The sequence below is a fragment of the Streptomyces sp. NPDC026538 genome (genome assembly GCF_055567535.1).
The window spans coordinates 287,352-511,552 of record NZ_JBVHQG010000007.1 but is presented as its reverse complement, the minus strand read 5'-3'; the positions used below and the strand labels follow the sequence as shown (position 1 = coordinate 511,552).

The window sequence follows — 224,201 nt, the reverse complement described above, 5'->3', positions numbered from 1 at the left end:
GTCACCGCGCTCAGGGCGCCGAAACGGTGCGCCACGGCGGGGACGCAGATGGCGGCCGCGAAGAGGACGGCCGACCCGAGGTAGCCGAAGCCGGTGGTGGCGGTGAGGTCGCCGGCCGCGGTGCCGAGGGCGAAGGTGGCGAGAACGGCGGCCCAGTAGAACACCTCGCGCCGACGGGTGTGGATGCCGTGGATGGACAGCGTCCCTTCGCTCGCGTACCAGAGCACGAAGACCGCGGTCAGTACGACGAGGAAGGCCGGGGTCGACACGGCGTACGGCACGCCCATGCCGACATGCAGGACATCGGCGGCCATGGTGCCGAACACACTGACCATGACGACGGCGGTCCAGTAGGCCCAGGCGACATATCCGCGCAGGGTGAACTGGACGGCCAGGGAGGCCACCAGGGCCAGCCCGCCGAGCGCGACCGCCGGTACCGGGCCGAACAGGTGGGCCAGGAGGTCCGACGCCGTCTCGCCCATACCGGTGGTCAGCACCTTGATGATCCAGAAGTAGACGGTCACCTCCGGCACCTTGTTCGCCATCCGGCGAACGGGAGTGAGGGGACGGTCGTCGACGACGTGCTCTGCGGTCATGATCCGCACGATGGCACTCCCCGCCTGAACGCATCCTGAACAGCGCGATCGGCAGTGGCGGCACGTAGTACCGCGGTACGACCCGACGCGCGCGGATCAGTCCCCGGTACCACCGGATCGGCCTGTTCCGGACCCTAGCGTGGTGGTGAGGCGTCAGGGGCAACGGACGGGCGCCGGTGTCCGACAGGAAGAGACGCGAATGATCGAGGCACAGCAGCTGACCAAGAGGTACGGCGAGAAGACGGCCGTCGACCGGCTGGACTTCACCGTCGAGCCGGGGACGGTGACCGGCTTCCTGGGGCCCAACGGTGCGGGAAAGTCCACGACCATGCGCATGATCGTCGGGCTCGACGCGCCGACGAGCGGGACCGTGCGGGTCAACGGCCGGCACTACGCCCGGCACCACGCACCCCTCCAGGAGGTCGGCGCCCTCCTGGAAGCCAAGTCGATCCACCCGGGCCGCTCCGCCCACAACCACCTGCGGGCGCTCGCGCTGACGCACGGGATTCCCGCCCGCCGGGTCGACGAGGTCATCGACCTCGCGGGACTGGGCAGCGTGGCGAAGAACCGGGCCGGTGCCTTCTCGCTCGGCATGGGCCAGCGGCTCGGCATCGCCGCGGCCCTGCTGGGCGATCCGCAGACGGTCATGCTGGACGAGCCGGTCAACGGGCTGGACCCGGAGGGCGTGCTCTGGATCCGCAACCTGCTGAAGGCACTCGCCGAGGAGGGCCGGACGGTGTTCGTGTCGTCCCACCTGATGAGCGAGATGGCCCTGGTGGCGGACCATCTCATCATCGTGGGCCGCGGCCGGCTGCTGGCCGACACCACCGTGCGGGACCTCGTCAGCGAGGCGGGCGGCGACACGGTGAAGGTGGCCACACAGGACCCGGCACGGCTGCGGGAGGTGCTGGCCGGTCCCGGCGTCGACATCACGGGCCGGGCCGGCTCCGAGGAGCTCCAGGTGACCGGGCTGAGCGCCCGCGAGGTCGGGCTCAAGGCCGCCGAGCACGGGATCGCACTGTTCGAACTGTCCGCGCGGACGGTGTCATTGGAAGAGGCGTTCATGAACCTGACCAGGGATGCCGTGGAGTACCAGGGTTCCACGGCCGGCATCGAGACCCCCGCGGCCGACGGGAGGGCGGCATGAGCACCCTCGCCGCGCCCGTCGAGACGCCCCCGGCCGCTCCTGCCCGCCCCGCATACCGGGTGACCGGGCGGCGCGTGCTGGCCTCGGAGTGGGCCAAACTGTGGTCGCTGCGTTCGACGTGGATCACCCTCGGCCTCGGCCTGCTGTTCCTCGTCGCCTTCGGGCTGATCGCCGCGAGCCGCTACAAGTCCGGGTACGACTCCGGCCACCTGGACCGGGATTTCGCCCAGTCCACGGCCGTGCGCCTGTCCCTGTTCGGCACCAACTTCGCCCAGCTCGCCCTCGGCGTGCTCGGCGTGCTGGTCACGGCGGGGGAGTACTCCACCGGCATGATCCGCTCCACCATGGCGGCCGTACCGCGCCGGCTGCCCGTGCTGTGGTCCAAGGCGGCCGTGTTCGGGCTGGTCGCGCTGATCGTCGGTACCCTCGGCGCGTTCGTCGCCTTCGGGTTCGGCAGTTCCATCGTCTCCGGCACGCCCGCCGCGATGAGCCTGACGCACGCGGGCGTCGTACGCAGCCTGCTGGGCGCCGGACTCTACCTCGGCCTGGTCGGGGTGATCGGCACCGCCCTGGGCGCACTGCTGCGGTCGGTGGCCGGCGGTATCTCGGTGCTGGTCGCCACGCTGATGCTGATCCCGGGGCTGATCTCCCTGCTGCCCAGCTCCTGGCAGGACGACATCAGCCCCTACCTGCCGAGCAACGCGGGCGAGTCGATGTTCGCGCTGACCCACGACAGCACCACCCTGTCTCCTACCGCGGGACTGCTGGTCTTCCTCGGCTGGACGGCGCTCGCCCTGGCGGGAGCGGCGTACCGGCTGGTGCGCAGCGACGTCTGACGGCCCGCACCATGGGCAGGTGACCACGTTGACGACAGCCACGTCCACCGGCGACATCGGCGGTATGGGACCGCTGGCCGCCCGGCTCGCCCGGGCCGGCCAGCGGCTGCGCCACGCCGACCGCGACCATCCCTGGGTGCTGGACACCACGGTGGTGGTCGTGGTCTTCCTCATGTTCTGCCTGCCGGACCTGCTGCACGGGGGCGCCGGGGACGGCGACGGACCCCACCGGTTCCGTGTCGCGTTCACCCGGCTGCCGCCGGCGGCCATGCTGCTGGTCCAGGCGGGCCTGGTCCTGCCGCTGCTGTGGCGGCGGCGCCGGCCCATGACGGCCTTCGCCGCCGTCGCCGCCGTGTTCGTCCTCCAGTGGTCGCTGGGTGCCGCCCTGCGCGCGGACGTCGCCCTGTTCGTCGCCCTGTACAGCCTGGCCCTGCACGGGCGGCTACGGCAGCTGCCGTGGGCCTGCGCGATCATGGTGGCGGGGATGGTGCTGGTCGCGGTGCGTGTGTCGGCGGCGGTCTCGGTGTGGGACGCGCTGTTCTTCCTGCTCAGCACCGCGACCGGGGCCCTTGCGCTGGGCCTCATGATCAGGATGCGCCGGGCCCAGCTCGCGGGACTGCGGGAGCGGGCGGCGCGACTGGAGCGGGAACGCGACCAGCGCAGCAGACTCGCGGCGGCCACCGAGCGCGCCCGGGTGGCCCGGGAGATGCACGACATCGTCGGCCACAACCTGGCCGTCATCATCACCCTCGCCGATGCCGGCGCGTACGCCACGGACACGGCTCCCGAACGCGGCAAGGAGGCCCTGCACCTCATCGGCGAAACCGGCCGGACGGCCCTCGGCGAGCTGAGACGCGTGCTCGGTGTGCTGCGGGAGGCGCCGGACGGCCCCGCCGAGGCCCCCGAACTCAGTCCGCAGCCCGGCCTCACGGACATCGAGGCGCTGTGCGACGGTGTGCGCGGCGCCGGCCTGGACGTCGTCTACCGGACCGTCGGCGACATGGACGCCCTGGACGGCGGGATGCAGCTGACCGTGTACCGCATAGTCCAGGAAGCCCTCACGAACACCCTGAAACACGCCGGAGCCGGCACCCGGGTGAAACTGTCGGTCGTGGCCGAGGACACCCGGCTGGTGGTCCACGTCCGGGACAACGGCCCGGCCGTGGAGTCCCGGCCCCGGAACGAGGAAGGACACGGCCTGGTGGGCATGCGAGAGAGAGCGGCGCTCTACGGAGGGACGGTCAGCGCCGGACCCGCGAGCGGCGGCGGATGGACGGTGGAGGCCACCCTTGACCTGGCACCCCGGGCAGGCGGCCGATGACCACGGTCCTGATCGTGGACGACCAGCCGCTGCAGCGCTACGGCTTCCGGGTCCTGCTCGACTCCATCCCCGAGACGGACGTCGTCGGGGAGGCCGCGCACGGCGCCGAGGCCGTCCGCAAGACCGCCGAACTGAGCCCCGACGTCGTTCTGATGGACGTACGGATGCCCGGTATGGACGGCATCGAGGCGACCCGCCGGATCACCGCCGCCGGTGGCCGTTCGCGTGTCCTCGTGTTGACCACGTTCGGCCTCGACGAGTACGTCCATGCCGCGCTGAGGGCCGGTGCCAGCGGCTTTCTCCTCAAGGACGCACGCCCCGAGGAACTCCTCGCCGGCATCCGCGCCGTCGCCGTCGGAGACGCGGTCATCGCACCCGCGCTCACCCGCCGTCTCCTGGACGAGTACGCCGAGCACGTGCCCGCCCGCCGCGCCGACGCCGGTGAGGACGCGCGACTGAGTGCCCTCACGGAGCGCGAGCGGGAGATCCTGATCGCCATCGGCAAGGGCTGGACCAACGGCGAGATCGCCGCCCGTTTCGTCGTGTCCGAGTCGACCGTGAAGACCCATGTCGGCCGTGTCCTGGCCAAGATAGGTGCCCGCGACCGCATCCAGGCCGTGATCTTCGCCTACGACCTCGGACTGGCCCGCCCCGGCGCCGGCTGAGCGGGTGCGGCGGTCAGGACGCGTGCGGTGCTGGTCGTGTGCGTCGTTCGGTCCGGCGCGAGCGGACCGCGGGCATCCGCCGCATCGACACCACCGGCCGTGAACCCGGGTCCTGCCTGGCGGTCCTGTTCACGTCCGCTCTCGGTACCGCGGCGGCCGACATGGTGTCCGTCGACCGGCGGACCGGCGGCCCGCCCCGCGGCGGCGGCGTGGCCGAGGAACCGGTCAGGCGGTCGGCAGGCTGACCGTGAACCTGGCCCCGGGGGTGTGGGCGGAGTCGTAGGACACGTCGCCGCCGATGGCGCGGGCCAGGCGTCGCGCCAGCGGCAGGCCGAGCCCCGCGCCGTCGTGGCCGTCGCCGTCGTCGGCGCGCCGGCCGGGCTGGAACAGGTCGCCCACGAACGCGTCCGGTACGCCGGGGCCGTCGTCGACCACGTCGATCCGGACGGCACCGGGCACGCGCCGTGCGGCGACGGTCACGCCGGAGCGCGCGTAGCGGGCGGCGTTGGCGAGCAGGGGGCTGACGATGCGTTCGAGGAGGGCGGGGGCAACCCCTGCCGCCAGATCCGGACCCCCCGGCGCGACGGTGGCCGTGACGGCGTCCGGCGTGTCCAGGCGCTGGACCACGCGGTCCAGGACGGCGAGGACGTCGGTCGTTTCGGGAGCCGCGGATGGGCTCGGCGCGTTCTCGCGGGCTTCGGTCAGCAGCGTGTCGCAGATGGAGCGCATGGACTGGGCGGCCTCGGCGATCACCTCATGGGTGGCACGGGTCTCCGCCTCGGAGCGTGGACGGGCCCGCCACCAGTCGAGTTCGACGACGATCCGGGTGAGCGGTGTGCGCAGTTCGTGGGACAGCTCACCGGTGAGCTGCCGTTCGTGGCGCAGCACGGTGCGGATACGGTCCAGGAGCGCGTCCAGCGACGTACCCAGACGGGCCAGTTCCGCCGGGTGCGCGTGGGCGCCGAAGCGGTCGTCGGAGGCCACGGCGCTCCACTGGGTGGCCTGGTCGGTCATCGTCCGCACCGGGCGCAGTGCCCGGCCGACGGCCAGTCGCGTGAGCACGTAGGTGCACGCGAGCATCACGGCGTCCAGGACCAGTGACCCGAGCAACAGGGTGTCGGCCGAACTGCGATAGGGGCCGAGGCCCAGCGCGGTGACGACCGTCGCGGTGGCGTGGCGGCCGGTCAGCGGCCGGGAGCACAGGCGGACGGGCTGGTCACCGTAGGGATGCGCGGTCGTGCACACCGGTCCGCGTTGTGCGGCCAACCGGCCGGCGGTTCGGGCCAGTGGGCTGCCGGCCGTCGTCGACGGGGGCTTTTCGAGCAGTCGGGTGCCGGAGTAGATCCACACGTTGGCGTCGAGGAGACCGTCGTTCGCGGTCTCCAGGACGCGCACCCGGTGGCCGCTGGTGTCGACGGTCGTGGCCACGGCGGCGGCCCGGTTGCGCAGTTCGTCGTCCGCCTGGTGCTGGAGGTGACGGCTCATCACGACGTTGAACATCACGGTCAGGACGGTCATCAAAAGGGCGGCGGTGGTCAGTGCCACCAGGGACAGACGCCCGCGCAGGGTGCGCGGCGCCAGTCGGCGCAGGACACGGCAGGGCCTCACGACAGGTGGTGCCCGATCCCGCGTGCCGTGCCGATCGTCAGCGTGCTGCCGGCCTCGCGGAGCTTGCGCCGCAGCCGGGTCAGGTACTGGTCCAGGGTGTTGTCGCTCACGTGTGCGCCCTGGGGCCAGGCCGCTCTGGTCAGCTCCCGACGGGACACGGTGGCGCCGGCCGCGGCGACGAGCCCGGCGAGCAGCCGGAACTCCGTCGGGGTCAGGGCGACGCGGACGCCGTGCACGGTGACGCTGTGCCCGACCGCGTCCAGGGCGAGGTCCCCTGCCGTGACCGTCGAAGCCGGTGCGGCTCGCCTGAGGGCGGCTCCGAGCCGTGCGGTGAGCTCGGCGAGGTGGAAGGGCTTGGGCAGGTAGTCGTCGCCGCCGGCCGAGAACCCGGACAGCCGGTCGGCGAGCTGGTGGCGGGCGGTCAGGAAGATCACGGGAGCGAGGAAACCGTTGGCGCGCATCGCCTGACACACGTCGCGGCCGTCCGCGTCGGGGAGTCCGATGTCCAGGACGGCCGCCGCGACATCGGGGGTGGCCAGCCGCAGGGCGGTCGAGCCGTCGATGGCGAGGACGGGGTCGTAGCCCTCCTCGGACAGGCCACGCCGCAGCACATCGCGCAGCGCGTGATCGTCCTCGACGATCAGAATCTTGTGGTGCATGATCTTCCAGCGCTTCCTCGGCCACACAGCGTTTCCCGCCGGTGACGGACGATCGGTTCACGGCGCGACGAGCGGTGGACCCGGCCTCCTGGGCACGCCGGCGCCTACACCGCGGACCCCACGCGGGCCGAGCTCATCCGCGCTCCTCGCGTGCCCTTGCGGTCCGGCGGGAGCGGAGAACCTCGGCCAGCAGGGGCAGCAGCGACACGACCACGATCAGCGCGACCAACGGCAGCAGGTAGCGGTCGACGTTCGGGATCGAGGACCCCAGTGCGTAGCCGGCGAGCGTGAGGCCGAGGCTCCACACCAGGCCGCCGATCACCTGCCACAGCGTGAACGTCCGGACCGGCACACCCAGCGCGCCCGCCATCGGATTGAGGACCGTCCGTACCACCGGCACGAAGCGGGCCAGGACGACCGCCTTCGCGTGTCCGTACCGCTCCAGCAGCTCCTCGGCCCGTTGCGCTCCCTCGTGCAGGCGCTTCGAGCGGCTGCGCGCGAGCAGTGCCCCGCCCGCCCTCCGGCCGAGCAGATACCCGCACTGGGCTCCGGCCAGCGCTCCGAGGGCCGCCGCGATCAGCAACGGCCCCAGCGAGAGGTGGATGCCCTGGTCGGCGGTGCCCGTGCACAGCAACCCCGCCGTGAACAGCAGCGAGTCCCCGGGGAGGAAGAAGCCGACCAGCAGTCCCGTCTCGGCGAACATCACCACGCCCACGCCCAGCACGCCGAAGGCGGCCAGCAGCGATCGGGCGTCCAGCACATTGACGGCCAGCTGCGAGGCGAGGTGCAGCGATGTGGTCATGGGGCCTGGGCCTTCCTGGAGGTGACTACAGGCATGTAGACGATTTTCGAACTCTAGACGATGGAGGGGCCCGGAACGTTCCCGGTGGCCCGACGGCTGTGACCGGCCGGGCGCATTGCCCCCGACGGGGTGAATCTTCTTCCGCGGACGCGAGGGGGGCGAAACCGCAAGTCGTAGGAGTTCGCGGTTGCAAGCCCGGAGTATACCTTCTACAACTAGTAGGAGGTCGCTTCTCAGGTCCGAGGCAGGTGTTCATTCACTCCGACCGCTTCCCGCCTCCCGCCCGGCATCGGGGAACGTGCGACGCCCGGCCGCGTCCACCGCTCCGGCCCGGCCGGCCAGGGCCGTTGACACCACGCCGTGGGTGCCGTGGTGCCGCGGGCGTCCCGCGGCGTCGGCGTCCGCGTGGGTGCCCAGGCGTTCCTGATGCGTGGGCTGCTCGACGCGCCGGAGGCGGACCACGGCGTCGAGCCCACCGCCGCCGGCGCGGGTGAGCTGGCGCACCATCGGCAGACCGAGGCCGGTGCCGTCGTGGTCGGCGTCGGGCGCTCTCCAGAACCGGTCGAAGGCTCTGTGCCGTTCGGTCTCGGTCATACCGGGCCCTTGGTCGATCACATGCAGCTCGGCCATGGACGAGGTACGGCCGCCTTCCCCGGGGGCGGTGACGACGGCCAGCGTGATCGCGGTTCCCGGCGGGGACGCGCGCAGCGCGTTGGAGAGCAGGTTGTCGATGATCTGCTCCAGGGCTCCGGGCACCGCCCACACCCGGACGGCCGTGGCTCCGGAGACGACGATGCCGACGTGCTGTTCGTCGGCGAAGGCCGTCCAGACCGCCGCGCGCTCGGCGACCACGGCGTCGAGATCGACCGCCTCCGGCCGGGTCGCGGAGTTCTCCAGCCTGGCGAGTGCCAGCAGCCCCTGCACCATACGGCTGAGCCGCTCCATCTCCGCCAGCGCCGTGTCCAGGCTGTCCTGGGCGCAGGGGGCGAGGTGCGGTTCGAAGTTCTCCAGGCGCAGCCGCAGTGCGGTGAGCGGGGTGCGCAGTTGGTGGGACACCTCGGAGGCGAACGCCTGCTGAGCCCGGAGCACGTGCTGCAGTCGCGCCGCTGTCGTCGTGAACGACGCGGCCAGCCGTCGTAGCTCCGGCGGACCGTGGTCGGTGGCGGGTGGATCGGTGAGCCGGCCCTCGGCGAGTTGGGCGGTGGCGTGTTCCAGGGCCCTGACCGGGCGAGTGATCGAGCGCGCGAGGACGAAGCCGATCAGGGTGACGGTGGCCAGCACACCCAGCCCGACGACGGCCAGCGCCAGCCAGGTGGCGTGCACCTTTGCCTGGAGCGGGCCCAGCCGGTACACGGTCCGCACCACGCAGGGGACGGCGGCGCCGGAGCCGCCCGGCACGGTGACGAAGAGGACGTCGCCCTGTGCGGAAGGGTCGTTCCGGGTTCCGACGACGGGGTTGTCGCGTAGTGCGCCGGAGATGTCCGGCTCCGCGGACAGGTCGCTGCCGACCAGGGCCTGGGCGGTGTCGGTGAGCACGACGCCCTTCCGGTCGGCGACGAGCACGCGGCTGCCGGTTCGCCGCCCGTAGGCGCGGGCCAGGCCGGGGAGATCGGCCGCCAGGCCGTGCTCCATCCGCTCTTCGCAGACGGCGGCCAGCGTCATGGCCCCCTGCTGCGCCGTACGGGAGAAGCGGGACAGCTCGCTGCGGGCGTAGAAGACACCGAACGGCACTTCGAGCGCGAGCAGGACGAGCAGTATGAGGCTCAGATGGCTGAGCAGGATGCGACGCGTCACCGGGGCCCTCCACCACGCACCGCCGCTGTCGCGGACGCGGCGGACGCGGCGTCGGCCGGAGGCGGCGGCACCAGACGGAATCCGATCCCGCGGATGTTCTCGATCCAGGCGGAGCCACCGAGTTTGCGGCGCAGCGCGGCGATATGGACGTCCAGGGTCTTGGTGGGGCCGAAGTAGTTCGGCTCCCACGCGGTGTCGAGGATCTGCCGACGGGAGCAGACGGCCCCGGGGTCGTCCGCGAGGCAGGTGAGCAGGTCGAACTCCTTGGGGGCCAGGGCGACCGGCGACTCGTTCAGATGCACCTGCCGGGTGCGGCGGTCGATGGTCAGCGGGCCGATCCGCTGGACGTGGGGCAGCCCGGGCCGGGCCGGATCCGCCGACGGCCTCCGTGCGTCATGGCCCCTCTCCAGCCCCGCGAGTCCGGTCCGGCGGGTGACGGCACGGATCCGGGCGACGAGCTCCCGTACGCCGAACGGTTTCGAGACGTAGTCGTCCGCGCCCAGCTCCAGGCCGAGTACCCGGTCCACTTCGTCGTCCCTGGCAGTGATCATGATGATCGGCACCGCCGAGCGGGCCCGGAGCGCACGGCAGACGTCGATGCCGTCCATGTCGGGCAGCCCCAGGTCCAGCAGTACCATCGCTGCCTCGGGTGCGGCGAGGCCGTCGGTGCCGTTTCTGGCGTGTTCCACCGTGAACCCGAAACGGTGCAGCCCCTCCATCAGTGGTCCGGCCACCCGGTCGTCGTCCTCGATCAGCAATACACGCATGCCGGAAGGCTCACAGACTTCCGCCGCGGCGCGTGGCGCAAACGCCGGAACCTCCCCCGAGCCGGTGATCTCCGTCGTCACCGCGACGGGGTCCACCACGGACGGCGCAGCCGCCGAAGGACGTCGCGCGGGCGACAGCCAGGACGTGGACAGCCCGATCAAGCAAAGACCCAGGACCTTCGAACACCGCCAGACGCCGGCCCAGGTCCCGCGGCGGGCAAGCCTTCCCCGAAGCAGTCGAGTTGACGGCCGTGGACGCACGCGGGCGAGCCGACCGCGATCGAAAACTGATCCAGCGTCAGTCCGCGCCGGCCGACCCGTCCGTCACGGCGTCGGCCTGAGTGGAGCACATCACAGCAGCTCCTCGAACGATTCCGGGATCCCCGCTGTATTTGCTCTGGCAATGTGCTTGATCGTCGTCCCGTAGCGTCGGTTGCACGTCCGGTGCCCTCGAGCACCGCGTGACCAGCACCCCCGAGCACCCGGGACACCTCATGCCCCTTGATGAACTGCGCCGTGTCCGGCCGGACCTGGTGGACTCGTTCACGGCCGCGCTCCCGGGAGCCCGGGCCACCGTGCTCGGCCGGCTGTGGGGCGCGTTCTCACGAGAACCCGTGCCCGGTGTGACCGGGCATCGCCAGACGTCCGACAGTCTCGTGATCGACCTGCGACGGGGCGGCTCACTGGCCGCGGCCCGGTCCTGTGCGCGGCCGTTCGCCGAGGTACCCGCGGACTTCACCGTGTCCGGACCCGAGGGGACGATCAGCGAGCCGGCGAAACTCCTGGCACAGCTCGGCCTGCGTACCACCGCGGCGGAACGACTGGCGGCCGAACTCGACAACAGTGTGGTCAACCTGGCCCTGGCCAGGGCCGCGAACGCAAACCCGACGGCCTCACCGAAAGACTCGGCGGACGCCGAGCAGGCGGTTGTCGAGGGCCACCCACAGCATCCCTGCTGCCGGACACGGACCGGCATGTCGATCGCCGACGTGCTCGCCTACGCTCCCGAGCACCACCCGGTCGTCCGACTGGCGCTGCTCCGGGTCCCGGCCGAGCACTGGCAGGGGGCCGGCACCTGGCCTCGGCAGCTGCGGGTCGGCGACACGATCCTGGTCCCGCTGCATCCCTGGCAACGCGACCACGTGCTCACCCGCCATCCCGGCCTGGCCGTCGCCGAGGAGACGATCCCGGCCCGGCCGTTGCTGTCGTTGCGCACGCTGGCTCCGCTGGACGTGCTGCCGGGTTGTCACATCAAGACCGCGCTTGATGTGCAGGTCACCAACTACCGGCGCACCATTTCCCCGGCCGAGGCCGCCGACGGACCGGCGCTGTCCGATCTGGTCTGCGCCGTCCTGGACAAGTCCGGATACGGCGGCAGCCTGCGCGTCCTGCGTGAACTGGGCGGCGGCGCGGTACGGGTGGACGGGCAGCCCACGGCGAGCCTGGCCGCGATGATCCGGGAGTCGACCGAGTGCTGCCTGGACCCCGGCGAGATCGCGGTGCCGCTCACCGCCGTCCACGCGACAGGAGCCACGCTGATCCGGGGCGATCCGGTGCGCTGGCTCGCGGACTTCGCCGGACTCGTCCTGCCGCCCGCACTGACCTTGCTGTCCATGGGCGTGGCGTTGGAGGCCCACGGCCAGAACACCCTGGTCGTGCTCCGGAACGGGCGGCCGGTACGGGTGCTCTACCGCGACCTCGACGGCGTACGTGTAAGCCCACGGCGCCTGGCCCGGTGCGGCTTCACGCTGCCACCGCTGCTCGGCACCCGCGCGGGCGACGACACGGACGCGCTGCACACCAAACTGTTCGGCGGCCTGGTCAGCGGCGTCTTCAGCGAGCTGGTCGACGTCCTCACCCGGACGCGGGGGGCCGATCCCCGAGCGCTGTGGGGTGCGGTGGCCGGCGTGGGCCGCCAGGTGTACGCCGACCTGCCGGACCACCAGGACGCCGCGGCCTTCTTCGGCGACACGATGCCGCTGAAGGCGACCGTCGCCATGCGCCTCTCCGGAAACCCGGGCAGGGCTCAGTGGACCCACCTGCCCAACCCGCTGGCCCTGTGCCGCTGACATCCCCCACCGACCGTCGTCCCCCTGGAGCGACCGTATGACCACCGGTACCGCCCCCCACACCGGGTTCGCCACCACAACCGTCACCGCCTCGGCCGGAGAACCGATCCGGACGGCCGACGCAGTCACCGCCCACACACTGCTCAACTGCCTGCTGCGCGAGGTCTCCGCCCCCGAACACCAGGTGACCGTCGCCGACGGCCACCTTCTGCTCCGCCTGCCGCGCCGGGGCCTCCTGCTGCGTTCCCGTCTCCGGCGGACCTCCCTGATCGGAGCCCACCGCTTCCAGGGTCCGGTGCAGCGGCTCGCCGACGGCACCTGGGTGACGGTGGGCTGGAGGGAGCTGGCCGGCTTCATCGAGGACGAACTGGAACTGCGCACCGGGGTCGCCAACGAGGAGTTCCTCAGCCAGGTGGCGGACAGCCGGGAGACGATCCGGACCGCGCTGGAGCAGCGGGCCGCCGGCGCGCCGCAGGCCGACCCGTACGTGGCGTCGGAGCAGTCCCTGGTGTTCGGCCATCGCTTCCACCCCACTCCGAAGGCCCGCACCGGCGACCCGGCGGACTGGCTGGCGTACGGCCCGGAGACCGGTGCGCGTTTTTGCCTGCGCTACCTGGCGGTGCGCCGCCATCTCATCTGTGAGGAGGGCGAGTTGGGTGAGATGGACGCACTGCATCCGACGGCCGACCCGGAGTTCGCGGTACTGCCGGTGCACCCCTGGCAGTACCGGCTGCTCCAGGGCAACGCCCGATTGCGCGAGGCGGTGGCCGCCGGCGATGTCGTCGACAGGGGGCTGAGCGGGCCGGAGTTGGTGCCGACGGCCTCGGTGCGCACCCTCTACCACCCGGACAGCGACGTCTTTCTGAAGTTCAGTCTGAACGTCCGCCTCACCAACTGCGTCCGCAGGCACACACGGTACGAACTGGCCGGCGCTGTCGCCCTCAACCGGGTGCTCCAGCCCGTCTTCGCCGAGCTGTCCGAGCGCCACCCGGGCTGCGCGCTCCTGGCCGAGCCCGGCTACCGCACCCTCGACGGCGATCTCGACCTCCTCGAAGGTCTCGGCGTCATCGTCCGCTCCGGTCTGCGCCACCACCTTCTCCCCGGGGTGACACCCCTGCTCGCCGCAGCCGTGGCGGACGAGTACCCCACCGGTCCGGCCCACGTCTCCCACCTGCTCGCGCGCGGCGACAAAGACATCCTGGCCTGGTGGGACACCTATCTACGGCTGCTGCTGCCACCGGTGCTGGCCGCCTACTTCGACCACGGCGTCGTACTGGAACCCCACCTGCAGAACGTCGTCGTCGGTGTGCGTGCGGACGGCACACCGGCGCAGATGTTCTTCCGGGACCTGGAGGGCACCAAGCTTCTGCCCGGGCACCACCGGCACGCCCTCGCCGAACTGCCGGACGAGGTCCGGGAACCCCTCGCCTACGATGCCGAACGCGGCTGGAACCGGGTCGCCTACTGCCTCCTGGTCAACCACACCGCCGAAGTACTGGGCGCCCTGGCCGACCTCGATCCGACACTGGAACCCGCCCTCTGGGGCCTGGTCCGCGACCACCTCGGCGCCTACGCCCGCACCGCCGGCGAACCGCCACGCCTGCGTGCCCTGCTGTCCGGAGTGCCGCTGCCCGCAAAGGCCAACCTCCTCCTGCGCTGGGCCCGCAAAGCCGACCGGCACGCCACCTACGTCCCGCTGCCCAGCCCGCTCGGCGCGGACTTCCCCCGCGAGGCGATCCGGTGAGGCCCGCCCTCCTCGACCTCGTCGGCACCATGACCGACGACGACCTGCCCGCCTACGTCTACGACCTGCCGCACCTGCGCGAGCACGTACAGGCCATCCGGGCCGCCCTTCCGGAACGCGTCGAGCTGCTGTACGCGGCCAAGGCCAACTCCGACCCCCGGATCCTGCGGACGCTGGCCGGAAACGTCGACGGGTTCGAGGTCGCCTCCGGCGGTGAGCTGAGCCACGTCCGGGCACTCGTCCCCCACGCACCGATCGCCTTCGGAGGCCCCGGGAAGACGGAGACGGAGCTGACCTGTGCGCTGAACTCGGGAGTGGAGCGCCTGCACATCGAGAGCGAACACGAACTGCGGCTGGTCACCACGGTGCTGGGCGACGGACTCGCCGAGGTCCTGCTCCGCGTCAACCTGCCCGTCGCCCTCGGCCGGGTCGCCCTCGCCATGGGTGGTCTTCCCGGCCCCTTCGGCATGGACCCCGCGCAGCTGGACCGCTGCCTGGAGGTGATCGCGTCCGACCCGCGCGTCCGGCTGCACGGCCTCCACTTCCACCTCGCCAGCGGACTCGGGGCCCGGGCCCAGCTGGCTCTTGTCGGCAAGGTCCTGACCTGGGCCGAAGGCTGGGCTCAGGAACGCGGAGTCGACCTGGCCGAGGTCAACGTCGGCGGGGGAATGGGCGTCGACTACGCGGCCCCGCACCAGGTCTTCGACTGGCCCGCGTTCGGTGCGGGCCTATGCTCCCTGCTGGCCCGCCACCCTCGCCTCACACTGCGCATCGAGCCCGGCCGCTCGATCACCGCGTACTGCGGCTGGTACGTCACCCGGGTCCTGGACGTCAAGTTCAGCCGTGGGCAGGCGTTCGCCGTGCTGCGCGGGGGCACCCACCATCTGCGTACCCCGGCCGCGAAACAGCACGACCAGCCCTTCGAGGTGATCCCCGAGGACGAATGGCTCCCGTCCTGGAACCGCCCGGAGGCCCGTGACGAGCCGGTGACACTGGTCGGACAGCTGTGCACGCCCAAGGACGTCCTGGCACGCGGAGTCATGGTGGACCGACTGCGCGTCGGCGACCGCGTGGCCTTCGCCATGGCCGGCGCCTACGCCTGGAACATCTCCCACCACGCCTTCCTGATGCACCCCCACCCGACCTTCCACCACGTCGACGATGTGAAGGCACCCGCCCCGGCCGGCCATGCCCGTCAGATGCCATGAACGCGGTGCTCGCCCCACTCGCCGTCCGGAACTTCCGCCGCTACCTGCTCGGGCAGCTGACCTCCAACATCGGCACCTGGATGCAGCGCGCCGCCCAGGACCTGCTCGTCCTCCACCTCTCCGGCGACAGCGGCAGCGCGGTCGGCATCGTCACCGCACTGCAGTTCCTGCCCCAGACCCTGTTCGGACTGACCGGAGGCGTCCTCGCCGACCGGTTCCCCAAGCGGCGGCTGCTGCTCCTGACGCAGGCCGCCATGGGAGCGCAGTCGCTCCTGCTCGGGCTGCTGACGGTCACCGGAGCGGTCAACCTGCTGTGCGTGTACGCGCTGGCCTTCGCCCTCGGGACCGCCACCGCCGTGGACAGCCCCGCCCGCAACGCGTACATCTGCGAACTCGTCGACCGCGCGCGCGTGGCCACGGCGGTCAGCCTGAACTCCGCCCAGTTCAACGCGGCCCGCATCCTCGGCCCCGCCCTCGCGGGCCTGACCGTCGCCGCTTTCGGCACGGGTCTCGTATTCCTCGTGAACGCCGTCTCCTACCTCGCCGTCCTCTACGGCCTGATCACCATCCGCACCGACGGCCCGGGCGGAAACAGCACGGCCCCACCCGCCCGTACCCGGCTGGCCGACGCCTTCCGGGACATCGCCGCCACCCCGGAACTGCTGCTGCCGATGTGCGTCATCGCCTTCGTCGGCACCCTCGGCCTGAACTTCCAGGTCACCATCTCGCTCGTGGCCGTCACGGTCTTCCACTCCGGCGCCGCCGCCTTCGGCTGTCTCTCCGCCGCCTACGCCCTGGGCAGCCTGATCGGCGGGATCCACGGGGCGAGCCGCGGCAAGCCGCCCACCCTGCGACGACTGATCACCACCACCGTCGTCTTCGGTGCGCTGGAAGCCATGCTGGGCCTGATGCCGGGCTACGGCACGTTCATGGCCCTGCTGGTCCCCACCGGCTTCGCCGCGGTGACCGTGACCACCACGGCCAACACGCTGACCCAGCTTCATGCCGACCCGCGCCTGCGGGGCCGCGTCCTTGCCGTCTACTACGTCGTCCTGCTCGGCGGCACTCCCGTCGGCGCCCCGCTGGTCGGCCTGGTGTCGGACGCCCTCGGTGTCCGGTCCAGCCTCGTCCTCGCCGGCGTGGTGTCGGCGTCCTCCGCGCTCGCACTGTCTGCCCTGGTCTCAGCGCGAACCCGACGGCGTACCCGGGTCACCACACCCATCGGCCAGGTCCGACGGAACCCTGCGGCCTGCGCCGTCCCGCCGCGGAGTTCGCCATCAGCGCCGGCGGACACGGCGGAAACATGATCGAGAGCCGCCCGGATGCGGGCGCCGGGCGCGATCTACACTTGCGGCCCGTACACGGTGACTGACCGGAGAGGTCGTTCTCGCATGGATCTGCAACTCGCCGGAAAGTGCGCGATCGTCACGGGAGCGAGCCGGGGCATCGGATACGCCGTCGCCCGCGCGCTGGCCGCCGAAGGTGCCGCTGTCGTGCTGGCCGCCAGAGGCGGGGAGGCACTCCAGGCTGCGGCGGCGCGCATCGTCGCCGACGGCGGCCGGGCACTCGCCGTGGTGACGGACACCACCGACGAGGCCTCCGTACAGGAACTGGTACGGCGTGCGGCCGAGTCGTTCGGGGGTGTCGACATCCTCGTCAACTCGGCTGCCACCCCTGCCACTTCGGGGTTTGCCGGCGCCCTCGCCGACATCGACGACGAGCGGCTGCGCCAAGAGGTGGAGACCAAGGTCCTCGGCTATCTGCGCTGCGTGCGGGCGGTGGCCCCGCTGATGACCGCGCGGGGGTGGGGGCGCGTCATCAACGTCAGCGGCCTGGCCGCCCGGCAGACCGGGTCGGTGATCGGCTCGGTGCGCAACGTCGCGGTGACGGCGATGACGAAGAACCTGGCGGACGAACTCGGCCCCCGGGGGATCAACGTCACCGTCGTCCACCCCGGCGCGACGATCACCGAGGCGTCCCCGGCGGTGTTCGCCGCCATGGCGGAGGCGCAGGGTGTCGGCGAGGCGGAGGTCGTGCGGCGGCTCTCCTCCGCGGTGAGCATCGGCCGTCTCGTCACGGCGGACGAGATCGCGAACACCGTCGCCTTCCTGGCGTCCCCTCTGAGCGTGGCGGTCAACGGTGAGTCGATCGCGGTCGGCGGCGGTCAGGTCGGTCCGATCCACTACTGACCCGCCGGGGTTTCCGCCACCCACTGGTCCTCACGGCCAACGCACCGGTCGAACTCCCCGGGGACTGAACGAGCCGGTCAGAAACCTGCCGCACGGACCGTCGAGTACACCTCGGCGGCCACGTCCTTCAGTTCCCGCGCGCCCCGCACGGCCCACGAGAGGTCGACCAGGAACTCGTCGAGACCGATCCCGGCGTACGCCATCAGATCGGTGACGATCTGCTCGACGTCGCCCTGGAAGGGCCGGCGGTCCGCCCCCTCGTAGCGTTTGGCGGTGTAGTCCGGGTTCACCCGCACCACCGTCCGCAGCGGCCGGGTGCGGCCCCGCTCGGCGGCGAGATCCTGCAACTGGCGCCACTGGGCGGCCACCTGCTCGGGACCGTCGGCGTACGGCAGCCAGCCGTCGGCGTGGTCGACGAAATTCTTCGGCCGTATGGCCGACGGGTACGCGGGCTGGCGCGTTGTGGCTGGTCGGGTAGGGTCTGCGGCGGCGGTCCGGGGTGGTGACCCGGCGGCCCGCGGAACTGTTGACGATATAGTCAAGCGTCTGCTTGAATGAATGGCATGACAAGGGCGGAAAAGGCGGATCTGCGCCGCGAGGCGGGTCAGCGTACGCGGGACGGCCTGCAGACGGCCGCCCTGGAGCTGCTCTCGCAACGAGGCCAGGAGGGCGTGACCCTCCGCGAGATCACCGATCGCGCCGGAGCCAACGTCGCCGCGGTGAGTTACCACTTCGGGTCGCTGAAGGCACTGTGCGAATCGGCGATAGAGCACGCGCTGGAGCGGTATCTCGACGCGCAGCTCCGGGAACTGGGTGCGCTCGCCTCCACTGCGACACTCCAGGAGGTGGCGGCGGCGTTCGCCCGGCCCATGATGCGCGCGCTCGCGTCCGGCGGACAGGACCTGGCCGTGATGCGGACCGTGGCGCGCGTCGGCATCGATCCGCCGCAGGCCTGGGAGCGGCTGAACGGCAAGTTCGACCAGAGCCGCCGGGAGGCCCTCAGGGTCCTGACGGCGAACCTTCCCGGAGTCGGCGAGGAGGAGCTGATCTTCCGCACGCGCTGCGCGGCCGGCCTGCTGAACTGGCTCGCGCTGGCACCCATCGGTGCCGAACTGGCCGCCATGCCCGCCGAACAGATCGAGCGGCAACTGGTCCCCGTGGTGACCGGAGCGTTCCGCGGGGACGCCCCGGTCGGCGGCTGACCGGGCCGAAGCCCACCGGCACCCGGACAACTGCGCCGCCGGTCGGCCGGTGTTGCTCGTGAAGGTCGGCTTCAGGTACCGGGCTCTCCCCGAGGCCGCCGACCGGCCGGATTCCGGTGTCAGCCGATGCTCAGGTCGTCGAGGTAGCCGCGATAGCCCCCCGTCGCGCCCGGTCGGTCGTAACCGAGGATCTTGCTGATCGCCTGACCCGCCCTGACCGCGCCGAGGTTCACGGTGACGTGGTTCCACCTGTCGAGCGTGAGGTGCCCGCACTGGTCTCCGGGATCGACGCGTTGCCCGGGGTGAACATGCGCGCCCACAGCCGCCGCCAGCCGTCCTCCCCGGCACGCGCCGTCGCCTCGAAGTCCTCGGTCGCGGTGCGGGCCTGGGCCGAGACGGCGTCGGCGTCGGTGCCGTACGCGCAGGCGATCCCGATCTCCACGCTCCGGCCGGGCTCGATCCGGCAGGTCCACCCCGCCCGCCTGCCGGCCCCCTCGGCCCGCAGTTCGCCGGGCGGCTCGGCGAAGGCGTAGACGGCGTGTGCCGGCGAGCGGGAGCCAGCGAAGGTGACCGTCCCGTCCTCGATGCGGGACACCCAGCGGCGCGACTCGGTCCAGTGCGGGTGCGGGCGATCTCGGAACCCGCGAGACGCAGCACGACGAGGTCGGCCTCGACGTCCACGTGGACGTCGTACCAATCCCCGACGGTGAGTTCGGCGTCGGCGGACTCCGTTCCCCGGTGATGCCGAGCCACAGCCGGCCGTCCCCGAATCCGATCCGCAGCGGGTCGGGGTGGAGGAGCGGAAGGCGCAGGCACAACCGCGAGCAACCGCCGCCGGGCCGTAGAAGCCGGCTTCTGTCGACGCGCTCGCCACCGGGTCCTTCGAGGCCACAGGGGCGATCCCGACCACTGGGCACTCGCGACCTCCGAGGCCACGGGGACGATCCCGACCATGGGGCGCGCTCGCGACCTCCCGCCTGAGCCGCACCTCCTGCGGTGCGCACCAAATCTTGGGGCATGCTTTACGCGAGACGGGCAACCGTGGGCCATGCCATGACTGTCTGACAATTAGTCGGGTGTCGGGCCCGTAGGGGCCGAAGAACGAGAGAGTGGGGCAGACCGTGAGGCGGCGCAAGGGCGGCATAGGGATCGCACTCGTCACGGGCATGATGGTGGTGGGTGCGAGCGCCTGCGGCGGGGGCGGCAGTGACAAGGCGAGCGGTGACGACGGGAAGGCGTCGGTGAAGCCGAGCGCGAGTGCCTCGCCCACACCGACGAAGCCCGCGGGCCCGCCGATGCTCCTGGACACGATCACCCCGCAGACGGGAACCACGGTCGGTGTGGCCATGCCGATCTCGGTGATCTTCACGAACCCGGTGGCGGCCAAGGCACGGGCCACCGTGGAGAAGCACATGAAGGTGAGCGCCTCACAGCCGGTGGCCGGCGCCTGGCACTGGATGGGCGACCGGCGCGCCGACTGGCGCCCGAAGACGTACTGGCCCTCCGGTACGACGGTGAAGATCGACGCCGACATGAAGGGCGTCAGCAACGGCAACGGACGCTACGGCGTGCACGGTTACACGCACACCTTCAAGATCGGTGACGACGTACGCGCGGACGTCTCGGTGACCAACCACACCATGAAGGTCACCCGGAACGGCCAGACCGTACGCACCCTGTCGATCAACGCCGGCAGCGCCGAGTATCCGACGTGGAACGGCACGATGGCCGTCATCGACAAGCAGGAGAAGGTCCACATGACCTCCTGCAGCGTCGGCATCAGCTGCGACAAGGGCAGCCCCAACTACTACGACCTGACACTGCCCTGGGACGTCCACCTGACCCAGTCGGGCACCTACGTGCACTACTCGACCGGCGACCCGAACCCGGGCAGCGGCAGCGCCCGCGGCTCGCACGGCTGCGTCCACCTGTCCATGTCGGACGCCAAGTGGTTCTACGGCCAGGTCAAGCAGGGCGACCCCGTGACCATCACCGGCTCGCCCCGCGCCAAGGCCCCGGCCGACAACGGCTACGCCGACTTCAACCTGGGATGGGACCAGTGGCTCGCGGGCAGCGCCTCGGGGGAGCAGACGACGGCGACGCTCTGACCCACTGAAACCCCAAGAACGAAAACAGGCCCGTTTTGAACTGACGGTTCACCCAAAACCGACTCAGAGTTCATCACTGACCTACAAGTTCATGGGCATGACCTCAAGACCTCGCTTGCGCAAGCGCACCCGGATCGGCATAGCGATCGCCGTCACCGTCGCCGTGGCGGGCACCGGCACAGTCGTGGCCCAGGCCCACGGCTGGCTGTCCGCCCCGGCGCACGACTTCGACGCGGCCGCCGACTCCTTCTCCGGCCACGACACGGTGACCGGCGACGTGCTGCGCAACGACTCCGGCGCGACCGCCGTCGTGCGGCACACCGACCCGTCCCACGGCACGGCGACGGTCAACGCGGACGGCACGTTCACGTACACGCCGAGCTCCGGCTTCAAGGGCACCGACACCTTCACGTACACGGCGACCGACGCCGTACAGCTGTTCAAGGACACCCAGCCGAACGGCGCCCCGCTGCCCTCGCTCGCGACGGTCGCCGGCCCGGGCGGCACCACCACCCAGATCTCCGGTGAGGGCTACGGCTCCTCGCTCGCCCCGGTGCCGGGCCGGTCGGGCTACTTCTACGGCCTCACCGACCGCGGCCCCAACGCCGACGCCCCGGACGGCAACAAGTCCGAGATGCTCACCGACTTCACGCCGCAGATCGGCGAGTTCAAGCTGGTCAAGGGCAAGGCCGAGCTGGTCAAGAAGGTCACCCTGAAGGGGCCGAAGAGCCTTGGCGGCGTGCAGTACAGCGGCCGTCCGCCGCACGACACCAGCGAGGTGATCGACGACGTCACCGCGACGAACGCCAACGGCGGCACGCCCACGCCCGTGGCCCGGGATCCCTACGGCTACGACTCCGAGGGCCTGGTGGCGCTGCCCGACGGCACGTTCTGGGTCTCGGACGAGTACGGTCCGTACATCACGCACTTCGACCGGAACGGCTACGAACTGGGCCGGCTGACCCCGTACAAGGACAGCCAGGACAACCAGTATCACAAGATCGTCGGCTACCTGCCGGCCGAGCTGGCCAACCGCCTGAAGAACAAGGGCATGGAGGGCCTGACGGTCACGCCGGACGGCTCGACGCTGGTGGGCGTCATGCAGGCCGCACTGCAGCAGCCGGATGTCGGCAGCACCAAGGCGTCCAACCTCGCGCCCACCCGCATCGTCACGATCGACCTGCGCACGTGGAAGACCAAGCAGTACCTGTACCTGCTGGACGATCCGGCCACCACGGGTGACGCCAACAGCGAGATCACGGCGTTGTCCGACACGAAGTTCGTCATCGACGAACGGGACGGCAACTTCGAGCCGTTCGCCCAGAAGTCCCTCTACGAGGTCGACATCAACGGCGCGACCGACGTCAGCGGGCTGACGATCGGCGGCAAGTCGCCCGAGGCGTTCGTCGGCAAGGTCGGCACCAACGCCGCGCTCACGGCGCTCACCGGTGCCGGCGTCCAGGTCGCGCAGAAGCAGCCGTACCTCGACGTCGGGACGCTGGTGAGCCAGCTCGACCCCAGCGGGAAGTTCTTCGCGCACGACAAGGTCGAGGGCGTCGCCACCTCGGACGCCGGCAAGACGCTGTACCTGTCCAACGACGACGACTTCGGCATCGACACCATCGCCGTCGACCCCGACGGGAAGTGGACCGTCCACCAGAAGGTGCTGCCGCCGACAGGTCAGACCGACAACGGCGAGATCCTGAAGGTCGACACCACCAAGTTGCCAACCGTGCTCAAGACCGTCACGGTGACGATCCGCGTGAAGTGACGTACTCAGCGTCCCGCCCCCGGGCCCGTCCACTCCGGTGGACGGGCCCGGGGGCGGCAACGGGCGGACCGGGCGTGAGCCGTTGGTGCGGACCGGGCTGTGAGCCGTTGGTGCGGCCGTCATGCCGCGGCGGTGCTGCCTCTCATCCGCCCCTCTGTCCCTCCGCTCATCCGCTCATCCGCTCATCCGAAGGCGGCCAGGGATACCGGCTGCCACCGGCGCCAGGTGTTCAGACGCTCCTCGTAGAGGTCGGCGACATCGGTGAAGGACCTGCCGAGGAAGATCCTCAGCGGGGGCTGGTCCGCGTCGACGATCCGAAGGATCGCTTCGCGGGTGGCGCGCGGGTCACCGGCCTCGAAATCCACCGCGGTGGCCGCGTGGACTTCGGCGTACTCCGAGTGCCGCTCACTGTGCCGTGCCCCGCGGGCCAGCCAGTCGGTGGCATAGGGACCAGGCTCGACGTTGGTGATGTGGATGCCCAAAGGCGCCACCTCCTGCGCCAGGGACTCGGACAACCCTTCCAGGGCCCATTTGGAGGCGTGGTACGCACCGATACCGGGGAAGGCCCGTACACCGCCCTCGCTGGTCACCTGCAAAATCCTTCCCGACCCTTGGGCCCGCATCACCGGCAGCACGGCCTGCGTGACCCACACCGCGCCGAAGAAGTTGGTCTCCATCTGAGCCCGGAGTTCGTCTTCGCCCAGTTCCTCGACCATGCCGAAATGCCCGTAGCCGGCATTGTTGACCGCGATGTCGAGCGAGCCGAAATACGAGTGAGTACGCCGCACTGCCGCATGCACCGCCGCACGGTCGGTGACGTCGAGCCGGAGCGGCAACACCGCATCCCCGAACCGCTCCACCAAAGGGACCAGCCGGCCGACGTCCCGAGCCGTCGCGACGACACGATCGCCGCGCTCGAGCGCCGCCTCCGCCCACTCACGGCCGAATCCCCTCGAACTGCCCGTGATGAACCAAGTCCTCGCCATGATGGGTGCTCCTTTTCTAAGTGATGAGGTGGATCGCGGTGGATTGCCTGACGCCGCTCCTTCATCGTGCTGCTGATCGGGACATTCCACCAGCGAGGGTCTCGCACAGAAGACATACCGTTTTGGAATGTGTCAGGATGGCGCCATGGCCGACTACACCCTCACCGGCCTGCGCGTCATCCAGGCCGTAGTCGACACCGGATCGTTCACCGCCGCGGCCGACGCGCTGGGATACACGCAGTCGGCGGTGTCCCGTCAGGTGGCGGCGATGGAAGCCGCCGCGGGCGTACCGCTGTTCGTCCGGGGTGCCCGTGGGGTCGTCCCCTCACCGGCGGGGATGCTGCTCGCCCGCCGGGCCGCGACGGTCGTCAACGAGATCGATGCCGTCGGCACAGACCTCGCCGGGCTGCGGGACCATCTCACCGGGCGAGTCGTCGTCGCCGCGTTCCCTTCGGCCGCAACTGTGCTCGTCCCCAGGGCACTGGCCCGCCTGCGACACGAGCACCCGGGCCTGATCGTCGAGCTCGGCGAGGCGTCCTCACCCACCCAGCTCCGCCAACTCCGCGCCCACCGCATCGACGTCGCGGTGATCGCCGTGGGACCGGACCTGCCCGCCTACGACGTCGAGGGACTGCTCCGCGACCTGCTCCTGGACGGCGGCCTCCTGCTCGCCGTGCCCGCGACCCACCGGTTCGCCGGTCGCGGAACCGTCCCGGTGACCGAACTGAGAGACGAAGCCTGGATCGTCGGCAAGGGCCTCCGCGACGACCCCCAGTTCGGCGCCTGGCCGACCCTCGACCATCCACGGGTCGCCTACTCCGCCCGCGAATGGCCCACTCGCCTGGGTCTTGTCGCCGCCGGTCTTGGCATCGCCGTACTGCCCGAACTGGCCGCGGCGGCGGTCCCCGCCGGCGTCCGCACCGTCCGCGTCGACGACCCCGCCTGGCTCGGCAGGGCCACGGTGGCCGTCACGGCCCGCGACCGTTCTCCCGCGGTGACGGCCACGGTGGAGGCGCTCCGACACGAGGCCGCACAACTTCGTGCGACCTGACGATCGGCTCTCGGGCCGATCCGCCTCGTCGCTCACGCCCTCCAGCGACAGCCCAGGGAAGAATTCACGGCGACGGCGACGGCGACGGCGTAGGGCCGAGGGCTTCCGCTATGCGCCGCAGGGGCGCGGTGGCGTCCTGGTGGTCCAGCCCAGGCAGGTGGGCGGCCGCGGCGGGTCGGCGAACACGGCGTCGTACGGGGCGCGGCCGAGCCGGCTGGTGGCGAGGGTGGCGACGCGGAGGTCAGGACCATCCGCCACCTCCGGGCAGGAAGGTCAGGAGGTCCAGGGCTTCGGTTGCGCGGGCAGCGACAACCAGGTGTGGAACTCAACCGCGCGCCGCGTAGCCCGGCAGGGCCGTCGCGACCGGCCGGTCAGCACGGGACGAACGCTCGACGGCGCCCCGGCACCCCCCTGCTGTCCTCTCGGGACCGGAGTGTCGGTCCGTCGGAGATGGGGGCCGGGTGTCCGGTCCGCCGGGTCAGAGGGTGGTCAGCCAGGCCGTCGTGTGACGGGGGCGGCGCAAGTGGACTGTGTGAAGCGGGGCGAAGCGGGGATCGCGGAGACGGCACTCGATTTCACGGTGGCGGGCTTTGTGCTGCGTCCAGGCCCACCAGGCCGGGTGTTCGCGGCTCAGCCAGCCCGTCCAGGTTTCCCTGTTGCCGCCGAAGAGGACCTCGCGGGTGACGGTGCGGCGCAGGGACCGGCGCAGGACGCGGGGCATGATGACGTGTTTGGGGTAGTCGAGCCAGATCACGGTGTCGGCGCGGTCCCACAGGAGGTCACGGACTTCGGGATATCCGAGGGAGTCGATGATCCAGCGAGGTCCGCGAGTGAGCTCCGAGACGTCTTCGGCCAGCCGGCTGTTGGTGGCCCAGCTGGGGCCGTTGAAGTACAGCGCGTCCATTTCGTGGTACGGCAGGCCCAGGCGGCTGCTCAGGTTTCGGGCGAGGGTGGACTTGCCCGCGCCGGTCACGCCCACCACCAGGATCCGTTTCACCGCTGCACCCTATCCCGGCGCCCGGGAAGGGGCGTTTCCTGCCCCACGCCTTATCCACATGTATTGACGATGGCTCAGCGGCAACCGCCCACAGTTACAAAGGCCGGGCGCTCTGACGCCGCGAAACGGCGTCCGCCCTCCCTCAGTTCGTAGCCCAGGGGCTTCAGATTTCCTGCACCGGCGGAGGCCGGAGGATCTGAACGAACCGGCAGAACGTGGGAGATCGGCCCGGTCAACCCGAGCTTCGAGCCGTTCTGACCCGACCTGGGTCCGTGCCGCTGACCGAGCGACTGGACGCTTAATCGGCGTATCGGTCTTGGAGAGAACGACCTCTCGGGCGTCGTAAGACCCGTAGCAACCACTTTTCGGCGATCAGTTACGCCGTGCGAAGAGAATCGCTTGTGAGGTCTTGCCTTCTGGGGCCAGCAGCATCTGCGCCTCTACCGCGAATCCGGCGTGGCGTAGCCAGGTGGTCACCTGGTCAGGCTGACGACGGTGGATATGGATTTTCATCGGATGGCCCCCGTACCCCTGGGTCTTCAACCGTGATTCGTTGCCGACGTGAAAGAGGACCTGCAGCACTCCACCGGGCCGCAATGCGCGATGGAAGTGCCCGAGCACGGTGGGCAAGTCATCATCGGGGATGTGGATCAATGACTGCCAGGGCCAGCAGGCCGGCCACCGAGGCAGCGGGGAGGTCCAGGTCCGTCATCGATCCCACCTCGAACCGGAGGCCGGGATGATCGCGCCGGGCCACGTCGATCATTCCAGGAGAGAGGTCGATACCGAAGGCGTCGATACCGAGGGTGTGCAGGTAGGCGGTGACGTGTCCGGGGCCGCAGCCGACATCCGCCACCGGGCCGCCACCTGCGGCCCGCACGCTGTCGGCGAACAACGCCAACGCCGCCCGAACGTAGGTGGTCCCGGCGATGGCATCGCGTACGTGGTCGGCGTAGCTGACCGCCACGGTGTCGTACGAGGTGCGGGTGTCCGTCAACCAGTCGTCCGTCCCCATGGCCGACACGGTAGCCCACGGAGCCTGCTCCGACTGGCAGCCCATCTGCCCGCCGCCTGCGCACCTCGTTCTGGAATGACCAGTGAGTCGGCGGCAGCGTTCCGGCCCTCGATCGTCCGACGTCCGGGCAGACCGTCGAGTACGTGACGAGTGCTGACAGCAGCCCAAGCTGATCTCGCGGGGTCGTGCGGATCCGCGTGCTGGTGGCAGACCGGGTGATGCTGAGGTGCCGGCCGGCATGTGAGGAGTCAGCAGGGAAGCCTGGAACGAGAGAGGGTACCACGCGATGCCCGGCACCCTCTTGGCTCGGGCGGGTCAGAGTTGCCCGCCGGCCCGACGCGAGTTGTTACCCGCTCTTCTTACGTGCTGCCGTGGCAGCCGAGTTGGGCGTCTATCTGTGCGGCGGTTCTGGCGCCGCCACTGGTCCAGTACTGCTCTTCGGCAACGTGCGCTGCCCTGAGCTCGCGGACGTTGAAGACATCCCCGGTGCCGTCCTCGGTTCCGGCGAACGTGACGGAGATGTCGAGGTTCGCCGGCAGCGACTTCGGCTGTGTTCCTGAAGACGCTTTGCGGAAATCGTCCGCGTTCCACAACGTGACCACGCCTCGCTTTCCTTCCAGGGTCTTCGGGCCGCTCGCCCGCCACAGCAGCTTTTCGGAGTCGCTGTCGTAGACCTCGACCGTCCCCACCGTGTCCGTGGGGCAGGTCGGCATCTTGACCGAGATGCGGGAGCCATCGATCCGGGCGCCCACCAGGATGGTCGTCGCCGGGTCGGACATCCTGTAGACGCCGTACACCCACGTGCCCGCAGCGCCGAGGAGCGTCAGGGCGAGTACCGACCCGATCAGCACGAAGGGCCAGACTGGTCGTCGCCGAGGCTGGACCAACAGGGATATCCCCCCTCTTTCCATCCGGCGCGGGGTCGCCGCCTGTTGTGGCACGGACCGCTTGCTGCTCTGCTGACCGGCTATGTGACGTTGACGCCGTAGGCCCGGGCGAGTCCGTCGAGGCCGTCGGCCCAGCCTTGGCCGACGGCGCGGAGTTTCCAGACCTGCCCGCGGTTGGTGGTGTGTCGGTAGAACTCGGCGATGGCCATGGCGCGGACCTCGGGGTCGCGAGGCGGCTGGAAGGTCCAGGCGGCCCCGGTGGCACAGTCCATGTGCAGAGCGGAGTGGGTGAGGGCGCCGCAGGTGGCGCCGGTGTCGACGTCCATGTTGACGGCGACCGTGACGCGCTGGACGTGGGCGGGCAGGGCGACAAGATGAAGGGCCGCGCGTTCGACGACGTGCGGGCCTTCGGGCTGCTTGCCCAACAGGCGGGCCGCGCCCCGCGCGGCAGAGGGCTGGTTGTAGAAGACGAAGTCCTCATCACAGGTGACCTGGCCGTTGGTCCCGGTCAGGAAGAGGGTGAGGTCGGCGTCGGCGCCGGCGAAGCTGAAAGCGATGAGCAGCCCTTGCCAGGCTTCCTCGGGCAGCTCCAGGTTCTGTCCCGGCGTGAGCGCGGTCGCGGGGGCGCGGCTCGGCAGCGCGGGAGCGTGGGTGGGCACCGGGGGAGCCTGGGTGGGCGCGGGGGGAGCGGGCGGCGGCGTCGGAGGGGCGGTCTGGGCTTTCCACTCGGCGAAGGTGCGGATCCGGTAGCGGTCCGGCAGGGGAGCCGAGTGCGCGGCAGGGACGTTGGCGCGCAAGTCCCCATCGAGGTCGGCCAGGGTCCCCTCGCCGGATCCGGCGTCGTCCTGTGCGTGGTCGAGAAGGCTCTGCAGGCCGGGTAGCCGGCTGGTGTCCAGTGGCTTGATGGCACTGGACAGATTCCCGGAAGCGGTAGTGGTGACCGAACAGGCCACGTCCTGGCCGATGTCGAGGAACCGCAGCGCGTCGGTCGGCTCCCGCCAAGGGCCGGCTTCGACGGCCTGCCGCGTCCAGCGGCCGTAGGCCACGAACCCCAGACGCTGAGTGTCCGGCAGGCGCGTGAGCACGGCCAGGTCAACGGCCGTGATCCCCGGCGCGACAGCGAACGCTTCTTTGAGTGTGGCAACGATGTTCGACCCCATCGAGGTGAGCCACCACATGGTGCGGTCCCGCTTGCTCAGGGTCTTGAGAGTGGGGCGTCCGCCGGGGGTGACTCCTGGCATCTGAGCGGGCAGCGAGTCGATGTCCTGCTGCCGCATCAGCACGGACAGGACAGCTCCCTCGACTCCCACCGCGCAGCCAGCGGCGGCGTTGTCGGAGAAGGCGTAGTTGACCGCCTCGCACACGGTCTCCTCGTCGTTGGCGGCCAAGGCCTGCCACCACTGACCGGCCTCGGCGGTCAACTCGCCGTGGACGGCGTGCAGGCGCGCTTCCTCGGCGGCCAGGTAGGCCGGGGCGTCTTCCTCCGCCCTCCGCTTGGCCGCGGCCCGCTCGGCGCGGGCGAACACTCCCAGGCCCGCCAAGTGGTGGGCCTGGGCCTCTGCCAGGGCCCAGGCCAGGCTCAGCTGCTGGGGCCCGGGCACCACCGGCGGCCGGGCCGGGGCGAAGGACTGCAGGTGGACACTGGTCGTCTGCTGCCGCAGCTCCGTCAACTGGGCGATCGCCGCATCCCGTTCCGCCTCCTGCTGGGCCCGCTCGGCCTGTCGACGGGCACGCTCCAGCTGCGCTGCGGACGGGGCGACGGTCCGCGAGCGGGTCGTACTGGTACGGCGGCGCCCTCCGCCCAGGGAACTGGAGGCATAGAGCGGGCCCACTCCCGAAGAGATCCGTGTACCGCCGCTGCCCATGCTGATGCGCGCCGCGCGGGGCCCCACGGAGGTCCGCACACCCCGGGTCGAGACCCGCACACTCATCCCCGGCACACCCACACGAAAGCCGAAAGCCATGGTTCCTCTCCGTTCCTGCCTTCCTCACGCAAGGCACACTGCTCGCGACGTGCCCCCTCCGCCGCCAGATCGCACCCCGGCCGCCCCGCACGGCAGGGCCGCGCTCCGATCGGCAGGACCCCTGAGGTCTGGCGAGCCGACGGCTCTACCCCGGGTCTGTGCCATTCCGCCCGCCCGCCGCCGCGGCGCGGTGGCTCAGCAGCGGTCCCGCGGCGCGCCCGCTACCTGTAGAAGACGGCGACACCGCCGTGATGGGAACACGCTCCCTGGTGATGGGCGGCGTAGCTGTAGGTGCCGTCATTGCACAAGGCGGTAGCCCCTGCCGCACCCCCCGTGCCGCCGGAACTCGACGAGCCTCCCGATGACGAGCCTCCCGATGACGAACCACCGCTGCCGCTACCCGAGGAGCCCGAACTCGACTTGTGCGTGGCCACCGACGCCGGCTTGGCCGTCTTGGTCACCGTGACCGTGGGGGCCGGCGCCGCCGACTTCGTCATGGTGACCGTCGGGGCCGGCGCCGCCGTCTTCGTGGCGGTCGCGGTGACGGTGACCGTAGGTCGCGGCGCGGGACTGGCCGCGCTGGAGCTGCCACCACCGAACGCGGCACCGACAGCGAGCAGCGTGAAACCGCCGACCCACACGCGCTTGCGCTTGTGCAGCGGGCGAATGTCAGGCATGCGGACAGGCTCAGGTGGACGGACGGCCCACGGCCCGGGCTGGTACTGGCTCACGCGACGATCCCCCCATGACGAACACCCGGACACACGCCACGGGGTAGTCGCGTACTTTACAAAACATCCCCATAATCTGTGCAAGCCCCACGACCATCCTTGATGTTTCGTCCCCACGCTCCCGGTCGGGGAAGGCCGCCCCGCCGACCGGCCCACGGAAGCCGAACTCCTCAACGCAATGCCGGAGTTGGTCGCCCACACGTCGGATCATCGGGCTGTCTGTTCCCCTGCCCCTGCCCCTGCACGCGACCCGCACCAATCCACGTTCCGGCCCCTGCGGCGGCTTCGGTCAAGAGCTCGATCCCTTATGTATCCCGTTCAGGAAAGACGCTGGATCGCTGGGCGTATCCCGCCCTACGGTGGCGCCATGAACGAGCACTCCGAAGCGCCTGTCACGCCTGTCGAGGCCTATGAAACCCCCTACTACGTGGCTGTCTTCACCTCGGTGCGGAGCCAGGACCAGAGCGGCTACAGCGAGACCAACGCGCGTATGGAAGACCTGGTGAGGGACGTCCCGGGGTTCCTGGGGATGGACCACGCACAGACTCCCGGCGGGTTGGGCATCACCGTGGGGTACTTCCGCGACGCCGACGCTCTCACTGAGTGGCGGACCAACGCCGAGCACCGCGCGGCGCAAAAGCGTGGACAAGCGGAGTGGTACCAGAGCTACACGCTGCATGTCGCGAAAGTCGAGCGGAGCCACGGGTTCACGCGAGCGTAGGCCACCCGCGGACCCCGACAGCAGACTGACCAACCGAAGTCGCGGATCGCGCTGGGCACCGAAGCGGCGATGGTCGGCTACCGGGTCCGCTGCCCACCCGCGACCAATCTCCTCAACGAACTGGTCGAGTCCACGGACGAGGAGGCGCCGTCACCCGAGTCCGGATCGTTCCCGTGCTCCTGACGTCGTTTCGAGAAATCGAGAAGCTGACGCCTGACGCCACCGGGACCGAGGGGTCCGCGGAGGTGGCGGTTGTCCTGGGCGACACGGACAAGCACGCGGAGGCCGGGTTGGCCAGGCCGAACGAAGCCGCCGGCTTCGTCTGGGTACCGGACACGCACGTGTGCGTCGGAAACGCGGACCGCCCCGCCCAGGAACTCGCCCGTTGGCGTGAGCAGTTGGGCCTGATCGGGGTTCGGCTGCGCCCAGCGGTGCTTCCGGACGACGCCGACAGGGTTGTCCAGAAGGTTGTCCGGTGAGGAACTGGCGTCAGGTGCTGCGCAGTTGACTGGGTGCAACCGGGGCGCGATGCTGCTCCACCTCGCCCAAGTACTCGGTCATCGCGTCCCGGTTACGGGTGAGCACCTCGATCCGGTCGGTGAGCTTGTCCCGCTCCGAGGTCAGCAACGCCAGCATCTCGGGGGTGGCGTCCGGGAAGTGAATGGACCTGGGCTTGTCCAGGCACGGCAGGATCTGCTTGATGATCCGGGTCGGCAACCCCGCCGCCAGCAGACCGCGTATCTGCTTCACGCGGTCCACATACCGCTCGTCGTAGTCCCGATATCCGTTCATCGACCGATCCGGCACGATCAGGCCCTGCTCCTCGTAATACCGCAGCAGGCGCCGGGACACGCCCGTCAGGCGGGACAGTTCACCGATCCGCACATGTTCGAGAGTAGCCGGGTGGCCCGAGCTTGACCGTCACATCAATGTGAGGGTTTCACGATCAGTGCATGACGACCACAACAGCATCTCCGACAAGACGTGACGTCCTGCCCTGGTCCGCGCTCCTTGCACTGGGCACCGCGGTCTTCATCACCAGCCTGACCGAGACCCTCCCGGCGGGCGTCCTCCCGCAGATGTCCTCCTCTCTCGGCGTCAGCTCCGGTGCGGCGGGCCAGGCCGTCACCGTGTACGCCGCCGGGACAGCCCTGACCGCCATACCCTTGGCCGCTGCCACAGCGGGAATTCGGCGCAAGCCGCTGCTGCTGGGCGCCATGACCGTATTCCTGGTCGCGAACACGCTCACCGCTGCCGTGCCCGGCTACACGGTCCTGCTGGTCGCACGGTTCCTCGCCGGCGTCGCCGCCGGACTCGCGTGGGCCGTCCTTGCCGGATACGCGCGGCGTATCGCGCCTCCCGGTCAGGAAGGCCGTGCCATCGCGATCGCGATGACCGGGATCCCCCTGGCGCTGTCGCTAGGTGTTCCCGCCGGGACGCTGATCGGGCAACAGATCGGGTGGCGAGCGTCCTTCGCCGCCGTTTCGGTCATCACCACCTCCGTCCTCGGGTGGATCAGGTTCAGCGTTCCCGCCACCAGCCGGCCGACGACAACAGCTGAAGAGCCGAAGCCGACCGCCCGGCAGACGCTTCGGGTGCCTGGGGTCGCCGCCATCATGGTCGTCGTCGTGACCTTCGTCCTCGGCCACACGATCATCTACGCGTACATCGCGCCGTACCTACGGCACGCCGGCCTCGCCACCGCAGTGGACGCGATCCTGCTGGCCTTCGGCGTCGCATGCCTGGTCAGCATCTGGTACACCGGCCGTCACATCGACAGACACCTTCGAGGGCTCGCGCTGACCGCCGCGACCCTGTTCACTGTCGCCACGGCCGCCTTCGCCGTCACCACGGCACAGGCCATCGTCTGGGTGGCAGCAGTCGCGTGGGGCCTGGGATGGGGCGGTACACCCACGCTCCTTCAGACCGCAGCCGGTCAGGCCGGGATGCAACGCGGCCCAGCCATCGCCGAAACCGCGCAAGCCGTCCTGGTGACCTTGTGGAACGCGGCCATGGCACTCGGCGGCATCATCGGCGGCATACTCGTGCAGCGCGTCAGCATCACCGCCGACGCCATCGCCGCGGCAGCGCTCGGAGTCCTCAGCCTGACCGTGGTCACGCTCACGCGAAAGCATGCCTTCGCCACAGCGTCCCAGGAGGCACCATAGGTCGACTCGTCTGGCACCGGTCCCCTCGAACACCTCGGCCAGCCGTACCCCGGCCCCGCGCACCTGCGCCTCGGCCGGCGACTGGGCGAAGCGGGGACGGCGAGACGGATCCCCGCTGATGACCGTGCTTACGGCAGGAGTTGAGGTTTCGGTTCCGTGTGGAGATGTCGCTGTGAGCGCGAACTTGAGGACAGGATCGACTCGTTGGACGGCAACGCTTCCTCGCGTTCCGGCCATGTTCCCAACCGTGGTGGGAGGACGGACCAAGGCGAGAGGGCACAGGCCACAGCACAAGGCCAGCATCTGCACGAGGGCGGCCTTGAGGCTGGCCGCTCAACGGCTGCCTCTCCGGAACTCCGCCCTCTCAGGAGTGCCGGTGATAAGCCTTGTTGGCGATGCGCCAGGCGTCGTGGGCGCGGACCAGCAGGAAGACGTCGGTGAAGCTGTCCGCGCCGTGCGAGAGCGTCATGGTTGCGGTGGCGACGGTGCCGTGGACGTCGATGGCGTCGATGCGGCGGGAGCGGGTCGGTTCGTCCGGGGCCGGCCGGCCCTCGAAGAGAGCGCAGTACTCGTCCAGGGGCCACGAGACGAAGGCCCCGTCCCGGATTCCCTCGATGTGTGCGGTGGGCAGGAACGCGTCACGGAAGTGGGTGGGGTCGCCGGTGGCGTGTCCGCGGGTGTAGGCGCGGAGCGGTTCGAGCACGGCGTCCTCCACGGCGGGCACCGTGGCGACAACGGCGATGTCGGCCTCAGGGTCGGCAGGGGTGTCGGCCAGGTTGGCTGCGCCGCGCAGGGGTGTGTTCGACGCGGCGGCCAGCAGAGCCATGTCCTTGGCCAGCGCACCGATCGTGAAGTCGGCCGTGCCAGCGTCCGACTGGCCGACGAGGAAGGGTCGTTTGCGGGCCGCGAGCCCGCCGAGTTGGCCGAGTTCGAGGACGTCCAGCGCCTGGGCGCGGGACAGGCCGAGGGCGTCGGCTTGCCGCAGCGAGTCACGCAGCGCGAGGACGGCACCGGCGAGGCTGTTGTTGGCGATCAACTTGAGCGCGGCGGCGGTGGAGGCGTCGTCGACGCACCGCACGGTGCCCAGCGTTTCCAGAACCGGTCGGACTCGATCGAGCGCGTCTTGGCCGGCGGCGGTGAGAATCTGCAGGGCACCAGCGGCAGCAGCCGGCACAGAGCCGATCACCGGCGCATGGACGTAGGGCGGGCCGATCTGCCGGGCCAGCTCCGACGCTTCGGCGGGGGCGATGGTGCTGGTGTTCAGCACCATCGCATCCGGTCGCAGCGAGTTCCGGACGTCGTCAAGGACCTGCTGGCAGGCCGGACCGTCGAACAACGCCAGGAGCACGAGGTCAGCCTTCGCCACAGCCTCGTTCGGATCGCCGGTCATCTTGACGGCGCCCGATGTGCGCCCGGAGCGTGTCCAGCCAACGACGTCCCAGTTCTGGGCAGCCAGTCGTGTCGCGATCGCGCCGCCCATGCGCCCCAGGCCGAGCACGGCGATCGTGTGCGGTGTGGTCATGCACGCCAGAGTGGTGCACGGCGATGACTGCGACAAGCGCAGATTTTGCAGGCCAGCCCTGCGGGATGCGCATACTGGCTGGTCATACTGGTTCCATGGATCTGACGGTGTGGCGGACCTTCGTGACCGTGTGCCGACTCGGGTCGCTGTCGGCCGCGGCCGCGGAGCTCAATCACACGCAGTCGGCCGTCTCCCGGCAGATCGCCGGGCTTGAGCGGCAGCTCGGCGTGCCTCTGATGGAGCGCCATGCACGCGGTGTGCGTCCGACGCCCGCCGGCGAGGTGTTCCGGCGCCACGCCCTGGCCACGCTCAACGAGGCCGACCGCGCCGTTCGTGCCGCACGAGACGTTCGTGACGGGGCATATGACCGGCCGTTGGTGGTCGGTGCGACACCCTCTCTGGCCGCAGGGATCGTCCCCGAGGCCATCCGGAGCCTGCTGGAGCACGCTGGATCCATCCGCTGGAGCCTGCTTCCCGGCCTGAGCGCACAACTGCACAACCGCGTGATCGCCGGCGATCTCGACATGGCCGTCGTCACCGATGCACCGCCAGGGCTCCCCAATGACCCGCGGGTCGACCGACGGTTTCTCGGGCTGGACGACATGGTCGTCGTCCTGCCCGTCGGCCATCCGCAGGCCGGGGGCGACCCGGTGCACATGCAGATGCTGGCCGACCAGACCTGGGTCGAGGACAACGACGGCTCGGCGGCGCTCCTGCGCCAGCACGCCGCCCGCGCCGGAGTCAGCGCCCGCATCGACCTCACCGCGGCCGATCTGCTCGGCAAGCTGGCCCTGGTCGCAACTGGCCACGCCATCGCGCTGATACCCGGGGTGCTGACGTGCGCGCTGCGGACCGACGTCACCACAGTGGCCCTCGTCGATCCCCCGGCCCGCGGCATCTACACGATCACACCACGCCGTGACCCCCACCCCTGGGCAGCGCCCCTGCTCGACCAGCTCGCCGCAGCCTTCGCGGGGCCTCGGCGCTGAACGGCTGCTTGTGGTGGTTCTGCGGCGGCCCCTGTGATCGCGTGGCGTCTCCCAGTGCGGCCGCAACTGCATCGACTACGCCCTGATCGAGCCTCAGTTCCGGCGCCTGACGCGCGTGGCTGTCTCCGTGGGCGAGGGCGCCATCTCGAGCAGGGGAACACCGCGAAATTCAATGCTCTGCTCACGAACGCGGTGATCTTCCACAACGCCCTGGACATCGCCGAGCTCGTGCGCCAGCTCCAGGAGGAGGGCTACGCCATCGAGCCCGAGGACCTGGCCCACATCTCGCCGTACCTGACCGAGCACATCAAGCGGTTCGGCGAGTACGGCACCCATGAGCTCGGCATCCCGCCGGAGGCATACGACCCGAAGCCGAGGGATTTCACACGGCTCTGGGGGAGAACCTCACCAGCGAGTGCTTCGGTCAGGCGGTCTGACCGAGCAGAGGAAGGGGACCGTGGCGCGTCAGGGGTCTCGCTGGTCGAAGCGTATCCGCAGGTCGCCGCGATGTGGCCCGAGGAGGGCAACGGCTGGCTGACGCCGCAGAAGGCGACGCCGAAAATGCGGGTCGCGGTGGGGTGGCGGTGTGCGGCCGGGCACGAGTGGGAGGATCGGGGCTCCAACCGCACCGCGATGCCGAAGTGGAAGAACGGCGATGTCGCCGCCTGCCGCGAGTGCGTCGGCTACCGGGTCTCCCGCACCTTCCCCGTGTGCGGGCAGACCGTGAGGGTGCGGGTGCTCGCGCCCTTCGGGCAGGAAGCGACGGAGCCGACAGGCGGCCAGGTCGGTGTAGCCGCCGCGGTCCGCCAGGCGGTGCTCGGGCTGGTCGACGAGGTGATCAGCGTGCGCGCAGGCGTACCGGCACAGCGCGGTCAGTGAACCGCTGACTCTCTGAGTGCGGCGTTACGAAACCAGCAATGGATGCCGTGTGACAGGCAGGACGGACTGATCCTCGGCGGTTCGCTCCGCCTGGCTGATCTCGGCCCAGACGGCGTCGAGAGACAGGCCGAGGGTGTCGGCGATCGCTGCGATGGTCGGGAAGGCGGGGGTAGCCACGCGGCCGGATTCGATCTTCCGCAGAGTTTCCGGCGAGATGTGCGAAGCGAGCGCCACGTCCAGCATCGAGCGGCAGCCCCGGGCTCGGCGGAGCAGAGCGCCAAGGCGCTGTCCGCGTTCTACCTCGGCGGGGGTGAGCGGCAACCTGACCATGACCCCATTCTAATACCGGTACAGTTAGACCGGGATAGTTATTGGACTTACGTGAGAGGCCCCCATGATTGAGCTCCTGAACTCGGCGCGGCTCGAGCGGGCGAGGGACACCGGCGCCCTGGTCGGAAACATCCTGCACAGGCTGAAGCAGCGCAGCACGGTCGGGACGAACCTGCTGGACATCGACCAGTGGGCCAAGGAGATGATCACCGAGGCGGGGGCGCAGTCCTGCTACGTCGACTACGCGCCTTCCTTCGGGCGCGGCCCGTTCGGGCACTACATCTGCACGGCCGTCAACGACGGAGTGCTCCATGGGCGGCCTCACGACTACACGCTGGCAGACGGGGATCTGCTGACTCTCGACCTCGCCGTAGCCAGGGGCGGGGTGGCCGCGGATGCCGCGATCAGCTTTCTGGTGGGCAAAGCCAGGCCGGCGGAGAGCGTCGCGATGATCGAGGCGACCGAACGTGCACTCGCCGCCGGCATCGCCGCCGCCAAGCCCGGGGCGCGCATCGGCGACCTCTCCCACGCCATCGGCACGGTCCTCAGCAAGGCGGGCTACCCGATCAACACCGAGTTCGGAGGCCACGGCATCGGCTCGACCATGCACCAGGACCCACACGTCGCGAACACCGGGCGGCCCGGCCGCGGATACAAGCTGCGCCCCGGGCTGCTGCTCGCCCTCGAGCCCTGGGTCATGGCCGACACCGCCACACTCGTCACCGACGCCGACGGGTGGACGCTGCGCAGCGCGACAGGCTGCCGGACCGCGCACAGCGAGCACACCATCGCCATCACCGACAGCGGAGCCGAAATTCTCACCCGACCGTAAGGAGGGTAGCGCCGAGTCCGCCGGATGCGGCTTGAGCTGGAACTGCCGCCAGATTTGGCCCACGCTCGACTTCGACAGGCCACAGTGCTGCGCCATCGACGTCCGCGACCAGTGGGGTGGCGTTCTTCGGCAGCTGTTCCAGCGTGGTGACTACCACCACCTTCACCTGATCAACGCTGATGGTGGGCGGCCGGCCCGGCCGGGGCTCGTCGACCAGTCCGTCCAGCCGCTCGGCAAGGAAACGCCGCCGCCCCTTGCGGACGGTGTCCGCGGGCACCCGCAGGTCCCGGGCAACCGCGACACCCGGCGGTACCTCCGGTTCCGCACACGCCGGCACGATCCGGCGTCCGCAGAGCCAGGGCCTGGGCCGATGTCGCCCGACGCGCCAAGACTGGCTCCCCCCGTGATCCGTCGGACGGAACTTGGAACTCAGGGGTGCATGACGATCTTTCCCACATGCACCCTGCGGGAGAGTTCATCCTGCGCCTGGGCGGCCTGGTCCAGTGAGAAGGTCGCGGCGATGACGGGCTGGATCTCTGCCCGACGAGCCAGCTCCATGAGGAGGTCGAAGTGCGTGGGCGTGTGCATCGCGGAACCGATGACCTGGGCGTTGTGCAGGTAGAGACGGCGCACATCAAAGGTCACGCCGTATCCACCGAGTGCGCCGGCGATGACCCACCGGCCCCCTTCGCGCAGCAGCGGCAGCCCTTCACTCACCAGCTCGCCGGCCACGACGTCGAGTGCGACGTCGATGCCCTCCGGGGCAGCGGCGCGGATCGGCTCGACGATGCCTCCTGCGCGGTCGATGACTTCGTGCGCGCCCGCTTCGCGCACCGCGTCGATCTTGGGTCCACTACTGATGGCGATCACCCTTGCGCCGCGCGCGCGGGCGATCTGCACCAGCGCGAGGCCGACGCCGCCGGACGCTCCCGAGACCAGGGCGGTTTCTCCCTTCCGTAGTCGGCCTCGCTCGATCATGCCCAGCGCCGTGCCGTAGGCGGTCGGCAACGTCGCGAGCTGCTCGTCCGTGAGCGGAGATTCCGTCACATCGTGCACACGCTTCACCGGCGCTGTCACGTACTCGGCGTATCCGCCGTCGCGTTCGCTCCCCATCAGGCCCACCGGGTTGGCGTCCGGCCCTTCGGTGTCGTAGATCGCGGGGTCGACGACCACTCGGCGTCCGACGAGGCCCCTCTCCCCTCCGGTCCCGACGGCCACGACACGGCCGGCCACGTCAGCGCCCTGGATGCGCGGGAAGTCGATCGGGCCTCGCCAGCCCGACAGCGCGTTCGGATCGTCCGGGCGGCCGTAGGCGCCCTCCCGGGTCCACAGGTCGGTGTTGTTCAGCGCTACCGCGCCGACCTGGACCAGCACCTCTCCCGCCCGCGGGGCAGGGACGGCGACCTCCGTCAGCTCAAGAACCTCCGGCCCTCCGTGCCTGGTGATGCGCACCGCTCGCATGAGACCGGACACACCCATGGCTTGAACCTCCTCGCAGGTATACTGGTCTGTGAACGTCTCTCACCGTACACCGATCAGTGAAGGGTCCGTCGTGCAGGAAGCGCGGCCTATGACGCCAGCCGGCCGCCGCATCGTGGCGGCCGCCGACGAGTTGTTCTACAACCGCGGAATCACAGCGGTCGGCGTGGATCTGATCGCTGAGCACTCAGGCGTAACCAAGCGAACCCTGTACAACCAGTTCGGTTCGAAAGACCACCTCGTGGCGGTCTATCTCACGGAACGCGACCAGCGCTGGCGGTCGCTCGTTCTTGCCGCCGTTGACGCCAGCGACACTCCCGCCAAGGCCGTCACCGCACCCTTCGAGGCACTGCGGACCTGGAGCGAGACCAACACCCGCGGATGCGCCTTCATCAACGCACTGGCCGAACTCCCGGACCCCTCACATCCTGCATACCGCATCGCCGCGAACCAGAAGCTCTGGCTGCTGAACCTGTTCGAGGAACTCGCCACCACGGCGGGCTGCTCGCGCCCGGCCACCCTCGCCACTCAACTCCTCGTGCTGCACGAGGGCGCTGTCGCCACGCAGCCCCTCTCGCTCGACAGCCTTCCGGAGAGCACCGACCTGGCACGAGTCCTGGTTCAAGCCAGCACATCGCCCCGCCAGTAGAGCGGTGTCGACAAGGTGCTGTCGTTCGTCCCCGCGCACATCGTCCCGCTGCGGGGCGACGGCCAGTCGACCGTGGCGGTCTCGGCCTTCGCGGCACAGCTGACGGCCCAGTTCACCACGGCCGGCGGCACGCCGGTGGGGGCAGGGCCTCACTGCTCGAACGGCTCGCCGGCCCCGGTCACTTCGTCGCCGGCGCCCACCTGGACTGGCCAGGAATCGGACGCGTCGTGGGAGACGGCCACGGCTATGCACTGGAGTACCGCACCGCCGGCGTGTGACAGCTCGGGCAGCCCCCACGCCACAGCACAGCGAAGGCCGTGGGAGACGTCGACCCGGACTTCGGCGACGACGACGGCTTCGACCAGTTGTCCGTGCGGTTGTTGACGCGGACCCAAGCCGACGGAAAAGTTCTCCGTCGGCGCGTGCGCTGCCGCGGTCAGTGCTCGCGTGCTCGCAGGCGACGCAGCATGCGCGGGTCCTCGAAGCCAACCGCGCGGGCGGCGGCATCGACCGTGGCGCCGTGGGTGAGGAGGTGCTCGGCGCGTTCGAGACGGAGGGTCTGCTGATAGCGCAGCGGGGTGAGGCCACCGGTGGCGCGGGTGAAGAGGCGAGTGAGGGTACGTTCGCTCACTCCCACGGTCGCGGCCAGGGTGGACAGGGGCAGCGGCTGGTCGAAGCGGGCGTCGAGCAGGTCCTGGGCGTGGTGGACGGTGTCATCGAGGTGGGATCGGTACCTGAGCATGGCGCTGGCTTGCGGGTCATGGCCGTTGCGCCGGGCGTAGACGACCATGTCCCGGGCCACCTGCGCGGCTAGGGCAGGGCCGTGCCGGGTGGCGATCAGGTGCAGGGCCAGGTCGATGCCACTGGCGATGCCGGCCGATGTCACGACCCGGTCGTCGGCGGTGTACAGAACATCGCGGATGACCGTCGTCCTGGGGTAGCGGCGGGCGAGCTCGTCCTGCACATCGTGGTGGGTGGTGCAGCGGCGGCCGTCGAGCAGGCCGGCCCGGCCGAGCGCCTCGGCTCCGGCGCAGACGCTGGCAACCGTGCCGCCCCTGGCGTGGTGGTCCCGCAGGGACTCCAGGGAGGCCGCGCCGATGGCAGGGCCGCCTGCCAGGGTGGGCGCGCGCCAGCCGGGCACCACGATCATGTCCTCGGGGCCGAGCTCGGGCCAGTCGAGCCCGGCCGCCAAGGGCAGGCCCTGAGCGGTGGGGAGCAGCGGCTGCTCGGCGACGTAGCTGAGCGTGTAGGGCTGCCCGAAGTCGGCGGCCGTGGAAAAGACCTGTGCCGGACCTGCCAGGTCCAGCAGATGGAGTCCGGGCACCAGAAAGAAGGCGATGTGGCTCACGATCCGGTCATCATGCCCGAGATCCGGCCGAAGCCTCCAGCTGCCCGACGGTGGCGATGGTGGCGAAGCGTCCGGCGAGGGCGTACTCGGTGCGCCTGATGATCTCCTCGGCGCTCAGGGTGCGGGGGTCCGACAGCAGGTCGGCCACGCTCTGGTCGGCGGGTGCGTCACGGTGCGGGATGGGGTTGGTCGCGGTGGCGTCGACGACGAAAGTGACCGAGTAGCCGAAGTCGCTCGCGACGCGGGTGGTGGTCTCCACGCACTGCTCGGTTCGGATGCCGCAGACGGTGAGCTCGTGGATGCCGCGCTCGGTGAGGAGTTGTTGCAGGTTGGTGGTGGTGAACGCGTTGTGCGAGGTTTTGTGGATCAGTGGCTCCGTGTCCAGGCGCTGCAGCTCCTCCATCAGCCGGACATGGCCGAGGGCGGGGTCGAAGACATCGCCGCTGCCGGGCTCGCAATGCAGTACCCACACCACCAGGTCGCCGGCCTGGCGGGCGAGCCGGACCAGTCGGTCCACCTGGTCGGCGATCTTCGGGTTGGAGATGGTCTCCCACAGCGGGCGGGCGCGGAAGGATTCCTGGACGTCGATGACGATCAGCGCTCGTGTCATGCACCCAAGCCTGACCGTCGGGGCTGGAGCGGCGAAAGGTCGCATCGGGTCCGGGTGCGGACCGATCCGGTCACCGTGGACCCGTGGACCCGTGGACCCGCGGACCCGTGAACACGCGCTGCGCGTTCGCCACCGCGCTCCCTTTCCGAGGGGAGCAGGGCCCCAGCGCCCGGAGGCGGGGTCCGTACAGGGAAAGCCCCGGCTGGACGGGGGAGGCCAGCCGAGGCCGAAGGTGGTGGCGTGCGGAGGGCGGTCGCCTCTCGGCGGGGTGCTCCATGGGGCTTCAGCCGGACGATCGTCCCCATGGGCTGTAGGTGAGGCCCGGGGACACTGTCCCCTCCGCAGCCACGCACGGAAGAACAGCCAACTGGCCCTGTCTGTTCCTCCGTTGACGCCGTCCGGCCGTGTGAACTGCAGCACGTCGTGGGGCCCTACGTCTCACGAGCGACACCGGCCAGCCAGTTCTACGTCTCCGTCGAACGGCTGCACGTGGCCGAGTCGATCCGTGACCGGTTCGTCGACGCGCTCGTCACCCGTTCCAGTCACCTGAGACCCCCCGCGCGAGCCCCCAAACCGGACGAGTCCTGGCATCGGCTCGGCCAAGGACGGCACCCGGTGCCGGGCAGCATGGCGACGGACCGGAAGGGATCGAGATGGTCGCGGGAAGGGAGGGGTGCCGGGGCCCTTCCCGATGGCATGCTACGCGGCGTCCTGTGACGCGGACAGCCAGGCACGGTAGCGGCGCAGGGCCCGTCGCTGCCTGCGCTGCTCGGAGACGAGGGCGAACGCCGGGTGGGTGCGGGGCGTGGGGCGGCTTCCGCGGGCGATGCGCCGCATCTGGTGGCGGACCTGCGCCATGCCCGCGGCCGAGGCGAGCGCCTTGTCGGACCAGGTCACCGGCCGAAGCTGTGCGTCGGCCTCGTGTCCCCGGCGCCAGCGGTCGGCGAGGTCCGGAGTGACGGCGAGGGCCGTGCCCATTCCGATGATCTCCACGCCGCTGTCGAGGACCGTCTCGGCGGTGGCGTGCCGGGTGATGCCCCCGGTGAGCATCAGCGGCAGCGGGCTGGTCTTGACCAGGTCTTTCGCCAGATCGAGGAAGTACGCCTCGCGGGCCTGAGTGCGCGAGTCGGCGGGCCGGCCCGACATCGCCGGGCTCTCGTAGCTGCCGCCGGACAGTTCGACCAGGTCGACGCCGAGCGGTGTGAGCATCTCGATCACCTGACGCGCGTCGTCGGCGTCGAAGCCGCCACGCTGGAAGTCGGCGGAGTTGAGCTTCACCGCGACCGCGAAGGACGGGGAGACGGCGGCACGCACGGCGCGGACGATGTCCAGCAGCATCCGGGCCCGGTTCTCCAGCGATCCGCCCCACTGGTCGGTGCGCTTGTTGACCAGGGGGGAAAGGAACTGCGACAGCAGGTAGCCGTGCGCGGCGTGGACTTCCACGCCGTCGAAGCCCGCCTGCTCGGCGCGTTGGGCCGTGACGGCGTACCGGGTCACGGTGGCCTGGATCTGCTCGGGCGTCATGGCGACGGGGCGGCCGAAACGGCCACTGTGCTTGCCCAGGTCGACGGCGACCGCGGACGGACCCCAGACAACGCCGGGCATGTCGGATCCGATCTGGCGGCCGGGGTGGTTGATCTGCATCCAGATCGCCCCGCCACCCGCCTTTCCGGCCTTGGCCCATTCGATGAACGGCTCGAGCGGTGCCGCCTCGTCGAGGACCACGCCGGCGGGACCGGTCAGCGCCTCGGCGTGGACCATGACGTTGCCGGTGATCAGGAGTCCGGTGCCACCGGCGGCCCAGCGCCGGTACAGCCCGAACAGCTCCTTGCCCGGGAGTTGGCCGCTTCCGGCCATGTTCTCCTCCATGGCCGCCTTCGCGATCCGGTTGTTCAGCACCTGCCCGGAGCGCAGGGACAAGGGCGAGAACAGCTTGCTGGTCATCCGAGTTCTCCTCTCGATCTCGATCGCCTACGATGTATACGGCGTTCACATTAGGGCAATGATGTAAGCGCCGTAAACATGAGGGAGTGTGAGCTATGCCGCAAGCGAGCAGTTCGTATCACCACGGTGATCTGCGCGCTGCCTGTCTGCGCGCCGCGCGGGAACTGCTGGAGGAGGACGGCAGTGCCGGCCTGTCCCTGCGGGCGGTGGCGCGGCGGGCCGGCGTGTCGGCGACGGCTCCCTACCGCCACTACGCGGACCGTGACGCGCTCGTCTCCGCCGTCGCCGCGCAGGGCTACCGCGAACTCGCCGAGTACCTGGCCGCGGCGCATCCCTCGCCCACGACCCCCGACGGGTTCGCGGCGGTCGCCGTCGCCTACGTCCGTTTCGCGCTGGAGCGCCCGGCGCTGTTCCGGGTGATGTTCGCGGAGCCCTGCGACCCGAACAGCGAGGAGCGGGTGAGCGCGGCCGCCGCCGTCTCCGAATGCGTCCGCGGTATCGTCCGCGGCGCCTTCCCCGGCGCCGATCCTGACGCACTGTCGGTCACGGTGTGGGCTCTCGTCCACGGACTGGCGTTCCTGCACCTCGACGGCAAACTCGACACCTCCAGCCCCGAGGTGGTCGCCGATCAGGTGCAGGCGGCCGTCCACGCGCTCTTCACCGCTACCGCGGCGGTGCCACGGACGACGGCGGCCGCACCGTACGACCAGGCATAGCGGGTCCCGTGGCGCCGGAGGCGCGGGTCGGCGAAGGGGCGGCGAGGAAGGCGCTTTGCGCGGTGTCGCGAGCGGACCGGCGCCACCGGTCCGGTGTCCGCGGACACCCGCGAAGTGACGGCCGGTGTATCAGGTGTCAGGCACCCCTCAGGTGAACACTTTTGGTCGCCTTCGGCGCGCATGACCTCACCGAGAACGAGGCGTGGCGGACGGCGGAGACGCGGGACCGCTTGCGCCTGGTCATCAGGGACACCTCCCTCCATGGCACGGGAACCGTGCGGGGTGTGTCCGCGGCTCTGGCATCCGGTCGGAGGCCACGCTGGAAGATCTCAGTCACTGGGCCAGTTGTAGGGCAGAAACTTCCCGTCGAGGGTGATGACGACATGCTCGGCCCCGTCGTGGATGGCGCGCCCGATGTCCAGCTTGAAGTTGATCGCGCTCATGATCCCGTCGCCGAACTGCTCGTGGATCAGCTCTTTCAAGGCCGGCCCGTAGACCTGCAGCGCCTCATAGAGGCGGTAGATCGTCGGATCGGTCGGCACCGCGGTGGGAAGGCCGCCGCGATACGGAACGGCGGCGAGCACCGGCACAGCTTCTGCGGGCAGCTCGAGCAGCTCGGCCACCTGGCGTGCGCTGTCCGGTGGGAGCGGGTGCTGCCCGAGCAGTGCCGCGGTGGTCCACACCAGCGGCCGGCCGATTGCGTCAGCGAGCTGCTGCCACGTGAAGCCCTTGGCCAGTCTGCCGGCGACGATCGCAGCCGTTACCTCGTCGCGGTTCATGCCCGGTCGGTGGTCGCTCGGTGCCGGTTGCGCACCGCCGGACGCCGCGTCTTTCCCCGCGTCGTGCATCGCTTCGAGACCTCCCTGTCCAAGGGTCCGGTGGGTGTCGGGCCGCGAACGACCGGCCAGGCTGTTGAGGGAGTTTTCCGGCCGGTCGCCGCCTGCGACTGGTGTTCAGACGAGCGCCGGCGCGGGAGCAGGCAGGTAGGGAGTGATGTTGCCCCAGGCGCGCTCCATGTATTCCTCCTTCTCGCCGACCGGGGCCACATAGTGCAGCGCGGCGTCGGCGGCCTCCTTGCCCGCGAGGCGGGCGATGATCCAGCCGGCGAGGTAGTGCGAGGCGAGGCAGCCGCCGGCGGTGGCGATGTTGTCCTTGGCGTAGAAGGGCTGGTTGAGCACCTCGACGCCGGCGGCGACGACCCAGGGCTTGGTGGTCAGGTCGGTGCAGGCGGGGATGTCGTCGAGCAGGCCGAGCTTGGCCAGTACGAGCGCGCCGGAGCACTGCGCGGCGATGAGTTGGCGCGAGGGGTCCAGGTTGCGCAGGATGTTCATGATCGCCGGGTCCTCGACGACCTCGCGGGTGGCGATGCCGCTGCCGATGATGACGGCGTCAGCGGCGCACGCCTCCTCAAGAGTGGACATCTGCTCGATGACCACCCCGTTCCTTGACGTCACCTTGGGGTTGGGGGTGGCGATGGTGACGCGCCAGTCGTCGCTCTTGACGCGGCTGAGCACACCTAGCGCGATCAGGGAGTCGAGTTCGTTGTAGCCCTCGAAGGTGAGGATGGCGATGTGCACGGCGGCTGTCCTTTCCGGTGGGTGTCCGGGGGTGTCCGGTGGGTGGGTCTTGACGGTAGGGAGCCGCGGACAGGACAGTCAAAGAATTGTCATGCGTACAATCAGGTGCATGGCAGCCTCGCGGTACAAAGCACTGGTCGACGCGCTCGCATCCGACATCCGGACCGGCCGGCTCGCCGCCGGCGTACGGCTGCCGACGCACCGCGGGCTCGCCGCCCGCGAGGGCATCGCCGTGGTGACCGCGACCCGGGTGTACGCCGAGCTGGAGACGATGGGCTTGGTGAGCCGCGAACAGGGCCGCGGTACGTTCGTTCGAGAGATCGCGGTTCCCGCCGGCCACGGGATCGATCAGCAGGTCATCGCGACGGACGCGGTCGACCTCAACTTCAACTATCCGTCGCTGCCCGGGCAGGCCGATCTCCTTCGGCAGGCCCTGCGAGAGGTGGCCACCTCCGGTGACATCGACTCGCTGCTGCGCTACCAACCGCATCGAGGCCGCCCCCAGGACAGAGCCTCGATCGCACGGCACCTGAGGCGTCGGGGGATCACCACTGACGCGGATCGGATCCTCATCGCCAACGGTGCCCAGCACGGCCTGGCCATCACCGTCATGGCCGCGCTCAACGCCGGCGACGTCGTCGCGGTCGACGCGCTCACCTACCCGGGATTCAAGGTGCTCGCGCATGCCTTCCATCTGGACCTGGAACCCATACCCACAACCACCCACGGGCCGGACCTCGACGCCCTCGAGAAGCTGTGCGCGACCCGCCCTGTGCGCGCGATCTACACCATGCCCACCTTGCACAACCCGCTGGGCTGGGTCATGCCGGCAGCGGACCGTACCCGCCTGATCAAGATCGCTCGACAGCACGGTCCCCTCATCATCGAAGACGCCTCCTACGCCTACCTGGTCGAGGACCCTCCACCGCCTCTGGCCGCAACCGCGCCGGACATCACCGTCTACGTCTCGGGACTGTCCAAGAGCGTCGCCACCGGCCTCCGGGTCGGCTTCGTCGTCGCCCCGCCTTCCGCCGTGCCGTCGCTCGAACGCGCGATTCGGGCGACCACCTGGAACACCCCGGCCCTCACCACCGCGATCGCCTGCCGCTGGCTCGACGACGGCACGGTGGACCACTTGGAGGCGCGGAAACGAGACGACGCCAGGGCCCGCCAGGCACTCGCCGGCCAGGAGCTGGCAGGACTGCCCCTCATCAGCCACCCCTCGTCCTACTTCACGTGGCTGCCGCTGCCCGACGACGCACGCGCCGATCGCCTGACCGCCACCCTCGGCCGTCAGCACATCTCGGTAACCACGGCAGAGCCGTTCACCACCTCGATCCACACACCGCAGGCGATCCGCCTCGCCCTGGGCTCAACCGATCTGGACACCCTCCAGTCGACACTGCGCACAGTGCGACAAGTCGCCGTTGAGGACGCCTACACCTGAACGCCCGTCGATCAGCCGGTTCCTGCCCGCGCCGGCGTCTGCCCACGGGAGGTCGTCAACGCCGGAGGAGCAAGGTAATGCCGTCGAGTCGGCGCCAGCCCGATCGGCGCCCGGGCATTCTGACCGACCGACGGCTGCTACCGAGCGACGGCGCCCTGAGTGACGCCACGCCATGCACGCCATAACAGACCGAAGGCGGCCGTCCTCGATCCCCGGAGCCACCGGATGCCGCGCTCTCCGATGGGCGCCCTCTCACCCGTACTGCGGCCACGTACGGCCTTGCCGTCGGCGGCCACACCCACCAGCTCCGAGGCACCTTCGTAGGCCGGGTCAGTCGCGTGCCGGGCCGGCGAGGCGCCCACGGCGTCTTCGAGGGTGTCGCCGTCCAGACGGCCGGGAGCACACCGACCTGGAGAACGAGGGCCGCGCCGGGAGCGGCACCCGGACAGCAGACAGCGCCCGCGGAAACAGCCCGGTCGGTTCAAGGAGCGCCGGGCCGCTGACGCGGAGGAGATCGCCAGGCTCAAGACCGGCACCGAGGCGTTCGCGGGCGCCGTGCGAGACGCATGATCGCGCGGAGGGCCGGAGTGGGGTCTGGGAGCATGGGCCGTATGGACGTGCGGAGCAGGAACCATGTGACGGTGACCGGGCGGGCCGGTGGGCCGGTGGTGATGCTGGCGCACGGTTTCGGGTGCGACCAGAACATGTGGCGTCTGGTGGTGCCCGCGCTGGAGCGCGACTTCACCGTGGTCCTCTTCGATCATGTGGGCTCGGGGAACTCCCAGCTGTCGGCGTGGAGCCGGGAACGCCATGCGTCGATGGACGGGTACGCCGATGACGTGCTGGAACTGTGCCGGGAGCTGGCGCTGGGCCCCGTCACGTTCGTGGGGCACTCGGTGAGCGCGATGATGGGCGTGCTGGCTGCCGGGAGGGAGCCCGAGGCGTTCGCCGGACTGGTACTGCTCGCCCCCTCGCCCTGTTTCATCGACGACCCGGACACCGGGTACCGGGGCGGGTTCAGCGCCGAGGACATCGACGAGTTGCTGGAGTCCCTCGACGCGAACTACCTGGGATGGTCGGGCGCCATGGCCCCGGTGATCATGGGCAACCCGGAGCGGCCGGAGCTGGGGGAGGAGCTGACCAACAGTTTCTGCCGTACCGAGCCCGCCATCGCCCGGGTCTTCGCGCGGGTGACGTTCCTTTCCGACAACCGCGCCGATCTCCCATCGGTGCGGGTGCCCACGCTGATCGCACAGAGTTCCCATGATGCGATCGCCCCGCCGGAGGTCGGCGCGTTCCTGCACGCGCGGATACGGGGAAGCAAGCTGGTCACGCTGAACGCGACGGGACACTGCCCTCAGCTCGCCGCGCCCGAAGAGACCGCCGCGGCGATCGCCGCGTTCGCGGGAGCCGTCGGATGATGAGCAAGAACGGCGACCAAGACCAAGAGGAATGCGGAAGACCGCGCCAGGACCGGGAACCGGCGGACCAGCAGGCGCAGTTCTCCTCCCTGCTGGAGGACAGCGCCGAAGACCTCTACGAGCACGCGCCGTGCGGCTATCTCTCCACCCTGTTGGACGGACGGATCGCCAAGGTCAACGCCACCCTGCTGGACTGGCTCGGCTACGAGCGCGACGACCTGGTGGGCGCCAGGCATTTCTCCGACCTGCTGACCGTCGGCGGCCGGCTCTACCACGAGACCCACTTCGCCCCTCTGCTGCAGATGCAGGGCGAGATCAGCGGCATCGCCCTGGAACTGAAGGCCGCCGACGGCTCACGCCTGCCGGTCATGGTCACCTCGATGGTGAAAACGGGCAGCGACGGGCAGCCGCTCCTGATCCGCACCACCGTCTTCGACGCCCGCGAGCGCCGCGCGTACGAGACCGAACTGCTGCGCGCCCGCAACGAGGCCGACCAGGAACGCGACCGCCTCAAGCTACTGAACACCACGCTGCAGAAGACCCTGCTGCCGCCGGCGCTGGCGAACGTACCCGGCCTCGACGTGTCCGCCTACTACCACATCGCCTCTGCCGACGAGGTCGGCGGCGACTTCTACGACCTGTTCCCCCTGGCCACCGGTACCTGGGGGCTGTTCCTGGGCGACGTGTGCGGCAAGGGCGCCGCTGCGGCGGCCGTCACCTCCCTGGCCCGGTATACCCTGCGCGCTGCCGCCGTCTACGACCCCGACCCGGCCGCCGTCCTGGCCAACCTCAACACGGTGCTGAGCCACGAGTACAACGGCGACGACCCCCGGTTCTGCACCGTCGTCTTCGGCCTGCTCACCCCGGATCACGACCGGGGCGGGTTTCGTGTCACCCTGGCCAGCGGCGGACACCCCCCGGCCCTGCTGATGCGCGCGGACGGCAGTGCCGACTTCCTGCACACCCCTGGCGGGCAGCTCATCGGCGTCCTGCTGGACGCCCACATCGCCACCACCACCCTCCACCTCGCGCCCGGCGACACCTTGCTGCTGCACACCGACGGCCTGACCGAAGCACACACCCCCACCGGCGCCGAGGACCGCTACGGCGACGACGCCCTGCTTGGCTTCGGCCGTGCCCTGGCCCCTACCACCGCGTCGGACACGATCTGCGCGGTCCGCGACCTGCTCGACACCTTCGGCTCCGGCATCGACGATGACGTCGCCGTCCTGGCCGTCCACGTGCCCCGACCCACCAGTGAGGAGCAGCAGTGACTCCTCATCTGACCCTCCACACCCGCGCCACCACCACCGGCGCGGTGATCGAACTCGCCGGAGACCTCGACCACCACACCGCACCCGAAGTCCGTGCCGCCTTGCCCGGACTCGATCTGCGGCCGGGCCGGCAACTCGTCCTCGACCTCTCGGGCATCACGTTCTGCGACTCCAGCGGCATCACCGCGCTGATCCCTTCTCGACTGAGCGGCAACTCTCGACGTCAGGGGTGACGGGTAGTGGGCTGTGCCTGGCCTTGGACGTTAGGCGCCACGACACCACCGACGAGTACCGCTGCGAGGAGCGGCGGGATCGGGGGTGGTCCGGCAGTCGAAGGAAGGCGGCTACGAGCCGAACCTCACGCTGTCCGGCTCGGCTTCCACGACGGGTTCCTGGGCGGAGTTGGGCCGGCTGGCCGAGCCGGAGGACGCCGACCACTTCCTGGGCACCATCGACGGCGACCCGCCGGCTCCACACCGTTTTACGCGTGAGCCCCGCCGCGGGACTCAGTAGACCGTGACGTCCCAGTGGTTGCCCTCGTCGCAGTAGAGGTTGCCGGAGGCGGCCTGCCACTGGGGGTAGCCGTCACCGCGGTAGCCGATGTAGGTGAAGCTGTTGTGCACGTAGCCGTCGAGACAGGAGTTGTGCGCCAGATCGACCTTGTAGCCGTTGTAGTGGCTGTAGGTGCCGGAGGCGTGGCCGACCTCCGTGCCGCCGGTGATGTTGATGGCACAGCCGCTGGCCCGCTTCAGCGTGATCATGGCGTCGACCGTGCCGGAGTTGATCTGGTCGAACGAAGTGCACGTCGAGTTGGAGCGAGTGGTGCAGTTGCCGCTGGAGCTCCAGGTGATGCCCGCGGCGGAGAGTTTCGCGGCCGCGGCCGACTGGGTCATCTTGGTGCCGCTGGCCTGGGCGGCCGGAGCCGCCACGGCGAGGGCGGCCGCCGTGAGCAGAGCGGGGATGACGAGCAGGCGAGGACGGGTGGGCACGGAGGCCTCCTGAGGTGGGGGAGAGGCGTGAGCTGCTGACCTGGCGCCCCAACGCTAGCGGGAATCGGCGGTGGGACAAGTAGGCCTCGTCGCCCCGCTCTTGGATCGGACGCCGACCGTGCGGGGGCGCGTGGGCGGATTTGGGGACGCCCCTCTCGGGCGGCCCGTCGCTTGGTGCAACGGGGACAACGCCGGCAGGTCTGACTACGGGGTGGTGGAGTACACCAACAGTGACGCCACGCCGTACGGGTCCCGCGATTCGGCACCTCCAGCCAGGACTTGATGGGCAAGGCGCTCGCAACGGACGTGACGGTCAGATGCTCCAACGGCATCACTCTCAACCACACGATCGAGGCCAGTAACTGCACTGTCCACGGGGGACAGTGGGGACGCTTGGCTGTTCACGCTGGAGGGCTACGACACCCCGCTCAAGCGGCGCGTCGATGACGAGCTGGTGAAGGTCGCCGTCACCCCGTCAAAGCTTCCCCGGTCGCCGATCGCAGAAGCCCGGCAAGGATCCGTCGGCGGCCTCAGGAGCGTCTCCAGGTTTGCCGGAACAGCTACGGACGAGCCATCAGTCTCGGTGAAGGCCGCTCACGGAGCGTGCGACGACGGCCGTCGTGTGGGCGTGGGCGGTGCCGACGGAGATGCCGAACCCGGCAGCGAGCTGCGCGAGCGTGTCGTACCGGCGCAGGTACAGCGAACCGGGCAGGGCACGCCGGTGCGGCGGGAGCTCCAGCGTCGATCACCCTCGCAGGCGGCTCGTTGCCGGGTCGTCCCTCCGCCGTCCCGCTCTGTGCCGCGATCACACCGCGGCGCTAAAGTGAATTGCTCTTCGCCTGACCGTTCGTCGTAGTCTCACCTCGAAACAGGGGGCGCCGTGCAAGGTGAGGGTGTTGTCGCAGACGAGGTTGACCAGAGTCGTGCGACTGAGTGGGGTTGGTTCCTGGCATGGCTCGCGGTCGGGGGGTGTCTGGCCCTCGGTCTGGCGGCCTTGCTGACGGTGGGCATCGCCCTGGTCGCCCTGGCCGCCGTGGCCGCGCTGTTCCTCCTCCGGAAGGGGCCCAGGGCCGCCATCGTCGGAGGTGTCGCGGGCCTGGCCCTGCCGGCCTTCTATCTCGCCTACCTGAACAGGGGAGGCCCCGGGAACGTGTGTCACGCGACGGCCGGTGGGAGCACGTGCACCGACGAGTACGCGCCGGTGCCGTTCCTGGTCGTCGGAGCACTTCTGTTCGTCGCCGGCTTCCTCATCTTCCTGATGCGCGAACGCCGCCACAGGGGCAACGGCTGACCGACCTGTCTCCGGGTTCCTCGCTGAACCGCCGATGGGCCGTTGCTCTGGACAGCCCGAAGGACTCTGTCGATAGCTACTGCCAGGTACAGCCCGACACGGCCACGAACACGCGCGCTGCCAGAGCCTCCCGATGGCCATGCCGACGCCGACCACCGCCTTGAGGCCGCGACTGCGCCTCCGGCGCGATCCGCTGGAACTGCTCCAACAGCTCGTCCGGCACCAGCCGTTCAACTACCCCCACGAACCTTCGCGCCGACGACTTGTTTTGAGCAGACGCTCGCGGTCCAGGTCGCCTGGAGGTTACGGAGGACAGTGTTGAGTGTGCCGTGCCAGCAGGCGATCTCATGGTTGTAGCCGTCCCTGTGCGGCAGGATCTTGTCGAGGAGTCCCGAGGTCCGTTCCTCGAGCCTCGTCGGAGGGATCGACGATAAAGCTGGATACCCCTGCGTCGTGTACGACCAAGTCTCGGTCATGTTCAAGCAGTTGTGCCGGAACTCGACCACCATCTCCTCACCGCCGACACCCCGGACGGCCCGAAGCTTCAGATCCTTCACGCATCGCCTGCTGCGGAAGTCGTAGTGGTCGGTGTCAGTGGCGAAAGCTCGGGCCCCGGACGGCAGCCTCGGGGCCCGGTGTCGACCTCGCCGTCATGACCGCGGGGCCTGCTGACCGCAGGGACGAGCGGCCGGCTGCTGCTCGCCGCGCAGACCCGCGGAATGCCGGCACATCCCTGGCCGCGCCGGGCACACTCCCGCACTGAGCCGGCGCGGACACCCTGCCCGGCACGATCGGGAAACCCGGCCGCCCCGCCCGCGTTTGAGTCGCCCGACGCTGCCCGAAAGTGTGAAAGTCCCGGTCGGACGGCGTGTCGCGCTGTCTTGGCCCGGCACGCTTCGACTCCCGGAGGCGTGCGCGGAGATCAGGAGGCTGATGTGAACCGAGGGCAGGAGCGGACTCCGTTACGGCACCGGGCGCGTTACCTGTTCGACAGGACACTCGCTCGCAGTACGGGGACCCTGCTCGGCTGGCTCGCCGTCAGCTGCCTGGCCGTCGTCGTCCCCGTCAGCACTCTGCTGGTGTGGACCGACCCCGACGCGCCGCACTCCTTCTCCGGCCGCCTCGCCCAGGTGTGGCGCACCAGCGCGGAGACCCTGCGGCTCGGCGCGGTGACGGGCGCGCCGGCGCGGATGCTGCTGTCCGGCCTGCTCGGCCTGGTCGCCCTGCTGTGCGTGTCGACCGTCGTCGGAGTCGTCACCACGGGCCTCGGCGAACAGCTCACCGAGCTGCGGCGCGGCCGCTCCCGGGTGTTGGAGCGCGACCACGACGTGGTCATCGGCTGGAACGACCAGATCGTCACCGTCATCCGCGAACTGATCGCCGGACGGGCCGGCGGCCGCCGCCATGTGATCACCGTGCTCGCCGACCGGGACCCGGCCCAGACGGAGACGGCGCTCACGGCCGCCCTGGGCGTCACGGAGGGCGTCCGGCTCGTCTGCCGCAGCGGCACTCTCACCGACCCCGATGACCTGGCACTGGTCACACCGGTCGCAGCCAGGGCGGTGGTGGTGCTGCCCGCCGAGGACGCCGACGGCGATCTGACGACCGTACGGACCCTGTTGGCGCTGCGCACCCTGCTGGCCGACGGGTCCGGGCCGCGGGTGGTGGCGGCGGTGCACGACGGCCGCTATCTGCCCGCCGCACGGCTGGCCGCCGGGCCGCGTGGCACGGTCCTCGAAACCGACCGGACCGCCGCACGGCTGCTCGTCCAGTCCGCGCGGCGCCCGGGGATGCCGTCGGTCCTGCGTGACCTCCTCGACTTCTCCGGGGCGGAGTTCCATGTGACCGATGTATCGGAGGCGGTCGGGCTGTCCTTCGAGGAGGTCGCCCTCCGCCTCGACACGTCCTGCGCCGTCGGGCTGCTACGGCGGGACGGCCGACCTTTGCTGACCCCGGCGCCCCGAACGGTTTTGGAACCGGGTGACCGGCTCGTCACCGTCGCCCACGACGACCGGCCCGCCCCGCTCCTGGACCGCTGGGCACTGGTCGACACGACAGCCGTCGCACCGTCCGGGCCCGTGCCCGAACCGCCTTCCCGGCTCCTGCTGTTGGGCTGGAACCGCCGCGCACCGATGATCGTGGACGCCCTGTGCCGAACCGTCCGTCCGGGCTCGTCGCTCGACGTCGTCACAGACCCCGGTACCGACCTCGAACTCACCCTCGCGCGACAGGGAACCCCCGGCCCCGAAACCGCCGCCCCGGCGCTCGCCGTCACCCACCACACCTGCGACCTGGCCGCCCCCGAGGCCCTGCACGGCCTCGAACTGTCCGCCTACGACAGCGTGATCGCCCTCGGCACGGACCACGGAACCGCTCCCGAGGGCTCCGACGCCCCGACCCTGCTGGCGCTCCTGACCCTGCGGGCGTGGGAGGAACGGACGGGCCGGGTGCTGCCGGTGGTGGCGGAGATGCGCGACCGCCGCAGTGGCACGGTCGCCCCGCTCGGCCACGCATCCGACGTCGTCGTCCGAGGGGAACTCACCGCCCTGGTCATGGCCCAGATCGCGCACGCCCCCGAACTCGCCCCCGTGTTCGAGGAGATCTTCACGGTGCGCGGCGGAGCGCTCGCCCTGCGCACGGCCGACCACTACGTACTGCCGGGTTGCGAGGCCGCGTTCGCCACGGTGGTCGGGGCGGCGCTGGAACGCGGTGAGTGCGCGATCGGCTATCACGCGCGCATTCCGCGGGCGGCACGCCGGTACGGAGCCGTGCGGCTGTCTCCGGGCAAGTCCGAACGACGTGTGTGGCATGCCGAGGACGAGGTGCTGGTGCTGACGGCGGGGCCGGGCTGCCCCGGTGGTGCCGACCCCGAGCGGCGGGTCCTGCCCGGTCCGAGACCGCAGCGGTCAGAGCCCGGCGGACCGGGCGGGGAGGCGGGCCTGCGCTGAGCAGAGGACCGCGTGCGACGGGACGCCAGAGGTGGGCGAACCAGGCCATGGCCTCCTCGGGACGGGGGAAGACGAGGGTGTCCCGGGAGCGGTGAAGCGGGGATCGCCTGTACGGCGTTCGATCTCCTCGCAGCGGCCCGCGTGCTGGCAGCAGGAACGGAGGGCCTGGTTCTCCCAGCCCAGCCACCCCCTCCAGGACTCCCGGTTGCAGCCGAACAGGACCTCGGGGGTGCCGGGGCGCCGCCCGTCCGAACTGCGCGAACGGTGGCGGGATTTCGTGATCTGGGCGGTGCCGGCGTCGTCGACGGCCGCGCGAACGGGGTCGCACCACAGCCGCGGCCGCCTGACGGAGGGGCGTAGCCTCTCGCGACAGGCGCCCCGAGGTGTCGCAGCTCTGCATGGCCAGGCCGGCAATGGTCAGCCCCGCCAGATGAGGAATTCGTGGGCTATCGCGATCAGAGCGCGTGCTGCGGCGCTGGGCGTGCGTTCGGAGGGAGCGGCCAGGGAGAACGGCCAGTCCAGGTTGACGTCGCTGACGGTCAACGTGGCGACGTCCTCGGCCTTGGCGAGGGCGGGCCGTGGCAGGAGAGCCACGCCCAGACCGTTGCGGACGTAGGCAACGCCGGTGGGGAGGTCGGTGATCTCGAGGGCGACGCGACGGGTCACGGAGGCGGCGGCGAAGGCCTGATCGGCGACGGTCCGGATGCCGTAACTCACGGGGAAATCGACGAAGTCCAGGCCGGCCAGTTCGGTGATCGGCACGGTGCGTCGATTCGCGAGCGGATGGTCGGCCGGCACGACAAGGTCGAGCACCGAGGTGGTGAGGTCGGTCAGCGTGACGCCTGTCGGAGGCGGTCCGGGCAGGGAGACGAACGCGAGGTCGAGCCGCCGTTCGAGGAGGGCGTCGACCAGGCCCTGGGAGCCGGAGGCGGCGGCGCTGGTCTGCAGGAGCACGCCGGGGTGACGCCGATGGAACTCACCGAGGAGCGAGGGAAAGTCGATCAACCCGACCGTGGTCATCGTGCCCAGCCGCAGGGTGCCGCGCAGCCCTCCGCGGACCTCGGCCACCGCGTCGACGGCTTCCCGGGCGGCGTCGAGTGCGGCAAGGGCGCGCGGGAGCAGGGCAGCACCGGCATCAGTGAGCCGGACGTGCTTGGTGGTCCGTTCCAGCAGCGGCGTGCCCAGTTCCCGCTCGAGATTCTTGATCGTGGCGGAGACCGCGGACTGGACGACGTGCAGCCGGGCGGCGGCACGGGTGAAGTTCGCTTCCTCGGCGACGGTGACGAAGTGTTCGAGTTGGCGCAGTTCCACCCTCCCAGTGTCCTCCAGGGCCCCTGATTTATCTCTCGGCGAGATCGGTTCAGTCACCGACTTTCGTTGGACAGCGACCGTTGCGGTCAACGATTCTGTTTATCGGAGGAACCGTTCCAAGCAGGAAATGAAATGACTCATCAAGCCTTCCCGGCAATGTGATGCTTTCCTTCCCCAGGAAGCTGGGCGAATACTTCACTGGTAAAGAGCGCGAAGTGCTGTGTCGACCGTCGGGGAAACACATCCCGCAATCAGGAAATAGCGGGTTCTTCCTCGACGTCCCGAACTCGGATGAAGCCCGAATCAACCTACGAACGAGGAGACAACTGCTATGACTACATCGAAAAATCCCACTGGTGGGTCGAAGAACCAGGCACCCCACAACCAGGCGCCCCACCTGGACTACTACCCGGAGTGGCTCGACAACCTTGCCGACGACGTCATCCTCCAGGGCAACTTCGCCAACGGTGAAGTTCTCGGCAAGGAAAAGGTAGGGAAGCTGCTGGGCTTCGCGCGAAGCAACTACGCCTTCCAGGACTTCCGCTTCTTCGGCAAGCGTGGCGAGCTCTTCCTGGAGGACTACCGCTCCACCATCCGTGGAAGCGAGATCTACCGCCCGGGCGGAATCGAGATCTACAACTTCGTCGTCGTGTACTTCAACGAGGCGGGCGAGACCAGTCAGCTCGTCATGAACCACCGGCCGCAGTCAGCCGCCCTGCTGTTCTCGTCCTTGCTGGCGAAGCATTTCGGTGACGAGTTCGGCCCGGACCTGTTCTACGACGGCGATGTCAGCGATCGGCTGCTCGATCACGACCTGTCCCGCGGTCAATGGCCGTCGTCGTCGCCCCGTTGACTCACGACCGCATTCGTCAGCCGACCGAGCTCGGGTGTGTCCACGTGAGGACCCTGTCTCACCAAGCGCCGCCAACACAATAATGAGGTGGCCTGCCGGTGTTGCGTTTCCGGCGTCCTGGCGCAGGTCAGGTGTCTGACACCAGTAGTCGATAGCCGACGTCGATGGTGTCGAGTGCGACCAGGTCGGCGTGGCGGCGGTGCCGGCGGCCGGTCGCGAGGTCATCGGCGAGCGTTGCCAGGCCGAGAGTCAGGACGTCCTCTCCGGTCTGGGCGAGCATGGAGATTCCGGCACGCACGTGTGGGTCGAGGTAGGCGTGGGGGCGGCGCCAGTATGCGGCGCCGAACCCGTCCGTGCAGTCGTGCGGGACATGGACGGGCTCCTGAAGTGCCCCGCCGAGAAGAGTGACCAGCCGGTCGATCGGGACGGCGCGGCTGTCGTCGAAGGGGCGGCCTGTGGGAGGTACTCGCGCACGAGCCAGAACTGCTCGCGGAATATGTGCTGGTCCCAGGTCAGGATGACGACGCGGCGGCGCGCGACCCGTCGGAGTTCGGCGATGCCGGCCGCAAGGTCGCTCCAGTGATGGACGGTCAGCAGTGCCATGACGGCGTCGGCGGCGTTGTCACACAGCGGAAGTTGTTCGGCGGTGGCACACACGGCGGGCGCGGACCGGCGTGGGCGCCGGGCCAGCATGATCTGGCTGGCTCGACGGCGAGTGCCGTCTGTGGCGGCTCGTAGGAACCGGTGCCCGCTCCTACGTTGATCACATCCGCGGCGTCGCCGAGCGCGGCGTGAATCTGCGCGGCGATCCGCGGATCTGGCCGCCGGGTCCGGCCGTACATCGCGCCGAGCGTGTCATAGAGGGCCATGCCTCTCAGTATGCGAAGAAGCCACCATGCCGGTGCCCGCTCCGCGCAGGGCCATCGATTGCCCTACGGACATGGGGAGTTGCGAGGGGTCCGCATGAAGCGTCACGCATCCGCTGCTTCCTCTGGACTGCCGCACAGCGAGCGAATCTGTCGGTGGGTGATTGAGGAGGCGGTAGGCGAGTTTGAGGAAGCCTCGCGGATGTCGGACCGCCGTTCCCACGGATGCGAAGACGCCGGAAGCCATGCAGCCAGGCGCAAGTGCGCTCGACCACCCACCGGCAAGCACCCGGCCCAGCGCCGTGCCGGGTGCCACGGCGGGCAGCGGCCGGCACGATGCCGTGGATGCGGACTGGAGCGGTACGAGCCGGGAGATGTCGTCGCGGTTGCCGCCGCCCCGCAGGACTTCGGGTGGTGTGCCGTGCCCGTCGGTGATCAAGTGATGCTTCGAGCCGGCCCGGTCATGGCGGTAAACCACTGGGGGTCGTCCTCGCGTGTGCCCTTGACGAACCCCCGACGCCCGTCGAGGAGGTCGGTCACTATGTATGCCGCCCTTTATCTTCCATTTGTGTGTTACGTGTGATTCTGCAGAAGTTCGAACGGTGTACACGTGTGGCGGTCAACTGGTACATCTTTTGCTGTGGATGCTTCACTGTGGGGGATGATCGGTGCCGTCCTTACGGCCCTTCTGGGGCTTTGGGTGAATCGCATGCAAGCGAAGCATGCTCGCGAGCTCGATCGGACAAATGACAGTCGAGCAATCAGGGATGCGAACCGTGATTCATTCAATTCCGTCAGGGGTGCGTGCGGTTCTATAAGTGCGGCCGTTCGGGGTGCCTATCACCAAGCTCGTAAGCGCTACATGGTGGCCAACGCGAACCCTGCATATGCGCCGTCACCGTCAGGTGAGGGAGTGAGTGACACATTCCATGCGGCAACCTCGTCTGCAATTTCACAGCTCGAAGGGATTGGATTCGATGAAGTCAAATTGTTAATTGATGAGGTGGATGATCGGTCGGCGGATTTCGATGCAGCCGAATTGGTGATTCCGTTGCAGCGAGAGGAATCCTTGCGTAAAATGGCTGAATCCGTCCTCGAGCTTCAACGGCTCAGGCGCGAGATTGACAACAGGAATAAGATATGTCTAAGTCGCTTTGGGTTGCGCAGTGGTGTGATTGATTAGTCCGTTAACCTCGATCTTTCGTGATGGCTCGTCGATTTGCCCGGTGGGCCGTTTCGGCTTGTCTGGGTGGTGGTGGGCAGGCCGAGGGCCCGACTGTCGTGTCAGGTGGGCGCCGGGTTCCACGGTTCCGGAAGCGTTCGGGTGCTCGTCGGGATGGGGGGTTCGGCTGGTCAGCCGGGGTTCGGCAGGGCTTGCAGCCGGGTGAAGGCGCTGGTGATCACGTGGGTCCATGGCCAGTGGCGGGTGAGGCGGAGGATGCGTCGGCGGCCGGTGGCGACCAGGCGGGCGGCGGCGGAGAACAGTCGCAGGCGGAGCTTTTTGGGTTCCCAGCGACGGGCTTGACCGGTCAGGGCGAGCATCGGCATCCAGGCCAGCAGGTCCAGGGCGAGCTGGATGATCTCCAGCCAGAGCTGGTTGCTCGCCGTGTGGTGCAGGGGGAGGTTGCGCAGACCGGTATCGCGCGCATGACGGATGCGGTCCTCCGCACGGGCTCGTTGGCGGTGCCGCAGTTCCAGGGCGGCGATCGGAGTCCTGGTGGTGTTGGTGGCCAGGCAGGTCAGCCGCATTCCGTCGGCGTCGGTGAAGCGCAACTGCGCACCCGGATGCGGCCGTTCCTTCCGCACGATCAAGCGCATCCCCGCAGGCCAGCCCTTCAGGACGTCCCCGGCCAGTTCGGCGACCCAAGCGCCGTCGCGGACCTGCCCACCGGGTTCGACCGCCGCCGTCCAGGCCGAGGCCGGGATCTGCAGCACGGCGTGGTGGACGGCGTCGGTGATCGTCATCCCGACCGAGTAGGACAGCCACCGGCCAAGTGCGGTGAGCCAGTCCAGGAACTCGTGGGTGCCTCCGGCCGAGTCGGTGCGAATCAGTGTCGAACTGCCCCGCCGGTGCTGCTTCGGTAGCTGGGCCAGGGCCAGTTTCGTGGTCGTGATGTGGTCGGCGGCGGTGTTGCTGTCGGCGTGGCCCGGCCGCAACAGGGCCGCGACCGGTTCCCCCGATCCGGCCGGGCCGTGCTCGACGAACGCGACCAGCGGATGGTGCCTCGGCTTGCCCGATGCACCGACTCGTAGTCATCCGCGCTGAGCACCTCCATGTCCATAGGCACAGCCTGCCAGCGGTTCCACATCGGATGGATGCGTCACTCAGCAGGTGAAGGCACCGGAACCAAGATGAAGACTGAGCCGAGATGCAACAGCCCAGATCACGGCCGGTGGAAGCAACCGGCCACGAGACTGATCGAAAAATCGCCATGAAAGCCCGAGGTTAAGGGCCCCCTATCTGTGCGGTGATGATGTCGACGACGGTCCCGGACTCTTCGTTGAGGGGGTCCGCCCGGTGCTGCGCGGTGCGGCTGCCGTCGTGCGGTAGGGACATGTCCTCGCGTTGGCGGGAAGGTGAGGCATCCCGATGGCGGTGGGCTGACGGCCGAGTAGCGGGCTTGGCGTGAGCAAGTGCGGTTCGAAGCGGCTGATCTGATCGCGGCCGGGGCCAGTGACCGGGAGGTGGCCCGGCGGTTCACGGTGAGCCGGATGCCGGCGAACCGGTGGCGGCGAGCGTTGGCTTCGGGCGGTCGGCAGGCTTTGGCCTCTCAGGGCCCCAGCGGGGCCCGCTGCGCTGGACACGGGACAACTCCGGGTGCTGGAGGCGGTGCTGGACGCCGGTCCTGCCGCCTCCGACTGGAATGTTATGGCGACCGTCTACCAGCTGCCCCCTTACGCTCCCGAGTTCAACCCCGTCGGGGGCGTGTGTCGCACCTGAAGAGGTCGCTGGCCCACCTCACGAAACACAGCCTCGACCAGCTCACCGCCTTGGTGAAGACGCGGCTGAAGCGGATGCAGTACCGCCCCCCTCTCGGCGAGGGCCTCATCGCCAAGACCGGCCTCGACTTCCAGCCGCCGTAACCTCAGCCGTTAAAGATCTCTAGCGTCGCGCGATCTGGCCGGGCAACAACGTTTCAACAGCGGCTAATAGAATGGACCCCGTGGGCTGGCCTAAAGGCTGTCCCGCATTGATCCGGGGCAGCCTCAGGGTGGTGAGGGTGGGGCCGTACTCTTCGTCGGGTGATTCGGCGCGCTCCGTTCGGGTGGTTGCCCTCGGCTCGCGCCGATAGGGCCCCGTGCGGACTTGATTGCCGGTGCGTCTTGTGGAGGTCGGGGCAACTGTGTGGATTGAGCTAGTCGAGGGCCTTCCTGGGCCTGCGGTCTTCCAGTGCCCAGCGTCGGAGTCGGCGCTACTCCGCTGCGCCTCGTCCCTCGGGCATCCGCTGCCCACTGACCTGGTCGCACTGCTCCGCGAAAGCGACGGCATCGAAGGCGAGTACGGGGCCGGGCTGATCTGGTCGGCCGAGCGGATCGCCTCCGAGAACCGGACCCTTCGCGAGGACAGCGAACTCGCCACGCTGTACATGCCATTCGATCCGCTGCTCTTCTTCGCGGACGCCGGCAACGGCGATCTGTTCGCGCTCCTGCCCGGCCTGCAGCGGCCTGACGTCTTCGCCTGGAACCACGAGGACGACAGCCGCACCTGGGTGGCACCGAGCCTGGCCAAGTACCTCGAATGGTGGCTGACGGGGCAGATCAAGCTGTGACTGTAGACATGTGACACCTCGGCTCATCAAGCCCTGGAGGTCACGATGACATGATCTTGGCGTGACTGGTGTGATCACGGCGGCACAGCCGTCCTGGATAGGCCCGTTCACGGGGCTGAGCCCGCGCTGCTTCGGCAAGCTGGTGACCGCCCTGCGCCGCGAGGGAGCGGACACAGTCCGCCGGGGCCGGCCGTGGGGCCTGGCCCTGGAAGACCGTGTCCTCCTGGTCGCGGCCTATTGGCGGACGAACTTGACGCTGCGCAGGCTCGCGCCGCTGTTCGGGATCTCAAAGTCTGCTGCCGATCGCATCATCAACCGCCTCGCACCGCTGCTCGCCCTGCGTCCGCGCCGACGGTTCCGCAAGGACACCGTGCCCATCGTGGACGGCACCTTGGTCCCCACACGTGACCACGCGGTGGCCGAGCACTCGAAAAACCACCGCTACTCCACCAACCACCAAGTCGTCATCGATGCCGATACACGGCTGATCGTCGCAGTTGGACGGCCCCTGCCTGGCAACCGCAACGACTGCAAGGCGTGGGAGTCGTCCGGAGCGAAGGCCGCCGTTGGCAGCACCACTGTGATCGCTGATGGCGGCTACCGCGGCACCGGCCTGGTGATCCCGCACCGCCGTGAACCCGGCCAGGCCGAACTCCCGGCCTGGAAAGAGGAGCACAACCGCTCACACCGCAGGGTCCGTGCCCGCGTCGAGCACGCCTTCGCCCGCATGAAGGGCTGGAAGATCCTCCGCGACTGCCGATTGAAGGGCGACGGCGTTCATCACGCCATGCTTGGCATCGCCCGCCTGCACAACCTCGCGCTCGCCGGATAAACCGGCCGCGCCCAGGCAGGCGTCCCCGATGCCGACCGTGTCGAGTCAGCTGATCATTGCGGGACAGCCTTTCGAGAGATCCCGGCTCGCCGTCGGCAATGAACCGCGTCAAGGATCCCTCCAGCAGTTCCAGGAACTGCCGCAGGTCGTCGGCTACCTTGTCGAGCTCCGGTACGTCCAGTGACGCTGTCCTCGTCCGATGAACCGACCACACCAGGGCCCACGAAGTAGGAGAGGTCACCGCCGTTCGAGCCGATGGCCACCTTCTGGGCCGCGCCAGCAGCGCCGTGCGCCTGGAGCCGTAGAAGGACGTCACCTGCCGAGTCGAGAAAGTAGCGTTTCCGACGTCTGCCCAGGTGACGTCGCCGATGCTGTCGTAAAAGGTGACCAGGTCAGCCGGGATGGAGCCGGCTCGGGCAAGCGCGCGAGCCGCTGTTTGATCGTCGCTGTTGGCCAGCCAGACCTCGTTGGTGCTGGGGGGATAGCCGTGCCGACGCCCGAACTCGTTTGTCATTGCAGTGAGGGTCCCGGACACTCTGTCTGTCCAGACGGCCAGCCAGGCGGGCGAAAGCGAACGGTCACTCATGAGGCCGGATCATGGCACGCTCCACGGACATCCATGATGTGACCAGCGGCCTTGCACTCCAACGTCAGCGCGATGCCCTGAGTTGTCGGTGGGCGATGAGGCAGCAGGCGAGTTTCAGGAACGCGTCGTGGATGTCGGCTCGCCGTTCCCATCGGATCCGCAGGCGTCGGAAGCCGTGCAGCCAGGCAAAACTCCTTTCCACGATCCAGCGGTAGGTACCCAGCCCGGTGCCGTGTGGAGTGCCGCGTCGGGTAATCGCGGGCACGATGCCGCGGGCCCGGACCTGGTCGCGGTAGATGTCGTGGTCGTTGCCGCGGTCGGCGAACAGCGCGTCCGGCTTGCGGCGGGGACGGCCGACCCGGCCGCGGACCGGTGGGATCGCGTCGAGTAGGGGCAGCAGTTCCGGTCCAACAAGGTCCCCCTTGGCGAGACCTGACGTGGGAGCCCTCGACCGCGCAGTCGTCCATCTCCAGCAGACCTGCCTTTCGCAGTTCGCTGAGGAGTTCTGAAACGATCAGTAAGACAGGGCTGTGAGCTCGGCCTTCTCCAGCCAGTCGGTGTACCAGCGGGCGAACGTCACCGGTACGCCGTCGTCGTCGAGGAGTGGGGCGAGGTCGACATCGTCCACCCGGCAATCGGACCAGATCGTGCCGCGGCGGCTGCCGCTGATGATCAGCCACTCTCTCTGGGCGCATCCCAGGTGGGAGATCACGATCGCACCGGCAGTACGCTCCGGGGCGAACATGACGACCTCCCATCGCTCGTCCCACGCTTCGACGGCGTCGTCGAAATCCTCGATGTCGTCGAAGTCCTCTTCCTCGGGACGTTGGGCAAGAAGCTCCTCCAGTAGCTCCGGATCCGGACCCTGGTCAGGAAACGGCTCGGCAAGCCTCGACAGGTCGGCCAGGTCCGCGCCGTCGCCCTCCCAACGCCAACGGCCTTGCACGCGCCGAACCGGGAACAGGCCGTACGCGGGGCCGGCGCCGCCCGCGCCCACGTGGAGCAGGAAGGCCCGGTATTCCTCCGGCAGTTGCACACCTGTCTGATCCTCGAGTTCGGCAAGCTCGCCTTGGGTGAGTGGATCCTCCACGACCCATTTGTGCCCCAGTGCACCGAAAACCTTGCCGGCCGCATGGCCTGCACCGGCCCCCTCAACCCGCCGGCGCAAGCCCGCCCACCACTGATCAGTCATGCGCCGACCGTACGTGCCGCCACTGACACCGGGGGAGTGGGGCCCATTGCTACCGCGGGAACAGCCCGGCGCCCCAAGTCCCTCGGCGCATCAGGCACACCGGCCTACCGAAGGGAGCGTCACTGATGTCCAGATGGCACCGACCTCCGCCGTTGAAGATCTCTAGTGCGCTTGGAACGGTATGCCCCCAGGGCTCCGCCCTGGACGAACGTCCGCCGGAAGAATGCGGAGAGGATCGGCGTGGACGGGGCGAGTGGGATGCCGAAGCCGAGGGCCTGGCCGCATGCATCTGCGCCGGCCGTCGGTCCGACAGGGATGTGAGGATCGTCGGCTCGCTGTCTCTTGGTTCGGCAGGTCCTTTACATGCACGGCATTGCGTGCCTGCAGGGCCCGGACCCGGATGTCGGGATTGCGGTGGCCCGCTGCCGCCCGGGGAGTGGGGATTGCGCGCCACCAGCGCGGTGTCGTCCCGCGGGCTCAGGCGAGGGCGGCGACCAGCAGGGCGAAGGCGGCGATGATGACGGCGACGCGGACGTAGTGGAAGCGGTCCCAGCGGTTCATCTGCTCCTTCCAGTCCTCGGGCCGGTTCTCGGGGGTCCACGTCTTGCCCCGGTTGTTGATCGGGACGAGCAGCAGGAGCGACATGATCACGCTGAGGATCAGCAACGCGCCGGCGGTGACGACGAGGCCGGCGCCGGGATGGTGCCATCCGGCGATGGCCCAGACCGCGACGAGGACGAGCGAGCCGATGTACCAGAACGGCATCAGGGCGCCGAGCATCCGGCCCCCGTGGGCGCGGCCGAGTTGGCCACTGTCCTCGGGGAGGGCGTCGAGGATCGGGTTGATGACGAAGGCGACGGAGAACTCCACCCCCACCATCAGGCCGACGACCACGGTGGTGAAGACCTCGAGCGCGTTGAGCATGATGACCCTCCCTGGATCTAGCGGTGCTAGACGATGAGGCAACGCTAGCTCTGCTGGCGCTCGATTGTCTAGCGGTGCTAGCTCCGAAGTCTGCCGGCACAGGAACGTACGCAGCGTGACCGGGCGGTTTGCGAGCGCCTCATCGTGGCGATGTCCCGCGAACTCACCGGGCACTCTGGTTGAAGGTGGCACCGGCGGCAGGATCATCTGCGAGCTACGTCTTCGACGGGGTTCCTTCGTGTCTCGCAGCGGCGTTTATGGCGACCGTCGTCTCCGGGAAGGCATGGGCCTCCTTCTCACGGTCGGGCCATGACGTGGTCCTGAGTGTTCCACTCGCAGAGGAGGGGATCTGAAGGGAGTCCCGTAGGCTCCGAGGTGATCTCACCCGGTGGGAGGGGGATGCGATGGAGCAGGCTTGGGATCGAGAACTCGCGCTCTCGGCGGCACGGATGCGGCGGCGGCTGATGGCCTATCCGACCGAAGGGCGCTGGCAGGAACTGCGGTACTGGGATCCGTTGCCCAGCGCCCGCGAGCTCACCAACTCGATGGGCAACGGGCGTTGGGAGGACCGCAGCCGGCTCAACGTGCCCGGTCCGTTCTACGCGGGCGTGACCGACGACGGCCTGAACGGCCCGTACTACCTCCCCGACCACGTGCTCTCCAGCGACGAGCACTACGAGTTCGTGTACCGCCAGCCCGCTAATCCCCGCGAGGTGGCAGGACTGGTGCACATCGCCGCCGACGAGCCGCTGGGCGGCTACGCCTGGGACGGCGACCAGCAGTGGACTCCCGAAGCGGTGAGACAGTGGTGGGCCGGGCGCGAGTCGGTACGCGCCTGGATAGCCGAGGAGCTCGACGGTCGCCAGAACGAGAGGGAAGCCCTCCACCAGTACGCCGCCTACTTGGACGACGGCCTGGAGGACTACCTGCGCGGCTACCTGTTCTGGCTGATCGAAAACCGCGAGCCCCGCACCGACGAGGAACTCCCCACGCTGAGCCTGTGACGGACCACTGATTCTGGTGTCCTCCGGGCTGTACCCCTTCGTGGCCGCCCTGGAATCCGAGCGCACGTCCCGGACCGGGGCGGGCTGGACGCGCTCCGCCTCAGTCCCGAGGACGACGCCACCGCGGTGACTGCCGATCAACTGCGGGCCGTCATCGTGGGGTTGGTCGCGGCCGGGCACTGGGTGGAAGACGATCCCACCATGGCTGAACACCAAGATCGGAAAGGTTGACGTACAAGCCAACCGGGCTTGGGAGAATCCCGGCATGGTGATGGCACGGCACTGGTACTCCTCGTCGCCCGTCGTGGACGGGCATCTGCTTCTGCAAGAGCCGGGGTTCTGGCCGGTACACTTGGCAGATTTGTCCCGGGGATCCCGGCCTGAGGATTTCGGCTCCGACGCGGGCGACGCCGACGCGATGCTGGAGCGGCTCCATGATGCGTCGGCGTGGCCGGTGTTCACGGTGCCTTTGGCCAACGGCTTCGCGATCGTCGCGCACTACAACAGTGGCGAGGATTTCACGACCACGGACTACTTCCTGACGCACCCCGACTGGAGGCAGGATCTCGTCCTGGCCAGCGACGATCAGGACCGCATCGGTCCCGGCCTGTGCTGGCCCGAGCTCTCCGCCCTGCTGAAGGCACCACCGGGCGCCACGGGCGTCACCGACCCTCACTCCCGGCTTCTTCTCCTTCTGCCGGTTCTCGGCGACATCGCAGTTCCTGAGGAGGCCGTGACGGCCGTGGGTCGGGCGCTCGTCGCTCACGGTGCTCCCGAGGCGAACGAGGCGTTGGCCAGGCGTCTGCTCCAAGGGCACCCCATGTGGGGCGCCGCGGACTGGTGGTTCGATGAGGACGAACGAAGCTGGATCTGCGAAGGCGAGCAGAGCCCCCGCAAAACCCCTCTGGGCGACCACCTGCCCGCTCGGCAGCGGACGGCCCTCGAAGGCTGCCTTACCCCCGGCTGACGGTCTGAGGCCGCACTCCACCACGCCCACGACCGCTTGGTCACTCCAGGCCGCCTGGGCCCGCGCCGGGGCGATAGCCGGTGTCGTCGGCCCGTGCGCAGCCGAGGGTGAAGAAGGGTTCTCTTCGCCCTCGGATGCGCACTGTTCTGCTGGAGACTTCGGAACTCATCCCGGTAGACGTTCTTGCTGCGACACGATTGGCGGCAGCGGTTCACGAGCTGCGTGCCAGGCAGGGGGGAGGGCAGCGACGCCCGTGCGAGCGGCGATCACCCCGCCCGCGATGGCACAGGTGGTGTCGATGTCACCGCGCCCGGCGACCGTGAGCCACAGACCCTCCTGCAGGTCGTCGAGGTGCCCCGCCGCGCACCACAGGGCGTACGGGACGGTGTCCGGCCCGGACATCCTGTAGCCGGAGCCCAGGACCTCCGCGGCGTGCCGGACCGAGGTGTGCTCCGGCATCCGGGCCGCGATCCGCACCCCCGACCGGACGTCGCTGTCGGGGAGTCGTTCGGCGACTGCCTGAAGGAAGTCCGGGCGAGCGGGGGCAGGCCCGCCCCGGCTGCGGGTTGCCAGCGCCGCGGCGAGGGCGACCGCCACTGCCGCGGTGATCGCCTCCGGGTGGTGGTGAGAGACCGCGCCCTGGGAGGCGGCCTGTTCGGCGACGACGTCGAGGTCGACGGCATGCCAGGCGCCGAGCGGGGCCGCGCGCATGGCCGCGCCGTTGCCCCAGGAGCCCTGGCCGCCGAACTGTCCGGCGACCACCTCCCGCCAGGGCTCGCCCGCGCCGATCCGACGGAGCACGTCATGCATGGAGGCTCCGTACCCGCGGTGGGTGTCCTCGGCGTAGGCCGTCGCGAGGCCCAGGGCGAGGCGGTCCTGGTCCACGGCGCCGCCCCCTTTGGCGAGTTCGCGGACGAGTACAAGCGCCTGGACGGTGTCGTCACTCCACTGCCACAGCGGCTCCGGGGGCAGCGTCCGCGCCTCCAGGGCTGCCGAACCGTCCCGGCGCAGGATGCCGAACCAGCGGTCACCGAAGGCATCACCGAAGGCGAGCCCCTGCAACGAGTCCAGCGCAGCTGTGGGAATGTCGATCACCGGAGCAGTATCGCAGCGCGACGGCGCTCCGGCCCACCGTCTTTGGCGCGGACATGCCGCTGATCCGGACAATCGCCGGGCGATCGCAGTTACATCCAGGACAAGTACCGCTGCCCGATCTGGGGCCTGGAAGCCACTGAGGGTTTTCAGCGCTCCGCGCGAGGGTGAGGGCGGCGACTGGTACTTTTAAACCTGAGTGAGGATCCCGCAGCCGTCATCGACCTGCTCGCTTTTTTATCTCTCATGCAGATAACCGTCATCTCTGATGATCTCGGGTGGACGGGAAACAGTGGCTCGGTTTCTTCGTTGGTCATTACAGGCGGTGGTTCAAGGACTGTGTTGTCCGGCCGCCCGCGGAAACCAACGACAGGGATCGGAGGGATTCCGATGGTGCTTGTGTCGGCCATGGGTCTGCGTGCGGACCGTGCATCTGTTCAGACGGACCGGGCAGGCGGGAAGCCGTTTGCTGCCGGCCGGTACGGTGTCGGCTTCTGGACGGTTGCGGCGGTGTTCGTGACGGCCATGGGTTTCTCCACCGTCCCTACTCCGCTGTATCCGCTTTACCAGGCGCACGACGGGTTCTCCACGTTCACGGTCACGGTTGTGTTCGCGGTCTATGCCCTGGGTGTGCTGGCGAGCCTGCTGCTTGCCGGGCATGTCTCGGACTGGCTGGGCCGCAAGCGGGTCATGGTGTGGGCGCTCGCGCTTGAACTGGTTGCCGCCGTGTTGTTCCTGGCCGTGCCGTCGCTGCCGGTGCTGATCGTGGCCCGGCTGGTCACCGGGCTGGGTGTCGGCATGCTGACGGCGACCGCCACCGCGTATCTGCAGGAACTGCACGGCGCCCACCGGCCTGGTTCTTCGGCCCGCCGGTTCGAGGTGGTGTCGACCGTCGCCAATATCGGCGGACTGGGCTTCGGCACTCTCGTCTCGGGTGTCATTGCCCAGTATCTGGGTGCGCCGCTGCGGGTGCCGTATGCCGTGTTCGCTGTTGTGCTGCTGATGGGCGCGGTGGCTGTCGCGCTGACGCCCGAGACAGTCCGTCGGCCGGCCGTCAGGCCGGTGTACCGGCCCCAGCGGGTCGGGTCTACTCATGGAGTGCCTGGATATTTTGTGGCGGGTGTAGCCGGGTTCACTTCCATGGCCGTGTTCGGTCTGTTCACCTCCGTGGTTCCCGCTTTTGTCGGCGGGATCCTGCACCATCCGTCACGGGCGCTGGCCGGGCTGGTCGTGTTCGCGGTGTTCGCGGCTGCTGCGGCGGCTCAGGCGGCTACCGTCCGCCTCGGTGTCCGTACACGCTGGTATGCCGGGCTGCTCGCTCAGGCCGTGGGCATGGCGGTCCTGGCGTTCGGTGTGCACTTTGCCAGCCTGCCTGTGTTCCTGCTGGCGGGGATCATCGCCGGGGCTGGAGCGGGGGTGCTGTTCAAGTCCGCTATCGGGCATGTGGCCGGTACGGCCGACCCGGGCGGGCGCGGCGAAGCCCTAGCCGGCCTGTTCCTCGCCTCCTACCTCGGCCTGGCCCTGCTGCCCGTCGGCCTCGGGGTCGCCAGCCGCTCCATGAGCCTGGCCGGTGCGACGACCTGGTTCACCGTCGTGGTGCTCGCGCTGCTCGCCGCCATCGCCGTGACCGCCCGCGGTCGCGGGCCTGCGGCCGGGGCCGTCTCTGTTGCACCGCAGCCTGACTGCATCGAGGGCGGTGCCCGTGATGCGGGCCGCGGCCGCTGACTTCGTCGAGCCTCCTTGGGGTGGGGGCAGCCTCGTTCGGTTCCCGGTGCGGGCGGGCGCCTGCCATTCCTCGTCGGCGCCGGCGCCCCCCGGCTCGCTGTCTTCCTCGTGGGACATGTGGCCGGTACCGGAGCGGGCTGACCCGCCGTGCGGGCTCCGGGCCTGGTCGGCCGGCCGGCGCGGGACCGGGACGCACATCCCCAGCCATCTATCGCGCACGGAGGGAAATCATGCGGGTACATCGACCTCTATCAGGTTCACTGGCCCGACCCGCAGGTGCCGTGCGCCGAGACGGCCGGTGCGTTGAAGGAACTGATCGGGGAGGGCAAGATCCGGCATGTGGGTGTGTCCAACTACTCCGCCGGGCAGATCGCGGAGTTCTCGCGCACCCTGCCGGTGGAGACGCTGCAGCCGCCGTACCATCTCTTCCGCCGTGGCATCGAGGACACCGTCCTGCCCTACGCCCGTCGGCACGGCATCGGCGTACTGGTCTACGGCCCGCTCGCGCACGGCCTGCTGACCGGCATGCTCGGCGACGACACGGTCTTCCCCTCCGGCGACTGGCGTGCGAACAGCGGTGTCTTCCACGGTGAGGTCTTCCGCCGCAACCTCGGTGTCGTCCGTGAGCTGGAGGAGGTCGCGGCCTTCCACGACATGACGGTCAGCCAGCTGGCCATCGCGTGGACGCTGGCTCAGCCGGGAGTACACGTGGCCGTGGTCGGCAGCCGGCGGGCTCATCATGTCGAGGACAGCCTCGCGGCGGCCGACTTCACACTGGACGACGCCGTCCTCAAGGAAATCGACTCGCTCATGGCCGTGGCCGGGAGTACCCAGGTCGACGGTCCGTCTCCGGAGGGCATGTGATGACCGGCCAGACACCGGCCGCGCAGACGACGGCCGCCGTCCGCAGTCACCGGCGGCCCGGACGAAGGCCGCCGTCCGCAGCCACCGGCCGGGCAGACGAAGATAGCCGTCCTCTCGACCGGTGCTGCGGAATCGGGGGTGACGCGATCGCGCCCGGGCGGGCCGGGAACCGGCCCCGGGGTCACGGGCGCGCCCGTCGCGCGGTACCTGCTGTACGCCGGGTCCGGCGTGACCGCGCCTTTTCTCCTCCTGGGCCGGCGCGGTGGCCGTGATGACTTGTTCCGCGCCCTCCCGGATCCGGGCCCGTCCGTCGTCGCCGGTGGCGGGCCGGGAGCCGTTCGGTGCGGTTCAGCCGTCGGACGCAGTTCAGCTGTTGGACGCGGTTCGGCCCAGGTAGAGGTCTCTGCGGGCGGCGACGAACGCCTCGATGGACTGGGCGGGGGTGCCCGTCACGCGCTCGACGCCGTCGGCCGTGCGGTCGTAACGGTTGTCCCGGTGCAGCCGGGCCATGGTGGCGACGTGCTGTTCGAGGTGCGGTGGCATTCCCAGTTTCGGGAGCCGTGCCTCCCACGCCTGCGCGGGCACGTCCGTGTAGGTCACGGGCCGGCCCAGTGCCCGGGAGAACTCCGCGGCCAGTTCCGTCATGTCGACCGAGCGGGGCCCGGTGAGCTCGTAGACCTGCCCGATGTGCGGGGCCGGCTCGCTGAGCACGGTGGCGATGACCCGGGCGACGTCGTCGACGGCGATGGGGGAGGTCCGTCCGGTGCCGAACGGCAGCGCGATCGTGCCGTTCTCCTGGATCGAGCGGGCTGCCATCGTGGTGAACAGGGGTGTGTCCAGGAACGCCGTCGGCCGGATGTGGACCACGGGCAGGCCGGACCAGTCGAAGACCTGCTCCGCCAACCAGTGCAGCCGCTGCTGGTGCGATTCCTCGGTGCTGGTGGCGGTCATCTGCGACACCGTCATCTGCGACAGGTCGGCCAGGACTTCCAGTTTCCCGTACTCGCGGGCGACGGAGGCCACCACGGTCGCGGCCAGCAGGTGGTCCGCGGATACGCGCATCGCGAAGTACATCCGGGTCACGCCGTGCAGTGCGGCAGCCACCGTCTCGGGCCGGGTCAGGTCGCCGATGACGACCTCCGCGCCGAGCGACCGCAGCTCAGCCGCCCGTTCGTCGTCGCGGCGGACCATGAATCGCACCGGGACGTCCTGGGCCCGCAGTTGGTCGAAGACCGTACGGCCCACGCCGCCGGCGCCGGGGATGAGGACAAGGTTGTTTGCAGCCATGGGTCGATCTCCTTGGAGGTATGGGGACATCTGCGGTGGGGTGTGATCAGGGAGTCAGCGGAAGCAGTGCTGTCGTTCGCTGTCCGGGTGCCGGGTGCCGGGTGCCGGGTGCCGGGTGCCGGGTGCCGGGTGCCGGGTGCCGGGTGCCGGGTGCCGGCGGGGCCCGTGCAGGCCTTGCCCGGCCTGGCGGTGCCGCCGTGGCACGGCGGCGATCCTCGGCCGGCGGCCGCTCCCGGGTGTCAGGCGGGGACGCTTCGTGACCGGTGCCGGGCTACTGCGCTCTGGCGCGGGGCTTGTCGCCGTCGACGGCCGCGGCGGAGTCCTGCTCCTTGCCTGGCAGGAAGGCCAGCACGACGGCCGCACCGGCCAGGGCGACGACCGCCGACCCGGTGGCGGTGAGATGCATGGCGTGGATGAAGGCGTCGTTGGCGGGCCGCACCAGAGCGCGGCCGGCCGGTCCCAGCTTCTCGGCGACAGCCAGGGTCGCCTGGATGGATTCACCTGCGGTGTGCCGGTCGGAGGGCGGCAGCGCGGTCAGGTGGCTGTCGATGCCGTTGCGGTAGGTGGTGGACAGCAGCGATCCGAGCACGGCGACGCCCATGGCCCCGCCGATCTGCCGGAACGTGTTGTTGACCGCCGATCCGGAGCCGGCCTTCTCCCGCGGCAGCGACGACATGATCATGACGGTAGCGGGCGGCATCACATGGGCCATCCCTGTGCCCATCAGGAAGAACAGCACCTCCAACACCCAGATGGGGGTGTCCTGGCCCAGCAGCAGGAAGCCCGCGAAGGCCACCGCGGTCACGACGAGCCCGGTGGCACACACGGCCCGGGCGCCGAAGCGGCCCACGGCCAGCCGGGCCCGCGGGGCGAAGAACATCTGGGAGGCGGCCAGCGGCAGCACGAGCAGACCGGACTGCAGGACGCTGTATCCCCGAACGCTCTGGTTGTAGAAGACGCTGAAGAACGTCACGCCCATGAGAGCGAAGAAGACCAGGCCGATGACGGCGACGGACGCGGAGAACCGCCGGTTGCGGAAGTAGGTGACGTCGAGGGCCGGATGGTCGCTGCGGGCCTCGTACACCACGAAGGCGACGAGGACCGCCAGGCCGCCGAGGATCGTCACCCAGGACTCGGGCCGGCTGAAGTCGCCCAGCTGGCCGCCCTTGATGATGCCGTAGACCAGCAGCGCCAGACCGACGATCGACAGCAGCACCCCGAACGGGTCGAGGCGGCCGGGCCTGGGATCCCTGGAGTCGGGGACGATCGCCACCATCGCGGCCATCGCGGCTACCACGATCGGCACGTTGACCAGGAAGACCGAGCCCCACCAGAAGTGCTCCAGCAGGACGCCGCCGGCTATGGGGCCGGCGGCGATGGCGAAGCCGACCACGCCCGTCCAGATGCCGATGGCCTTGGGCTGCTCGTCACGCTCGAAGACGTTCATGATGATCGCGAGGGTGGCGGGCAGGATGAAGGCGCCGCCGAAGCCCATCACGGCGCGGAAGGCGATGAGTTGCGCGGCGGAGTCCGAGAGCGCGGACAGTGCGGATCCTGCGCCGAACACCAGCATCCCGAAGAGCAGCACCTTCTTGCGGCCGAGCCGGTCTCCGAGCAGGCCCGCGGTGAAGAGCAGTCCGGCGAACACCAGCGTGTAGGAGTTGACCGCCCACTCCAGCTGGGCCTGCGTGGAGCCGAGTCCGGTGGGTGCGGGCTGGGCGATGGTCTTCATCGCCACGTTGAGGATCGAGTTGTCCAGCATCACCACCAGGAGGCTGCACGAGAGCACGGCCAGAATGGCCCAGCGCCGGCGGTGCACTGCCTCGGAAACCGTTCGGCGCAGGTCATGGGGCGCGGATGGCGCGGACTCTCCGGGCGTCGGGGAACCGGAGGGGGAGGGCGGTGATGCCACAGGGGTCTCCAGGGCTGTCGGTGCGGTGGTTGTGCGGTCGCGGAGCGGAGTCCGCCGGCCGCGGTCGGCGGACTCCGGCAAGAGGTCCTGCTTGCCCTGCCGGGGTGGCTCCCGCCCACAATAGATGTCGCACGAAATCTAAACGGGGGATAGGATAGATGGCAAGTGGCATCTATCTGAGGAGGGTGATCGCATGGGCCGCGTGTCCCGGGCGCAGGCACAGGAGAACCGGCAGCGCGTCGTGGCAACCGCCTCCCGGATGTTCCGTGAGAAAGGCACCGCGGTCAGCGTCGCCGATCTGATGAAGGCCGCCGGGCTCACCCACGGCGGGTTCTACAAGCAGTTCGCCTCCAAGGAGGACCTGGTCGACGAGGCCATCGCGCACGCCTTCGTCGAGCAGTCGGCACACTCGGCCAGGGTGTCCGGGGAGAACCCGGAGGAGCAGGAGGCGGCCCGCCGGAGGCTGATCGAGGACTACCTCTCGGTCTGGCACCGTGATCACCCCGCGGAGGGCTGCCCAGTCTCCGGGTTCGCCGCCGACCTGGGGCGCGAACCCGAGCAGGCCGCCCGCGCCCAGCACGTCTACATCAACGGAGTGCGCAACCGTGCCGCCCAGGTGGCCACCGGCGACGACGACGGCATGGCCCAGCTCTGCACCATGGTCGGCGCCCTCGTCCTGGCCCGCGCCACGCGGGGCAACCCGGTCTCCGACGAACTGCTGCGGGCCGCGCGCACGGCTCTCACCGAGGAAACCCGGCCCGAACCGCAGCGGCACAAGGACTGACCCGCGCCGGCGGTGAACACGGCGCCCCGGCCTCGCCCGGTCTCTCGTGACGCCGCGACCTTCACTGCACACCTCACCGCCACACCAGGCCGAAGCTGATCGCGGCGGACCAGATGGTCCACGGCGTCGCAGGCTTCGATGGCACGCCCCGGGTTCCTTCGGCCTGCGGCGGTGCGGTCTGGAGCCTGAACCGCTGCGAAGACGGCGCCGCGGCGTGCTGCGGGACCGGCCGCCGAACATCCGCCCCGACCGCCTCATCTGGCCCCCGCCCCCTGCTGGCGCCGGAGCGGGATCTCGGCCCGGGCTGTGAGGGCGGCCGCGCCGGCGGAGGTACGCCGACGCAGCCGCCCCAAGGCCTCGCGCCGTGTCCTTTTGCGCGCTCTACCCGATGCGTCCCGCCGGGTCAAGTCACGATCCCTCGGAACGTGACCGCTCGGTGCCCGTGGGGCCTACTTGAAGTGCGGGCCTCACCGGAAAGGAAATCCGGAAACGCAAATGAGGCAGGACAGTGAGACGGAAATCCTCACAGGGGATTCCCTTTTTCACTGAAACCGCGAATTGGCCCGGTGTGGCGGTGCGACAGACACCATCCATCGGACGTCGTCCGGAATTTCCGGGGCAACGCAGGAGCCCCTCGTATCGGCAGGAGAAAACCCATGACGCGTATTTTTCGCACCCACAGCAACGTACGTTCCGACCACAGCGACACCAGCAGCAGCGTCCGTTCCAAGCGCCGGGGCCTCCGGCTCGCGGCATTCGCCGCCTCGGCTGCGGTGATCACCGCGGGCGTCATCCTTCCCGCGTCCGCCGCGACGGCCGCACCGATGCCTGCCGCGCACGTCGTGAGCTTCGTCCAGGGCGGCGGCGCCGGCGGTGACGGAGGCGCCGGAGGTGGCGGCTTCATCGGCGGCGGCGGGGGCTCCGGCGGCTCCGGCGGCGGCAGCGTCCTGGGCACCGGCGGCGACGGCGGCAAGGGCGGCAACGGAGGCAACGGCGTTCTGTCCGGTGGCGGTGGTGGCGGCGGCGGTGGTGGCGGCGACGGTGTCGTCGGCGGCAACGGAGGCGCGGGCGGCAACGGCGGCACCGGCCTGTTCGGCGGGAGCGCAGGCTCCGGCGGTGGCGGTGGCACCGGCATCCTCCAGGGCGGCAACGGCGGCAAGGGCGGCAACGGAGGCTTCGGCGTCTTCCAGGGCGGCAGCGGCGGCAAGGGCGGCGCGGGCGGGCTCGGCGTCCTCTTCGGCGGCCTGGGCGGCGCGGGCGGCGCCGGCGGCGGCAGCATCTTCTGACCGTCCGGCCCCGGTCGGGGGCGGTGACCCGCGCGGCCTCCGCCCCCGACCCCTGGCCCCCCAGCCCGCACCCCGTCGATCAGTGCACGGAGCCGGGCAGTCGGCGCAACGCAACTCTGCAGAACCATCTCGATCAAGGAAAAACGGAGAACCCCATGTCCACAACCCGCTGGCAGCGCCCGCTCGTCCTGGCGGTGGCCTCGCTGGCCCTCGCCACCGGCACCGCGGTCGCCGCCCATGCAGCACCGGCTGCCACCACAGGCACCTACCAGACCGCCCCCGCCCACCCCACCCACTGCAGCCACGGCGGAGAAGGCGGCAAGGGCGGGGAGGGAGGCAAGGGCGGTGCACCGGGCCGGCCGGGAGAACCCGGCAAACCCGGCCGGTCCGGCTGCTTCACGTTCGGGGACCTGCCCGACAAGCCCAAGTCGGATCTCACGGGCGTGGACAAGGCACGGATCGTGCTGACTGTGGAGTCTGGGCAGGCGAAGAAGGCCGACGTGCTCAAGAAGTACAAGATCTCCGAGAAGGAGTTCGACACCTGGGACAAGCAGTTCCGGGACGGGGACTGGGTCGCACTGCTGGGGCTGAATTCCCTCCTCGGCGCCTGACGAATTTCCCCGCGCCCCGGCCCGGAACGGGCCGGGGCGCTCCTGTCAAGCCCCGAACCTCCGCGCCGTGACGGCGAGACCCATGACCGGGTTTATTGGATGCAGCGGAAACCGCGATGCAGGAAACAATTCTTTGGAAAGAGGAATGTCATGCGTATGCGTACTTGGAGGGTCCGTCTCGGTCTCACGGTCTCGGCCACCCTGGCCGCGGGCCTCGCGGCCGGCGCGCTGGCACCGGGCGCGACGGCGGCGCCGATGCAGCAGAGCCAGCAGAGCCGTACGGCCGTGGCGGCCGCCCGGCAGCTTCCCGCCGACAGCGCCCAGCCGGGCGGCGGCAGCCTGTTCGGCAGCGGCCGGATCGGGCCCGTCAAGGCCGGCGACGGCAGTGTGCGGATCGGCGACCGGGTATGTGCGGGCAACTGCAACGGAACCGTCAACGGGAGCAAGGGCAGTCAGGGCGGGATCTGCGCCGGACTGTGCAACGGCAGTGCAGGCGGCGGCATTGGCACGGCCGGCGCGCCCGGCCGCCAGGGCGGCACCGGCGGCGCGGGCGGGATCTGCGCCGGGATCTGCAGCGGCAGTGCCAACGGCGGTACGGGCGGCACGGGTGGAGCCGCGGTGGGCACCGGCGACGGCGGCCGCGGCGGGACGGGCGGCACCGGCGGGATCTGCCTGGGGCTCGGCTGCGGCACCGGCGGCAACGGCGGCGCAGGCGGCAAGGGCGGCACCGGCTGACGGACCTGCCCCGGCAGGCTGATGGACCCGCCCCGGCAGACGGGGAAAGGGCCGCGGCCGCCATCGGGTTCCTCCGCCGGACCCCACGCGGTGTATCGCCTGAGCGGGGGCGTGGCGTCCGCGGTCGGGGCACACCAGCCCTCCGTGGTGGGTCGCCCGCTGCCCTCGGGCGGGAGGAGATCTTTACGGCACGCGGGCTACGCCGACGTAGAAGCCGCTCAGCTCCTGGGCGGGAGCCGGTGAATCCTGGTACCACCTGGTCGCTGTGACCAGCCCTGGAGCCACCAGTTCCAGGCCCTCGAAGAACGGCTCGATCTCGGCCCGGGTACGCATACGCAGGGGGATCTCGCCCTTGCGGTAGGTCGTGGTCACCGACTTGACGAGGTGCGGGTGCTCATCCGTGGTGCCGTGGGAGAACATGAAATAACTGCCCGAGGGCAGCGCGTCGAGAAGCGTCCGCGTGAGGCCGTAGGGGTTTTCGTCGTCGGTGATGAAGTGCATCAGCGCGATCATCGACAGTGCGACGGGCCGGGTGAAGTCCAGGAACGTACGGGCGTGGTCGAGGATGGCTCCCGGCTTCCGTACGTCGGCCTCGATGTAGTCGGTGCTTCCCTCGGGACTGCTGACGAGCAGGGCCTCCGCGTGCCGCAGCACGATGGGGTCGTTGTCGGCGTAGGCGATCCGCGCCGACGGCATGACGCCCTGCACGATCTGATGCAGGTTCGGCTGGGTCGGGATGCCCGTACCGATATCGAGGAACTGGTCGATGCCGTTGCCGGCCAGCCAGGCCGCCGCACGGTGCATGAACGCCCTGTTGCGCATGGCGTTGAGACGCGCTTCCGGTGGCAGCTTCGCCGCCACCTCCTCATCAACCGGGTAGTTGTCCTTGCCGCCCAGCAGCCAGTCGTAGACGCGTGCCGGGTGGGGCCTGCTCGTGTCGATACGACTTTCGGAGGAGGGGTCTGCCGTCATGCATGACTCCAGCGTGTACTAGATCGCTGACCGACTCACCGAGATCGCTTCGTGCGCAGTTGGATGAGGCAGTAGAGGGCATTGCGATTGTGCCATTGGCCAAGCCCTAGCGCAGAGTTGTCGCTCGACGTTCGCACCCGGCGACTCCACCGCCCGCGGCCTCGGCATCGCCGGCCTGATCGCCGGCGCCCTGGGTCTGGCGGCGGCCGCGTTCGCCGTCCTGTGCGGTCGCTGCACCGGATCCCAGGCCGAGTAGGAATGGATCCCGGTTCCCGTCGGCGGACGTCCGTCGGCGGGACGGACCGTGTACGGCGCGGCTCTCCTCTAGGAGTCGGGCCCGGGGTCCCTTGAGTTCCAGGCGCCTTTCGTGATCCAGCTCACGTGCTGTGGATCGGGTGGGAACGCCTGTGGGTTTCCGTGCGGCAGCCCCGCCGGCCGGTGTCCGGGTGTCAGGATGTGGCGCCATGACAGCAGGGTGGTGCTCTCGCGCGTTACGGACCGTGGTGTTCGCGGTCGTGTGCGTGCTGCTCGCCGCCCTGGGGCACGTGATGATGTCCGGCGGTGAGGTGCCCGCGTGGGCGCTGGCAGCCGGGGTGGCCGTGACCGGCGCTGTGGGCTGGTGCCTGACGGGGCGTGAGCGGGGACCGTTGTCGATCGTCGCGGCTGTGGTCGCCGCCCAGGCGGTGCTCCACGAGGGGTTCTCCTTCGCACGACCGGCGACCGTGGCATCCGACTCCGCGGCCTTCATGAACATGGGCGAAGCGAGTTCCATGGACATGGGCTCGATGCGCGGGGGCGCCATGGGCATGGCCCACATGGACTCCGTCGGTCACTCCCTGGCCGGTACCGGGATGCTGGCGGCCCACCTGGTGGCGGCACTGCTGTGCGGCCTGTGGCTGGCGTACGGCGAGAAGGCCGCCTTCCGCATCACGCGGGCCGTGGCCGGATGGCTGACCGCACCGCTGCGACTGCTGCTCGCCCTGCCCCCTGCCGCCCACCACCCGCCCGGCCACCCGCGGCGGCGCCATGCTGACCGGGCGCCGTATCCGCTTCTCCTCGTCCACGCGATCACTTCTAGGGGCCCGCCGGCGCGGGCTGCTGTCGTCTGAGGACAGCAGGATTCCCGGGGCCGCCCATGGCGTGCGCCTCGGGCCACGGCCGTACGACCGCACACCGGCGCAGCGCTGCCATCGTGCCGAGGCCGTCTCCCCACTTCACCGGACCGCCCGTGCCCTTCGTGCGCCCTGGTCCGGATCACGGTCGACCCGAGAAGGACACCAGGTGATCACCTCTGCCCTGCCCGCCGCGCGTGCCAGGAACGGCACAACGGCGGCGCTCGACGAATCGATCACCGCGTGGGCGCTGGCCGCCCGCTGCGGTGACCCCGACGCGGTCGAGCAGTTCGTGGGCGCCCTCCACCGGGACGTCCAGTGCTACGTCGCCCAGTTGTGCGGCGATCCCCAGGCCGTGGACGACCTGGCACAGGACACGTTTCTGCGGGCGCTCGGCAGCCTGCACCTGTTCGAGGGGCGCTCCTCGGCCCGCACCTGGCTGCTGTCCATCGCCCGCCGTGCGGTGATCGACAGCTACCGGTACGCCGCCGCCCGCCCGCGCCTGAGCGACGTACCGGACTGGCAGCTGGCCATCGAGCTGGCCCAGCCATGCGACCTGCCCGGCTTCGACGACGGCATCGCGCTGCTGGACCTGCTGGCCACACTGCCCGACGAACGCCGGGAGGCGTTCGTCCTCACCCAACTGCTCGGCCTGCACTACGAGGAGGTGGCCGAGGTCAGCGACTGTGCGATCGGCACGGTCCGCTCCCGGGTGGCCCGGGCTCGCGCGGCCCTGATCGACCTGTTGGAACAGGCTGAGACGACGGAGAAGTCCGCCGCCGAGTCCGCCGCCCTGGCGGTCTGAGGGCGCGCAAGGCGCCGAAGCTCACGCCTGCGGTTGACGGAGAAGGCCGGACAGGGCGGCTGACGTGTCCTGTCCGGCCTTCCCGGGGCGCGGGCGTGTCCTCAGGCGGCGACCGTGTCGGCGATGCCGTACCCGGCCTCGACGATCGCGGTGCGGAGCCGGCTGTCGTCGAGGTCCGTCCCGTGCACGGTGACGGACTTGGCGGCGACGTCGACGACGACCTCGCTCACCCCCGCGACCCCGGAAAGCACTTCCCTGATGCTCGCCGCGCAGTGCTCGCAGCTCATACCGGTGACGTTGTACTGCTTCTGTGCCATGGCGCAACTCCTGGATACCAATGGGGCTTTGGGTGGATGACGGACGTACGGGGCGGGATGTTCAGTCCCTTCCCGTCACCACAACAGTCGGTTGGGCGGAGCCCAAAGTTCCGGATCGGGTGTGCCGATTCCGGCACCGAGCACGAGGGGGCAACCCTCCGCCGTACTGGGCCGGGTGCGCGAGGAGGGGTCCGGGCGGCGGACTGCCGACACGGCGACAGGCGTCGCGCAGCGCGCATCGCGTGGCCCCGGAAGCCCGAGCCGGGCGAGGCCCGGGGCCGGTGGACCGCAGCGCCTCAGACGCCCGGCCGTTGCTCGTGGCCACTGTCGCGGTTCTCGCCGGCGGCTACGACCGGCCGGGCTCCGTCGTCGACGGCATGCTCGGTGCCCTGGCCGGAAGCGCCGTGGGGCTCGTGTCCGGCGCCGTGCCGTACCTCCTGGTGGACTCGGCCGGATCGGATGGCCCGATACGCCACTGCCATCACCGCTCAGCGGCGCGACCTCCGGCGCGGTGACCCGACGCATCAGGGACATGGGCGCGCACCACGCGGAGACAAACGCCTCCTATGTGTCGTATGTCACGTTTGAGTGCGGGAACTCGGCCTTCCTTCCAGCCGACTACTGGAGCGATACGGCTTCAAATGCTGTCTTTCGTACGACGGTTCGATGCGACCAGGAAGGTCGAGCATGGCCGAGATCCGACAACCGTCCCACCCTGCCGGTGCGACCGGCCGCAGGCTGCCGCCCCCGGCGCTGTGCGGCTTCCTGCTGCTGCTCGCTCTCGTGTTCTCGGCGTCCTACGCCGTCGGAACCGTTGTCGGTCCGGTGGCGCCCGGCATGCGCGGGACCGGGAGCGCCGGAAGCGGAAGCGGCGGAGACGGTGGTGCCGGCGGGAGCGGCGGCGGCATGGAGGACATGCCCGGGACGGACGGGAGCATGCAGAACATGCCGGGGATGACGGCCGGGAGCGGCCGATGACGGCGGGCGAAGCGGTGACCGGCCTCGTGGTCACGGACCTCACCGTCGGCGGGATGACCTGCGCGGCCTGTGTGCGCAGGGTGGAGAAGAAGCTCGCCAGGCTGGACGGCGTCACGGCCACCGTGAACCTCGCCACCGGGATGGCCCGGGTCAGCCACCCGGCGGCCGTCGCGCCGGAGGAACTCGTCACCGCGGTCGAACAGGCCGGCTACCAGGCGGCCCTGCCCGCGCCGCCCGTCCAGAAGGACGAGCGGACGGCGGACGCCGACCCGGACGGGGCCGAGGCCGCCGCCCGGCAGGAGCGCGAACGGGTTCTCGTCACCGCGCTGCTCGCCGTCCCCGTGCTGGTGCTGTCGATGGTGCCCAACCTTCAGTTCCGCAACTGGCAGTGGCTGTGTTTCGCGCTGGCCGCCCCCGTGGCGGTGTGGTGCGCGTGGCCCTTCCACGAGCGCGCGCTACGAGGGCTGCGCCATTCCACGGCCACCATGGACACCCTGGTTTCGCTGGGCGTGGTGGCGTCGTTCTCCTGGTCGGCGTACGCGCTGTTCCTCGGGGGAGCGGGCGAGCCGGGGATGCGGATGCCGTTCAGTCTGCTGCCGTCCGCGCCGGACGGCGTGGCGCACGTCTATCTGGAAGCGGCGGTGAGCGTGCCGCTGTTCGTGCTGACCGGACGGTACCTGGAGGCGCGGGCGCGCCGGGGAACCGGGGCGGCCCTGCGGGCGCTGGCGGACCTGGCGGCGAAAGAGGTGTCCGTCCGCGACGAGCACGGGGAGCGGTCCGTCCCCGTAGAGCAGTTGAGGGCCGGGCAGGTCTTCGTCGTGCGCCCGGGGGAGCGGGTCGCCACCGACGGGCGGGTCACGGAGGGCAGTTCGGCCGTGGACCTCTCCCTGGTCACCGGCGAGAGCGAGCCCGTCGAGGTGGGCCCCGGATCGGCGCTGGTCGGCGGGGCCCTCAACGCCGGCGGCCTGCTTCTCGTCCGGGCGACGGCCGTCGGGGCGGACACCCAGTTGGCCCGGATCACCCGGCTGGTCACCGAGGCGCAGGCGGGCAAGGCGCGGGCGCAGCGGCTGGCCGACGCGGTGGCCGGGGTGTTCGTGCCCATCGTGCTGACGATCGCGGTGACCGTCCTCGGGTTCTGGCTCGGCGCCGGCGCCGACCCGCAGGCGGCGCTCACCGCCTGCGTGGCCGTCCTCGTCGTGGCCTGCCCGTGTGCGCTGGGGCTCGCCACCCCGACCGCCCTGATGGCCGCCACCGGGCGCGGGGCGCAACTGGGTGTGCTGGTGAGCGGACCGCGGACGCTGGAGGCGCTCCGGCACGTGGACACGGTCGTCCTGGACAAGACCGGCACCCTGACCTCCGGGCACATGACCGTCGCCCGGGTGACCACCGTGCCCGGCGGCCCGGCACCGGAGGAACTGGTCCGCCTGGCCGGAGCGGTGGAGCAGGGCTCCGAGCATCCGATCGGCCGGGCGGTCACGGCGTACGCGCGCCGCGCGGCGGACCAGGAGCCGCTGCCGGACGTGACCGGCTTCACCGCCACCGCGGGGCGGGGTGTCACGGGGCGCGTGGCCGGTCGTACGGTCGAAGTGGCCGTACCGGACGGCGAGTTGCCGCTCGTGCTGGCCGAGGCTCTGGCCGCGGCGGAGAGCGAGGCGTACACGCCCGTGGTGGTCCGGGTGGACGGCCGGGCCGTGGCGCTGATCGCCGTCGGCGACCTCGTACGGCCCGGCAGCTACCGTGCCGTGGAGCGGCTGCGGCGACTGGGCCTGCGCCCGGTGCTCGCCACCGGGGACCGCGAGGCTCCCGCGCGGGCGGTGGCGCAGGCACTCGGGATCGACGAGGTGCACGCCCGCTGCTCCCCGGAGGACAAGGCCGACCTGGTCCGGAGGCTGAGGGAGGAGGGCTGCCGGGTCGCGGTGGTCGGCGACGGTGTGAACGACGCCGCCGCGCTCGCCGGCGCCGACCTGGGCATCGCCATGGGCAGCGGCACGGACGTCGCCATCGGGGCGGCCGACCTGACCCTGGTGCGCGGCGACATCGAGGCACTCGTGGACGCCGTCGGACTGGCCCGGCGCACGCTCGGCACCATCCGCGTCAACCTGCTGTGGGCCTTCGGCTACAACGTCGTCACCGTGCCGCTCGCCATGGTGGGGCTGCTCAACCCCATGCTCGCCGCCGCCGCGATGTCGGTGAGTTCGGTGCTGGTGGTGGCCAACAGCCTTCGGCTGCGCGGCTGGCAAGCGCAACCGACGCCCGGCGGCGGCCGGGGGCGCGGGGCGCGATCAGGAAAGGCGGCTGTTCTGTGAAGTCGACGACCACGGCCCTCGGTGACCGGCGGCGATTGAAGGACGGCGCGCTCGCCGCTCTCGTTCCCGTCGCCGCGTGCAGTGTGGCGCTGGCGGGCCTGACCGCCTGGACCGGTACGGGCAGGGCGGGCAGCCCGGCGCGTTTTAGCGTCACCGAGGGCGCGTCCTGTTGCCGTCCGCGGGAGTCGCGGAGACGGCCGCGTTCTTCCGCATCGAGAACGAGGGCGGCTCGGCCGACAGCCTGATACGGATCACCTCGCTCCAGGCAGCCGGCGGCATCACGCTCGCCGGGCACCGCATGAACGAGGGGAACGCGGCCTACCGCGCCGGCCATTGACTCCGTCGGGAGACCGGCGGGCGGGAGCGTCGCGATGTCGCCGCAAGGGGTGGACCTGACGGTGTCCGCTCCGGCCGGGAAGTGGAGTTCGGGCGATCTGGTGCCCTTCACCCTGGAGTTCCGACACAGCGGGCGCGTCAAAGTCCTTGCGGTGGTGGTGCGTTCGGGAAGTGTCTCGTTCCGGTAGTCGTGCCGCCCGTCCGTTGAGTTCCCGGGTATGGGGAGTGACGTGCGTCACTGGCTGGTTGGTGAGTCGGAGGGCGGGTGCCCGCACGTACCCCCTGACGACGAGCAGACGCCGGGTGCGAGGATGGGCGGGCTATGACTGTCCGAGGGTGGTGCCGTGCGCTGCGGGCCGGTGTGTTCGCCGCCGTCTGCGTGCTGCTCGCCGCCCTCGGTCACGTGATCATGTCGGGTACCTCCGTCCCCTGGTGGGCCATGACCGCCGGCGCGGCCGCAACCGGCACGGCAGGCTGGTCGCTGGCCGGCCGTGAACGAGGACGCACGCTGATCGTCGCGGTCGTGACGGTGGCCCAGGCGGTGCTCCACGAGGCGTTCTCGCTGGCGCAGACGGTCGCACCGGCGACGGTGCCCGGCCAAGTCACCGCGGCCCGTGCCCCGGGCTCCATGACGGACATGATCGGCATGGGCATGGGCGGCATGGGCACGGGAGGCACGGATATGGGCTCCACCCCCATGGGGTCCATGCACATGGACCCGATGGACATGGGCTCCATGGCGCACGCCATGACCGGTGCCCAACACGCGCACGGTATGGCAGGCATGAGCGGCACCGCCACGTACGGCATGTTCGCCGCCCACCTCCTGGCCGCAGTCCTGTGCGGACTCTGGCTCGCGTACGGCGAGCGAGCGGTCTTCGGCGTCCTGCGGGCCGCGGCCACCCGGCTGGTGGCACCGCTGCGGATGCTGCTGGCCGGGCCCGCGCCGCTCCCACGCCCGCTCGCGGGCAGGCGCCGCGCCACCGACGTCCCGGCTCCGGCGCGCCTTCTCCTGTGCTGCTCGCTCACCTCTCGGGCCCCGCCCACGGGTGCCGCTGTCGCCTGAGACAGCCGGAACCACCGGGGCCTCAAGTCTCGCCTGACGTCCTGCCGCGTTCGCGCGCAGCTCCTTCTTGTCGGCGCCTCACCCCGGCACATCCATGTGCCGCCGTGCGCCGACACCTCCTGACGGGCCCCGGGCATCGCCGTACCCACCGTGTACGGCCGCACCCCAAGTCCGGGTGCGCCGCCGCTTCCAGCGGCCGGCCCCGGACGTCCTGACGACCCGAGAAGGACATCACGTGACTGCTACCGTCCTGCCCGCATCCCGGACCAAACGCGCCTCGACGGACGCGGCGGCGACCGCCTGGGCGCTGGCCGCCCGTAGCGGCGACCGCCTCGCGGCCGAGCACTTCGTCCGCGTGCTCCACAACGACGTGCTGCGCTACGTCGCCCACCTCAGCGGCGATCCCCAGAACGCCCACGACCTGACCCAGGACACTTTCGCGCGGGCCTTCGGCAGCCTGCACCGCTTCGAAGGCCGGGCCTCGGCCCGCACCTGGCTGCTGTCCATCGCCCGTCGCGCGGTGGCCGACAGCTTCCGGCACGCCGCCGCCCGGCCGCGGCTCGCCGACACCCCCGACTGGCAGGCGGTCGTCGAACGTGTGCAGCCGCGCGGCCTTCCGGGCTTCGAAGACGGCGTGGCCCTGCTCGACCTGCTGGAGGCACTGTCCGACGAACGCCGCGAGGCCTTCGTCCTCACCCAGGTGGTCGGCCTGTCCTACGAGGAGGCCGCCGGCTTCACCGGGTGCCCCGTCGGCACCATCCGCTCCCGGGTGTCGCGTGCCCGGGCGACCCTGGAACGGCAGCTCCTGGAGGCCGAGGCGTCGGCCGCCCTTGCGGCCTGACGCGACGCCGGGTTGGTGCTCCTCGGTGGGGGAGCACCAACTTCTGCGCGCTGCCAATAGATTGGCGAAGGGGCGCGGGAACCCGCTCGACCTACACGGTGCCGGCGGCCGACGATGACGCGCAGACCCACCGTTTCCTGTTCCATGCGACGGAGGGCGCCAAAGCGGCGCCCGTGCCCGCGGCTTGCCGAGGCCGACGGCTGCCGAGCCCACCGGGGGAGCAGGCGAGCGGCTTTCTGGATCGGCCGGATACCGCTGTCGCCGCTGCCTCCGCCGCAACTGCCGTGCCGGCGGCGGTGGTCGGAGTGCTCGTCGTACGCGGGAGGCGGCGAGGCGGTACGGCCGTGGTCGTCTACGGCGAGGAACTCACCGTCGCGCACATCGGCGACAGCGTCCGGCCCCTGGCCCAGCAGCTGGCCGCGGCACGGGCGGAGCACCCCAAGGGCACACGAGCTTGCGGGAGGCCGGCCGGGGCCCGCGCAGCCTCACATCCGGGCTCTCAGCACGTCGACCTCACAGCCCGGCGCGAACGGGTCGAAGCCGTGCTCGATCAGCCAGCGAACCACCAGCAGGCTTCGCAACGACCACCACGCGTGGATCACGTCGAGGTCGATGTCGGTGCCATAGCCGGCGACGACATGGTCGAGGTGCTCCTCGTGTCCGAGTGTGAAGGTGGCGAGGTCGTACAGGGCATCACCCTGGGCCGCCTCGGACCAGTCGATGATGCCCGTGACCTCGTCGCCGTCGACGAAGACGTGCGCGATCTGCAGGTCGCCGTGCGTGAACGCCGGAGTCCACGGCCGGAGCGCGGCCTCGGCGACGTGGCGGTTGCGGGCGACCAGGTCGGCGGGCAGGAGGCCGTTCGTCACGAGCAACTCGCACTCGTCGTCGAGTTCCGCCCTCAGCGCGACGATGCTCCGGCCGGGCCGGGGTGGCAGCGGCGCGTCGTGCAGCTTCCGGATGGCGGCGCCCGCCGCGGCCCACGCCGCCGGCGACCCGGTCGCCGGCCCGCCGAGGCGCCCAAGCGTCGTCCCCGGGAGCGCGGCGAGCGCGAGCACGGGCGGCTTGCGCCACAGGACCTCCGGGGTCGGGACCGGCGCGAGGGACATCGCCTCGACCTCGACGTCGATGCGCGCCTGATCGGCGTCCACCTTCAGGAACACGTCACCGACGCGCAGGGTCGCGCGCTCGGAATGGGCGACCACGACTTCGACCTCATCCATGGGCGACCAGTATCCCGGGGCCGATCGCCGACGTCGCCGGGTTTATCGCGTGCAATGACGCGGCTGACCGCGTCCCGCTACCCGGCGGCCTCGTGCGCGACACCGTTGCGAGTTGGGCGAGGTCAATTCCGGCGAGGTTGTCGAGCACGCGCCGCCGAACGCCGGCCAGACGGGCGGGCCACGCCTCCTGCGGGCGGGCGAGCCCCTCATCGGTGAGAACCGCGTTCCAGCCGCGTAGGCCCTCTGCGCAGCGGACCCGCTGGACGAACCCCTGCTTCTCCAGACGGATGACGACACGGGTCATGCCGCTGAGCGTGAGGTGGCAGACCTCGGCGAGTTCGCTCACCCGCATCCGGCTGCCTGGGGCCTCGGACAGGAACCTCAGGGGGGTGTCCTCAGAAAGCCGTAGGCCTCCGTCGCGGAGCATGTCCGCGTCGACCGCGCGCGGCAGCGCCGTCATGACACGCCCAGCGCGCGCACGAGCACTTCTTCGGCGGCGCCCAAGGGGGGTGGGCTGTGGATCCGCTGCAAAGACGTTCTCACCCCAGTGCGAGCCACCGGACGCCCAGGCGGCCGATGTCGAGCGCTTCATCCTTCGTGATCGCCTCACGTCCAGTCGCCTTGCGCAGGAAGCGGAGCTGCCCCCAGTCCAGCTTCTCCAGCGCCAACACGCCATCTGGGCCGAGCAGAAGCTCCTGCACCAAATCTGCGGCCTGGGATGTGAGCCACGGCTCGCGTCCCAAGGCGTCTGCCAGGTCCAGGCCGTGCAGGGCGATCTCAACCACCCGCGTCAGCAGGAACTCCGACAGGAGCATCGGATCGCCATGCCTGGTGCAAACCACACGCGCTTCCGGCTCGGCCCGGCATAGTCGGTCCACACGCTGCCAAGTGGCTTCGAAGTCCTCGACGAGCGCCGTGTCACTCACTTGCTCGGCCGCATGAGTCTGGGCCAGAGCGATCCGAGCCGCGTTGGTTTCCGGAGCGAAACGGCCGTCGGGCCGGTAGTACTCGGCTGCCGAGATTTCGGCACGGGGCGGCGCCGGTGCGCTCAACATGCCGGGGAGCCAGGCAATCACCACCCGGACATGCGCCAGCAAGTCGCTCACTTTCCACGGTTCACACCGCGTCGGCAGACGCCACTCGGCACCCGCGACCTCGGTCATCGCCCGCGTGAGTTGCCCGGCTTCGAGACGAAACGCTTCAACCACCCGGTCCCGGTTCATAGGGAGTCCACCTCCTTGGGCCCGTAGTGGGCGGCGTCCGCTCCTGTCATCAGGGCCCAGTAACGGTCTCCGTATGACCAGTGCCACCACTCTGTGGGGTAGTTGACCAGGCCGGCAGAGGCAAGCGCCGTGGCCAAGGTGTCCCGATTCGAACGAGCCTGGTGATTGATGTTGCCGGCCTGCGTGTAACAGGCGCCCGCGCTCTCCTCAGGAGTCGCGTTCATGCGGGTGCCCATGTCGAGTTCACGGCCGTCGGCGTCCGCGAGCGTCAGGTCGACGGCTGCGCCGGCGCTGTGGGGCGCGATCTCAGGCGGGGACACGTAGCGGCTGGCTGCCGAGCGGACCTGTTCAACGGACCAGTCCGGGTGATCGGCCCGCAGCCGATCTCCGTATTCGTCGAAGTAGTGACGCTGCAGGGACGGCAGGCGATACCCCTCGACGAACAGCAGCCGTATCCCCTGAGGCAGCTCTGCCTGGGCCTTGAGGAGTCGATCGAGTACGCCTTGCCGCAGGTGGGCGAAGGAGCCTGCGAGGTCCTGCCGCTTTCGCTCGTCGACCAGGAGGGAGTTGTCCCGTCGCACATCGACGAGCCGTTCACCACATTCCCGAACAGTCACGGCTGCAACCTTCGGGTCGGACATCAAGACGATCTCAGTCATGATGAGATCGTCTCGCGACTTTGTGTCTCCATAGCTCCCTTCCCGAGAACAGCCGCCCAGTGCGGGCGTCGTTGTTGCTGCCGAATTCGGGAAGGACGGCTGACAGCAGGAGTTCGGCGCCGCCTTCGAGGGCACTGGCCGTCTGGGTGGATCGGGGAAGCACGGTCTTCTCGGAGGTGCGGATCGCGTCGGCGACGGTGGCGGCGAAGGCCGGGTGGTGGCAGGCCAAGGTGGCGTCGAAGACCGCCTGCGCCGCCGCTCCCGGGGTCGGCCGCGGCGAAGTCGCCGGTCGCGACGATCGCGCGGAGCTGGCCGACGAGGACGGCCACGTGGCCGGCGACCACGTCGCTGTGCTCGGCGCCAGGGCCCCGTAGGTGGCGGCCAATTCGAGGTCCTGGAGCGCCTTGGCGCCAGCACCCTGCATGCCGGGTCACAAGACGGACACGCACACCCCCTTCTGCTCACGCACGAAGCATGATGCCCACCTAGATGCCGTCCTTGGGGGGACCATGCACACCCGCACCGCCGCTTGCTCCATCTTGCTCACCCTGGCCGCTCTCACAGCCGGCTGTGACTCGGGCTCCGGTGCTGATGCCAACCCGGCGGCGTGTAAGACGGCCATGGCTGAGCAACTCCGAAACAGCATGTCCAACGCCACGAAGACGAGTGCCAGCCCCCCACCCGCCGGCAGCCGTCCCGCTGCCTGCAACGGCATCGACGACAACACCGCCCAGCGTCTCGCCGGTGAAGTCACGAAGGAATGGCTGGCCAGCGACGAGGCCGACAAGGCGGTCAGCGACATCGTCGCCGGCGCCAGCCCCGTCCCCGTTCCCACCAGCCCCCAGATCTCGGACGAGTGCCGCGCCTGGATCAAGGCCGAACTCCAGGACTCCACGGCCGACACCAACGCCACCGCCGGCAACAGCGTCTGTGGGAACCTCTCCGACAAGGAACTCGACCAAGCCGTCGAAGACGTCACTCAGGAAATGATCAACTCCACGCCCTGACCGGTGCTGCCCGGGGTGCTGATCTCCAGGCGTCGGTAACCTCCTGGCACGCGTGACTATTTGACCGTCTCCACGGCCACCGAGCCCCGTGAACAGGCCGTCGCGCGCGGGCGACCTTTGTGACAGGGCGTCGTGACGTGAAGGGGGTTTCCCGGTCATCCACGTACATGGCTGGCGGACTTCTCGGAGTCGGACCAGGTCGCCACAAGTGCTCGCCAATCTGGAAAGCGGGGACCGGAGAGTGTCTCCTGGGTGGGTTCACCGTTGAGCCAGCACACCTGCTCTGGGGCGCCGTCGCCGGTGTCGAACAGGCAGCACACTCCTCCGCTGTCGGCGGTGAGGTCGGTGAACACCTTCCTGATGTTGGCCGACCGCGCAAACAAGCGGCTCATCGCCGACGAAGCTGCCCAGCACTCCACCGACGTGTAGCCAGGGTGCAGAAGGGACTCGAACCGGATCGTCGCGTAGATGTACCCGATCTGTATGCGCCCGTCCGGCTCGGGGCCAGGGCCGTTCGGGCGCGCGTACTCACGTAGTGCATCATCGACGTCGAACATGAGGGACATGTCGAGCTCGAGCGTGCTGCTCGTGGAGCAGTCGACCGGCTCGCTCTTGAAATGGGATGTGAACGGGAGGACGATCCGGTCACCGTCGGGCAGGGTGATCTCAAGTGGCGGTACGGCACGGGCCGGTGGCGCCAGCTCGGCCAGATTGGCCAACGCTCTGGCGACATTCCGAGGACGCAGATAGATGTCGTAGCCGTACATCAGCCCCACACTTCCCCCTGCCTCAGATCGAACTGCACCCTCTCACGCCCGGCCCTCGGGCGCTTGTCGGTTTGGAGCTCACAACACGTTCATGAGTGGTCCCTCTTGAGGCGCCGCCAGCAAATCAGGCTGCAGGCCAACGAGCGGAAGCCGTCGTGGAGTTCGAGGCGTCGTTCTCCTCGGACGGCGAGGTGTTTGAACTGGTGGAGCAGGGCGAACGTCTGCTCGACGACGCAGCGGAGCTTGCCCAGGCCTTGGATGTTCGGGGCGCCCGTGCGGGAGGTCACCGGCACGATCCGGCGTTTGTGTAGTTCGCAATGGACGGCCCGGTCGTCGTATGCCTGTCGCCGGGCAGTGTCCGGCTCATGTCCCGGCTCGACGAGCACCCCGCCGTCCCCGACGCGGTCGCCCGCCCTAGCTAGCAGAAAGTCATCAGCGTGGAGACGAAGAACGTCGCCGGCACCGCCGGTACCAGCCCAAGCAGAAAGTGGGGGGTCCTCGCCCAGCGTGACTTCAGGCTTCTGTGGATCGGCGAGACGACACGCGGTATCGGCAACAGCGTCACCACGGTGGCCATCCCCCTCGTCGCCGTCGTCACCCTCGACAGCAGCGCCACCGCCGTGGGCGTACTCACTGCCGCGGTCTGGCTGCCCTGGCTCCTGGTCGGCCTGCCCGCCGGAGCCTGGGTGGACCGGATGCGGCGCCGCCCCCTGCTCATCACGTGTGCCGTTCTCTCCGCCGTCCTCTACGCCACCGTCCCGGTCGCGGCCTGGCTCGACGCGCTCACCCTCACCCACCTCCTCGCCGTCGTGTTGATCTGCGGCATTGCAGCCGTCTTCGTTCGCACCGCCGTGCACAGCTATCTGCCGACCGTGCTCACTGACGCCGACCTCCAAGAGGGCAACGCCCGCATCAGCGCCGTCGAATCTGCCACCGACGTGGTCGGCAAAGGCCTGGCTGGCCTGATCAGCCAAATCTTCGGCGCCGTCGCCGGCCTCCTCCTCGACGCCGTTACCTTCGTCCTGTCCGCCCTCTGCCTCACCGGCATCAAGGCCAAGGAAACGAAGCCGGAACAGCCCGACCAACCGATCCCCCTGGGCCGGCAGATCGCCGAAGGCCTGCACTTCGTGTTGAGCGACCGCTACCTGCGGCCCATCGTCACCTACGGCGCTCTGGTCAACTTCGCGCTCCTGGGCTACCAGGCCGTACAGGTCGTCTTCCTGGTACGCACCGTCGGCGCGAGCACCGCGACCGTCGGCGTGATCCTCATCGCCGGCAGCCTGGGCGGCATCGTCGGAGCCTCCGCCGCCCCCGCCGTCGGGCGCCGCTTCGGCACCGCACGCGGCATGCTTGCCACCCAACTGCTCACCGGACCCTTCGCCCTGCTGCTCCCCCTCACGACGCCTGGTGCGGGCCTGGTGTTCTTCGCCCTGGGCACCTTCGTCCTCGGCTTTGGCATCGTCACCTGCAACGTCGTCCTGGCCTCCTTCCGCCAGACCTACTGCCCACCGCGCATCCTCGGCCGCGTCGTTGCCACCACGATGGTCATCAACCACAGCACCATCCCGGTCGGCGCACTGATCGGCGGCTTCCTCGGCGATGCACTCGGCTCCCGCCCCACCATGTGGATCATGACCGCCGTACTCGCCCCCTGCGGTCTCGTCCTCGCCCTCGGCCCCATGCGCACCCAGCGAGACCTGCCCACCCACAGCGCGGCCCGGTTTCGGCCCCAACACCGAGGAGACGAAGCCCGCGTGACCACCGAAGACGCGCCCTAGAGCCTGTCCGGCGGACCTTGCCGGGCGGACGTGCCCAGGGTGGGTGAGGCAGTACTCGACGGGGTGGTGTTCATTAATCACTCGCGCGCCCCTGCGACCTGCGGGAGACTCCCCGCGATGACGCAACGAACCGATACGCCTCCCACCTGGGACGAGCGCACGCAGCTGATCACCTTCCTGGACTACGCTCGTGACACGGCGCGAGCCAAGTGCGAGGGCGTGTCTGTGGAAGACGCCCGCAGGGCCCCGCTTCCAAACTCACCGCTGATGACCCTGTGTGGGCTGATCAGCCATCTGCGGTGGGTCGAGTACCACTGGGTCCAAGTGATGTTCCTGGGGGAGGAACCAGCGGGTCCGCTCACGCAGGCGAGTGACGACGACCCCGACCCCGAGATGCGGACAGCTGTCGACATCCCGTTGCCCCAGCTTCTCGCCGCATACGAAGAGCAGAGCGACCGCTACCGTCGCCTGCTGTCCGACCACGACTTGAACGCAAGGGCCAAGCGTCCCATCAGTGACGGTCGCGACGTGGACCTCCGTTGGGTAATCCTCCACCTCATCGAAGAGATCTCCCGACACAACGGGCATCTCGACATCGTGCGAGAGCTCGTCGACGGACGGACCGGCGTCTAATTAGCTCCCTTCAGCTGGTCACAAGCGGAGCCAGAGTCTGATCGAAGCGACGGTGACGGTGCCGTGGAAGACGTAGGCACGCTTGTCGAACCTCGTGGCCACAGCCCGGGAGTTCTTGAGGGCATTGATCGTTCGCTCGACTTCGTTCCTCTTCTTGTAGCTCGTCTTGTCGAAGCCGGTGGGCCGGCCGCCCCTGCTGCCCCGGCGCTGGCGGTTGGCCCGCTGACTCTTCGGTTCGGGGATGGTGTGCTTGATTTGGCGTCGCCGCAGGTAGTGGCGGTTGCGGCGGGAGGAATACGCCTTGTCGCCGCCGAGATGGACCGGCCGGGTGCGCGGGCGCGCACCATCGAGACGGGCAACTCGGATGCGTTCCATTACGGGGATGAGCTGCGGAGTGTCGCCCACTGGCCCGGCGTGATCAGCAAGGCCAGCGGGCGACGTCCGCCTTCACCGGCGAGGTGGATCTTGCAGGTAAGGCCGCCCCGGGAGCGTCCGAGTCCCTCGTCGGGGCGGTGCTGCCGGGGCGTCGTTCTTTTCCCGGTACTCGTGGGCGTCTCCTGCGGGCCCCGGCGGCGTGCTGGTGGGCCCGGCAGGAGGTGGAGTCCACGCTCACCATCGACCAGTCGATGCGGTCCTCTGCATCGGCGTCGGGCCAGGACGGCCGCTAAGAGCCTGTCCCATGTGCCGTCTGCCGACCAGCGTCGGTGCCGCTCGTATGCGGTCTTCCACTTGCCGAAACGTGCAGGCAGATCCCGCCAGGGCACTCCTGTGCGCATCCGGTACAAGATCCCGTTGATGACCCTGCGATGGCTCGCCCAACGGCCTCCCCGCTTACCGGACTTCGGCAGATGCGGCCTCAGCCGGGCCCATTCCTCGTTCGTTAGATCTCCCCGACCCATGGACATGCCAACGAGCCAAACCCGTAACGGTCACATGATCCGCCGGACAGGCCCTATCCGTCACGGCTCCGCTCCGCCGGGCGCGCTCCCGACTCCGCGCCGGGCAGCCCGGCCAGCACGTCGCGGACCGACAGGGTGATCGTCTCGCTTGGTAAGGGGGCTGGTGCACGTGCAACCTCCATGATCGGGAGTTACACCGAACGTTCTGTAGTCCCGATCAAGGCAGGCGTGAGTGATGAAGGCGGTTCCGGGTGGCACCCTGGAGCGATGCGACCTGGAACCGACGTCACCGAGAACGGCCTGCGGCATCTGCTCAATGAGTGGGATCCCGTCGGCGTCGCTGACGAGGTGCAGGACGAATACGACTGCATGCTCGGCCCTCTCCTCCAGCAGCTCCGGGGTGGCAACGACCGGACGACGATCAGCGAGTTCCTGCGGCACGAGCTGGAGGATCACTTCGGTCTCACTCCTCTGCCGTCAGAGCCAGAAGCGATGGCGGCCCGAGTGGTCTCCTGGTGGACAGCCGCTGGGAAGGCCGATGGCACCCGCGGTGCGTAGCCGCGCCTTCCGGATCGTCTGATCGTTTGTCCGGGTGTGCCGTTGGCTGACGCGCTGGGCGCGGAGCGAGCCGATGCTTCCGGACCGAACACCGAAGCGGGGTGGTCGGTGGCGGGACCGCCGAGCGGTGATCGACGCCATCGACGGGAGGTTTCAGACAGGGGCACAGTCGGTGCAGCTGCCGGAGAACTACGGCAACTGGCGGGGCGCCTACAACCGGCTGCGGATGTGGTCCGCAAGCAGCGCCACACCGTCGAACGCTGCATCAACCGCTTGAAACAGTGGCGTGGGATCGCCAACGCTACGAGAAGACAGCGGCAATTTATCTGGCCGGACTGCACATCGCGGCCATCTTCCTCTGCTCCGCCAGATGATCCCAACGAAACCGCCTAGGCGTGACACGCAGGTGTCGAGATGCGATCAACTCCTACCTTGCTCAGGTACGGCGATTGCGTGTGGAAGACGGAAGTCCGTGGTCCTGCCGACCTGGCGCCAGGTCTCCACTGCCACGGTGCGGGCGTCAGCGGGTACGTCACCTCGCTCGCGTATGAGCCGGTCGTAGATCGGGGCGTCGCTCTGCTCCGTTGTACTCACCGCATTGGTCCTTTCCTGACGACGGCGTCCGCCTGGCTTCCGGGACGCGGACGGGGGCCGAGTGTATGCGTCCTGCTCTGTCGGCATCGGATGATTCCGCCAGGCGGGACGCGCCTGGATCCGCTGTACTCCTCTGCCGTGCCGATTCAGGTCCGGTGGAGACTGACACCATGAGGAAAACGATGTGGGCAGCCGCGGGCTCTGCCTACAGCAGAAGCCTCTTGGCGTGATCGGACCGCGCTGATTGAGTTCCGCCATGAAGCGCATGGAGATCCTGGTTCTCGGCGGTACGGCTTGGCTGGGGCGTGAAGTGTCCCGGCAGGCCCTCGACCGCGGCCACAACGTGACCTGCCTGGCTCGTGGCGACAGCGGGGCCGTCGCGGAAGGCGCGCGTCTGGTGACCGCGGATCGGCGCAACCCCGCCGCCTACGCGTCCCTGCCCAGCCGGGAATGGGACGCCGTGCTCGAGGTGTCCTGGCAACCCGGCTTCGTACGGAACGCGGTTGCGGCCCTGGGCGCGCGGGCACATCACTGGATCTACGTCTCCTCGGTCAGCGCATACGCCTCCCACGGCGAGCCCGGCGCGGGCGAGTCAGCTGCCCTGCTGCCCGCCACTGACCACGAAGAGGTCGACCGAGATCAGTACGGCGAGGCCAAGTCCGCCTGTGAAACGCTCACCCAGACGGTCCTTGCCGACCGCCTCCTGATCGCACGCGCCGGACTCATCGGCGGTCCCGGCGACCACAGCGACCGCTCAGGCTACTGGGTCGCCCGTGCCGCCCGTGCCCCCCAGGAGCCGCTGCTCGTCCCCGACACCCCGAAAGCCCCGACGCAGACCATCGACGTGCGCGACCTGGCGTCCTGGCTCCTCGACGCTGCAGAACACCGAACCACGGGCACGTACAACGCGGTTGGCCCGACTATGCCCTTCGCCGAGTGGATCGAGCTGTCCCGCAGCGTCGGCGGACACACCGGTCCAGTCATCACGGTGGCGTCCCCACGACTCCTCGCGCACGGAGTGGCCCAGTACATGGGTCCCGACTCACTGCCCATGTGGTTGGTCGAACCAGGATGGGAGGGCTGGGCAGCGCGCGACGGATCGGCCGCCACCACCGCGGGCCTGCGCCACCGCTCCCGCACCGACCTCCTTGCCGACACACTGCGCTGGGAACGCGAGCAGGGACTGCATCGGCCACGCCGCGCGGGACTCGCCCCGGACAGAGAGCGTGAACTCCTGGCGTCCATCGGATAAGAACCCGTCCCCAAGCTGTCGGTGATCTCCCGTCAGCGCCTCGAAAGAGGAAGAGAGGGGCAGGGACGGGTTCTGCGGGCCTCGAGGTAGCCGGCCCAGCTGTCCTGGGGGAGCGCCGCCCACCAGGCCGTGTCCGACGGTTCGCGTGACTCGCCTTGCCAGGCCGACGCCGATGCCGAGGTTCGGATCGACTCGAGCACGGTCAGCGTGGACTCCACCTCCTGCCGGGCATCAGCACTGGGCAGGAGCCCACACCCGCCCACCGAGAGTCCCTGGCAGACGAAGCACGCCCCTCCGGCACCGGCCCGACGATGCCCTGGGCCGTTCGGGCGCGGGCTGACCTGCAAGATCCGTATCGCAGGTGCGGGTGGGCGTCGCCCGCTCGCCGTCGTCATCACTCCCGGTCAGTGGGGTGATGCCCCGCAGTCGATTCCTGTGCTGGGGCAGATCCGGGTGCTGCGACCGGCCGGCGGACATCCGCGTACTCGGCCGGATCACCTTGGCGGTGGCAAGGCCTATCCGTCGCGCATTGACCGCCGTTATCTGCGGCGGCGCCCGATCAAGCACACCATGCCGGAGCCCAAGGACCAGCGGGCCAACCGTCCGCCGCGGGGCAGTAAGGGCGGCCGTCCCGCAGGGTTCGACAAAAGCGATGTACCGGCGCCGCAACGAGGTGGAGCGGACGATCAGCCGTCTGAAGACCTTCCGCGCGGTCGCGACCCGCTACGACAAGAGAGCCTCCCGTCGGACACGACCTAGGGCGCGGTGTTTCTGTGGACGCCGAAGAGGCCGCTGTTGGTGATCGGCGGTAGTTCCCCGGCCATGCCGAACAGAGCCGTGTTGCGGGCCGCGATGGTGGGGGAGGCCGTGCTTCATGTGTGGTCCCGACAGCGCCCCCGGGCTGCGTGGGCGGCTGGCGGGATGGCCGGGTAGTCGGCGTTCGGGATGTTCGCTGGTGGCAAGCGGCCCCAGGGCTGCGCGTGAGCAGCCCGTGGTGATCTGCTGTTCGATGAGACGGGTCAGCGTCGGCGGCACCCAGCACAAGGTGTACAGCGAACTCCGAGCCGCGGCCGGTGCCGCGTTTCCCGGGGCTGGGCGAGGGCCGGTCTGCGCGCGTGGCTACCGTGGGCTTGGCATCCACCGGCCTTAATCCTGGAGACCCCCGTGCCCGTACCCCTCGGTGAGAACGTGGTGGCGATGCTGCGGCGCCCCAGCACCTGCTACATCGCCACGACGATGCCCGACGGCTCGCCCCAGCTCACCCAGACGTGGGTCGACACCGACGGTGACCATGTCCTGATCAACAGCGTGGAGTCTCATCAGAAGACCCGGAACATCGCGCGCGACCCGCGGGTGGCCATTGCGGTCTCCGATCCCTCGGAACCGTCCTCCTACATCCAGATCCGCGGCCGCGTGGTGCGGGTGACCACCGAGGGAGCGGCCGAGCACATCGAGGCGCTCGCACAGAAGTACCTCGGTGGGCCCTACCCGTGGTTCGGCGGCCGCGACCAGGTCCGGGTGATCTACATGATCCAGCCCGAACGGATCACCAGCCCGCACGGCTGAGCTCGCGTTACGAGGCCGGACTCCGCGGCGCGGCGGGGGACCGCCGCGCCGCGCGGCCTCACACCTGGACCGGGCTCCGCCTTGGCGGCCGCCGGAACGGCGGCATTCGCGGCACGGCTGCGGGCGAGGACGCCGAGTACCAGTAGCCGGCGACCATCAAGGCGACGACGACGGTCTCGGTGGTGCCCCACATCAAGGTCGCGGCGGTGGCCGTCTTGGGCGGCAGCTTGGGCAGGTCGCCGAGTGACAGCGCGGTGGCGGAGCGCTCGGCGGCCCTGGCGGCCGGGAACGCCTGGTTGCGGGCCAAGCCGTACAGGAAGGGCGCGACGAGGAACAGGAGCAGGAGCAGGTGGGACGTCACGTAATTCCCCTTCAGCGGCGTCAGTGTCCCCGGCCGAACGTCCGAGCACGGTGACGGGTGTCGTCCGTGCTCTCGCCCGAATGATCACTGAGACGGCATGCGGCGCTCTCCGTATCTCGGCGCCGTGACGGACGGGGCGGAGCCGGGGCTCTATGTGAACCGCTGGGGCGACACGTCGGACCCGGCCCCGGGGCGGCGCGGGTCCCACAGGGACATCTGCTCGTGCTTCGACCAGTCAAGGCCTCATCCACGGGCCCGAGTTGCGGCCCGACCGAAGTTGCCTCGCCGGTCCCGGACTGCCCCGACTCCCGCGCACCCTCTGGACACGGCCGCCGGTCCGTGCTCTCATGCCCGTTGGTTCTCTGCTTTCCAACGTTGAAATGCCCCAGGCGCCCCGATGATGAGCTCGCGGGCCCTGGCCCCCTCACGTCCGGATCGTGCCAGGAGGCTCCCCCATGCCCCTGAACCGCAGACACTTCGTCACCAGCGCGCTCACCGCGGCCGGGGCGAGCGGACTCCCGCTCCCCACGGCCGGCACCGCCCGGGCGGCGCGCGGCACTCGCAGCGCAGACACCGCGGCATCGTCACGCGTAGCGCCCGCCCCCGGCGGGCTCTACTCGCCCAACGCCGCGCCACTCGCTCCCACCGCCTTCCTGCGACTGCCGCCTGGCGCGGTCACCGCGCGCGGCTGGCTCGACACCCGGCTGCACCAGCAACTCGCGGGACTGTGCGGCCAGTACGCCGCGATCTCGCACTTCCTGGTGATGTCCGAATCCGGCTGGGTGCATCCCGAGCGCACCGGCTGGGAGGAAGTCCCTTACTGGCTGCGCGGTTACGTGGACCTGGCGATCCTCACCAAGGACGCCACCGCGCTGGCCGACGTCCGGCAATGGATCGACGCGATCGTGGCCACCCGGCAGTCCGACGGCTGGTTCGGTCCGACCGCCCTGCGCACCTCGCTCGGCGGGGGCCCGGACTTCTGGCCCTTCCTGCCGCTCACCTGGGCACTGCGCAACTGGCAGGAGTACAGCGGGGACAGCCGGATCGTTCCCCTGCTCACCGGCTTCTTCCGCCTCATGAACGCGCAGGGTCCCTCGGCGTTCAACCAGAGCTGGGTGTCGGTGCGCTGGGGCGACGGACTGGACACCGTCTTCTGGCTCTACAACCGCACAGGCGACTCGTTCCTGCTCTCCCTCGCCGACAAGATCCACACCAACGGCGCCGACTGGGTCGACAACCTGCCGTCGCTGCACAACGTCAACATCGCGCAGGGATTCCGCGAGCCCGCCCAGTACGCGCTGCGGTCGCCGTCCACCGCGCTCACTCAGGCCGCGTACCAGAACTACACGTCGGTGATGACCTCATACGGCCAGTTCCCGGGCGGAGGATTCGCCGGCGACGAGAACGCGCGGCCCGGATTCAGTGACCCCCGGCAGGGCTTCGAGACCTGCGGCATCGTGGAGTTCATGGCCAGCCACCAGCTGCTGACCCGGATCACCGGCGACGCGGTGTGGGGCGACCGCTGCGAGGACCTGGCCTTCAACTCGCTGCCGGCGGCGCTCGATCCGTCCGGAAAGAGCATCCACTACATCACCAGTGCCAACAGCGTCGACCTCGATGACACCGCCAAGACCCAGGGGCAGTTCCAGAACAACTTCGCCATGCAGGCGTTCATGCCGGGCGTCGACCAGTACCGTTGCTGCCCGCACAACTACGGCATGGGCTGGCCCTACTTCACCGAGGAGCTGTGGCTCGCCACCCCCGACAACGGGCTGGCAGCCGCGATGTACGCACCCAGCCAGGTCACCGCGAAGGTCGCCGACGGCACCACCGTGACCGTCACCGAGACCACCGACTACCCCTTCGGCGAAACGGTCACCCTGACCGTCTCCACGCCGAAACCGCTCGCCTTCCCGCTGTACCTGCGCATTCCCGGCTGGTGCGGATCCCCGCAGCTCACCGTCGCCGGCGCCGCCGCCTCCGCGTCGGCCGGCCCGTCCTGGAGCGTGGTCCGGCGCACCTGGAACAGCGGCGACACCGTGACGCTGCACTTCCCGCAGTCGACCGTGCTGCGCACCTGGACCGGCAACCACGGAGTCACCGCGGTCGACCGGGGACCCCTCACGTACTCGCTCAGCATCGGCGAGAACTACGTGCAGTACGGCGGCACCTCCCAGTTCCCCCAGTACGAGGTGCACGCCACCACAGCGTGGAACTACGGACTCGCGCCCAACGACGGGACCTGGACGTTCAGCCGCAGCGACGGCACGCTGCCGGCCGACCCGTTCAGCCGCGACACGACGCCGGTACGGATCACCGCGCCCGCCCGGAAGATCGCCGAACGGCAGGCGGACGGGCAGCACGTGGTTTCCCCGCTGCAGGACTCGCCGGCACGCAGCACCGCTGCCGTCGAGACCGTGACGCTGATTCCGATGGGCGCCGCCCGGCTGCGGATCTCCGCGTTCCCCACCACCTCACCGACCGGCCACCCATGGCAGCCGGTCGCCGTGTACCGGTTGATCCGCAACAAGAACTCCGCCAAGATCATGGGCGTTGACCTGATGTCGACCGCGAACAGCGCGCATGTCGTCCAGTTCGACGACAACGGGACCGCCGACCATCTCTGGCAGCTGATCGACAACGGCGATGGCTGGTACCGCATCCGCAACAAGAACTCCGGCAAGGTCCTCGGCGTCGATCTGATGTCGACCGCGAACAGCGCGCATGTGGTCCAGTTCGACGACAACGGGACCGCCGACCATCTCTGGCAGCTGATCGACAACGGCGATGGCTGGTACCGCATCCGCAACAAGAACTCCGGCAAGGTCCTCGGCGTCGACCTGATGTCGACCGCGAACAGCGCGCACGTCGTCCAGTTCGACGACAACGGCACCGCCGACCACCTCTGGCAGTTCGTGTAAGACCACGGAAAGCCCACGGGAGACCCACGGCACCACGGCCCCGTCGCGCTGTCACCGGCGTTCTCACGTTCGTCGGATCCTTCCTGTCCGCGCGGAACCGGGCCGAGTAGTCACCCTGTTCGCCGTCGTCATTCTCTTCACTCGGAGGTCAGGTACATGCGACTGAATTTCGCAAGGCCGCTGCGTCGCAGATGGAGAAGAACCCTGGGTCTGGTTCCCGTCGTCGCCCTCGCGGTGGCGGCCACCGTCACCACGACGCTCAACGCGCAGGCAGCCGTGCCCCCGACGCCGCCGGGCTTCTCGCTCACCTGGAGCGACGACTTCAACGGTGCGTCCGGCACCGGCATCGACCAGGGCCTGTGGAAGTACGACACCGGCCCGGGCAGCAGTTTCGGCACCGGTGAGATCGAGACCATGACCAACAGCACCTCGAACGTCTACTACGACGGCCAGGGCCATCTGGTGCTCCAGGCCCTGCACTCCGGTTCCGACGCGCGCAGCGGATGGACCTCGGGGCGCGTGGAGACCCAGTCGGCGTCCTTCGGCGCCCCGGCCGGCGGAGTCGTACGCATCGAGTCCGTCCTGCAACAGCCTAACGTCACCACCGCCAACGGCGCGGGCTACTGGCCGGCGTTCTGGATGCTCGGCGCCCCACTGCGCGACGGTGTGGTCTGGCCGAAGTCCGGCGAGATCGACATCATGGAGGACATCAACGGCCGCGGCTCCGACTTCAGTACGATCCACTGCGGCGTGAACCCGGGCGGCCCGTGCAACGAGTCGACCGGTATCGGTTCGGGAGAGCGCGCCTGTGCGGGCTGCCAGACCGGCTTCCACGACTACGCGGTGGAGATCGACCGCTCGGTGTCGCCGGAGCAGATCCGGTTCTACCTCGACGGGAACAACTTCTTCACCGTCAACGCCAACCAGGTCGACGCGACGACCTGGTCCGACGCGATCGACCACCCCTTCTTCATCATCTACGACCTGGCGATCGGGGGCGGGTTCCCCGACGCTTTCGGCGGCGGCCCGAACGCGGCCACGGTCTCCGGCGGCAAGCTGGTCGTCGACTCGGTGGCCGTGTACAACAAGGGTCCCGGCTCCGGAGGCGGTGGCGGCGGTTCGGTGACCGGCCAGACGATCACCGGTCCGGGCGGCAAGTGCGTGGACGTGTCCGGTGACGACACCGGCGGCGACGGCACCGCGGTCCAGCTGTGGGACTGCCAGTCGGCGGCCAAGGACCAGCACTGGACCTGGAGCGGCCAGACCCTGCAGACCCTCGGCAAGTGCCTGGACATCAGTGGTGGCAACAGTGCCGCCGGTACGCAGTTGCAGCTCGCCACCTGCAACAGCGGCGGCTACCAGGCGTGGGTGCGGCAGACCGACGGCTCACTGCGGAACCCGACCAGCGGCCGGTGCATCGACTCGCCCTCGGGCGGCACCGCGAACGGCACCCGGCTGCAGATCTGGGACTGCAACGGCTCCGGCGCCCAGAAGTTCGCCATCGGTACCCCGATCTACGGTCCGGGCGGCAAGTGCGTGGACGTGGCCGGTGACGACACCGGCGGCGACGGCACCGCGGTCCAGCTGTGGGACTGCCAGCAGGCGACCTCGCTCGACCAGAAGTGGACCTGGAGCGGCCAGACCCTTCGCACGCTGGGCAAGTGCCTTGACATCGCGGGCGGTGTCAGCGCGGCCGGCACAAAGCTGCAACTGGCCACATGCAACGGCGGGGGTTACCAGAACTGGGTCGCCAACGCCGACGGCTCGATGTACAACCCGACCAGCGGCCGGTGCATCGACTCACCCTCGGGCGCCACGGTGAACGGAACCCGGCTGCAGATCTGGGACTGCAACGGTTCCGGGGCCCAGAAGTTCGCCCTGGCATGAGCGGTTTGCTCGTGCCGCCGCGGTCATCGGCGTGAGCGGATCGCCGGTGTCCCGCACACGAATGGCTCCGGTCTCCGCATGAACTGAGGCCAGGTGTGTCGAGGAGCTTCACCTCAGCCGATGAGGGCCTTCGGCACACCGAAAGCCACCCGTCCTGTGGGCGGTTCGCTGCCTTGTCCTAGGCAGCCTCATGTCGTCGACGAGGGACCCCCGTTGGCCATGCGGTCCAGACGTGCCCGAACCACGGGTCGCCCGGTACGTCGGGCTCGCCGACAACCCGGATAGCCGCCTGCGGCCCCTTCGCCGGCGGCTACCAGGCCCCGGGCGTCGCCTCCGGCGGCGAGAACTGGCACGCATGTCGCCGCGGGGGAGGCGTGGTTGGGGAGGCAGCCCGTCGCAGGTCTCTTACCTGCGGGCCCAGCCGACGAAGTCGAGTGACGGTCTTGGCAGTGGATCGTTCGGACGGTTCACGATCTCAAGGCGAGCAGACGCCTGACAGGGCGAGGAAGGCGGAGGCTGCGGGTGACGGGGTGAACCGTCTCCAGATGAGGCGCTCCACCCGTATCGGCCCGTCCGTGATCGGCACACACCGCAGTCCGTGCAGTTCGGCAGTGAAGGCCGCGGGTAGCAGGGCGATGCCCAATCCATGGCGGACCATCCGGACCATGAGTTCGACGCCGGACACCTCGAACGCGACCTCGCGCCGCAGGCCGACCGCCGCGAACGCCTGGTCCGACTGGGCGCGGGCGGCGCTGCCGTCGGCGAAGTCCACGAACACCTCGTCGGCGAGGCGACGCAGGTCCACCTCGTGGTGCGTGGCCAGCGGGTGGCCCGGGGCGACCACCGCGACATGGTGCCCGTGGCCAAGTTCCTTGTCACGGACGCCTTGCGGCCGGAATCCGGGCGGTACGCCGAGGAACGCCGCATCCACTGTGCCTTCGCGCACCTGCTCGACGAGCGCCTCGCTGGAGCCCGCTCGGAGACTGAACCGTACCTGAGGGTAGCGCCGGCGGTAGTCCCGGATCACCGACGGGAGATCGACGGCCGCCACGGTGGGGATCGACCCGACGGTCAGTTTGCCGCGTATCTCGCCGGTGGCCGCCGCCACCTCCGCCCGGGCCCGTTCGGCCGCTTCCAGAGCCTGGCGGGCGGCGGGCAGGAACGCCTCTCCGGCGGGGGTCAGCCACACCCGGCGGCTGGTTCGTTCGAACAGTCGGGCGCCCAGTTCCTTCTCCAGCCGGGCTACCTGGTGACTGAGCGCGGACTGGACGATATGGCATTGCTCGGCGGCGCGGGTGAAGTTGGCGGTCTCCGCCACTGCGAGGACATAACGCATCTGTTGGAGATCCATTGATCAATCGTGAACCTCGATTGATCACATGACAAGCATGCGTTGGACCAATGGATGCCTGTCCGGCGATGCTCAAAGAGGGACAGGCCGCGCTGCCGGCGAGCAGCCGCAGCCCGTACCCGGCGTGGCCCGCAGTTGCCGGCCCCGTCATACCGCCGCCGGCGTCTCGCACGCCGCCACCCCACGGAGATACCCATGCGCGTGATCGCCTTCGACCACCTCGTCCTCAACGTCTCCGACATCGAGCGCTCGCTCGCCTTCTACCTCGGCCCTCTGGGGCTGCAGCCGGTGCGGGTGGAGGAGTGGCGCGACGGCAAGGTCCCCTTCCCCTCCGTGCGGGTGAGCCCCACCACCATCATCGACCTCATCAAGGCGCCCGCCGAGGGGCCAAAGGGCTCCAACGTCGATCACATCTGCTTGGTGGTCGAGCCGCTCGACTGGCAACAGGTCGTCGATTCCGGCGTCTTCACGGTGCTCGACGGCCCCGCCAAGCGCTTCGGAGCCCAAGGCACCGCGGAGTCTCTCTATGTGCGGGACCCGGACGGCAACACCGTGGAACTGCGCTGGTATCCGCCGGACGCCTGAGAACCCCCACCACGACCCATCGGACATCCCCCTGGAGACGACGGTCCTGGCGGCCCCCCGAAGTCCCCTCCGTGCGACGCATCGTGCCCTTGCGGCCGCGCACCGCTGACAGGCACTGGGCCCGGGCGCTACCCTCCGGGCACTGACATGGGCCGTCGGGGGGAACATGAACAGGCTTCTTCTACGTGTCGTGGCCGGTGCAGCACTGCTCTCGGCGGTGGCCTGTACGGCGGGGGGCGGACCGTCCAGGGTGAAGCCGTCACCGGGGGCCTCCACGACGCGCACCGCATCGCCGCGGGCCCCTACACCTGGGCCGGGCCAGGTGGTCGACGCGTCCAGAGCCAACCTCACGGCACAACTGGCCGTCAAGGACCTTCCGGGACCGCACGGGATGTTCACCGCCGCCGTCGGCCGAAGCGCTGCCACGTTCGTCTGGGAGTCCGCCGACGGGCGCTTCTGCTCGGGTTCGGCCGCCACGAACGGCGGGTTCACCACGACGTCGTGCGTCTCCGACCGCCGCGACACTCCCTTCTCCGTCCGTCCCGCGCTCGTTCCCCTGCTCAGTACGTACACGTTCGCCGAGGTCCATGTGTTCGGCGCGGACCGTGAGACCGTCCGGTCGGTGACGTGCAACGGCAGACCTCTCGCGGTCCGCCGACTGCCACCCGTCCTGGACGGTCGGCGTGCGCTCTACGCCTTCGACCTGTCGGAACCGACGGCCGGACGGGTCACCGTCACCGTCGTCCGCGGTCGTGCCACGACGGCCACGGAACACGTAGAGCTGTTGGGCGGAGCCCTCCGGCACAAGGCGTCGTGCCGCTGACGCGGGGGCAGCCTTCCTCAACCGACCGGTCGGACGCCGACGACCTCGAACAGCTGCTGCGGGTTCGCACTCGAAGCGGGAAAGGGACCGTCACAGCCCGTGCGGCGGGAGACCGAGCCGCCCGGCCTGCCCTGGCGGGGGCGGGTGCCACGCCCATGGTTAGGGTTACGGCATGTTCACACGGGGGCGCAGACTCAGATTCGCAGCGGTGTCGGCCATGGTCGTCCTGGCCCTGACCGGGTTCTCGTCGGGTCAGAGCCACGGAAGCCGCAATCATCACGGCAGTGACGGCGGCGGTTGCAGCAGTTCCCGTCAGGACCACGACAGTTCCACGCCGGCGTCGGCGTCGAGTGGCGGCGGCGCGCACAGCGGCAAGCCGTCCGGCGGCGGTACGTATCGATCGCAACCCACCCGCCGTTCCACCCCTACGGCGTCCCCCTCCGCGTCCGCCCGGCCACTGAAGAACGGCACCGCGGTCCTCGTGCGTTGTGCAAGCCCGACCGACCCCTACGCCGTCGTCGAGGTCAGGAACCCGAACGCACGCGAAGTCGTTTTCACCGCGAAGACCAGCTTCAAGGACAGGAGCGGCTTCACCCTCATCGACACCACCCACCAGGTGGCAGTGCCCGCGAAGGGCACAAAGACCCTCCGGGTGGCCGCCGCCGGCGCGGGAGGGTCTTTGAACGACATCGATCACTGCGAGGTGGATCCGACGGCCACCGCCGACTGGTGACAGGCTGAAGGACCCACCCCCTCCGAAAACCGCCGGGGCCCGCTGCCCGCAACACCGGACGCCACTGCGAACGGCGCCGAAGGCTCCCAGGACCGGTGACTGGGCGCCGCGGCCGCGACGCCGTCCTTTCCGCCCGAGAACAGCTGACTGCACCACCTGATGACGGAGCAGTTGTCAGCGTTCTGGGGGCCTGTGGCCGGAGACCCGGGCAGGGGGCGTTCCCCACCCGCATCTCCGGCCGCCGTGGGACCGGTTGCGGCATCTACATCGAGGTCCTGGCGGACGTCGCCACCGACGGAGTCGAAGTCACGGTCGAAAGGGACGACCAGTCATCGGGCGCCTCCCGTACCGCATGGGCCCTCCCTGCCGGGCCGTAGGCGTTCGAGCCCTTGGTAGAGCCCCAGGGGTCCAGTGCCTGCGGCACATCGGCACGTGTCTCACATCCCCTGTGTCTGCCGCCCCTCGAGTTCCTGCCTGGCGGCAAGCGCCTTCGCCAGCACCATGGCCCGGTAGGGATTCGCGGCGCCCAGGGCGGATGCCACCGCCACCGCCTCGTCCAACAGTGCCAGTCGCTGTTCGGGCAGTTCCCGAACCTGCGTCGACGCGCTGGCCTCCACCAGAACGTACGCCAGCTTCGATCCGTACACCTCCGGCTCGACCTGCGTCAGCAGGCGGTAGATCCGCAACCCCTCGGTGCCGCGCACCACCCGCCGGTTGGCACTGAGCAGCTCCACCCTCGCCCGCATGACCATGTCCTGATCCATCGATTCCCCTCCGTTCCCCACCCCCACCTGCACCCGCCCCGCGACGAGACAGCACGACGAACGCGTCGACACCCGAGAACGGATGCCGACACGGACGTCGGAGAGTGGATGACGACGAGTCTGCGGGCAGGCCACCACCCCGGACAAGCCTGAACGGACGTGTGCTCCGTCCTACCGCAAACCACGTCCGAACAGGCATGATGGACCTGACACTCACTCAAGCCCCCGGTTGCCCGAGGGCGATCACTCGGTGATGGGGGAGATGGCGTGCCGCTTCGCCGTACCGGTCGGGGGTGGTAGCCCCCGCCGTCGGTGTGGCCGGGGCGCTGACGAGTTCTCCGGCTTTGATTTGCGGCAGACCACCCCTCGCCAGCGCGTTGAGGGCTTCCTGCCGCGCGTGCGCCGTGTCCCGCAGCGCGGCCAGGGCGTAGGGGGCGGCGGACGGCAGTCCAACTGATTCCGGGGGCCGTGCGGGGTCCTGACCGCCCCGGTGGCTGGAGCACCCCGGCGGCAAGGTCGCCCCGGAGGATCGCCCCCGCACACCCTGTTCGCCTTACGGATCCGCGCCGAGCCGAAGGTCACGACCCCTGCCGGGCTGCCCTTGCGCCCTTTCCCCGGCTGGTGCGACCGGTCTCGGCTGCATAGCGTGATCACATGACCACAGAAACGGCTCGGCCCGGTCTCGACGACCGGCGGTGGAAAGCGCTCGCGGTCTGTCTGACCGCGGGATTCATCTCGCTGCTCGACGTCTCGATCGTGAACGTGGCGCTGCCTTCCATGGAGCGCGGGCTCGGTGCCTCCGCAGCCACCCAGTCCTGGGTGGTGTCCGGGTACGCACTCGCCTTCGGGCTCGCGCTGGCACCGGCGGGACGACTGGGTGACGTGCGGGGCCGCCGCCAGGCGCTGTTGTTCGGCCTCGCCGTGTTCACGGCCGCATCCGTGGCGTGCGGCCTCGCCACCGGCCCCACCTGGCTGGTGGTGTGCCGGCTGATCCAGGGTGCGGCCGCCGGTGTGGTCGCACCGCAGACCTCGGGGCTGATCCAGCAGATGTTCCAGGGCGCCGAACGGGCCCGGGCGTTCGGCTTCCACGGCAGCGTCGTCGCCGTGTCCACCGCGGTGGGCCCGCTGGCGGGCGGACTGCTGATCCACGCGTTCGGCACGGCCGACGGGTGGCGCTGGGTGTTCTTCGTCAACGTGCCGATCGGGGTGGCTGCCCTCGTCGCGGGGAACCGACTGCTGCCCCGTCTCCCCGTGCCGAACGACAGACGGGAGAAGTTCGACCCGTTCGGCGTACTGCTGCTCGGTTCGGGCGTACTCGCTCTGCTGCTGCCCCTGGTGCAGGAGCAGCAGTGGCCGGGCCGGGCCAAGTGGCTGCTGATTCCGGTGGCCGCACTACTGCTCGGAGCCTTCTGGGTGTGGGAGAAGACCCAGGGACGCCTGGGGAAGGCACCGTTGGTCGACCTCGGGCTTTTCTCCCTGCGCTCCTTCACGCTCGGCGCTCTCATCAGCCTCATGTTCTTCGCCGGGCTGACCACCATCTTCTTCGTCCTGTCGCTGTTCCTGCAGAACACCGCGGGATACAGCGCGCTCGCCGCGGGTGTGACGATCCTGCCGTTCGCGGCCGCCTCGGCGGTCGGCGCGGCCGTAGGGGGCCGGCTGGTGATGCGCTACGGCCGCACCCTGGTTGTCATCGGCCTGAGCGGGGTGGCTCTGGGGCTGCTCGGTGTCGTCGTCGCCGTTCAGCTGGTGCCCGGGGACGGTGTGGGCTGGGCCATGGCGCTGCCGCTGGTCATTGGCGGAATCGGGTCCGGACTCACGGTCTCACCCAACACGACCCTCACGCTCACGCTCGTGCCGGTGCGACGTGCCGGTGCGGCGGGTGGGGTACTGCAGACCGGCCAGCGCATCGGCTCGGCCACCGGTATCGCCGTGGTCGGCTCTGTCTATTTCGCCCATGTCGCCGACCACGGCCACTCCACGACAGCCCTTCAGCTCGGGCTGCTCACCGCCACGGCGATCATCCTCGTCGCCCTGGTCCTGGCGATGGCCGACCTGCGGGAGCGCCGGGCGCATCCCGGACGCGACGACCTCGCGGCGGCGATGCCGCCGGGCCTCGGGGAGAGTGGGGCCGACGAGAAGGTGGGGCGCGGGGCCTGACACCGGGCGGGGACCGGAGAAGTGCGCCCCCCGAGGGACAGGCGTCCTGGCCGCAGGATGACGGAACGGAGAGGGGCGCCGGGCGTCAGACCTTCGACGTGCGAGGCCGCCGACGCGCTTCGAACAGGACCATCGAAATCTTCATCGCGGTCGAAATGGTCAAGGCCTGCATGAAGGGCATACCCATGAGCCACAGTGCCATCATCATGGTGGTGAGGACCAGGAACACCGGCAGCAGCATGGTTTCCCTGACCGCCGACCGCAGAGAACTCCGGAGCGTTCGGGGCTGATCCGCCGTATCGATTGCGCTGACGCGGATCTCGCCCTCGTCTACCTGAGGCATTCTGTGTCCTTCCCGCGAACTCGTTTCCGCTAGCGAGCCTAGGTACGGCCGGATCGGGCTGCCACCGCTGATACTCCGAGAACGCCGGCACGCTGCCGGCGATGTGAACCTGCACGCCCGACCGGAGGGATGTTCGGTACGACGCGTTCGTCGCCGTATTCCTCGGTGTGGGCGCGGGCTCGGGCTACCTGCCGGCCGTTCGCGCGTCGGCCGTGCGGCTCGGTGAGATGAGCCGCACGGCCGACGTCCGTCCGAGCGAGCAGGGAGCCTCCGGGGCACTCACACACGCGGTAGGAGGACGGCTCCCCCGGGCGTGCTCAGGCCCGTGCGAGGGTGGGCAGCAGACGCAGGGCGTTCTCGCGGTTGATGTGAGCGCGCTCCTGGTCGCCGAGGGCGGGATCCCTGTCCAGGGCGGGAGTTGTCACATCGGCGACCACCCGGGTGGGGGTCGGCGGCCAGTCGCTTCCGTAGAGGATGCGGGAGGAGCCCGCCACGGCCAGCAGAGTGGGGGTGGCCGACGGCGACATGGGCGCGGCCGTGTCGTAGTAGAAGCGGTGCAGGTAGTCGCGGACGCGGCCGGGATCGACGGCGGGGACGAGCTGGCGCCCGAAGACCTCGATCCGGCTCGCGATGTAGGGGAGGTACCCGCCGCCGTGCGGGAGGATGAACGTGAGCCGCGGGAAACGGTCCAGAGTGCCGTTCATGATCAGGCTCAGTGCGGCGCGGGTCGTGTCCATGAGGAAGTCGCACACGAACGGCGGTACACCCTCGGGGGCGCCGGAGGTGTTCACCTGCATGGGGTGCGTGCTGATCACAGCGGAGCGCTCGTCGAGTTCCGCCATGATCGGATCGAGCCCGGGGTCGCCCAGATAGGTGCTGCCCGTGCTGGTGCGCGCGCTGACGCCCACCGCGCCGAGCTGGTCCATCCCCTGGGCGACGGACCAGCGAGAGAGTTCGGCGTCGTCGAGGAAGAGGGGTGTGAAGAAGGCGAAGCGGCCGGAGTGTCGGGCGGTCAGGTCGCCCGCGGCCTCGAGGGCGACACGCGTGCTCTCCTTGCGTGTCGCCGCGTCCTGGAAGCGTCCCAGCATGGCGACGGTGAGGATGCTGGTGCGCGTGCCGGTCAGATCCATCAGGTCCAGGGCGGCGGCCTCGTCCCATCGGGTCCACGGCGGCAGCCCGTCACGGTCCGCGATCCCGTTCTTCTCGGCCCACTGCACCCATTCGGGGGCGGTGTAGTGGTGGTGGACATCTACTCGTTCGTGCCGGGCGGCGTCGGCGCTCAGCGCGGTGCGCAGGCCTATGTCACCCGGAGCCTGCGCGGCGGTGGTCTCGGCGGCTTGAGGCATGGAGGGGCTCCCTGTGCTGGAACGGTTCGGGGGCGTCGGAGAGCGGGATCAGCGGCTGAGGAGGCCCTGCAGAACGTGCGTCAGCTCGTCCTCGGGGTTCGCGGGGAGGTCGCCGGTGCGCCAGGCGACCATTCCGTCGGGGCGCACGAGCACCGCGCCCTGCGGAGTGACGCCGTGCGTGGCGGCCCAGTCCTCGGCACCGGCGGCCAGGGCGGGCGAGGTGTCGACGTCGAAGTCCGGGCCGGCTCCGGCACGGTAGGACACCAGGGGGACGCCGAGCCTGGCCGCCGCGGCGTGGGCGGCCGACGGCCATGGCCCGTCCGCAAGGCCGCAGAGGAGGACGAAGGACCGCTCGTACAGGTCAATGGTCGACTTGGTGTCCCCGTTGTGCACGACGGTCATGTGCGGGGCCCGGGTGCCGGGGTCCGCCTGCAGGCGAAGCTCCTGCGGGATGGTCGGCGCGTCGGTGTCGGCGCCGCACACGGCCGTGGAGACATAGCGGTAACCGAGGGACACGGTCATCAGGTCCGTGCTCTGGCCCGCACCCTGTGCGGCGCTGTAACCGGGGTGCTGCTCGCGTGCGGCCTGCTCGATGGCCCGGGCACTCGTGGCCAGGGCGACCGGGCGTCGTTCGTTCTCATAGGTGTCCAGCAGGCCCTCTCCAGCCCAGCCGCCCAGTACGGCCGTGATCTTCCAGGCGAGGTTGTGCGCGTCCTGGATGCCCGTGTTGGATCCGAAGGCGCCGGTGGGGGGCATCTCGTGGGCCGAGTCACCGATGAGGAAGACGCGTCCCTGCCGATAGCGGTCGGCGACCCGGTCCGCCGCGTGCCACGGGGCGCGTCCCGTGACCTCGACGTCCAGGTCCCGTACGCCGGCGGCGGCCCTGATGTGGTCGGCGATGCGCGTGTCGGTGAAGGACTCGAGCGTCTGGCCGCGCTCGGGGAACCACGGGACGTGGAAGACCCACTTCTCCTCGTTGTCGACGGGCAGCAGGACCCCTTCGCCCTCGGTTCCGTTCAGGTAGCACACGAGGAACCGCTTGTCCCCGACCACCTGACGGAGGAGCTTGCTGCGGAAGGTGACGCTGACGTTGTGGAACAGGTCGCCCCCGCCGCTCTGCCCGATGCCCAGCCGCTCGCGCACGGGGCTGCGCGGCCCGTCGGCCGCCAGGAGGTAGGCGGTGCGCATCGAGTGCGTCCGGCCGCTCTCCCGCTCGCGCAGTTCGCACGTCACGCCGTCCCGGTCCTCGGTGAAGGAGATCAACTCGGTACCGAAGCGCACGTCCCCGCCCAGTGCACGGGCGTGGGCCAGCAGGACCGGCTCCAGGTCGTTCTGGCTGCACGCGCACCGCCGGGTGGAGCACACGTTCGTCTCGGGGGCCGCGCCGGTGAGACGGGCCGAGAGCCATCTGCTCTCACCGCCCGACAGCTTGTCCGTCTGCATGATGCCGTGATTGCCGGACAGGACGGCGGCGGCCTTTCTGATGTCCGGTTCCAGCCCGGCGGTGCGGAACAGCTCCATCGTCCGCATGTTGTTCCCCCGGCCCCGGGGATGTTCGGATGTGGCGGCCCGGCGTTCGGCGACCATATGGCTGACGCCCAGCCTTCCCAGAAACACCGACGCGGACAGTCCGACAAGCGAACCACCCACGATCAATACCGGCACCATTTCTTTGTCGCGCGTGTCCACGGCCCGTCCTCCTCCAGTGACCCAGCGGTAGTTCGGGCAGCGATTCGCATTCATGGCGGCCCTGGATCCGAACCTGTCACAGGCACCCGGGGTCGGCAATCGAGCCTTCCCCCGGACGGCATACTCTGCTTTCCCGTTTCCGTACCGCGCCGACGATGTGGGTCCGCGTCAGGGTGAATCGCGTTTTCCTTTTGCGAGTGGCGTCAATGCATTCCACGCTTGCAGCCGACCTGTGCCACCGTGGGAAGAGAAGAAGGGCCGTCGATGACTCAGATGCAGGAGCAGGAGATCGCGGACGAGACAGCCCGGGCGGTGGACGCGGCATCCCGTGGTTGCCCGGAGTACCGGGCCAACCCGCACCCCGTCTACCGGCACCTGCGGGAGAACGCGCCGGTCTGCCGCATCACCCCGCCCCATGGTGTGCACTCGTACCTGATCACCCGGTTCGAGGACGCGAAGGCCGCCCTTGCCGACCCCAGGATCAGCAAGGACATGTACGCGGCCATCGACGCCTACCGGTCCATCTTCGGCGACTCCTCCATCGCCCTGGACGACAACATGCTGTTCGCCGACCCGCCGAAGCACACGCGGCTGCGCCGGATCATCAGTCGTGCCTTCGTGCCCCGCCGTATCGAGGCGCTGCGCCCACGGATCCAGGAACTCACCGACACGCTGCTCGACAACTGCTCCACTCTGCAGCCCGTCGACCTGCTGTCGGCCTTCGCGTTCCCGCTGCCCCTGCAAGTGATCTGCGAGCTCATCGGCGTCCCCGAGGAGGAGCGGCAGGAGGTCCAGCAGTGGTGCAGTGTCGTCGCGCGCACCGGTTTCAGCAAGAAGGACAAGGATCGTCTGGCCGAGGCGGAGAACACGCTCCGGGAGTACTTCGAGGTCCTGATCGCCCGTAAGCGCCAGGCCCCCGAGGACGACTTGCTCAGCGTCCTCATCCAGACGCAGGACGAGCAGGAGTCGCTGACGGACGGTGAGTTGCTGTCCACGCTGTGGGTGCTGCTGTTCGCGGGCCACAAGACGACCGCCTACCTCATCGGCAACGCCGTCTACACGCTGCTCACCCATCCCGAGCAGCTCAGGCAGGTGATCGACTCGCCCGACCTCCTCCCGAACGCGATCGAGGAGATCATCCGCTTCGAGGGGTCCGTCGAGAACGCGACCTTCCGCCACGCCCTCGAGGACATCACCATCGCGGGGACGCTCATTCCCAAGGGGTCGCTGGTACAGATCGCGGTCACCTCGGCCAACCGGGACGCCGCCGCGTTCGAGAACCCCGACACCTTCGACATCACCCGGCCGGGCGTACAGAGCAAACATCTGGCCTTCGGTACGGGGCCGCACTTCTGCCTCGGCGCACCGCTGGCGAGGATGGAGATGCAGATCGCCCTGGCCTCGCTCTTCCGCCGCTTCCCGCAACTCTCCCTGGCCCTGCCGGCGGACGAGGCCAAGTGGCTCACCGTGCCCTTCCCCGCCTTCCGGGGCCTGACCGAACTGCCCGTCGTCCTGGACCCCTCCAGGCTCCTGGACGACTGGGCGTCCGGAATGGTCGACATGGCGTGACATCACGGGCGTAGCCCGCGACCCCGGCGAAACGCGCTACCGGTACGGCCGGCGCGACGCCGGGGTCGCGGCGCGACTGCATGCCCGTTCACGAGCACGGCACTCCTGCGCGCACTGTCCGCCGGCGTACCGGCCAGCGGCCACCGGCCACCGCGGTACGGCCGGCCGGCATCAAGCGCGGCAGCCTCGTCCCCTCAGGGCCTCGGCGAAGTCGTGTGATGCCCGGTTCGTGTTCGTGAGGTCCCAGGAGGTGAGGGGCGCCGAAAGTCGCCGGCTCCACGAACTCGCGTGCTGTTAGCTTCGCGTCCGTGATCGTGTATCCGCTGTGGCATGTCGGCCACCAGAACGAAGCTGGCGACGACGGCTCGACAGTGCACGTGGATGAGAGCGGCGTGTTCTGCGACGAGGAGGACGGCGACGACGTAAAGCTGCTCGGTATCTACTCAACCCTCGAACGGGTCGAAGAGCGTATGCGTCAGGCTCGACTGCTACCAGGCTTCCGTGATGAACCGGAGTGCTTCTACTTCGACGCCTGCGAGCTCGATGAGGACGATTGGATCGAGGGCTTCGTTCGAGTTCCGCCGGGCGAGTAGGCCGGTGGGCAGAGTCCCGGTGGGATGCCGTTCCGTGGTTACGTAAGGATCTGCCGCAGGTTTGGGTGGCAGATTGACGTGCCCCGTGGTTTGCGTTCCAGCCGCAGTGGCCAACTGGCCGCTGGCCCACCCGTCCGGCGTCGGCCGCCCTGGCCAGCTGAGCGTGGTCATGGACGGCTTCACCGGCTTGAAGACCGCCGCAGCTGACGAAGTCCCCGACGCAGTCGCGGTGATGGATTCGTTTCATGTTGTCCCCCTGGCCGGCGATGCGCTGGACCGATGCCGCCAACGCGTCCCGCAAGACACCTGCGGGCATTGCAGCCGGGTCGGTGAGCCGCTCTACGGCATCCGCGGAGTGCTGCGCACCGATGTCGGCCTGCTCACCGACCGCCAACACGCCGTGCTCGCCTGCGTATTCACTGCCCATGGGCACACCGCGGTAGAGGCGACCTGGGGTGCCTACCAGCTCATCGTGTCCGCCTACTGGCAACCCGACCGCCGCGTCGGCAAGACCGAACTCGCCGCCGTCATCAAGACGATCAGCCACGGCGTCCCGGCCGGACTGCCCGAACTGAGTCGACTCCGCAGAACACTGAAGCAGCGCGCCGCTGACGTGCCGGCCTACTTCGACCGACCCGGCTCGGCACGTCCGGTAGATCCCCCAGGCCTACACCCTGGTCCCCACGGAACGCGGGCCGATCTTCCGCTCCTCCGGACAGACCCTCACCACCGCAGGCACCTGTACCCCAATGGCCCTTCGCTTCCTTGAACTTACTGCGCCCGGAGACCCTCCCCGACGACGCTGCCCGAACTGCCCGGCAGTGTCGCGCTCGATCGGGGAGTCCCGATCTGCTCAGGCTCCGGGAGGGGCTGCCGCTTCGCTGGGGTCGGCCGGGCGGGGGTGCAGGGGGGTGTCGGGAGTGGGTGATGCGTTCCAGCTGTTGAGGATGCCCAGGGATTCGGCGGTGGGGGAGCCCGGGTCGGGTATGTAGACGCACAGTGTCTGGTTCTCGTCGCCGGGGAGCAGCAGAGACTCATAGGAGAAGTGCAGGTCGCCGACGATCGGGTGCCAGTAGTGCATGGCCCCGTGGGTACGGCGCAGCACGCGGTGGTCGTTCCACCACGTGCTGAACTCGGGGGAGTTGAGGGTCAGCTCGCCGATCAGGTCGGCGAGCCGGCGGTCTTGGGGGCAGTGGCCTGCTTCCAGGCGCAGCATGGCCACGGTCTCGCAGGCGATCCGCTCCCAGTCGACGGTGCGCTCGCGGGCCTGGGGGTCGAGGAGGTAGTAGCGGGCGAGGTTGCGTCGGGGGACGGGCAGTGCTTCGAAGTCGGTGAGGATGGCGCGGGCCAGGTGGTTGGAGGCCAGGACATCGGTGCGTCGGCCGAGGATGTAGGCGGGCACGTGCTCCAGGGTCTGCAGCATCAGGTGCAGGCCCTGGCGGACCCGCTGTGGGGCCACCGGCGCCCGCCGTCCGCCTTGGCGGGCGAAGAGGTCGGTGAGGTGCTGGTGCTCGGCGGCGTCCAGGCGCAGGGCACGGGCCAGGGCGTCCACGACCTCGGGGGAGGGGTTTGTGGCCCTGCCCTGTTCCAGCCGGGTGTAGTACTCGGTGCTCACGCCCGCGAGGCGGGCGGCTTCCTCTCGGCGAAGGCCGGGGACGCGTCGGGAGCGCCCGTCGGCGGGCAGCCCGGCCGACTCGGGGCTGATCCGCGCGCGGCGGGTGCGCAGGAAGTCGGCGATCTCGCTGCTGCGGTCCATACACCCAGTCTGGCGTGCGCGCACGCGGGGCGCTCCGCGCTGGGTGGCCCTGCCGGTACCTGTCTGCCCAGGGCCATCTCCGGGCGGTGTGGGCCGGTCTCACGGTGGTCTTCTGGATGCATCGGGCCAAGACGGCGCACGTCACAGGCACGCTCCCGTTCCCGCTCCCGCATTCACTGATCTTCCGGAAGGTGTCATCTCATGACCATCGAGACCTCTGCCACGAACTCGGCCACGGCCTTGCACGGTCGGGTGGCCGTGATCACCGGCGCGTCCAGCGGCATCGGCGAGGCGTCCGCCGAGCACCTGGCGTCACTGGGTGCGAAGGTCGCCGTGCTGGCGCGGCGCGCGGACCGGCTGGACGATCTGGTTGCGCGCATCGGCAAGAACGGCGGTGCCGCTGTGGCGATCGCCGTCGACGTGACCGACGCCGTCGCGGTGCGGGCCGCGGCCGACCGTGTGCAGGCGGAGCTGGGCGCCGCGGACCTGCTTCTCAACAACGCCGGAGTCATGTTGCCCGCACCCGTCGAAGAACTGCGCGTGGACCAGTGGCAGCGCCAGATCGACCTGAACATCTCCGGGCTGATGAACGTCATCGGCGCCTTCACCCCGCAGCTGGTACGGGCCGCCGGTGAGCGTGGTGTCGCCGATCTGATCAACACTTCGTCGAGCGCCGCGCACAACCTGTACCCGACCTTCGCCGTCTACGCCGGCACCAAGGCGTTCGTCTCGCACCTCTCCAAGCACCTCCGGGTCGAGCTGGGCCCGAAGAAGGTGCGGGTCTCCGCGATCGAGCCCGGGATCGTGGGCACGGAGCTGCAGGACCACGTCACGGACGCCGGCGCCAGCGCGTGGCTGGAGGGATCGAAGGAGACCGTCGACTGGCTCCAGTCCGACGACATCGCGCAGATAGTCGGCTTCATCGCCTCCCGGCCGCTGCGGGTCAACCTTCCGCAGGTCTTCATCATGCCGACGGCCCAGGCCAGCTGACACTCCCACGAGCCCGCCCGGCACGGCCACCGAGGAGGCACCCATCCGCATCGGCAGCCTCTTTCGCCACAACATCCGACTGGTCGGTGGTCCCTCTCCGGCCCACACCGACATCGAGGAACTGATGCCGACATCCTCAACGGCACGATCGAGTCAGGGAAAGTCTCGGACACCAATGCAGACCTCCATGGCGTCCCGGCCGGCTATCAGCCACGGCCGACCGCAAGAGCCTGAAGGTTCTCCCGAACCCGGGTATCAGACACGGCTTCCAACCCTGGACACATTGTGAAGAAAATCGGATTTCTCTCCTTCGGGCACTGGTCACCCAACGAACATTCCCAGGCGCGGTCGGCCGCGGACGTCCTGCTCCAGTCGATCGACCTGGCGGTCGCGGCCGAGGAGCTGGGAGTGGACGGCGCGTACTTCCGCGTGCACCATTTCGCCCGGCAGGCGGCCAGCCCGTTCCCCTTGCTCGCAGCGATCGGCGCGCGGACCTCGACGATCGAGATCGGCACCGGCGTGATCGACATGCGTTACGAGAACCCGCTGTACATGGCCGAGGACTCGGGCGCCGCCGACCTGATCTCGGCCGGCCGGTTGCAACTGGGCATCAGCCGTGGCTCACCGGAACAGGTGATCGACGGCTGGCGCCTGTTCGGCTACAGCCCTGCGCCGGGCGAGACGGACGCCGACATGGCCCGCCGCCATACCGAAGCGTTCCTCAAGGTCCTCGGCGGCGAGGGCTTTGCCCGGCCCAACCCGCGGCCGATGTTCTCCAACCCGCCCGGGCTGCTGCGGATCGAACCGCACTCCGAAGGGCTGCGGGACCGGATCTGGTGGGGCTCCGCGTCGAACGCGACCGCTGTCTGGGCCGCCGAGCTGGGCATGAACCTGCAGAGCTCGACCCTGAAGGAAGACGAGACGGGTGAGCCGCTGCATGTTCAGCAGCGCAAGCAGATCGACGCGTACCGGGAGGCCTATGGGAAGGCAGGACACCGCAGGCAGCCCCGGGTGTCGGTCGCCCGCAGTATCTTCGCTCTGACCGACGACCTCGATCGGGCCTACTTCGGCCGCGACCGTAACTCCGAGGACCACGTCGGCATGCTCGACGACACGACCTGGTCGGTCTTCGGGCGCTCCTACGCCGCGGAGCCCGACAAGCTGGTGAAGCTGTTGCAGGACGACGAGGCGATCCAGGCCGCCGACACCCTGCTGCTGACCATCCCGAACCTGCTCGGGGTCGACTACAACGTCCACGTGCTGGAGAGCATCCTCACCCACGTCGCGCCCGAACTCGGCTGGCGCTGACCTGTTCCGGAGCGGTGTCTCGGGAGTGTGTGGACGCCGGCCCGGGCCGTAACGGCGGCCCGGGCCGCCGTCCGTCGTCGGGGCGGGGATCAGTTCCCGAGGGGGACAGCGACCCGTCCGGGAAAGCGCGGGGTCCGGGCCTCGTCGAGCATGGCGGCGGCGACCGTCTCCCGGCTGATGCGGGCCGGGAAGAACCGCTTGGGTGTCTCGTCCAGTCCGACGGTACGGCGACTCGGGCTCACCGGTCCGTTCGCGAACGGACCGGAGTGGAAGACGGTGCCTCCGCCCTCCAGCACGGCGGCGTCGGCGCCGACCTTGTCGGCCAGTTCCGCGCCCATCGCCTTGAGCAGGGTGCGGGTGGCGAAGCCGGCGGCCTGCGCGGACGGGCCCGTGCCGTAGGCGCCGAGCCAGACGATCCGGACCGGGTGCGCCGCCAGCACCGCGCGGGAACCGGCCGTGAGCGCGCCGGGCTTGTCCCCCTTGGCCACGCCCAGGCCCGAGAGCACGATCTCGCTGCCGTCCAGCGCCTCCGCGATGCCGGCCGGATCGCGTACGTCGGCGGCCAGCCGGGTCAGCCGCGGCGAGTCGGGCACGGCGATCCGCGCCGGGGTGCGAGCGACGGCGGTGACGGTATACCCGCGCTCCAGCGCCTGGCGGGTCAGCGCGAGCCCGACGGCGCCGGAGGCGGCCAGGATGGTCACGTTCATGACGGGTTCCTCATGTTCGGGTTCTCGGTGGTGTCCGGTGGCCGTACGCCCGGTCAGGCGACCGTCGTCAGGACCTGGACGGCCGCGGCGTGCAGCGCCGGAGCGGTGGCCACCACGGTGTCCGCGCCCGGGCTCCACGGCGTTCCGTCGATCCGGGTGACGACCCCGCCGGCCTCGGTGATCATCAGCGCGCCGGCCGCCACGCCAGGCAGGACCGGCTCGTACTGCCAGAACACGTCGTTGTGCCCGGCGGCCACCAGCAGCATCGGGAAGGTGGAGGGCACGGCGGCGCGCACCAGCAGGGCGTTGTCGAGCATCGCCGTGATCGACTGCCCGATGCGGCGGTAGGTGCCCTCCTGGTCGGCTTCGGCCTGCCCGGTCACCACGATCGCGGCATCCAGGCCGGTCTTCGCCGAAACCTTCAGCGCGGTGCCGTTGAGCCGGGCGCCCGCGCCACGCAGCGCGGTGTAGGTCAGGTCGCCGACGGGCTGGCGCACCACGGCCAGCACCGTCTGCCCGTCGCGCACCAGCGCCACGGTGACCGCCCACTCGGGCAGTCCGTGCATGTGGTTGACGTTCCCTTCGACCTCGTCGACCACCCACCATTCGCCCGGCGGCAGTTCGGTGGTCTCGTACTCGTCGGTCAGCCAGCGCGCCCCGGGGCGCAGCGCGGTCAGGGCCGGGCGCAGGATGCCGAGCGAGACCTGTCCGTCGGCCGTGCCGGCCTTGAACATGTCGTCACGTCCGGCGGGGCGGGCGGCGGTCGAGTATCTCGCCTCCAGGGCACGGCCCGCATCGGCCGCGATCTCGACCACGGCGGCGAGCAGCGCGCGGTCCTCGGCCGAGGGGGACGAGGCGACCTGAGGCGCGAAGGCATCGTCAGCGGCGGTGCGAACGGTCATGATGCAGCCCTTTCAGAGGGGGATCTGGGACTCGCCGGTCCCGGACGCCGCCAACGCTACGAGCGCCTTCACATGATTGCCAGTGCACTCTTGTAAGGTCATCCGTTACCGTGGTGCATGTGGATCTGAACCTGCTGGTAGCCCTGGACGCCCTGCTGGAGGAGAACAGCGTCGCGGCCGCCGCCGAACGGCTGCACCTGTCGCCGCCGGCCATGAGCCGCACCCTGGCCCGCATCCGCAAGGCCACCGGCGACGACATCCTCGTGCGCACCGGCCGCACCATGACCCCGACCCCGCACGCACTCGCGCTGCGTGAAGAGACCCGGGACCTGGTCAGGCGCGCCACCGCGGTGCTCACCCCGGTGACCACACTCGACCTCAACACACTCGAACGCAGCTTCACCCTGCGGTGCCACGACGCGCTCGTCTCGGCACTGGCCCCGCTCCTGATCGCCGCCGTCGCCGACACCGCGCCGAACGTCTCGCTCAAATTCCTGTCCGAACCCTCCGCCGACGTCACCCACCTCGCACGCGGACAGACCGATCTGGAGGTCGGGGCCACGACGCCCCAACGGCCCGAGATCGCCGCCTGGCACATCGGTACCGACCGGATGGTGACCGTGATGCGCGCGGACCACCCGCTGGCCACCGGCCCCCTCACACCGCGGCGCTTCGCCGAAGCCGAACACGTCACCGTCTCCCGCCGCGGTCGGCTCACCGGCCCCATCGACGACGCCCTCGCCGACCTCGGCCTGCACCGACGCGTCCGCGCCGCTCTGCCCACCACCGCGGCAGCACTCGAACTCGCCGCCCGCACCACCATGGTCACCGCGGTCGCCGAACAGGTGTGCCGACCGGCCTGGACCAGCCTGCGACTGTGCGCCCGAGCGCTGCCCCTCGATCTTCCCCCCGTACCGGTCATCGTCGCCTGGCACCACCGCTACGACACCGACCCCGCCCACACGTGGCTCCGCACCGAAGTCCGGGCAGCCCTGCGAACCGTCCTCACCGCACCCGCCCCGGACACCGATCCGATCCCATCGGTGAACGCCACCTGAACCCCCTGTGCGCGCGCCCGGAGAAGAACGTAGGGAAGATTGAGCGGTGACGGTCAGGCGCCCTCGGAGGATGTCGTCAGGCGTGTCGGCCCGGTCTACCTGACCGGGCCTTCATCTTCTCCTGGCTGTTCGTCAGGCATGTCCAGGATGGCCTCTCGCGTGTACCGAGGGCTCTCCGGATGTGGGGTCACCATAGGGGCCATGAGTCCGGCGAGGAGCCTGCTCGGGTCATCCGTGGAGAGCGCCAGGCCCAGGGTCTGCAGGATGCGCAGTGCGGAGTCCCGGATGGACTGGGCGTCCGTCTCGGGCGCCGCCGTGCTCCTGATCTCGTCACACACTCGGCTGAACTGCTCAGCGCTGACCGTCGGCCGACTTACCGGTTGCGCCATGGTGCGCTCCTCCTGGAAGGGCGGGCCGTTCCACCCGCCCTTCCAGAAAGCGCCGTGCACCCCCCAACGGCAACTGGAGCGGGACGGTGCGCAGGCGCTCGACCACATCGCCCGAATTTCGATGGCATGCGCTCAAGGCGTGCTGTCGCAGACAGCGACAGTCGGCTGTTCGCAGAGGTACTCGGCCGCTCCTGGCGCCGGTCACCTGGTACTCGGCTCTGGTGGCTCCCGATGACGTCGAGCACCTCTCTTCCCGCGTCGGGAGGGGGCTACGTTGGAGGGGTCATCGGGCGGGCCGGACCCGCCCGATGCCTGCCCTGCCGGTGGCAGGGCAGGCAGAGCAGTCATGTCTGGGGCGCGTGGGCCAGGTACGCGAGGACTGCCAGGACCCGGCGGTGGCCGCTGTCGCTCGGCGGCAGGCCGAGCTTGAGGAACACGTTGCCGATGTGTTTGTGGACCGCGCGTTCGGTGACGACGAGGTTCTTCGCGATGGTCGCGTTGTCGTGGCCCTCGGCCATCAGCGCCAGCACCTCGCGCTCGCGCGGGGTGAGTGAGTCGAGGGGCGAGTCCTTGCGGCGGGTGAGGAGTTCGGTGACGACCTCGGGGTCGAGCGCGGTACCGTCGGCGGCGACCCGCTCCAGGGCGTCGAGGAACTCGTCGACCCGGCCGACCCGGTCCTTGAGCAGATACCCGATGCCGTTGGTCCCCCTGCCCAGCAGCTCACTGGCGTACGACCCCTCGACGTACTGGGAGAGCACCAGCACCGGCAGCCCGGGCAGCCGCTCACGGGCCTCCAGCGCGGCCCGCAGTCCCTCGTCGCGGAAGCCCGGAGGCATCCTCACGTCGAGCACGGCCACGTCCGGCCGGTGCTCCAGGAGCGCGGGCATGATCTCGGGCCCGCTCCCGACGACGGCCACCACGTCGTGTCCGGACGAGGTCAGCAGCAGGACCAGTCCCTCCCGCAGGAGGGCGTTGTCCTCGGCGATCACCACACGCACGGCAACTCCACTTCGATCACGGTCGGCCCGCCGGCCGGGCTGGACACTTCCACGGTTCCGTCGAGCGCGGCGATCCGTCGCCGCATGCCGAGCAGCCCCGAGCCGGCGGTCTCGTCGGCGCCGCCGCAGCCCTCGTCCCGGATGCGCACGCGCAGGCCGCGCCGGGCCCGGACCAGCTGGACCTCGGCGTGGGACACCCCGCTGTACTTGGCGACATTGGTCAGCGACTCGGCCACCGCGAAGTAGGCCGCCGCCTCCACCGCCGCGGGTGCCCGCGCCCCTTCGCCGAGGCTGCCGTCGTCCACCGCCACCTCCAGCCCCTCCCTGTTCTCGGTCCCGCTCGCACGCGGGGACCCCCAGCCCGCCGCCAGCGCCCGCACCGCGCCGGCCAGGCCGCGGTCGCTCAGGATCGGCGGATGGATGCCGCGCACCACCTGCCGCAGCTCCGTCAGCGCCTTCTCGGCCTGCTCCTGGGTCTCGTCGAGCAGCCTGCGGCCGATCTCGGGATCCCCGCCGTAGGCGCGCCTGGCGAGCCCGATGCGCATGGACAGCGCCACCAGCTGCGCCTGCGCGCCGTCGTGCAGATCCCGCTCGATCCGGCGCAGTTCGGCCTCGTGTGCGGCGATCGCGTCGGCGCGGGTCTCGGCCAGCCGCTCGACCCGGGCCGCCAGCTGTGCCTGCGGCGACGGTTTGAGCAGTGCGGTCGACCAGTCGGCCTCCAGGTCCGCGAGCCGCACGATGAGCGGCAGGACGACGGCCTCGCGGCGCAGCAGCCCGCACCACAGGCCGTCGACGACCAGGCCCACCGGCCACAGCGGTAGGGCGAGGGCGAGCAGGGCGCCGTAGAACCAGTACGCGACCATCCAGCGCGCGTCGGTGCGCGTGCCCGGATCCCGTACGGAGCTGACGATCCGCCGGCGCATCGTCCCGGTCAGGGGCTGATATGCCTCAGGGATCCGCACCCCGGTCCAGGCGGCGGTCAGGCTGCGTTTGGCCGTCGCGATCCGCCGGGTCAGCAGCACCGTCTCGGGCAGCAGCCAGGCACCGACGACCGCCAGCGTGCCGATCGCAGCGATCAACAGGACGGTGATGAAGATCCACATGCCGAAGGCCATGGCGGCGGCCAGGAAGAGATGGGCCGTGGCCCGCGCGGCGCGCCGCAGCGTTTTCCACATGCGAGGAAGCTAGGCGCTTTGCTTGACTCACGCAAGTTTCTGAGGGGGATCCTCGTGCCGGCACGCTTCCTGGCGGCCCGATGGACGGAGGTCCTGGACGGTGGCTGCCGCGACACCGAATCCGTAGCGGTCCGCGAGGCAGTGGCAGCAGTTGTGGCCGCGTGCTTCCGTCCCGTCGATGACGAACGTGCTCCTGGGCGTGTGCCCGGACCCTGTGCTCATTCCCATGCCGACCGTGATCCTGCTCGATTCTGCGGTCAAGCCGGCCCGTCACGACTGACTTTGCCGAGACGACTTTGAGATCAATGTCGCCGGGTGGCGATGGCGCCGGATGCTCGGCAGGGCAGTCACAGCCAGATCAGCAGGGCGTAGCCGGCGGTTGCGGCGGCGAGGCCGACCAGGAGGCTGCCGATGGCGTTGAGTCCGGCCTCGGTGAGGGAGCCGTCTTCGAGGAGCCGGACGGTCTCGAAACTGAAGGTGCTGAAGGTGGTCAGGGCACCGCACACGCCGGTGCCCAGCAGCAGCATGACGTTGCTGGGCAGGCCGTGCGCGGCTACGGCCGCTGCCAGGGCGCCGAGGATGAACGACCCGGCCATGTTGACGGTGAAGGTGCCGAGCGGGAAGACGCTGTCGTGGCGGGCCTGGATGGCCTTGTCGGTGAGATAGCGCAGGGGCGCGCCGAGCATGCCACCGAGGAAGACCAGGAGGACGGGGATCAATTGAGCTGCTCCTCGGTGACGGGGCTGAGTCCCTTGCCGCTCTCCGCGATGACCTGGACCGGTTCCAGCGTGATCAGTGCCTCGGGCGCGACCTCGCGGGCCTGGGGCATGAAGACGCGGATGCGGTCCTCCTCGTCGATGATGACGACGGTCAGGGGGAGGTCTTCGGCGAGATCGAGCAGGCGAGTGGTGTGCACGATCGACGAGGCGCCGAAGCCCTCGAAGCCGCGGAACACACTGGCGCCTGCAAGCCCCGCCTGGTGGGCGCGGTGGACGATCTCGGTGAAGGCCGGCCTGTGCTGGTGTTGGTCCCACTCACCCAGGTAGATGGTCATCCGCAGGACCGGTCCGTTCAACGACGGGCGCGGCGGCCGCGGGGGCGGGTTCACTCCGTTGTGCCGGCGTAGGTGCGGGTTCATCGCTGCCTCATTAGGGGACAGACCGCTTGGGTGGCGGGGTGGCCGGTCCGGCGGTCGGCGAGGCGGTTGCTTGGCTGCGGCGGCTGGGGCCACGGCGCACCGGCAGACCGGCGGCCCGGCGGGCGGCCGCGATGCCGAGCCCGACCGCGACGAGTCCGGCGACGAGGCTCGTCAGGGCGTAGGCATCGGCTTTGGACCAGTCGCCCAGTGAGAGCAGGTGGTGTATCTCCACGGTGTAGGTGGAGAAGGTGGTGTAACCGCCGAGGAAGCCGACGCCCAGGAAGGGCCGGACGTAGCGGCTGGGCGGCCACACCTCCAGGACGCAGACCATGAGCAGTCCCAGGGCGAAACTTCCGGAGATGTTGGTGATGAAGGTGGCCCAGGGGAACCCGCCGGCCGGGGTGGGCCAGGCGAGGGCGAGGCCGTAGCGGGCGAGGCTGCCCAGCCCGCCGCCCAGGGCGATCACCGCCAGGATGTCCGCTTGGCGGGAGCGTTTGGCCTCGGCCGATCGCTGCTGGGGAGGTGCCTGTGGTCGGGCGCCGTCCGCGACGTCCGGGTCGACCGGCAGAATCTCTTGCGGCGGCGGTGCGTCGTCGCGGGGGCGGTCTCGGGGTTCTCCGCGGGACATCGTCCTTCTCACCGGGTTGAGCGTGTGCGGTCCAACGGTGGACCGCGTGCTTGGACCTGCCGGTCTCGCGCTGTCTGTCGGATGCGACGTGGGGTGACCGTAGGGTGGCGGCTTCAGGTCGGCTGAGACGCTGTCCGGGACGGGCGGGGCATGATGTCCTCCTACCTGTGGGCGTGCCTGCGTGGCAGGTACCAGGTAGGGACTGTTGTCGACCCAGCTACACGGTCGCGGTTTCGGCGAGCCCCACCGCCATCACTGTCAGGCTACGCCGTCCCCCCGGCGAAGACGAGGGACTGTCGCGTCAAGACCCGCAGGACAGCCATGGTGAGCACGAGACGTCGATATCAGTCCTCGCGGCCGATTACGGTGGGCGCGACCGCGACCGGCCTCCAACGCCGCATGCGCACGGCCATCTCACGTTCGCGCGGGGCCGGCTCCCAGGCCGTGCTGCGCTCCGCCGTGCCGCTGCCCACCACCGCGACGTCGACGATGAGGCTCCCGGGCGGCGGGGGAGCGGGCTCGCCGCCCGGCGCGGTCGATCCAGTACGCCGGACGCGCTCCGGCCGGGTACTCGTGCGACGGCGCCGTACGCGGGCGCAGGGAGGCGAGGGTACGAGCCATGACGACACCGATGCCGGGCATCCGCCCGCAGATCCACAGGGCCCGCTCGGACCGGACCGGCTCGGTCAGGCCGACGCGGTGGAGCGGTGGGAGTCCGTTCCCGCCGCTCCGCTGCTGCACTGCAACGGGGACGCGATGGATGTCGCGGTCGTCCATGACCGGATCGTCCGGGTGCGCGGACGGTCCGGTGACCGTGTGAACCACGGCCGGCACGGGCCGAAGGATCTGTTCGGCTGGCAGGCCAACCACGCGAGGGGCCGACTGACCACACCCTGAACCCGCGCAGTGCTGCCTCAGGCCCGTTGCACAGGGCGGAGTCTCCTCCAGCAGATGAGCGCACGACCGAGGATGAGGAAGGCTTCGTGGATGTCGTCGCGGATCTCCCAGCGGATCCGCAGGCGGTGGAACCAGCGCAGGGGCGAATGCGCGCTCCATGGCCCAGCGTTGGGCGCCCAGGCCGCAGCCGTGCTCGGTGCCGCGGCGGGCGATCAGCGGCTTCACACCGAGGTCCCGGACCAGCGGGCGGTACTTGTCGTGGTCGTAGCCGCGGTCGGCGAGAACAAGATCCGGGCGACGCGGTCGGACCCGTCAGCGAACCTGGTCGTTCTTCGGCCCGATGCCTTTGATCCTGGACGGAGTTCCCTCCGGGGCGAACGAGTGGTGGAAGGTGAAGGCGTGCGGCGCCGAGCCGTGGTCGTGGAGGTGCTCCAGCCTGGAAACCCCGTCCCGCCAGGTGGGTATCACGCCTTCGGAGACCCACCAGCACACGTAATTCGGGTGCCCTGACCTCTCGAACCAGTCGTAACGCCTGTTCAGCGCCTCACGGTGCGGACCGGTGTAGACGGCGTCGATGGCGGGGCGCAGGTCGGTCCAGAGTGAGAGGGTCGCGGCCAGGGCGGTGGTTTCCACCGTGTGGCCCTTGCCGTACCAGGCCGGTACGGCGAACTCTCCCCATGCACCCCAGTCCGCCTCGAAGAGCATGCCCCGGTCGCCGTCTGCCGCTTCCGCACGAGCGAGGTACCCGGGGAGCCGGCTGATCTTCCGGTAGACGGCCTCACCAACCTCGTAGAACTCGCGCGTGAGAGGCGCGGGATCGGCGAGAGGTGACTTCAGGACGCCGAATGTGTACAGAGCAAGACGGGGCATGCGTTTTCTCCCTGGTGGGGGGTGCCTGATGTGGTCCCGGTTCGGTGGCTTTCACATGGGGGCCAGGATTCGTGGGGCGTGCCCAACTCATCCCGTCGCGGGTGGCTCAGCCTGAAGGAACTCCTGTGCGACCGTGGGCGATCGCCGAAGACCAGGTGAAGGTAGCTGCCTCTGCGGGCCATGTCGAAGTTGCGTTTTCCCCGTTCGAGTGGCCTCTTGCTCCGGTCACAACGGGGGCTGGGGCGGTGAGGGGCGGGGCACGCTGCGGGATACCAGTGATCCGCTTCGGCCGACCGGTTCGCCCGCCATGCCCGTCCGCACCCCCTGTCCGCTATCCCCGAGAGCCGCCGAACGCGTGCGGTTGAAGGAGATTGCCTACGGCCACAAGGCCGGCCACCGGCTGCGGGTGCGTGCACCGGCGGTGCTGCACGCCGCGCGTGGACTCTCCAACGTATGCATCGGCCGGGAGACGGGGCTGCATCGGGACACCGTGCGCCGCTGGCGTGGCCGGTTCGCCCCGGCGGGCCCGCCCGGGCTCGAAGACCGTCAACGCTGCGGCCGTACCGCCTCGTTCACACCGCTGCAGGCCGCCGAGGTCAAGGTGCTGGCCCGCCGGCTGCCTGCCGAAGGAGCTGGTACGACTGTCTGTCCCGACGGGCGGATGCGTTGTTCGAGCTGACCGACGCCCTGCCGGCAGCAGGCCGGCTCGGCCGGCGGCCCCGTCTGCTCGCGGCGTAACTGCGCCATGGCGCAAGAGCGACATGTGCGACCCCTTGAACGACGTCGGGGGAGGCCGGAGGATCCAGTGATCTTTCGCTCTCCGCCGCGTCTCAGGAGTCTTCCTTGCCCCAGGTTCCCATCCCCCGGCCCGGGCCGATCGCCCTCGCCGTGGCGGCCGCGCTGACAATCGGCGTCCTACCGGCGACTGCCGCTGTGTCCGCGTACTCCGCCGGTGAGGCGTCGCACAACGACGCCGGACACCACACCCCCGCCGATGCCGGCACGCACACCGTCACCCTGATCACGGGTGACAAGGTCACCATCGGGACCGCCGCCGACGGCACCGTCGTGCGCTCCTTCCAGGCGGCGAGCGGAGCCACCACCGGCTTCCACCGCGCTGTCCTGGACGGCGCCACCTACGTCTACCCCGACGCCGCCCTGCCGTACGTGAGCGCCGGGAAGCTCGACAAGCAGCTCTTCAACGTGACGCGGCTGATCGCCGAGGGCTACGACGACGCGCACAGCTCCCGGCTGCCGCTGATCGTGCGCTACACCGATGCCGCGGCCAAGGGCCGCACCCGGACGAAGATGGCCGGCTCGACCGACGTCCGCCGCCTGGACAGCATCCAGGGCGCGGCCCTCGCGCAGAACCACCAGCAGGCACCGGCGTTCTGGTCCTCGCTCACCGGGGGTTCCGGCGCGGCGGCGCGGTCCGCGAAGCCGTCCTTCGCGGGCGGCGTCGCCCACGTGTGGCTCGACGGCAAGGTGCAGGCCGACCTGGCCGACTCCACCGCCCAGATCGGCGCGAACAAGGTCTGGGCGGAGGGCGACACCGGCCAGGGCGTGAAGGTCGCGATGCTCGACAGCGGCGCCGACACCGAACACCCGGACCTGGTCGGGCAGATCTCCGACAGCGCCAGCTTCGTCCCCGGCGAGGACGACATCGCCGACTACAACGGCCACGGCACGCACGTCGCCTCGACCATCGTCGGCACGGGCAGTGCCTCCGACGGCAAGGAGCGGGGTGTCGCCTCCGGCGCCCGGCTGGCCGTCGGCAAGGTGCTCAACTCCGAGGGCAGCGGCCAGGAATCCTGGATCATCGCGGGCATGGAGTGGGCCGCCCGCGACCAGAAGGCCAGGATCATCAGCATGAGCCTGGGTGGCGGCGGTGACAAGACCGACCCGATGAGCCAGGCCGTCGATCAACTCAGCCACGAAACAGGCGCGTTGTTCGTGATAGCGGCGGGCAACGGTGGCCCGCACTCCATCAGCAGCCCCGGTGCCGCGGACTCCGCGCTGACCGTCGGCGCAGTCGACTCCACCGACACGCTCGCCGACTTCTCCAGCCAGGGCCCGCGCGACGGCGACGGCGGGCTGAAGCCGGAGATCACCGCGCCCGGCGTCGACATCGTCGCGGCGCGCTCGCACTACAAGCGCGGCTCCGGCTACTACACCACGATGAGCGGCACGTCGATGGCGACGCCGCACGTCGCCGGTGCCGCCGCGCTCCTCGCCTCCCAGCACCCCGACTGGACGGGCACCCAGCTCAAGGAGGCGCTGGTCAGCAGCGCCAAGGCGACCCCGGCGTACACCCCGTACCAGGCGGGCGCCGGACGGCTCGACGCGCTCGCGGCCGTGCACACCACGGTCTTCGCCACCACGACCGCTTACTCCGGCTTCCACACGTGGCCCCCGCAGCCCGGGGAGACCGACGTCCAGACGGTGACGTACACCAACGTCGGCGACGCCCCGGTCAGCCTCGATCTGGCGGTCAACGGCACCGTCCCGGCCGGGTTGTTCAGCCTCTCCGAGGACCATGTCACCGTGCCCGCGCACGGCACCGCCACGGTCAAGCTGACCGCGGCTCTGGACAAGCTGGCGGGCGACCAGTCGGTCAGCGCCATGATCACCGGTACGGACGACACCGGGACGGTTCGCGCCCGGACCCTGATCGGCGCGGCCCGCGAGGGCCAGCGGCAGAATCTGACCGTCGTCGCGAAGGACCGTTCGGGCAGGCCGCTGGCGGGCCGGGTCGTCCTCAGCGCCGACCACCTCTTCACGGTGATGGACCTCGACGCGTCCGGCACCGGCACGACGCGGCTGCCCGTCGGCAGTTACAGCGGCTGGCTCACCGGTGACGTGCAGGGCGCCGAAGGCCCGCACTCGCGCGGCATGGTGCTGCTCGCCTTCAACGACGTGAAGCTGGACCGGGACCGTACCGTCACCCTGGACGGCCGCAAGGCGCGCCGGATCCTGGCGCGCGTGCCGCAGCAGACCACCGCCGTCGCGCCGCGCCTGGACGCCCACCGGTCCTTCAGTGACAGCCTGGTGGAGACGTCGATGCTGCCGGACCCGTCGTACGACAGCGTCTGGGCGCTCCCGACCGGCAAGAAGGTCACCGACGGCGAGTTCGAGGCCGGCGCCCGCTTCCGCCTCGAGCAGCCGGCGCTGACCGTGAGCACGAAGTCGACGACCTTCAACGACCCGCTGGTCAAGCGCGCGGCCACGCCGCTGCCCGCCGGTACCCGGAACCTGACGGCGGTCTTCGCCGGTGACGGCACGGCCGAGGAGCTCGCGCGGCAGAACGTGCGCGGCAAGGCGGTCGTGGTGCGCGGCGCCGGCACGGAAGGGATCAAGGCCCAGGCGGAGGCCGCCGCGGCCGCCGGCGCCCGGCTGCTGCTGGTCGTCAACGACGGCGTCGGCCGCCTGCAGCCCTGGGACGAGAACCCCTGGAGCCCGCAGAGCCCGGCCCCGGTGACGGTGGCGACGCTCAACGCCGACCAGGGTGCCGACCTGCTCGGCCAACTCCGGCACGGCGCGGTCCCGCTGAAGGTCACCTCGCACCCCACGACCGACTACGTCTACGACGTCGTGCACCACTGGACGGGCGCCGTTCCGGATGACCCGACCTGGCGTGAGGAGTCCAAGGACCTCGGCCGGGTGAACGTCTCCTTCCGGAACTACCGGCAGGGCAAGGCGATGGAGTTCCGTCCGGACGTCTGGCGGGGCTGGGCCGTCGGCAACCAGCTCACCGCGCCCGCCCAGGGCGAGCGCACCGACTGGGTCACCGCCGGCACCACGTGGCTGGACGACGCCTTCATCCAGGGCGAGACCGGACAGCATTCGATCGATCCGCTGCAGTACTCGGCGCGCAAGACCGGCAAGGTCAGCTGGTTCGGCCCGATCCAGCGGCCGCGCATGGGCCCGATCAACTACCAACCGGTGCGCTACCTCGACACGATGTACATCACCGCGCCCGGCTGGGGCGACTCGGGGTCCGGCCACGTCGGCGAGGCCGGCGCGAACTTCGACGTCAAGGACTGGATGTCGCTCTACCAGGGCGACCAGCAGCTCGACTGGGGCAACGCCGAGTACCTTCAGGTTCCCGGCCTCGGCGCCGAGCGCCTGCCCTACCGGCTGGTTCTCGACAACGACCGCGGCACCTGGGCCGACCCGTACTCGACGCACACGCTGACCGAGTGGGACTTCACCTCCGCGGTCACCGGCAGCGATGCGGCGGTGTCCCTGCCCCTCATCCAGCTCGACTACGGCGTGGACACCGACAAGTCCGGCCGTGCCGACCGGCACGCCGGCCTGACCGTGGCCGCCTCGCACCTGCCGGGCACCACCGCCACCATCGGGAAGCCGACCGTCGAGGTGTCGTACGACGACGGTGCGACCTGGCAGCGGACCGACCTGAACCGGCGCGACGACGGATGGCGGACGAACCTGCGTGCGCCGCGGTCCGCCGACTTCGTCACCCTCAGGGTCGGCGCCCGGGACAGCGCGGGCAACACCGTCTCACAGACGATCACCCGGGCCTTCGGCCTGCGCTGACGTCACACCCCGGGAGGCCACCTGGGACAGCACCGCGTGGGCGGGACCGCAGCCGGCGGCCCCGCCCACGCGGCGTTCCCACTTGTCACCACGAAGCCTCTTCATCACCGGCTTCGTGGCCCCACCAGGTCGGAGTCATCCCCCCAGGCGGTAGGTTCTCCACCTGTTCTGCCTGCGCCAGTACGTGAGGGAGTCGGGCACACTGGCCTGGGTCGGGTCCCGCCGTTCTATCTCCAACCTGTGTTGTTCCTAGAATGGCCGGGTGGAGGACATCGACGCGATTGCGGCGTTGCAGGATCCGGTGCGGCGCCGTCTGTACGAGTACGTGGCGGCGCAGGGCCGCGAGGTCGGCCGCAACGAGGCCGCCGAGGCGGCCGGGGTGGCGCGCACGCTCGCTGCGCACCATCTGGACAGGCTGGCCGAGGCCGGGCTGCTGGAGAGCGGCAGCCGCCGCCTGACGGGCCGCTCGGGGCCGGGGGCGGGCCGTCCCGCCAAGGTGTACACGCGGGCGCGGGCCGAGCGGTCGGTTTCGCTGCCCGCCCGCGATTACCGCACCGCCGCCGAGCTGCTGGCCGAGGTCGCCGAGCGGGCCGGGCTGGACGCCGAGCTCTGCGCGGCCGCGCGGCGCCGGGGCGAGGCCCTGCGCGGCTCGGCTGCGCCCTGCGGCGGCCTCGAACAGGCCGTGGAGATGCTGGCCGCCCGCGGCTACGAACCGCACCTGGAAGGCGCCGAGGGGGCGACCGGGGCAGCCGCACGCGTTGTCCGTATGCGCAACTGCCCCTTCCACGCAGTCGCCGAAGGCTTCCCACCGCTCGTCTGCGGCATGAATCTCGCGCTGCTGGAGGGGTTGCTCGGCACGGACGGTCCCGTCCACGCTCGCATGGACGCCCGGCCGGGTAACTGCTGTGTGGTGGTCGAGACTTCTAAAAACAATGGCGATTGACATAGAAAAGTGGGCCGTGCTGGGATGAGGCCATGACCGCATCCACGCATGCAGCCCATCTCGCCCACCTCAACGTCGCCACGCTCCGCCACCCCCTCGACGACCCGCGCACGGCGCCGTTCGTCGAGATGCTCGGCCCGGTCAACGCCTCCGCCGACGCCGCGCCCGGCTTCGTGTGGCGACTCGTGGAGGAGGGGGCGGCCGACGCCACCGGCCTGCGCCCCGCGGGCGAGAACGTCATCGTCACCCTGTCGGTGTGGGAGACCCAGGAAGCCCTGTGGCACTTCACCTACCGCAGCGGGCACCTAGGGGCGATGCAGCGGCGCCGCGAATGGTTTGAACGGCACGTCGAGGCGCACCTGGTGCTCTGGTGGGTCCCCGCCGGTCACCTCCCGACCGTCGACGAGGCCCTGGAGCGGCTGGCGGACCTGCGGGCGCACGGGCCGTCCCCCCGCGCGTTCACCTTCGCCTCCTCCTACACCGCAGCCGAGGCCGTCCAGCGCCTTCAGGCCGCGCCGCCAACCCAGCCTGAAGCGATCAACTGATCCACCGATCTTGACGATCACTCCATCGGGAAGCGACCGTGACACCTCGGTGGCAACGGTCGGCTGTTCGGGGCCAGGCTCAACGTCCGCAGGATGTCGGCGGTGCCGGACCGGGAGACGAAGGTCGAGTTGGCCATGCGCGAGGTGAGATCGAGCCAGGCCGATACGGTGAAGCTCTTTGAGGTACCGACGGCCGGTCCGCTGGTGGCGGCACAGCCGGTGGTGCCGGTGAGGTTGACGACCTCTCCACGCTGACTGTCGGTGGCCCAGGTGTGGGCGCCACCCAGTGTCCGAGTCCACTTGGAGACGCACGGCGGCCGAGTCATGGCCAAGATCGCCCGTGACCGCGTCCAGGCCGTGATCTTCGCCCACGACCGGGGAATCGCCCGTCCCGGTGCCGGCTGAGGAGAATGGGCGGGCTGAAGGGAACGAACGTCTTCTCACCCCCCTCTAACCCTACAGGCCGTAGGGTGGGACGTCCTCCTGCGAACTTGTAGGAGGAGCTGGTCCCGTGGCGCGTGACGACGAGGGGTGCGAGATGGCCGAGGGCTCGAACGGCACGACGACCGGCCTTCCTCGCACCGGCGTCCCTCTCACCGGCTTCCCGGCGCAGGCCGTCCGGCCCCTGCGTTCGCGGTGGGAGCCCCGGCTCGGGGCGGTCGCCGCCGCTTTCACGCTCGCCCAGCTCGTCCTCGTACGGCCGGATCTCGGTCTCGGCTGGGACGAGACCGTCTACGTCAGCCAGGTCAGCGGTCACGTGCCCGCCGCCTACTTCAGCGCGCCCCGCTCCCGCGGCATCTCGCTTCTCGCCGCCCCGATCGCGTCGTGGTCCGACTCCACCGTCCTCCTCCGGATCTACCTGGCCGTCCTCTCCGGCCTCGCCCTCTACCTCGCCCTGCGCGTGTGGCGAAGCCACCTCGGGCCCGGCGTCCTGGCCCTGGCCGGCGCCCTGTTCGCCTCACTGTGGGTGACGTTGTTCTACGGCCCTCAGGCCATGCCCAACTACTGGGTCGCCGTCGGCGCGCTGGCCTGCGTCGGCTGCTTCCTGCGTGCTCGCGCGAACGCACGGGACCGGGCGGCCTGGTGGGGCGTGTTCGCGGGCGCGGCGCTGATGGCGGGGATGCGCCCGGTGGACGCGGTCTACGTCGCGCTGCCCCTGCTCGCGCTCTCCCTGCTTTCCCTGGTGCCCCCGCTCTCCCGGTTCTCCCCGCTTTCCTCGCGCAGCCCGCGTCTGCTCGTCGCGCTGGTGGCGGGGCTGGTGGCGGGTGCCGGCGAGTGGGTGATCGAGGCGTACACGAGCTACGGCGGCCTCACGCACCGCCTCTCCGCCGCCTCGGACATCCAGGGCGGCCTCGGCTGGCACCTCGCCGTGCTCGACCAACTGCACAGCCTCGGCGGCCGCACCCTGTGCCGGCCCTGCACCGGATCGGCCCCCAGCCCGCTGGTGACCCTGTGGTGGTTCGCCCTGCCCGTCCTCGCTGTCCTCGGCGCGGTGATCGCCGTCCGATCCCGGCGCGCCCTGCCCGTCCTGCTCCCGCTGGCCTGCGCCATCACAGCCGCGGTCCCCTACCTGTTCCTCATCGGCTACGCGGCCCCCCGCTTCCTGCTGCCCGCCTACGCCCTGCTCGCCCTCCCCGTCGCCCACGGCCTCGTCCACCTGGTCACCGCACCGGCAGACCGGGCCGGGCGGGCCGTGGCCGCCGGTCTGGTGGCGGTCGGCCTGGCGGGCCACCTGGCCGTGCAGTACGTCGTCCTGGAACACACCGTGCACAGCTCCGATGCCTCCCGCGCCGACTGGGCCCGCACCGCCGCCGCCCTCCACGAACTCGGCGTACGGCAGCCGTGCCTGCTCAGCGGCTACGAAGCCGTGCCCATCGCCTTCGCCACCGGTTGTGGCTCCGCCCAGACGGCGGGGCATGACGCCAGCACCACCGTGACCGAGCTGAAGCGCGCCGCGCAGCGAACGTCCTTCGCCGTCCTCGTGCCGCCGAAGGGGCGTCCGCCCGCGTACGCACGCACCTGGCCCGAGGAGCGGGCCGGCGCACTCCGCGCGTACGTCGCACCCGGCGTACGGCAGGGGAGGTGACCGCCGTGACCACGGCCGAGAGCCTGCCGGCGACCTCGGGCAGGCGCCTGTACGTCCAGTTGGGCGTCACCCTGGTGGTGCTCGCCGCCGCCGGCGGGATGCTCGCCGCGCACCGGGCCACGCTGGACAGCGGCACCGACCGGCTGGCCGCCGCCGACGGGGAGTGGCTGGTGCTCGCCTGCCTCGCCGCCCTGGCCACCTGGGTGTGCGCGGCCGTGGCGCAGCAGGGAGCGGTGGTCGAACGGCTGCCCAGGGGGCGGCTGGTGGCGGCGCAGTTCGCGGCCGGCGCCGCCAACCACCTTCTTCCGGCGGGGGCCGGAGCGACGCTGGTCAACCTGCGGTTCCTGACGCGCTGTGGGCTGTCCACCCGGCGCTCGGCGACGGCGCTGGCGGTGAAGGCGGCCGTCGGCGGGATCGTCCGGTGCGCGCTGGGTGTGGCCCTGCTGGTCGCCTCGCCCGGCACGGTCCGCCTCTCCGCGCGGGTCCCGCTTGTGCTGGTCCTGCTGCCGGTGGCGGCGGGAGCCGTCGTCCTGGCGGTCGCGATCAGCGGCCGCCTCAGACGGGTGGTGAGCCTAGCCTTCGCTGACGTGCGGGACGTGCACCGGTGCCGGGCGCGGGCCTGTGCGCTGTGGGGCGGGTCGGTCGCGTTCGCTCTGCTGCACGCCGGGGTGGTCATCGCCGTGGTCCATGCGATCGGCCTCGGCCTCCCCGCGAGCCGGGTGGTCATGGCCTACCTGGTCGCCAGCGGCGCGGCAGCGCTGCTGCCCACGCCGGGCGGACTGGGGTCGTTGGACGCCACGCTGGCCCTTGCCCTCACGGCGGCCGGCGCGCCGGGACCGGCGGCGGTCTCGGCGGTCCTCGGCTACCGCCTGCTGACGGGATGGCTGCCGATGGTCCCCGGCCTGCTGGTCCTGGCCCTCCTGGCCCGCCGCTCGGCCTTGTGAACCGTCCTGATGCCGCCCGCGAAGTAGACGTCCACCGAAGGGTCGGTTCGGCCGGGCCTGGCGATTCGCTCAGCCCACTGATGTAATAGATCTATGGTTGGTTCATCGCTTACATATGCGTCGGTCGTGGAGGACTGGGTCTCCGGCTGGGTGGTCTCGCGGGGTGCGTCCGATCCCGTGGCGCGGCCGTGGGGCTGGACCATTGACGTCGGACAGCCGGCCCAGGTGGCGCGGCACGTAGTTGTCGACGCGGACGAGGCGCGCGTGTGCGAGGCCGCCGCGCAGGCGCGGGGGGAGGGATGGTGGCTCAAGGTTTTTCTGCCTGAGCCGTGCGAGGCGCCGGAGGCGCAGGTCTGCGCATGGCTCGGACCGGGGTGGGCGTCCGACAGGGCGGCCTTCCTGATGTCCGTCGAGCTGGCCCCGGTCACGCCCGGAACGCTCCCACCCGGCTACGTGCTGCGCACCTGGACCCGGGGCGACGTCGTCCGCGTGCTGATCGCGGCTCCCGATGGATCACTTGCCGCGCGCGGACAGATGGGCGTGGCGAAGGAGGTGGCGGTGGCGGACCAGATCCTCACCACCCCGGCCCACCAGCGTCGCGGCCTCGGCTCCGTCGTCATGCGCACGCTCCAGCAGCAGGCGCTGGCCTCGGGCGCCACCCGCGCCGTCCTCGGTGCGACGTCCCAGGGCCGCGCCCTGTACGAGTCGCTCGGCTGGCGTACCCACACGGCCTTCCTCAGCCTCTATCGCACCACAGGACCGACGGAGTCCTGCTAGAAGGCGAGCGGTTCGGAGAGCGGGATCGGCGTCTGACGCGGGCCCTCCCACACCAACTGAGGGAGGACTTCGAGGGTTGCGTCCATGGCGTACTCCGCAGTGTCGGGGGACTTGTCGCCGTCGAGGACGTCGGTCCACTTGCGGGGCTCGTACCTCCTCGATGAGTACAGGGCGATTTTCCAGCCGCAGGTTCGCCACCCCGTCACCCGGTCAGCTCGCGATCGTCGATGGTGGCCCGACGTCGTCAGAGGACGTCGTACGTCAGGTGCGTCGCGTTCGATGTCGCGGTCCCGCTTCGCTGTACCAGCGTGCGCGGCGTTCCGCCGGTGAAAAGGGGTGTCCCGGTGCCCAGCACGACGGGCGCCAGGTGCAGGGACAGCACGTCGACCATCCCGGCGTCGAGCGCGGAGCCGACCGTGGCGCCGCCGCCCATGAGGATGACGTCGAGGTCCTTCCCGCTGCCCGACGACGCCTCCTCGGCACGCTCCCGCGCGGCGGTGACGGCGTCGCGCAGACCGGTCGTGACGAAAATCCAGTCGAGGTCGGTGAGCCGTACTGACTGCGGCGGCGAGCTCGTCACGACGACGAAGGTGGGCCTGCCGACCTCGCCGGCGCCGTAGCCGATCGTGTCGTCCCAGCCGTTCGGTCCGTCGACGATATCGAAGAGGCGGCGGCCGAGGACGACGGCGCCCGAGCGGGCGGTCCCCTCCCGCAGGACCCGGCGGTCGTCGGGGTCGTCGGAGAACGCCCAGGTGTGCAGGGCCTCGCCACCAGTGCCCAGACCGTTGTCCGGGCCGGGGTGGGGCCCGGTGACGAAGCCGTCGAGGGAGACCGAGATGTCAGCGATGATGCGAGTCATGCCAGGGCAGACCCGGTCCGCCGCTGGAACTCATCGCTCAGAATGAAACGCGTGCGTGCCGGATGCGTCCCAAGGCCGAGTAGGGCGAGTGATACGCACGGTGGCAGTCAGGATATGTTCAGGTTCCAGCTGGCACAGTCGGGCAGCATGACCGATGAAACGTCTGATACCGCGGTGGTTCCGGAGGCGGCACCCACCAGCGAGCCGGCGAACAACCGGCTGAGGCGGGCTCGCACCACTTCTCCACCACTGGATGGGGAAGCGCAGAGAACCTCCGTGTGGCCGGGAGAGGCAAACGCGCGGGGAGATCGGGCGACGCGGATCAACGCGCTGCGCAGTTGAATTCCAGGACGAAGACCCCGAATTACCGCTCATTCTAACGCCTTCGTATTGCCTGCTCCCGGGCAGAGCGAGCGGTAAAGGCGCGTCCTGCGTGGCGGGGGAAAAGAATGTGAACGCTGTCGAGAATCAGAACCCCGGCGCGGCCCGAACAGGCTTGACGAGCAAGCGCAGTCGTACCGGGCCCGCGGATCCGGGACCGCGCTGATCCATGAATTTCCAGATAATTACCGTTCCGCAGGCGTGAGGGTCGCCCTCCGTGCTGCCACTCGTTCCCTGCGAGGGTTTCGTGACAACTGAGACGACGACCGAGAGTCTTCGGACGCCTGCCAGGCAGATGCTGAACAAGGTTCCCGAGGTCACGATCTGGTTCTGGATCATCAAGATCCTGTGCACCACGGTCGGTGAGAGCTTCGCCGACTGGATCAACATGAACCTCGGCGTTGGCCTGATCAACACGGCACTGATCTTCACCGTGGTTCTGGCAGGCGTCATGGGCTGGCAGCTCACCACCAAGCGCTACGTCCCGTTCGTGTACTGGCTCACCGTCGTGGTGGTGAGTGTGACCGGCACCCTCTACACCGACATCCTCACCGACAGCCAGGGCGTCCCCCTCGCGTTGAGCAGCAGCGTGTTCGCCGGCCTGCTGGCCGTCGTCTTCGGGATCTGGTACGCCCGGGAGCGGACCCTGTCGGTCCACACCATCACCACCCGTCCCCGCGAACTCTTCTACTGGCTCGCGGTCCTGGTCACTTTTGCCCTCGGCACCGCCACCGGCGACTGGACCCTGGAACTGACCGGCTGGACACCGGGTGTCTCCGTGTTCCTGCCTCTCGGGTTGATCGTCGCGATCGTTCTCGGATGGCGCCTCGGCGCCAACGCCGTGCTCTCCTTCTGGCTCGCCTACATCCTCACCCGCCCGCTCGGTGCCAACCTCGGCGACTGGCTCGGCTCGCCCAGCGGCGACGGCGGCCTGGGGCTCGGCACTGCGGTGACCAGCGTGATCTTCCTGGGTGCGATCCTCGCTACGGTCGTGTACCTCACGGTCAGCCGCAGCGATGTCATCGAGGCCCACGATCTCTCGCATGCCCCGCGGGCGCTGAACCCGGCGCGTGAGCGGATCATGCTCGGCTACTACGCCGTGGTAGCGGTCGCAACCGCGGCGCTTCTCATCTGGGCACACCACCAGCCCCACGCGGCCGTGGCCGGCGAGGACGACGCCCCCGCACCGGTAACCGCCCATCTCACCCCGAAGCAGGCGACGTCGCCGTTCCCTCCGGCTGAGATCGCGAAGTTCCGCACGATCGCAGCCGACACCCTGGCAAAGCTCAATTCGGGCAACCAGTCGGCCGCGACCACCCGAGTGACCGACCTCGAAACCGCTTGGGACAAGGACCAGTCCACCCGTGAGCCCAAGAGCGAGCAGTCCTGGCACTTCCTCGACAGCGAAATCGACCAGGTCCTGACGGCGCTACGCGCCCCGAGTCCCGACAAGGCCACCGAGGTCAAGGCGCTCAACACCCTCCTCACCTCGCTCGGCTAACCGACCGCGATGACGGACTGCCCCGACGCATGCCCCGCGCCGGGGCAGTCAGCGGGCCGAGTCGGACTCGGCACACGGATCGCCTACAGCCGTGGCCGCCGGCACTGGAAGCCGCAACGGTGCAGATGCCGCACTGCGGCTCGCTCTTGGGTGGGCGGTTGTATGTCCATTGCGAGTGCGACTTACTCTTGCAACCTGTAGGAGTCCGGGGAGGGTGTCGGCTTGTCCAGGTCAGACCCCCATGAGGCACCCGGCGGGCGGTCTCGCGACGATGGCGGGGCCGTGTCCTTGGCTGAGGAGTGGCGAGAATGAGCGAACACCGGCGCCGATCGTCGGGGAGGACCGCACCGTCCGGCATGCCGTCCGGCTCTGACGGTATGCCGGACGGTGGCCGGGCCGCGGCACGCAGGGCTGCCCGGGCTCAGGGCGGGCGTGCCCGCCGTGCGAGGGGCACGCGACGTAGGGACGCCGGACGTTCGGGCCGGCGCGGTCTGATCGACTACCCGCGGGTGGGCAAGCGCGGCCTCCGACGTTGGCTGCCTTCGTGGAAACTGGTGTCCGGCACCTTCCTGCTGTTCGTCGGCGGCCTGCTGGGCCTGTTCGGCTACGCCTACGCCACGACGACGATTCCCGGCGCGAATCCCAATACGCAAGCGCAGAGCAACACCTACTACTGGTCGGACGGCTCGGTGATGGCCACCCAGGGGTCGACCAACCGGCAGAACGTCGATCTCGCGCAGGTCCCGAAACTGGTCCAGTGGGACTTCCTCGCCGCGGAGAACGCGACCTTCTACTCCGATCCGGGCGTCGACACGCAGGGCATGCTCCGCGCCGTCTACCACATGGCAACGGGCGGAGAGGTGCAGTCGGGGTCCACCATCACCCAGCAGTTCGTGAAGAACACTTACCTCAGCCAGGACCAGTCGGTCAGCCGCAAGCTCAGAGAGATCATGATCTCCCTGAAGATCGGTGGCCAGATGTCCAAGCAGCAGATACTGCAGGGCTACCTCAACACCTGCTACTACGGCCGGGACGCCTACGGGATCGAAGCCGCGGCTCGTACCTACTACCACGTGCACGCCTTCCAGCTGAACGTCAGCCAGGGCGCCTTCATCGCCGCTACGGTCAACGAGCCGAGCCTGCTGATGCACGCCGACACCGATCCGCGGGCCAAGGCCCAGGCCAAGGCACGCTGGAAGTACGTGCTGGACCGGATGGCCAAGATCCACGAGATCACCGGCGCCCAGGAACAGCGCTACCTGGCGCAGGGGTTCCCCACGCCGAAGCCGTACACGCCGTCGGCGGGAATGTCCGGGCAGACCGGTTACCTGGTGCAGACCGCGGCGAAGTACGTCGAAGCCCACACCTCCCTCACGGACCAGCAGCTGGAGCGCGGCGGGTACCAGATCTACACGACCTTCGACAGGAAGAAGGTGAACGCGCTGTCGGCGTCCGTCGCGGCGATGGAGCACAGGCACCTCGACCCGCAGCACCGCTCGGCCGACAAGGACGTCCAGGTCGGCGCCGCGTCGATCAGTCCGTCAACCGGCGCCATCGTCGCGCTGTACGGTGGGGCCGGCTGGAACAAGGGGCACTGGACGGACAACGCGGACGCGACCGGTGTGCCGGTCGGCTCCACCTTCAAACCCGTAGACCTGGCCGCCGCTCTCGACCACGGCGCCGTCCTCACCCCAGGGCAGCCGCCCTCACCGATCACCCCGGCCTCGAAGTTCAACGGCGACGACGGCATCACCATCAAGAACCAGCAGGGCGGGGACCTGCCGGACTCGAACGACCCCACGGGGCTCCTGCACCAGCGCAACGACGTGTCCACGAAGTGGGGCTACATCACCCTGCGCAAGGCGATGGAGGAGTCGGTCAACACCCCCTACGTCCAGCTCGGCGAGTACGTCGGCTACGACAACGTGGAAGGCGAGGCCCTCAAGGCGGGGCTTCTGCGCACGACCCTGCAGTACGACACACCGGGTTTCTACATCGGTACCTCCACGCCGTCGGCGATCCGCATGGCAGACGCGTACGCCACCTTCGACGACAGCGGGATCCAGCACGAGCCGTACTCGGTCACCAAGGTCGTCGCCGACGGCCGGCAGCTGCCCGGATTCGACAAACCCAAGGGCACCCAGGCCATGCCCGCCTCGACCGCCGACACCGTCACCGACGTCCTGCGAGACGTCGTAAAGAACGGAACCGGTACCAACGCCCAGGCCCTGGGCCGCCCGGCGGCCGGAAAGACCGGTACGACCGACGACTACAAGTCCGCCTGGTTCATCGGCTACACCCCACAACTGACCACGGCTGTGACCATGTTCAAGGAAGACGCGAAGAACGCCGGCCTGCAGTCCATGCAGGGTGTCGGCGGCTACGCCAAGGTCTTCGGCGCCGACATGCCCACCGAGGTGTGGACCGGCTACATGACCGCCGCCCTCCAGGGACAACCCGTACAGCAGTTCCCGCCCGCACCCCCACTGAGCCAGAGCACGGACGAATACGGCGCACCCTCACCCACACCCTCCGCCACCGCAGCTCAGAGCACACCACCGGCCACCCCGACAGCACCGGCCACTCCGACCCCCACCACCGCACCGTGCCACGGACATAAGAAGCACTGCGTCAGCCCAAGCCCGACCGACACCGCCGGCACCGGCGGCGGACTGCTCGGCGGCACAACCGGCGGTAACCCCCCACCCACACCGACGACCAGCTCACCGGCCCCGGCCGGCACCCCCTCAGGGCCTTGAGCCGCGACACGGAGGCCCGTGGCACTGCCCAACCCCCCGGCGTGCCACAGCGGGGGCCGCGGCATCTGGGCAGGCAGCCGCCACCAGCCGACGCTCACGGGCTTCAGGAACAGGCTTGCCCGGACCGGCTCGCGCATCTCGCCGCCACCCTGTGCGTGGCGCTCGAGCTACGCAGGCTCGAAGGGCTCACCGGTAGCGCAATGTTGCGCGATCGGTGATCCATGCCGTCTTGAGCAGTCCGCGCACCTGTTGGCAGCGGATCACCGGTGCCTGGAGCTGGCACGCGGCCGGCCCGCGGGGACCGCCGCCGCAACGAGGAGGAAGGCGCGTGTGCATCCGCGCCCCTGGCCGGCCTCACACCGAGAACTCGCGAATCACCGTGTTGCGGAACACCGCGCTGCCGCCGATCGTGAACAGTGCGAGCCGGGTGTCCAGCAGGTACGGGAACACCTGGCTGGTGTGCACGTAGCGGCCGTCGTCGACGAACATCTCCACCGAGGTGCGGTCCACCAGGATGCGCAGCTTCACCGTGCCGGCGGACGGGTCGAACGGGGTGTGGCTCTCCTGCCACTTGCCGGACGTGTCGGCGTTGACCGTGTTACGTCGGTTGAGGAAGGCGTAGTCGGCGTAGATCCCGGCGTCGATGTGCCGACCGCCGTTGGGCGAGCGCCTCAGCTGGAGGCCGGCGCCGGTGAGTCGGGACCAGGTGATCTCGGTCGTCACCTCGTAGGAGATACCGGTGTAGTCGAGCACCTTCGTGCCGTCCACGGTCACGTCGCCCAGGTTCACGGTGCGGGAGACATGCGAGTCGAGGCCGGCGACGGGCTGGGAGGCGAGGTAGTAGGTGTTGTCGGACGCCTTCTTCAGGGTGATCTCGCGGACGATGGAGTCGGTGCCGTTGAAGCCGTCGCAGTCGATGGTCGGGGTGGTGTCGGCGTAGTCCCAGTTGTTCACCCACCCGATCGCGTACCGGGCAGCCGCGTCCACCGCGCCGCTCGCGTCCCGCTTCTCGAAGGTGACGGCGCCGTACCAGTCCCAGCCGTGGTCGAGCCACTGCGGCTCACTCGCCTCAGCGGTGAACGCGCTGCCGTCGAAGGAACCCGTCCAGTAGGCGTACGTGTTGGGCAGCCCCGAGCTCTTCCCGTTGGCGCTCGCGCCGAGCACCCATTTCACGGTGCCGTCGCCGGCGGTGATGCGGAACAGGTCGGGGCACTCCAGGACGCCGATGCCGTCGTGGACGAAACCGTTCACGTACGTCCAGGACTTGAGGTCGTCGGAGTGGTAGAAACCGATCTTGTCGTTCTCGGCGAGGACCATCACCCAGCGGTCCCGGTCCTCGTCGCGGATCACCTTGGGGTCACGGAAGTCGGCGACGCCGGGGTTGGGCAGGACGGGGTCGGTCCCGTAGTTGTCGAAGGTGAGACCGCCGTCGGTCGAGTAGTACAGGAACTGCTCCTGGTGGTCGGTGCCGCCGCCGGGGGACATGGTGACGATGACGGCGACCGCGCCCGCGCCGAGTCCGGCCGTGTTGCCGGTGTCGACCACCGCCGAACCCGACCAGAGATCGCCGTTGGGCGTGGTGTCCTTGGGCACCGCGACCCCGCGGTCGGTGAAGGAGACCAGGTCCTTGGTGGTGGCCAGGCGCCACGCGGTGCCGACGGCACCGGTGAAGTAGTCGGCGTTGTAGAGGTAGTAGTAGTGGTACTCGCCGTCGATCCAGACGGGCCGCTGCGGGTCGTTCTTCCACTGGTCGGGGACCGTGAAGTGGTACGCGGCGCGGTAACTAGCCCCGCTCGCAGCGGATTTGGTCCTGCTCTTGGCCGTGGCCCCGGGCTCGGGCTTCGGGGCGGCCGTGGCCGCCGCGGTGGGCAGCAGCGCGGCGGCGGTTCCCGCCGCCGATCCCGCGAACAGTGATCTCCTGGAAAGTCCCGACGTTCCGGGCATGACGCATCGTTCCTCTCGTGACGGCCCATGAGGGCCCGTGGCGGCTCGTCACACACGCGAGTGCGGCTCACAGTGCGGAGGGCGTGAAAAATCGGCTCGTGTGAACGAGGACTGTAGACCTAACTCGTTAAAGGTCAAGCGTTCCCGACCCTTGACAGGTCTGCTGCCCGGTTCCCATCATCTGGGGCATCACCCCTGAACTAACACGAGTTAGGCCCGTTGATGACTGACTCGCACCTCCCCCGCCGCACACTGCTGCGGTACGGCGCGTACGGGGCCGGAGCAGCTGCCCTGGCCGCGACCGCCGCGAGCTGGGACCGGCTCACGGGAGCCGACATCCCCGGCCGTGACGACGGCTCCCTCGTCGTCGCCACCCTCGGCTCCGCCTTCGACCCGGCCACCGTCGACGCCCTCACGAAGGGCTTCCACCGGCTCCACCCCGACATCCCGCTGCGGGTGAACGCGGTGCAGGCCGTCGACTGGTCGGACTTCTTCGCGAAGATCCTCACCCAGATCGCCGCGGGCACCGCTCCCGACCTGGTGTATGTGGCCACCGAGGGCGTGCAGTTGTTCGCCCAGCGGCTCGGCGTGCCCCTGGACCGCTGGGTGCGGCGGGACGCGGCAGAGCTGCGTGAGTACTTCGCCGACGTCCACCCCTCGCTGGTGGAGTCGATGATGTACGAGGGGAGCCTCTACCAGCTGCCGATGGAGTTCAACGCCGCCGACATCTACCTCAACAAGCAGGTGCTGAAGCGGGCAGGCGCGGGGTTCCCGGCGGCCGACTGGAGCCGCGACGACTTCACCGCGCTGCTGCGGGAGATGAAACAGGCCGGCGATGCGCACTTCACGCCGTACTTCTGGACCAACCGGCTGTGGGGCGGCGTGGTGCCCTGGCTCTTCGCGGCCGGCACGAACCTGCTGAAGGAGTCGAAGGCTCCCGGCGGTTCCTGGCTGTGGGACACCTTCTATCCGGCCGCCGACCGGCAGGGGCGCGGCGGGGGCTTCCGCTGGACGACCCCGCAGGCCACCGCCGACCGGGTCGAGGAGGCGTACGACTACCTCGCTTCCCTCGTCCAGGAGAACCTGTGCACCCGGCCCGAGGGCGGCAACGGCAGCAATCTGGTCGGCGTGTTCTCCACAGGCCGCGTCGGCGTCACACCGGCGGGCGGATTCTGGGCGGGCGGCCTGCAGCTGGCCGGCATGCGGGCCGCCGACTACGACGTGCAGTACTTCCCGCGCTGGCATACCCAGCGCCACCAGTTCGGCGCGGCGGGCTACGCGCTGCTGCGCACCTCGAAGAAGCAGGAAGCCGCCTGGGAGTTCATCAAATACGCGGCCCGCAAGGACACCATGACCCGGCTGTTCCAGGGCAACCAGACCACCCCGGCCCGGCGTTCGATGCTGAACGCCGCACGCTACGCCGCGAGCGGCCCGGCCCACTGGCGGGTCTTCTACGACACCCTCGACCGGTTTCCCGACACCGGCCCGATCCCCGCGCCGCCGCAGGTCGCCGAGGTGACCGACGTCCTGCTCAAGTACACCGGCACCGCGCTGGCCTCGCCGCGTGCGGTGGGTCCCGCGCTGCGCCGGATGCAGGGCGCCCTGGAGCAGGCCATGGAGCGTGAGATATGACGAACACCCAGGTCCCGAACTCCCAGGTCCCGGCCGTACGTCCGCGGCCCGCCACGCCACCCGCCGTCGCCGTGCGGCCGTCCGTCCGCGACCGCGGCGCCCGGCTGCTGGCCGCGCTGTTCCTGGCGCCCACGGTCGTCGGCATCGTCGTCTTCACGGTCGTGCCGATCATCGGGTCCCTCGTACTGAGCCTGTTCCACTGGAACGTGATCGACCCGCCCCGTTTCGCCGGCGGCGCCAACTACCGCACGACCTTCACGGACGCGACCGTCCTGGTCTCCTTCCGCAACACGCTCCTCTTCATGGTCCTCGCGGTCGCGCTGCAACTGCTGATCGCGCTGTCGCTGGCGCTCGCGCTGAACGGGCGGATGCCGGTGTGGCTGCGGTCGGTGTTCCGTTCGGCGTTCTTCTTCCCCCTGGTGCTGTCCGCCGCTTCGATCTCGGTGGTGATGAAGTACCTGTTCAACCAGGACTTCGGGGTGGTGAACTGGCTGATCGGCCTGGTCGGCGTCGCGCCCGTGCCCTGGCTGACCTCGGAGCACGCGGCGATGGCCACGGTGATCCTGGTCTACGTCTGGCAGCAGTTCGGTTTCTCCTTCCTACTGTTCGTCGGCGGCCTGAACAACATCCCCAAGGAGATCCACGAGGCCGCCGCCCTCGACGGCGCGACCGGCCTGCGCAAGCACCTCGGCATCACGCTGCCGCTGCTGTCGCCGACGCTGCTCGTCGCGTCGGTGGTCGGCATCATCAACGCCCTGCAGGTGTTCGAACAGCCCTACGTCCTCACCGACGGCGGACCCGGCGACGCCACCCGCACCGTGGTGATGGTGATCTACGAGAGGGCCTTCGAGCAGCTCGACTTCGGCGAGGCATCCGCGGTGGGCGTGCTGCTCTTCGTGCTGATCATGGCGGTCACCGCCGTCCAGTTCCGGCTCAGCCGGCGTTTCGTCCACTACCAGTGAGCCGGTGAACCGCATGAGCCAAGCAACCCCGACCCTGAGCCGCGCACGTCACGCACTCGCCCCCTGGGCCCGGATCGCGGCGCTGACCGTGTGCGCCCTGCTGACGCTGGGCCCCGTCATCTGGACCGTCGCCACCTCACTGCGCACACCGGCCCAGTCCTTCGACCTGCCCCCGCGGATCATCCCGACGCACCCGACGACCGCGGCCTACCGCGGGGTCTTCCAGCAGATCGACGTGTGGCTGCTCGCCCTGAACTCCACGCTGGTGACGGCACTGATCGCCGTCGGCCAGATGATCACGGCTGGCCTGGCCGGATACGCCTTCGCACGACTGGAGTTCCGACTCAAGAAGCCGCTCTTCGGCCTGGTCCTGGCGACCATGATGGTGCCGTTGCAGGTCACCATCGTGCCGGTTTTCCTGGTGCTGAAGTCGATGGGCCTCACCGACACGCTCCTCGGCCTGATCATCCCGGCCTTCCCGACGGCCTTCGGCACGTTCCTGATGCGCCAGTACTTCCTCGGTATGCCGAAGGACCTGGGCGAGGCGGCCATGCTGGACGGCGCGGGGCCCTGGCGGATCTTCCGCTCGGTGTACGCGCCGCTGGCCGCACCCGGCCTGGCGATCGTCGGCGTGCTGGCCTTCAACTACCACTGGAACGAGTTCTTCCGCCCGCTGATCCTGGAGACCTCCGGCCAGAACTACACGCTTCCGCTGGGGCTGGTCTCCCTGCAGGGCAACCTCGGCACCGGGTCGATCTCGGTGGTCCTGGCCGGGGTCGTGCTCTCCATGCTCCCCGCCCTCGCCGTGTTCGTCGTCGGCCAGCGCCCTCTGCGCGAGGGCATCACCTCGGCAGGAGTCAACCGTTGAGCAATGACCCCAACGCGCCGCGTTTCAGGGTCCGTCCGCCCGTCGGCTGGATCAACGACCCCAATGGGCCGTTCCGTTGGCGGGACCGCTACCACCTCTTCTACCAGCACAACCCCGACGCGCCGGTGCACGCGAACGTCCACTGGGGTCATGCCTCCAGCGCCGACCTCGCGTACTGGGAGTACCACCCGATCGCGCTCACGCCGACGTCCGGCGGCCCCGACGAGGCCGGCTGCTGGTCGGGCTGCGTGACCGACGACGCCGGCACACCGACCGCCGTGTACACGGGCGTCGACCGTGCCCACGCCGGACTCGGCACCATCTGCCTGGCGCGGGCGGCGGACCCGGACGACGAGCGGCTGACCGAGTGGAAGCCGCTGCCGACGCCGGTGGTGGCAGGGCCGCCGCCGGGACTGGACGTGGTGATGTTCCGCGACCCGTTCGTCTTCCGCCACGCGGACAGACGCTGGGCCCTCGTCGGGGCCGGGCACGCCGACGGCACGCCGTCGGTCCTGCTGTACGACTGCGACGACCTGACCGACTGGCGGTTCGCCGGTGTGCTGCTGGACGGCAAGGACCCGGTGGCCACTGGCGTGTTCGGCGACAAGTCGGTGGGCTGGGAGTGCCCGCACCTGTACCGGACGGCAGGCGGCGAGCACGTGCTCCTGGTGTCCCTGTGGGACGGAGACCCCTGCTCAACCGGATACCTGACCGGCCCTCTGCAGGCCGATGGCCGAGGCGCGTTGAGGTTCGAGCCGCGCGCCGGCGGCCGGCTCGACCAGGGGCGGGACTTCTACGCTCCCGCCGTGCTCCAGGAGCCGGACCGCGCACTGCTGTGGGGCTGGTCGTGGGAGGCCCGACCGCAAGAGGAGACGCACCGGGCCGGATGGGCAGGCGTACTCACCGCGCCACGGGTCGTCGACATCCACCCCGACGGTTCACTGCGGGTGAGTCCGGCCCCGGAACTCGACCTGCTGCGCCCGGCCGAGCCGTTCGTCACCGCGCCGGGCCGGGTCCCGCTTCCCCACACGTACGACCTGACGGTCACCGCATGCGAACCGACCACGGTAAGCCTGCTCCGGGACGCGGCGGGCCGGGAGCTGACCGTCCGGGCGGACCCTGCCGCGGGAACCGTCGTCCTCCACCGCAGCGCCTGGCCCCGGACCGGCAGGGAAGGCTCCGCCCCGATCACCGTGCACGTGCCGAAGGGGCCGGAACTCTCGCTCCGGCTGCTCGTCGACGGCTCGCTCCTCGAACTCTTCGTCGCGGAACGGGCCATGGTCACCGAGCGCGTCTACCGGCGCCCCGGCGACATCGCCGAGCTGGTCGTCGACGGGCCGGGTGCCCGGGTCACCGGGTGGGCGCCGGACCCACGGAGGCGCGGCTGACCACGGGGCAGGCCAGGCGCCGGACGGTCGCGGGCGGCGTACGGCCGGCTTCGATGGCGTCCAGGAGCAGCCGGGCCGCCGCCTCGCCCATAGCCCGGTGCGGCAGCGCGACCGAGGTGAGCGGCGGGGTGAGGAACGCGGCCATGTGCTCCTGGTCGTCGTAACCGACCACGGACAGATCGGCGGGCACGTCGATCCCGAGCCGGGTCGCGGCGTGCAGGACACCCGCCGCGACCCGGTCGTTGTAACACAGGACGCCAGTGGGGCGACGGCCCGGCTCGACGCCGTCGAGCAGGCGCAGCGCCCCCGCGTATCCTGCGGAGATCTCCCCGCCGCCGCGCACGATCCACTCCCCGGGCACGGTGACGCCCTCGGCGCGCAGCGCGTCCCGGAAGCCGCGGGTACGTTCCACCGAGGCGATGTCGTCCAGACCGCCGATCACGGCGAGCCGGCGGTGGCCCGCACCGAGCAGCAGCCGGGCCGCGGTACGGCCACCGGCGCGCTCGGCAGGGACCACCGCGGGCAGGGAGTCGTCCTCGGGCAGGCAGTTGGCCAGCACGGATTGGGTGCGGTGCAGGCCCTCTGGGACGCGTACCCGGCGCAGTGACATGGCCGCGTAGATGATGCCGTCCACGCGCCGGTCGAGCAGTTCCGCGACGGCCGCGTCCTCCTTGGCCGGGTCACCGCCGGAGTCGACGGTGAGGACGAGATGGTCGCTGTCCCAGGCGGTTTCCATGGCGCCGCGCAGCAGCCGACCGGCGAACGGCGAGGACGCGATCTCATCGGTGACCAGCCCGATCACCGCCGTACGGCGACGGCGCAGACCGCGGGCCACCGGGTCGGGGCGGTAGCCCAGCCGGGCCGCGGCCTGCCGGATGCGTTCCTGGGTTGCGGGCGAGAGGTTGCCCTCGGCTCGGCCGTTGAACACGAAGGACACCGCGGTGTGCGACACGCCGGCGAGCCGGGCGACGTCCCGTGACGTCGGGCGCCCGGTGCCCGTGCTCCTGCTCTCCTCGGCACCGCCCACGCCGTCCGCCGCCCTCACCCAGCCCGTCCCTGTCGATCACCGTCCACCCTATCCGCGGGGAGCGCCACGGCACACGGGAGATCCTCAGGGTGCCGCGGCGTGGGCGTCCGATGTGATCACCGGATTCCCGGGACGGCAGGTCCGCTTCGGACTGGGCGTAAGCACGTCATCCGCCGGCGATGTCGGCCGACCGGCCCGGCGGAGGGTGGCGCGGGCCGGACCGCGTAAGCCGCTCACGACGACGGGGCTGTGGTGGCGGACCTGACCGGGGCCCTCGCTGAAGGTGACGTCCCTGGTCCGGCGGACGGTGTTCTCGATGACCCGGTGCGCGCGTGCCCGGGCCGCGATCTTCTTCGCGGGGGCCTGCTCGGCGCGCAGACCGGTGACGGCGTGGGCGGTCTCGGCCTGCCGCCCCTTCTCGCCGATGCGGCGGCGCTTGCGGCGGATGCGCACCACCTCGCGGGCATGCAGGAAGCGCAGTCTGCTGACGGTGACGATCTCGACTTCGCGGATCTCTTCTCCGCCCTCCCGCGTTCGCGGGAACAGTCCAGAACGGAGACAGGACTCCAGCGCAGCGGGCTCAACTGCCTTGCCAGGGACGGCTGGTTGCTCTTCTCCGCCAACAGGTAGCACGCGCGAGCCGGAGCGGCGAAGGTGGCGGCCGACGGCGCGGCATGATCTTCTTCATGCCTGGCCGACGAACCGGGGCCCATGAGGAATCGCCGTCGCAAGGGGGATGTCACACCGCCAGCACGTCCATGCTCGCGGCGGGGGCGGACGCGATGTCCTCGGCCGTGTGTCGAGGGCGCGGTGCAGTCCTCCGGGGGAAGTCCCAGCAGCCGGGCCGCCAGGAGGTGGGCGTCGGGTGCGGGTGTGAGGTGCCGTACGTCCTCACGGGCGACGACACAGCGGACGAGGCCGCTCCGGCCGCCTATCGACAGGCTGGCTCGGACGATACGGGGTCTTCGAAGCCGAGTGGTGTGGTGGTGCTGAGAGCCTGACCTGCTTTCACTCCGCGTGGGCGCCCACTTCTCAACCTGACCCAGACGATGGCTTCAAGCAGGTGGTGACTACACTCGGCGACGCCGTGGTCGCGGGCTCGCAGAGTAGAGGGACACGAAGATGCAGAATCCGTTCAGGGATGGCGGTCCGCTCGACATCGCCATGGGACTGCTCGCTCTGCTGTTGTCGATCGCCCTCCTGTGGAAGGGCATACAGATGGCCCAGAACGGGGACTCGTGGTGGTGGCCGCTGACTGCAGGCGTGATGGTCGTCCTCAGTCTGCATGGCCAGTACCGGCGCCTCCGGGCGAAACGCCAGAGCAGTCCGTAGGCGCCGATCCACTGCTCTGCGCGGCGATCGGGGACCGGCTCACCTTCGGCGGCAACATCATCGAGACCGGCACCGACTCTTAACGCCTCGCGCACGCCGAAGCCCAGCAGGACAGCGGCTGACCGGCGATCGGCAGCGGCGTCAACCGAGTGCGAACGACGCCCGTTGCCGCCACCGCAATCCGTCATGGACCATGAGATCAACCGCCGATACGCGGGCGGTGACAGAAAGCCTGCCGCGAAGGTCGGACTCGGCCTCCTCCAGGACGGCATCGTCTTGCCCCTGGGCGATCGTCAGATGCGGGACCACGTCGTCGAACTGCCCACCGAACGGCGGGGCCTTGGGCCATCGTGCGCAACCGCCTCCGTGAGCTGGCGGAAGGATGCGTCCGGCTCAGGGGAGAGGTACAGAATCCCCGAGAACCGCCCGCAGTCCCCGAACCGGGCCTCGAAGGGCCTCTGACGCCCGATCACCTCACCGATGGCAGCACAGGTGGCGCTGTCGATGCGGCTCTCTTCGAGGAACGGGAAGAGCACGGTGTCGTGAGCCGGGACACCTGCACGAGCCGAGGGATCCAGCCGGTCACGCCATGCGCGAACAGCAGGTTCCGCCTCAGGAACCCTCACGATCAGTCCCGACTGCCCTGCCTGAAAATCGCTGGAATCGTCACCCGCCATCGGACATGTCCATCAGCGGGCCGAGAGGACAGCGACCGACTATCGCCGCGAGCAGTCGTCAGGCGGATCCCTGCGGGATCTGCTCGTCGTGAATCGCCGGTTCGGATGCTTCGGCCGATTGGGGAGTGGTGTAGAAGACGGACCTGCCCTGCACCGTGCGCTGGGCCTGGCTCTTGGCCACAAGCCCTTCGAGCGTGGTGCGTACGACCGTTGTCTTGATGGCGCGCTCGGGGTGCTGCTGTGTCAGGGCGGTGGTGATTTCGGCGGCAGAGCGGGGTTCACTCTGGCCTGCCAGGTGTTCGTGCACGAGCTCGACGAGCGTGGATGAGGCCGAGGATACGGCGGGTTCCTGGGCGGACTTCTTCTCGCTGATCCGCTTGCGGGCGGTGGCGACGGGTTTCCTGGCCTTCTTCTGCTTGGGCGCGTCCGATGTACCGGCCGTCTTTTTACGGGGAGCGGGCACTGCTGCGACGGGCTGGGCCGCGGGCGCGTCGTGTGCTGCTGGGACGCCGAGGGCCTGCTGGATGTTCACCAGGACGGTGTGGTCGTTTCGCAGGGCAGCCAACTGGGCCTGGAGTGCTTCGATTTCACTGCTGAGGCGGTCTTGTTCCTTGAGGTTGTGTTCGAGGTCGCCGGCCACCTGTGCGCTGTACTGGGAGGTCAACTCGGTGGCGCGTGGTGTGGTGTCGGTCATGATGCTTGCACCCTTTCTTGACGCTGCGGCTGAACAGTAGTGGGCTCGCGGTGTGCGCATTCGCCCGCAGGTGCTCGTCCGCCTGCTGTTGTGTGCAGGAGCAGTCACTGTCGCACAGTGTGCCGTAGCGAGAGTACGGAAACACCTGTGTCGGTCTCCGGGAGAGAGTCGCTCGAGCGGGTGTTCGTCGTCAGGACCTACTCCTCGGGCTTGATCAACATCTGAGCCGTCAGCACGAAGCAGAGAACACGGTGCACCGCCGAGCCCGGGCACGAGTGGAACACGCCCTGTCCCGGGTTGAAGCAGGTGAGTTCCGCACGACGGCGCAGCTCAAGCGGGTAAGGGGAAGGACGTGCCATGACTCGATCCTCGCAAACGATCGAGTCCCTACCGAACCCGGAACGGTTCAGGGAATCGGTCTCCAGTCTTCAAGGCCGCCAGTTGGGCTGGCTGGCTGGGCCGGGCCATCCTCCCGCCGGAACGGGCGCGAAGCGCCGTTGTGAAGTCACGTCTCCTGGGGGCGGCGGGCGGGAGTCAGGGCTTCCTGTGTGGCGGCCCACGAGGCGAGCAGACGCAGGCCCTCTTCGGAGGGTGAGCCGGGTTCGGCGGTGTAGATGGTGAGGGTGAGGCCCGGTTCGGCCGCCATCTCCAGGCCCTCGAAGGCGAGGGTGAGGTCACCGACGGCATGATGGTGGAAGCTCTTGGAGCCGGTGCCGTGGTGGCGGACGTTGTGGGCGCCCCAGCGGGTGCGGAAGTCGTCGCTGCGGGTGGACAGTTCGCCGACGAGGTCGTGGAGGTCCTTGTCGTGGGGGTTGCGGCCGGCCTCGGTGCGCAGGATGGCGACGGTGACGTCGGCGGCGAGGTCCCAGTTGGGGTAGAAGGAGCGGGAAACGGGGTCGAGGAAGGCGAAGCGGCCGAGGTTTGCCTGGTTGTGGGCGTTTGCGTAGACGTCGCTGTAGAAGGCGAGGGCGAGCGTGTTGGCGGCGAGGATGTCCATCCGGCCGTTGCGGACGAACGCGGGGCCGGCCGTGATGGCGTCGAGCGTCCACTGCAGGCTGCGGTGCGGGGTCCACTGCCGAGCGGGGCGTCGGCGCCGGGGGCGGGTGAGGGTGTCAGAGCCGTCGGCGGCCTGGGCCAGGTGGAGGAGGTGGGCCCGTTCGGCGTCGTCGAGCCGGAGGGCGCGGGCGACGGCTTCGAGGACGGCGGGGGAGACGCCTGCGAGGTTGCCGCGTTCCAGCTTGGCGTAGTACTCCACGCTCATGTCAGCAAGAGCTGCGACCTCGCTGCGGCGCAGGCCGGGGACGCGGCGCCGGCTCCCTGAGGGCAGTCCGGCTTGCTCGGGGGTGATCTTGGCTCGCCGCGAGGTGAGGAACTCGCGGACCTCGTGCTGGTTGTCCACCCTTCGACCGTACGTGCAGCGAGCCATGAGAGGGATGCACTGCCAGTACACCCATCGACGGTGACTGGCTGGCCGCCGTGAAGGGCGGTTCCCTGGAGGACGTGGTGCTCTTCCCTGGCTGTACGCCGGAGGGAGGAGACCGCCCGACCCTGGTGCGCGATGCCTCGCGGCCCGGGGCCGGTCGCACGCGGACCGCCGCAGCGGTCCGACCACACGTACGAAAAGGAACCCCTCATGCGCGGCGCAGTGATCCACGCCCCCGGTGATGTCCGCTTCGAGACGCTGGACGACCCGAAGATCCTCCACCCCACCGACGCCATCATCCGTACGGCCGTCACCTGCGTGTGCGGCTCCGACCTGTGGCCCTGGCGCGGCCTGGAGCCGATCGGCGACGCCCATCCGATGGGCCACGAGTACGTCGGTCTCGTCGAGGAGGTCGGATCCAAGGTCACGTCCCTGAAGCCGGGCCAGTTCGTCGTCGGCTCGTTCGCGACCTCGGACAACACCTGTGCCAACTGCCGTAACGGCTTCCAGTCCAACTGCCTGCATCGCGAGTTCATGAGCACCTGCCAGGCCGACTACGTGCGCATCCCCAACGCCCAGGGCACCCTGGTCGCCACCGAACAGGTACCGTCCGAGGACCTGTGGCCCGGTCTGCTGGCCGTCTCGGACGTCATGGGCACCGGCTGGTGGGCCGCCGACGCCGCCGAGGTTAAGTCCGGCTCGACCGCCGTGGTCGTCGGCGACGGCGCGGTCGGCCTGTGCGCGGTCATCGCGGCCAAGGAGATGGGCGCGGAGCGGATCATCGCGATGAGCCGCCACGAGTCCCGGCAGAAGCTGGCCCGGAAGTTCGGCGCCACCGATATCGTCACCGAGCGCGGTGACGAGGGCATCGCCCGGATCAAGGACCTGACCGGCGGAATCGGAGCCGACAGCGTCCTGGAGTGCGTAGGCACCGCCCAGGCCATGCGGCAGGCCCTTCACTCGGCACGGCCCGGCGGCAACGTCGGCTTCGTCGGCGTCCCCCACGAGGTCGCGATCGACGGCCAGGAACTGTTCTTCTCCCACGTCGGCCTTCGCGGCGGCCCCGCACCCGTGCGCCGCTACCTGCCCGACCTCATCGAACGTGTCGTGACCGGCCGGATCGACCCGGGCGAGGTCTTCGACCTCACCCTTCCCCTGGGCCAGGTCGCAGAGGGCTACAAGGCGATGGACGAGCGGCGCGCCATCAAGGCACTCCTCAAGCCTTGACCCCCTACGTTCCCGTCCGGCCGGGGCCGGACGCTCGGCCCCGGCCCGCACGAGTTGGACCCCCGCGTGACCACGTACGCCCTCGTCGATGCCGGCCTGGGCCCCGGTCTGACCACCGCCGGGCACTTCCGCACCGCCGGCCACAGTTTCGCCCCTATCGCCCGCAGCGCCGAACACCGCCCGGTGCCGCGCGCCGACTTCATGAGACCGGTCCTCGAGACCACCGTCGACGACCTGGAGGAACCGCTCGCCTTCTCCGTGAAGGCCCCGGTGACCTGCGTGAACGCGGTCCCGCAAGGCATGCGTGCCCTGGGGCGCGGCACCCTGCTCTTCGTCAACGGCGGCAACGCGGTGCGCCCGCACCCCGAGCGGGCCGGCACCTCGATCGCGTTCGCCGCCGAAAGAACCTATGCCCGCATGCTCCACGATGCGCCTGCCGCGGAGAACATCCACGCCGCGCAACTGGTCATCCCTGGCGTGATCCGGCCCGACGCCGAGCACAGCAGCCCCCACGTACTGGCCGGGCGCCTGTACGCCCTGCACACCGAGCGGGACGGCCTTCGCGACTACGCCAAGCCGATGCCCGGGTGACGGGAAGGCGATGGACATGTCTCCGGCGCCTCGTCCGGGCGTGCGACTTGGGCCGGCCCTGCCGGCGATCGCGGCGCTGTGGGGCTGCCGGCCCTGACCCCCTATTCGCAACATGGAGTGAAAACATGCCCAAGCAGTACGCGCCCATTGAGCTGCAGGCGATTGCCCCCAAGCTCGTCGAGGTCACCAACGAGGTGCTTTTCGGTGACGTATGGGAACGTCCCGGCCTCTCACCGCGCGACCGCAGCCTGGTGACCGTCAGCGCCCTTGCCGCGCTCTACCGGAGCGAGCAGCTGCTCTATCACCTGGGCGTGGCGCTGGAGAACGGCCTGACTGTCGAAGAGCTCTCCGAGGCCATCACCCACCTGGCCTTCTACGCCGGCTGGCCCAACGCCATGACCGCGATCAACCATCTCAAGAAGCTCACCGAAGAGCGCGGCGCCTGACACCCGCTCACCTCTTCCCCCGCAGTCGCACAGCAAGGGACACCTTCCGTGGAAATTGTCACGCACACCCCGACCGCCAAGGCCCCCGCCGAGCGCTTCACCGGCGATGTGTACCTGAACATGATCGAGACCCCCGCCGAGCCGGCCCGATTGGCGACCGCCTTGGTCCGCTTCACTCCCGGTGCCCGTACCAACTGGCACTCCCACGCCAACGGCCAGACTCTCTTCATCATCGACGGCGTCGGCCTCGTCGGCACCCGTGACGGCGACGTCGTATGCGTCAGCGCCGGCCAGACCGTCAAGTGCCCGCCCGGTGAGGAGCACTGGCACGGCGGCACCGACACCACCCTCATGGCTCACATCGCCATGGTCGTCGGCGATGCCGACGGCGACGGCACCACCTGGATGGAACCGGTGACCGACGAGCAGTACGCCGCGGCGCTCGCCACCCTCACTCGCTGAGGGCGAGCAGGAGGACGGAGCTCCGAACCGGTCTGCCCGGGCTCGTTGTGCGGGTGCGGACGACGAACAAGAAGGTTGTGAACCAGTGGCCGTGCGCGGCAGCAACGCCGCGCGCTGAGGTGCCACATCGACGCCGCCCTCGCCCGAGGCCTGGGGGGATCACGAGGCCGTCAACTGGCCCGCCACGGCGAGTTCCGGCAGGGCCGGCCCGTGCGGCGGCTGATGCTGGTAGCCATTGCCTACGCCTCACCCGGCCTCGCCTGCCGCATCGCGATCTGCCGCGCGGCCTGCCGGCTGCTGCGCGGCCTGCGTGGGGCGTGCCCCGTCGCGGGCGGTCCGGTGCAGTGGCGAGGGTCACTGCGTGCTGCCGGGCGTGGCTTGATGACCTGCGGGTTACGGGGTAAATAGTTGTCGTCCTGCATGTATTTGCCCTGGCGGTGGCGGCTGTCCGGGTAGGGAAGAATCCCCGGAGTTGTGATCACGATGGAGTACTCGGGAAACCGGCGTCCCGTGCCCAGCGACGTGCCAGGTGTGGTCCGGCCGGCGGACCTCGCCAGGCAGTTGGCTCAGCTGCAGCAGGAGATCGGCCAGCTGCAAGAAGCGATGACGTCGCACGCAGTCGTGGACCAGGCCATTGGTGTGGTCATTTCCGTGGGTAAACTCTCCCCCGAGCAGGGGTTCGAGGTGCTGCGGATGGTCGCCCAGCACACCAACATCAAGCTTCGGAAAGTCGCCGCGCTGATCGTGAACTGGCCGGGCGGCGGACTACTGCCCGATGCACTCCACCAGGCCCTGGAACAAGCTTTGACCGACGTACGCTCCCCCTGACCCGCGCGGCTGCCACCCCGCACATCCTTGGTCCGGCATTCCAAGCAGCACACACAGGCTGCAGGACGCCGGCGTGTCGGTCCGCAACCGGCCGGTCACGGAGTGCGGCGTACGCTCCGCGTGCGGAGGACGTCTGGAACGTGATGTGCCCTCGCAAGGAACAAGTGTGCCGACGGCACGGGTGGGACGTTCATCAGCCGGTGGTGCGGCACGCCGGTCAGACAGTAGATGTCGTCGATGAACCGGTCGAGCGGCGGAGCGGGCACCCGGCCGACGTAGTCCATGAACTGAGTGTGGCGGCAGCGGCGTTCAGTGCGCGAGGACGGCCCCCTCATGTACCTCGGTGACACGGTCGGGGTGTTTGGGTGCGTAGCGGGCGGCGATCATGCCCGTTGAGGGAGTGCCCGGCCTGGACGACGGGCCGGTGATCGGTTACCCGGTCGAGTACCGCGGTCAGGTGTCGTGGCTGCGGGGCGGCTGCCAGCCGTTGGTGAGGATGTCGAAGACTTCCTCGACGGCCGCTCTGTGGTCCTTCTGGCGTTGGGCCAGGGCGGGGACCTCCAGGACGAATCGGGCCAGGGTGGCGCAGGCGAGGTTGCCGTGATCCACGCCGTACTCGTCGGCAATGGCCGCGCTGAGGGTGTCGGTGTGCCGGGTCCACATGCGCTCGGCGTAGGCGCGTAGCGCCGGGGTGGTGTTGACCAGGCGTGTGAACTCCGCTCGCTGAGGGTGTGCGGCGATCGGCAGCCAGGTGGCGAGGACGTGCTCGCGCAGGGCGACGAGGACGCTCTGACCTGCGGGCCGATCTCGCACGGCCGCGGCCAGGCGGGCGTCTGTGCTCTCTTCCTGGTCGAACACGAGGGCTTCTTTGCCGGTGAAGTGCTTGAACACCGTGGCAGTCGACACATCCGCGGTTTCGGCGATGTCTTTGATGCTCACGTGGTCATAGCCGTGCTCCAGGAAGAGTCGGAGTGCGGCGTCGGCGATCGCCTGCCGGGTGGCGGCCTTCTTGCGCTCTCGGCGGCTGACAACGGGCTCGGTCATGCCGTGATCCTATCCGAAGGTGCCACCCGAATAAGAGTTGTCACATTCTACTTTTCTGCGTACTCTACTTTTAGAAGCTGACGAGTAGACGCCGCCCCGCAGCTTCTCGGGCCGCGCGGACGAGACACCGCGGCCCGACCGCGGCAACGCGCACTCCGGACGCGACGCCCAGCCATCCGCAGCGAAGGACGAACCCATGACTTCTCCTCACCCCACTCGCGCCCGCATCAGCATCATCGGAGCCGGACCCGGCGGGCTGACCTGCGCCCGCGTCCTTCAGCGGCACGGCATCGCGGTCACCGTCTACGACCGCGACGTCGGCCCCGACGCACGCAACCAGGGCGGCACCCTGGACCTGCACGCCGACAACGGCCAGATCGCCCTGCGTGAAGCCGGCCTGCTCGACGAGTTCTTCGAGCTGGCCCGCCCCGAAGGGCAGGAGATGCGACAGATGGACCTGACAGGCGTGATCACCTCCCACCGGATCCCCGGGCCCGACGAGCTGTTCAAGCCGGAAATCGACCGCGGCCGGCTGCGCGACCTGCTGCTCGGCTCCCTCCACCCCGGCACGGTGCGCTGGGGCCACGGCCTCGACCGCGTCGGCGGACCCGCCCAGGGGCCGCGCCTGCTGCACTTCGCCGACGGCACCACCGCCGAGTCCGATCTGGTCATCGGGGCCGACGGCGCCTTCTCCCGTGTGCGACCGGCTCTTTCGCCGGCCGTCCCCGAATACACCGGGGTCAGCTTCCTGGAAGCGTGGTTCTCCGACGTCGAAGCACATCACCCCGACATCGCCGAACTGGTCGGTCAGGGCGGCGCGCACGCCGCGGACGGCGAGCGCGGCATCTTCGCCCAGCGCAACGGCAACGACCACATCCGCGTCTACCTGATCCAGCGCGTCCCGGCAGACTGGATCGCCGGGGGCGGCCTGACGCCCCGGGACACCGGTGCCATCCGCGCCTGGCTCCTGGAGCACTACGCCCACTGGTCACCCCGCATGAAGCAGCTGATCACCGACAACGACGGCCCCTACGTGGACCGTCCGATCTTCGCCCTGCCCGTGCCGCACACCTGGGAGCAGAACCCGACGGTGACCCTGCTCGGGGACGCCGCCCACCTCATGCCGCCGTTGGGGGTCGGCGTCAACCTCGCCATGCTCGACGCGAGCGACCTCGCCCTGTCCCTGGCGAACGCGTCGACAGTCGAAGACGCCCTCCACGCCTACGAGAAGACCATGCTGCCCCGCTCCGCCGAGACGGCCCGAGCCCTCGAGGGCGGCGCTGAGCACCTGTTGGCCACCGAGCTCCCCGACTTCGGTGACGGCGACCCCAGCACTGAGCCCAAAGCGGCCGACTGAACCGGCCAGGTCGGGGATGGCTGGGGCCGGCCTCTGGCACGCTGCGCGACGTGGCCCCTGTCCGCACTCGGGGGTGCCCCTTTGGGTGCGAGTGGAGCGCGGACCACTAGGCGGACGGGCTGCACAAGGCGTCGTCGGTGTGGTCCTGCCCGAGGGCCGGCGAGGCGGGGTGTGCGGGTCGGTGCCGATGGGGCCGAGAGCTGCGACATCGGCGTAGGCATCGACGTCGGGTGACGCCTCCCGCGCCGGACCGTGCCCGTGGAACGAGGTGGAACGGAATGGAACGCCGTAAGGGGAGACGAGGTTGGACCTTTTCTGGGAGACATGGCGTGGGTATCTCGCGAAGAATGCTATTGACGACGACCGGAGTGGGCGTGGTGGCGGCAGCTATCGACGCGGGTGGTTTCCGCGCTGCCGCCGAAGCGGCGACCTCGGTCGCAACCGGCAAGGCGGCGGCCGCCTCCCCGTCGGACGTGCAGGTGGTCACCACGTGGGACCAGACGGTGCAGCGGGCGAGTTACGCCCAGGGTGCGGGGTACCAGCGGCTCGTCGCGGGGCCGGGGGAGCCGCACACCATCCGCACCGACCTCTGGTCCCGCTTCGGCCCTCCGACGATGGCGCTGGCGGCGTTCGCGCAGATGACCGACCTGCACATCGTGGACGACCAGTCGCCGGCGCGCCTCGAGTTCATGGACCGCTACGCGGACGCCGGCGCCCCGCACTACGGTTCGTACCCCACCGATTCGGCCTATCGGGGTCACGAGTTCCTCTCGACCCAGGTCGTCGACGCGATGTGCCAGGCCATCGCCGGGATCGGCAAAGGCCCGCGGAGCAAGAAGCCGCTGCAGTTCACCATCGTCACCGGCGACGCGATCGACAACTGCCAGCACAACGAGAACCGCTGGTACATCGACCTGCTCGACGGCGGCCGGACCATCGTCCCGGACTCCGGCCGGATCGGCCTGGACCAGAGCTTCTCCAGCGGCGCCCTGACCAGCGGTGGCACCGCGGACAACCACTACTACTACCCGTCGGTGCCCCCGGAGCAGGTGCCGGGCAACCAGTACACCGGCACGTCAGGGCTCGGATTTCCCTATGTTCCGGGCCTGCTGGACGCGAGCGGAGTGGTGGGCGCGGCCCGCCGGCCGTTCGTCTCCCACGGCCTGGGCATGCCCTGGTACGCGGCGTACGGCAACCACGACGGACTGTGGCAGGGCAACGAGCCCATCGACAACAACCTCGTCGATGTGCAGGGCATGACGGTCGGCTCGTCCAAGACCACCGGCACCTCCGCCGACCTGCCCGACAACTACAGCGACCTCGGCACCTTCGGCAAGCTGATGGTCGCCTGGGACCTGGAGGGGACCCGGGTCGCCGCGGACCCCGACAGACGGCTGCTCACCCGCAAGGCGTTCATCGAGGACCACTTCAACACAGCCGGCCTGCCGGTCGGGCACGGATTCCAGGGCGTCGGGACCGACAAGGCCTACTACGCGATCCCGTCCGGTTCCAGCGACCTGATCCGCTACATCACCCTGGACTCCACCAACACCAACACCGACGGGTTCGGCTCCGGGGCCGCGGGCGGGTCCATCGACACCGACCAGCTCAACTGGCTGGAACAGCAGCTCAGGGCCAACAGCTCGCGCTACATCGACACCAGCAACCGCATCGTCACGCAGAGCGGTGTGCAGGACAAGATGTACGTCCTGTTCTGCCACCACACGCTCAACACCATGGACAACCTCGACGACGGCATCTTCGGCGGCATCTTCGGGGACCGGCACACCGGGGACGAACTCAAGTCGCTGCTGCTGCGCTACCCGAACGTGATCGCCATGGTCAACGGGCACACCCACGCCAACAAGATCGTCCCGCATCCGACGCCGGCCTCCAGCCCGATCTCCGGTGGCTTCTGGGAGATCTCCACGGCCTCGCACATCGACTGGCCGATCCAGAGCCGCATCATCGAGATCATGGCGAGCCCCGACGCGCAGAACGCGGGCGAGTTCGGCTCCTCCGCCGGGCCCGCCACCCTTTCGATCTTCACCACCATGGTCGACCCCGCCGCGCCCCTCTCCTTCGGCGGTGACACCAGCACCCCCGCGCAACTCGCCTCCCTGGCGCGGGAGCTGGCCACCAACGATCCCCAGGAGGTGAGCCACGGCATCACCAACCGCATGGGCGTCAACCAGGACCGCAACACACAGCTGCTGCTGCCGGCCCCCTTCCCGCTGCACGCTCCGCACCCGCTCGGTTCCCCGGTCGCCGTGGCCCGCAACAAGGACGGGAGGCTGGAGCTGTTCGGCACGGACGCGCAGGGCAATCTGTGGAACACCAGCCAGCAGACCGCCGGCGGTGGCCTGCAGGCCTGGACGAAGCTCGCCAGTGGTCCCGGATGGCAGTCCGTCACCGCCGGCACCCACCAGGACGGCCGGGTCGCGGTGTTCGCCATTGACCAGAACGGCTACGTGACCCGTCGCACGCAGACCAGCGCGGGCAGCAGCACCTACACGGCGCCCGAGCAGTTCGACTCCGGCTTCACCTCGGCGACCGCGGTCCAGGACCAGTGGGGCGGCATGCAGGTCTACGCGACCCGCAGCGACAACACCATCCGCCACCGCTGGCAGGACTTCCTGAACGACGACACCGCCTCGAACGGGTGGTTCACCCCCTGGACCCAGCTCGGCGGCACCGCGATCGAGCTTGGCGTCGAGACCGGCGCCGACGGCCGCGCCGTGCTGGTCGCCATCAAGGAGGACGGCCTCCTCATCCAGCGCAAGATGAACGTCCCCAACGCGCAGACGGAGAGCGAGTGGGGCGGGGTGCTGCCCGTCGACGGCATCCTCGACTCCATCGACATGGCCCGCAACCTCGACGGACGCCTGGCGATCTTCGGCACCAACCCCGACGGGATGCTCTGGCGCCGTTTCGAGACCGCCCCCGCCGCCGGCACCTGGCAGTCCTGGGCCCAGATATCGACCCAGTACGGCGGCACCACGCTGCGAATGCGCCACGTCGCCGCCGAGCGTAACGGGGCCGGGAAGATCGAACTGTTCGCTGTCGACGCCACGGGCACGCTGTACCACTGCACACAGACCGACCCCGGTAGCACCACCTGGTCGGCCTGGGAGTCCTGCTCGCTCCAGCTGCGCGCCACTCACACCTTCGGCGGCCTGTGACGGGTCCGGCGACAACTGACCCGTCCCGCTCCTCCGCCCGAACGCAGGTGCCGGCTCCACCCCCGAGCGGCGGGACCGGCACCTGCGCGGGTTTCCGCCTCCCCGCAACCCACCCGTCACGGGCCCCCTCGGGACTCCACCGCGGTCCAAGGGGTGCGCGACGGGCGAACGACGACTTCGCAGCATGTCACGCCCCACACCGAAGGATGAGACATGACAATCTCCCGGCGCAGGATCCTGACCGCTACCGGAGTGGCCCTGGTGGCCGCGGCCATCGATACCGGCGGTCTGCGCGCCGTCGCCAGTGCCGCATCGCCACCTCTCGGCACCGGTGCCGCATTCGGGCTCACCACCCTGGACCAGACCGTGCAGGTCGGTCCCGACCTGGGACTGGGATACCACGGCGTGGTCGCCGGGCCCGGCGAACCGCACATCATCCGCAACGACTTCACCCTCGCCACCTCGCCGCAGGTCACCCGGTCGCTGATCGCCTTCGCCCAGATGTCCGACCTGCACATCGTCGACGACCAGTCGCCGTTGCGGGTCGAGTGTCTGGACCGGCTCGCGGACTACGGACCTCCGCACTACAACTCGTACCCGACCGAATCGGCGTACCGCGCGCACGAATTCCTTTCGACACACACGACCGACGCGATGTGCCGAGCCGTCCGGCAGGTCCTCCGCAGCCCGCGGACGAGCACACCGCTGGCCTTCACCGTTGTCACGGGCGACGCGGTCGACAACTGCCAGTACAACGAGTCGCGTTGGTACATCGACCTGCTCGACGGCAATACGGTGCGCCCCAACTCCGGTGACCTCACCAAGGACGAGAGCGTGGCCGGCGGCCAGTTCGGGACGGAGACCCACTACTGGCATCCGGAAGCACGGCAGACTCCGCCCGACAACAACGCCCAGCACGGCTTTCCCGTCGTGAGCGGCCTGCTGAACGCCGCCCGCAGATCGTTCACGGCGACCGGGCTGGGCATGCCCTGGTACGCCGCTTACGGCAACCACGACGCGCTCGTCCAGGGCAACGTACCGATCGACATTCTCCCCTTCGACCCGCTCAAGAGCATCGCCACCGGCTCCACCAAACTGACGGAGATCGAGGGCGTCCCGGACGTCTTCGACAACACCGCGACGTACTATCTGGACCTGCTGGAGGACGTACTGACGGGCGAGTTCACCCTCCAGACCGCCCACGTGACGGCAGACCCGTCCCGGCGGCTGCTCGCGCGGAGCGATTTCATCGCGGAGCACTTCAACACCACCGGTGTCCCGCGCGGTCACGGCTTCACCTCCGGCAGCGACAAGGGCTACTACGCGATTCCCTCGGGGACCGGCGACGTGTTCCAGTTCCTTGTGCTGGACACGACCAACACCAGCGGCGGTGCCAACGGCGCCATCGACACCAACCAGTGGGACTGGCTGAACGCCCAGCTCAAGGCCAACAGCTCACGCTACGAACTCGACGACTCCGACGGCACCAAGGCCAGGACGGTTGTCACCCAGCCTGGCGTGACCGACAAACTCATCGTCATCTGCTGCCATCACACGCTCGACTCCATGGACAACACGGACAGCGAGTCACCGTACGGCGGCACGGAACTCCGCGACCTGCTGCTGCGCTTCCCGAACGTGATCCTCATGGTCGACGGCCACACCCACACCAACAACATCTCGGCCCACAGGACTTCCTGGCCGTCCGTCATCGGCAACGGCTTCTGGGAGGTGAACACGGCGTCGCACATCGACTGGCCCATCCAGAGCCGGATCTTCGAGATCGCCGAAGGCGGCGGCATCCTGTCGATCTTCACGACCATGGTCGACTCCGACGCACCGCTGTCGTACAACGGGGACACCAGCACCCCGGCGGCGCTGGCCTCACTGGGACGCGAGCTGGCGGCCAACGACCTCCAGGCGGTGGCGGCCGGCATCGGCAAGCGCCGTGGAGCGGCCGATGCCCGCAACACACAGCTGCTCCTTCCCGCTCCCTTCCCCGTGCCCGCCGGCCGCGGTACGCCGCTGCCGAGCGCCGGCTGGCCGGTGGTTCAGCAGGGGGCGAGCGGTGAGCGGGTCAGGACCGCGCAGTACCTGCTCAACGCCCACGGGGCCGCGCTGAGCGTGGACGGCGTCTTCGGCGCGTCCACCGGCAGCGCGGTGCAGTCCTTCCAGTCCAGCCGCGGTCTGTCCGTCGACGGGATCGTCGGACCGGCGACCTGGCGGGCCCTCGCCGTTGCCCTGCGGCAGGGCAGCGGCGGGCCGGCGGTGACGGCGTTGCAGCGCCAGCTCAACGCCCACGGGGCCGCGCTGAGCGTGGACGGCGTCTTCGGCGCGTCCACCGGCAGCGCGACGCAATCCTTTCAGTCCGCCCACAGCCTTCCGGCGGACGGGGTCGTCGCGTCGACGACCTGGCAGACGCTGACCGCGCTGTGACGCGGACCGTCCACGGGACTGCCGGGCGGCCGACGCCGACCCACTGGTGCCGCGGCTTGGGAAGGCAGTAGCGAGCGGGCGGTTGACCGGGTACGGTGCGCCACCGCCGGCGGCCCCGACGGGTTCCACACCCGGGACAGGGCAGGCCGGCGGCCCGCAGGACCGGGCTCGCGCAAGCCCGTCCGCGTGCGCACGGGGAAGTCCCGGACGTACGTCACGTGGGCCAGTAGGAGCACCGTAGTCCGGTGTGCACGGTGTGACGCAGGTGTTCACCGATCAACGGGTCGGCATCCGTGATCCGTTGCAGCGCGCGGCGGATCGCCTTGCCCACGGAGATCCGCGCTCGTTCGTCGGCCTCGGCGAAGCGGCGGAGGCGCCCACCCAGTCCCGCGGCACCGGCCAGCTGGGTCACCAGCCAGTCGTGTTCGCGGCGGGAGCCGGCAGCTTCCTCGTGCACGTCCCGCGACTCGAGGCCGGCCATCTCGGAACGCAGCCCTGTCAGGCGGCGTCGGTACTCGTCTTCCGCCACCCGGTCCAGCGTCGGCTGCTTCGACAAGGCACTACCCCCGAGGGCACCGTCGAGCGCGGTCAGCCCCGCCACCAGGTCGACGGCCCGGATCTCCTGACGCGGGTTGGCGATGAGCACCGCGAGATGGAACATCCCGATGCAGTGCTCGACGAGCGTGCTCCGCCGGCCCAGACCGATCAGCCACTTCCGGCCCTGGCGGGCACATGTCGCCTCCGCCTCCGGCGGCTCTTCCTCCGGATCGCCGGGCCGCCCGGCGTCCTGCAGTGCCGCGGCCTGCTCCGCGGCGGCGGCCAGCTCGCGCCGGGCGGCGGCGTCGTCGTCCGGCCGGCCCCGGCGGGCGAGGGCCTGCGCGAGCATCTGCCGGGAAGTCATGACCGCGGGCCAGTGCGCCAGCGCGAGGTTTTGCTGCACTGCCGCGCGGAAGTGCTCCACCGCGCTGTCCAGATCTCCCATGGTCAACGACGCGACCCCCAGAGCGTGCTGCACCGAGCCGAAACAGGCCACGGCGAGGCTGCCCATCATCGGCAGGTGGCCGAACGGGCTCAGCAGGTCGTACGCCCGAGCCGACGTCTCGGCGTCGTCAAGCAGGTGTGCGGCCTGCACGATGCCGTTCATCGTCACCAGCCAACTGCTCGAACGCGGCAGGTCGGCAAGGTCGCGGCCGCACAGCATGGCCAGCGCGCCGACCGCTCTGCGCCGGTCCCCGGCCACCGCGGCGGCCACCGCGAGTGCGGCCAGACCATGGTTGTCCACCGGGCTGAGCTCGGGGGAGTGCACCAGATCCCCGAGCAGCGGCAGGAGTTCTTCGACGCGCCCCTGGTACCACCGGATCGTGAGCAGTTGCCCTTCCAGCCAGACCGTGGCATCGACGTCACCGGCGGCCGCCCCGCGCTCGGCACAGGCGAGTGCCAGTGTCTCGGCCTGGTCGAGGCGGCCCGCCCGGATGGCGAGCATCACCTCGATCGCACTCACCACGAAGCCGACCGTGAGGTGATCCCGCTCGGCCAGCAGGTCCCGCAGCTCGGCCAGACGGCGTTCGGCATGCGGATCGCCGTCGAGGAACAGGTCGACCGTCTGCCAGAGGAGGCCCATCAACAGGTCGCTGTGCCGTGCGGTGCGGAAGCTTTCGGCGACGAGATCGACCGACAGTTCTCGGCGTAAGGCGCCGTGGTCCGGGCCGAGCACGCAGTGGTGGGCGAGGCTGAGGGCCTCCGCCCGCGCCACCGGGTCGGCTGTCAGCCTGACCTCGTCGAGCAGGGCGAGTATCGCGGCGTGCTCACCGGCCCGGTAGTCGGTCTCGCTGGCAAGCCTGACCCGCAGCCGCAGAGCGAGCGGGGAGTCCGGGGCGAGGAGCGACAACGCGTGACGCAGCCGTGACCGCAGCAGCGCGGAACCCGTGACAGTGCGGTGTTCGTGGACCCAGAGACCACCGAAGCCGAGCGCCGCGACGGCCATCGCCGGTGCGTCACCCGTCGACTCGGCGATCCGGTAGGCCGCGTCGAACCGCCGCCGACCGGTCTGCAGGTCACCCTCGACGACGAGCGCCCGGGTGGCTGCCGCGAGCAGGGTCTCGAGGTCGGTCGCCGGCTCGGCGCCGAGTCCCGTCGGGCCTGGATCGTCCTCGGCCGGTGCGTCCATCCCCGTCATGGCTCCACTTCGCTCCCCGACCTGCCGTCTTCTCAGCCGGTCCTCTCCGCCGACTTCCGGCATCGACCAGTACGACGACGCAGCCGTAGCCGGGACCGCCTCCCGTGCGGCGAGGGCCCGGTTCAGGGACTCAGCACGTCAGAACGGCGCAGATCAGCCGACAGATGCCTGGCCGCGCCAGATTCTGCCTCATCAGCCACCGCACGCTCCAGGCCGGGAGGGTGAAACGTCGGGACAGGGCGGCGGCGATCAAGTACAGACCTGGCTGTGCCACGACATCCAGGTCCGCGAGGAGTTCGAGCGTGCAGTCGAAGCTGCAGGGCAGGACGGTGCCGGGAACGGCGTGGGCCGGCCGCTCGGCCGTGGCGGCGTCGCAGAACCCGGCACAACGGGCCGCGTGCAGGGTGCGGATCGCGTTGAGATCCACCTGCCGGTCGTCCAGGAGCAAGGCGGTCAGCCCTGCGGGCCGGTCGGGGCCGCGGGCCGGGCACGCGTTGGGCACACGTCATGCCGGCCAGTACGAGCACCGCACCCCGGTGTGCACCGCGTGCCGTAGGTGTTCACCGATCACCGGATCCGCTGCCGTGATCCGGTCCAGTGCCCGGCGGATGGCCTTGCTCACCGCGACCCGGGAGCGCTCCTCGCCCTCGGGGAATCGGCGGGCGCGTCCGCCCAGACCCGTGGCACCCGCAAGCCGGCTCATCACCCAGTCGTGTTCGACCTGGGCCACGGCGGCGCGATCATGGTCGTCGGCCGCCTTGAGCTCGTCCAGTTCGGTGCGCAGCCGGGCCAGACGTTTTCGGTACTCCTGCGTCGCCACCCGGTCCAGAACCGGCTGCCCGGACGGGGCCGTATGCTCGGCGGCCGCGTTGAGCGCGGTCAGCCCTGCCACGAGGTCGACGGCGCGGATCTCCTGGCTGGGGTTGGCGATCAGCACCACCAGGTGGAGCATTCCCACGCTGTGCTCCACCAGGACGCTGCGCCCGCCGAAGTCGATCCGCCACTTGCGGCCCAACCGGGTGCAGAACGCCGCGGGCCGCCCGTGCCCGTCCTCGCCCTGCGGACCCGGGCTGTCATGCCCGGCAATCTCCGGCGGCGCCGGCGGGGCCCCCTCGGCAGCCATCGCGAGCTCTTTGCGGACGGCGTCGGCCTCGGCCTGCCGGCCGGCCCGTACGAGCGCCTCCGCCAGCCGGTCCCGGGAGGCCGTGACCGCCGGCCAGTGCGGGAGGGCGAGATTCTGCCGTACCGCGTACCGCAGATGGGTCACGGCCCGGTCGACGTCTCCCACGGTCAACGCGGCGACCCCCAGCGCGTGGTGGGCCGAGCCGAAGCAGGCGACGGCGAGACTGCCCACCATCGGCAGGTGACCGTAGGGACTCAGCAACGCGTAGACCCGTGCCGCCGTGGCGGTGTCGTCGAGGAGATAGGCGGCCTCCGCGACACCGTGCATCGTCACCATCCAACTGCTCGACACCGGCAGGTCGCCGAGGTCGCGGCCGCACAGCGTGGCCAGCGCACTGACCGCCTTCCGCCGGTCCCCGGCCGTCGCCGCGGCCACCGCCAGCGCGGCCCGGGCGTGATCGTCCACGGCGCTCAGCGTAGGGGAGTTGACCACTTCGCTGAGCAGCGGCACGAGTTCCAGCACCCGGCCCTGGTACCAGCGGACGGTCACCAACTGCGCGGCATGCCACACCGTGGCGTTGACATCACCGGCGGCGACCCCGCGCTCGGCGCACGTCCTGGCCAGGGCCTCGGCCTCGTCGAGGCGGCCCGCGCGGACGGCGAGCATGACCTCCATCGCGCTCACGACGAAACCCACCGCGAGATGGTCCCGCTCGGCCAGCAGGCCGCGAAGCTCCGCCAGGCAGCGTTCCGCGTGCGGGTCACCGTCCAGGAACATGTCGACCGTCTGCCACAGCAGACCCATCAGCAGATCACTGCGGCGGGAGGTACGGAAGCTCTCCGCGACCAGCTCGGCGGCCAGTTCCCGGCGAAGCGTGCCGTTCTCCGGGCCGACCAGGCAGTGATGGGCCAGGCTCAGAGCCTCCGCGCGCGCCATCGGATTCCGCCGCGAACTCGCCTGCTCGAGCAGCGCCAGTACCGCCGTGTTGTCGCCGCTGCGGTAGGCGCCCTCCCCGGCCAGCCTGATCCGCAGCCTCAGTGCCAGGGAGGACCGCGGGTCCAGCAACTCCAGCGCCCGGCGGATCTGCGATTCCAGGAGTACCGAGCCGGCGACCGTCCGGTGCTCGTGCACCCACAGGCCGCCGAAGCCGAGGGCGGCCACCGACATCGCCCGTTCATCGCCCCTCGACTCGGCGATCCGGTAGGCGCGTTCGAAGCGGTCTCGGCCGGTGCGCAGATCACCGTCGTCGACCACGGCGAGGGTGCCCTCGGTGAGCAGGGCCTGAAGTCCACCGGGCGGCGGGACGTCCGGCCCGGCCGGACCGCGCGCGTCCCGCACGGGCGCATCGACATGGTTCACGGCTGTGCTTCTCTCCTGGGTGCACTCGACAACGCCAGAGGGAAGCCGGCCCGACCGCCGTGTCGGTCGTGATCGGTGGCCTTGCCACAGGCGGGGGACGACGGCCAGAGAGGCTAGCGCAGAGGCCGTGGCGGGGGAACAGCCACAAGTTGTACGGGATGTGGACGTCGTGTGAGGCCCGAGTGCCGGGGCCGCGCCGGTCGGCCGGCGGAACGCGCCGGCACGGGACGGCACGGATCGGAGCCCTCGCCTGGCAGCGGCACATCTACACGACCACTCCCCGAAGGGGACTCAGGCGTGGGCTTTTTCGACTAGCGGCGCTCGGCCATGGGCACCGCCACGGCGTCCGCCTTCGGGCTTCCGCTGAGTGGAGGTCCGGCGGCGTCCGCCGCTCCCGCCGCGGCGCCGACCTTTGACCGGGACCCGTGCGACGCCTTGCTGAGAGGCCCGTGAACCTGGCAGAGCCTGTCCCTCGCCCCCTCGGCCGGTGGGCCGGGGGATGTCTCTGGGCCCCCTCGTCACCGATGCGCCGGCTCACGCACGCCGGTCGCCGCTAGGCGGCTTCAGACCTGGACAAGGCCACCGTCGACGAAGAGTTCCGCTCCCGTGGTGAAGGAGCTCTGCTCCGAAGCCAGGAATACCGCCGCGGCGGCAACCTCGCTGGGGCGCCCTATCCGGCCGAGCGGGATCTGCTCGCTGATGCTGTCCGCCAGTTTCTTTTCGCCATCGGACGGGCTGTCCAGACCACGAATGCCAGGAGTCTCGATCGGTCCCGGGCTGATGGCATTGACCCGGATCCCGCGCTCCGAGAGCTCGGAGGCCCAGGTACGGGCCAAATTGCGGATGGCCGCCTTGGTGGCGCTGTACACGGTCATGGCCGGAAGGCCCATCGACGCATTCGTGGACGAGAGCACGATCACGGAGGCGCCGTCCGGCAGCAACGGGAGCGCCTTCTGCACGGTGAAGATCGTGCCCTTGACGTTGATGTCAAAGGTTGATCGGTACTGCTCCTCGGTGATCTCGCCCAACCGCGCCAGCCCGGCGCTGCCGGCGTTGGCGACGACCACGTCCAGCCGTCCGCTGCCGGCCTGGATGGAGGCGAAGAGGCGATCGAGATCGTCGAGACGGGAGACATCGCTCCGGATGCCGATGGCCCGGTCCCCGAGGGCTTCCGCGGCCGCGTCGAGCTCCGCTTCGCGTCGGCCCGTGACGTACACCGTGGCGCCTTCGGCAACGAACCGGCGCGCTATGGCCAGACCGATCCCGGTTGAGCCGCCAGTCACCAGGCAGACCTTGCCGTCAAGCTGTCCCATGTCATCCACTTCTTCCCTGGGCAACCCGTGCGCGGACCCGGCCGCCGACTCCGGCCACCCCCGCCCTCGGTCGCCCGGTCGGGCGGCATGGTGCAGTCAGATCTGTACCTACCAGCAAAGATCCCCGTCCAGAGTGCTGCAACCGGACGCACACACGCCTGCTCGGCGACATCGACGGCAGGGGCGTATTCCGTGGTCGCCGATCCGGTGACGACGTACGTCACCCGCACGACCGGCTCCCTCCCGGCCGGCACCCGACTCGACGTCGTGCCGGTGCCCGCACCGCGCACCGAGGGAAGACGCCGCGTCCGGCTGCGGACGCCAAATGCGCGCGCCGTAGTATCGAGGAACGATCCACAGGTTTCGCGGCATGGCCTCCTGATGCCCGTGTGCTGCCCGTGTGATGCGATCAGCAGTGCGGTCACCGACGGAGTCGGCTCGGGCCCGGAGCTGATATCAGGGACAGGCAGAGATGAGCGAGCAGCGCAACCCCACCGCCTCGACAGGTGAGACGGCCAAGGCACTCGTACCGGACAGTTCCACGCTGCGCCGCCGCCACCGACGGGCGGTGGGGCAGTTCGCCTTGTGCGTGATCGTGCTCGTCCCGTGGACCGTCTATCTGGCTGTCTCATTGCCCGATCGCTATGAGGCTCGGTACTGGCCCATGGTGTGGGTGGGCTTTGACATCATGCTGCTCGTCTCGCTGGCCGGTGCCGGGGCGGCAGTCTGGCTGAGACGGCAGGCCCTGGTTCCGATGTCCTTCGTGGCGGCGACGCTTCTGGTCTGCGATGCCTGGTTCGACATCTCCCTGAGTCTGGGGCGAGGCGACGTGTGGGGCAGCATAGCCTCGGCTGTGTTGGTGGAGCTGCCACTCGCCTTCCTGCTCGTCATGCGCGCGCGTCGGGTGCTGAAGTTCTCCGCCCGGCTGGCCTGGCAGCGACTGGGGCTGGCAGGCGAACCCCCTCCGCTGTACAAGATGCCGCTGTTCGTTGCCCTGGCAACATCGAGCAGCGTGCAGTCGGACGCGATGAGCGCCAAGGACGCCTGACGGCTCTCGGACCAGCCCAGGGGGTGCACGGGCTGCCCCCCCAGCCGGCGGCGGTGCTGCGTCCCGAGCTCTGACACCCGTGGCCTTGTCGGGGCAGTGGATGTGCGGTCACGGCCGCGCGGTTGTCACCGCGCGCTGGTCGCTCCGGGCAGGTTCGTCGCCCCGGGGGCCTGGCAGACGAGTCGCGTCCGGGCGGGACTCCCGGGCTCCACCCTCGTCATGTCTCCCACGTCGGGACCTTAGCCTGTCCGGTCGGCGGGGGAGCGGGAGTGAGGATCTACGGGGGAGATCGTCCATGTCGACACACACGGACTTGACCAACCCCGGGTGTCAGATCCAACCCCTCTTGGCGGCCTCGGCTCCCACCTGAAAGCGGGTGTCGAGGCCGAGCCCGGACGCGATCGCCGCGATCCGGCGGGTAACGGTGCGAGTGCTCGTCCCCAACTGCCGGGCGATTGCCTGGTCCTTGTATCCCGCCTGCATCATCTTCAGCAGCAGGATGTCTTGCGCGCTCGGCCCGCCGGGCGTCGACGGATCGGTCGCGACGAGGGACTGCGCACGCTGCCAGTAGGAGTCGAACAGCTCGAGGAGTGCGTCGAGCAGGCCCGACTGGTGCACGACGGCGATCCTGTCGTAGCGGCCCGGGACCAGCGCGACGAGCGCGACGCGTCGGTCCATGATGCGCAGTCTGAACGGCAGAGCCGGCAGGATGCGGGCCTGCTCGCCGATCTGGGCGAGGTGGGTGATCAGCTCGAAACGGTCCGGCTGCGCCAGTGCCTCCGGGGTGTACACCGATCGTATGTCGACGCCGCGGCCCAGCAGGTCCATCGTCAGGGCCTCCTCCAACTCGGTGCTGTAGGGGCCCAGATAGGGGGGTCGATCGAGCACCCAGAAATGAGTGCGGACCGACTGCATCAGTTCCGCGACACGCAGCGTGATCTCCGCCTCGCCGGTGATCACTTCCACCAGTCCGGTCGGATCCTCCTGCAGCCGACGGGCGCGGTATTCGTCCGCCAGGTCGTCGACGGTGCCCCACACCGCGGTGAACGCCGCCTCGGTCTCGGCTCGGCGTCTGGCCAGCAGTGCCCTCAGCGCGGTGTGCGGGCTGACCGGCCGGTACTGGCCGTGTCCTTCCTTTCTCAGCATGCCCAGCTCCACCAGTCGGGAGACGGCGCGCCTGATCCGGCTGGGCGTGCTGCCAAGGGTCTCGGCGATCTCGGCAGTCGTCCGGTCCGACTTGGTCAGATAGGTGCGGTAGACCCGTTCCTCGAACTCGCTGATCCCCAGGGTGCTCAGCACCGGCCGCCCTCCCAGTGACCACCGCCCGAGGAGTAGTCGGGACGGTCGTGACGCGAATCGCCAACTGGCGATGTGCGACACGAGTTTGATCTAGACATTCGTCATTCACAAGCCTTCACTCTGAACGTTCACGCCACCTGTGGAAGGGCTCCGAGCACCCCTCGGTGTGCCTACGACCGGTCAGGGGGCGCCACGTGGACGGCAGAGGACGACCGTGCTCTGCCCGATTGCAGAGCCGGGAGAGACCTTGTGAAAGCACACCACCGCAGACGCTGGAGCGTGCCGGTTGCCGCCGGCGCTCTGGTCCTCGCGCTGGCAGGCCCCTACGACGCGATGGCCTTCGCGTCCTCGGCAGCACATTCCGTCGCCGCCGACTCCCCGTCCACCGTGTCCACGTCCGACCGGGTGCCCGTCGGCGACCACTCCGTCACGCTGATCACCGGTGACGTGGTCACCACCCGGCAGAGCTCAGGCACCGGCAACGGGACCGGAGGCATCGTCAGTGTCCGCGGTGCCGACGGGCGCCCGGTAGAGACCCACATCCTGACGTCGGGCGACGACCTCTACGTGTTCCCCCAGTCCGTGCTGCCCTTCGTGGCCAAGGGCATCCTGGACCGGCAGCTGTTCAACATCACGGCCATGATCGCCGACAGGTACGACGACGCGCACCGTGACCGGCTGCCGCTCATCGTCTCCTACACGCACTCCGCCGACACGCGCCGCAAGGCCGCCGCCCTGCCCGACGGGGCGACCCGGGTCCGTACCCTCGACGGCATCAACGGCGCTGCCCTCAGCGCGGACCGCTCGCACGCCGCGGACTTCTGGAAGTCCGTGGCCGGGACGGCGACGACCGACGGAGCCCGCAAGCAGTCCGCCGCACCGGCCTTCGCCGACGGGATCGCGCACATCTGGCTGGACGGCCTCGTCCATGCCGACCTTGCCGACAGCACGGCGCAGATCGGTGCCCCCCAGGTCTGGGCGGACGGCAATACCGGACAGGGCGTTGACGTGGCCGTCCTCGACACCGGCGTCGACGCAGAACACCCCGACCTCGCGGACCGCGTCGCGGGCCGGCAGAGCTTCGTACCGGACGAGAACACGGACGACCACTTCGGTCACGGCACGCATGTCGCGTCCATCATCGCCGGCACGGGCGCGGCCTCCGAGGGCAGGGAGAAGGGTGTCGCGCCCGGCGCCCGCCTCGACATCGGCAAGGTGCTGGACGACACCGGGTCCGGTCAGACCTCCTGGGTCCTGGCCGGCATGGAATGGGCCGCGGTCGACCAGCACGCCAAGGTCATCAACATGAGCCTTGGTGACGGCCAGGCGTCCGACGGGACCGACCCCCTCAGCCAGGCCGTCGACAGGCTCAGCGCCGAGACCGGCGCGCTGTTCGTCGTCGCCGCCGGCAACGCGGGGGCAACCGGCACCATCGGCGCACCGGGCGCGGCGAGCGACGCGCTGACCGTGGGCGCCGTCGACTCCGACGACTCCGTGGCCGACTTCTCCAGCCAGGGTCCCCGCGTGGACGGCGCGCTGAAGCCGGAGATAACCGCCCCCGGCGTCGACATCCTCGCGGCCAACTCCCAGTTCGACGGCAACGGCGAGGGCGCTTACCAGACCATGAGCGGCACCTCCATGGCCACGCCCCACGTGACCGGCGCCGCCGCGCTGATGGCCGCCGCTCATCCGGACCTCACCGGAAGCCAGCTGAAGGATCTGCTGGCCAGCAGTTCCCGGCAGACCCCGCAGTACGACGCCTTCCAGGCAGGCAGCGGACGCCTCGATGTCGCCGCGGCCTCGCATGCCGGAGTCTTCGCCACGGCGACCGCGTACGCCGCGCAGGTTCCGCAGAATCCCACCGACGGTGTGCGGCGCGCGGTGACGTACACCAACACCACGGACACGCCCGTCACCCTCGCGCTGAGCGTCGAGGCGGCACACGCCCCCGCCGGGCTGTTCCGGCTCTCCGCCTCCGAGGTGGTCGTGCCCGCGCACGGGACCGCCGGTGTCACCGTGACGATCGACGGGTCGGGCATCGCCACCGACGACGGCCGGTACACCGGCCAGGTCGTCGCGAAGACCGCGGCCGGCGACGTCGCGGCGCACACCGCCGTCTCCCTCGGGGACGTCGAGCACAAACTGACCATGGAGTTCAAGGGCGCCCAGGGGCGGCCCATTTCCGGCGTGGTCGAACTGCTCAGGTCCGGTGACGACGTCCCGCAGTTCGTCGTGATCGACGACTCCGGTACGGCGCAGATGTACCTGCCCAACGACGTGTACTCGGTGCTGTCCTTCAAGACGGTGCAGGGCGTCCACGGTCCCCACTCGTGGGGCATGGCACTGCTGGGCGACCCGGACGTCCGACTGGACCGTGACACCACCGTCACCCTCGACGCGTCCAAGGTCGACCGCATCGACATGACGGCCCCGCGGCGGACCGAGACCACCTACCAGCGCCTGGACTACACCCGCCTGATGGGCGGCCAGAACTGGCGGGACTACATGGAGACCCAGACCAACTACGACAGCCTGTGGGCCCAGCCGACCACTCACAAGGTCACCCACGGCGACTTCTACCTGGCCGCTCGGTGGCGCAAGGAGCAGCCGGCACTGTCCGTCTCCACCCGGACGACCGATTTCACCGACGTGCTGCGCCAGGACGGCGTCACCCCCCTGCCCAAGGGCAGCGTCAAGCTCCCCCTGGTCTTCGCCGGGGAGGGTGCGAGCACCGACTACGCTCACCTCGACGTGCACGGCAAGGCCGTGGTGGTACGCCGTAACGACGACGTGTCCGACAGGGACCAGGCAGCCGCTGCGATGGCCGCGGGCGCGAAGCTCATGCTGGTCGTGAACAACGTGGACGGCCGCGGCTTCCGCTCCTACAACGCGCCGTTCAGCTCGCTGCCCATCCCGCTCGACGTGGGCCTGCTCAGCACCGACGAGGGCGAGAAGCTCGTCCACCAGGCCCAGGCCCGAGGCGCTTCGGTCACGGTCGGCTCCGCGCCCGTGAGCCCGTACGTCTACGACCTCGACCGGACCTGGCACAACGAGATCCCCATCCGCATGGTGGTGGAGGGAAGTTCCAAGAACCTCGCCCGGGTCGACGAGACCTTCGACAGCCCGGCCCCGGGCAGCACCGGCGGCGAGTTCCGGTTCGACTGGCCCGCCTACAACGACTGGGCCATCGGCGGAATGATGCCGGAGCCGGTGCGGGGGAAGCGCACCGACTGGGTCTCCACCGGGGGCTTCAACAGTTGGAGCCAGAGCGCCTACGCGGACGGCATGGTCTTCGAAGCCGGGGCCAAGACCTCCTACCGGGCGGGCAGCACGCAGTCCGAGCAGTGGTTCAAGCCGATCGAACGACCGTACCTGAACGACGTCTACAGTCTGCCCACGCGCAAGGGTGACCACCTGTACATCGACACCCCCGCCTGGGGCAGCCGCAACCACGTCGGCATGAACCAGATCGACGGCGGAGCAGAGCAGCGGCAGACCCTCTACCAGGGCACCACGGAGTTGGGCACGGGAACCTTCACGAACGTCTCGGGTGACGCACCCGGCGCCGGCAAGCTGCCGTACCGGCTGGTCGTCACCGGCAGGCGCGACGTGGCGTTCACCCCGTACTCCTCCAGCACCCGCACCGAGTGGGCCTTCACCTCGAAGGCGACGGCGGACGGCTCCGACGCGGTGTTGCCGCTGGTGCAGATCGACTACGAGGTCGGCACCGACTCGGCCGGGCGGGCCGGACGGCACGACCCCCTGACCGTCACCGCCGCTCAGCTGCCGGGTGCCGTCGGCGCGGGCCGGGTCGGCGCGGTGACCTTGGAAATGTCCTACGACGGCGGCACGACGTGGCACAGGGCCACCTCTGATCACGACGGGCGGTACCGCCTGGACGCGCCGAAGAAAGCGTCCTACGTGTCGCTCAGGGCGAGCGCCGAGGACTCGGCGGGCAACGCGGTTCACCAGACGGTGATTCGGGCGTTCGGCCTGCGCTGACGCACAGTCGCGGATCGCGCGCGAGTGAAGAACGGTCCGTCCGGGGCCGCACGACCCCGGACGGACCGTTCGCCGCTGCGGCGGTCCCACACTCCGTGGCGCGGCCCGGCCGACGGGGGGACTCCCACGGGTAGATTTGGACCTTGCTGTCGCCGTCATGGAAGCTAGTGCTGAATTCCTCAAACGGTGTACACATATCGGCGTCGCGGTACGCGGGTTGAGGGTGCAGGTCTTCCCGGATCCAAGGGCGGGCCCGAGCGTGAACACCGACAACGCCACACACCGCGACGGGCCACGGCCAACCGTGCACGAGGTCGTCAGTTTCGGTTGCGGTTGTCAGGATGCAGCGGCAGCGTGCTCCAGCTCGGAGACGGTTGTGGGCTCCTCGGTTCCCGCTTCGTGCCGTCGGGTGAGGTGGCGGTCCAGCAGAACGCTGCCCATGTGGGCGACCCCGAAGGCCGCGCCGATCCAGGCCGTACCCGCCAGCCCCAGTCCCGTGTTGATCACGACGCCGGATGCCAGGGGGGCGACGGCGATGCCGACGGCGGTCGTCGGGATGGCGTCCGGAGGCCAGGCGCAGACTGGCGACGAAGGTCTCCGCGACCCGGTCCCAGTCCTGGTACAGGTCACGGGCGGCGGGGTGGAGCAGTATGAATCGGGCGAGGTTGCGGTCGCGGTGCGGCAGTGCGTCGAAGTCCGTGATCAGCTGTTTGGCCAGGTGGTTGGCGCCCAGGACGTCACTGCGGTGGTTGATGACGACGGCCGGTGAGACGTCGTTGAGGACGTCCAGCATCTGGTGGATCGGCTGCCGCATGCGTGGTGCGCGGACGGGACTGCTCCGGCGGCGTCCGGGTTTCCTGGGTCGGGCGAGTTCGAAGAGGTAGCCGCGTTCGGTGTCGTCCAGGCGCAGTGCGCGGGCGACCGCCTCCAGTACCGTCTCGGAGACGTGTGGGTGCCGGCCCTGTTCGAGGCGGGCGTAGTAGTCCGTACTCACCCCGGCCAGATGTGCGACTTCCTCGCGGCGCAGTCCGGGCACCCGGCGCGCGCCGCCGCTGAAAGCCGCGCCCGCGTCCTCGGGACGCAGACGGGCCCGCCGTGAGCGCAGGAAGTCCCCCAGTTCGCCGTTGTCGTTCATGCGGCCAGTGTGCTCCCCGTGGCGGCGTGGCGGGCCGGTGAAGGTGGACCAGTCAGACCTAGGTTCAGCAGGGCGTCCTTGGAGCGTCCACACGCACGCGACGCAGGCCATGCTGGCTGAAAAGCGACTGCGCCCGCGAGGAAGCCAGAGGACATCCCCGCACCGGGCCGGATAACAGACCGGCTGTCCTGCACCGGCCCGCTGTCGCCTCGAAGACCGCGCTGCCGCAGGCCAGGCCCGAGCCGGCCCTCACGTGGCCCCTTCGAACCCCATCACAGGACACCCCTCCCGCCCCAGCCCTGGGGCGGGCCGCCCAGAGGAGATCACCATGACCGAGTTCGCGCCTGTACCCGACTTCGCCCTGGGGCCGGACCTCCCGGCGTCCGGGTACGTCGTCCAGGACCTGGGCGGCGGTGCCCACTTCGTCACCCAGGGGATGATCAACACGATGTTCGTGGAGACGAAGAACGGTGTCGTCCTCGTGGACGCCTCACCGTTCCTGGGGGACGAACTGCTGGAGGCGGTCGAGTCGGTCACCCCCAAGCCGGTCACCCACCTGATCTACAGCCACGCGCACGCCGACCACATCGGGGCGGCTCACCTGCTGAAGCGGGACGGCATGAAGATCATCTCTCATGAGATCACCGGTGAGTTCATCAAGGAGGTCAAGAACGACGACCGGCGTCCCCTGCCCACCGAGACCTTCAGCGGCCGGCGCAAGGAGATGGACATCGACGGGGTGCGGTTCGTCCTCGACTACACGGGAGACTGGCATCAGGCCGGCAACCTGTTCATCCACCTGCCGGAGCTGAAGCTCATGGGAGCGATGGACAGCTTCACTCCGAAGAGCGCGCCGTTCTTCCGCCTGTACTTCTCCGCACACGTGCCCGCGTACTTCGACGCCATGGACCAGTTGCTGGAGTACGACTACGAGACCATCGTCACCGGCCATATGGCCCTGCCCGGTACGCCCGAGGACGTGGCGACCAACCGGGAGTACGTCCGGGACCTGCGCGCCGCTGCTTCCGAAGCACTGCGTACGGTCGACATGAAGGAAGCCTCGGCCGCCGCCAAGGTGCCGGCCAACAACAAGCAGGCGGAGATCAAGGTCTGGATGGATGCGGTCACCGCCCGCGCGGCCGAGCTGATGCCGTCCTGGGAGAAGCGTCTGGGCGGGACCGACATCTTCCTCTCCGACAACCTCAACGCCACCGGGTGGAGCGTCTTCATCGACTAGGACGACGCCCTACGGATGGGGGGCGAACCGCGGTGATCGCGTTCGTCGCAATCGACTTGGCAGGAGGGATGCCGCATGCTGCCGGCGACGAAGGTGGAGCAGTTGGCGCAGAGCATCGATCTGGTCGTGGACGCTGTGCGCGGTGCAGCGGTCGACCAGTATCACCACCCGACGCCGTGTTCGGCGTGGACGGTGAAGGACCTCGTCAATCACATCGCCATGATGCTCCTGATGACGAGGGACGCGGGCACCCGCACGGCATCGGATCCGGGCCTGCTGACCGCGAGCCCGGTGCCACTCCTCGCCGGGCGGCCAGAGTCCGAGTGGGCGTTGCTCGTGGCCGGCAGAGCGGAACCGGCGGCCAGGGCCTGGTCCGAGCCGGCAGTGTGGGAGGGCGAGGCCGGCCTCGGCGGACCGCCCATGCCCGCGACCGCGCTCGGCGGGATCCTGATCGCCGAATTCACCGTCCACGCCTGGGACACGGCAGTAGCCACCGGACAACGGCGCACTATTCCCGCGACCTTGGCCGAAGCCACGTTCGCGACATACTCGCGTGAGGCACCCCGCATGCGCAGTCTCGGCCTTCTGGGTGACGAAGTACCCCAAGACGCAGACGCACCCGTGCTCGACCGCGCACTGGCCCTCACTGGCAGGAACCCCCGATGGACACCAGGGGCGCACTAGATGATCTAGTCCAAGGGGCAGTCATCGTAGGCGTTCACCAGACGACGAAGCCCCGCCGGAATGTTGTGGCGGAGCTGCTACGCGCAGCGGGCTGCGACGACGTGCGGTGTCCGGCGTGGGCACCTGTCGTACGCCGGGTGAGGGGGCTTCCCCAGGCTCGTCATTCCTCGCGCGCCTCGGTGCGGGATGCGCCGGCCGAGGTGGGAGTCCGTCAGAGGCCGAGGCGCCGACCGGGCGGACATGACCTGCCGGCGCCGAGCGTCGACGGTCAGGTTCTCCACGTGCTCGTCGACACCGCCGCGGCACTTCACTCCGTGCGACCTCAGTCCAGCACCTTCAGGGCGCCCGACACGGCGCCCTCGAGGAATTCCCGGTCCGCGTGGGCCTTGCCCATCACACGCATTCCCTGGATGAACGTCGTCAGAAAGCGCGCCAGCTCGGCCGGACGCTTCTCGGCGGACAGCTCACCACGAACCTGGGCGCGCTGCAACGCCCCGGTCAGCGCGGACTCGACGGTGGCCATGGTCGACTTCACACGTTCGACTGTGCCCTCGTGCGACGCGCGCTCCGTAGCCGCGTTGACCAGCAGGCAGCCGCGCTCGGGATCCGCGAGGTCCGCTTCGGCCATGGCGAGCAGCGTCTCCCGAAGTGCCGCACGGATGTCGGAGGCGGAATCGAGTCGCTTCACGAGGGAGGCGGCCTGGTCGTCGCAGTAGCGCTTCAGGGCCTGGGCGTAAAGGCCCTCCTTGGAGCCGAACGCGCCGTACAGACTGCCGCTGCCGATGCCCAGTTCCGCCGTCAGTTGCGGCAGTGACGTCGCGTTGTAGCCCTGGCGCCAGAAGAGGTCCATGGCCCGCTCCAGTACCTGGTCTGTGTCGAACTCCCGAGGGCGTGCCATGAAATCATCGTAGCATTTTTGGAATGTTCATTCCAGTATTGGGGGAGGCGATGGCCGCGAGGGCCTCCCGGTCGGAGTGCAGGAGAGCCTCGTGCATCGACTCGGCGACCTGGCGGGGAGTGGGGTGGAGGAGGCGGACTCGGACCTGGCTGTCTCCTTGGATACGGGGTGAACCGTGAAGGGGCGACCGGTCGGTCTGCGGGCGCGGGTTTCGGGCGGTTGTCCGCGGTTGGTCGAGCCGGATACCGCCGCGGTTGCGGCAGCCTGTGCGTGGAGTACTCCTCCAGGACCTGGTGGCCCGCGACGGCCAGACCCCTCCTCGCACGTCCGTTGCGTACCGACCGGTCTGGACGGTGTCAGGAGGCGAGCGGTAGCCGAGGTCGTGGCTCATGCCGTAGACCTTGGCGTCACGGTCACGTGGAGCGCATGAGGCGATCGTCTGCGTCGAGCAGGGCGCGGAGCGGGCGTGTGCCCGTTCCGCGCCCTCGTGACGTGCGGGTGCTCCGGGCGGGTGTCACAGCGTCTTGATGAGTCCGCCGTCGATGGTGAAGTCGGCGCCGGTCACGTTGTCGGTGCGGTGGCTGGCCAGCAGCAGGGCGAGGTCGGCGACCTCTTCGGGGCGGGTGAAGCGGCCGGTGGCCAGGCCGCCGAGGCCCGCGACGATGGCCTCGCGTGCCGCGTCACGTCCGACCCCCATGGCGTTGGCGACGGTGTCGGCCATGCCGCCGTCGGCCAGCCAGATGTCGGTCTCGACCGGTCCCGGGCTGATGGTGTTGACGCGGACGCCCTGGGGGCCGACCTCCTTGGAGAGCGACTTGGCGAAGCTGGCCAGGGCGGCCTTGGATGCCGCGTAGTCGACGATGCTCGGGTCGGGCAGGATCGCGTTCACGGAGCCGATGTTGATGATTGCTCCGCGGCTCTCCAGCAGGTGGGGGAGGGCTGCCCGGCTGGCCCGCACGGCGCTGAACAGGTTGGTGTTGAAGGTCTGCGTCCAGTCGTCGTCGCTGACGGAGGAGAACCCGCCCAGGCGCGGAGTGACCGAGCCGACGTTGTTGACGAGTACGTCGATGGTGCCGAAGTGGGTGACCGCCGCGTCGATGAGGGCGGCGGCTCCGTCGGCCGTGCTCAGGTCCACCGGCAGCGAGACGAGACCATGCCGCTCGCTCAGCTCGGCGAGCTCCTTGCCCGGGTTGCGTGCGCCTGCGGCCACGTGAGCGCCCTCGTGAGCGAAGGCGCGGGCGACGGCCAGGCCGATGCCCCTGCTGGCACCGGTGACGACGACGACCTTGTTGTCGAGTCCGAGATCCATGACCTCACACCTCTGCTTTTCTGGATTGATCAATACGTAACCCGTATGCGGAAGGGGGTTCCCTTGCCGAGGTGATGCCACCGTAGCAATTATGGATAGTTCAATCAAGAACTAGATTGCTTGCCCGACGATGCCGAGTCCCCGGGGCCCTCCTAGCTGCGCCGCCACAGGTCAGAGCCTGCGATGTGGGGAATGCTGCCCCACCACCGAGCATCGGGTGGGGAGATTCAGGGCTCTGGCACGGCGTTTCGTGACGCCCCGTTTCGTCCGCCCGCAGCTGATGCCCAGTTCGGATGAACCATGCGCCTATCCGAGCGTCTTCCGGGCGTGCCGCGAACGGGAGACACCCGCTGCGGGGTACGCCCTTTCGAGCAAGGTGGCCTTGGGATACGCGAGGAGATCAGTCATGTACGCAGTGGTTCGGCGGTACGAAGGGGTGACGGATCCTGCCGAGGCGGGACGCCGGGTGGACGAGGGATTCGTCCCCCTCCTCCGTCAGGTCCCCGGCTTCGTGGCCTACTACTGGATTGACGCCGGGGGTGGCGTGATGGTCTCTACCAGCATCTATGAAGACCAGGCCGGGGCCGACGAGTCGGTCAAGAGGGCGGCGGATTTCGTACGGGACAGCCTCGCATCGCTGCTTCCCAACCCTCCTCAGGTCACGGCCGGCCAGGTCGTGGCTGCTGGGTAGCGAACCCCGCCTGCGCGTCACCTGCGGCCTGCGGACCGGCACTTGCCGATGTGGTGACGTGGGCGTCCGATCAGCTGCTCCCGCACCAGGGGTGGCGCGGTGACCTGCCGCTGCTTGCGCCGCCCCCCCAGGGCCCGGGCCGGCGCCTTGGACGAGCTGTGAGGGGCTCGCTGCACTGGTGGAGAACCCGATACTGCTCGCCCGCTGCCGCGCCGCGTTGAACGGCCTGGCTTTTCGGTCGGCCGGGCCTGCCACGTCGAAGGGGCCCCTTCCGGCGGCGGTCTGCGGGGCGGCTGACCATCGCTCGTCCCGTGTTGGACGAGGCGGGGGATGCGGTGGTCCGGTGCCGCTGCCGGTGCCGTGTACGAGTGCGTGACGCCTTCTCCGTCGTGGAGGAAGCCATGGCGGCCGGGCACGTGTCCGGGTACAACGCTCCGGCACCCGCGTCCGCGCGCGACCCGCCCGCGAACTGCGGCAGCACGGCTCTCCGGGCCGCTGGGCCGGCGGGATCTGTCTTACTGCACGTCGGAGGACGCAAGCCTGACGAACTGCTCCAGGACCTCCCGCGCTTGCGTGCCGAGGACACTCAGCTCCGTCTTATCGGCTGCCTTGTGCAAGGTCGACGTCAGGGCGTAGGCCTCCTGAGCGGTGTCGATCAGTGGCCGCGCGCTGGCTATGAGCTGGACCCTGAACAGCGCGTGGAGGGCGACCCCGCGGAGCCGGTGAGCCTCTGTGCGGGCCTCGGGGTACGTGGACCCGTACGGATCCTCGTCCCTGCGGTGCCAGCGGTCCTGTTGCCCGCGCCGGAACTCCGTCAGCGCTCCGGCGAAGTCGCTGTAGACGGCCATCCGGTCCGCGCGGAGCTGCTGCTGACTCACGAACAGCCGGTCGCGCGCGGACGCGCTGCGCTGGAACACGTGCGTGACAGAGGAGCCCAACAACGTGCCGACAATGGCGATCAAGGCCGCGATGACACTGTCCACGGCAGTATGAGACCACGAGATCGTTTACCTGCCCAGCTCCGGAACGGGCCTCGCGCCGGGCTTTCCACGGAACGCCGGGCCTGCGAATGGCCCTCAAGGTCGTGGCGTCGTCATGACGCGACCACTGCCGTGGGGCAGCGGCGAGCCGCATCCGCCCGCACGGACGACAAGACCCCTGTGCGCCGTTCACGACTCGACACTGAGCCCCGGGGAGCGTCGGCGGGAGTCACGGGGTTCGTGGTACAGCGCGTACCACCCAGCGGGGCAGGGTGTGCGGGAGGATGGTGTGCATGGATCAACTCGGTGCCGCGCTGCGGGCGTGGCGGGACCGGCTGGATCCCGCGACGGTGGGCTTCGCACATGGCTCACCCCGTCGGGTCCCAGGTCTGCGACGCGCGGAGCTGGCGACGCTGGCCGGCATCTCGGTCGAGTACGTGGTCCGGCTGGAACAGGGACGGGTGGCGACACCCTCGGCGCAGGTCTGCTCGGCCCTGGCTCGCGCCCTGCACCTGTCCGACGACGAGCATGCTCACCTTTTGCGCATGGCCGGTCACGCAGCGGATCCGAACCGGGTTCCGCGAATGATCCCAGAGAGCCTGTACCGGATCGTGGACCAGCTCGCCGGCAACCCGTTGGCGATCTACGACGCCACCTGGCAGTTGCTGCACTGGAATCCGCTGTTCGCGGCCACGTTCGGCGATCCCACGGTCCGCGGCGTGGGAGACCGCAACGTCCTGGTCTGGCAGTTCCTGGGTGAGCTGCCCCGGGTCCGGCAGACGGCGGCCGAGCGGGCGGCGTTCGAGGAGTCCCTTGTCGCCGACCTGCGCGCGACGACGAGCCGGTACCCCGACGATCCCGACCTCGCGGCGTTGGTGTCGAGGCTGAACCTCAGCCCACGGTTCTGCGAGTTGTGGAGCCGCCGGGCGGTGGGCGGTCACCAGAGTGCGCACAAACTCGTCCAGCACCCGGATATCGGAGACATCGCCATGAACTCCGACATCCTCAACACCCAGGACACGAACCTCCGCCTCGTGGTGTACACGCCGCAGCCAGGCACCGACGCCCGTAGCAAACTCGAATTCCTTGCGGCCATTGGAGTCGAGAGGATGTCTCCGCAGGGATGAGAGCCCGCGTGCCGCCTCGGCCGGTGGAGCAGGCTGCTGGGTGGTACGCGCCGTACCAGGAAGTTCCGTAGCTCCCGCCAACCCTCCCGGGGACCCAGCATGGAGTGCGTGAACAGCGCACGACCGTGCTGTTCGGACCACGAGGAGCCAGCATGACCACCACCTTCATCACCGGGGCCAACAAGTCCCTCGGTTTTGAAACCGCTCGTCGCCTCGTCGAGGCGGGGCACACCGTCCTCCTCGGTGCCCGCCACCGTGAGCGCGGTCGGGCCGCGGCCGAGTCGCTCGGCGCCCGGTTCGTTCAGATCGACGTGACCGACGACGCCTCGGTCCGGGCCGCGGCCGCGGATGTCGCCGCGCATGAGGGAACGATCGACGTCCTGGTCAACAACGCCGGCGTCCTCGGCAAGGTCGGCCCCGTCGAGGAGTACACCGCGGCCGACGTGAGCGCCGTGCTCGACGTGAACGTCGTCGGGATCGTGCGCGTCACGCACGCCTTCCTCCCGCTGCTGCGCACGTCATCGAACCCCGTCATCGTCAACGTGTCCAGCGGCATGGGCTCCTTCGGCATGACCCAGGACCCGGCGCGGATCGAGTCGCGGTATGCCCTGCCCCTCTACTGCGCATCGAAGGCCGCGGTCACGATGCTCACGACGCAGTACGCCAAGGAACTGAAGGATGTGAAGGTCAACGCCGCGGACCCCGGGCAGACCGCGACCGACTTCACCGGCGGCCTCGGACACAGCGTCGCCGACGGCGCGGAGTCCATCGTGACCCTCGCGACGATCGGCCCGGACGGGCCGACGGGACAGTTCCTCGACCGGTCCGGGAACCTCCCGTGGTGAACCTGCCCTGAGCTCAGGGCAGGTCGACCCGTCGCTCTGCGCGTACCTCCCGCTCGTCATCTCTACGCTCAGTGACCACGAAGGACGGCCGTGCCCGCGCTGCCGGCCTGTCTGCTCGCACCCCTGGGGGACCAGTTCGCCGCGATCCTTCCCAATCCCCATGATCCGGCAGGGGATCGTCTGCATGACCATCGTGGCGTTCGCGACGGGCCCCCAGCTGTTCGTCGAACCCCAACTGCTGCAGACGGCCAGCCTGGGCCGCGTGAGCCCGACCTGGTCGCCCAACCAGCTGGCCTACGTCTACGCCTTTCAGCAGGGCGACTTCAACGGCGCCGCCGCGATTTCGGTCTGCCTGCTGGTCGTAGGACTGCTTGCCGCCGGTCTCCTGGTAGCCCGCTCGAACCTGTTCACGCAGGCTGCACACGAACGGGCACGACTGCGGCGTGTGTGGGGGGCGACCGGAGCGGTACACATTGAGGGTGATGCCGGACGGCATCGCCCTCGCGGCTGAGCCGGTGAACCCGCGCGACTACGCCGGTCGCCGGCACCAGGCGCGGACCAGGTCCACGCACGAGCAGGACCTCTCTTGCCCCGCGCACGGATTGCCCTTCACTCATCCGATGATCGACCGCGAGGAGCCGAGATACGTGTCGCCCTGTTCCTGACCTGTGTGACGACACGCTGTATCCGGACACAGGCCGTGCCATGGTGAATCTCCTGCCAGGCTGGGCGTCGAGGTCGACTTCCCGATGGCCCAGACCTGCTGCGGGCAGGCCCAGTACAACACCGGGTACCGCCATGAGACGGAGTCGCTGGCCCGGCGTTTCTCCGATGTCTTCGGGGAGTACGAGGCGATCGTGATGCCGTCCGGGTCGTGCGGGGCGATGGTGCGGGAGCTGTACCCGCGGATGGGCGAGCGGGCCCGGGCGGGAGGCCTGCGCCGTGGTGTGCGCCGACAGGTCGGCCGGCGTGCTGCTGCGGGGCGCTCGGCAGCGATGCGGGCCGGGCGGAGTTGCGGATGGCCGCCGTAGCGGTCGCCGGGGTCGTGCCCGGTTCGGCGGCGGCACCCTGAAGAACCGGCATCCAAGCGCCCAAGCGCCCAAGCGCGTGGCGCCGCCGCAGTTGCCGTCACGGTTATTGACGCCGTGTCATTGACGGTGGTTCAGTGGCTCAGCCACCGAACCACCGAACCACCGAGCCACTGAATCACTGAGGAGCCAGGGTGGAGGCACTGCCACGCGAGACGATCGTCGACGTGCTGGAGAAGCGACTGCGCGAGGACATCCTCGCCGAGCGTCATCCCGCCGGAAGCTATCTGCCTCCCGAACGTGAACTCGCCGACGGATTGGGGGTCACCCGTACCTCCCTCAAGCACGCCTTCGGACGACTGGCGCACGCCGGGCTGCTGGAGACGCGCCACGGCGTGGGTACCCGGGTACGGGATTTCCTGCGCCTGGGCGGTGCGGACCTCCTGCCGATGCTGGTGCTCCACAGCCCCGACTGGATCGGCGAGATCTTCGAAGTCCGGCGCAGCATCGGCATGTTGATCGCGGAGCGCGCGGCGACCCGGGCCACGGCGGCCCAGGTCGCCGAACTGCGTCTGCTGCTGGCGGCCGTCGGGGACGCGGCGGGCGGCGAGCCCGTGCAGCTGGCGGACGTCGAGGTGCACCGTGCGCTGGCCCGTGCCACGGGCAACCGGGTGTACGTCCTGCTGACCAACACCCTGTTCAACGCGTATCTGCCGGTGCGCGGGGCGCTGGTCGGGCCCTTCGAGGATCCCCGGGCTGCTCGTAACCGTCTGACTGCGGTCGTCGAGGCCGTGGCGGCCGGTGATCAGGTGGCGGCACGGACCGCCGCGGGCGACTATCTGTCGGCGACGGAACGCATGATGCTCGACGGGCTGGCACGCTCCGGCCGACGCCGGGAAGGTGCCCTGTGAGCTCACGCGAGACGGTGTTCAGGGAGACCCTGCTGGGCCGAGTGCGTCTGGCCGACGAGGACCGCGACCACCCCGTCCGGCTGGACCTGCTGGTCCGTGCCGACGCGGTGCCGCTGCCCCACCGCACCACGCGGGCGCACGTGACCGGACGCGTACGCGTGGCGGGACGCGCCGACGACACCGAAGCCGTGGGCGACCTGGAGACAGCGCCCCTTTCGCGCGACTGGATCCGCTACCGGATCAACTTCGCCCTGGAAGGCCGGCGCCTCACTCTGGTCGGCTGCAAGTCGATGTCGCCCGCGCGGCCGCTCGCCTCCCTGACCGTACTGCCGTTCACCCTGTACGAGAACGGTGACCGCGTGGGCGAGGGCACGCTGCGCTTCCCCCTCGTCACCGGCCTGCTGCCCTTCCTCGCGAGCTTCCGGTTCCCACGTGCTGTCGCGTCCCCCGCGGACAGGCATCTGACGTCGCGCTGGGACGGCACACCGGGACGGACCGAGGTCTGGTACACGACCCTGACCGATCCGGCCACCGACAGCGGGATCTGGCTGCACCACGAACTGGTGGCGCCCTCCGACGGTTCCGCCGCCTACGCGCACGGCTGGATCGCCGTCTTCCCCAAGGACGGCGACGTCGAACACACCCGCTTCGGCCCCGTACCGTGGACGGAGCATCCGGAAGGCTTCACCGCCGAGGGCATCCGCGTCCGACCCGACCGGCTCACGGGCTCCGCGGGGACGTTCACCTGGGCGCTCACCGAGAGCCCAGAGGGGCCGCCGCTGCACACGTTTCCCCGCTGGTCGTGGCGACGCCCCTGGCTTCCGGCCTCGCACATGCTGCCCGCCACCCGCGTCCGCTACAGCGGAACCATCAAGTACGGCGCCGGTGAGCTGCGGCTGGACCACGCTCCGGGAGCCGGCGCCCGCATCTACGGCCATGGCAACGCCCGCCGGTGGGCCTGGCTCCACGCCGACCTGGGCGGCGGTGACGTCCTGGAGATCGTCGCCGCGGTGTCCATGCGACGCGGACTCGACAGGCTGCCGCCCCTGGTCTTCCTGCGCCTGCACCGAAACGGCCGTACCTGGCCCCGGCGCGCGGAACGCTCCGCCGTGGGCTGGGCGGGCATCGGCCGGTTCCGCGCGGACCTCCGTCTGCCTGAGTGGCGGGTCGAGGGCAGGTCGGGCCTGAGGCGCATCAAGGTGACGGTTACCCAGCCGCCGCACCAGACACTGACGCTCGGCTACACCGACCCCGACGGCTCCACCGCGGTCTGCCGCAACAGCGAGAGGGCGGACGCGGTGGTCAGCCTGGAGCGTTGGTGGGGCACATGGCGGCGGGAAGCCGTATGGCGGCTGTCGGGTACCGCGCACGCGGAGGTCGGCGACCGATGAACGTCGAGGTCCCCCCGCCTTGGCGGACGTGCAGCCGCCTTGCTCGCGGACGACGGTACCTCCGCGGGGACGCGGGCCGTGCCGGGCGGGGCAGGGCCGAGATGCTGCTCGACGCCATGCCCGCTCCGGCACGGACAACTGCGCGCGCTGTGGCCGCGGCGATCGAGGCCTGCACCGTGGCCCGCACGGGCAGACCTGCCTGCCGCCTTGAGCGCGGCGGGGCGGGAGCGGGGTCGCCCGGTTCCCACCGGTCCCTGCTGCCAGTCCTGGACGCGGTCAGGGTACTCACCGCGTCCGCGGCGCTGGCGGACGTCCCGGACTTCGCCCCGTTGTCGCGGGCCGGGCTCGCCGACATCTTCACCGGGCCCACTCTGCCGCCGGCGAACGGACGCTGCGTCAGTGTCGTCAGCCGCCCCTGGCGGCGCCGCCGACCCGCCGCTCGGCTGTACGCCGTCCCATGACCTGCCCACGCCTTCGAGCGCCGACGCCCTGGTCGTCGACTCGAGCGCCGGCGGAGCCACGGCCGTCCGGACACCCACCCGCCTCGGGATGCGTGTCGTCGTCATCGTGACTCGGTCACCCGTACCACCTCTGCCAGCGAGCGGAGTGCCCCATCCTCGGCCTGCCGGTTCCCCGCCATCGGCGGCCATTCCTGAGCGACACCACCCCACCCTTTTCCGCGTCCAGGAGGTCCTGTGTCCCCTGTGCACCTGCGTACGACCGCGGCCGGCTTCGCGCTGGCCCTCGGGGTCTGCGCCGCGCTGCTCCCGAGCCATGACGCATCCGCCGCATCCGCCGCACCCGCCGAATCGGCCACTGCCGTCCGTGCGGCCCAGACCGTGAGCACCTCGGCGGCCCAGGCATCCTCCGACGTGCCTCCGGTCGGGCCCTTCACCGAGCCGGGCTTCGCCGCCACGTGCACCTGGCACAACTTCGGCGAGGGTGAACAGCCGCCTTTGTGGCTGATGTTCGTGAACCCGCTGTGCGTGGAGTACAGCAAGCGCGACATCACCTTCGATGACGGCGGAGCCCTGCGCTTCCTGGTCGCCGAGCCCTCCCGCTTCGCCATCACCATGCTGACCTGCCGCTACTACCAGAAGGACCACTGGAGCGTGCAGGCCACCAACGGCGCCGTACCGTACGTGGCGTGGGACGGCCAGTACTGGTGGGACAAGACCGGCCGGCGGGCCGGCGCCCGCCTCACGCACTTCAGCATCAACGGCCAGACGGTGGGCATCGGCGACGCCGTCGCCGCCCTGCGCGCCTCGAACTTCAACAACCTGGCCGACGCGCTGTCGGAATACGGCCAGGAAGCCGGAGAGACCGGTCTGACGGTGACGCTTCCGTCCGACCTCGGCTGCGCGCTGATCGGCTGACCGGCCGTGTCCACCGTCGACCGACGAGCGATCCTCAAGGCGCTCACCGCATCGGTTGCCGTGTTGGCCGCCGGGGGGCTCACCGCCACCCCGGCGGCCGCCGCGGCGCATGTCTCCGAGGACTGGACGACACAGACCCTGGGCGCCTTTGCCGACACCATCGTCCCCGGTGAGCACCGGTTCCCGGGTGACCAGGTGTGCGCCGGAGCGGTCACCGGGCCAGGCGCCGTCCAGGCGGGCGTCATCGACGTCATGAACTCCCCCCAGCTGCCGCTGGCCTCGCTGCTGCCGGAGATCGCGGCCCTGCTCGACGCCCGTGCCGTCGCCTATGCGGCGGTCCGGCTGATCTGGCTGTCACCCAGCCGGCCGCCCTTCGTCGACCTCTCCTTCTCGCATCGGACCAACCTGGTCAGCGGCCTGTTCGGCTCGGGCGACATCGACGAGCCGGTCTGGCAGGTGATGAGCCTGATCGTCGGCATCGCGTTCGACACCGCCGGGCAGTCCGACACGGCCGCCGCCCTGGCCCAGGGCCACCCGGGACTGACCTGGCTGAAGTTTCCCAAGCCGGGCCCGGACGGCCTGTGGCGGTTCGGGGACTTCTCCTACGGCCGCCCGCTCGCGGCGCTCCACCCCGCTACGACCCCTTCCGGGAGCCCGACATGACCGAGACCACGGACGTCCTGGTGATCGGCAGCGGCTTCGGCGGGGCCATCCCCGCGTACTACATGGCCGCCGGCGGAGCACGCGTCACCGTTCTTGAGCGCGGACCCCGCTGGGGTGCGGCGCAGTTCAGCCACTCCATGCGCCTGGGCACCTACAACAAGATCGTCGATGTGATCCGCGGCGACGGCGTGTCGGTGGTCGCGGGCAACTGCGTGGGCGGCGGCAGCGTCGTCTACTTCGCCGCCTCGCTACGGGCACCGTCGTACGCCTTCGAGCGCCACGGCAGCATCGGGCGGCGGATGTGGCCGGCGTCCCTCAGCCGTGCCACGCTCGACCCGTGGTACGACCGGGTGGAGCAGGCGCTGCCGGTCGCCCGCACCGGCTGGTCGGACGTCTCCTACGCGGGCGGGGTACTGGCGGCCGCCTGCCATCGGGCCGGGCACACCTGCAATCCGGTTCCGGTGGCGGTGGACACCGCGGCCTGCACCAACTGCAACTGGATGCTGTCGGGCTGCGCGTTCGACGCCAAGCGTTCCATGCTGCTCAACTATCTCCCCGCGGCGGAAGCCCATGGTGCGGTCATCCGGCCACTCCACGAGGTTCAGCTGATCACCCCCTCACTGGAGTCCGGCTACCGCTACGCGGTCGCCTACACCGTCCTCGACCCCGATGACTACACCTGCACCGCGAACGTGGGGATCATCCACGCCAAGGTCGTGGTGCTGGCGGCGGGTGCGGTGGGCACGCCGGTGATCCTGCAGCGGTCCTCCCTGCTGCTGGGCGGCATCCCGGGCGCGGTCGGACGCCATTTCTCCGGCAACGGCGACCACGTCAGCGTCGCCGACGTCGACGAGAGCAAGGCCGGGTCGCTGCTCGGACTCTCCCGTCCCGACGGGGCGGTCTACCAGGGGCTGCCGATCGGCCGGCCGATCACTTCCGCCACGTACGACTACCTGGATGCCTCCGCACCGGAGTACAGCCGGTTCATGCTCCAGCAGATCTACTTCCCGCCGCTGACCAACGTCCTTGCCCAGACGACCGGGGCGCCCGGCTGGTTCGGCGTGGACAAGCGGCAGATGCGGGCCCGTTGGACGTCGTGGCTCACTCTGCTCGCCATGACCGAGGACGACAACGAAGGCACCTTCGGGGCGGTTCCTCCCACCGGAAGCTTCATCCGCCTGGCACCCGGTCTCGGCCAGGGCACGATGTCCTTCCACCCCACCACCCGAACCCGCCAGGCATGGGACCGGGCAGACACGGCGCTCCGCGGAATCCTGGAGAAGGATGGTCTGTCCCGGGTCCGTCCGTGGACCGAGGCCTTGGCCGGGACGGTCACGGCCCACCCGCTCGGGTCTGCGCGCATCGGTGACGACCCGGCCACCAGTGCCCTCGACGACAGGCACGAACTACGGGGATTCACGGGCCTGTTCGTCACGGACGGCTCGGCTGTACCGGCCTCGCTCACCGTCAACCCGTCACTGACCATCGCCGCGCTGGCCGAACGTGCCACCGCCGGGATCGCGACCCGCGTCGCCGAGGCCGGAGTGACGATGACAGGGGGCGTCCCGCTGCCCGGCCGATAGAACCACGGGAGACTCCGAACCGCACTGCCCAGCCCGACGGGCGCTCCCCCTGTTCAATCCGTCCATTCCGGCGGCGTAGGCGTTGAGCGTGGCATTCGGCGAGCCGAGGCCACCCCCCGGCCGGCGCGGGGATCACGGATCGGGTCGACGGGGATGAGCTTCGCCATGAGGACCACCCCCGGAGGCGCGGGGACTACCAGGACGGCACCGCCGCCCTCTCCGCGACCAGGTTTGAACCAACAGGCGGCGTCTATGCTGTTGTCCGCGGTCACAACACGATCTTCAGGAGTCCACACAGCCCTTGATGATCACGCGGTGGCCGCTCCAGGTCTAGCGGGTGTGACAGGCTGCTTTAGCCAGTGGGTTCCGCACAGGGGGAGGCTCGGGATCGACCGCCGATCGTCAGCGGCCCGACTCCCGGATGTTCAGCCCGTGGCTCGGCGCCGGGAACGGCGTGACGGACTTGGCCGACGACGTTTCTCCCGGCCTGCGGCTGTAAGGCCGGTGATTGAGTGCCACAGGGGGCGGGGCATGGGCGAGGACCCACTCATTACGGCGGTGCGGAGCGGGGACGAGGACGCGGTCAGAGTGTTGCTTGAGGACGGGGCGGATCCCGACGCCTTCGACGAGCAGGGCAGCGCTGCACTCTGCCTGGCCATCTCAGCATTCAACTCGACGATCGCCAGCTACCTGGTGGAAGGCGGCGCGGATCCGGACCGCCGACTGTCCGACGGGACCACACCCCGACTGCGGGCCGTCGACAGCGGCTCCATCGGCCTTGCCCACTGTCTGCTCGGTGAAGCGGCCCAACTCAGTGAGGCCACCCGCGTGGAACTACTGGCACGCGCCCGGCAGTGGCATGAGATGGGGCCGGTCGCCATGCTGCGGGAGCGAACGGGCGCCTCGGACTCGGTCGAGCGGGTCCGGATCCGGGACAGGGAATGGTTCACCGAGTACCACGAGATCCGGCTCGGCGGAATGACCGTCCGCGACGGCCACACAGGGATCCTCACCCTCCTCGAGGAGCGCTTCGGACTCCACCTGGGCATCGACGAGTTGGCCGCCCGCGCGTGCGCACTTGAGTACCCCGACCGGGAGCACGCCGCCTGGTGGGAGATCACCAGAACCCTTGCCCAGAGGCAGGACAATGAGACCTGGGAGGCTGCGACGGCGCTGAGGACTCACCCTGATCCCCTGCACCGGCGCTTCGGCGCGGAGGTCCTGATCTCCCTCAACCTCGGGGATCCCATGTCGGACGCCCCGGGCCCGTTCGAACAGCGCACGATCGAGTTCCTCCTCGGCTGGGCGGCGGAGGAGGAACACCCGGACGTCCTGGCCGAGACCCTGTCCGGCCTTGGCCAGCATGAAGATCCGAGGATCGAACCACTGGGGCTTTCCTTCCTCGCCCACCCCGTCCCGCAGGTACGTGCGGGGGTTGCCTCGACCCTGAGAATCGTCGACTCGGAAAGGTCCGGGCGGCAGACGTTCACCTCCGAGGGACTGAACGCCCTCCTCGCACTGGCTCAGGACACCGACGCCTCCGTCCGCAAGGTCGCCGCCTACCGGCTCGCGCACAGCCTGAATCCGGAACCCGCCGTCGGGGACATTCTGGCCAGCCTGCTCGACGACGATGACCAGCAGACCCGCATCTGGGCCGTCCATGGGCTGGCCGAGCGGGACGACCCGCGCTGCGTCGACGGCGCCGGCCGGGTGGGGCCCGTCAACGAGTACGAGGCCTGGTCCTGGATCCTTGGTGCGCCCGCACGGTACGAGCAGCGCCAGAAGGAACAGGACGCGCCAGCCAGGGCCGAGTAGCGAATACTCGCCCCTAAGTCTCACCGTATGCCCGCAGCGGTCACCCTCGGAGACGAGTCCGCCCCAGCCCCTCGATACGCGACGCGGCCGACCGCATGGTCGTGAAGTTGACCCGCCGACCAACTTGTCTGCGGACCCGATATCCACGCACCCGGTCATATCCGGCCCGGCCCGAGATCACGAAGTCGCACTGGATTACTAGCCGATGCCGTTCCGCACTCGGGAAACGCCACATCGTCAACTACCCACACCTCAGAGGTCGTTTTCTTTCCGAAGCTCATGTGTGGATTCCGCTGGTCAGACATGGGGGGTGCAGGTGCCGCGGAAGTCTCGACTGGTTGTCGGTCGGGATGTCGTGGGGGTGGCGGATGCCGTCGATGCGGGCGGTTCTGGAGGCGCGGCGTGAAGGGGCGACTTTTCGAGCGGCGCAGCTCGGGATCAGTCCCTACAGGCGGACAAGCTCCGTTGCCCTGCGCGAGATCGGCTTTGAGAGCGCCATGCCGCCCCGGCCCTGACACGGTGTCCGCTCGTGACGGAGCCGCAGGGCCGGGGCTCGACCGGTGGACGCGGTCAAACCCCGGCCCTGCCACTCGGAAGCGAGCTGCGGGCAGGATCGCTCAGTAGCGGTCGAGGATCAGCTGGGTCTTGAGGATGTCGCCGTGGTACAGCCAACCGTGCCCGTCGGCAACCGCGATGGCGTCGGCGTGGAGCTGCGCGGCGTCGGCATAGCTGTCGGTCTTGAACGACAACTCGACGACGTACTCGGTGCCGGTCCCGCTGGAGTCCTTCACGGGCAGCACCTCAATGCTGGCGTCGTCGGACGACTCCCATGCACCTGACCACACCTGGGAGGTCACCGGGCCGTGGGCGCGGGAGACCTTTAGGGTGTCCGAACCCCAGTTGTTGTAGAGCCAGTCGTCGAGCTTGCCGGGGATCTCGTTGACCAGCCAGGTACGGCCTGTTCCGCTGGACGGCATCGAGGTGCCGGAGTAGCCGCTGGCGCTGTGACTCTTTTCATTGCTGAAGCTCAGGGTCTGCTTGGCGTAGCCCCAGTCCACCTGGGCGTCGTAGTTGGTGTCGCTGCTGTCGAAACCTTCCGCGTTCGCCTCGTCGAGGGCGGCATTGATGTCGCCGTTGACCACCGGGAAGCGCTTCTTGTAGGTCTCCTCGAAGTCCGAGCCCGACTTGTGACGGAGCCGGACGTCCCAGCCCTCGGCGTTGAGGTCCAGGGCGCCGGTGTCGTAGTACTCGTAGGAGCGTGCCTTGGCGGAGCTCGTGATCCCGAAGGCGGCTTTCACAACCGAGGTCGGGGTGTGCGAAGCGTCCAGCGCTGCGGCCGTGAGATCGATCTTCACCTCATATGTCGGCACGGCGTTGGCGTCGGCGAACGCCGGCGTCGCGGGGGCGACGACGGTGAGGGCGACTGTGAGCGACGCGGCGAGGCCGACCGAGCATGCGGTGAGCGAGCGACGAGCCGGAGAAGTAATGGCCATGCCAGGAAAGTGCCGCTGACCGGTGATCAGCACGTGCTCGCTGGGCGTGGTTCACATGAAGCGGAGACGTCGGGCAGGCCACGACCCCAGGTTCGGGTGAGCGCAGGTCAGGCACTCGGCACGCTCACCAAGGTCGTGATCATCTCGTGGGGGTCGGCGCCCGGCAGCGCGGACTTGGCGCGGGAGTCCACGGTGCGTCACGCCTTACCGGATTGGGTGTGTTTTCCCTTGAGTGCCGATTAGTGGCCCCAGGCTGCACTACGGCACAGCCTACTGATGTGTGCCGGTCCACAACCTCGAGCGGACCTGCGAGCGTCCGGTAGCCCTCGATGCAGACCCTCGGGGCGCGAGGTGCGCTTCCGGACGGCGACGCTCCTCGCGGTCGACGTGTGCGCGATGACCAGCGCAGGACACAACTCCGTGACGGCGATGGAATCTCATTGGCCTTCGAGCCGATCCCGCGCACCGCCCGGCGCAGCTCGTCCTTCAACTGTTGCGTCCGCAGCCGGGCAGGCGCCGCATACGGCGAAGAGGGAATCCGGTCTGCGGGGAGGGACGGCCTCCTCAGCACGGCTCAGGCTCAGTAGGTGACGATGATCCGGCGTGCCGGGCCGTCCACCCGAATCCGTCCTCCGACGGGGACCACGAGTTGCGGATCGGTGTGGCCGAGGTCGACGTCGAACACCGCCATGGTGTCGGGGGCGTACTGCTGGAGAGCCCGTAGGACGGCCTCTCGCTGTTGCCGGCGGAAGTCCGCCTTCTCCTGGATGCTGAGCGGGTTCTCGAACGACCAGCTCTTGGCCCTGCCCATCAGCAGCGCGGGGAACTGTTGCAGCAGTCCGCGTTCGCCCATGTTCCGAAGGATCCGGTAGACCTCTTCGGCGCGTGGCATTTCCTCGGAGGTCTCCAGGAACAACACGTTGCCGGCGTAGGCGTCAACCGGTTGCACGGCCCGGTCGGCCATCAGCAGCCAGGAGATGATCTCCAGGTTGCCGCCCCAGGTGATGCCTTCGACTACCCGGTCGCCGTTGTGCCAGGACCAGCCGTCGGCGGGTTCCATTTCCGGTTCGGACTCGAAGGTGTGCGGGTCTTCCCACGGGCGGCTGACGTCCCTGTAGGTGCTTGACGAGGTGAGCTCGTACTCGCCTGAGGTGAACAACGCCGACCGAAGGGAGTCCTTGGTCATCGGGTGCATCGCGCTGGGGCGTCCGAGCTCGACCATCACTGAGCCGCCGTGGTAGCTGACGATCCCCAGGTTCCGCAGGAACAGCAGCAGGTTGGTGTTGTCGCTGTAGCCGAAGAACGGCTTGGGGTTGGCGCGGAGGAGACCGGCGTCGAGGTGCGGGAGGACGGTGATCTGGTCGTCGCCGCCGATGCTGGCGATCACCGCCTTGATGCCGGGGTCCGCGAAGGCCGCGTGGATGTCGGCCGCCCGTTCCTCGGGCGTGGCACCCATCTTCCGGGTCGTCGGATATTCAACTGCCTTCAACCCGAAGTCATCGAGGAGTCTGCGCAGGCCCAATTCGTAGGGCAGAGGGAAGAGACCGGGCAGACCGGCGGAGGGCGACAACACCGCGACCCGGTCTCCGGTGCGGGGCTTGGTGGGATAGACGGGATCAATCATCTGATGATCGTAAGAGGTGGTGGTCTGACGCCCCACGGAATATTCGGGGCTCGGTGATCGATTAGGGTTGCGCAATGTTCGAAGGAAGTTTGGTAAGGCTGCGTGCGCTGCGCTCCGAGGACGCGGAGCATCATCTTCGGTGGCGCAACGACCCGGAAGTCGTCCGCTGGGCCGCGGCCGGTGATCCGTGTTTCGGACCGGTCTCAGCAGAGGCGATCGGGCTCGGCTTCGACACCATGCTGCGCCTGATCCCGCGAGAGTCGGCCGTGTTCACGGTCGAGGATCTCGCAGGCGGAGGGGTAATAGGCATGGCCGACTATCGGGACCTGGATCCGTACGCCGGAGTGGCCACGCTCGGAGTCACCATCGGCGAGCGAGAGTTCTGGGGTCGCGGCCATGGCAGTGACGCGTTGCGGCTGCTCGTGGACCACCTGTTCGGCGCGTACTTCCTGAGCCGGCTGGAGCTGGACACCTGGAGTGGCAACGAGCGCGCCATGCGCGCCTTCGCAAGGCTGGGCTTCCGTGAGGAAGGTCGCCGCCGGTCGGCGGTGCTGGTGGAGGGGAAGCGCTACGACCGCGTGCTCTTCGGAATGCTTCGCGAGGAGTGGGCAACCCCCGCGTGACGCCGTAGAAGATCTTCCAAGGGCTGTTTGTGAGGGTGGGAACGAGGGCGCCCAAGGGCGTTGTGTGACGAACAACCTGGACAACCTCGCGACAGCACTCCATGTGACAACCGGCGATCTGCTGAAGGAGCGTCCGGATTTGGCGCCATGGCGGCCGACCGGGGGATCGCGCCGCAGCTCACGGACGCCGAGCCGGTCACCCTTGCGATGACGCAGGCCATGCTGGGGTTCACCTCCGAAGCCAGGTGGCTGCGGCATGCCCGGGCCCGCCTGCGGCACCTCTTCCAGTACCTGCCACAGCAAACCGGCTATGACGATGAGCTGAGCGTCCTGGCTTGACCGGTGGTGGGGGCCGTGGCCGACTGGGCCAGTGGCATGCGTACCGCAGCTCGGGCCTCAGCGGTCGGCGAACGAGACCGTCACCGCGCCCGCGCAGGGGTTGCTCGCCTCAGGAGGATATCGAGCACCCGCCGGGCCGTCCCCGTACGGGCGGGGTTGTTCGCGGTCTCGCCGACTTGCTGTGTCGGAGCAGCGGTCCGTCCGAGGGGATATCCGCAGCAAGGTCCGTTCCGTTCGCGAATTGTCGAAGTTATGGACAGGGCACTCCCCGTTGTCCGTAGCTTCGACCGCACGGGCCGTGTAACGTCCAGGTCAGCAGTCGTGGTTCCGAAGTACCGCCCGTGGACGTGAGTTCACGGGCAGCTTGCTGTTCAGCGTCTCTGAGGACCAGGACGACCACCTCCGGCTCCCGCAAGGTGCGGGAGCCGACTTCGAGTCCCCTTGGAGGACACATGGCCAGCGGAACCGTCAAGTGGTTCAACGCGGAAAAGGGCTTCGGCTTCATCGAGCAGGACGGCGGAGGCCCGGACGTCTTCGCCCACTACTCGAACATCAACGCCTCCGGCTTCCGTGAGCTCCAGGAAGGCCAGAAGGTGAACTTCGACATCACCCAGGGCCAGAAGGGCCCGCAGGCGGAGAACATCACTCCCGCCTGAGCTGTCCAAGTCCGCGACGCCCGCCTCGGTAAACCGAGGCGGGCGTCGCGCGTCAGTGCGGGGCAGGAGGATGTCCTCGGTGGGGGACGACCGGTCGCGATCACCTACCCCGAGCCGCCGGCCATGGATCGTTCGGGGTACGAGGCAGGTGAGTAGCGAGCGAGCGCGTGGAGGGCACCCCGGCGTACTCGCCGTCCGGCACAGGTAGGTGTTCACATCGGGACGTGACCGAGCGTGTGATCATGCTGCGAGGTCGTACTCCGGCTGGTCGGGGCCAGGGTGGCTTGTGGAATACCTGAGCGCGACTGCTCGCGGCGGCACCGGCGGCCCAGGTGACGGCCACCGACCTGAACGAGGCCATGGTCGCGTTCGGGTCGTCCAGGGCCCCGGGCGCGGTGTGGCGGCAGGCCGACGCGCAGCGGCTGCCGTTCCCGGACGGAGGCTTCGACCTGGTGGTCTGCCAGTTCGGTGTGATGTTCTTCCCCGACCGCATCGCGGCCTTCAACGAGGTCCGCCGAGTGCTGGCCCCGGGCGGCCGGTTCCTGTTCAACACCTGGGGCCCGCTCCGCACGCACGCCTTCGGCGCAGCGCTGCAGACCGGGCTGGAGCGGGCCTTTCCGTCCGACCCGCCGCAGTTCCTTCCGACGGTCCCGCACGGCTACGCCGACCCCGCCGTCGTGGCCGCTGACCTGGCGGCCGCCGGGTTCGCCGTCGAGGAGGAGCAGGAGCTGACGCTGGAGGGCCGGGCCGCGTCGGCCGCCGATGTCGCCACCGGGTTCCTCACCGGGACGCCGGTGCGCGCGGCCGTCGAGGAGCGCGGCGACGGGCCGGCCGTCCGGGCCACCGTCATCGGGGAGATGACGGCCCGGCTGGGCCCAGGCCCGGTTGCCGGCCCGATGACGGCGTACGTCTTCCGCGCGGCCTGAACGCAGGCTACGCCCACGCCGAGGAGAGCATGAGCCGGCGTCGACGCGGACCCGTCGCACGGGTGCCTAGCGCTGCAAATGCAGGTTCGCCCTGGTGACGACCTCGGACCGGGTTGAGGCAGCCTGGCCTGTCTCCCCTGAAGAGGAGGAGGGGCTGGTGGTTATGGCGCTCAGTTGACGCTGCGGGCGCGTAGTGATTCTCGAACCTGCCTCGGAGGGCCACTGACCTCCTTCTTTCCGGATGAGGCCGGTTGATGGCGCGTCGAGTCGACCTCTTTCCAGAAGTACAACGGGCGGAGCGCAGTCGGTCGAGACCGAACCTGGCCGCGGGACGTGCTTGCGATTTCTCCACGGCGGCGAGGTAGGCCGCGCCCACGCCGACCATGGTGGCGTCGGCCTGTTCGGCGATTCGCCAGGCGCCGTTGATGTCGGGATAGGTGGGACCGCCGTCGTAGAGGATGATCGTGCTGCCGTGCAGTAGGCCGCCGATCAGGAAGATCAGACCATCCAGCACGTCGGCGCATCAAGCGACTGCCCGGCCCTCCATATCCAGTGCGTGTGCGGAAGGCCGTTCCAGGAGGACCATGGAAGCCGATGCACTCCGTAGGTACGGGGCAGGCCACGGATACGGGGCAGACCACGGGCTGGCGGGAGCTGTGGGCCGGTGCATGGAAGGAGTGCCGTGTGAGCGCAGCCGATGGGCGGCCGGCCGACACCGGCCAGCCGGAGGAGCGGTCGCCGCAGCCGAGTGGGCTGATGGACCTTCTCGGGGTTGCCGCGGTTCTGCTGGATGCCGACGGGCGGATCGTCTTGTGGAGCCCGGAAGCCGAGGACCTGTTCGGCTATACCGCTGAGGAGGCGCTCGGGCAGTACGCGGCGCCGCTGCTCGTCCACGAACAGCACTGGGACCTGATGATCAAGCTGTTCGCCGAGGTCATGGGCACGGGGGAGAGGTGGGCCGGGGCGTTCCCCATCCGGCACAAGGACGGCACCACCCGTTCGGTGGAGTTTCGCAACATGCGGCTGCTGGACGACCGCGGCGACTTCTACGCCCTGGGACTGGCCACCGACAGGTCGAGGCTTCGGGAGGTCGAACGGGACGTCGCCCTGTCCACGCGGCTTGTCTCTCAGTCGCCCATCGGGCTGGCGATCCTCGATACCGAGCTGCGGTACGTGGCCGTCAATCCCGCTCTGGAGCGGATGCACGGCATTCCTGCGGAGGACCATCTGGGCCGGCCCTACCGCGAGATCATGACTTCGGCGAAGTTCGAGGGGCCGGAGGCAGGGATGCGGCAGGTTCTCAAGACCGGGGTCCCCATGGTCGACGAGTACACCGTCGTCGGCCACACTCCCGCCGATCCGCACATGCACGCCTGGTCGATCTCGCTGTACCGGCTGGACGATCCCCAGGGGCGGGTTCTCGGGGTGGCCGACCTGGTGGTGGATGTCACCGACCGTTATCAGGCGGCCACCGAGGCCGCTGAGGCCCGTCGGCGACTGGCGCTGATCGCCGACGGCTCGGCGCGCATCGGCACCACCCTGGAGGTGGAACAGACCGCCCGCGAGCTGGCCGGTGCCACCGTTCCCGAGATCGCCGACATGGCCACGGTCGACGTCCTCGACTCCGTCCTCGACGAGCACCACCCTCCCCTGGGTGACGGCCCCGCGCTCTTCCGCGCCCTCGCGGTGCAGGTCGCCTACCCCACCGAAGCCGTCCAGGCCGCAGATCCGCCCGGCCAGATCGCTGCCTACGACGCCGACCGGCTCCCCACCGAATGCGTACGCAAGGGCCGTCCGATCCTGGTCTCCCACGTGGAGGACGCCGCCCTGGCCCGTATCGCCCGCGACGACCGCGCCGCCACGCTGCTGGCCCGCGCCGGCGTGCACTCCTACATGCTGGTTCCGCTCACTGCCCGCGGCCAGATCCTCGGTGTCCTGGGGCTGAGCCGCGCCCGCAACCCGCAGCCCTTCAGCGAGGACGATCTCGCCCTCGCCGGTGAGCTGGCCTCCCGCGCAGCCGTGTGCATCGACAACGCCCGCTCACACCAGACGGTACGCAACGCCGCCGAGACCCTTCAGCGCAGCCTGCTCCCGGACCACCCGCACCACCTCCCCGGCCTGGAGGTCGCTTCCCGCTACCGGCCCGCGCAGGCCGCCTACGAGGTCGGCGGCGACTGGTATGACGTCCTCCCACTCGACGGCGACAAGACCGCACTGGTCGTGGGCGACGTCATGGGCAGTGGTATCGACGCCGCCGTCACCATGGGGCGCCTGCGCACCGGCACCAGCGACTTCGCCGACCTCGACCTCGACCCTGCCCAGGTCCTCCAGCACCTCGACAAGATCACTTCAGGGCTTGAGCAGTACATAGCCACCTGCGTCTATGCCGTCTACGACCCGCACCGCGCGGAGTGCCACATCTCCGTCGCCGGCCACCTGCCCCCCGTCCTGGTGCGCAGCGGAAAGCATCCGGAACTGCTCGACCTGCCGACCGGCACCCCGCTCGGCGTCGGCGGCGTCCCTTTCGTGACCACGAGCTTTCCCGTCGGCTTTGGTGATCGGCTGATCCTGTACACCGACGGACTCGTTGAGGTCCGTCATCACTCCATCGACGAACGCCTCGACACCCTTCTGCACCTGCTTGACGCACCCGACCCCACCTTGGGTGAAACCTGCGACCGACTCCTTCGCCAACTCCGGCGTCCCGCTGACCCGGATGATGTCGCCGTGCTCATCGCACGTATGCAACCCTTCGCATCCGACACTTGAGGTACGGCCCGGTCCGGCCGGCCACCGAACCGATCAACGGGGGCGCCGGAGACCTGTGATGGTTCACGCCTGACGCGCCCCTCGCTCCCAATCCGCACGGAGTGCCGGAATGGTCACCGCAAGGGAGCCGGGCAGCGCGGGTACACAGAAGAACACGCCGTCGCCGCCCGCCGCCGCGGCACCGCCCACCGGGCCGGATCGGCAGGCGGGCGGCCCGGGCACGGTGAGGACGTGGCTCCGGCCGCCGGGGCCGGCGAACAGGTCGAGGATGATCCGCCTCACAGGGCTGGCTCGGAATTTTCCTGTACCGGCTCGGCTTCGCCACGGCAGGCCCAGGGAATGCAGCCGTCGACCACCCGGTGCTCCGGCTCCTCCGCAGCGGTTCGGGCGTCCAGTTGCTGCTGGCGGGCGGCCGATTTGGCGGCAGTGACGTCGCCGATCGGGGCCTGGGTGAGCGGTTCCCGGGAGCGGTGCAGGAACGCCCGCCCGAGCAGTCGACCCGCCGCATGACGGCACGCCCCGGTGCGAAATACTCTCCCGATGAGTTCACGCACTTCCCCGGTCAGCCTGCCGATCACGATACGGAGGGCCGTCGCGCGGGATGCCAAACGGCTCACGCGGCTCGTGCGTGGCTCAGGCGCCTACGAGGGTAGGTACGCAGCCGCAGTGGCGGGCTACCGGGTGGGTCCTGATTACATCGAGGCCCACCGCGCCTTTGTAGCCGTCGGCGCCGAGGAGCATGGAGGCCGGGTCCTCGGGTTCTACTCGCTCGTCCTCGCTCCACCGGAGCTGGACTTGCTGTTCGTCGCCGACGAAGTGCAAGGACGGGGTATTGGACGGCTGCTCGTGGCGCACATGCAGTCCGAGGCCCGTGCCGCCGGGCTCGACCGTCTCAAGGTCGTGTCGCATCCGCCCGCCGAGGACTTCTACCACCGCGTTGGTGCGGTGCGGACCGGGACCGCGTTCGCGAACCCGCCCGCCGTGCCGTGGGACCGTCCCGAATTCGAGTTTCGCAATCTTTCGGAATGACGCGGTGTGCCGGTTCGCGGGGCACCCCCTTCGGCTGCAAGGGGCAGCGGGTGATCGTGCCGGTCACCCACCGCGCGGACGCCATCGGGCTGCTGGAACTCCAGAGGAGCTGTGCCATGCCCGGGGTCGCCGTATCGGGACGGGTCAACGGTCCGGACCCCACGGTCTGCCTCCGGCTCACTGAACGCAAGGGGGCCCGCTTCACGCCTGCCGGCATCGCCCTGCGCCGGCTGACGGAGGACCTCGGGAGATCAGCTGTTCTGGTCGGACTTCCGCGGGCCGGTGTCGCCCGCCGGGGTGGTGCGGAGCATGGCCCTGTAGAGGTCGTCGTGCGCGGGTGAAGCAGGAAGGGGGGCCCGGGCCGGGGCCTCGAAGGACTGGATCATCAGGGCTACGACGCGTCGCCAGGCGTCAGGAGCGGCATTACCGCACGCATTGACGACGCCAAGGTTGGCCATGTGCAGCAGCACCAGATCAGACGGGTCGAAGTCCTCCCGCAGTCGGCCGGTGTCCTTGGCACGGCCGATGAGTTCCACCATGCCCTCGTACGCCTCGTTCCGACGTTTCTCCATCTCTTTGGCGGTGGGGAAGGTCATGGTCAGGACGTCGGCGAAGCCGTTGTCGGCGGCTTGCATCGCGCAGGCGGCCTCGATGTAGCCGGTGAATCCGTGCCAGGGGTCGGGGTCTTCGAGGGCGCTGGCGACCGCGTCGGCGTAGGCGTCCATCCTGTCGGAGAAAACGGCTGCGACCAGGGCCTCCTTCGTGGGGAAGTGCCGGAAGACGGTGGCGATCCCGACGCCGGTCTCGCGGGCCACGGAGGCCATGGAGGCGCCCAGGCCGTCCCGTCCGAACACGGTGCGCGCGGCGGCGAGGATCCTGCCGCGGTTGCGCTCGACGTCACTTCGCACAGGCTGGGCCGCGGGTACGTCGGAGTGCTGGTCGCCGGGGATCATGAGGGTCAGTCTAGCAATCGGAAAGCCCTATCCGTTTCGCGTGCTACGGTGGCTGCAGTGAACCGGAAAGGGCTATCCGGGTCTCGAAACGGATAAGCCTTTCCATATTTTTTTGTCTCCTCGGCGCCGCTCGTGTCTCCTCGAGGGCGTTCTACGAAAGGATCGCTGTGACCAGCATCGCCATTGTCGGAGCCGGCCCTCAGCTGGGTCTGGCCATCGCCCGTACCTTCGGCTCCCAGGGCTACGACGTCGCCCTGGTCTCCCGCAACCGCGCCAAGCTCGACGATCTCGTCGGCATCCTCACCGCCGAGGGCATCACCGCCGCCGCGTTCCCCGCGGACGTACTCGATCGCGCCGCCCTCACCGAGGCCCTCAAGGACGCCGCCGCACAGTTCGGCGGGATCGACGTCCTGGAGTACTCCCCGGTAGGCACGTTCGGCATCACCACGCTGACCGCTCCGGCCGCGACCGAACCGTCACATGTGGAGTTCGAGATGAACTTCCAGCTGTACGGGGCCATCGCTGCTACCAAGGCAGTGCTGCCCGCGATGCGCGAGGCTGGTGCGGGCACCCTGCTCTACACCACCGGTGCCGGCTCGATCTGGCCTGACCCGCGCGTCGCCAACGTCAACGCCGCCGCGGCGGCGCTGCGCAACTGGGCGATCAACCTGCACAAGGAACTGGCCGGCACCGGCATCCAAGCCGCCCACGTCGGCATCGATTCCTCGATCGGCGTCTCCGTCCTCCCTGGCGTGGAGGCGGCCCGGCCCGAGCAGATCTCACCGATGTACTGGGAGCTGCACACCACCAAGCGCGACGAGGACGAGCTCGTCTTCAAGCTCGATACCGAGGGCTTCCCCCGCGGCTGACACCGCACCAGCGCCCTCGTCCAACCCTGAACGCGCCGCGGCCCGCCACGCCTCGGCGCGATCCCAGAACAGGGCCACGCTGATCCTCCCGGCGGCGCTCAACATCGTCACCGTACTCACGCCCCTGGCCGCCACGGGGCTTACGGTCACCATGATCCTGGCCATGGGCTTCCATAGCCGCCACAAGGACCCTCGGGCATCGCGTTGACGTCCGAGCACCGTGCATGCCGGGCGCGGGGGCAACCTGCCTGTGGAACCGCCCTTCCGCGCAGACCAGTTGGGATCGCCGTCCTGGCGAGGGCCGCCGCCGGTACACCGCCCATGGATCCCACAACACCGCACGCGGCGTATGAATCGGCCGACGCACCGGGCCCGCGAGAGCGCAGCCCGTCACGACGCGGAGATCCGTACACAGGTCGACGAGGGCATCACACGCGTTTTCCGACTCCTCCGTGTCTCCTCTCCAGTGCGCCACCTGGTGCACATCGACGGACGAGTCGGAGTGGACGACGGAGGCGGCACCTTCCTCGAAATCGCCCCGTCCCTCCCGGCACTCATCGCAGGTAGGGACGCCTGACTCGACCCGCAACACCAGCACTCGACGAACTGCGCGCCGCTGACCCAGCCCACAAGTACCCCGTTCATACGACAGAAGTGGCGGCCGGCGCGGGCGGATGGAACCGTGGCAGCGACTGCGCCCACTGACAGGGCTGTCGTGTGACGGCGTGAGCCTGGCGGCGGAGGAATGATCATGAAGAGAGCCCTGTACGCGGGGCCGCACTCGTCGGGGGCGACGACGACGCAGCCCGCCGGCACTGACCGGTCCGAGCCAGTCATGGGCCCTCCGCAGCTGGGGAGGCGCCCGGGATCGCCACCCGGCCACCGCTTTGGGGGCCCGCCGGCTCCGTCGCCGGGTGCGGCAGGCGATCGTGGACGTCGTCCGTCAACTCTTCTCCCGGGAAGGCGCCCTGGAGCACCCGGAGGTGATCGGCCGCCCGCCCCGCGAGCCCGGCCCTGGCACTGGTGCCGCTCGCAATGTGTCAAGGCGCTACGTCGTGCCTGGCCCGCGCGGGCATGCCCGGCTGATCGCAGGCATGGTGTACGCCAACCGCCCCTGGCGGCTGTTCGGCTCACTCTCACGAGCGCTTGCGGGCGTGTTCGCCACCGCAACGGTCATGTTCATGAACACCGCCACCTGGAATTTGGCCACCGCCCTCGGCGCCTGGCAGCACACGTTCAACCCGGTGCCGGCGCCGGCACCCTGCCGCCCGGCCAGACCCAGACCCAGACCTTCACCTGCGACGCCGAGGGCCGCACCACCACCGGCGCCACCGCTTCAGGCACCTACTTCACCACCAGACCCGAATGCTTGCCGGCTGTGCACGAGCAACTCGCGCACCGCGGGGCTGTGCGTGCTCTTCCAGATCAGAGCTAGCACGGCGGGTGCTTCGACATCGTCGATGATGCGGGTGGTGAGCAAGTCGCGATAGCTCGCGGCCATTGAGTCGCTGAGGACGGCGACGGCGAGTCCGCGTGCGGCGAGGTGGGCAATGGCCTTCGCTGCGCTGGCTTGCAGCGCGATCGCAGGTCGGAGGCTCTGTGCGGCGCAGGCACGGTCGAACACTGTGCGCAGACCCGTGCCAGGTGGCATGCACACGATCGGGTGGGTGACCACGTCGCGCAGGGTGACCCGCCGCAGTTTCACCAAGGGGTGCTCAGCGGGAACTCCTACGACGAGTCGCTCGCTGATGACGGTCATCGCGTCCAGTCCATCGGGAGCGGCCGTTGCGGTCCCGACGAGAGCCAGGTCGATGGTGCCGGCCCGCGCCCTCTCGACAAGCCGGTCGGAGCTGTCCTCCAGCAGCGAGATCTCCACACCAGGATGCGCCCGGTGGAATGCGGCGAGAGCTTCGAACAACGGTGTGACGGTGCAGCCGATGACCATCCCGACCGCGAGCCGACCCCTGATCAGGTCGGTCACCTCACTCACTGCCTGGCCGACCGCCCCAGCCGCGGCGAGCGTGGCGCGGGCGTGTTCGAGCGCGGCCTTCCCCGCAACAGTAAGGGTGACGATGCGCGCCGACCGGTCAAACAGCTCGGCACCCAGTTCGCGTTCCAGCTGGCGGATCTGGGCGCTGACGCCGGACTGACTGATGTGCACCCGCGCGGCTGCCCGAGTGAAGTTCCGCTCTTCCGCGACCGCCACGAAATATTCCAGCTGCCTCAGATCCATGACTATGGATTCTAGTTCCCAGTAGATCTATCTGTTGGACTTCTGATCAGGGGGCGACCACGCTGGGAAAGCACTGAAGTCCGGACGTCAGGAGGAACCCGTGCCGGGATACGAGAAGGCCATGCGGCCCGAAGACATCACCCGCTTGTTCATCGAACGATCCAATGCCGGTGACGCGGCTGGGGTCGCCGCCCTCTACGAAGAGGATGCGGTGATGGCCTATCCGCCCGGCGATCTGACGGTGGGCCGAGAGGCGATCCGGGTGCTCTGGGAGAAGGTGCTGGTCAATCGCCCCCGCTTCGAACCCGAACAACCGCTGCCGACGCTGATCAGCGGCGATATCGCTCTCACCTCGACCCCGCCGAAGGACGGGGCCGGCGCCCGGGCACAGGTCGTCCGGCGCCAGTCCGACGGAAGCTGGTTGCGTCTGCTCGACCAGCCTGAATTCGCCCCACCCACCCGCTGAACCCCCGTCCACCGTCCCGGCGGAGGGGCCGTCCCACGAGACCACCCAAGATCCTGCGGCGGTAAAGTCGAGTACAAGCGTGGTGTCGACGCCGGTGCCATCAACCAGGTCCTGTTCTACCTGGCGTAGCTGATGGGCCATCGCGCCGAGTTCGAGCACCTGGCGGCTCCAGGAAGCACCGCGCCGCGACCCGTTGTGACGTCGGGAAACGAACAGTCGACCCGAGAGCATCTTGAGCGCGACAGCCTCAGAGGTTAAAAGACAAGCTCAGATCCCCTGTCTTGTCGCGGTAGTCCTCGCCGAAGGGGTGCGATCGGCCGCGGTGGGCCCCACCCCCATTGCTGGTTGACGGCGCCCCAACCGCCGCTTCAGCTCTGCGGGTTGCTCCCTATCCGTCGTCACTCCGGCGGGTCGACCGTGTTTGGAGCTGCTGCCAGCAGCGATAGACGTGCTGTTCAGCGTCTCGCACCGCGGAACGGGCGGCGTCGTTGTCCGGTGCGGCCTTGTCGGCGCGGGGTACGGTGCGACGGAGCGGCGGGCGGGCAGCGTGGGCGACGCGTCCTCGGCTGTCCTGGCGGAGGACGGCGGCCCGGGCGACCAGGATCGTGGCAATGACTGCTGCGGCTGTCAGCGCGGTAGCCGCGTGCTGATCGGACATGGCAGTGAGGGGCTCCGTTCGGGTGCTGGACGGGAGATGGGAAGGCCGGCATCCGGTGTAGTACCGGCCTTCCCACCTCTTTATGCATGTCAACCGGGCCAGGTAGCGGTCGGGCCACGGGTGGCGGTGGCACCGGCGCGGTCGACGGCCGCCTTGACTGCGGCGAAGATCGCGCCCTGCAGGGCGGCGGCTGGCAGCCCTCACGCCAGGAGCGCTCTTCGTCGGTGGGTCCGGGGCGTCTTCGACGTGGCCGAGCATCTTCCACGTCTGCTTGCACACCGCTCCTGCGGCTGGGCCGCTGACGGCGCCGAGCGCCAAGCCGGCCGTCTAGTAGACGATCTTGGGTACCTTCAGCCGGCTCAACCCTTCCGGCGGCGGCAGGCCAGCCACACGACGACGGCTACGCCAGCTGTCGCCAGCAGCAGGTTGCGGTTCTCCCGCGCCAGCTGCGATCCCTGGGCCGTCCTCTGCTGCACCGGTTCAGGTGCCTTCTCCTCCCACAGGTGAGCCGCCTGGGCTGCCTTCGCCCGGGCCTGTTCGGCCGCCCGGGCGGCTTTGTCCTTGACCGGGTCGGGCAGCCTGTCCTGCGCGTGGTGCGTCATGTCGGCGGCCTTCGCCTTGAGTTCCTCGGCCTTGACCGCGGCGTGCTCCTTCAGCTCGCCCGCCTTCGCGGCAACCTGTTCCTTGACCTCTGCGGCCTTCTCCTGGGCGCGTGCCTTGACGTCGGTCCTGGCCGCGAGCGCCTCGACCGTCTCGCCGAGTTCGGTCCGAGTCTGCTCGACCTGCTCGCGCAGTTCCTCCGGGCTGGAGGCGGTGGGCTCGTCGTGCGGGGGCTGGGTCATCGCTGTGCACTCTCCTTGATCTCGGCCACATCGGCCTTGACACTGTCGATGGTCCGCTCAGGGGCGGGCGGGGCGGCCTGGCTGACCTCCTTCTTGCCTGTCATCGCCAACACCGCGGCGATCACTCCCAGCACGGCGGTGACGATCAGTGCCGCGGTCCAGACCGGCAGGGGCACCGCCAGAGCCGCGATCACGGTAGCCACCAGCGCCTGCAGCATCAGGAACCCGGCCACCCCGGCTCCACCGAACAGGCCACCGCCCTTGCCGTACCGCTTGCCCTTCTCCTTCATCTCCGCCTGCGCCAAGCGCAGTTCGCCGCGCACCAGCTGGGTCAGCTGCTGCGAGGCCCGCTGGACCAGCTCGCTCACCGGCTCCTGACCGGTCTCCCGATCGCCTCCGGTGACATGCGGCTGCGTGCCCGAGGACACAGCGATCACCTCCCGCCCTTCTCGATCCCGGCCGGGCCGCTCACCGCGTCCCGGCCCTCACGAGCGCGCGAGTACCCCGAACAGACCAGATCAGGAGCCGCCGACGAGATTCCCGCCCGATGTCTTCACCACGGCAGCCCGCTGCGCAGACGGTGGCGGAGCAGCAAGGGTGGGGCGGCGCGGGTGAGCCAGGCGCTGGCCAGGCCGTTGAGCCCTCCGGTAGGGACGTCGCTGGGGTAGTGGGCGCAGGCCTGCACCTGCTCGGCGGCCGCCATCACCGCGCACCCCGCGCACACCGCGCCGGCCAGCCGAAACGCGAAGCCGGCTCCTGGTGCCCGGGCGCCGGACGGCTCACGGCGGCGGACCGTTTGGACTCTGGGGGCATGAAACGCGGTGGCGGAAGCATCCGAAAGAGCATGGAGTGTGTGATCTACCAGGAGCAGACGGGTGAGTGCGAGCAGATCGACTGTGAGCAGGGGGAGGCAGGAGGTGAGCTCATCCTGGACCGTTTGGAGGGGCTGAAGCCGGATGAGTTCGCCTGGATCCGCATGGATGAACCCCGCCAGGAGGAGCTGCAGCGGCTGGGTGAGCACCTGAAGCTGCATCCCCTGGCCGTCGAGGACGCGGTCCAGGCCCATCAGCGGCCGAAGCAGGAGCGCTATGGCGACGTGCTGGCGGTCGCGGTGAAGACGCTGTGGTTCGTCGAGCAGAGCGCCGACGTGGAAACCGGCGAAGTGATGATCTTCCTCGGTCCGTCCTTCGCGCTGACCGTACGGCACGGTGCGAACGACCCGACGGCAGAGGCTGCGGGCCGGCTCGCGCAGCAGCCGGAGATGTCACGGCTCGGGCCGGTCAGCGTGCTGCACGCGGTGACCGATGTGATCGTGGACGCCTACGCCGAGTCCGCCGCCCAGGTACGCACGGACCTGACGGAGCTGGAGCGGTGCGTGTTCTCGCCTGCCCGCGATGACCTGACCGAGCAGATCTACTCGCTCAAACGTGAAGTGGTGGAGTTCCGCGACGCCGTCGGGCCGTTGCTCCCGGTCATGCAGCCTTTCAGTACGGCGCGGGACGACTGGCCGCGGCAGGTCATACCGTACTTCCGTGACGTCACCGACCACCTCACCCGTACCGACACAGAAGTCCGCGCCCTGGACGACCTGCTTGCCTCCGTCCTGGACGCACATCTCGCGAAGGTGGGCACCTGGCAGAACGACGACATGCGCCGCATCAGCGCGTGGGCGGCCATCTTCGCCATCCCCACCATGGTCGCCGGGATCTACGGCATGAACTTCTCGCACATGCCCGAACTGGACTGGCGCTACGGCTACCCGTGTGCGCTCGCCGTGATGGCCCTGGGCTCCGGCCTGCTGTACCGGGCCTTCCGTCGCAACGGCTGGCTGTGACAGAGACCGGCGCTCGGGGCCCGACGCTGCCGTCTCGGGAGAGCTGCCAACGGTGCACGAAGGCGGCTGCCTGGGAGTGAGTCCGTCCGATCCGTTGCCAAGTGGCCGGCAGCCGCCGAGCCCGCAGCAGCTCCGGCAACCCAGTAGAGGGGTCTCCGCTGACCACCCGCCGGAAGCGGGCCACCATCATCAGGTCATCGACGCTCTCTCGCACGAACCCGTCGCCGTGAGTCTGTGTCCGGTGAAAGCAGGAGCCAGCACCACCCGGGATGATCATGCATGTTCTTGCGGAGATCGCCTGTCGCTGTACTGGCATACGCCCGTGTCGTAGAAGTCCGCTCCGCGCTCGCGGAAGTTGCCCGATCGACAGCGTGGGTCCGCGGCCTGGTCGAATCTTGGGCGTGCCCTCGCCGAGGTGACGGTCGTCGTACTGCAAGCCAGCCAGGTTGGAGGATATACGTCCTGGTCTCGTGGCCTCTGCCCCATGGCCTGGTCTGGTGCCACAGGAGACGGACCGCTCGTCACTGCCTCTACCTGCCGCATCGGCAGATCCTTCTCCAGCGAGCGGAAAGGGAGCCGTCCCGCGCCACCCGCCAGGTCGGCACCTGCGAGTGGATGGTTGTGGCCACGCCGTCCTAGCCGACGCAATGACTCCCCGGCCCGGAGCCGACGCCAGGGACGTTCGAGTGCCGCCGCCTGATGTGCCTTTCGCGGCCAGTGGCGACGCGGTTCCTTGGCGGGGCCGATCAGCTCCAACCGCTGCTTACCTGCCGTGGTACAGCCCGTAGATGTGACGCGCTGCTGGCTTTCCGCCTCGTCGAGTTCACGTGGGGCTGACCGGAGTCGGGGCGGCGGCGCCGGACGTCGGCCGGACTGCCGCTGCCGAAGGCATCCGACGGGCGAATCGTGAGGGTGCGACGGACGGCCGCGTTGCCTGCCGTGTGTGCTCGCCTGATGTCCGTGACGGTGCCCACAAAGAGCGCATGCAGGGTGCCTGGTGTGGCACTGGTCGTGTCATGAAATGGATGGGCTGGGCGGCATGGGCGGTTCGGCGTCAAGGTGGAGCCGCTGTGAAGGCGGTGCGGCGCGCCTGGACGGAACCGGGCCGCGAACGCGATCTGGCGGTGCAGGCCGGCAAGGCGGCGCTGGCCGCCTGTCTGGCGTGGGCGGTGGCCGGGTGGTGGCTACAGGCGCCGGTGGCGTTCGTGGCTCCCTGGGTGGCGGTCGTACTGGTGGAGTCGACGGTGTACCGGTCGCTCGCGCACGGCCTACAGCAGTTGGCGGCTATCACGGTGGGCACGGTGGTGGCGACGCTGGCCACAGTGGTACTGGACAGCACGATGGTCGCCATGGCGGTGGTGCTTCCGGCGGTGCTGTTGCTGGCGCAGTGGCGCCGCCTGGGCAGCCAGGGCATCTATGCGGCCACCGGCGCCCTGTTCGTCCTTACCAGCGGACAGGTCACGCTGGTCACCTCGGGAGCGCGCATCGCGGAGGCGGTTTTCGGCGCGCTCGTCGGCATCACGGTCAACGCGGTCATCCGGCCCCCTGTGTATCTGCGCGACACCCGTGCCGCGCTCCAGGACGCCGGCCGGGAAGCGCAGGAGATCCTCTCCGCGGTGTCCGAGGGGCTGGCCCAGGGAGAGTGGGACGACCACGTGGCCGAAGACTGGCATGAGCGCGCGCTGCGCCTGGGACGCCTGGTCGAGCAGGCCCGCTCCTCGATCGGCTGGAGCCGCGAGAGCATGCGGGGCAACCATCGCGGTCGGGGCCCGCGTGCCGTGCCCCTGCCCGGCAGGACGTACGACGACGCACTGGCCGTACTGGACCATGCCGCCGTGCACATCGCAGGCGTGACCCGCACCGTGCTGGAGACCGCCCGGCACCGCGACGACGCAACCCGCGCTGGTCTGGGTATCACCGGTCTCTACGCCGACTTCCTGCAACGGGCGGGCCGGGCGATCGCTCTCTACGGCCAGACTCGGTTCGCGGAAACGGACACCGAGCCGGGGGCCCCGGGAAGCCTGTACGAGGCTGCTGAGGAACTGCGTCAAAGTCTCGACGAGCTCCACCGGAGACTGCCCGGCACCGTACAGGACGACCCCGGCACTCTGGCGACGCACGGCGCGCTGTTGGTCCACGCCCGCCGCCTGGCCGAGCAGGTCGCCCAGAGGCGACAGCGATGAGGGCGACATCGCAATCGCCGAGCCTCCCACGTGCCTCGGCCTGTCAGATGCCCGGTCCAGGGCGGACAAACAGACAGAAGGGTGACCGGCCGGGTCGCACAGCACGCGTACGTCTACCTGGGGCTTGTCACGGTGCTCGGCCGCTGTCACGAACGCTTCGCCGACCACGCCGTCTCCATCGCCCGCCGCGCGGTCTACCTCGTCACCGGCGAGCAGGCTGACGCCTTAGCCGCGCCGCCCCCAACACCGTGACCACCCGGCGCCCGGCTGCCCGGGCGCCGGCGGGGTGTGAGACGTGCGCCCATCAGGAGGAGCGTACGTTGGTCATGGCTTGTTCCAGCGCTTTGTGAAGGGCATCGGGTAGTGGTCCGCCGCCCGGCCAGTTCACGATCAGCGCGGCCACTTTCCGGAGCTTGGTGTTGGTGTGCTGGGAGACTGTCCGCAGCACCTCGAACCCCTGCTCCGGGGAGAGTTCGCCCAGGGAGATGACCACGCCGATGGCCTGGTCGATGACCGCGTGCGAGGCGATCGCCTCGTGCAGCTGGTCGACCTCCTCCTGCAATTGAGCCATCTGCTTGGCGAGGTCCGCCCGCCGGACCAGATCCGGCATGTCTCCGGGTACGGGACGCCCGTTTCCCGAGTACTCCATCGTGATCACAACTCCGGGGGTTCTTCCCTGCCCGGGCAGGCGCCACCGCCAGGGCAAATACATGCAGGACGACAATCATTTACCCCCTAAGCCGCAGGTCATCAAGTTGCGCCCAGGCAGCTCGTAGTGACCCTCGCCACTGCACTGAACGGCCTGCGCTGGTCACGCTCGCTCCGGGCAGACCACACAGCAGCCGGCAGCCGCGCGACGGATCGCGATGCGGTGGGCGAGGCCGGGCGCGGCGTAAGGCATCGTGCGGGGCCCTCGCGTCGGGCAGCATCGCGTCCCGTCCGGCCGGCCACCAGTCCCGGCTGGTGCTCGGTTCGGTGACCCGCCGCCGGTCGGCTCCGGAGCCGATCCTGAATTGGGTGGACCATGTGCCGGGCGGCTGTGAGAGTTGCCGAAGTCGACAAGGAGGGGAAGAAGGATGGGCTGTGGCGTACTGGCGATAACGGGAGCGGCGGGGAACATCGGTTCCGTCGTGCGGGAGGCATTGCGCGGTGAGGCAGCGCGGCTGATCCTGGTCGATCGCGTGCCCATGTATGCAGAGGCCGAGAATGAGGAAGTGCACACCATCGACCTGCGGGATGCGGCTGCCGTGGAGTCGGCTCTGGCGGGCGCCGACCGCGTCCTCCACCTTGGTGGTGTGCCGGACGAGGCGCCTCTTCCAGACCTGCTCGAGGCCAATGTGCTCGGTACCCACCACGTCCTGGAGGCGGCACGCCGAACAGGCATCAAGCGCGTGGTCCTGGCCAGCAGCAACCGGGTGACCGGCTTCTACCCCACAGGGCATCTCACAGCTCCGCACGAGCCGGTGCGCCCCGACGGCCTGTACGGGGTGAGCAAGGTGGCTGTCGAGGCACTCGGGCAGCTGTATGCGGATAAGTTCGGTCTGTCTGTGATCTGCCTCCGTATCGGCAGCTTCGAGCAAGTGCCCACCGAACCCCGGCATCTCGCGACCTGGCTGAGCCCACGGGACGCCGTGGGCTACATCCGGGCCGCACTGACCGCTCCGCCGAGCACCCGCTTCGCCACGGTGTACGCCGTATCCGCCAACGCCCGCCGCTTCTGGGAACTGGCCGAGCCGGCGGTACTGGCCTACGTCCCCGTCGACGACGCCGAACTCCATGCCGGGGACCTGGGAACACACCTTCCGGCCGATCTTGCGGCACCCCAAGCCGGCCCCTACGCCCTGCCCGAGTACACCCTGGACCACCTCAGGCCCTGATCCTCGGACCCAATGTCGCGCACAGGCGCACTCGCCTTCCCTGAGGAACGAAGAGCGTGGGCAAATGCTTCAGGGCTATGACCGCGGTTTTCTGACGGGCTTCAGCGTTTAGCGCCGGGGCCACGCCCGGTCTCCCGACCTGCCGAGAGGTCTTCATGCCAACACCGTACGAACCACCCATGGGCGTGCTGGATGAGCGACGTTGGTACGCCGCCAACGAACTTCTGGCATTCTTGCTCGAGCTCGCTGCCCTGGTGTGCCTGAGCTGGTGGGGTTTCACCGTCGGTGACAACGAAGCCCTTCATATCGTGCTGGGAGCAGGGACTCCGTGCGCAGCGATCGTGTTGTGGTCGCTCTTCGCTGCGCCGAAGGCGCGACTGCGACCACCGCTGACGTTCGTACTCACTGTCAAGGCGGTGGTACTGGGTGGCGGAGCCGCTGCCCTTTACGGAACCAGGCATCCCGTCCTCGCCGTAGTCATGGCGGTTGTCGTGGTGGCGAACACGGCGGTTGCGGAGGTGTTTCGCCGTAGACCGGCCACCTCGCGCGCAGCACGTGCAGCCGCAGCTGTCTCACCGACGTCTGACGGCTGATGCACTGATCTGACGCTGCGGGTGGTCTTCAACCGGCTCGGTGAAGACCACCCGCAGCATCCGGACTGCGGACAGTGCCGTGTCAGAGGGAGGGCTCGCTGCCGCTGCCATACCCGGGGTGCGTGTTGTTGAAATGCCGTGTTCCGTGCAGCGATCGCAGGGTGCCGTCACGCAGGTCGTTCCCGCGGAGCACCTGCAGCAGGCCAATGCGTTACTCAGACGTCGTTCCTATGGTGGGTTCAACCGACGCGCCCCATGGAGCTGATGCGTGGTGTGTCACCGTCGGTCGGTGACGTAGAACTCCATCCACTCGACTCCTGGGACGGTGAAGCGTGAGCCGATGTCCACCGAGGCGACTCCGTCGAACTCACCATCGGACCCTGGGGCTCCAAGAGCCCAGGGCGTCGCGATCCGCCACGCGCTCCGAAGGACGGTGAGGAGCGCGGCGTCTGGGCTGACCGACTCAAGTGGTGAAAATAGGCGCACCTCGGCAAGCTCGGGGTACTTCCAGTACCGTTCGTAGGTCTCGATCTGCATGGTCCTCTCCAGCCGAGCCGTAAGCCGGTCGACTACGCGCTCGGCCCCGCGACGGTCATTGGCGTGTACATGGCAACGCCACTGGATCGTCTCGAACATACAGAGACCATAGGCGCATTGGGCATCGTTTCTTTTGGCGTGGTCGTTCGTTGAACCGTGCATGACGGATCTGGTGGAGCGTCTGGTGCCGGACGAGTTGTGGGTGCGGTTTCGGCGGGTGGTGCCGCCAACGGAGGTGCTACGTCCGCAGGGCGGGGGCCGGTGACCGCGAGGCACTGGCCGCGATCATCTTCGTGGCCACCTCGGGCTGCACCTGGCGGCAGCTCCCACTAGTGTTCGGTCCAAGCTGGCAGAAGGTATACCGACGGTTCGCTCAATGGAGCCGGGCCCGCGTTTGGGCAAGGCTCCACCGCGTCGTCCTCGACGAACTCGGCGCCCGCGGCGAGCTAGACTGGTCGCGGTGCGCGATCGACTCCGTCAGCCTGAGGGCCGCCAAAGGGGGCCACTGACCGGACCGAATCCGACCGACCGCGGCAGGCTGGGATCGAAGATCCACCTGATCACGGACCGGAACGGCCTCCCGCTGTCGCTGGGCATCTCGGCTGCCAACATGCACGATAGCCAGGGCCTTGAGCCGCTCGTGCGTGGCATCCCGCCCATTCGTTCTCCCCACGGGCCCCGTCGCCGCCCGGCGAAGCTGCACGCCGACAAGGGCTACGACTACGACCACCTGCGCCGATGGCTCCGCAAGCGCGGCATCCGCCACCGCATCGCCCGCAAGGGGATCGAGTCCTCGCAGCGGCTCGGCCGCCACCGATGAGTTGTTGAGAGGACCGTGTCCTGGCTCGCCGGGTGCCGCCGACTCCACCGCCGCTACGAACGCAAGGCAGAACACTTCCTCGCCTTCACCGGCATAGCCACAACCCTCATCTGCCACCGCCGACTCGTCCATACGGACGGGCAGAACCAGTCAGTCTGAGGCTCCGACACTGCTGACCCAGACACCGAAGGGCCTGATCTCCGGCTCGGTCTTGGTCTGCTCCGAGAGGCTCTGCGCGTCGTCCAAGTCCGAGCAGGCGACGAAGCCTGGCTCGCTGTCGGCCAGAAATCCCTCGACGACCGGACCGAGGTCGTCGGAAGCCACGTAGGCACCACTGAACGGCAACGCATCCGGGGGCACGGAACCGGTCGAGCACCGAAGCTGTCCTGCCTGTTTGTCGTGCCACACGTAGAACGTCGCCACCTCAGAGAAGCCCAGATCGCGAATGCGTTCCCGGATGGCGGCAGCAGTCCGCTCGAAGGCGGCCACCACCTCGGCGACGGACAACGAACTCCTGTCCTCGTCAGCCGCACCCAGCGACCACGTGTTGGTCTCCCACTCCACCCGCCGGTCAGCCGGCTCCAGCACCAGAGGCTCGTCCGCCACCTCAGCGATCCACATCAACAGCACCACAACAGTATCCCTGCACAGCTCCACCGAGAACCGGCAAAAGAAACGATGTGTAAGCTGCACCAGCGCCTGCCCCGGCTCGTCGAACGCCATGCCCCGCAGCTGCTCATACCGGTGGACATCGGCCCGGACACTGCCGTCACTCTCTCATCACAACGGGAGACAACCCAGAGCGGCTGAACACCGAGGCGTCCTTCGCCGCTCTGTGGGGGGTCAGTCCCATCGAGTACTCCTCCGGCCGGCGCAGCTTGCGCCGGCTCAACCATGGCGGCGACCGTCAGGCCAACACTGCCCTGCACCGCATCGCCGTCACCCGGCTGTGCCACGAACCACCCTGGTTCTCCGTGACAGTGACAGGGCCTTGATGGGCGTCTTCGGTGAACTGGACCTCTGCACGGGCGCCGCACTGTGCACCGCTCTCACCGATTGCCCGACGAAGTCTGTCAGCGGCTCCTCACTCCAGCCACCGGGCCGCCTCCGCAGCGTTCGGATCCTGAGCTGGACAAACGCTCACCGGAGCGGCGCGAACTGTACTCAGGGTCGGATGGCCGCGTCGATGTACACCTGGGTGACGTCGGTGATGAAGGCGGGAGTGGCGGCGGGGTCGAGAGCCTGTGCCTGTAGGTGGTCGTACATCATGCTGTAGTGCCGTACGTCGGAGTGTTTCTCCAGATAGAGGTCGCTGGTGAACCGTTCCAGGTAGACCACTGCGTCGGGGGTGTCGGTGAATTTCAGGATGGAGAACCGTCCTGACATGCCCGGGTGGGCACCCGCGCTGTAGGGGAGGATCTGCACGGTGATGTGCGGCTCGGCGCCGAGTCCGTTCAGGTGTTCCAGTTGTTCGCGCATGATGTCGGGACTGCCGACGACGCGGCGCAGTACCGATTCGTCCAGGACGACCCACAGGCGCAGCGGGGAGGCCGGGTTGTAGATCCGGTGCTGCCGGCGCAGCCGCACCTTGAGGTGCGTGGCGGCCTGTTCGGCCATGAGCTGGGGGAGCGTTTCCTCGATGACCGCGTGGGCGTAGGCGGGGGTCTGCAGCAGCCCGGGGATCATCATGGGCTCGTACGTGTAGAGGGAGGCGGCGTCCGTCTCCAGGGCGATATACGTGCTTTGGGGGATGTCGCCGTAGGCCTGCCACCAGCCCTGCTGCCCGGATTCCTTGGCCATCTGCATCAGAGCGTCGATGACCTGCTGGTCTTTCACTCCGTAGAGTGCGCACAGGTCGCGCACATCGCGGGGCCTGATAGCGCGGTTGCCGTTCTCCAGGTGGCTGATCTTCGGCTGGGAGACCATGAGACGCTCGGCCACTTCTGTGCTCTTCAGCCCACTGGCCTTGCGGAGCCGGCGGAGCTCGGCTCCCAGGCGGCGCCTTCTGAGGGTGGGGTTGTTGTTCGCCGCCACGAGCGGGTGTACCTCCGGCTCCAAGTCATCGTGCTGGACCGCAGATTGCCATGGGACAAGACCTGTTGATCGTGTGCCGTGCCGTCGTGTCGTGGGGCAGCCGAAACGGAATCTTCCCTTTGTAATTTGCCTCGCGGCAGGAACCGTCAGGCGGCGCACACCCATGGCAGTCCTCGTCGCCCTGCTCAGGCAGCCGCACGGGCGGCCAAGTCACACCCCTCGGCTGGATTATCCTATGGATCGCGACTGCGAACCTGTGCTCGCAGTCGCCTGGGCGGAACCATGGTCGAACTGGAGAGGCCGTCAGTCGTGCGGGGGGCCTGCTGGGGCTCTTGCACGCGGGGCGATGGTTCCGGGCAGAGGGCGGGCATCGCCGGGCGCGCTGCGGGCACTCGCGCGGATTTCTGCGCGGTGGTTTCAGGGGTGGGTCGGCATGAGTGGAAGGGTGTCGCGTGGCGCGTTCGGACGACGCTGGACACAGGCCGCCGACGGTGGCCGACGGCAATGTGTTCGCCGCCGACCGCGAGGTCGGCAGGGACCTCGCCGAGGTGGACTGGGCGGCCACGCCCCTCGGTCCGCCGCAGGAATGGCCGCAGAGCCTGCGGACGGCGGTCAGCATCCTGCTGTCCTCCAGGTTTCCCATGTGGATGGCCTGGGGCGAGCAACTGACCTTCTTCTGCAACGCCGCCTACCGGCGGGACACGCTGGGCCGGAAGTACCCGTGGGCGCTCGGACGTCCCGCGAACCAGGTGTGGGCGGAGATCTGGCACGACATCGGCCCACGTATCGACGCCGTGCTCAGCACCGGTGAGGCCACCTGGGACGAGGGGCTGCTGCTGTTCCTGGAGCGGTCCGGCTACAGCGAGGAGACGTACCACACGTTCTCCTACAGCCCTCTGCGGGACGACGCCGGTGCCGTGGTCGGCATGCTCTGCGTGGTCAGCGAGGACACCGAACGGGTGATCGGCGAGCGGCGGATGACCACGTTGCGGGACCTGGGCTCGGACCCGAGCGTGATCCGTACCGAGCAGGAGGTGCTGGCCTTCGTCGACCGGCAGTTGAAGCGCAATCGGAAGGACCTGCCCTTCACCCTGACCTATCTCTTCGACGAGAAGAACGCCCGGTTGGCTGGGACGACCGGCATTCGAGCCGGTCACCCGGCCGTCCCGGCACTCCTCCCGGCCGACGACCCGGACGGCGTGTGGCCCGCCGCGGCTCTGGCCAGAGGTGAGACGGCGGTCGTGCTGCTCGACGGCGACGCCTTCACCGGTCTGCCCTGCGGGGACTGGCCCGAAC

Annotated in this window: 208 protein-coding genes and 21 pseudogenes (2 of these 229 cut by a window edge); 132 read left to right on the top strand and 97 right to left on the bottom strand. The window is 69.7% G+C overall.

The window, feature by feature from the left end:
• Positions 1-596, bottom strand: the 5' portion of a protein-coding gene (locus ACZ4N4_RS29075) for a COG4705 family protein (RefSeq protein ID WP_467594156.1). It extends 196 nt beyond the left edge of the window; only the first 596 of its 792 coding nucleotides appear in the window; its start codon is at positions 594-596; its stop codon lies off the left edge, out of view.
• Between the two features lie 199 nt (positions 597-795).
• On the opposite strand from ACZ4N4_RS29075, the gene ACZ4N4_RS29070 reads away from it, so the two are divergent.
• The 5 genes from ACZ4N4_RS29070 (at position 796) to ACZ4N4_RS29050 (ending at position 4,810) form a co-directional block, all read left to right on the top strand.
• Positions 796-1,743, top strand: coding sequence for an ABC transporter ATP-binding protein (locus ACZ4N4_RS29070; protein WP_453576935.1), 948 nt, complete (start codon positions 796-798; stop codon positions 1,741-1,743).
• Positions 1,740-2,579 carry an ABC transporter permease gene (locus tag ACZ4N4_RS29065; RefSeq protein WP_467594153.1) on the top strand — a complete coding sequence of 280 codons (840 nt, stop codon included), beginning with the start codon at positions 1,740-1,742 and terminating at the stop codon, positions 2,577-2,579. Before ACZ4N4_RS29070 ends, ACZ4N4_RS29065 begins: the two co-directional genes overlap by 4 nt.
• A gap of 64 nt (positions 2,580-2,643) precedes the next feature.
• Positions 2,644-3,900, top strand: a complete 1,257-nt coding sequence (locus ACZ4N4_RS29060) for a sensor histidine kinase (protein WP_467594361.1) — start codon at positions 2,644-2,646, stop codon at positions 3,898-3,900.
• Complete coding sequence (locus tag ACZ4N4_RS29055) at positions 3,897-4,565, top strand: response regulator (RefSeq protein WP_453576940.1); 669 nt, start codon at positions 3,897-3,899, stop codon at positions 4,563-4,565. The genes ACZ4N4_RS29060 and ACZ4N4_RS29055 overlap by 4 nt, the downstream gene beginning before the upstream one ends.
• 38 nt (positions 4,566-4,603) lie before the next feature.
• The gene (locus ACZ4N4_RS29050; RefSeq protein ID WP_467594149.1) at positions 4,604-4,810 is read left to right on the top strand and encodes a hypothetical protein; all 207 of its coding nucleotides are present in this window, start codon (positions 4,604-4,606) and stop codon (positions 4,808-4,810) included.
• Here the strand turns inward: ACZ4N4_RS29050 and ACZ4N4_RS29045 are convergent.
• The 5 genes from ACZ4N4_RS29045 to ACZ4N4_RS29025 all read right to left on the bottom strand — a co-directional run bounded on the left by ACZ4N4_RS29045 (position 4,791) and on the right by ACZ4N4_RS29025 (position 10,195).
• Entirely contained in the window at positions 4,791-6,173 is a 1,383-nt protein-coding gene (locus tag ACZ4N4_RS29045; protein WP_453576943.1) for a sensor histidine kinase, read from the bottom strand. The two genes, ACZ4N4_RS29050 and ACZ4N4_RS29045, sit on opposite strands and share 20 nt — an antisense overlap.
• Complete coding sequence (locus ACZ4N4_RS29040; protein ID WP_467594146.1) at positions 6,170-6,832, bottom strand: response regulator transcription factor; 663 nt, start codon at positions 6,830-6,832, stop codon at positions 6,170-6,172. Before ACZ4N4_RS29040 ends, ACZ4N4_RS29045 begins: the two co-directional genes overlap by 4 nt.
• 133 nt (positions 6,833-6,965) lie before the next feature.
• Positions 6,966-7,634, bottom strand: a complete 669-nt coding sequence (locus ACZ4N4_RS29035; RefSeq protein WP_453576949.1) for a DedA family protein — start codon at positions 7,632-7,634, stop codon at positions 6,966-6,968.
• A gap of 252 nt (positions 7,635-7,886) precedes the next feature.
• Positions 7,887-9,428 carry a sensor histidine kinase gene (locus tag ACZ4N4_RS29030; protein WP_467594143.1) on the bottom strand — a complete coding sequence of 514 codons (1,542 nt, stop codon included), beginning with the start codon at positions 9,426-9,428 and terminating at the stop codon, positions 7,887-7,889.
• Positions 9,425-10,195, bottom strand: a complete 771-nt coding sequence (locus ACZ4N4_RS29025; protein ID WP_467594140.1) for a response regulator transcription factor — start codon at positions 10,193-10,195, stop codon at positions 9,425-9,427. The genes ACZ4N4_RS29030 and ACZ4N4_RS29025 overlap by 4 nt, the downstream gene beginning before the upstream one ends.
• 461 nt (positions 10,196-10,656) lie before the next feature.
• Between ACZ4N4_RS29025 and ACZ4N4_RS29020 the strand changes: the two genes are divergently transcribed.
• From ACZ4N4_RS29020 to ACZ4N4_RS29000, 5 genes are all read left to right on the top strand, one after another.
• Positions 10,657-12,264, top strand: a complete 1,608-nt coding sequence (locus tag ACZ4N4_RS29020; RefSeq protein ID WP_467594138.1) for an IucA/IucC family protein — start codon at positions 10,657-10,659, stop codon at positions 12,262-12,264.
• Positions 12,265-12,301: 37 nt separating this feature from the next.
• The gene (locus ACZ4N4_RS29015; RefSeq protein WP_467594135.1) at positions 12,302-14,008 is read left to right on the top strand and encodes an IucA/IucC family protein; all 1,707 of its coding nucleotides are present in this window, start codon (positions 12,302-12,304) and stop codon (positions 14,006-14,008) included.
• Positions 14,005-15,216, top strand: a complete 1,212-nt coding sequence (locus tag ACZ4N4_RS29010) for a type III PLP-dependent enzyme (RefSeq protein WP_467594132.1) — start codon at positions 14,005-14,007, stop codon at positions 15,214-15,216. Before ACZ4N4_RS29015 ends, ACZ4N4_RS29010 begins: the two co-directional genes overlap by 4 nt.
• Entirely contained in the window at positions 15,213-16,523 is a 1,311-nt protein-coding gene (locus ACZ4N4_RS29005; RefSeq protein ID WP_467594130.1) for an MFS transporter, read from the top strand. The genes ACZ4N4_RS29010 and ACZ4N4_RS29005 overlap by 4 nt, the downstream gene beginning before the upstream one ends.
• Before the next feature lie 84 nt (positions 16,524-16,607).
• Positions 16,608-17,405: an SDR family NAD(P)-dependent oxidoreductase gene (locus ACZ4N4_RS29000; protein WP_467594127.1), complete on the top strand. Its 798-nt coding sequence runs from the start codon at positions 16,608-16,610 to the stop codon at positions 17,403-17,405.
• Between the two features lie 77 nt (positions 17,406-17,482).
• On the opposite strand, the gene ACZ4N4_RS28995 is transcribed toward ACZ4N4_RS29000, so the two are convergent.
• On the bottom strand, positions 17,483-17,947 hold the full coding sequence (locus tag ACZ4N4_RS28995) for a hypothetical protein (RefSeq protein WP_467594124.1): 465 nt from the start codon (positions 17,945-17,947) through the stop codon (positions 17,483-17,485).
• Positions 17,948-17,968: 21 nt separating this feature from the next.
• Between ACZ4N4_RS28995 and ACZ4N4_RS28990 the strand changes: the two genes are divergently transcribed.
• Positions 17,969-18,607 (top strand): TetR/AcrR family transcriptional regulator, encoded by a 639-nt coding sequence (locus tag ACZ4N4_RS28990; protein ID WP_467594121.1) that lies wholly within the window; start codon positions 17,969-17,971, stop codon positions 18,605-18,607.
• 229 nt (positions 18,608-18,836) lie between these two features.
• Here the strand turns inward: ACZ4N4_RS28990 and ACZ4N4_RS28985 are convergent, their stop codons facing one another.
• Positions 18,837-19,202: a hypothetical protein gene (locus tag ACZ4N4_RS28985; protein ID WP_467594118.1), complete on the bottom strand. Its 366-nt coding sequence runs from the start codon at positions 19,200-19,202 to the stop codon at positions 18,837-18,839.
• A gap of 574 nt (positions 19,203-19,776) precedes the next feature.
• Between ACZ4N4_RS28985 and ACZ4N4_RS28980 the strand changes: the two genes are divergently transcribed.
• The gene (locus tag ACZ4N4_RS28980; RefSeq protein WP_467594358.1) at positions 19,777-20,715 is read left to right on the top strand and encodes a L,D-transpeptidase; all 939 of its coding nucleotides are present in this window, start codon (positions 19,777-19,779) and stop codon (positions 20,713-20,715) included.
• Positions 20,716-20,812: 97 nt separating this feature from the next.
• Entirely contained in the window at positions 20,813-22,486 is a 1,674-nt protein-coding gene (locus tag ACZ4N4_RS28975; protein ID WP_467594115.1) for an esterase-like activity of phytase family protein, read from the top strand.
• Between the two features lie 182 nt (positions 22,487-22,668).
• On the opposite strand, the gene ACZ4N4_RS28970 is transcribed toward ACZ4N4_RS28975, so the two are convergent.
• Positions 22,669-23,472: an SDR family NAD(P)-dependent oxidoreductase gene (locus ACZ4N4_RS28970; RefSeq protein WP_467594355.1), complete on the bottom strand. Its 804-nt coding sequence runs from the start codon at positions 23,470-23,472 to the stop codon at positions 22,669-22,671.
• A gap of 145 nt (positions 23,473-23,617) precedes the next feature.
• Between ACZ4N4_RS28970 and ACZ4N4_RS28965 the strand changes: the two genes are divergently transcribed.
• On the top strand, positions 23,618-24,523 hold the full coding sequence (locus tag ACZ4N4_RS28965) for a LysR family transcriptional regulator (RefSeq protein ID WP_467594112.1): 906 nt from the start codon (positions 23,618-23,620) through the stop codon (positions 24,521-24,523).
• Between the two features lie 108 nt (positions 24,524-24,631).
• Here the strand turns inward: ACZ4N4_RS28965 and ACZ4N4_RS28960 are convergent, their stop codons facing one another.
• The 6 genes and pseudogenes from ACZ4N4_RS28960 to ACZ4N4_RS28935 all read right to left on the bottom strand — a co-directional run bounded on the left by ACZ4N4_RS28960 (position 24,632) and on the right by ACZ4N4_RS28935 (position 30,063).
• Positions 24,632-24,781 (bottom strand): hypothetical protein, encoded by a 150-nt coding sequence (locus ACZ4N4_RS28960; RefSeq protein ID WP_467594110.1) that lies wholly within the window; start codon positions 24,779-24,781, stop codon positions 24,632-24,634.
• Between the two features lie 220 nt (positions 24,782-25,001).
• A complete protein-coding gene (locus tag ACZ4N4_RS28955; RefSeq protein WP_467594107.1) occupies positions 25,002-25,520 on the bottom strand; it encodes a P-loop NTPase family protein in 519 nt (172 codons plus the stop codon).
• Between the two features lie 372 nt (positions 25,521-25,892).
• Positions 25,893-26,535 (bottom strand): annotated as a pseudogene (locus ACZ4N4_RS28950) (class I SAM-dependent methyltransferase).
• A 359-nt stretch (positions 26,536-26,894) separates the two neighbouring features.
• Positions 26,895-27,314 (bottom strand): hypothetical protein, encoded by a 420-nt coding sequence (locus ACZ4N4_RS28945; protein ID WP_467594104.1) that lies wholly within the window; start codon positions 27,312-27,314, stop codon positions 26,895-26,897.
• Between the two features lie 188 nt (positions 27,315-27,502).
• The gene (locus ACZ4N4_RS28940) at positions 27,503-29,254 is read right to left on the bottom strand and encodes a TerD family protein (protein ID WP_467594101.1); all 1,752 of its coding nucleotides are present in this window, start codon (positions 29,252-29,254) and stop codon (positions 27,503-27,505) included.
• A 353-nt stretch (positions 29,255-29,607) separates the two neighbouring features.
• The gene (locus tag ACZ4N4_RS28935) at positions 29,608-30,063 is read right to left on the bottom strand and encodes a DUF3761 domain-containing protein (protein ID WP_467594098.1); all 456 of its coding nucleotides are present in this window, start codon (positions 30,061-30,063) and stop codon (positions 29,608-29,610) included.
• Between the two features lie 421 nt (positions 30,064-30,484).
• Here ACZ4N4_RS28935 and ACZ4N4_RS28930 point away from each other — a divergent pair, with 421 nt between their 5' ends.
• The 3 genes and pseudogenes from ACZ4N4_RS28930 to ACZ4N4_RS28920 all read left to right on the top strand — a co-directional run bounded on the left by ACZ4N4_RS28930 (position 30,485) and on the right by ACZ4N4_RS28920 (position 31,317).
• Positions 30,485-30,838 carry an antibiotic biosynthesis monooxygenase family protein gene (locus ACZ4N4_RS28930; protein WP_467594095.1) on the top strand — a complete coding sequence of 118 codons (354 nt, stop codon included), beginning with the start codon at positions 30,485-30,487 and terminating at the stop codon, positions 30,836-30,838.
• A gap of 45 nt (positions 30,839-30,883) precedes the next feature.
• Positions 30,884-30,982, top strand: a pseudogene (locus ACZ4N4_RS28925) (IS21-like element helper ATPase IstB); the annotation flags it as partial.
• A gap of 101 nt (positions 30,983-31,083) precedes the next feature.
• The gene (locus ACZ4N4_RS28920; protein ID WP_467594092.1) at positions 31,084-31,317 is read left to right on the top strand and encodes a hypothetical protein; all 234 of its coding nucleotides are present in this window, start codon (positions 31,084-31,086) and stop codon (positions 31,315-31,317) included.
• 10 nt (positions 31,318-31,327) lie between these two features.
• On the opposite strand, the gene ACZ4N4_RS28915 is transcribed toward ACZ4N4_RS28920, so the two are convergent.
• Positions 31,328-31,723 carry a MerR family transcriptional regulator gene (locus tag ACZ4N4_RS28915; protein ID WP_467594089.1) on the bottom strand — a complete coding sequence of 132 codons (396 nt, stop codon included), beginning with the start codon at positions 31,721-31,723 and terminating at the stop codon, positions 31,328-31,330.
• 68 nt (positions 31,724-31,791) lie between these two features.
• Here ACZ4N4_RS28915 and ACZ4N4_RS28910 point away from each other — a divergent pair, with 68 nt between their 5' ends.
• Positions 31,792-33,006, top strand: coding sequence for an MFS transporter (locus ACZ4N4_RS28910; protein ID WP_467594086.1), 1,215 nt, complete (start codon positions 31,792-31,794; stop codon positions 33,004-33,006).
• A gap of 364 nt (positions 33,007-33,370) precedes the next feature.
• On the opposite strand, the gene ACZ4N4_RS28905 is transcribed toward ACZ4N4_RS28910, so the two are convergent.
• Complete coding sequence (locus ACZ4N4_RS28905; RefSeq protein WP_467594083.1) at positions 33,371-34,528, bottom strand: nuclear transport factor 2 family protein; 1,158 nt, start codon at positions 34,526-34,528, stop codon at positions 33,371-33,373.
• A 95-nt stretch (positions 34,529-34,623) separates the two neighbouring features.
• Here ACZ4N4_RS28905 and ACZ4N4_RS28900 point away from each other — a divergent pair, with 95 nt between their 5' ends.
• Both ACZ4N4_RS28900 and ACZ4N4_RS28895 read left to right on the top strand, forming a co-directional pair.
• On the top strand, positions 34,624-35,517 hold the full coding sequence (locus tag ACZ4N4_RS28900) for a LysR family transcriptional regulator (protein WP_467594080.1): 894 nt from the start codon (positions 34,624-34,626) through the stop codon (positions 35,515-35,517).
• 33 nt (positions 35,518-35,550) lie between these two features.
• Positions 35,551-36,396, top strand: a complete 846-nt coding sequence (locus ACZ4N4_RS28895) for a zinc-ribbon domain-containing protein (RefSeq protein ID WP_467594077.1) — start codon at positions 35,551-35,553, stop codon at positions 36,394-36,396.
• Between the two features lie 24 nt (positions 36,397-36,420).
• On the opposite strand, the gene ACZ4N4_RS28890 is transcribed toward ACZ4N4_RS28895, so the two are convergent.
• Entirely contained in the window at positions 36,421-36,726 is a 306-nt protein-coding gene (locus ACZ4N4_RS28890; protein ID WP_453577012.1) for a helix-turn-helix domain-containing protein, read from the bottom strand.
• 64 nt (positions 36,727-36,790) lie between these two features.
• Between ACZ4N4_RS28890 and map the strand changes: the two genes are divergently transcribed.
• Positions 36,791-37,558 (top strand): type I methionyl aminopeptidase, encoded by a 768-nt coding sequence (gene map, locus ACZ4N4_RS28885; RefSeq protein WP_467594073.1) that lies wholly within the window; start codon positions 36,791-36,793, stop codon positions 37,556-37,558.
• Here map and ACZ4N4_RS28880 read toward each other — a convergent pair.
• Positions 37,545-37,835, bottom strand: coding sequence for a helix-turn-helix domain-containing protein (locus ACZ4N4_RS28880; protein ID WP_467594070.1), 291 nt, complete (start codon positions 37,833-37,835; stop codon positions 37,545-37,547). The two genes, map and ACZ4N4_RS28880, sit on opposite strands and share 14 nt — an antisense overlap.
• Before the next feature lie 152 nt (positions 37,836-37,987).
• Positions 37,988-39,037 (bottom strand): zinc-binding dehydrogenase, encoded by a 1,050-nt coding sequence (locus ACZ4N4_RS28875; protein WP_467594067.1) that lies wholly within the window; start codon positions 39,035-39,037, stop codon positions 37,988-37,990.
• A 91-nt stretch (positions 39,038-39,128) separates the two neighbouring features.
• On the opposite strand from ACZ4N4_RS28875, the gene ACZ4N4_RS28870 reads away from it, so the two are divergent.
• Complete coding sequence (locus tag ACZ4N4_RS28870; protein ID WP_467594352.1) at positions 39,129-39,686, top strand: TetR/AcrR family transcriptional regulator; 558 nt, start codon at positions 39,129-39,131, stop codon at positions 39,684-39,686.
• 149 nt (positions 39,687-39,835) lie between these two features.
• Here ACZ4N4_RS28870 and ACZ4N4_RS28865 read toward each other — a convergent pair whose 3' ends face one another.
• From ACZ4N4_RS28865 to ACZ4N4_RS28850, 4 genes are all read right to left on the bottom strand, one after another.
• A complete protein-coding gene (locus ACZ4N4_RS28865) occupies positions 39,836-40,081 on the bottom strand; it encodes a hypothetical protein (RefSeq protein WP_467594064.1) in 246 nt (81 codons plus the stop codon).
• A 41-nt stretch (positions 40,082-40,122) separates the two neighbouring features.
• On the bottom strand, positions 40,123-41,034 hold the full coding sequence (locus ACZ4N4_RS28860; RefSeq protein ID WP_467594061.1) for a GlxA family transcriptional regulator: 912 nt from the start codon (positions 41,032-41,034) through the stop codon (positions 40,123-40,125).
• Positions 41,035-41,044: 10 nt separating this feature from the next.
• A complete protein-coding gene (locus tag ACZ4N4_RS28855; RefSeq protein WP_467594058.1) occupies positions 41,045-41,644 on the bottom strand; it encodes an isochorismatase family protein in 600 nt (199 codons plus the stop codon).
• A 699-nt stretch (positions 41,645-42,343) separates the two neighbouring features.
• A complete protein-coding gene (locus ACZ4N4_RS28850; protein WP_467594055.1) occupies positions 42,344-43,588 on the bottom strand; it encodes an NADH:flavin oxidoreductase/NADH oxidase family protein in 1,245 nt (414 codons plus the stop codon).
• A 95-nt stretch (positions 43,589-43,683) separates the two neighbouring features.
• Here ACZ4N4_RS28850 and ACZ4N4_RS28845 point away from each other — a divergent pair, with 95 nt between their 5' ends.
• Positions 43,684-44,304, top strand: coding sequence for a TetR/AcrR family transcriptional regulator (locus ACZ4N4_RS28845; protein WP_467594052.1), 621 nt, complete (start codon positions 43,684-43,686; stop codon positions 44,302-44,304).
• A 329-nt stretch (positions 44,305-44,633) separates the two neighbouring features.
• Here ACZ4N4_RS28845 and cynS read toward each other — a convergent pair whose 3' ends face one another.
• Both cynS and ACZ4N4_RS28835 read right to left on the bottom strand, forming a co-directional pair.
• Complete coding sequence (gene cynS, locus ACZ4N4_RS28840; RefSeq protein WP_467594049.1) at positions 44,634-45,083, bottom strand: cyanase; 450 nt, start codon at positions 45,081-45,083, stop codon at positions 44,634-44,636.
• A gap of 174 nt (positions 45,084-45,257) precedes the next feature.
• Positions 45,258-45,881: a DJ-1/PfpI family protein gene (locus tag ACZ4N4_RS28835; protein WP_467594046.1), complete on the bottom strand. Its 624-nt coding sequence runs from the start codon at positions 45,879-45,881 to the stop codon at positions 45,258-45,260.
• A gap of 109 nt (positions 45,882-45,990) precedes the next feature.
• Between ACZ4N4_RS28835 and ACZ4N4_RS28830 the strand changes: the two genes are divergently transcribed.
• From ACZ4N4_RS28830 to ACZ4N4_RS28815, 4 genes are all read left to right on the top strand, one after another.
• Entirely contained in the window at positions 45,991-47,328 is a 1,338-nt protein-coding gene (locus tag ACZ4N4_RS28830) for an aminotransferase-like domain-containing protein (protein ID WP_467594043.1), read from the top strand.
• Positions 47,329-47,939: 611 nt separating this feature from the next.
• A complete protein-coding gene (locus tag ACZ4N4_RS28825) occupies positions 47,940-48,749 on the top strand; it encodes an alpha/beta fold hydrolase (protein ID WP_467594040.1) in 810 nt (269 codons plus the stop codon).
• Complete coding sequence (locus tag ACZ4N4_RS28820) at positions 48,749-50,023, top strand: PP2C family protein-serine/threonine phosphatase (RefSeq protein WP_467594350.1); 1,275 nt, start codon at positions 48,749-48,751, stop codon at positions 50,021-50,023. Before ACZ4N4_RS28825 ends, ACZ4N4_RS28820 begins: the two co-directional genes overlap by 1 nt.
• Positions 50,020-50,256 (top strand): STAS domain-containing protein, encoded by a 237-nt coding sequence (locus tag ACZ4N4_RS28815; RefSeq protein ID WP_467594038.1) that lies wholly within the window; start codon positions 50,020-50,022, stop codon positions 50,254-50,256. Before ACZ4N4_RS28820 ends, ACZ4N4_RS28815 begins: the two co-directional genes overlap by 4 nt.
• A gap of 273 nt (positions 50,257-50,529) precedes the next feature.
• On the opposite strand, the gene ACZ4N4_RS28810 is transcribed toward ACZ4N4_RS28815, so the two are convergent.
• Positions 50,530-51,012 (bottom strand): hypothetical protein, encoded by a 483-nt coding sequence (locus tag ACZ4N4_RS28810; RefSeq protein ID WP_467594035.1) that lies wholly within the window; start codon positions 51,010-51,012, stop codon positions 50,530-50,532.
• Between the two features lie 580 nt (positions 51,013-51,592).
• Positions 51,593-51,765, bottom strand: a pseudogene (locus ACZ4N4_RS28805) (transposase family protein); the annotation flags it as partial.
• Between the two features lie 241 nt (positions 51,766-52,006).
• Here ACZ4N4_RS28805 and ACZ4N4_RS28800 point away from each other — a divergent pair.
• Positions 52,007-52,303, top strand: a complete 297-nt coding sequence (locus ACZ4N4_RS28800) for a hypothetical protein (RefSeq protein ID WP_467594032.1) — start codon at positions 52,007-52,009, stop codon at positions 52,301-52,303.
• Between the two features lie 230 nt (positions 52,304-52,533).
• Here ACZ4N4_RS28800 and ACZ4N4_RS28795 read toward each other — a convergent pair whose 3' ends face one another.
• The gene (locus tag ACZ4N4_RS28795) at positions 52,534-52,860 is read right to left on the bottom strand and encodes a hypothetical protein (protein ID WP_467594030.1); all 327 of its coding nucleotides are present in this window, start codon (positions 52,858-52,860) and stop codon (positions 52,534-52,536) included.
• 378 nt (positions 52,861-53,238) lie between these two features.
• Here ACZ4N4_RS28795 and ACZ4N4_RS28790 point away from each other — a divergent pair, with 378 nt between their 5' ends.
• The gene (locus ACZ4N4_RS28790; protein WP_467594027.1) at positions 53,239-55,251 is read left to right on the top strand and encodes a CASTOR/POLLUX-related putative ion channel; all 2,013 of its coding nucleotides are present in this window, start codon (positions 53,239-53,241) and stop codon (positions 55,249-55,251) included.
• A 417-nt stretch (positions 55,252-55,668) separates the two neighbouring features.
• Here the strand turns inward: ACZ4N4_RS28790 and ACZ4N4_RS28785 are convergent, their stop codons facing one another.
• Positions 55,669-56,562 (bottom strand): LysR family transcriptional regulator, encoded by an 894-nt coding sequence (locus tag ACZ4N4_RS28785; RefSeq protein ID WP_467594024.1) that lies wholly within the window; start codon positions 56,560-56,562, stop codon positions 55,669-55,671.
• A gap of 331 nt (positions 56,563-56,893) precedes the next feature.
• Here ACZ4N4_RS28785 and ACZ4N4_RS28780 point away from each other — a divergent pair, with 331 nt between their 5' ends.
• Entirely contained in the window at positions 56,894-57,415 is a 522-nt protein-coding gene (locus ACZ4N4_RS28780) for a hypothetical protein (RefSeq protein WP_467594020.1), read from the top strand.
• Positions 57,416-57,542: 127 nt separating this feature from the next.
• On the opposite strand, the gene ACZ4N4_RS28775 is transcribed toward ACZ4N4_RS28780, so the two are convergent.
• The 4 genes and pseudogenes from ACZ4N4_RS28775 to ACZ4N4_RS28760 form a co-directional block, all read right to left on the bottom strand.
• Positions 57,543-57,695, bottom strand: a complete 153-nt coding sequence (locus tag ACZ4N4_RS28775; protein WP_467594017.1) for a hypothetical protein — start codon at positions 57,693-57,695, stop codon at positions 57,543-57,545.
• A complete protein-coding gene (locus tag ACZ4N4_RS28770) occupies positions 57,665-58,108 on the bottom strand; it encodes a class I SAM-dependent methyltransferase (protein WP_467594016.1) in 444 nt (147 codons plus the stop codon). Before ACZ4N4_RS28770 ends, ACZ4N4_RS28775 begins: the two co-directional genes overlap by 31 nt.
• Complete coding sequence (locus tag ACZ4N4_RS28765; protein ID WP_467594388.1) at positions 58,006-58,284, bottom strand: hypothetical protein; 279 nt, start codon at positions 58,282-58,284, stop codon at positions 58,006-58,008. Before ACZ4N4_RS28765 ends, ACZ4N4_RS28770 begins: the two co-directional genes overlap by 103 nt.
• Before the next feature lie 102 nt (positions 58,285-58,386).
• Positions 58,387-58,795, bottom strand: a pseudogene (locus ACZ4N4_RS28760) (IS5/IS1182 family transposase); the annotation flags it as partial.
• A gap of 399 nt (positions 58,796-59,194) precedes the next feature.
• Here ACZ4N4_RS28760 and ACZ4N4_RS28755 point away from each other — a divergent pair.
• The gene (locus ACZ4N4_RS28755; protein ID WP_467594013.1) at positions 59,195-59,464 is read left to right on the top strand and encodes a hypothetical protein; all 270 of its coding nucleotides are present in this window, start codon (positions 59,195-59,197) and stop codon (positions 59,462-59,464) included.
• Between the two features lie 170 nt (positions 59,465-59,634).
• Here ACZ4N4_RS28755 and ACZ4N4_RS28750 read toward each other — a convergent pair.
• Positions 59,635-60,504, bottom strand: a pseudogene (locus ACZ4N4_RS28750) (IS1380 family transposase); the annotation flags it as partial.
• A gap of 411 nt (positions 60,505-60,915) precedes the next feature.
• On the opposite strand from ACZ4N4_RS28750, the pseudogene ACZ4N4_RS28745 reads away from it, so the two are divergent.
• From ACZ4N4_RS28745 to ACZ4N4_RS28730, 4 genes and pseudogenes are all read left to right on the top strand, one after another.
• Positions 60,916-61,365 (top strand): annotated as a pseudogene (locus tag ACZ4N4_RS28745) (hypothetical protein).
• Between the two features lie 260 nt (positions 61,366-61,625).
• Positions 61,626-62,051, top strand: coding sequence for an SMI1/KNR4 family protein (locus ACZ4N4_RS28740; RefSeq protein ID WP_467594010.1), 426 nt, complete (start codon positions 61,626-61,628; stop codon positions 62,049-62,051).
• 61 nt (positions 62,052-62,112) lie between these two features.
• A complete protein-coding gene (locus ACZ4N4_RS28735) occupies positions 62,113-62,883 on the top strand; it encodes a transposase (RefSeq protein ID WP_467594006.1) in 771 nt (256 codons plus the stop codon).
• Positions 62,884-62,911: 28 nt separating this feature from the next.
• Positions 62,912-63,067 carry a hypothetical protein gene (locus ACZ4N4_RS28730; RefSeq protein ID WP_467594003.1) on the top strand — a complete coding sequence of 52 codons (156 nt, stop codon included), beginning with the start codon at positions 62,912-62,914 and terminating at the stop codon, positions 63,065-63,067.
• A gap of 466 nt (positions 63,068-63,533) precedes the next feature.
• Here ACZ4N4_RS28730 and ACZ4N4_RS28725 read toward each other — a convergent pair.
• The 3 genes and pseudogenes from ACZ4N4_RS28725 to ACZ4N4_RS28715 form a co-directional block, all read right to left on the bottom strand.
• Positions 63,534-63,872, bottom strand: a pseudogene (locus ACZ4N4_RS28725) (transposase); the annotation flags it as partial.
• Between the two features lie 111 nt (positions 63,873-63,983).
• Positions 63,984-64,661: an SMI1/KNR4 family protein gene (locus tag ACZ4N4_RS28720; RefSeq protein WP_467594000.1), complete on the bottom strand. Its 678-nt coding sequence runs from the start codon at positions 64,659-64,661 to the stop codon at positions 63,984-63,986.
• Positions 64,662-65,138: 477 nt separating this feature from the next.
• On the bottom strand, positions 65,139-65,585 hold the full coding sequence (locus tag ACZ4N4_RS28715) for an anthrone oxygenase family protein (protein ID WP_453577063.1): 447 nt from the start codon (positions 65,583-65,585) through the stop codon (positions 65,139-65,141).
• A 404-nt stretch (positions 65,586-65,989) separates the two neighbouring features.
• Here ACZ4N4_RS28715 and ACZ4N4_RS28710 point away from each other — a divergent pair, with 404 nt between their 5' ends.
• Both ACZ4N4_RS28710 and ACZ4N4_RS28705 read left to right on the top strand, forming a co-directional pair.
• On the top strand, positions 65,990-66,589 hold the full coding sequence (locus ACZ4N4_RS28710; RefSeq protein ID WP_467593996.1) for a ferredoxin: 600 nt from the start codon (positions 65,990-65,992) through the stop codon (positions 66,587-66,589).
• 265 nt (positions 66,590-66,854) lie between these two features.
• A complete protein-coding gene (locus ACZ4N4_RS28705) occupies positions 66,855-67,556 on the top strand; it encodes a hypothetical protein (RefSeq protein ID WP_467593993.1) in 702 nt (233 codons plus the stop codon).
• A 165-nt stretch (positions 67,557-67,721) separates the two neighbouring features.
• On the opposite strand, the gene ACZ4N4_RS28700 is transcribed toward ACZ4N4_RS28705, so the two are convergent.
• Complete coding sequence (locus tag ACZ4N4_RS28700; RefSeq protein ID WP_467593990.1) at positions 67,722-68,651, bottom strand: ADP-ribosylglycohydrolase family protein; 930 nt, start codon at positions 68,649-68,651, stop codon at positions 67,722-67,724.
• Between the two features lie 387 nt (positions 68,652-69,038).
• Between ACZ4N4_RS28700 and ACZ4N4_RS28695 the strand changes: the two genes are divergently transcribed.
• Together ACZ4N4_RS28695 and ACZ4N4_RS28690 are read left to right on the top strand one after the other, a co-directional pair.
• A complete protein-coding gene (locus tag ACZ4N4_RS28695; RefSeq protein WP_467593988.1) occupies positions 69,039-70,373 on the top strand; it encodes an MFS transporter in 1,335 nt (444 codons plus the stop codon).
• A 147-nt stretch (positions 70,374-70,520) separates the two neighbouring features.
• On the top strand, positions 70,521-71,237 hold the full coding sequence (locus ACZ4N4_RS28690) for an aldo/keto reductase (protein ID WP_467593986.1): 717 nt from the start codon (positions 70,521-70,523) through the stop codon (positions 71,235-71,237).
• A 366-nt stretch (positions 71,238-71,603) separates the two neighbouring features.
• On the opposite strand, the gene ACZ4N4_RS28685 is transcribed toward ACZ4N4_RS28690, so the two are convergent.
• Positions 71,604-72,524 carry an NmrA family NAD(P)-binding protein gene (locus ACZ4N4_RS28685; RefSeq protein ID WP_467593983.1) on the bottom strand — a complete coding sequence of 307 codons (921 nt, stop codon included), beginning with the start codon at positions 72,522-72,524 and terminating at the stop codon, positions 71,604-71,606.
• A gap of 271 nt (positions 72,525-72,795) precedes the next feature.
• Positions 72,796-74,367, bottom strand: coding sequence for an MFS transporter (locus ACZ4N4_RS28680; protein ID WP_467594347.1), 1,572 nt, complete (start codon positions 74,365-74,367; stop codon positions 72,796-72,798).
• Positions 74,368-74,629: 262 nt separating this feature from the next.
• Between ACZ4N4_RS28680 and ACZ4N4_RS28675 the strand changes: the two genes are divergently transcribed.
• From ACZ4N4_RS28675 to ACZ4N4_RS28660, 4 genes are all read left to right on the top strand, one after another.
• The gene (locus ACZ4N4_RS28675; protein ID WP_467593981.1) at positions 74,630-75,220 is read left to right on the top strand and encodes a TetR/AcrR family transcriptional regulator; all 591 of its coding nucleotides are present in this window, start codon (positions 74,630-74,632) and stop codon (positions 75,218-75,220) included.
• A 656-nt stretch (positions 75,221-75,876) separates the two neighbouring features.
• A complete protein-coding gene (locus ACZ4N4_RS28670) occupies positions 75,877-76,506 on the top strand; it encodes a hypothetical protein (protein WP_467593978.1) in 630 nt (209 codons plus the stop codon).
• A gap of 155 nt (positions 76,507-76,661) precedes the next feature.
• Positions 76,662-77,117, top strand: a complete 456-nt coding sequence (locus tag ACZ4N4_RS28665; protein ID WP_467593975.1) for a DUF1153 domain-containing protein — start codon at positions 76,662-76,664, stop codon at positions 77,115-77,117.
• 156 nt (positions 77,118-77,273) lie between these two features.
• On the top strand, positions 77,274-77,852 hold the full coding sequence (locus ACZ4N4_RS28660) for a hypothetical protein (RefSeq protein ID WP_467593973.1): 579 nt from the start codon (positions 77,274-77,276) through the stop codon (positions 77,850-77,852).
• A 183-nt stretch (positions 77,853-78,035) separates the two neighbouring features.
• Here ACZ4N4_RS28660 and ACZ4N4_RS28655 read toward each other — a convergent pair whose 3' ends face one another.
• Positions 78,036-78,824, bottom strand: coding sequence for an SAM-dependent methyltransferase (locus ACZ4N4_RS28655; RefSeq protein ID WP_467593970.1), 789 nt, complete (start codon positions 78,822-78,824; stop codon positions 78,036-78,038).
• Between the two features lie 464 nt (positions 78,825-79,288).
• Between ACZ4N4_RS28655 and ACZ4N4_RS28650 the strand changes: the two genes are divergently transcribed.
• Together ACZ4N4_RS28650 and ACZ4N4_RS28645 are read left to right on the top strand one after the other, a co-directional pair.
• Positions 79,289-79,933, top strand: coding sequence for a hypothetical protein (locus ACZ4N4_RS28650; protein WP_467593967.1), 645 nt, complete (start codon positions 79,289-79,291; stop codon positions 79,931-79,933).
• Positions 79,934-80,105: 172 nt separating this feature from the next.
• Positions 80,106-80,741: a sigma-70 family RNA polymerase sigma factor gene (locus tag ACZ4N4_RS28645; RefSeq protein WP_467593964.1), complete on the top strand. Its 636-nt coding sequence runs from the start codon at positions 80,106-80,108 to the stop codon at positions 80,739-80,741.
• 101 nt (positions 80,742-80,842) lie between these two features.
• Here the strand turns inward: ACZ4N4_RS28645 and ACZ4N4_RS28640 are convergent, their stop codons facing one another.
• Positions 80,843-81,058, bottom strand: coding sequence for a heavy-metal-associated domain-containing protein (locus ACZ4N4_RS28640; protein WP_467593960.1), 216 nt, complete (start codon positions 81,056-81,058; stop codon positions 80,843-80,845).
• Positions 81,059-81,745: 687 nt separating this feature from the next.
• Between ACZ4N4_RS28640 and ACZ4N4_RS28635 the strand changes: the two genes are divergently transcribed.
• From ACZ4N4_RS28635 to ACZ4N4_RS28610, 6 genes are all read left to right on the top strand, one after another.
• Positions 81,746-82,036 carry a hypothetical protein gene (locus tag ACZ4N4_RS28635; protein ID WP_467593957.1) on the top strand — a complete coding sequence of 97 codons (291 nt, stop codon included), beginning with the start codon at positions 81,746-81,748 and terminating at the stop codon, positions 82,034-82,036.
• Positions 82,033-84,342: a heavy metal translocating P-type ATPase gene (locus tag ACZ4N4_RS28630; protein ID WP_467593954.1), complete on the top strand. Its 2,310-nt coding sequence runs from the start codon at positions 82,033-82,035 to the stop codon at positions 84,340-84,342. The genes ACZ4N4_RS28635 and ACZ4N4_RS28630 overlap by 4 nt, the downstream gene beginning before the upstream one ends.
• Before the next feature lie 169 nt (positions 84,343-84,511).
• On the top strand, positions 84,512-84,679 hold the full coding sequence (locus tag ACZ4N4_RS28625; protein WP_467593951.1) for a copper chaperone PCu(A)C: 168 nt from the start codon (positions 84,512-84,514) through the stop codon (positions 84,677-84,679).
• Entirely contained in the window at positions 84,675-84,866 is a 192-nt protein-coding gene (locus ACZ4N4_RS28620; protein WP_467594344.1) for a copper chaperone PCu(A)C domain-containing protein, read from the top strand. Before ACZ4N4_RS28625 ends, ACZ4N4_RS28620 begins: the two co-directional genes overlap by 5 nt.
• Before the next feature lie 134 nt (positions 84,867-85,000).
• Complete coding sequence (locus ACZ4N4_RS28615; protein WP_467593948.1) at positions 85,001-85,744, top strand: hypothetical protein; 744 nt, start codon at positions 85,001-85,003, stop codon at positions 85,742-85,744.
• 235 nt (positions 85,745-85,979) lie between these two features.
• Positions 85,980-86,585: a sigma-70 family RNA polymerase sigma factor gene (locus ACZ4N4_RS28610; protein ID WP_467593945.1), complete on the top strand. Its 606-nt coding sequence runs from the start codon at positions 85,980-85,982 to the stop codon at positions 86,583-86,585.
• A gap of 485 nt (positions 86,586-87,070) precedes the next feature.
• Here the strand turns inward: ACZ4N4_RS28610 and ACZ4N4_RS28605 are convergent, their stop codons facing one another.
• From ACZ4N4_RS28605 to ACZ4N4_RS28590, 4 genes are all read right to left on the bottom strand, one after another.
• Positions 87,071-87,808 carry a phosphotransferase family protein gene (locus ACZ4N4_RS28605; protein ID WP_467593941.1) on the bottom strand — a complete coding sequence of 246 codons (738 nt, stop codon included), beginning with the start codon at positions 87,806-87,808 and terminating at the stop codon, positions 87,071-87,073.
• On the bottom strand, positions 87,801-88,268 hold the full coding sequence (locus ACZ4N4_RS28600; protein ID WP_467593936.1) for a MarR family winged helix-turn-helix transcriptional regulator: 468 nt from the start codon (positions 88,266-88,268) through the stop codon (positions 87,801-87,803). Before ACZ4N4_RS28600 ends, ACZ4N4_RS28605 begins: the two co-directional genes overlap by 8 nt.
• Positions 88,269-88,347: 79 nt before the next feature.
• Complete coding sequence (locus ACZ4N4_RS28595; RefSeq protein WP_467593931.1) at positions 88,348-89,031, bottom strand: maleylpyruvate isomerase N-terminal domain-containing protein; 684 nt, start codon at positions 89,029-89,031, stop codon at positions 88,348-88,350.
• The gene (locus ACZ4N4_RS28590; protein ID WP_467593925.1) at positions 89,028-89,690 is read right to left on the bottom strand and encodes a M15 family metallopeptidase; all 663 of its coding nucleotides are present in this window, start codon (positions 89,688-89,690) and stop codon (positions 89,028-89,030) included. Before ACZ4N4_RS28590 ends, ACZ4N4_RS28595 begins: the two co-directional genes overlap by 4 nt.
• Positions 89,691-89,836: 146 nt before the next feature.
• On the opposite strand from ACZ4N4_RS28590, the gene ACZ4N4_RS28585 reads away from it, so the two are divergent.
• Together ACZ4N4_RS28585 and ACZ4N4_RS28580 are read left to right on the top strand one after the other, a co-directional pair.
• The gene (locus tag ACZ4N4_RS28585; RefSeq protein ID WP_467593921.1) at positions 89,837-90,064 is read left to right on the top strand and encodes a hypothetical protein; all 228 of its coding nucleotides are present in this window, start codon (positions 89,837-89,839) and stop codon (positions 90,062-90,064) included.
• Between the two features lie 246 nt (positions 90,065-90,310).
• A complete protein-coding gene (locus ACZ4N4_RS28580) occupies positions 90,311-90,697 on the top strand; it encodes a hypothetical protein (protein ID WP_467593919.1) in 387 nt (128 codons plus the stop codon).
• 155 nt (positions 90,698-90,852) lie between these two features.
• Here the strand turns inward: ACZ4N4_RS28580 and ACZ4N4_RS28575 are convergent, their stop codons facing one another.
• Entirely contained in the window at positions 90,853-91,464 is a 612-nt protein-coding gene (locus ACZ4N4_RS28575; RefSeq protein ID WP_467593914.1) for a hypothetical protein, read from the bottom strand.
• Between the two features lie 155 nt (positions 91,465-91,619).
• On the opposite strand from ACZ4N4_RS28575, the gene ACZ4N4_RS28570 reads away from it, so the two are divergent.
• The 3 genes from ACZ4N4_RS28570 to ACZ4N4_RS28560 all read left to right on the top strand — a co-directional run bounded on the left by ACZ4N4_RS28570 (position 91,620) and on the right by ACZ4N4_RS28560 (position 93,875).
• The gene (locus ACZ4N4_RS28570) at positions 91,620-91,775 is read left to right on the top strand and encodes a hypothetical protein (protein ID WP_453580527.1); all 156 of its coding nucleotides are present in this window, start codon (positions 91,620-91,622) and stop codon (positions 91,773-91,775) included.
• Positions 91,776-91,901: 126 nt separating this feature from the next.
• Entirely contained in the window at positions 91,902-93,242 is a 1,341-nt protein-coding gene (locus tag ACZ4N4_RS28565; protein WP_467593907.1) for an MFS transporter, read from the top strand.
• Between the two features lie 117 nt (positions 93,243-93,359).
• Positions 93,360-93,875 (top strand): DinB family protein, encoded by a 516-nt coding sequence (locus tag ACZ4N4_RS28560; RefSeq protein ID WP_467593903.1) that lies wholly within the window; start codon positions 93,360-93,362, stop codon positions 93,873-93,875.
• Positions 93,876-93,893: 18 nt separating this feature from the next.
• Here the strand turns inward: ACZ4N4_RS28560 and ACZ4N4_RS28555 are convergent, their stop codons facing one another.
• Positions 93,894-94,250, bottom strand: a complete 357-nt coding sequence (locus ACZ4N4_RS28555; protein WP_467593898.1) for a transposase — start codon at positions 94,248-94,250, stop codon at positions 93,894-93,896.
• Positions 94,250-94,774, bottom strand: coding sequence for an IS5 family transposase (locus tag ACZ4N4_RS28550; RefSeq protein WP_467594341.1), 525 nt, complete (start codon positions 94,772-94,774; stop codon positions 94,250-94,252). Before ACZ4N4_RS28550 ends, ACZ4N4_RS28555 begins: the two co-directional genes overlap by 1 nt.
• Positions 94,775-95,041: 267 nt before the next feature.
• Here ACZ4N4_RS28550 and ACZ4N4_RS28545 point away from each other — a divergent pair, with 267 nt between their 5' ends.
• The 6 genes and pseudogenes from ACZ4N4_RS28545 (at position 95,042) to ACZ4N4_RS28520 (ending at position 98,744) form a co-directional block, all read left to right on the top strand.
• Positions 95,042-95,332 (top strand): hypothetical protein, encoded by a 291-nt coding sequence (locus tag ACZ4N4_RS28545; RefSeq protein ID WP_467593893.1) that lies wholly within the window; start codon positions 95,042-95,044, stop codon positions 95,330-95,332.
• A 73-nt stretch (positions 95,333-95,405) separates the two neighbouring features.
• Positions 95,406-95,609 (top strand): transposase, encoded by a 204-nt coding sequence (locus ACZ4N4_RS28540; RefSeq protein ID WP_467593889.1) that lies wholly within the window; start codon positions 95,406-95,408, stop codon positions 95,607-95,609.
• Positions 95,570-95,706, top strand: a pseudogene (locus ACZ4N4_RS28535) (IS5/IS1182 family transposase); the annotation flags it as partial. The gene ACZ4N4_RS28540 and the pseudogene ACZ4N4_RS28535, both read left to right, overlap by 40 nt.
• 485 nt (positions 95,707-96,191) lie before the next feature.
• Complete coding sequence (locus ACZ4N4_RS28530) at positions 96,192-97,178, top strand: NAD-dependent epimerase/dehydratase family protein (RefSeq protein ID WP_467594338.1); 987 nt, start codon at positions 96,192-96,194, stop codon at positions 97,176-97,178.
• A gap of 159 nt (positions 97,179-97,337) precedes the next feature.
• Positions 97,338-97,980 (top strand): annotated as a pseudogene (locus ACZ4N4_RS28525) (IS5 family transposase); the annotation flags it as partial.
• Between the two features lie 362 nt (positions 97,981-98,342).
• A complete protein-coding gene (locus ACZ4N4_RS28520) occupies positions 98,343-98,744 on the top strand; it encodes a PPOX class F420-dependent oxidoreductase (protein ID WP_453578832.1) in 402 nt (133 codons plus the stop codon).
• A gap of 58 nt (positions 98,745-98,802) precedes the next feature.
• Here the strand turns inward: ACZ4N4_RS28520 and ACZ4N4_RS28515 are convergent, their stop codons facing one another.
• On the bottom strand, positions 98,803-99,105 hold the full coding sequence (locus tag ACZ4N4_RS28515) for a hypothetical protein (RefSeq protein ID WP_467593882.1): 303 nt from the start codon (positions 99,103-99,105) through the stop codon (positions 98,803-98,805).
• A 455-nt stretch (positions 99,106-99,560) separates the two neighbouring features.
• On the opposite strand from ACZ4N4_RS28515, the gene ACZ4N4_RS28510 reads away from it, so the two are divergent.
• Positions 99,561-102,026 (top strand): RICIN domain-containing protein, encoded by a 2,466-nt coding sequence (locus ACZ4N4_RS28510; RefSeq protein WP_467593878.1) that lies wholly within the window; start codon positions 99,561-99,563, stop codon positions 102,024-102,026.
• Between the two features lie 156 nt (positions 102,027-102,182).
• Positions 102,183-103,913: a ricin-type beta-trefoil lectin domain protein gene (locus tag ACZ4N4_RS28505; RefSeq protein ID WP_467593875.1), complete on the top strand. Its 1,731-nt coding sequence runs from the start codon at positions 102,183-102,185 to the stop codon at positions 103,911-103,913.
• 475 nt (positions 103,914-104,388) lie between these two features.
• On the opposite strand, the gene ACZ4N4_RS28500 is transcribed toward ACZ4N4_RS28505, so the two are convergent.
• Positions 104,389-105,264, bottom strand: coding sequence for a LysR family transcriptional regulator (locus tag ACZ4N4_RS28500; protein ID WP_467593872.1), 876 nt, complete (start codon positions 105,262-105,264; stop codon positions 104,389-104,391).
• Between the two features lie 195 nt (positions 105,265-105,459).
• Here ACZ4N4_RS28500 and ACZ4N4_RS28495 point away from each other — a divergent pair, with 195 nt between their 5' ends.
• From ACZ4N4_RS28495 to ACZ4N4_RS28485, 3 genes are all read left to right on the top strand, one after another.
• On the top strand, positions 105,460-105,849 hold the full coding sequence (locus ACZ4N4_RS28495) for a VOC family protein (protein WP_453578804.1): 390 nt from the start codon (positions 105,460-105,462) through the stop codon (positions 105,847-105,849).
• A 322-nt stretch (positions 105,850-106,171) separates the two neighbouring features.
• Entirely contained in the window at positions 106,172-106,672 is a 501-nt protein-coding gene (locus tag ACZ4N4_RS28490; protein WP_467593868.1) for a hypothetical protein, read from the top strand.
• 217 nt (positions 106,673-106,889) lie between these two features.
• A complete protein-coding gene (locus ACZ4N4_RS28485) occupies positions 106,890-107,405 on the top strand; it encodes a hypothetical protein (protein ID WP_467593865.1) in 516 nt (171 codons plus the stop codon).
• A 437-nt stretch (positions 107,406-107,842) separates the two neighbouring features.
• Here ACZ4N4_RS28485 and ACZ4N4_RS28480 read toward each other — a convergent pair whose 3' ends face one another.
• The gene (locus ACZ4N4_RS28480; RefSeq protein WP_453578799.1) at positions 107,843-108,169 is read right to left on the bottom strand and encodes a hypothetical protein; all 327 of its coding nucleotides are present in this window, start codon (positions 108,167-108,169) and stop codon (positions 107,843-107,845) included.
• Positions 108,170-108,823: 654 nt separating this feature from the next.
• Between ACZ4N4_RS28480 and ACZ4N4_RS28475 the strand changes: the two genes are divergently transcribed.
• Complete coding sequence (locus ACZ4N4_RS28475) at positions 108,824-110,326, top strand: MFS transporter (protein ID WP_467593862.1); 1,503 nt, start codon at positions 108,824-108,826, stop codon at positions 110,324-110,326.
• An 85-nt stretch (positions 110,327-110,411) separates the two neighbouring features.
• Here the strand turns inward: ACZ4N4_RS28475 and ACZ4N4_RS28470 are convergent, their stop codons facing one another.
• The 3 genes from ACZ4N4_RS28470 to ACZ4N4_RS28460 form a co-directional block, all read right to left on the bottom strand.
• The gene (locus ACZ4N4_RS28470) at positions 110,412-110,669 is read right to left on the bottom strand and encodes a hypothetical protein (RefSeq protein WP_467593859.1); all 258 of its coding nucleotides are present in this window, start codon (positions 110,667-110,669) and stop codon (positions 110,412-110,414) included.
• A 317-nt stretch (positions 110,670-110,986) separates the two neighbouring features.
• Positions 110,987-112,015, bottom strand: coding sequence for an amidohydrolase family protein (locus ACZ4N4_RS28465; RefSeq protein WP_467593856.1), 1,029 nt, complete (start codon positions 112,013-112,015; stop codon positions 110,987-110,989).
• Positions 112,016-112,063: 48 nt separating this feature from the next.
• Complete coding sequence (locus ACZ4N4_RS28460; protein WP_467594335.1) at positions 112,064-113,683, bottom strand: FAD-dependent oxidoreductase; 1,620 nt, start codon at positions 113,681-113,683, stop codon at positions 112,064-112,066.
• A 285-nt stretch (positions 113,684-113,968) separates the two neighbouring features.
• Here ACZ4N4_RS28460 and ACZ4N4_RS28455 point away from each other — a divergent pair, with 285 nt between their 5' ends.
• The 3 genes and pseudogenes from ACZ4N4_RS28455 to ACZ4N4_RS28445 form a co-directional block, all read left to right on the top strand.
• The gene (locus ACZ4N4_RS28455) at positions 113,969-115,273 is read left to right on the top strand and encodes a cytochrome P450 family protein (RefSeq protein WP_467593853.1); all 1,305 of its coding nucleotides are present in this window, start codon (positions 113,969-113,971) and stop codon (positions 115,271-115,273) included.
• A 308-nt stretch (positions 115,274-115,581) separates the two neighbouring features.
• Positions 115,582-115,866 (top strand): DUF7336 domain-containing protein, encoded by a 285-nt coding sequence (locus ACZ4N4_RS28450; RefSeq protein WP_467593850.1) that lies wholly within the window; start codon positions 115,582-115,584, stop codon positions 115,864-115,866.
• Between the two features lie 163 nt (positions 115,867-116,029).
• Positions 116,030-116,512, top strand: a pseudogene (locus tag ACZ4N4_RS28445) (ISL3 family transposase); the annotation flags it as partial.
• 207 nt (positions 116,513-116,719) lie between these two features.
• On the opposite strand, the gene ACZ4N4_RS28440 reads toward ACZ4N4_RS28445, so the two are convergent.
• Complete coding sequence (locus tag ACZ4N4_RS28440) at positions 116,720-117,622, bottom strand: helix-turn-helix transcriptional regulator (RefSeq protein WP_467593847.1); 903 nt, start codon at positions 117,620-117,622, stop codon at positions 116,720-116,722.
• A 201-nt stretch (positions 117,623-117,823) separates the two neighbouring features.
• On the opposite strand from ACZ4N4_RS28440, the gene ACZ4N4_RS28435 reads away from it, so the two are divergent.
• Positions 117,824-118,612: an SDR family oxidoreductase gene (locus ACZ4N4_RS28435; RefSeq protein ID WP_467593844.1), complete on the top strand. Its 789-nt coding sequence runs from the start codon at positions 117,824-117,826 to the stop codon at positions 118,610-118,612.
• Between the two features lie 285 nt (positions 118,613-118,897).
• On the top strand, positions 118,898-119,920 hold the full coding sequence (locus tag ACZ4N4_RS28430) for an LLM class flavin-dependent oxidoreductase (RefSeq protein WP_467593841.1): 1,023 nt from the start codon (positions 118,898-118,900) through the stop codon (positions 119,918-119,920).
• 89 nt (positions 119,921-120,009) lie between these two features.
• Here the strand turns inward: ACZ4N4_RS28430 and ACZ4N4_RS28425 are convergent, their stop codons facing one another.
• Positions 120,010-120,627 carry an NAD(P)-dependent oxidoreductase gene (locus ACZ4N4_RS28425; protein WP_467593838.1) on the bottom strand — a complete coding sequence of 206 codons (618 nt, stop codon included), beginning with the start codon at positions 120,625-120,627 and terminating at the stop codon, positions 120,010-120,012.
• A 53-nt stretch (positions 120,628-120,680) separates the two neighbouring features.
• A complete protein-coding gene (locus ACZ4N4_RS28420; RefSeq protein WP_467593835.1) occupies positions 120,681-121,529 on the bottom strand; it encodes an inositol monophosphatase family protein in 849 nt (282 codons plus the stop codon).
• 119 nt (positions 121,530-121,648) lie between these two features.
• Between ACZ4N4_RS28420 and ACZ4N4_RS28415 the strand changes: the two genes are divergently transcribed.
• The gene (locus tag ACZ4N4_RS28415) at positions 121,649-122,587 is read left to right on the top strand and encodes a LysR family transcriptional regulator (RefSeq protein ID WP_467593832.1); all 939 of its coding nucleotides are present in this window, start codon (positions 121,649-121,651) and stop codon (positions 122,585-122,587) included.
• Positions 122,588-123,320: 733 nt separating this feature from the next.
• On the opposite strand, the gene ACZ4N4_RS28410 is transcribed toward ACZ4N4_RS28415, so the two are convergent.
• From ACZ4N4_RS28410 to crcB (ACZ4N4_RS28390), 5 genes are all read right to left on the bottom strand, one after another.
• On the bottom strand, positions 123,321-123,974 hold the full coding sequence (locus ACZ4N4_RS28410; protein ID WP_467593829.1) for a LuxR C-terminal-related transcriptional regulator: 654 nt from the start codon (positions 123,972-123,974) through the stop codon (positions 123,321-123,323).
• Positions 123,962-125,149, bottom strand: coding sequence for a sensor histidine kinase (locus tag ACZ4N4_RS28405; protein ID WP_467593822.1), 1,188 nt, complete (start codon positions 125,147-125,149; stop codon positions 123,962-123,964). The genes ACZ4N4_RS28410 and ACZ4N4_RS28405 overlap by 13 nt, the downstream gene beginning before the upstream one ends.
• Before the next feature lie 347 nt (positions 125,150-125,496).
• Entirely contained in the window at positions 125,497-125,865 is a 369-nt protein-coding gene (gene crcB, locus ACZ4N4_RS28400; protein ID WP_450760921.1) for a fluoride efflux transporter CrcB, read from the bottom strand.
• Complete coding sequence (locus ACZ4N4_RS28395) at positions 125,865-126,203, bottom strand: DUF190 domain-containing protein (RefSeq protein ID WP_467593815.1); 339 nt, start codon at positions 126,201-126,203, stop codon at positions 125,865-125,867. Before ACZ4N4_RS28395 ends, crcB (ACZ4N4_RS28400) begins: the two co-directional genes overlap by 1 nt.
• Positions 126,204-126,297: 94 nt before the next feature.
• The gene (gene crcB, locus ACZ4N4_RS28390; protein WP_467593812.1) at positions 126,298-126,915 is read right to left on the bottom strand and encodes a fluoride efflux transporter CrcB; all 618 of its coding nucleotides are present in this window, start codon (positions 126,913-126,915) and stop codon (positions 126,298-126,300) included.
• Positions 126,916-127,611: 696 nt separating this feature from the next.
• Between crcB (ACZ4N4_RS28390) and ACZ4N4_RS28385 the strand changes: the two are divergent.
• Positions 127,612-127,809 (top strand): annotated as a pseudogene (locus tag ACZ4N4_RS28385) (hypothetical protein); the annotation flags it as partial.
• A 315-nt stretch (positions 127,810-128,124) separates the two neighbouring features.
• Here the strand turns inward: ACZ4N4_RS28385 and ACZ4N4_RS28380 are convergent.
• Complete coding sequence (locus ACZ4N4_RS28380) at positions 128,125-128,682, bottom strand: DUF3291 domain-containing protein (RefSeq protein ID WP_467593807.1); 558 nt, start codon at positions 128,680-128,682, stop codon at positions 128,125-128,127.
• Between the two features lie 361 nt (positions 128,683-129,043).
• Between ACZ4N4_RS28380 and ACZ4N4_RS28375 the strand changes: the two genes are divergently transcribed.
• The 4 genes from ACZ4N4_RS28375 to ACZ4N4_RS28360 all read left to right on the top strand — a co-directional run bounded on the left by ACZ4N4_RS28375 (position 129,044) and on the right by ACZ4N4_RS28360 (position 134,727).
• Entirely contained in the window at positions 129,044-129,361 is a 318-nt protein-coding gene (locus tag ACZ4N4_RS28375; protein WP_467593803.1) for a helix-turn-helix domain-containing protein, read from the top strand.
• A gap of 164 nt (positions 129,362-129,525) precedes the next feature.
• A complete protein-coding gene (locus tag ACZ4N4_RS28370; protein ID WP_467593800.1) occupies positions 129,526-133,239 on the top strand; it encodes a S8 family peptidase in 3,714 nt (1,237 codons plus the stop codon).
• A 262-nt stretch (positions 133,240-133,501) separates the two neighbouring features.
• Positions 133,502-134,182, top strand: coding sequence for a helix-turn-helix transcriptional regulator (locus tag ACZ4N4_RS28365; protein ID WP_467593794.1), 681 nt, complete (start codon positions 133,502-133,504; stop codon positions 134,180-134,182).
• A 32-nt stretch (positions 134,183-134,214) separates the two neighbouring features.
• Positions 134,215-134,727, top strand: a complete 513-nt coding sequence (locus tag ACZ4N4_RS28360; RefSeq protein ID WP_467593791.1) for a DUF3291 domain-containing protein — start codon at positions 134,215-134,217, stop codon at positions 134,725-134,727.
• A gap of 17 nt (positions 134,728-134,744) precedes the next feature.
• Here ACZ4N4_RS28360 and ACZ4N4_RS28355 read toward each other — a convergent pair whose 3' ends face one another.
• Positions 134,745-135,053: a hypothetical protein gene (locus tag ACZ4N4_RS28355; protein WP_467594385.1), complete on the bottom strand. Its 309-nt coding sequence runs from the start codon at positions 135,051-135,053 to the stop codon at positions 134,745-134,747.
• Between ACZ4N4_RS28355 and ACZ4N4_RS28350 the strand changes: the two are divergent.
• The 4 genes and pseudogenes from ACZ4N4_RS28350 to ACZ4N4_RS28335 all read left to right on the top strand — a co-directional run.
• Positions 135,028-135,132, top strand: a pseudogene (locus tag ACZ4N4_RS28350) (DNA-binding response regulator); the annotation flags it as partial. The gene ACZ4N4_RS28355 and the pseudogene ACZ4N4_RS28350 overlap by 26 nt on opposite strands.
• Positions 135,133-135,265: 133 nt before the next feature.
• A complete protein-coding gene (locus tag ACZ4N4_RS28345) occupies positions 135,266-136,813 on the top strand; it encodes a hypothetical protein (RefSeq protein WP_467594332.1) in 1,548 nt (515 codons plus the stop codon).
• A gap of 5 nt (positions 136,814-136,818) precedes the next feature.
• The gene (locus ACZ4N4_RS28340; protein WP_467593788.1) at positions 136,819-137,757 is read left to right on the top strand and encodes a lysylphosphatidylglycerol synthase domain-containing protein; all 939 of its coding nucleotides are present in this window, start codon (positions 136,819-136,821) and stop codon (positions 137,755-137,757) included.
• A gap of 126 nt (positions 137,758-137,883) precedes the next feature.
• Positions 137,884-138,534, top strand: a complete 651-nt coding sequence (locus ACZ4N4_RS28335) for a GNAT family N-acetyltransferase (RefSeq protein WP_467593784.1) — start codon at positions 137,884-137,886, stop codon at positions 138,532-138,534.
• Here the strand turns inward: ACZ4N4_RS28335 and ACZ4N4_RS28330 are convergent.
• Together ACZ4N4_RS28330 and ACZ4N4_RS28325 are read right to left on the bottom strand one after the other, a co-directional pair.
• Positions 138,531-138,740 carry a hypothetical protein gene (locus ACZ4N4_RS28330; protein WP_467593780.1) on the bottom strand — a complete coding sequence of 70 codons (210 nt, stop codon included), beginning with the start codon at positions 138,738-138,740 and terminating at the stop codon, positions 138,531-138,533. The genes ACZ4N4_RS28335 and ACZ4N4_RS28330 overlap by 4 nt on opposite strands.
• A gap of 38 nt (positions 138,741-138,778) precedes the next feature.
• Positions 138,779-139,393: a dihydrofolate reductase family protein gene (locus ACZ4N4_RS28325; RefSeq protein ID WP_467593775.1), complete on the bottom strand. Its 615-nt coding sequence runs from the start codon at positions 139,391-139,393 to the stop codon at positions 138,779-138,781.
• Between the two features lie 676 nt (positions 139,394-140,069).
• On the opposite strand from ACZ4N4_RS28325, the gene ACZ4N4_RS28320 reads away from it, so the two are divergent.
• Positions 140,070-141,275, top strand: coding sequence for a COG4705 family protein (locus tag ACZ4N4_RS28320; RefSeq protein ID WP_467593769.1), 1,206 nt, complete (start codon positions 140,070-140,072; stop codon positions 141,273-141,275).
• Between the two features lie 554 nt (positions 141,276-141,829).
• Positions 141,830-144,034, top strand: a complete 2,205-nt coding sequence (locus ACZ4N4_RS28315; RefSeq protein WP_467593766.1) for a transglycosylase domain-containing protein — start codon at positions 141,830-141,832, stop codon at positions 144,032-144,034.
• 354 nt (positions 144,035-144,388) lie between these two features.
• On the opposite strand, the gene ACZ4N4_RS28310 is transcribed toward ACZ4N4_RS28315, so the two are convergent.
• Positions 144,389-145,978, bottom strand: coding sequence for a glycoside hydrolase family 32 protein (locus ACZ4N4_RS28310; protein WP_467593763.1), 1,590 nt, complete (start codon positions 145,976-145,978; stop codon positions 144,389-144,391).
• Positions 145,979-146,200: 222 nt separating this feature from the next.
• Here ACZ4N4_RS28310 and ACZ4N4_RS28305 point away from each other — a divergent pair, with 222 nt between their 5' ends.
• The 4 genes from ACZ4N4_RS28305 to ACZ4N4_RS28290 are packed head-to-tail and all read left to right on the top strand — an operon-like array spanning position 146,201 to position 150,828.
• The gene (locus ACZ4N4_RS28305) at positions 146,201-147,610 is read left to right on the top strand and encodes an extracellular solute-binding protein (RefSeq protein ID WP_467593760.1); all 1,410 of its coding nucleotides are present in this window, start codon (positions 146,201-146,203) and stop codon (positions 147,608-147,610) included.
• Positions 147,607-148,572, top strand: coding sequence for a carbohydrate ABC transporter permease (locus ACZ4N4_RS28300; protein WP_467593757.1), 966 nt, complete (start codon positions 147,607-147,609; stop codon positions 148,570-148,572). The genes ACZ4N4_RS28305 and ACZ4N4_RS28300 overlap by 4 nt, the downstream gene beginning before the upstream one ends.
• 13 nt (positions 148,573-148,585) lie before the next feature.
• Complete coding sequence (locus ACZ4N4_RS28295; RefSeq protein ID WP_467593754.1) at positions 148,586-149,440, top strand: carbohydrate ABC transporter permease; 855 nt, start codon at positions 148,586-148,588, stop codon at positions 149,438-149,440.
• Positions 149,437-150,828 (top strand): glycoside hydrolase family 32 protein, encoded by a 1,392-nt coding sequence (locus tag ACZ4N4_RS28290; protein ID WP_467593751.1) that lies wholly within the window; start codon positions 149,437-149,439, stop codon positions 150,826-150,828. Before ACZ4N4_RS28295 ends, ACZ4N4_RS28290 begins: the two co-directional genes overlap by 4 nt.
• On the opposite strand, the gene ACZ4N4_RS28285 is transcribed toward ACZ4N4_RS28290, so the two are convergent.
• Complete coding sequence (locus ACZ4N4_RS28285) at positions 150,791-151,855, bottom strand: LacI family DNA-binding transcriptional regulator (RefSeq protein ID WP_453578994.1); 1,065 nt, start codon at positions 151,853-151,855, stop codon at positions 150,791-150,793. The two genes, ACZ4N4_RS28290 and ACZ4N4_RS28285, sit on opposite strands and share 38 nt — an antisense overlap.
• A gap of 252 nt (positions 151,856-152,107) precedes the next feature.
• Here ACZ4N4_RS28285 and ACZ4N4_RS28280 point away from each other — a divergent pair, with 252 nt between their 5' ends.
• Both ACZ4N4_RS28280 and ACZ4N4_RS28275 read left to right on the top strand, forming a co-directional pair.
• On the top strand, positions 152,108-152,485 hold the full coding sequence (locus ACZ4N4_RS28280; RefSeq protein ID WP_467593748.1) for a hypothetical protein: 378 nt from the start codon (positions 152,108-152,110) through the stop codon (positions 152,483-152,485).
• 492 nt (positions 152,486-152,977) lie between these two features.
• A complete protein-coding gene (locus ACZ4N4_RS28275) occupies positions 152,978-153,187 on the top strand; it encodes a hypothetical protein (RefSeq protein ID WP_467594382.1) in 210 nt (69 codons plus the stop codon).
• A 141-nt stretch (positions 153,188-153,328) separates the two neighbouring features.
• Here ACZ4N4_RS28275 and ACZ4N4_RS28270 read toward each other — a convergent pair.
• The 4 genes and pseudogenes from ACZ4N4_RS28270 to ACZ4N4_RS28255 form a co-directional block, all read right to left on the bottom strand.
• A pseudogene (locus ACZ4N4_RS28270) lies at positions 153,329-153,864 on the bottom strand (2'-5' RNA ligase family protein).
• 58 nt (positions 153,865-153,922) lie between these two features.
• Positions 153,923-154,558, bottom strand: coding sequence for a hypothetical protein (locus ACZ4N4_RS28265; protein WP_467593742.1), 636 nt, complete (start codon positions 154,556-154,558; stop codon positions 153,923-153,925).
• Positions 154,559-154,755: 197 nt separating this feature from the next.
• Positions 154,756-154,917 (bottom strand): hypothetical protein, encoded by a 162-nt coding sequence (locus ACZ4N4_RS28260; protein ID WP_467593737.1) that lies wholly within the window; start codon positions 154,915-154,917, stop codon positions 154,756-154,758.
• A 146-nt stretch (positions 154,918-155,063) separates the two neighbouring features.
• Positions 155,064-155,957, bottom strand: coding sequence for a helix-turn-helix transcriptional regulator (locus ACZ4N4_RS28255; RefSeq protein ID WP_467593732.1), 894 nt, complete (start codon positions 155,955-155,957; stop codon positions 155,064-155,066).
• Positions 155,958-156,191: 234 nt separating this feature from the next.
• On the opposite strand from ACZ4N4_RS28255, the gene ACZ4N4_RS28250 reads away from it, so the two are divergent.
• The 5 genes from ACZ4N4_RS28250 (at position 156,192) to ACZ4N4_RS28230 (ending at position 159,535) form a co-directional block, all read left to right on the top strand.
• Positions 156,192-157,208, top strand: coding sequence for a zinc-dependent alcohol dehydrogenase family protein (locus tag ACZ4N4_RS28250; protein WP_467593727.1), 1,017 nt, complete (start codon positions 156,192-156,194; stop codon positions 157,206-157,208).
• A gap of 66 nt (positions 157,209-157,274) precedes the next feature.
• Positions 157,275-157,799: a Rossmann-fold NAD(P)-binding domain-containing protein gene (locus ACZ4N4_RS28245; RefSeq protein ID WP_467593722.1), complete on the top strand. Its 525-nt coding sequence runs from the start codon at positions 157,275-157,277 to the stop codon at positions 157,797-157,799.
• A gap of 125 nt (positions 157,800-157,924) precedes the next feature.
• A complete protein-coding gene (locus tag ACZ4N4_RS28240) occupies positions 157,925-158,245 on the top strand; it encodes a carboxymuconolactone decarboxylase family protein (RefSeq protein ID WP_467593717.1) in 321 nt (106 codons plus the stop codon).
• A gap of 48 nt (positions 158,246-158,293) precedes the next feature.
• Positions 158,294-158,707, top strand: a complete 414-nt coding sequence (locus tag ACZ4N4_RS28235) for a (R)-mandelonitrile lyase (protein ID WP_467593713.1) — start codon at positions 158,294-158,296, stop codon at positions 158,705-158,707.
• Between the two features lie 510 nt (positions 158,708-159,217).
• The gene (locus tag ACZ4N4_RS28230; protein ID WP_467593709.1) at positions 159,218-159,535 is read left to right on the top strand and encodes an ANTAR domain-containing protein; all 318 of its coding nucleotides are present in this window, start codon (positions 159,218-159,220) and stop codon (positions 159,533-159,535) included.
• Between the two features lie 453 nt (positions 159,536-159,988).
• On the opposite strand, the gene ACZ4N4_RS28225 is transcribed toward ACZ4N4_RS28230, so the two are convergent.
• Positions 159,989-160,579: a TetR/AcrR family transcriptional regulator gene (locus ACZ4N4_RS28225; RefSeq protein WP_467593702.1), complete on the bottom strand. Its 591-nt coding sequence runs from the start codon at positions 160,577-160,579 to the stop codon at positions 159,989-159,991.
• 196 nt (positions 160,580-160,775) lie between these two features.
• Between ACZ4N4_RS28225 and ACZ4N4_RS28220 the strand changes: the two genes are divergently transcribed.
• The 3 genes from ACZ4N4_RS28220 (at position 160,776) to ACZ4N4_RS28210 (ending at position 167,554) form a co-directional block, all read left to right on the top strand.
• Entirely contained in the window at positions 160,776-161,936 is a 1,161-nt protein-coding gene (locus ACZ4N4_RS28220; RefSeq protein ID WP_467593698.1) for an FAD-dependent oxidoreductase, read from the top strand.
• Positions 161,937-162,283: 347 nt separating this feature from the next.
• Positions 162,284-165,118, top strand: coding sequence for a TIGR03767 family metallophosphoesterase (locus ACZ4N4_RS28215; protein WP_467593695.1), 2,835 nt, complete (start codon positions 162,284-162,286; stop codon positions 165,116-165,118).
• Positions 165,119-165,331: 213 nt separating this feature from the next.
• Complete coding sequence (locus ACZ4N4_RS28210) at positions 165,332-167,554, top strand: TIGR03767 family metallophosphoesterase (protein ID WP_467593692.1); 2,223 nt, start codon at positions 165,332-165,334, stop codon at positions 167,552-167,554.
• Between the two features lie 214 nt (positions 167,555-167,768).
• On the opposite strand, the gene ACZ4N4_RS28205 is transcribed toward ACZ4N4_RS28210, so the two are convergent.
• From ACZ4N4_RS28205 to ACZ4N4_RS28190, 4 genes are all read right to left on the bottom strand, one after another.
• A complete protein-coding gene (locus tag ACZ4N4_RS28205; protein WP_467593688.1) occupies positions 167,769-169,730 on the bottom strand; it encodes a hypothetical protein in 1,962 nt (653 codons plus the stop codon).
• 130 nt (positions 169,731-169,860) lie between these two features.
• Positions 169,861-170,232, bottom strand: a complete 372-nt coding sequence (locus ACZ4N4_RS28200) for a YbaK/EbsC family protein (protein ID WP_467593681.1) — start codon at positions 170,230-170,232, stop codon at positions 169,861-169,863.
• A gap of 3 nt (positions 170,233-170,235) precedes the next feature.
• The gene (locus ACZ4N4_RS28195; RefSeq protein ID WP_467593678.1) at positions 170,236-172,212 is read right to left on the bottom strand and encodes a hypothetical protein; all 1,977 of its coding nucleotides are present in this window, start codon (positions 172,210-172,212) and stop codon (positions 170,236-170,238) included.
• Between the two features lie 563 nt (positions 172,213-172,775).
• A complete protein-coding gene (locus tag ACZ4N4_RS28190; RefSeq protein WP_467593675.1) occupies positions 172,776-173,525 on the bottom strand; it encodes an SDR family NAD(P)-dependent oxidoreductase in 750 nt (249 codons plus the stop codon).
• Positions 173,526-173,997: 472 nt separating this feature from the next.
• Here ACZ4N4_RS28190 and ACZ4N4_RS28185 point away from each other — a divergent pair, with 472 nt between their 5' ends.
• A complete protein-coding gene (locus tag ACZ4N4_RS28185; protein WP_467593673.1) occupies positions 173,998-174,573 on the top strand; it encodes a hypothetical protein in 576 nt (191 codons plus the stop codon).
• Positions 174,574-174,903: 330 nt separating this feature from the next.
• Here the strand turns inward: ACZ4N4_RS28185 and ACZ4N4_RS28180 are convergent, their stop codons facing one another.
• Positions 174,904-175,872, bottom strand: coding sequence for a helix-turn-helix domain-containing protein (locus ACZ4N4_RS28180; RefSeq protein ID WP_467593671.1), 969 nt, complete (start codon positions 175,870-175,872; stop codon positions 174,904-174,906).
• A gap of 333 nt (positions 175,873-176,205) precedes the next feature.
• Between ACZ4N4_RS28180 and ACZ4N4_RS28175 the strand changes: the two genes are divergently transcribed.
• On the top strand, positions 176,206-179,874 hold the full coding sequence (locus ACZ4N4_RS28175) for a S8 family serine peptidase (RefSeq protein WP_467594329.1): 3,669 nt from the start codon (positions 176,206-176,208) through the stop codon (positions 179,872-179,874).
• Positions 179,875-180,210: 336 nt separating this feature from the next.
• On the opposite strand, the gene ACZ4N4_RS28170 is transcribed toward ACZ4N4_RS28175, so the two are convergent.
• The gene (locus ACZ4N4_RS28170; RefSeq protein WP_467594379.1) at positions 180,211-180,381 is read right to left on the bottom strand and encodes a hypothetical protein; all 171 of its coding nucleotides are present in this window, start codon (positions 180,379-180,381) and stop codon (positions 180,211-180,213) included.
• Positions 180,382-180,472: 91 nt separating this feature from the next.
• A pseudogene (locus ACZ4N4_RS28165) lies at positions 180,473-181,009 on the bottom strand (helix-turn-helix transcriptional regulator); the annotation flags it as partial.
• A gap of 328 nt (positions 181,010-181,337) precedes the next feature.
• Between ACZ4N4_RS28165 and ACZ4N4_RS28160 the strand changes: the two are divergent.
• Positions 181,338-182,246, top strand: coding sequence for an MBL fold metallo-hydrolase (locus tag ACZ4N4_RS28160; protein ID WP_467593669.1), 909 nt, complete (start codon positions 181,338-181,340; stop codon positions 182,244-182,246).
• 75 nt (positions 182,247-182,321) lie between these two features.
• Positions 182,322-182,930: a TIGR03086 family metal-binding protein gene (locus ACZ4N4_RS28155; protein ID WP_467593666.1), complete on the top strand. Its 609-nt coding sequence runs from the start codon at positions 182,322-182,324 to the stop codon at positions 182,928-182,930.
• A 322-nt stretch (positions 182,931-183,252) separates the two neighbouring features.
• Here ACZ4N4_RS28155 and ACZ4N4_RS28150 read toward each other — a convergent pair whose 3' ends face one another.
• Together ACZ4N4_RS28150 and ACZ4N4_RS28145 are read right to left on the bottom strand one after the other, a co-directional pair.
• Positions 183,253-183,828, bottom strand: a complete 576-nt coding sequence (locus ACZ4N4_RS28150; protein WP_453578929.1) for a TetR/AcrR family transcriptional regulator — start codon at positions 183,826-183,828, stop codon at positions 183,253-183,255.
• A 514-nt stretch (positions 183,829-184,342) separates the two neighbouring features.
• Complete coding sequence (locus ACZ4N4_RS28145; RefSeq protein WP_467593662.1) at positions 184,343-185,137, bottom strand: oxidoreductase; 795 nt, start codon at positions 185,135-185,137, stop codon at positions 184,343-184,345.
• Between the two features lie 406 nt (positions 185,138-185,543).
• Here ACZ4N4_RS28145 and ACZ4N4_RS28140 point away from each other — a divergent pair, with 406 nt between their 5' ends.
• Positions 185,544-185,828 carry a hypothetical protein gene (locus ACZ4N4_RS28140; protein WP_453578924.1) on the top strand — a complete coding sequence of 95 codons (285 nt, stop codon included), beginning with the start codon at positions 185,544-185,546 and terminating at the stop codon, positions 185,826-185,828.
• Between the two features lie 515 nt (positions 185,829-186,343).
• On the opposite strand, the gene ACZ4N4_RS28135 is transcribed toward ACZ4N4_RS28140, so the two are convergent.
• Entirely contained in the window at positions 186,344-186,811 is a 468-nt protein-coding gene (locus tag ACZ4N4_RS28135; RefSeq protein WP_467593658.1) for a hypothetical protein, read from the bottom strand.
• A gap of 290 nt (positions 186,812-187,101) precedes the next feature.
• Between ACZ4N4_RS28135 and ACZ4N4_RS28130 the strand changes: the two genes are divergently transcribed.
• The 11 genes and pseudogenes from ACZ4N4_RS28130 (at position 187,102) to ACZ4N4_RS28080 (ending at position 197,547) form a co-directional block, all read left to right on the top strand.
• Positions 187,102-187,935 (top strand): helix-turn-helix transcriptional regulator, encoded by an 834-nt coding sequence (locus ACZ4N4_RS28130; RefSeq protein ID WP_467593655.1) that lies wholly within the window; start codon positions 187,102-187,104, stop codon positions 187,933-187,935.
• A 152-nt stretch (positions 187,936-188,087) separates the two neighbouring features.
• A complete protein-coding gene (locus ACZ4N4_RS28125) occupies positions 188,088-188,780 on the top strand; it encodes an SDR family NAD(P)-dependent oxidoreductase (protein WP_467593652.1) in 693 nt (230 codons plus the stop codon).
• 151 nt (positions 188,781-188,931) lie between these two features.
• A pseudogene (locus ACZ4N4_RS28120) lies at positions 188,932-189,192 on the top strand (carbohydrate ABC transporter permease); the annotation flags it as partial.
• 231 nt (positions 189,193-189,423) lie between these two features.
• Positions 189,424-189,715 (top strand): annotated as a pseudogene (locus ACZ4N4_RS28115) (heterodisulfide reductase-related iron-sulfur binding cluster); the annotation flags it as partial.
• Positions 189,716-190,002: 287 nt separating this feature from the next.
• Positions 190,003-190,719, top strand: coding sequence for a FadR/GntR family transcriptional regulator (locus ACZ4N4_RS28110; protein WP_467593649.1), 717 nt, complete (start codon positions 190,003-190,005; stop codon positions 190,717-190,719).
• The gene (locus ACZ4N4_RS28105) at positions 190,716-192,110 is read left to right on the top strand and encodes a hypothetical protein (RefSeq protein ID WP_467593646.1); all 1,395 of its coding nucleotides are present in this window, start codon (positions 190,716-190,718) and stop codon (positions 192,108-192,110) included. Before ACZ4N4_RS28110 ends, ACZ4N4_RS28105 begins: the two co-directional genes overlap by 4 nt.
• Positions 192,111-192,211: 101 nt before the next feature.
• Positions 192,212-192,571, top strand: coding sequence for a hypothetical protein (locus tag ACZ4N4_RS28100; RefSeq protein WP_467593643.1), 360 nt, complete (start codon positions 192,212-192,214; stop codon positions 192,569-192,571).
• A 234-nt stretch (positions 192,572-192,805) separates the two neighbouring features.
• Positions 192,806-193,486, top strand: coding sequence for a hypothetical protein (locus tag ACZ4N4_RS28095; protein ID WP_467593640.1), 681 nt, complete (start codon positions 192,806-192,808; stop codon positions 193,484-193,486).
• A 6-nt stretch (positions 193,487-193,492) separates the two neighbouring features.
• Complete coding sequence (locus ACZ4N4_RS28090; RefSeq protein WP_467593635.1) at positions 193,493-194,149, top strand: DUF5987 family protein; 657 nt, start codon at positions 193,493-193,495, stop codon at positions 194,147-194,149.
• Positions 194,146-195,732, top strand: coding sequence for a GMC family oxidoreductase N-terminal domain-containing protein (locus ACZ4N4_RS28085; RefSeq protein ID WP_467593627.1), 1,587 nt, complete (start codon positions 194,146-194,148; stop codon positions 195,730-195,732). Before ACZ4N4_RS28090 ends, ACZ4N4_RS28085 begins: the two co-directional genes overlap by 4 nt.
• Before the next feature lie 531 nt (positions 195,733-196,263).
• On the top strand, positions 196,264-197,547 hold the full coding sequence (locus ACZ4N4_RS28080) for a HEAT repeat domain-containing protein (RefSeq protein ID WP_467593622.1): 1,284 nt from the start codon (positions 196,264-196,266) through the stop codon (positions 197,545-197,547).
• 617 nt (positions 197,548-198,164) lie between these two features.
• Here ACZ4N4_RS28080 and ACZ4N4_RS28075 read toward each other — a convergent pair.
• Positions 198,165-199,040, bottom strand: coding sequence for a CYTH domain-containing protein (locus ACZ4N4_RS28075; protein WP_467593617.1), 876 nt, complete (start codon positions 199,038-199,040; stop codon positions 198,165-198,167).
• Between the two features lie 580 nt (positions 199,041-199,620).
• Positions 199,621-200,664, bottom strand: coding sequence for a S66 family peptidase (locus ACZ4N4_RS28070; protein ID WP_467593612.1), 1,044 nt, complete (start codon positions 200,662-200,664; stop codon positions 199,621-199,623).
• Positions 200,665-200,738: 74 nt separating this feature from the next.
• Here ACZ4N4_RS28070 and ACZ4N4_RS28065 point away from each other — a divergent pair, with 74 nt between their 5' ends.
• The 5 genes and pseudogenes from ACZ4N4_RS28065 (at position 200,739) to ACZ4N4_RS28045 (ending at position 205,977) form a co-directional block, all read left to right on the top strand.
• Positions 200,739-201,287: a GNAT family N-acetyltransferase gene (locus ACZ4N4_RS28065; protein WP_467593605.1), complete on the top strand. Its 549-nt coding sequence runs from the start codon at positions 200,739-200,741 to the stop codon at positions 201,285-201,287.
• A gap of 64 nt (positions 201,288-201,351) precedes the next feature.
• Positions 201,352-201,611, top strand: a pseudogene (locus ACZ4N4_RS28060) (IS982 family transposase); the annotation flags it as partial.
• Positions 201,612-202,078: 467 nt separating this feature from the next.
• A complete protein-coding gene (locus ACZ4N4_RS28055; protein WP_098750155.1) occupies positions 202,079-202,282 on the top strand; it encodes a cold-shock protein in 204 nt (67 codons plus the stop codon).
• A 299-nt stretch (positions 202,283-202,581) separates the two neighbouring features.
• Positions 202,582-203,208: pseudogene (locus tag ACZ4N4_RS28050) on the top strand (class I SAM-dependent methyltransferase); the annotation flags it as partial.
• Between the two features lie 684 nt (positions 203,209-203,892).
• Complete coding sequence (locus ACZ4N4_RS28045) at positions 203,893-205,977, top strand: SpoIIE family protein phosphatase (protein ID WP_467593601.1); 2,085 nt, start codon at positions 203,893-203,895, stop codon at positions 205,975-205,977.
• A 278-nt stretch (positions 205,978-206,255) separates the two neighbouring features.
• On the opposite strand, the gene ACZ4N4_RS28040 is transcribed toward ACZ4N4_RS28045, so the two are convergent.
• Positions 206,256-206,555 carry a hypothetical protein gene (locus ACZ4N4_RS28040; RefSeq protein WP_467594377.1) on the bottom strand — a complete coding sequence of 100 codons (300 nt, stop codon included), beginning with the start codon at positions 206,553-206,555 and terminating at the stop codon, positions 206,256-206,258.
• On the opposite strand from ACZ4N4_RS28040, the gene ACZ4N4_RS28035 reads away from it, so the two are divergent.
• Positions 206,518-207,006, top strand: a complete 489-nt coding sequence (locus tag ACZ4N4_RS28035; RefSeq protein WP_453578882.1) for a GNAT family N-acetyltransferase — start codon at positions 206,518-206,520, stop codon at positions 207,004-207,006. The two genes, ACZ4N4_RS28040 and ACZ4N4_RS28035, sit on opposite strands and share 38 nt — an antisense overlap.
• Positions 207,007-207,257: 251 nt before the next feature.
• On the opposite strand, the gene ACZ4N4_RS28030 is transcribed toward ACZ4N4_RS28035, so the two are convergent.
• Positions 207,258-207,959, bottom strand: a complete 702-nt coding sequence (locus ACZ4N4_RS28030) for a TetR/AcrR family transcriptional regulator (protein WP_467593596.1) — start codon at positions 207,957-207,959, stop codon at positions 207,258-207,260.
• 167 nt (positions 207,960-208,126) lie between these two features.
• Between ACZ4N4_RS28030 and ACZ4N4_RS28025 the strand changes: the two genes are divergently transcribed.
• A complete protein-coding gene (locus ACZ4N4_RS28025) occupies positions 208,127-208,828 on the top strand; it encodes an SDR family NAD(P)-dependent oxidoreductase (protein ID WP_467593592.1) in 702 nt (233 codons plus the stop codon).
• Positions 208,803-209,036: a DoxX family protein gene (locus ACZ4N4_RS28020; RefSeq protein ID WP_467594326.1), complete on the top strand. Its 234-nt coding sequence runs from the start codon at positions 208,803-208,805 to the stop codon at positions 209,034-209,036. The genes ACZ4N4_RS28025 and ACZ4N4_RS28020 overlap by 26 nt, the downstream gene beginning before the upstream one ends.
• Before the next feature lie 1,128 nt (positions 209,037-210,164).
• Here ACZ4N4_RS28020 and ACZ4N4_RS28015 read toward each other — a convergent pair.
• Entirely contained in the window at positions 210,165-211,061 is an 897-nt protein-coding gene (locus ACZ4N4_RS28015; RefSeq protein ID WP_467593589.1) for a LysR family transcriptional regulator, read from the bottom strand.
• Between the two features lie 100 nt (positions 211,062-211,161).
• Here ACZ4N4_RS28015 and ACZ4N4_RS28010 point away from each other — a divergent pair, with 100 nt between their 5' ends.
• Complete coding sequence (locus ACZ4N4_RS28010) at positions 211,162-211,527, top strand: YybH family protein (protein WP_467593586.1); 366 nt, start codon at positions 211,162-211,164, stop codon at positions 211,525-211,527.
• Positions 211,528-212,274: 747 nt separating this feature from the next.
• Here ACZ4N4_RS28010 and ACZ4N4_RS28005 read toward each other — a convergent pair.
• From ACZ4N4_RS28005 to ACZ4N4_RS27995, 3 genes and pseudogenes are all read right to left on the bottom strand, one after another.
• Positions 212,275-212,503, bottom strand: a pseudogene (locus tag ACZ4N4_RS28005) (DUF4235 domain-containing protein).
• Between the two features lie 41 nt (positions 212,504-212,544).
• Complete coding sequence (locus tag ACZ4N4_RS28000) at positions 212,545-213,027, bottom strand: DUF3618 domain-containing protein (protein ID WP_467593583.1); 483 nt, start codon at positions 213,025-213,027, stop codon at positions 212,545-212,547.
• A complete protein-coding gene (locus ACZ4N4_RS27995) occupies positions 213,024-213,395 on the bottom strand; it encodes a phage holin family protein (RefSeq protein WP_467594323.1) in 372 nt (123 codons plus the stop codon). Before ACZ4N4_RS27995 ends, ACZ4N4_RS28000 begins: the two co-directional genes overlap by 4 nt.
• A 476-nt stretch (positions 213,396-213,871) precedes the next feature.
• On the opposite strand from ACZ4N4_RS27995, the gene ACZ4N4_RS27990 reads away from it, so the two are divergent.
• From ACZ4N4_RS27990 to ACZ4N4_RS27980, 3 genes and pseudogenes are all read left to right on the top strand, one after another.
• Positions 213,872-214,861 carry a magnesium and cobalt transport protein CorA gene (locus tag ACZ4N4_RS27990; protein ID WP_467593580.1) on the top strand — a complete coding sequence of 330 codons (990 nt, stop codon included), beginning with the start codon at positions 213,872-213,874 and terminating at the stop codon, positions 214,859-214,861.
• Positions 214,862-215,877: 1,016 nt separating this feature from the next.
• Positions 215,878-217,044 (top strand): FUSC family protein, encoded by a 1,167-nt coding sequence (locus ACZ4N4_RS27985; protein ID WP_467593577.1) that lies wholly within the window; start codon positions 215,878-215,880, stop codon positions 217,042-217,044.
• Between the two features lie 126 nt (positions 217,045-217,170).
• Positions 217,171-217,296 (top strand): annotated as a pseudogene (locus ACZ4N4_RS27980) (phosphate signaling complex protein PhoU); the annotation flags it as partial.
• A gap of 52 nt (positions 217,297-217,348) precedes the next feature.
• On the opposite strand, the gene ACZ4N4_RS27975 reads toward ACZ4N4_RS27980, so the two are convergent.
• Entirely contained in the window at positions 217,349-217,654 is a 306-nt protein-coding gene (locus ACZ4N4_RS27975) for an ANTAR domain-containing protein (protein ID WP_467593573.1), read from the bottom strand.
• 466 nt (positions 217,655-218,120) lie between these two features.
• Between ACZ4N4_RS27975 and ACZ4N4_RS27970 the strand changes: the two genes are divergently transcribed.
• Positions 218,121-218,921, top strand: coding sequence for an NAD-dependent epimerase/dehydratase family protein (locus ACZ4N4_RS27970; RefSeq protein WP_467593571.1), 801 nt, complete (start codon positions 218,121-218,123; stop codon positions 218,919-218,921).
• Between the two features lie 179 nt (positions 218,922-219,100).
• A complete protein-coding gene (locus ACZ4N4_RS27965) occupies positions 219,101-219,514 on the top strand; it encodes a YrdB family protein (RefSeq protein WP_467593566.1) in 414 nt (137 codons plus the stop codon).
• A 276-nt stretch (positions 219,515-219,790) separates the two neighbouring features.
• Here ACZ4N4_RS27965 and ACZ4N4_RS27960 read toward each other — a convergent pair whose 3' ends face one another.
• Positions 219,791-220,150, bottom strand: coding sequence for a hypothetical protein (locus ACZ4N4_RS27960; RefSeq protein WP_467593562.1), 360 nt, complete (start codon positions 220,148-220,150; stop codon positions 219,791-219,793).
• Between the two features lie 61 nt (positions 220,151-220,211).
• On the opposite strand from ACZ4N4_RS27960, the pseudogene ACZ4N4_RS27955 reads away from it, so the two are divergent.
• Positions 220,212-221,030, top strand: a pseudogene (locus tag ACZ4N4_RS27955) (IS5 family transposase).
• Here ACZ4N4_RS27955 and ACZ4N4_RS27950 read toward each other — a convergent pair.
• Positions 221,022-221,594, bottom strand: coding sequence for a hypothetical protein (locus ACZ4N4_RS27950; RefSeq protein ID WP_467593557.1), 573 nt, complete (start codon positions 221,592-221,594; stop codon positions 221,022-221,024). The pseudogene ACZ4N4_RS27955 and the gene ACZ4N4_RS27950 sit on opposite strands and share 9 nt — an antisense overlap.
• A gap of 56 nt (positions 221,595-221,650) precedes the next feature.
• Here ACZ4N4_RS27950 and ACZ4N4_RS27945 point away from each other — a divergent pair, with 56 nt between their 5' ends.
• Positions 221,651-221,866, top strand: a complete 216-nt coding sequence (locus ACZ4N4_RS27945; protein ID WP_467594321.1) for a transposase — start codon at positions 221,651-221,653, stop codon at positions 221,864-221,866.
• A 169-nt stretch (positions 221,867-222,035) separates the two neighbouring features.
• On the opposite strand, the gene ACZ4N4_RS27940 is transcribed toward ACZ4N4_RS27945, so the two are convergent.
• On the bottom strand, positions 222,036-222,905 hold the full coding sequence (locus ACZ4N4_RS27940; protein WP_467593552.1) for a helix-turn-helix domain-containing protein: 870 nt from the start codon (positions 222,903-222,905) through the stop codon (positions 222,036-222,038).
• Positions 222,906-223,357: 452 nt separating this feature from the next.
• On the opposite strand from ACZ4N4_RS27940, the gene ACZ4N4_RS27935 reads away from it, so the two are divergent.
• Positions 223,358-224,201 carry the 5' end (the start) of a SpoIIE family protein phosphatase gene (locus tag ACZ4N4_RS27935; RefSeq protein ID WP_467593549.1) on the top strand. It continues 3,326 nt past the right edge of the window, so 844 of the gene's 4,170 nt are visible here — the first part of the coding sequence; the start codon lies at positions 223,358-223,360; its stop codon lies off the right edge, out of view.

Coding starts and splice junctions, on each gene's coding strand:
- ACZ4N4_RS28710 (WP_467593996.1), top strand. CDS start 65,990: ATGGAGCAGGCTTGGGATCGAGAACTCGCGCTCTCGGCGGCACGGATG.
- ACZ4N4_RS28530 (WP_467594338.1), top strand. CDS start 96,192: ATGGAGATCCTGGTTCTCGGCGGTACGGCTTGGCTGGGGCGTGAAGTG.
- ACZ4N4_RS28420 (WP_467593835.1), bottom strand. CDS start 121,529: ATGACCGTTCGCACCGCCGCTGACGATGCCTTCGCGCCTCAGGTCGCC.
- ACZ4N4_RS28455 (WP_467593853.1), top strand. CDS start 113,969: ATGACTCAGATGCAGGAGCAGGAGATCGCGGACGAGACAGCCCGGGCG.
- ACZ4N4_RS28900 (WP_467594080.1), top strand. CDS start 34,624: ATGGATCTGACGGTGTGGCGGACCTTCGTGACCGTGTGCCGACTCGGG.
- ACZ4N4_RS28715 (WP_453577063.1), bottom strand. CDS start 65,585: ATGCTCAACGCGCTCGAGGTCTTCACCACCGTGGTCGTCGGCCTGATG.
- ACZ4N4_RS29005 (WP_467594130.1), top strand. CDS start 15,213: ATGAACGCGGTGCTCGCCCCACTCGCCGTCCGGAACTTCCGCCGCTAC.
- ACZ4N4_RS28035 (WP_453578882.1), top strand. CDS start 206,518: ATGAGTTCACGCACTTCCCCGGTCAGCCTGCCGATCACGATACGGAGG.
- ACZ4N4_RS28600 (WP_467593936.1), bottom strand. CDS start 88,268: ATGACGGCGCTGCCGCGCGCGGTCGACGCGGACATGCTCCGCGACGGA.
- ACZ4N4_RS28070 (WP_467593612.1), bottom strand. CDS start 200,664: ATGATTGATCCCGTCTATCCCACCAAGCCCCGCACCGGAGACCGGGTC.
- ACZ4N4_RS29055 (WP_453576940.1), top strand. CDS start 3,897: ATGACCACGGTCCTGATCGTGGACGACCAGCCGCTGCAGCGCTACGGC.
- ACZ4N4_RS28190 (WP_467593675.1), bottom strand. CDS start 173,525: ATGGGACAGCTTGACGGCAAGGTCTGCCTGGTGACTGGCGGCTCAACC.
- ACZ4N4_RS28630 (WP_467593954.1), top strand. CDS start 82,033: ATGACGGCGGGCGAAGCGGTGACCGGCCTCGTGGTCACGGACCTCACC.
- ACZ4N4_RS28975 (WP_467594115.1), top strand. CDS start 20,813: ATGACCTCAAGACCTCGCTTGCGCAAGCGCACCCGGATCGGCATAGCG.
- ACZ4N4_RS28150 (WP_453578929.1), bottom strand. CDS start 183,828: ATGGCACGCCCTCGGGAGTTCGACACAGACCAGGTACTGGAGCGGGCC.
- map (WP_467594073.1), top strand. CDS start 36,791: ATGATTGAGCTCCTGAACTCGGCGCGGCTCGAGCGGGCGAGGGACACC.
- ACZ4N4_RS28100 (WP_467593643.1), top strand. CDS start 192,212: ATGCTGCTCGACGCCATGCCCGCTCCGGCACGGACAACTGCGCGCGCT.
- ACZ4N4_RS28250 (WP_467593727.1), top strand. CDS start 156,192: ATGCGCGGCGCAGTGATCCACGCCCCCGGTGATGTCCGCTTCGAGACG.
- ACZ4N4_RS28910 (WP_467594086.1), top strand. CDS start 31,792: ATGACGACCACAACAGCATCTCCGACAAGACGTGACGTCCTGCCCTGG.
- ACZ4N4_RS28130 (WP_467593655.1), top strand. CDS start 187,102: ATGGATCAACTCGGTGCCGCGCTGCGGGCGTGGCGGGACCGGCTGGAT.
- ACZ4N4_RS28275 (WP_467594382.1), top strand. CDS start 152,978: ATGCAGAATCCGTTCAGGGATGGCGGTCCGCTCGACATCGCCATGGGA.
- ACZ4N4_RS28055 (WP_098750155.1), top strand. CDS start 202,079: ATGGCCAGCGGAACCGTCAAGTGGTTCAACGCGGAAAAGGGCTTCGGC.
- ACZ4N4_RS28220 (WP_467593698.1), top strand. CDS start 160,776: ATGACTTCTCCTCACCCCACTCGCGCCCGCATCAGCATCATCGGAGCC.
- ACZ4N4_RS28905 (WP_467594083.1), bottom strand. CDS start 34,528: ATGACCACACCGCACACGATCGCCGTGCTCGGCCTGGGGCGCATGGGC.
- ACZ4N4_RS28545 (WP_467593893.1), top strand. CDS start 95,042: ATGCGACCTGGAACCGACGTCACCGAGAACGGCCTGCGGCATCTGCTC.
- ACZ4N4_RS28845 (WP_467594052.1), top strand. CDS start 43,684: ATGCCGCAAGCGAGCAGTTCGTATCACCACGGTGATCTGCGCGCTGCC.
- ACZ4N4_RS28670 (WP_467593978.1), top strand. CDS start 75,877: ATGACGCGTATTTTTCGCACCCACAGCAACGTACGTTCCGACCACAGC.
- ACZ4N4_RS28075 (WP_467593617.1), bottom strand. CDS start 199,040: ATGGCCATTACTTCTCCGGCTCGTCGCTCGCTCACCGCATGCTCGGTC.
- ACZ4N4_RS28970 (WP_467594355.1), bottom strand. CDS start 23,472: ATGGCGAGGACTTGGTTCATCACGGGCAGTTCGAGGGGATTCGGCCGT.
- ACZ4N4_RS29065 (WP_467594153.1), top strand. CDS start 1,740: ATGAGCACCCTCGCCGCGCCCGTCGAGACGCCCCCGGCCGCTCCTGCC.
- ACZ4N4_RS28305 (WP_467593760.1), top strand. CDS start 146,201: ATGACTGACTCGCACCTCCCCCGCCGCACACTGCTGCGGTACGGCGCG.
- ACZ4N4_RS27975 (WP_467593573.1), bottom strand. CDS start 217,654: ATGCCGGATCTGGTCCGGCGGGCGGACCTCGCCAAGCAGATGGCTCAA.
- ACZ4N4_RS28440 (WP_467593847.1), bottom strand. CDS start 117,622: ATGGACCGCAGCAGCGAGATCGCCGACTTCCTGCGCACCCGCCGCGCG.
- ACZ4N4_RS28065 (WP_467593605.1), top strand. CDS start 200,739: ATGTTCGAAGGAAGTTTGGTAAGGCTGCGTGCGCTGCGCTCCGAGGAC.
- ACZ4N4_RS28085 (WP_467593627.1), top strand. CDS start 194,146: ATGACCGAGACCACGGACGTCCTGGTGATCGGCAGCGGCTTCGGCGGG.
- ACZ4N4_RS28485 (WP_467593865.1), top strand. CDS start 106,890: ATGGTCGTCCTGGCCCTGACCGGGTTCTCGTCGGGTCAGAGCCACGGA.
- ACZ4N4_RS28820 (WP_467594350.1), top strand. CDS start 48,749: ATGAGCAAGAACGGCGACCAAGACCAAGAGGAATGCGGAAGACCGCGC.
- ACZ4N4_RS28765 (WP_467594388.1), bottom strand. CDS start 58,284: ATGGCCCTCTATGACACGCTCGGCGCGATGTACGGCCGGACCCGGCGG.
- ACZ4N4_RS28575 (WP_467593914.1), bottom strand. CDS start 91,464: ATGTACGGCTACGACATCTATCTGCGTCCTCGGAATGTCGCCAGAGCG.
- ACZ4N4_RS28000 (WP_467593583.1), bottom strand. CDS start 213,027: ATGACCCAGCCCCCGCACGACGAGCCCACCGCCTCCAGCCCGGAGGAA.
- ACZ4N4_RS28205 (WP_467593688.1), bottom strand. CDS start 169,730: ATGACGGGGATGGACGCACCGGCCGAGGACGATCCAGGCCCGACGGGA.
- ACZ4N4_RS28870 (WP_467594352.1), top strand. CDS start 39,129: ATGACGCCAGCCGGCCGCCGCATCGTGGCGGCCGCCGACGAGTTGTTC.
- ACZ4N4_RS28605 (WP_467593941.1), bottom strand. CDS start 87,808: ATGGATGAGGTCGAAGTCGTGGTCGCCCATTCCGAGCGCGCGACCCTG.
- ACZ4N4_RS28345 (WP_467594332.1), top strand. CDS start 135,266: ATGGCCGAGGGCTCGAACGGCACGACGACCGGCCTTCCTCGCACCGGC.
- ACZ4N4_RS28360 (WP_467593791.1), top strand. CDS start 134,215: ATGACCGCATCCACGCATGCAGCCCATCTCGCCCACCTCAACGTCGCC.
- ACZ4N4_RS27960 (WP_467593562.1), bottom strand. CDS start 220,150: ATGTTCGAGACGATCCAGTGGCGTTGCCATGTACACGCCAATGACCGT.
- ACZ4N4_RS28260 (WP_467593737.1), bottom strand. CDS start 154,917: ATGGCACGTCCTTCCCCTTACCCGCTTGAGCTGCGCCGTCGTGCGGAA.
- ACZ4N4_RS28240 (WP_467593717.1), top strand. CDS start 157,925: ATGCCCAAGCAGTACGCGCCCATTGAGCTGCAGGCGATTGCCCCCAAG.
- ACZ4N4_RS28310 (WP_467593763.1), bottom strand. CDS start 145,978: ATGCCCGGAACGTCGGGACTTTCCAGGAGATCACTGTTCGCGGGATCG.
- ACZ4N4_RS28125 (WP_467593652.1), top strand. CDS start 188,088: ATGACCACCACCTTCATCACCGGGGCCAACAAGTCCCTCGGTTTTGAA.
- ACZ4N4_RS28325 (WP_467593775.1), bottom strand. CDS start 139,393: ATGACTCGCATCATCGCTGACATCTCGGTCTCCCTCGACGGCTTCGTC.
- ACZ4N4_RS28155 (WP_467593666.1), top strand. CDS start 182,322: ATGCTGCCGGCGACGAAGGTGGAGCAGTTGGCGCAGAGCATCGATCTG.
- ACZ4N4_RS28470 (WP_467593859.1), bottom strand. CDS start 110,669: ATGCCTCAGGTAGACGAGGGCGAGATCCGCGTCAGCGCAATCGATACG.
- ACZ4N4_RS28560 (WP_467593903.1), top strand. CDS start 93,360: ATGACGCAACGAACCGATACGCCTCCCACCTGGGACGAGCGCACGCAG.
- ACZ4N4_RS27965 (WP_467593566.1), top strand. CDS start 219,101: ATGGGCGTGCTGGATGAGCGACGTTGGTACGCCGCCAACGAACTTCTG.
- ACZ4N4_RS28685 (WP_467593983.1), bottom strand. CDS start 72,524: ATGGCTGCAAACAACCTTGTCCTCATCCCCGGCGCCGGCGGCGTGGGC.
- ACZ4N4_RS28425 (WP_467593838.1), bottom strand. CDS start 120,627: ATGAACGTGACCATCCTGGCCGCCTCCGGCGCCGTCGGGCTCGCGCTG.
- ACZ4N4_RS27970 (WP_467593571.1), top strand. CDS start 218,121: ATGGGCTGTGGCGTACTGGCGATAACGGGAGCGGCGGGGAACATCGGT.
- ACZ4N4_RS28225 (WP_467593702.1), bottom strand. CDS start 160,579: ATGACCGAGCCCGTTGTCAGCCGCCGAGAGCGCAAGAAGGCCGCCACC.
- ACZ4N4_RS28590 (WP_467593925.1), bottom strand. CDS start 89,690: ATGACTGAGATCGTCTTGATGTCCGACCCGAAGGTTGCAGCCGTGACT.
- ACZ4N4_RS29000 (WP_467594127.1), top strand. CDS start 16,608: ATGGATCTGCAACTCGCCGGAAAGTGCGCGATCGTCACGGGAGCGAGC.
- ACZ4N4_RS28775 (WP_467594017.1), bottom strand. CDS start 57,695: ATGCTCGCCCAGACCGGAGAGGACGTCCTGACTCTCGGCCTGGCAACG.
- ACZ4N4_RS28175 (WP_467594329.1), top strand. CDS start 176,206: ATGGCCTTCGCGTCCTCGGCAGCACATTCCGTCGCCGCCGACTCCCCG.
- ACZ4N4_RS28140 (WP_453578924.1), top strand. CDS start 185,544: ATGTACGCAGTGGTTCGGCGGTACGAAGGGGTGACGGATCCTGCCGAG.
- ACZ4N4_RS28830 (WP_467594043.1), top strand. CDS start 45,991: ATGGCAGCCTCGCGGTACAAAGCACTGGTCGACGCGCTCGCATCCGAC.
- ACZ4N4_RS28405 (WP_467593822.1), bottom strand. CDS start 125,149: ATGTGGAAAACGCTGCGGCGCGCCGCGCGGGCCACGGCCCATCTCTTC.
- ACZ4N4_RS28580 (WP_467593919.1), top strand. CDS start 90,311: ATGGCTGAGCAACTCCGAAACAGCATGTCCAACGCCACGAAGACGAGT.
- ACZ4N4_RS28730 (WP_467594003.1), top strand. CDS start 62,912: ATGCCGACCGTGTCGAGTCAGCTGATCATTGCGGGACAGCCTTTCGAG.
- ACZ4N4_RS28930 (WP_467594095.1), top strand. CDS start 30,485: ATGAACGAGCACTCCGAAGCGCCTGTCACGCCTGTCGAGGCCTATGAA.
- ACZ4N4_RS28665 (WP_467593975.1), top strand. CDS start 76,662: ATGTCCACAACCCGCTGGCAGCGCCCGCTCGTCCTGGCGGTGGCCTCG.
- ACZ4N4_RS28395 (WP_467593815.1), bottom strand. CDS start 126,203: ATGACCATCTACCTGGGTGAGTGGGACCAACACCAGCACAGGCCGGCC.
- ACZ4N4_RS29060 (WP_467594361.1), top strand. CDS start 2,644: ATGGGACCGCTGGCCGCCCGGCTCGCCCGGGCCGGCCAGCGGCTGCGC.
- ACZ4N4_RS28480 (WP_453578799.1), bottom strand. CDS start 108,169: ATGGATCAGGACATGGTCATGCGGGCGAGGGTGGAGCTGCTCAGTGCC.
- ACZ4N4_RS28780 (WP_467594020.1), top strand. CDS start 56,894: ATGACTACATCGAAAAATCCCACTGGTGGGTCGAAGAACCAGGCACCC.
- ACZ4N4_RS28380 (WP_467593807.1), bottom strand. CDS start 128,682: ATGCCCCGTCTTGCTCTGTACACATTCGGCGTCCTGAAGTCACCTCTC.
- ACZ4N4_RS28850 (WP_467594055.1), bottom strand. CDS start 43,588: ATGACCAGCAAGCTGTTCTCGCCCTTGTCCCTGCGCTCCGGGCAGGTG.
- ACZ4N4_RS28550 (WP_467594341.1), bottom strand. CDS start 94,774: ATGGGTCGGGGAGATCTAACGAACGAGGAATGGGCCCGGCTGAGGCCG.
- ACZ4N4_RS28460 (WP_467594335.1), bottom strand. CDS start 113,683: ATGGTGCCGGTATTGATCGTGGGTGGTTCGCTTGTCGGACTGTCCGCG.
- ACZ4N4_RS28505 (WP_467593875.1), top strand. CDS start 102,183: ATGCGACTGAATTTCGCAAGGCCGCTGCGTCGCAGATGGAGAAGAACC.
- ACZ4N4_RS28030 (WP_467593596.1), bottom strand. CDS start 207,959: ATGATCCCCGGCGACCAGCACTCCGACGTACCCGCGGCCCAGCCTGTG.
- ACZ4N4_RS28145 (WP_467593662.1), bottom strand. CDS start 185,137: ATGGATCTCGGACTCGACAACAAGGTCGTCGTCGTCACCGGTGCCAGC.
- ACZ4N4_RS28080 (WP_467593622.1), top strand. CDS start 196,264: ATGGGCGAGGACCCACTCATTACGGCGGTGCGGAGCGGGGACGAGGAC.
- ACZ4N4_RS28635 (WP_467593957.1), top strand. CDS start 81,746: ATGGCCGAGATCCGACAACCGTCCCACCCTGCCGGTGCGACCGGCCGC.
- ACZ4N4_RS28435 (WP_467593844.1), top strand. CDS start 117,824: ATGACCATCGAGACCTCTGCCACGAACTCGGCCACGGCCTTGCACGGT.
- ACZ4N4_RS28770 (WP_467594016.1), bottom strand. CDS start 58,108: ATGCTGGCCCGGCGCCCACGCCGGTCCGCGCCCGCCGTGTGTGCCACC.
- ACZ4N4_RS28300 (WP_467593757.1), top strand. CDS start 147,607: ATGACGAACACCCAGGTCCCGAACTCCCAGGTCCCGGCCGTACGTCCG.
- ACZ4N4_RS28980 (WP_467594358.1), top strand. CDS start 19,777: ATGGTGGTGGGTGCGAGCGCCTGCGGCGGGGGCGGCAGTGACAAGGCG.
- ACZ4N4_RS28615 (WP_467593948.1), top strand. CDS start 85,001: ATGACTGTCCGAGGGTGGTGCCGTGCGCTGCGGGCCGGTGTGTTCGCC.
- ACZ4N4_RS28890 (WP_453577012.1), bottom strand. CDS start 36,726: ATGGTCAGGTTGCCGCTCACCCCCGCCGAGGTAGAACGCGGACAGCGC.
- ACZ4N4_RS29040 (WP_467594146.1), bottom strand. CDS start 6,832: ATGCACCACAAGATTCTGATCGTCGAGGACGATCACGCGCTGCGCGAT.
- ACZ4N4_RS28540 (WP_467593889.1), top strand. CDS start 95,406: ATGCTTCCGGACCGAACACCGAAGCGGGGTGGTCGGTGGCGGGACCGC.
- ACZ4N4_RS28935 (WP_467594098.1), bottom strand. CDS start 30,063: ATGCCTGACATTCGCCCGCTGCACAAGCGCAAGCGCGTGTGGGTCGGC.
- ACZ4N4_RS28160 (WP_467593669.1), top strand. CDS start 181,338: ATGACCGAGTTCGCGCCTGTACCCGACTTCGCCCTGGGGCCGGACCTC.
- ACZ4N4_RS28595 (WP_467593931.1), bottom strand. CDS start 89,031: ATGAACCGGGACCGGGTGGTTGAAGCGTTTCGTCTCGAAGCCGGGCAA.
- ACZ4N4_RS28510 (WP_467593878.1), top strand. CDS start 99,561: ATGCCCCTGAACCGCAGACACTTCGTCACCAGCGCGCTCACCGCGGCC.
- ACZ4N4_RS28215 (WP_467593695.1), top strand. CDS start 162,284: ATGCTATTGACGACGACCGGAGTGGGCGTGGTGGCGGCAGCTATCGAC.
- ACZ4N4_RS28945 (WP_467594104.1), bottom strand. CDS start 27,314: ATGTCCGACCCGGCGACGACCATCCTGGTGGGCGCCCGGATCGATGGC.
- ACZ4N4_RS28640 (WP_467593960.1), bottom strand. CDS start 81,058: ATGGCACAGAAGCAGTACAACGTCACCGGTATGAGCTGCGAGCACTGC.
- ACZ4N4_RS28655 (WP_467593970.1), bottom strand. CDS start 78,824: ATGACGGCAGACCCCTCCTCCGAAAGTCGTATCGACACGAGCAGGCCC.
- ACZ4N4_RS28495 (WP_453578804.1), top strand. CDS start 105,460: ATGCGCGTGATCGCCTTCGACCACCTCGTCCTCAACGTCTCCGACATC.
- ACZ4N4_RS28660 (WP_467593973.1), top strand. CDS start 77,274: ATGCGTACTTGGAGGGTCCGTCTCGGTCTCACGGTCTCGGCCACCCTG.
- ACZ4N4_RS28855 (WP_467594058.1), bottom strand. CDS start 41,644: ATGACACGAGCGCTGATCGTCATCGACGTCCAGGAATCCTTCCGCGCC.
- ACZ4N4_RS28695 (WP_467593988.1), top strand. CDS start 69,039: ATGGTGCTTGTGTCGGCCATGGGTCTGCGTGCGGACCGTGCATCTGTT.
- ACZ4N4_RS28500 (WP_467593872.1), bottom strand. CDS start 105,264: ATGGATCTCCAACAGATGCGTTATGTCCTCGCAGTGGCGGAGACCGCC.
- ACZ4N4_RS28555 (WP_467593898.1), bottom strand. CDS start 94,250: ATGGAACGCATCCGAGTTGCCCGTCTCGATGGTGCGCGCCCGCGCACC.
- crcB (WP_467593812.1), bottom strand. CDS start 126,915: ATGTCCCGCGGAGAACCCCGAGACCGCCCCCGCGACGACGCACCGCCG.
- ACZ4N4_RS28355 (WP_467594385.1), bottom strand. CDS start 135,053: ATGACTCGGCCGCCGTGCGTCTCCAAGTGGACTCGGACACTGGGTGGC.
- ACZ4N4_RS29025 (WP_467594140.1), bottom strand. CDS start 10,195: ATGCGTGTATTGCTGATCGAGGACGACGACCGGGTGGCCGGACCACTG.
- ACZ4N4_RS28265 (WP_467593742.1), bottom strand. CDS start 154,558: ATGACCGACACCACACCACGCGCCACCGAGTTGACCTCCCAGTACAGC.
- ACZ4N4_RS27985 (WP_467593577.1), top strand. CDS start 215,878: ATGAAATGGATGGGCTGGGCGGCATGGGCGGTTCGGCGTCAAGGTGGA.
- ACZ4N4_RS28210 (WP_467593692.1), top strand. CDS start 165,332: ATGACAATCTCCCGGCGCAGGATCCTGACCGCTACCGGAGTGGCCCTG.
- ACZ4N4_RS28825 (WP_467594040.1), top strand. CDS start 47,940: ATGGACGTGCGGAGCAGGAACCATGTGACGGTGACCGGGCGGGCCGGT.
- ACZ4N4_RS29015 (WP_467594135.1), top strand. CDS start 12,302: ATGACCACCGGTACCGCCCCCCACACCGGGTTCGCCACCACAACCGTC.
- ACZ4N4_RS28965 (WP_467594112.1), top strand. CDS start 23,618: ATGGCCGACTACACCCTCACCGGCCTGCGCGTCATCCAGGCCGTAGTC.
- ACZ4N4_RS28185 (WP_467593673.1), top strand. CDS start 173,998: ATGAGCGAGCAGCGCAACCCCACCGCCTCGACAGGTGAGACGGCCAAG.
- ACZ4N4_RS28295 (WP_467593754.1), top strand. CDS start 148,586: ATGAGCCAAGCAACCCCGACCCTGAGCCGCGCACGTCACGCACTCGCC.
- ACZ4N4_RS28465 (WP_467593856.1), bottom strand. CDS start 112,015: ATGCCTCAAGCCGCCGAGACCACCGCCGCGCAGGCTCCGGGTGACATA.
- ACZ4N4_RS28475 (WP_467593862.1), top strand. CDS start 108,824: ATGACCACAGAAACGGCTCGGCCCGGTCTCGACGACCGGCGGTGGAAA.
- ACZ4N4_RS29070 (WP_453576935.1), top strand. CDS start 796: ATGATCGAGGCACAGCAGCTGACCAAGAGGTACGGCGAGAAGACGGCC.
- ACZ4N4_RS28675 (WP_467593981.1), top strand. CDS start 74,630: ATGGGCCGCGTGTCCCGGGCGCAGGCACAGGAGAACCGGCAGCGCGTC.
- cynS (WP_467594049.1), bottom strand. CDS start 45,083: ATGAACCGCGACGAGGTAACGGCTGCGATCGTCGCCGGCAGACTGGCC.
- ACZ4N4_RS27990 (WP_467593580.1), top strand. CDS start 213,872: ATGGAGTGTGTGATCTACCAGGAGCAGACGGGTGAGTGCGAGCAGATC.
- ACZ4N4_RS28015 (WP_467593589.1), bottom strand. CDS start 211,061: ATGGATCTGAGGCAGCTGGAATATTTCGTGGCGGTCGCGGAAGAGCGG.
- ACZ4N4_RS28320 (WP_467593769.1), top strand. CDS start 140,070: ATGCTGAACAAGGTTCCCGAGGTCACGATCTGGTTCTGGATCATCAAG.
- ACZ4N4_RS28875 (WP_467594067.1), bottom strand. CDS start 39,037: ATGGGTGTGTCCGGTCTCATGCGAGCGGTGCGCATCACCAGGCACGGA.
- ACZ4N4_RS29035 (WP_453576949.1), bottom strand. CDS start 7,634: ATGACCACATCGCTGCACCTCGCCTCGCAGCTGGCCGTCAATGTGCTG.
- ACZ4N4_RS28990 (WP_467594121.1), top strand. CDS start 17,969: ATGACAAGGGCGGAAAAGGCGGATCTGCGCCGCGAGGCGGGTCAGCGT.
- ACZ4N4_RS28650 (WP_467593967.1), top strand. CDS start 79,289: ATGACAGCAGGGTGGTGCTCTCGCGCGTTACGGACCGTGGTGTTCGCG.
- ACZ4N4_RS27950 (WP_467593557.1), bottom strand. CDS start 221,594: ATGGCGTTCGACGAGCCGGGGCAGGCGCTGGTGCAGCTTACACATCGT.
- ACZ4N4_RS28705 (WP_467593993.1), top strand. CDS start 66,855: ATGGTGATGGCACGGCACTGGTACTCCTCGTCGCCCGTCGTGGACGGG.
- ACZ4N4_RS28720 (WP_467594000.1), bottom strand. CDS start 64,661: ATGACTGATCAGTGGTGGGCGGGCTTGCGCCGGCGGGTTGAGGGGGCC.